General features: G+C 67.7%; 206 protein-coding genes and 1 tRNA gene. 100 read left to right on the forward strand and 107 right to left on the reverse strand.

The features are described 5' to 3' along the window. Positions 1-31 precede the first annotated feature (31 nt). Positions 32-4312, reverse strand: coding sequence for an amino acid adenylation domain-containing protein (locus MAY35_RS01020; protein WP_238418764.1), 4281 nt, complete (start codon positions 4310-4312; stop codon positions 32-34). 144 nt (positions 4313-4456) lie between these two features. Further along, positions 4457-5545 (reverse strand): alpha/beta hydrolase family protein, encoded by a 1089-nt coding sequence (locus MAY35_RS01025; protein ID WP_238418765.1) that lies wholly within the window; start codon positions 5543-5545, stop codon positions 4457-4459. Positions 5546-5706: 161 nt separating this feature from the next. Here MAY35_RS01025 and MAY35_RS01030 point away from each other — a divergent pair, with 161 nt between their 5' ends. Beyond that, positions 5707-6204, forward strand: a complete 498-nt coding sequence (locus MAY35_RS01030; RefSeq protein WP_374237904.1) for a cupin domain-containing protein — start codon at positions 5707-5709, stop codon at positions 6202-6204. A gap of 91 nt (positions 6205-6295) precedes the next feature. Here MAY35_RS01030 and MAY35_RS01035 read toward each other — a convergent pair whose 3' ends face one another. From MAY35_RS01035 to MAY35_RS01045, 3 genes are all read right to left on the reverse strand, one after another. After that, the gene (locus tag MAY35_RS01035) at positions 6296-7624 is read right to left on the reverse strand and encodes an amidohydrolase family protein (RefSeq protein WP_238418766.1); all 1329 of its coding nucleotides are present in this window, start codon (positions 7622-7624) and stop codon (positions 6296-6298) included. A 13-nt stretch (positions 7625-7637) separates the two neighbouring features. After that, complete coding sequence (locus tag MAY35_RS01040; protein ID WP_238418767.1) at positions 7638-8603, reverse strand: PDR/VanB family oxidoreductase; 966 nt, start codon at positions 8601-8603, stop codon at positions 7638-7640. Between the two features lie 89 nt (positions 8604-8692). After that, on the reverse strand, positions 8693-9292 hold the full coding sequence (locus tag MAY35_RS01045) for a helix-turn-helix domain-containing protein (protein WP_238418768.1): 600 nt from the start codon (positions 9290-9292) through the stop codon (positions 8693-8695). Positions 9293-9518: 226 nt separating this feature from the next. On the opposite strand from MAY35_RS01045, the gene MAY35_RS01050 reads away from it, so the two are divergent. The 8 genes from MAY35_RS01050 to MAY35_RS01085 all read left to right on the forward strand — a co-directional run bounded on the left by MAY35_RS01050 (position 9519) and on the right by MAY35_RS01085 (position 17952). Continuing rightward, positions 9519-10853: an amidohydrolase family protein gene (locus MAY35_RS01050; RefSeq protein ID WP_238418769.1), complete on the forward strand. Its 1335-nt coding sequence runs from the start codon at positions 9519-9521 to the stop codon at positions 10851-10853. Continuing rightward, positions 10853-11623: an ABC transporter ATP-binding protein gene (locus MAY35_RS01055; protein WP_238418770.1), complete on the forward strand. Its 771-nt coding sequence runs from the start codon at positions 10853-10855 to the stop codon at positions 11621-11623. The genes MAY35_RS01050 and MAY35_RS01055 overlap by 1 nt, the downstream gene beginning before the upstream one ends. After that, positions 11620-12528: an ABC transporter permease gene (locus tag MAY35_RS01060; protein ID WP_238418771.1), complete on the forward strand. Its 909-nt coding sequence runs from the start codon at positions 11620-11622 to the stop codon at positions 12526-12528. The genes MAY35_RS01055 and MAY35_RS01060 overlap by 4 nt, the downstream gene beginning before the upstream one ends. A 115-nt stretch (positions 12529-12643) precedes the next feature. Then, positions 12644-13822 carry an ABC transporter substrate-binding protein gene (locus tag MAY35_RS01065; protein ID WP_238418772.1) on the forward strand — a complete coding sequence of 393 codons (1179 nt, stop codon included), beginning with the start codon at positions 12644-12646 and terminating at the stop codon, positions 13820-13822. After that, positions 13819-15150, forward strand: a complete 1332-nt coding sequence (locus tag MAY35_RS01070; RefSeq protein WP_238418773.1) for an FAD-binding oxidoreductase — start codon at positions 13819-13821, stop codon at positions 15148-15150. Before MAY35_RS01065 ends, MAY35_RS01070 begins: the two co-directional genes overlap by 4 nt. Continuing rightward, positions 15147-15932 (forward strand): creatininase family protein, encoded by a 786-nt coding sequence (locus MAY35_RS01075; protein WP_238418774.1) that lies wholly within the window; start codon positions 15147-15149, stop codon positions 15930-15932. Before MAY35_RS01070 ends, MAY35_RS01075 begins: the two co-directional genes overlap by 4 nt. After that, positions 15929-16540, forward strand: coding sequence for a pyridoxamine 5'-phosphate oxidase family protein (locus tag MAY35_RS01080; protein ID WP_238418775.1), 612 nt, complete (start codon positions 15929-15931; stop codon positions 16538-16540). The genes MAY35_RS01075 and MAY35_RS01080 overlap by 4 nt, the downstream gene beginning before the upstream one ends. Next, positions 16537-17952, forward strand: a complete 1416-nt coding sequence (locus MAY35_RS01085; protein WP_238418776.1) for an amidohydrolase family protein — start codon at positions 16537-16539, stop codon at positions 17950-17952. The genes MAY35_RS01080 and MAY35_RS01085 overlap by 4 nt, the downstream gene beginning before the upstream one ends. 111 nt (positions 17953-18063) lie before the next feature. Here MAY35_RS01085 and MAY35_RS01090 read toward each other — a convergent pair whose 3' ends face one another. Then, positions 18064-18846 carry an MFS transporter gene (locus tag MAY35_RS01090; protein WP_238418777.1) on the reverse strand — a complete coding sequence of 261 codons (783 nt, stop codon included), beginning with the start codon at positions 18844-18846 and terminating at the stop codon, positions 18064-18066. A 207-nt stretch (positions 18847-19053) separates the two neighbouring features. Beyond that, positions 19054-20298 (reverse strand): HNH endonuclease signature motif containing protein, encoded by a 1245-nt coding sequence (locus MAY35_RS01095; protein WP_238418778.1) that lies wholly within the window; start codon positions 20296-20298, stop codon positions 19054-19056. A 311-nt stretch (positions 20299-20609) separates the two neighbouring features. On the opposite strand from MAY35_RS01095, the gene MAY35_RS01100 reads away from it, so the two are divergent. Together MAY35_RS01100 and MAY35_RS01105 are read left to right on the forward strand one after the other, a co-directional pair. After that, positions 20610-21605, forward strand: coding sequence for a TIGR00341 family protein (locus tag MAY35_RS01100; protein WP_238418779.1), 996 nt, complete (start codon positions 20610-20612; stop codon positions 21603-21605). Positions 21606-21697: 92 nt separating this feature from the next. After that, positions 21698-22015, forward strand: a complete 318-nt coding sequence (locus MAY35_RS01105) for a hypothetical protein (protein ID WP_101819646.1) — start codon at positions 21698-21700, stop codon at positions 22013-22015. Positions 22016-22219: 204 nt separating this feature from the next. Here the strand turns inward: MAY35_RS01105 and MAY35_RS01110 are convergent, their stop codons facing one another. Both MAY35_RS01110 and MAY35_RS01115 read right to left on the reverse strand, forming a co-directional pair. Then, a complete protein-coding gene (locus MAY35_RS01110; RefSeq protein ID WP_238418780.1) occupies positions 22220-24376 on the reverse strand; it encodes an acyl-CoA dehydrogenase in 2157 nt (718 codons plus the stop codon). Between the two features lie 112 nt (positions 24377-24488). Then, a complete protein-coding gene (locus MAY35_RS01115) occupies positions 24489-25328 on the reverse strand; it encodes a sulfurtransferase (RefSeq protein WP_238418781.1) in 840 nt (279 codons plus the stop codon). Positions 25329-25434: 106 nt separating this feature from the next. On the opposite strand from MAY35_RS01115, the gene MAY35_RS01120 reads away from it, so the two are divergent. Continuing rightward, the gene (locus tag MAY35_RS01120; RefSeq protein ID WP_238418782.1) at positions 25435-26604 is read left to right on the forward strand and encodes a metallophosphoesterase; all 1170 of its coding nucleotides are present in this window, start codon (positions 25435-25437) and stop codon (positions 26602-26604) included. A 79-nt stretch (positions 26605-26683) separates the two neighbouring features. Here the strand turns inward: MAY35_RS01120 and catC are convergent, their stop codons facing one another. The 8 genes from catC to MAY35_RS01160 form a co-directional block, all read right to left on the reverse strand. Beyond that, entirely contained in the window at positions 26684-26965 is a 282-nt protein-coding gene (gene catC, locus MAY35_RS01125) for a muconolactone Delta-isomerase (RefSeq protein WP_238418783.1), read from the reverse strand. Continuing rightward, complete coding sequence (gene catA / locus MAY35_RS01130) at positions 26965-27831, reverse strand: catechol 1,2-dioxygenase (protein ID WP_238418784.1); 867 nt, start codon at positions 27829-27831, stop codon at positions 26965-26967. Before catA ends, catC begins: the two co-directional genes overlap by 1 nt. A gap of 63 nt (positions 27832-27894) precedes the next feature. Beyond that, positions 27895-28998: a mandelate racemase/muconate lactonizing enzyme family protein gene (locus MAY35_RS01135; protein WP_238418785.1), complete on the reverse strand. Its 1104-nt coding sequence runs from the start codon at positions 28996-28998 to the stop codon at positions 27895-27897. After that, positions 28995-29951 (reverse strand): LysR family transcriptional regulator, encoded by a 957-nt coding sequence (locus tag MAY35_RS01140; RefSeq protein ID WP_238418786.1) that lies wholly within the window; start codon positions 29949-29951, stop codon positions 28995-28997. The genes MAY35_RS01135 and MAY35_RS01140 overlap by 4 nt, the downstream gene beginning before the upstream one ends. Positions 29952-30205: 254 nt before the next feature. Next, positions 30206-30868 carry a 3-oxoacid CoA-transferase subunit B gene (locus tag MAY35_RS01145; RefSeq protein WP_238418787.1) on the reverse strand — a complete coding sequence of 221 codons (663 nt, stop codon included), beginning with the start codon at positions 30866-30868 and terminating at the stop codon, positions 30206-30208. 10 nt (positions 30869-30878) lie between these two features. Next, positions 30879-31712: a CoA transferase subunit A gene (locus MAY35_RS01150; protein WP_238418788.1), complete on the reverse strand. Its 834-nt coding sequence runs from the start codon at positions 31710-31712 to the stop codon at positions 30879-30881. Beyond that, positions 31709-32476, reverse strand: a complete 768-nt coding sequence (gene pcaD, locus MAY35_RS01155) for a 3-oxoadipate enol-lactonase (protein WP_238418789.1) — start codon at positions 32474-32476, stop codon at positions 31709-31711. The genes MAY35_RS01150 and pcaD overlap by 4 nt, the downstream gene beginning before the upstream one ends. Next, on the reverse strand, positions 32473-33711 hold the full coding sequence (locus MAY35_RS01160) for an acetyl-CoA C-acetyltransferase (RefSeq protein ID WP_238418790.1): 1239 nt from the start codon (positions 33709-33711) through the stop codon (positions 32473-32475). The genes pcaD and MAY35_RS01160 overlap by 4 nt, the downstream gene beginning before the upstream one ends. Positions 33712-33797: 86 nt before the next feature. Between MAY35_RS01160 and MAY35_RS01165 the strand changes: the two genes are divergently transcribed. Next, a complete protein-coding gene (locus MAY35_RS01165; protein WP_238418791.1) occupies positions 33798-34685 on the forward strand; it encodes a LysR substrate-binding domain-containing protein in 888 nt (295 codons plus the stop codon). 88 nt (positions 34686-34773) lie between these two features. Here the strand turns inward: MAY35_RS01165 and MAY35_RS01170 are convergent, their stop codons facing one another. Then, positions 34774-35550 carry an enoyl-CoA hydratase gene (locus MAY35_RS01170; protein WP_238418792.1) on the reverse strand — a complete coding sequence of 259 codons (777 nt, stop codon included), beginning with the start codon at positions 35548-35550 and terminating at the stop codon, positions 34774-34776. Between the two features lie 112 nt (positions 35551-35662). After that, positions 35663-36775, reverse strand: coding sequence for an enoyl-CoA hydratase/isomerase family protein (locus MAY35_RS01175; protein WP_238418793.1), 1113 nt, complete (start codon positions 36773-36775; stop codon positions 35663-35665). Between the two features lie 130 nt (positions 36776-36905). Between MAY35_RS01175 and MAY35_RS01180 the strand changes: the two genes are divergently transcribed. Next, on the forward strand, positions 36906-37781 hold the full coding sequence (locus tag MAY35_RS01180; protein WP_238418794.1) for a siderophore-interacting protein: 876 nt from the start codon (positions 36906-36908) through the stop codon (positions 37779-37781). Positions 37782-37794: 13 nt separating this feature from the next. On the opposite strand, the gene MAY35_RS01185 is transcribed toward MAY35_RS01180, so the two are convergent. Further along, positions 37795-38640, reverse strand: a complete 846-nt coding sequence (locus MAY35_RS01185) for an SDR family oxidoreductase (protein WP_374237905.1) — start codon at positions 38638-38640, stop codon at positions 37795-37797. Positions 38641-38660: 20 nt separating this feature from the next. After that, positions 38661-39182, reverse strand: coding sequence for a MarR family winged helix-turn-helix transcriptional regulator (locus tag MAY35_RS01190; RefSeq protein WP_238418795.1), 522 nt, complete (start codon positions 39180-39182; stop codon positions 38661-38663). Between the two features lie 92 nt (positions 39183-39274). Between MAY35_RS01190 and MAY35_RS01195 the strand changes: the two genes are divergently transcribed. Beyond that, positions 39275-40756 carry an MFS transporter gene (locus MAY35_RS01195; protein ID WP_238418796.1) on the forward strand — a complete coding sequence of 494 codons (1482 nt, stop codon included), beginning with the start codon at positions 39275-39277 and terminating at the stop codon, positions 40754-40756. A gap of 60 nt (positions 40757-40816) precedes the next feature. Here MAY35_RS01195 and MAY35_RS01200 read toward each other — a convergent pair whose 3' ends face one another. Together MAY35_RS01200 and MAY35_RS01205 are read right to left on the reverse strand one after the other, a co-directional pair. After that, entirely contained in the window at positions 40817-41572 is a 756-nt protein-coding gene (locus tag MAY35_RS01200) for a GntR family transcriptional regulator (RefSeq protein WP_238418797.1), read from the reverse strand. Between the two features lie 55 nt (positions 41573-41627). Then, complete coding sequence (locus MAY35_RS01205) at positions 41628-42779, reverse strand: acyl-CoA dehydrogenase family protein (RefSeq protein ID WP_238418798.1); 1152 nt, start codon at positions 42777-42779, stop codon at positions 41628-41630. Positions 42780-42965: 186 nt separating this feature from the next. On the opposite strand from MAY35_RS01205, the gene MAY35_RS01210 reads away from it, so the two are divergent. The 3 genes from MAY35_RS01210 to MAY35_RS01220 are packed head-to-tail and all read left to right on the forward strand — an operon-like array spanning position 42966 to position 46000. Beyond that, the gene (locus MAY35_RS01210; protein WP_238418799.1) at positions 42966-43805 is read left to right on the forward strand and encodes a CoA ester lyase; all 840 of its coding nucleotides are present in this window, start codon (positions 42966-42968) and stop codon (positions 43803-43805) included. Further along, complete coding sequence (locus MAY35_RS01215) at positions 43798-44805, forward strand: MaoC family dehydratase (protein ID WP_238418800.1); 1008 nt, start codon at positions 43798-43800, stop codon at positions 44803-44805. The genes MAY35_RS01210 and MAY35_RS01215 overlap by 8 nt, the downstream gene beginning before the upstream one ends. A gap of 55 nt (positions 44806-44860) precedes the next feature. Further along, positions 44861-46000: a CoA transferase gene (locus tag MAY35_RS01220; RefSeq protein ID WP_238418801.1), complete on the forward strand. Its 1140-nt coding sequence runs from the start codon at positions 44861-44863 to the stop codon at positions 45998-46000. Between the two features lie 90 nt (positions 46001-46090). On the opposite strand, the gene MAY35_RS01225 is transcribed toward MAY35_RS01220, so the two are convergent. From MAY35_RS01225 to MAY35_RS01245, 5 genes are all read right to left on the reverse strand, one after another. Next, positions 46091-47008 (reverse strand): phytanoyl-CoA dioxygenase family protein, encoded by a 918-nt coding sequence (locus MAY35_RS01225; RefSeq protein ID WP_238418802.1) that lies wholly within the window; start codon positions 47006-47008, stop codon positions 46091-46093. Between the two features lie 232 nt (positions 47009-47240). After that, complete coding sequence (locus tag MAY35_RS01230) at positions 47241-48029, reverse strand: PaaI family thioesterase (RefSeq protein WP_238418803.1); 789 nt, start codon at positions 48027-48029, stop codon at positions 47241-47243. A gap of 3 nt (positions 48030-48032) precedes the next feature. Then, positions 48033-49397, reverse strand: coding sequence for a hydroxysqualene dehydroxylase HpnE (gene hpnE / locus MAY35_RS01235; RefSeq protein WP_238418804.1), 1365 nt, complete (start codon positions 49395-49397; stop codon positions 48033-48035). A gap of 40 nt (positions 49398-49437) precedes the next feature. Next, entirely contained in the window at positions 49438-50625 is a 1188-nt protein-coding gene (locus tag MAY35_RS01240) for an MFS transporter (protein ID WP_238418805.1), read from the reverse strand. After that, a complete protein-coding gene (locus tag MAY35_RS01245; protein WP_238418806.1) occupies positions 50622-51296 on the reverse strand; it encodes a FadR/GntR family transcriptional regulator in 675 nt (224 codons plus the stop codon). The genes MAY35_RS01240 and MAY35_RS01245 overlap by 4 nt, the downstream gene beginning before the upstream one ends. A 106-nt stretch (positions 51297-51402) precedes the next feature. Here MAY35_RS01245 and MAY35_RS01250 point away from each other — a divergent pair, with 106 nt between their 5' ends. After that, positions 51403-52692 (forward strand): lipase family protein, encoded by a 1290-nt coding sequence (locus tag MAY35_RS01250; RefSeq protein ID WP_238418807.1) that lies wholly within the window; start codon positions 51403-51405, stop codon positions 52690-52692. A 26-nt stretch (positions 52693-52718) separates the two neighbouring features. Here MAY35_RS01250 and MAY35_RS01255 read toward each other — a convergent pair whose 3' ends face one another. Next, the gene (locus MAY35_RS01255; RefSeq protein WP_238418808.1) at positions 52719-53579 is read right to left on the reverse strand and encodes an SDR family oxidoreductase; all 861 of its coding nucleotides are present in this window, start codon (positions 53577-53579) and stop codon (positions 52719-52721) included. A 65-nt stretch (positions 53580-53644) separates the two neighbouring features. Beyond that, complete coding sequence (locus tag MAY35_RS01260) at positions 53645-53893, reverse strand: hypothetical protein (RefSeq protein ID WP_238418809.1); 249 nt, start codon at positions 53891-53893, stop codon at positions 53645-53647. Between the two features lie 263 nt (positions 53894-54156). Between MAY35_RS01260 and MAY35_RS01265 the strand changes: the two genes are divergently transcribed. From MAY35_RS01265 to MAY35_RS01285, 5 genes are all read left to right on the forward strand, one after another. Beyond that, complete coding sequence (locus MAY35_RS01265) at positions 54157-54804, forward strand: PAS and ANTAR domain-containing protein (RefSeq protein ID WP_238418810.1); 648 nt, start codon at positions 54157-54159, stop codon at positions 54802-54804. 324 nt (positions 54805-55128) lie between these two features. Next, entirely contained in the window at positions 55129-56226 is a 1098-nt protein-coding gene (locus MAY35_RS01270) for a glycosyltransferase family 1 protein (protein ID WP_238418974.1), read from the forward strand. Then, entirely contained in the window at positions 56219-57322 is a 1104-nt protein-coding gene (locus tag MAY35_RS01275; protein ID WP_238418811.1) for a glycosyltransferase, read from the forward strand. Before MAY35_RS01270 ends, MAY35_RS01275 begins: the two co-directional genes overlap by 8 nt. After that, positions 57319-58302, forward strand: a complete 984-nt coding sequence (locus MAY35_RS01280; RefSeq protein WP_238418812.1) for a hypothetical protein — start codon at positions 57319-57321, stop codon at positions 58300-58302. The genes MAY35_RS01275 and MAY35_RS01280 overlap by 4 nt, the downstream gene beginning before the upstream one ends. Continuing rightward, a complete protein-coding gene (locus MAY35_RS01285; protein WP_238418813.1) occupies positions 58299-59177 on the forward strand; it encodes a glycosyltransferase family 2 protein in 879 nt (292 codons plus the stop codon). Before MAY35_RS01280 ends, MAY35_RS01285 begins: the two co-directional genes overlap by 4 nt. Here MAY35_RS01285 and MAY35_RS01290 read toward each other — a convergent pair. After that, the gene (locus tag MAY35_RS01290; RefSeq protein WP_238418814.1) at positions 59141-59566 is read right to left on the reverse strand and encodes an anti-sigma factor; all 426 of its coding nucleotides are present in this window, start codon (positions 59564-59566) and stop codon (positions 59141-59143) included. The genes MAY35_RS01285 and MAY35_RS01290 overlap by 37 nt on opposite strands. A 326-nt stretch (positions 59567-59892) precedes the next feature. On the opposite strand from MAY35_RS01290, the gene MAY35_RS01295 reads away from it, so the two are divergent. Both MAY35_RS01295 and MAY35_RS01300 read left to right on the forward strand, forming a co-directional pair. Further along, positions 59893-60360, forward strand: coding sequence for a hypothetical protein (locus MAY35_RS01295; protein ID WP_238418815.1), 468 nt, complete (start codon positions 59893-59895; stop codon positions 60358-60360). 3 nt (positions 60361-60363) lie between these two features. Further along, positions 60364-61542: a zinc-dependent alcohol dehydrogenase gene (locus MAY35_RS01300; protein WP_238418816.1), complete on the forward strand. Its 1179-nt coding sequence runs from the start codon at positions 60364-60366 to the stop codon at positions 61540-61542. Positions 61543-61566: 24 nt separating this feature from the next. On the opposite strand, the gene MAY35_RS01305 is transcribed toward MAY35_RS01300, so the two are convergent. After that, positions 61567-62400, reverse strand: coding sequence for a SigB/SigF/SigG family RNA polymerase sigma factor (locus MAY35_RS01305; protein ID WP_238418817.1), 834 nt, complete (start codon positions 62398-62400; stop codon positions 61567-61569). Between the two features lie 438 nt (positions 62401-62838). On the opposite strand from MAY35_RS01305, the gene MAY35_RS01310 reads away from it, so the two are divergent. Further along, positions 62839-63279, forward strand: coding sequence for an STAS domain-containing protein (locus MAY35_RS01310; protein WP_238418818.1), 441 nt, complete (start codon positions 62839-62841; stop codon positions 63277-63279). A gap of 42 nt (positions 63280-63321) precedes the next feature. On the opposite strand, the gene MAY35_RS01315 is transcribed toward MAY35_RS01310, so the two are convergent. Together MAY35_RS01315 and MAY35_RS01320 are read right to left on the reverse strand one after the other, a co-directional pair. Next, complete coding sequence (locus tag MAY35_RS01315; RefSeq protein WP_238418819.1) at positions 63322-64035, reverse strand: GAF and ANTAR domain-containing protein; 714 nt, start codon at positions 64033-64035, stop codon at positions 63322-63324. Positions 64036-64228: 193 nt separating this feature from the next. Further along, positions 64229-65416, reverse strand: coding sequence for an acyl-CoA dehydrogenase family protein (locus MAY35_RS01320; protein ID WP_238418820.1), 1188 nt, complete (start codon positions 65414-65416; stop codon positions 64229-64231). 164 nt (positions 65417-65580) lie between these two features. Between MAY35_RS01320 and MAY35_RS01325 the strand changes: the two genes are divergently transcribed. Then, complete coding sequence (locus MAY35_RS01325; RefSeq protein ID WP_238418821.1) at positions 65581-66588, forward strand: LacI family DNA-binding transcriptional regulator; 1008 nt, start codon at positions 65581-65583, stop codon at positions 66586-66588. A 66-nt stretch (positions 66589-66654) separates the two neighbouring features. On the opposite strand, the gene MAY35_RS01330 is transcribed toward MAY35_RS01325, so the two are convergent. The 3 genes from MAY35_RS01330 to MAY35_RS01340 form a co-directional block, all read right to left on the reverse strand. Then, on the reverse strand, positions 66655-67332 hold the full coding sequence (locus MAY35_RS01330) for a hypothetical protein (RefSeq protein ID WP_238418822.1): 678 nt from the start codon (positions 67330-67332) through the stop codon (positions 66655-66657). 65 nt (positions 67333-67397) lie between these two features. Further along, on the reverse strand, positions 67398-67715 hold the full coding sequence (locus MAY35_RS01335) for a DUF2470 domain-containing protein (protein WP_238418823.1): 318 nt from the start codon (positions 67713-67715) through the stop codon (positions 67398-67400). Next, on the reverse strand, positions 67708-68427 hold the full coding sequence (locus MAY35_RS01340; RefSeq protein ID WP_238418824.1) for a tyrosine-protein phosphatase: 720 nt from the start codon (positions 68425-68427) through the stop codon (positions 67708-67710). Before MAY35_RS01340 ends, MAY35_RS01335 begins: the two co-directional genes overlap by 8 nt. 138 nt (positions 68428-68565) lie before the next feature. Here MAY35_RS01340 and MAY35_RS01345 point away from each other — a divergent pair, with 138 nt between their 5' ends. Then, complete coding sequence (locus tag MAY35_RS01345; protein WP_238418825.1) at positions 68566-69198, forward strand: flavin reductase family protein; 633 nt, start codon at positions 68566-68568, stop codon at positions 69196-69198. Positions 69199-69237: 39 nt separating this feature from the next. On the opposite strand, the gene MAY35_RS01350 is transcribed toward MAY35_RS01345, so the two are convergent. From MAY35_RS01350 to MAY35_RS01365, 4 genes are all read right to left on the reverse strand, one after another. Beyond that, the gene (locus MAY35_RS01350) at positions 69238-70185 is read right to left on the reverse strand and encodes a PfkB family carbohydrate kinase (RefSeq protein WP_238418826.1); all 948 of its coding nucleotides are present in this window, start codon (positions 70183-70185) and stop codon (positions 69238-69240) included. 171 nt (positions 70186-70356) lie between these two features. Then, positions 70357-70905, reverse strand: a complete 549-nt coding sequence (msrA, locus tag MAY35_RS01355) for a peptide-methionine (S)-S-oxide reductase MsrA (RefSeq protein WP_238418827.1) — start codon at positions 70903-70905, stop codon at positions 70357-70359. Next, complete coding sequence (msrB, locus tag MAY35_RS01360; RefSeq protein WP_238418828.1) at positions 70902-71387, reverse strand: peptide-methionine (R)-S-oxide reductase MsrB; 486 nt, start codon at positions 71385-71387, stop codon at positions 70902-70904. Before msrB ends, msrA begins: the two co-directional genes overlap by 4 nt. A 201-nt stretch (positions 71388-71588) precedes the next feature. Next, complete coding sequence (locus MAY35_RS01365; RefSeq protein WP_238418829.1) at positions 71589-72677, reverse strand: VOC family protein; 1089 nt, start codon at positions 72675-72677, stop codon at positions 71589-71591. A 247-nt stretch (positions 72678-72924) separates the two neighbouring features. Here MAY35_RS01365 and MAY35_RS01370 point away from each other — a divergent pair, with 247 nt between their 5' ends. From MAY35_RS01370 to MAY35_RS01390, 5 genes are read left to right on the forward strand one after another with little or no spacing between them, the layout of a single operon-like run. Continuing rightward, entirely contained in the window at positions 72925-73818 is an 894-nt protein-coding gene (locus tag MAY35_RS01370; protein WP_238418830.1) for an acetaldehyde dehydrogenase (acetylating), read from the forward strand. Further along, entirely contained in the window at positions 73815-74870 is a 1056-nt protein-coding gene (dmpG, locus tag MAY35_RS01375) for a 4-hydroxy-2-oxovalerate aldolase (protein ID WP_238418831.1), read from the forward strand. Before MAY35_RS01370 ends, dmpG (MAY35_RS01375) begins: the two co-directional genes overlap by 4 nt. A gap of 4 nt (positions 74871-74874) precedes the next feature. Next, on the forward strand, positions 74875-76353 hold the full coding sequence (locus MAY35_RS01380; protein WP_238418832.1) for an aldehyde dehydrogenase: 1479 nt from the start codon (positions 74875-74877) through the stop codon (positions 76351-76353). 5 nt (positions 76354-76358) lie between these two features. Then, positions 76359-77111, forward strand: a complete 753-nt coding sequence (locus MAY35_RS01385; RefSeq protein WP_238418833.1) for an SDR family NAD(P)-dependent oxidoreductase — start codon at positions 76359-76361, stop codon at positions 77109-77111. 42 nt (positions 77112-77153) lie between these two features. Next, positions 77154-77579: a tautomerase family protein gene (locus MAY35_RS01390; RefSeq protein ID WP_238418834.1), complete on the forward strand. Its 426-nt coding sequence runs from the start codon at positions 77154-77156 to the stop codon at positions 77577-77579. Positions 77580-77868: 289 nt separating this feature from the next. Here MAY35_RS01390 and MAY35_RS01395 read toward each other — a convergent pair whose 3' ends face one another. The 8 genes from MAY35_RS01395 to MAY35_RS01430 form a co-directional block, all read right to left on the reverse strand. After that, positions 77869-79113 (reverse strand): HNH endonuclease signature motif containing protein, encoded by a 1245-nt coding sequence (locus MAY35_RS01395; RefSeq protein WP_238418835.1) that lies wholly within the window; start codon positions 79111-79113, stop codon positions 77869-77871. A 506-nt stretch (positions 79114-79619) separates the two neighbouring features. After that, positions 79620-79904 (reverse strand): tautomerase family protein, encoded by a 285-nt coding sequence (locus MAY35_RS01400; RefSeq protein WP_238418975.1) that lies wholly within the window; start codon positions 79902-79904, stop codon positions 79620-79622. Next, a complete protein-coding gene (locus MAY35_RS01405) occupies positions 79828-80625 on the reverse strand; it encodes a 2-keto-4-pentenoate hydratase (protein WP_238418836.1) in 798 nt (265 codons plus the stop codon). Before MAY35_RS01405 ends, MAY35_RS01400 begins: the two co-directional genes overlap by 77 nt. A 32-nt stretch (positions 80626-80657) precedes the next feature. After that, a complete protein-coding gene (locus tag MAY35_RS01410; RefSeq protein WP_373194575.1) occupies positions 80658-81458 on the reverse strand; it encodes a 2-keto-4-pentenoate hydratase in 801 nt (266 codons plus the stop codon). A 34-nt stretch (positions 81459-81492) separates the two neighbouring features. Continuing rightward, positions 81493-82314, reverse strand: a complete 822-nt coding sequence (locus MAY35_RS01415) for an IclR family transcriptional regulator (protein ID WP_238418837.1) — start codon at positions 82312-82314, stop codon at positions 81493-81495. 1 nt (position 82315) lies between these two features. Continuing rightward, the gene (locus MAY35_RS01420; protein ID WP_238418838.1) at positions 82316-82627 is read right to left on the reverse strand and encodes an EthD family reductase; all 312 of its coding nucleotides are present in this window, start codon (positions 82625-82627) and stop codon (positions 82316-82318) included. A 28-nt stretch (positions 82628-82655) separates the two neighbouring features. Next, entirely contained in the window at positions 82656-83693 is a 1038-nt protein-coding gene (locus MAY35_RS01425; RefSeq protein WP_374237906.1) for an NADH:ubiquinone reductase (Na(+)-transporting) subunit F, read from the reverse strand. A 3-nt stretch (positions 83694-83696) separates the two neighbouring features. Then, on the reverse strand, positions 83697-84932 hold the full coding sequence (locus MAY35_RS01430) for a cytochrome P450 (protein ID WP_238418839.1): 1236 nt from the start codon (positions 84930-84932) through the stop codon (positions 83697-83699). 122 nt (positions 84933-85054) lie between these two features. On the opposite strand from MAY35_RS01430, the gene MAY35_RS01435 reads away from it, so the two are divergent. Beyond that, positions 85055-86059 carry an AraC family transcriptional regulator gene (locus MAY35_RS01435; protein ID WP_238418840.1) on the forward strand — a complete coding sequence of 335 codons (1005 nt, stop codon included), beginning with the start codon at positions 85055-85057 and terminating at the stop codon, positions 86057-86059. A gap of 31 nt (positions 86060-86090) precedes the next feature. Then, the gene (locus MAY35_RS01440) at positions 86091-86594 is read left to right on the forward strand and encodes an SRPBCC family protein (protein ID WP_238418841.1); all 504 of its coding nucleotides are present in this window, start codon (positions 86091-86093) and stop codon (positions 86592-86594) included. A 17-nt stretch (positions 86595-86611) separates the two neighbouring features. Here MAY35_RS01440 and MAY35_RS01445 read toward each other — a convergent pair whose 3' ends face one another. The 7 genes from MAY35_RS01445 to MAY35_RS01475 all read right to left on the reverse strand — a co-directional run bounded on the left by MAY35_RS01445 (position 86612) and on the right by MAY35_RS01475 (position 98839). Beyond that, complete coding sequence (locus MAY35_RS01445) at positions 86612-92107, reverse strand: carboxyl transferase domain-containing protein (protein ID WP_238418842.1); 5496 nt, start codon at positions 92105-92107, stop codon at positions 86612-86614. Between the two features lie 198 nt (positions 92108-92305). Continuing rightward, on the reverse strand, positions 92306-93298 hold the full coding sequence (locus tag MAY35_RS01450) for an isopenicillin N synthase family oxygenase (RefSeq protein ID WP_238418843.1): 993 nt from the start codon (positions 93296-93298) through the stop codon (positions 92306-92308). Positions 93299-93363: 65 nt separating this feature from the next. Further along, the gene (locus tag MAY35_RS01455; RefSeq protein ID WP_238418844.1) at positions 93364-94461 is read right to left on the reverse strand and encodes an aminoglycoside phosphotransferase family protein; all 1098 of its coding nucleotides are present in this window, start codon (positions 94459-94461) and stop codon (positions 93364-93366) included. Then, a complete protein-coding gene (locus MAY35_RS01460; RefSeq protein WP_238418845.1) occupies positions 94458-94814 on the reverse strand; it encodes a hypothetical protein in 357 nt (118 codons plus the stop codon). Before MAY35_RS01460 ends, MAY35_RS01455 begins: the two co-directional genes overlap by 4 nt. A gap of 28 nt (positions 94815-94842) precedes the next feature. Further along, positions 94843-95928 (reverse strand): TIGR03857 family LLM class F420-dependent oxidoreductase, encoded by a 1086-nt coding sequence (locus tag MAY35_RS01465; protein WP_238418846.1) that lies wholly within the window; start codon positions 95926-95928, stop codon positions 94843-94845. Beyond that, positions 95921-97015: an ecdysteroid 22-kinase family protein gene (locus MAY35_RS01470; protein ID WP_238418847.1), complete on the reverse strand. Its 1095-nt coding sequence runs from the start codon at positions 97013-97015 to the stop codon at positions 95921-95923. The genes MAY35_RS01465 and MAY35_RS01470 overlap by 8 nt, the downstream gene beginning before the upstream one ends. Before the next feature lie 90 nt (positions 97016-97105). Continuing rightward, complete coding sequence (locus MAY35_RS01475; RefSeq protein WP_238418848.1) at positions 97106-98839, reverse strand: PEP-utilizing enzyme; 1734 nt, start codon at positions 98837-98839, stop codon at positions 97106-97108. 272 nt (positions 98840-99111) lie between these two features. On the opposite strand from MAY35_RS01475, the gene surE reads away from it, so the two are divergent. Next, on the forward strand, positions 99112-99915 hold the full coding sequence (gene surE / locus MAY35_RS01480) for a 5'/3'-nucleotidase SurE (RefSeq protein WP_238418849.1): 804 nt from the start codon (positions 99112-99114) through the stop codon (positions 99913-99915). A 148-nt stretch (positions 99916-100063) separates the two neighbouring features. Here surE and MAY35_RS01485 read toward each other — a convergent pair whose 3' ends face one another. After that, entirely contained in the window at positions 100064-100693 is a 630-nt protein-coding gene (locus MAY35_RS01485) for a MarR family transcriptional regulator (RefSeq protein ID WP_238418850.1), read from the reverse strand. Continuing rightward, positions 100690-102288, reverse strand: coding sequence for an AMP-binding protein (locus MAY35_RS01490; protein WP_238418851.1), 1599 nt, complete (start codon positions 102286-102288; stop codon positions 100690-100692). Before MAY35_RS01490 ends, MAY35_RS01485 begins: the two co-directional genes overlap by 4 nt. A 165-nt stretch (positions 102289-102453) precedes the next feature. Here MAY35_RS01490 and MAY35_RS01495 point away from each other — a divergent pair, with 165 nt between their 5' ends. The 6 genes from MAY35_RS01495 to MAY35_RS01520 are packed head-to-tail and all read left to right on the forward strand — an operon-like array spanning position 102454 to position 109162. Continuing rightward, a complete protein-coding gene (locus MAY35_RS01495) occupies positions 102454-103653 on the forward strand; it encodes a cytochrome P450 (protein ID WP_238418852.1) in 1200 nt (399 codons plus the stop codon). Beyond that, the gene (locus MAY35_RS01500; protein WP_238418853.1) at positions 103650-105104 is read left to right on the forward strand and encodes an aldehyde dehydrogenase family protein; all 1455 of its coding nucleotides are present in this window, start codon (positions 103650-103652) and stop codon (positions 105102-105104) included. Before MAY35_RS01495 ends, MAY35_RS01500 begins: the two co-directional genes overlap by 4 nt. Then, a complete protein-coding gene (locus MAY35_RS01505) occupies positions 105101-105928 on the forward strand; it encodes an SDR family oxidoreductase (RefSeq protein WP_238418854.1) in 828 nt (275 codons plus the stop codon). The genes MAY35_RS01500 and MAY35_RS01505 overlap by 4 nt, the downstream gene beginning before the upstream one ends. 11 nt (positions 105929-105939) lie before the next feature. Further along, on the forward strand, positions 105940-107418 hold the full coding sequence (locus tag MAY35_RS01510) for a pyruvate, phosphate dikinase (RefSeq protein WP_238418855.1): 1479 nt from the start codon (positions 105940-105942) through the stop codon (positions 107416-107418). Then, positions 107418-108131 (forward strand): TetR/AcrR family transcriptional regulator, encoded by a 714-nt coding sequence (locus MAY35_RS01515; protein WP_238418856.1) that lies wholly within the window; start codon positions 107418-107420, stop codon positions 108129-108131. The genes MAY35_RS01510 and MAY35_RS01515 overlap by 1 nt, the downstream gene beginning before the upstream one ends. Then, positions 108128-109162, forward strand: coding sequence for a ferredoxin--NADP reductase (locus MAY35_RS01520; RefSeq protein WP_238418857.1), 1035 nt, complete (start codon positions 108128-108130; stop codon positions 109160-109162). Before MAY35_RS01515 ends, MAY35_RS01520 begins: the two co-directional genes overlap by 4 nt. 164 nt (positions 109163-109326) lie before the next feature. Here MAY35_RS01520 and dmpG (MAY35_RS01525) read toward each other — a convergent pair whose 3' ends face one another. The 9 genes from dmpG (MAY35_RS01525) to MAY35_RS01560 all read right to left on the reverse strand — a co-directional run bounded on the left by dmpG (MAY35_RS01525) (position 109327) and on the right by MAY35_RS01560 (position 119133). Next, complete coding sequence (gene dmpG / locus MAY35_RS01525; RefSeq protein ID WP_238418858.1) at positions 109327-110349, reverse strand: 4-hydroxy-2-oxovalerate aldolase; 1023 nt, start codon at positions 110347-110349, stop codon at positions 109327-109329. Then, a complete protein-coding gene (locus tag MAY35_RS01530; protein WP_238418859.1) occupies positions 110346-111320 on the reverse strand; it encodes an acetaldehyde dehydrogenase (acetylating) in 975 nt (324 codons plus the stop codon). Before MAY35_RS01530 ends, dmpG (MAY35_RS01525) begins: the two co-directional genes overlap by 4 nt. Then, on the reverse strand, positions 111317-112144 hold the full coding sequence (locus MAY35_RS01535; protein WP_238418860.1) for a 2-keto-4-pentenoate hydratase: 828 nt from the start codon (positions 112142-112144) through the stop codon (positions 111317-111319). The genes MAY35_RS01530 and MAY35_RS01535 overlap by 4 nt, the downstream gene beginning before the upstream one ends. A 49-nt stretch (positions 112145-112193) precedes the next feature. Then, positions 112194-113783, reverse strand: coding sequence for an ATP-dependent acyl-CoA ligase (locus tag MAY35_RS01540; RefSeq protein ID WP_238418861.1), 1590 nt, complete (start codon positions 113781-113783; stop codon positions 112194-112196). Positions 113784-113787: 4 nt separating this feature from the next. After that, complete coding sequence (locus MAY35_RS23415) at positions 113788-114105, reverse strand: Zn-ribbon domain-containing OB-fold protein (protein ID WP_374237907.1); 318 nt, start codon at positions 114103-114105, stop codon at positions 113788-113790. Position 114106: 1 nt separating this feature from the next. Then, entirely contained in the window at positions 114107-115255 is a 1149-nt protein-coding gene (locus MAY35_RS01545) for a thiolase family protein (protein WP_238418862.1), read from the reverse strand. After that, positions 115252-116592, reverse strand: coding sequence for an MFS transporter (locus tag MAY35_RS01550; RefSeq protein WP_238418863.1), 1341 nt, complete (start codon positions 116590-116592; stop codon positions 115252-115254). Before MAY35_RS01550 ends, MAY35_RS01545 begins: the two co-directional genes overlap by 4 nt. A 94-nt stretch (positions 116593-116686) precedes the next feature. Continuing rightward, complete coding sequence (locus MAY35_RS01555) at positions 116687-118321, reverse strand: thiamine pyrophosphate-binding protein (RefSeq protein WP_238418864.1); 1635 nt, start codon at positions 118319-118321, stop codon at positions 116687-116689. A gap of 2 nt (positions 118322-118323) precedes the next feature. After that, a complete protein-coding gene (locus MAY35_RS01560; protein ID WP_238418865.1) occupies positions 118324-119133 on the reverse strand; it encodes a cyclase family protein in 810 nt (269 codons plus the stop codon). Between the two features lie 64 nt (positions 119134-119197). On the opposite strand from MAY35_RS01560, the gene MAY35_RS01565 reads away from it, so the two are divergent. The 6 genes from MAY35_RS01565 to MAY35_RS01590 all read left to right on the forward strand — a co-directional run bounded on the left by MAY35_RS01565 (position 119198) and on the right by MAY35_RS01590 (position 124554). Further along, complete coding sequence (locus MAY35_RS01565) at positions 119198-120190, forward strand: LysR family transcriptional regulator (protein WP_238418866.1); 993 nt, start codon at positions 119198-119200, stop codon at positions 120188-120190. A gap of 103 nt (positions 120191-120293) precedes the next feature. Further along, complete coding sequence (locus MAY35_RS01570; RefSeq protein WP_238418867.1) at positions 120294-121769, forward strand: 2-hydroxymuconic semialdehyde dehydrogenase; 1476 nt, start codon at positions 120294-120296, stop codon at positions 121767-121769. A gap of 20 nt (positions 121770-121789) precedes the next feature. Next, positions 121790-122569: a fumarylacetoacetate hydrolase family protein gene (locus MAY35_RS01575; protein ID WP_238418868.1), complete on the forward strand. Its 780-nt coding sequence runs from the start codon at positions 121790-121792 to the stop codon at positions 122567-122569. After that, positions 122566-123024, forward strand: coding sequence for a RidA family protein (locus tag MAY35_RS01580; RefSeq protein WP_238418869.1), 459 nt, complete (start codon positions 122566-122568; stop codon positions 123022-123024). Before MAY35_RS01575 ends, MAY35_RS01580 begins: the two co-directional genes overlap by 4 nt. Further along, positions 123021-123542 (forward strand): 3-hydroxyanthranilate 3,4-dioxygenase, encoded by a 522-nt coding sequence (locus MAY35_RS01585; RefSeq protein WP_238418870.1) that lies wholly within the window; start codon positions 123021-123023, stop codon positions 123540-123542. Before MAY35_RS01580 ends, MAY35_RS01585 begins: the two co-directional genes overlap by 4 nt. Before the next feature lies 1 nt (position 123543). Next, entirely contained in the window at positions 123544-124554 is a 1011-nt protein-coding gene (locus tag MAY35_RS01590; protein WP_238418871.1) for an amidohydrolase family protein, read from the forward strand. Positions 124555-124736: 182 nt separating this feature from the next. Here MAY35_RS01590 and MAY35_RS01595 read toward each other — a convergent pair whose 3' ends face one another. After that, positions 124737-125045, reverse strand: a complete 309-nt coding sequence (locus tag MAY35_RS01595) for a cupin domain-containing protein (RefSeq protein ID WP_238418872.1) — start codon at positions 125043-125045, stop codon at positions 124737-124739. A gap of 97 nt (positions 125046-125142) precedes the next feature. Between MAY35_RS01595 and MAY35_RS01600 the strand changes: the two genes are divergently transcribed. The 7 genes from MAY35_RS01600 to MAY35_RS01630 all read left to right on the forward strand — a co-directional run bounded on the left by MAY35_RS01600 (position 125143) and on the right by MAY35_RS01630 (position 130644). Next, positions 125143-125553, forward strand: coding sequence for a globin domain-containing protein (locus tag MAY35_RS01600; RefSeq protein WP_238418873.1), 411 nt, complete (start codon positions 125143-125145; stop codon positions 125551-125553). Between the two features lie 227 nt (positions 125554-125780). Beyond that, on the forward strand, positions 125781-126692 hold the full coding sequence (locus MAY35_RS01605; protein ID WP_238418874.1) for a hypothetical protein: 912 nt from the start codon (positions 125781-125783) through the stop codon (positions 126690-126692). 155 nt (positions 126693-126847) lie between these two features. After that, a complete protein-coding gene (locus MAY35_RS01610) occupies positions 126848-128017 on the forward strand; it encodes an LLM class flavin-dependent oxidoreductase (RefSeq protein ID WP_058249683.1) in 1170 nt (389 codons plus the stop codon). A 1-nt stretch (position 128018) separates the two neighbouring features. After that, entirely contained in the window at positions 128019-128426 is a 408-nt protein-coding gene (locus MAY35_RS01615; protein WP_101821235.1) for an SRPBCC family protein, read from the forward strand. A gap of 71 nt (positions 128427-128497) precedes the next feature. Then, positions 128498-129034 carry a flavin reductase family protein gene (locus MAY35_RS01620; protein WP_238418875.1) on the forward strand — a complete coding sequence of 179 codons (537 nt, stop codon included), beginning with the start codon at positions 128498-128500 and terminating at the stop codon, positions 129032-129034. Next, complete coding sequence (gene ribB / locus MAY35_RS01625) at positions 129031-130284, forward strand: 3,4-dihydroxy-2-butanone-4-phosphate synthase (protein WP_238418876.1); 1254 nt, start codon at positions 129031-129033, stop codon at positions 130282-130284. Before MAY35_RS01620 ends, ribB begins: the two co-directional genes overlap by 4 nt. Further along, positions 130285-130644 (forward strand): hypothetical protein, encoded by a 360-nt coding sequence (locus tag MAY35_RS01630; protein ID WP_238418877.1) that lies wholly within the window; start codon positions 130285-130287, stop codon positions 130642-130644. A 13-nt stretch (positions 130645-130657) separates the two neighbouring features. On the opposite strand, the gene MAY35_RS01635 is transcribed toward MAY35_RS01630, so the two are convergent. Next, the gene (locus MAY35_RS01635) at positions 130658-131476 is read right to left on the reverse strand and encodes a LuxR C-terminal-related transcriptional regulator (protein ID WP_238418878.1); all 819 of its coding nucleotides are present in this window, start codon (positions 131474-131476) and stop codon (positions 130658-130660) included. 77 nt (positions 131477-131553) lie between these two features. Between MAY35_RS01635 and MAY35_RS01640 the strand changes: the two genes are divergently transcribed. Further along, entirely contained in the window at positions 131554-133158 is a 1605-nt protein-coding gene (locus MAY35_RS01640) for a fatty acyl-CoA synthetase (protein WP_238418879.1), read from the forward strand. 7 nt (positions 133159-133165) lie between these two features. Here the strand turns inward: MAY35_RS01640 and MAY35_RS01645 are convergent, their stop codons facing one another. Genes MAY35_RS01645 through MAY35_RS01655 form a run of 3 tightly spaced genes read right to left on the reverse strand, consistent with a single transcriptional unit; the run spans position 133166 to position 137686 of the window. Then, positions 133166-135568, reverse strand: a complete 2403-nt coding sequence (locus tag MAY35_RS01645; RefSeq protein ID WP_238418880.1) for a PEP/pyruvate-binding domain-containing protein — start codon at positions 135566-135568, stop codon at positions 133166-133168. Beyond that, entirely contained in the window at positions 135565-136563 is a 999-nt protein-coding gene (locus tag MAY35_RS01650; RefSeq protein ID WP_238418881.1) for a TIGR03617 family F420-dependent LLM class oxidoreductase, read from the reverse strand. Before MAY35_RS01650 ends, MAY35_RS01645 begins: the two co-directional genes overlap by 4 nt. Positions 136564-136570: 7 nt before the next feature. Then, positions 136571-137686 carry a hypothetical protein gene (locus MAY35_RS01655; protein WP_374237908.1) on the reverse strand — a complete coding sequence of 372 codons (1116 nt, stop codon included), beginning with the start codon at positions 137684-137686 and terminating at the stop codon, positions 136571-136573. Between the two features lie 50 nt (positions 137687-137736). On the opposite strand from MAY35_RS01655, the gene MAY35_RS01660 reads away from it, so the two are divergent. Further along, on the forward strand, positions 137737-138336 hold the full coding sequence (locus tag MAY35_RS01660) for a TetR-like C-terminal domain-containing protein (RefSeq protein WP_238418883.1): 600 nt from the start codon (positions 137737-137739) through the stop codon (positions 138334-138336). Here the strand turns inward: MAY35_RS01660 and MAY35_RS01665 are convergent. Beyond that, positions 138311-139264: a proline dehydrogenase family protein gene (locus MAY35_RS01665; RefSeq protein ID WP_238418884.1), complete on the reverse strand. Its 954-nt coding sequence runs from the start codon at positions 139262-139264 to the stop codon at positions 138311-138313. The genes MAY35_RS01660 and MAY35_RS01665 overlap by 26 nt on opposite strands. A gap of 142 nt (positions 139265-139406) precedes the next feature. Between MAY35_RS01665 and MAY35_RS01670 the strand changes: the two genes are divergently transcribed. The 3 genes from MAY35_RS01670 (at position 139407) to MAY35_RS01680 (ending at position 142598) form a co-directional block, all read left to right on the forward strand. Beyond that, a complete protein-coding gene (locus MAY35_RS01670) occupies positions 139407-140168 on the forward strand; it encodes a glycoside hydrolase family 16 protein (protein ID WP_238418885.1) in 762 nt (253 codons plus the stop codon). Between the two features lie 106 nt (positions 140169-140274). Then, on the forward strand, positions 140275-140919 hold the full coding sequence (locus MAY35_RS01675) for a TetR/AcrR family transcriptional regulator C-terminal domain-containing protein (protein WP_238418886.1): 645 nt from the start codon (positions 140275-140277) through the stop codon (positions 140917-140919). Continuing rightward, complete coding sequence (locus tag MAY35_RS01680; RefSeq protein ID WP_238418887.1) at positions 140916-142598, forward strand: acyl-CoA dehydrogenase family protein; 1683 nt, start codon at positions 140916-140918, stop codon at positions 142596-142598. The genes MAY35_RS01675 and MAY35_RS01680 overlap by 4 nt, the downstream gene beginning before the upstream one ends. An 81-nt stretch (positions 142599-142679) precedes the next feature. Here MAY35_RS01680 and MAY35_RS01685 read toward each other — a convergent pair whose 3' ends face one another. After that, the gene (locus MAY35_RS01685; RefSeq protein ID WP_238418888.1) at positions 142680-143591 is read right to left on the reverse strand and encodes a LysR family transcriptional regulator; all 912 of its coding nucleotides are present in this window, start codon (positions 143589-143591) and stop codon (positions 142680-142682) included. A 381-nt stretch (positions 143592-143972) separates the two neighbouring features. On the opposite strand from MAY35_RS01685, the gene MAY35_RS01690 reads away from it, so the two are divergent. Beyond that, positions 143973-145235: a diguanylate cyclase gene (locus tag MAY35_RS01690; RefSeq protein ID WP_238418889.1), complete on the forward strand. Its 1263-nt coding sequence runs from the start codon at positions 143973-143975 to the stop codon at positions 145233-145235. Here the strand turns inward: MAY35_RS01690 and MAY35_RS01695 are convergent. Beyond that, positions 145183-146547, reverse strand: a complete 1365-nt coding sequence (locus MAY35_RS01695; RefSeq protein ID WP_238418890.1) for an FAD-binding oxidoreductase — start codon at positions 146545-146547, stop codon at positions 145183-145185. The genes MAY35_RS01690 and MAY35_RS01695 overlap by 53 nt on opposite strands. Before the next feature lie 85 nt (positions 146548-146632). On the opposite strand from MAY35_RS01695, the gene MAY35_RS01700 reads away from it, so the two are divergent. Beyond that, positions 146633-147058 carry a nitroreductase/quinone reductase family protein gene (locus MAY35_RS01700; protein WP_238418891.1) on the forward strand — a complete coding sequence of 142 codons (426 nt, stop codon included), beginning with the start codon at positions 146633-146635 and terminating at the stop codon, positions 147056-147058. Positions 147059-147088: 30 nt separating this feature from the next. Then, entirely contained in the window at positions 147089-148054 is a 966-nt protein-coding gene (locus MAY35_RS01705) for a serine/threonine-protein kinase (RefSeq protein ID WP_238418892.1), read from the forward strand. 4 nt (positions 148055-148058) lie between these two features. On the opposite strand, the gene MAY35_RS01710 is transcribed toward MAY35_RS01705, so the two are convergent. Then, complete coding sequence (locus MAY35_RS01710; RefSeq protein WP_238418893.1) at positions 148059-149192, reverse strand: amidohydrolase; 1134 nt, start codon at positions 149190-149192, stop codon at positions 148059-148061. 135 nt (positions 149193-149327) lie between these two features. On the opposite strand from MAY35_RS01710, the gene MAY35_RS01715 reads away from it, so the two are divergent. Further along, positions 149328-150494, forward strand: coding sequence for an FAD-binding oxidoreductase (locus MAY35_RS01715; protein ID WP_238418894.1), 1167 nt, complete (start codon positions 149328-149330; stop codon positions 150492-150494). Here MAY35_RS01715 and MAY35_RS01720 read toward each other — a convergent pair whose 3' ends face one another. The 7 genes from MAY35_RS01720 to dnaK all read right to left on the reverse strand — a co-directional run bounded on the left by MAY35_RS01720 (position 150495) and on the right by dnaK (position 157705). Next, positions 150495-151568 (reverse strand): hypothetical protein, encoded by a 1074-nt coding sequence (locus MAY35_RS01720; RefSeq protein WP_238418895.1) that lies wholly within the window; start codon positions 151566-151568, stop codon positions 150495-150497. 99 nt (positions 151569-151667) lie between these two features. After that, on the reverse strand, positions 151668-152810 hold the full coding sequence (locus MAY35_RS01725) for a hypothetical protein (protein ID WP_238418896.1): 1143 nt from the start codon (positions 152808-152810) through the stop codon (positions 151668-151670). A 13-nt stretch (positions 152811-152823) separates the two neighbouring features. Then, positions 152824-153291 carry an SRPBCC family protein gene (locus MAY35_RS01730; protein WP_238418897.1) on the reverse strand — a complete coding sequence of 156 codons (468 nt, stop codon included), beginning with the start codon at positions 153289-153291 and terminating at the stop codon, positions 152824-152826. 130 nt (positions 153292-153421) lie between these two features. After that, on the reverse strand, positions 153422-153826 hold the full coding sequence (locus MAY35_RS01735; RefSeq protein ID WP_238418898.1) for a heat shock protein transcriptional repressor HspR: 405 nt from the start codon (positions 153824-153826) through the stop codon (positions 153422-153424). Between the two features lie 3 nt (positions 153827-153829). Continuing rightward, positions 153830-155029, reverse strand: a complete 1200-nt coding sequence (gene dnaJ / locus MAY35_RS01740) for a molecular chaperone DnaJ (protein ID WP_238418899.1) — start codon at positions 155027-155029, stop codon at positions 153830-153832. 187 nt (positions 155030-155216) lie between these two features. After that, positions 155217-155864, reverse strand: a complete 648-nt coding sequence (gene grpE, locus MAY35_RS01745) for a nucleotide exchange factor GrpE (RefSeq protein WP_238418900.1) — start codon at positions 155862-155864, stop codon at positions 155217-155219. Next, positions 155861-157705: a molecular chaperone DnaK gene (dnaK, locus tag MAY35_RS01750; RefSeq protein ID WP_238418901.1), complete on the reverse strand. Its 1845-nt coding sequence runs from the start codon at positions 157703-157705 to the stop codon at positions 155861-155863. Before dnaK ends, grpE begins: the two co-directional genes overlap by 4 nt. A 917-nt stretch (positions 157706-158622) precedes the next feature. Between dnaK and MAY35_RS01755 the strand changes: the two genes are divergently transcribed. From MAY35_RS01755 to MAY35_RS01775, 5 genes are all read left to right on the forward strand, one after another. Further along, a complete protein-coding gene (locus MAY35_RS01755; RefSeq protein WP_238418902.1) occupies positions 158623-159771 on the forward strand; it encodes a hypothetical protein in 1149 nt (382 codons plus the stop codon). Next, complete coding sequence (locus MAY35_RS01760) at positions 159768-160889, forward strand: DUF1214 domain-containing protein (RefSeq protein ID WP_238418903.1); 1122 nt, start codon at positions 159768-159770, stop codon at positions 160887-160889. The genes MAY35_RS01755 and MAY35_RS01760 overlap by 4 nt, the downstream gene beginning before the upstream one ends. Continuing rightward, complete coding sequence (locus MAY35_RS01765; protein ID WP_238418904.1) at positions 160886-162130, forward strand: sulfotransferase; 1245 nt, start codon at positions 160886-160888, stop codon at positions 162128-162130. Before MAY35_RS01760 ends, MAY35_RS01765 begins: the two co-directional genes overlap by 4 nt. 132 nt (positions 162131-162262) lie before the next feature. After that, positions 162263-163081: a DUF1353 domain-containing protein gene (locus MAY35_RS01770; protein ID WP_238418905.1), complete on the forward strand. Its 819-nt coding sequence runs from the start codon at positions 162263-162265 to the stop codon at positions 163079-163081. Positions 163082-163178: 97 nt separating this feature from the next. Further along, entirely contained in the window at positions 163179-164852 is a 1674-nt protein-coding gene (locus tag MAY35_RS01775; protein WP_238418977.1) for an HNH endonuclease signature motif containing protein, read from the forward strand. Positions 164853-164923: 71 nt separating this feature from the next. Here the strand turns inward: MAY35_RS01775 and lon are convergent, their stop codons facing one another. From lon to MAY35_RS01790, 3 genes are all read right to left on the reverse strand, one after another. Further along, complete coding sequence (gene lon / locus MAY35_RS01780) at positions 164924-167266, reverse strand: endopeptidase La (RefSeq protein WP_238418906.1); 2343 nt, start codon at positions 167264-167266, stop codon at positions 164924-164926. Positions 167267-167330: 64 nt separating this feature from the next. Next, positions 167331-167972, reverse strand: a complete 642-nt coding sequence (locus MAY35_RS01785) for a glyoxalase (protein ID WP_238418907.1) — start codon at positions 167970-167972, stop codon at positions 167331-167333. A gap of 91 nt (positions 167973-168063) precedes the next feature. After that, positions 168064-168246, reverse strand: coding sequence for a hypothetical protein (locus MAY35_RS01790; RefSeq protein WP_238418908.1), 183 nt, complete (start codon positions 168244-168246; stop codon positions 168064-168066). A 195-nt stretch (positions 168247-168441) separates the two neighbouring features. Here MAY35_RS01790 and MAY35_RS01795 point away from each other — a divergent pair, with 195 nt between their 5' ends. Then, positions 168442-168885 carry a hypothetical protein gene (locus tag MAY35_RS01795; RefSeq protein ID WP_238418909.1) on the forward strand — a complete coding sequence of 148 codons (444 nt, stop codon included), beginning with the start codon at positions 168442-168444 and terminating at the stop codon, positions 168883-168885. Here the strand turns inward: MAY35_RS01795 and MAY35_RS01800 are convergent. From MAY35_RS01800 to MAY35_RS01810, 3 genes are read right to left on the reverse strand one after another with little or no spacing between them, the layout of a single operon-like run. After that, a complete protein-coding gene (locus tag MAY35_RS01800; protein WP_238418910.1) occupies positions 168858-170330 on the reverse strand; it encodes a DHA2 family efflux MFS transporter permease subunit in 1473 nt (490 codons plus the stop codon). The two genes, MAY35_RS01795 and MAY35_RS01800, sit on opposite strands and share 28 nt — an antisense overlap. A gap of 41 nt (positions 170331-170371) precedes the next feature. Beyond that, positions 170372-170965 (reverse strand): alpha/beta fold hydrolase, encoded by a 594-nt coding sequence (locus tag MAY35_RS01805; RefSeq protein WP_238418911.1) that lies wholly within the window; start codon positions 170963-170965, stop codon positions 170372-170374. A 57-nt stretch (positions 170966-171022) separates the two neighbouring features. After that, on the reverse strand, positions 171023-171616 hold the full coding sequence (locus MAY35_RS01810; protein ID WP_238418912.1) for a TetR/AcrR family transcriptional regulator: 594 nt from the start codon (positions 171614-171616) through the stop codon (positions 171023-171025). A 94-nt stretch (positions 171617-171710) separates the two neighbouring features. On the opposite strand from MAY35_RS01810, the gene MAY35_RS01815 reads away from it, so the two are divergent. Beyond that, complete coding sequence (locus tag MAY35_RS01815; protein ID WP_238418913.1) at positions 171711-172616, forward strand: chlorophyllase; 906 nt, start codon at positions 171711-171713, stop codon at positions 172614-172616. 18 nt (positions 172617-172634) lie between these two features. Here MAY35_RS01815 and MAY35_RS01820 read toward each other — a convergent pair whose 3' ends face one another. Further along, positions 172635-173036: an SRPBCC family protein gene (locus MAY35_RS01820; RefSeq protein ID WP_238418914.1), complete on the reverse strand. Its 402-nt coding sequence runs from the start codon at positions 173034-173036 to the stop codon at positions 172635-172637. A 143-nt stretch (positions 173037-173179) separates the two neighbouring features. Beyond that, positions 173180-173911 (reverse strand): GAF and ANTAR domain-containing protein, encoded by a 732-nt coding sequence (locus MAY35_RS01825; protein WP_238418915.1) that lies wholly within the window; start codon positions 173909-173911, stop codon positions 173180-173182. 170 nt (positions 173912-174081) lie between these two features. On the opposite strand from MAY35_RS01825, the gene MAY35_RS01830 reads away from it, so the two are divergent. After that, positions 174082-174801, forward strand: a complete 720-nt coding sequence (locus MAY35_RS01830) for a cutinase family protein (RefSeq protein ID WP_238418916.1) — start codon at positions 174082-174084, stop codon at positions 174799-174801. 24 nt (positions 174802-174825) lie between these two features. Here the strand turns inward: MAY35_RS01830 and MAY35_RS01835 are convergent, their stop codons facing one another. The 4 genes from MAY35_RS01835 to MAY35_RS01850 form a co-directional block, all read right to left on the reverse strand. Then, positions 174826-175107 (reverse strand): hypothetical protein, encoded by a 282-nt coding sequence (locus tag MAY35_RS01835; RefSeq protein WP_238418917.1) that lies wholly within the window; start codon positions 175105-175107, stop codon positions 174826-174828. Positions 175108-175250: 143 nt separating this feature from the next. Beyond that, entirely contained in the window at positions 175251-176282 is a 1032-nt protein-coding gene (locus MAY35_RS01840) for a cytochrome P450 (RefSeq protein ID WP_238418918.1), read from the reverse strand. Then, positions 176252-176647, reverse strand: coding sequence for a hypothetical protein (locus MAY35_RS01845; protein WP_238418919.1), 396 nt, complete (start codon positions 176645-176647; stop codon positions 176252-176254). The genes MAY35_RS01840 and MAY35_RS01845 overlap by 31 nt, the downstream gene beginning before the upstream one ends. A 143-nt stretch (positions 176648-176790) precedes the next feature. Next, a complete protein-coding gene (locus MAY35_RS01850) occupies positions 176791-177435 on the reverse strand; it encodes a TetR/AcrR family transcriptional regulator (RefSeq protein ID WP_238418920.1) in 645 nt (214 codons plus the stop codon). A 230-nt stretch (positions 177436-177665) separates the two neighbouring features. Between MAY35_RS01850 and MAY35_RS01855 the strand changes: the two genes are divergently transcribed. From MAY35_RS01855 to MAY35_RS01865, 3 genes are all read left to right on the forward strand, one after another. Continuing rightward, positions 177666-178709, forward strand: coding sequence for an alpha/beta fold hydrolase (locus MAY35_RS01855; RefSeq protein ID WP_238418921.1), 1044 nt, complete (start codon positions 177666-177668; stop codon positions 178707-178709). 65 nt (positions 178710-178774) lie between these two features. After that, entirely contained in the window at positions 178775-179893 is a 1119-nt protein-coding gene (locus MAY35_RS01860) for a Rieske 2Fe-2S domain-containing protein (protein ID WP_238418922.1), read from the forward strand. A gap of 27 nt (positions 179894-179920) precedes the next feature. Further along, a complete protein-coding gene (locus MAY35_RS01865) occupies positions 179921-181006 on the forward strand; it encodes a dihydrodipicolinate reductase (protein WP_238418923.1) in 1086 nt (361 codons plus the stop codon). A 3-nt stretch (positions 181007-181009) separates the two neighbouring features. On the opposite strand, the gene MAY35_RS01870 is transcribed toward MAY35_RS01865, so the two are convergent. From MAY35_RS01870 to MAY35_RS01880, 3 genes are all read right to left on the reverse strand, one after another. Then, the gene (locus MAY35_RS01870; protein WP_238418924.1) at positions 181010-181942 is read right to left on the reverse strand and encodes an oxidoreductase; all 933 of its coding nucleotides are present in this window, start codon (positions 181940-181942) and stop codon (positions 181010-181012) included. A gap of 155 nt (positions 181943-182097) precedes the next feature. Continuing rightward, positions 182098-183456 (reverse strand): styrene monooxygenase/indole monooxygenase family protein, encoded by a 1359-nt coding sequence (locus MAY35_RS01875; RefSeq protein WP_238418925.1) that lies wholly within the window; start codon positions 183454-183456, stop codon positions 182098-182100. Between the two features lie 111 nt (positions 183457-183567). After that, complete coding sequence (locus MAY35_RS01880; RefSeq protein ID WP_238418926.1) at positions 183568-184125, reverse strand: dihydrofolate reductase family protein; 558 nt, start codon at positions 184123-184125, stop codon at positions 183568-183570. A gap of 131 nt (positions 184126-184256) precedes the next feature. Here MAY35_RS01880 and MAY35_RS01885 point away from each other — a divergent pair, with 131 nt between their 5' ends. Then, positions 184257-186443, forward strand: coding sequence for an acyltransferase family protein (locus tag MAY35_RS01885; protein ID WP_238418927.1), 2187 nt, complete (start codon positions 184257-184259; stop codon positions 186441-186443). A gap of 117 nt (positions 186444-186560) precedes the next feature. Here MAY35_RS01885 and MAY35_RS01890 read toward each other — a convergent pair whose 3' ends face one another. Further along, positions 186561-187133, reverse strand: a complete 573-nt coding sequence (locus tag MAY35_RS01890; protein WP_238418978.1) for a vancomycin high temperature exclusion protein — start codon at positions 187131-187133, stop codon at positions 186561-186563. Positions 187134-187289: 156 nt separating this feature from the next. Here MAY35_RS01890 and MAY35_RS01895 point away from each other — a divergent pair, with 156 nt between their 5' ends. The 6 genes from MAY35_RS01895 to MAY35_RS01920 all read left to right on the forward strand — a co-directional run bounded on the left by MAY35_RS01895 (position 187290) and on the right by MAY35_RS01920 (position 197970). After that, positions 187290-188663, forward strand: a complete 1374-nt coding sequence (locus MAY35_RS01895) for a wax ester/triacylglycerol synthase family O-acyltransferase (RefSeq protein WP_238418928.1) — start codon at positions 187290-187292, stop codon at positions 188661-188663. 254 nt (positions 188664-188917) lie between these two features. Further along, positions 188918-192577, forward strand: coding sequence for a heterodisulfide reductase-related iron-sulfur binding cluster (locus MAY35_RS01900; RefSeq protein WP_238418929.1), 3660 nt, complete (start codon positions 188918-188920; stop codon positions 192575-192577). 133 nt (positions 192578-192710) lie between these two features. Beyond that, complete coding sequence (locus tag MAY35_RS01905; protein ID WP_010843717.1) at positions 192711-193964, forward strand: pyridoxal phosphate-dependent aminotransferase; 1254 nt, start codon at positions 192711-192713, stop codon at positions 193962-193964. A 142-nt stretch (positions 193965-194106) separates the two neighbouring features. Then, the gene (locus MAY35_RS01910) at positions 194107-195891 is read left to right on the forward strand and encodes an SDR family oxidoreductase (protein WP_238418930.1); all 1785 of its coding nucleotides are present in this window, start codon (positions 194107-194109) and stop codon (positions 195889-195891) included. Between the two features lie 5 nt (positions 195892-195896). Then, complete coding sequence (locus tag MAY35_RS01915; protein WP_238418931.1) at positions 195897-196817, forward strand: metal-dependent hydrolase; 921 nt, start codon at positions 195897-195899, stop codon at positions 196815-196817. A gap of 28 nt (positions 196818-196845) precedes the next feature. Then, complete coding sequence (locus MAY35_RS01920; RefSeq protein WP_238418932.1) at positions 196846-197970, forward strand: PDR/VanB family oxidoreductase; 1125 nt, start codon at positions 196846-196848, stop codon at positions 197968-197970. Here MAY35_RS01920 and MAY35_RS01925 read toward each other — a convergent pair. Beyond that, complete coding sequence (locus MAY35_RS01925; RefSeq protein WP_238418933.1) at positions 197932-199515, reverse strand: DHA2 family efflux MFS transporter permease subunit; 1584 nt, start codon at positions 199513-199515, stop codon at positions 197932-197934. The two genes, MAY35_RS01920 and MAY35_RS01925, sit on opposite strands and share 39 nt — an antisense overlap. A 134-nt stretch (positions 199516-199649) precedes the next feature. Between MAY35_RS01925 and MAY35_RS01930 the strand changes: the two genes are divergently transcribed. Beyond that, the gene (locus MAY35_RS01930; protein WP_238418934.1) at positions 199650-200240 is read left to right on the forward strand and encodes a TetR/AcrR family transcriptional regulator; all 591 of its coding nucleotides are present in this window, start codon (positions 199650-199652) and stop codon (positions 200238-200240) included. Here MAY35_RS01930 and MAY35_RS01935 read toward each other — a convergent pair whose 3' ends face one another. The 4 genes from MAY35_RS01935 to MAY35_RS01950 all read right to left on the reverse strand — a co-directional run bounded on the left by MAY35_RS01935 (position 200241) and on the right by MAY35_RS01950 (position 205341). Then, complete coding sequence (locus MAY35_RS01935; protein WP_238418935.1) at positions 200241-201572, reverse strand: hypothetical protein; 1332 nt, start codon at positions 201570-201572, stop codon at positions 200241-200243. Positions 201573-201668: 96 nt separating this feature from the next. Beyond that, positions 201669-203162: a UDP-glucose/GDP-mannose dehydrogenase family protein gene (locus MAY35_RS01940; protein ID WP_238418936.1), complete on the reverse strand. Its 1494-nt coding sequence runs from the start codon at positions 203160-203162 to the stop codon at positions 201669-201671. A gap of 88 nt (positions 203163-203250) precedes the next feature. Then, positions 203251-203820: a dCTP deaminase gene (dcd, locus tag MAY35_RS01945; protein WP_238418937.1), complete on the reverse strand. Its 570-nt coding sequence runs from the start codon at positions 203818-203820 to the stop codon at positions 203251-203253. A gap of 21 nt (positions 203821-203841) precedes the next feature. Then, complete coding sequence (locus MAY35_RS01950; RefSeq protein ID WP_238418938.1) at positions 203842-205341, reverse strand: HNH endonuclease signature motif containing protein; 1500 nt, start codon at positions 205339-205341, stop codon at positions 203842-203844. Positions 205342-205589: 248 nt separating this feature from the next. Here MAY35_RS01950 and MAY35_RS01955 point away from each other — a divergent pair. Next, a tRNA-Gly gene (locus MAY35_RS01955) sits at positions 205590-205663 on the forward strand. A 43-nt stretch (positions 205664-205706) separates the two neighbouring features. Here MAY35_RS01955 and MAY35_RS01960 read toward each other — a convergent pair. Then, positions 205707-206768: a YdcF family protein gene (locus tag MAY35_RS01960; protein WP_238418939.1), complete on the reverse strand. Its 1062-nt coding sequence runs from the start codon at positions 206766-206768 to the stop codon at positions 205707-205709. Between the two features lie 218 nt (positions 206769-206986). Between MAY35_RS01960 and MAY35_RS01965 the strand changes: the two genes are divergently transcribed. The 3 genes from MAY35_RS01965 (at position 206987) to MAY35_RS01975 (ending at position 210442) form a co-directional block, all read left to right on the forward strand. Continuing rightward, positions 206987-208087, forward strand: a complete 1101-nt coding sequence (locus MAY35_RS01965; RefSeq protein ID WP_238418940.1) for a beta-mannosidase — start codon at positions 206987-206989, stop codon at positions 208085-208087. Positions 208088-208167: 80 nt separating this feature from the next. Continuing rightward, positions 208168-209676 (forward strand): amino acid permease, encoded by a 1509-nt coding sequence (locus MAY35_RS01970; RefSeq protein WP_238418941.1) that lies wholly within the window; start codon positions 208168-208170, stop codon positions 209674-209676. Positions 209677-209782: 106 nt separating this feature from the next. Continuing rightward, entirely contained in the window at positions 209783-210442 is a 660-nt protein-coding gene (locus MAY35_RS01975) for an NADPH-dependent F420 reductase (protein ID WP_238418942.1), read from the forward strand. A 34-nt stretch (positions 210443-210476) separates the two neighbouring features. Here MAY35_RS01975 and MAY35_RS01980 read toward each other — a convergent pair whose 3' ends face one another. Beyond that, the gene (locus MAY35_RS01980) at positions 210477-211244 is read right to left on the reverse strand and encodes a LysR family transcriptional regulator substrate-binding protein (protein ID WP_245403457.1); all 768 of its coding nucleotides are present in this window, start codon (positions 211242-211244) and stop codon (positions 210477-210479) included. Positions 211245-211285: 41 nt separating this feature from the next. On the opposite strand from MAY35_RS01980, the gene MAY35_RS01985 reads away from it, so the two are divergent. After that, positions 211286-211675, forward strand: a complete 390-nt coding sequence (locus MAY35_RS01985) for a DUF5997 family protein (RefSeq protein ID WP_238418979.1) — start codon at positions 211286-211288, stop codon at positions 211673-211675. A 79-nt stretch (positions 211676-211754) separates the two neighbouring features. Here MAY35_RS01985 and MAY35_RS01990 read toward each other — a convergent pair whose 3' ends face one another. Next, positions 211755-212348: a TetR/AcrR family transcriptional regulator gene (locus tag MAY35_RS01990; protein ID WP_238418944.1), complete on the reverse strand. Its 594-nt coding sequence runs from the start codon at positions 212346-212348 to the stop codon at positions 211755-211757. An 80-nt stretch (positions 212349-212428) separates the two neighbouring features. Here MAY35_RS01990 and MAY35_RS01995 point away from each other — a divergent pair, with 80 nt between their 5' ends. From MAY35_RS01995 to MAY35_RS02045, 11 genes are all read left to right on the forward strand, one after another. Beyond that, a complete protein-coding gene (locus MAY35_RS01995; protein ID WP_238418945.1) occupies positions 212429-213592 on the forward strand; it encodes a DUF418 domain-containing protein in 1164 nt (387 codons plus the stop codon). A 91-nt stretch (positions 213593-213683) separates the two neighbouring features. Further along, entirely contained in the window at positions 213684-214172 is a 489-nt protein-coding gene (locus MAY35_RS02000) for a hypothetical protein (protein WP_238418946.1), read from the forward strand. A 178-nt stretch (positions 214173-214350) separates the two neighbouring features. Further along, positions 214351-216567, forward strand: coding sequence for an MMPL family transporter (locus MAY35_RS02005; RefSeq protein ID WP_238418947.1), 2217 nt, complete (start codon positions 214351-214353; stop codon positions 216565-216567). 37 nt (positions 216568-216604) lie between these two features. Next, positions 216605-217249, forward strand: a complete 645-nt coding sequence (locus MAY35_RS02010) for a TetR family transcriptional regulator (RefSeq protein ID WP_238418948.1) — start codon at positions 216605-216607, stop codon at positions 217247-217249. 41 nt (positions 217250-217290) lie between these two features. Beyond that, positions 217291-218052 carry an alpha/beta fold hydrolase gene (locus tag MAY35_RS02015; RefSeq protein ID WP_238418949.1) on the forward strand — a complete coding sequence of 254 codons (762 nt, stop codon included), beginning with the start codon at positions 217291-217293 and terminating at the stop codon, positions 218050-218052. 184 nt (positions 218053-218236) lie between these two features. Then, positions 218237-219400 (forward strand): phosphatase PAP2 family protein, encoded by a 1164-nt coding sequence (locus MAY35_RS02020; protein WP_238418980.1) that lies wholly within the window; start codon positions 218237-218239, stop codon positions 219398-219400. 340 nt (positions 219401-219740) lie between these two features. After that, positions 219741-221015 carry an ABC transporter substrate-binding protein gene (locus tag MAY35_RS02025; protein WP_238418950.1) on the forward strand — a complete coding sequence of 425 codons (1275 nt, stop codon included), beginning with the start codon at positions 219741-219743 and terminating at the stop codon, positions 221013-221015. Positions 221016-221138: 123 nt separating this feature from the next. After that, positions 221139-223142, forward strand: a complete 2004-nt coding sequence (locus tag MAY35_RS02030) for an ABC transporter permease (protein WP_238418951.1) — start codon at positions 221139-221141, stop codon at positions 223140-223142. Next, on the forward strand, positions 223135-224031 hold the full coding sequence (locus MAY35_RS02035) for an ABC transporter ATP-binding protein (protein ID WP_238418952.1): 897 nt from the start codon (positions 223135-223137) through the stop codon (positions 224029-224031). The genes MAY35_RS02030 and MAY35_RS02035 overlap by 8 nt, the downstream gene beginning before the upstream one ends. Next, the gene (locus MAY35_RS02040) at positions 224028-224825 is read left to right on the forward strand and encodes an ABC transporter ATP-binding protein (RefSeq protein ID WP_238418953.1); all 798 of its coding nucleotides are present in this window, start codon (positions 224028-224030) and stop codon (positions 224823-224825) included. Before MAY35_RS02035 ends, MAY35_RS02040 begins: the two co-directional genes overlap by 4 nt. Positions 224826-224885: 60 nt before the next feature. Then, complete coding sequence (locus tag MAY35_RS02045; protein ID WP_238418954.1) at positions 224886-225560, forward strand: TetR/AcrR family transcriptional regulator; 675 nt, start codon at positions 224886-224888, stop codon at positions 225558-225560. Positions 225561-225771: the final 211 nt, after the last annotated feature.

The following is a 225771-nucleotide window of genomic DNA, read 5'->3' on the forward strand; positions in this document are numbered from 1 at the left end:
CACTCTGCCCGGCCGTCGGGCACCGCGGGTCTCACACCCGGCGCACGCACGCGATCACCTCGGCAAGGACCTGCTCGACCCGCGACTCCTCCAGCGCGGAGGCCGCGCCGGTCACCAGGACCTGCAACTCCCCCTGCGCGGTCGGCGAACCCTCGACCTGCAGCATCCATCGCGTGATCGGCGGCGGGAACACGTACAGGTGACCGCCCGCGCTCGGTCGGATGATCGTCGGGGTCCAGCCCAGGAGAACCGGAACCGGGAAGAGGCGACCGTCGACGACCGGGCGTCCCAGTGCGTCCAGCACGTCTTCCATGGGCGCGTTCGCGGCGGCGATGCACCGGCGGGTCCGCGCCACCGAGTCGCGCGCATCCTCTCGGGCGTCGAGCGGCGTCATCGCAGAGATCACGAAGTCCCCCACGGTGTCGTCAGCACCCGCCGGGCGCTGGGACGCCGCGGTGGCCGCCATCATCCGGTCTTGTCCGGTCAGCCGCGCGAGCGCCTCGGACACCGATCTCCCGAATGCCTCGAACGGGGTCATGCCCTGCTCGGACGCTTCGGCATGGAACCGTGTGTAGACGTCGGCGTCGACGAGAGCCCGGCGACGAATCGCCGTGGACTGTGCGCACGAGACGGGGTCCAACCCGTCCAGCGTGAAGGCCTCCGCGGGCGGCATGCCCAGCAGTTTCTGCCACGACCTGCCGTCGACGTCATCGTCGGCGTGTTGTGCGGGCGGCGAGATGGAGTGCAGCACCGGAACATCCACTCCGCGTGCGATCAGGTCCGCCTCCCGGGCCAGTGTTCCGAGCGAGTGACCGTCGACGGCGATGTGATGGAACACCGCGACCGCGGCCACCACACCGCCGTCGGCGTCGGACAGGATGCGCACGCAGAACGGCGGAGCCACCCGGACATCGAGCGACGCCGACATGTGCTCGGCGTGTGCGCGCAGCATCTCGCGCCCCGGGTTCAGGTCTCGGTCCGACACCACCTGCACGGCAACGGAGACCGCAGCGTCGGCACCCCCGGCCAGTGCCCGCTGCACCGGCCCGCAGGGGGTGTCCGGATAGATCGATCGCAGGGCGGGGTGCCGATCCACCAACGCGCAGAGCAACTCTCGTAATTCGGTTGCGGTGGGTCGCCCGGCCTCGGGCGGGACCCATCCGACGCGGACCAACTGCCCGTGCGCGTGACCGGGCGCGCGTTCGACCGTCCGCTCCGCGGACGTGAGCGGACGGTCGTCGTCCGGTGCTGTCGGTCGCCGTACGGTGGTGCCCGGACGCACCGGCTCGACCATCCGCTCCGCCAGTGCCTCCAGGTCGGGTGCGGTGAGCACGTCATCGGGACCGATCTCGGAATGCCCTGCCGCCGTGAGCAAGCCGACGACCCGCATGACCGCCAGGGAGTCGCCGCCCTGCTCCAGGAAGCCGGCGAACAGATCCACCTCATCAGTGCCCAGCGCCTCGCCCACGACCCGCACCAGCAGGGTCTCGTGCGAGCCGACGGGTCCGCGGACCGACCGGCGACCGGGGAGCGGATGGTCCGCCAGCTTTCCGACGTCGAGCTTGCCGTTGCCGGTGCGGGGCAGCGCGTCGATGCCGACGATGAGCGCCGGGACCATGTACGACGGCAGTACTTCGGCGACCGCGCGACGCAGCCCGGGCGCGTCGACGTCCGTTCCGGTGCCCTGCGGCACGACGAATGACACCAGCGCGGTACGGCCCGACGGCAACTCACGCAGGATCGTCGCGCAACTCCGCACGCCGGTGCATCGCCCCAGCGCGGCGTCGATCTCGGCGAGTTCGATGCGCAATCCCCGCAGCGTGATCTGACCGTCGCGCCGTCCGAGCAGTCGGATCTCGCCGTCCTCGGTCCACTCGGCCAGGTCGCCGGTCCGGTACATCACCGCGTCGGCCGAGAACGTGCTCTGCACGAAGGCCTCCGCCGTGGACGCCGGGTCGTCGAGATAACCGTCGGCCAACTGCGGTCCCGCACAGTGGAGCGTGCCGAGCGCCCCGGGAGGCTGTGGCCGGCCCAAGCGATCCAGGACCGCCTCGTCGACCCCGACCATCGGCGGGCCCACGGTGATCGCCCCGCCCGGGGACAGCGGTGCGGAGATGTTGATACTGCACCGGGTCTCGGTGGGTCCGTACGCGTTTCGCAGTCGGACGCGACCCGACCAGCGGTCGACCACCCGCGGCGACGGCGGTTCGCCACCGATGATCACCTGCACCAGGTCGTCGGCGAGATCCACGGGCAGGGTGTCGAGGACCGACGGCGTGACGATGAGGTGACTGACGCGATGCCGCCGGATCAGGTGTGCGAGAGCATCACCACCGGGAGCCGACCGCGGCGCGACGACGACGGTCGCCCCACAGACGACCCCGCACAGCATCTCGACGATCCCGGTGTCGAAGGTCGGGGACGACGCGTGCAGGATGCGAGACCCGGGCGCCAGCGCGTACGTCTGTTGGATCTCCGCGATCAGGGCGGGCAGGCCGCGGTGGGGCATGACCACGCCTTTGGGGGTTCCGGTGGAGCCCGACGTGAACAGCAGGTAGGCGGCATCGTCGGGTCCGCGTTCCAGTCCCGGCCGCCGATCGGCGACCGGGGATCCGGGGTCGTCGGGCTCGGGGGCGTCGTGCTCGGGGGCGTCGTGCTCGAGGTCGAGCCACCGGATCGAGCCCGGTCGCGGGGTGCCCGGCACACACAATCCGACCTTGGCGCCGGAACGATCGAGCAGATCCCGCGTTCGCGCCTCCGGTGCAAACGGGTCGCCGACCGGAACCCATACGCCGCCCGCGCACAGCACCGACCAGAACGCGACGACGGAAGTCACCGACCGCTCGATGGACACCGCCACCCGGTCGCCCGCGCCGACTCCGGCCTCCACGAGCAACCGGGTCCCGCGATCCACCCGGCGCGCGAACTCCCGACGGGACACTGACACCTCACCGTCGATGATCGCGACGGCGTCCGGGTCCGACGACCAGTGGTCCTCGAGGTGGCTCACCGTCGGCGTGAAGGGCGGCGCCGGTGGCCCGCTCCGGCACCGGAAGCGCTCCCACTCGCCGTCGACGAACACCGAATCGTCGGGAATCCGCGGGCCGCCGTCCAGTTCGATCAGGGTGGCGGTGAGGTGCCGGTCGAAGCGCCGGGCGAGGGTGGCCAGCGCATCGGTGTCGACGACGGCGGCCGGGGCTTCCCAGGTCACCGCCCGGCGACCGTTCTGGTCGGCGGGGTGCAGGGTCACCGCGACGTCGGAGATCGGTCCGGTTCGCATGACCTCGAGTCCCCAGTGCAAGCCGTCGACAGCGGGCGGATCGAAACCCGGCAAGAGGTTGACCACCGCCCCGAAACCGTTGATCGCGTTGCGATTTCGCAGCATGTCCTCGCGAGGAAAACGCTGATGGCGCAGAGCGTCGACCAGGGCCGTCGACACCTCGGCGAGCGCCTGCCCGGCGTCGCGGTCCCCGATTCCGTCGAGGCGCAACGGCACGACGTTCGAGACCGGTTGCACCGCCCGTAGACGGGCCGCCGAGGTACGTGCCGCGACCGGAAGGCTCAGTACCACGTCCGGGGTGTCGAGGAACCGGGCGCACAGACCCGAGAACGCGGCGACGAACTCGGCCGAGGATGCGGTGCGCGGACTGGTCAGGGTTTCGGTGACGCGCGTGATCGACGACGTGAGCGGGACGGAACCGGCCAGCAGGGATGGTTCGAGGCCGTCCAGTCGTCGCGCCCAGTGTTGTTCGTCGGTCCCTCGGCGTCGCGAGTCGCGATACTTCTCCTCTTCGGCCTCGAGTTCGAGGTCGTCGGCGAGAGGCATCTCGTCGGGCCGCGCGGTACCCGCGTAGACAGCGGCGATGTGCGCCATCACCCGCAGGACGCCGGCGCCGTCGGTGAGCACGTGATGTACCCGCACGATCCACCGGTGGGAGTCAGGAGCGAGAGCGTGCAGTTCGCTGCGGAACAGCGGCAGTCCGAGGTCGGCGCCTGCGGGGTCGTCGAGGAAACGCTGCGCACGCGACTCGCTCTCGGCCGCCGGGTCGGCGCACGCGGACAGGTCCACGCATTCCACCGGGTCCAGTCCGGAGTCGGCTGGTTGCAGGGGATGAGGGTGCCCGTCGGCCGGCGAGCGATCCGGGCTCAGACGTACGTCGCACCACCCGACGTGGTCGAGCACCGCGCCGGCCGTGTGGAGCAGTCGGTCGGCGTCCAGACGGCCGCGCAGGCTCAAGCCGAATGCGACGACGTGCGACACCTCGGGGTGCAGGAGTTGTGACAGCCACAGGCCGCGGCGGGTGACGGTCATCGCCGATCACCCCCTCGACATCGTCGGGTGGAGCCGTGCCCGGAGATCACGTCCCGACCGTAGGTCCGGCGAGTTGAACGGACGCTGAAACGCGAGGTCCGGCGGGCGACGACGACCGTCGTCCGCAGTACACCTCCGGCAGCGTCACGCCCCGAGCGCGCGGGCGAACATGGGCCACGACTGATGCATCTGATCCTCCCAATAACCCCAGGAGTGGGTACCGACGGGCGGGAACCGCACGACGGCCGGAATCCGCAACGCGGCGAGGCGGTTCGCCATGGTGACGGTGCAGGATCGAGCCGCCGCTTCGGCGAAGCCGCCTGCCGTGACCTGCTCGGCGAGTTCGCCGACATTGCCCGCGATACGACGGTCGGAGAGGTTGTCATGTGCGCCCGGCAGGCCGGTGCCCGCACTGATCCAGAGCGCGGGCGTGCGCCGGGCCAGCTTGTACGCGTTGATGATCGGGTCCTTCGCCGCCCACTGTGGGTCCCCGGGAGGGCCGTACATGTTGCTCGCGTCGGCCAGTGCGGGGACGAAGACGACGTTGCGCAGGAGCAGTTGTCCGGTGGGCGACGCGGTGTCCGCGCATCCCGAGTAGGCGCCGACCGCCCGGTAGAAGCCCGGGTGGTTCTCGGCGATCCGGAGGACGGCGTTGCCCGCCATCGATATCCCGGCGATTCCGCGGGACCGTCCGGGACCGGTACGGCCACCGTGCGCGGTCTCGAAGGCCGCGGGCAGCTCTGAGGTCAGGAACGTCTCCCACCGCAGCGGACGGGGCGTCTTCACACCGAACCGGAAGTTCGCCGCCGGGTCGACGCGGCGCCAGTCGGCGTAGTAGCTCGCGGCCCCGCCGATCGGGGTCACGGTCCACACGTTCTTGTTCGCGTAGAACGCATTGGCATCGGTCGCGTGCGTCCAGTCGTCGTTGTCCTCCCCGCCGGAGGACCCACTGAGCAGGTACATCACCGGCGCGCCCTGATTGCGGTTCGCGGGCGTCTGCACCAGGGCTGGGATCTGGGTCTGCATGGATCGGGACCACACCGACACGACGAGGTTCCGTGGCGACACCCAGGTCTCCCGATACGGCGCCGCGGCGCTCGCCCTCGCGTAGCCGACACCGTCGAGGGTGTCGGCCGTCGCGCTGCCCGCGGACGGCACCGCCTCGACGGAGACACCAAGGACCGCGCACAGGACGGCAACGCCCCCGGCGACGAATCTCGACAACCGAGACATCACGGACTCCCTCGTTCGGGCCGGCCCGACGACTCCGGCTCCGCCATCGTAGGCACACCGCGAAGTACCCAGAACCGAACGGGTCAACCGTCCAGTTCTCTGCCACAGCCGAATCGGACGAATCGGTTATGTCCCGGGTCGGCCCGACGTACGGTCGGACGATGACACCCCTCCTGCGTAGGATCACCCCCTCCATGCGTACCGCGGTCGCGTCGCTTGCCGCGGCCGCCGCCCTGCTCACCCCCGTGGCGATGTCCCCGGCGACGGCCGATGCCACCCCGTCCTCCGGCATCTCAGCGGTCAGCCTGGGCAAGGCGGACATCCCGGCGGATCTGCTGCCCTTCGTGCCCGACGGCGTGCACGTAGAGGTCCGCGAGATCACCATCGCGCCCGGCGGCACGACCGGCTGGCATTATCACGACGGCCCGCTCTACGGCCTGGTCCGCCAGGGCACGCTCACCCATCCCGGCTCCGACTGCAAGCCGGTCGTCTACCGGACCGGCGACATCATCCAGGAGCCTGGCGGCAAGGTGAACACCCACGAGGGCACCAACCTCGGGACCACCCCGGTCGTCCTCGACGTCCTCTACCTGATGCCCCTCAACAAGCCGCTCTCCGAGGACGCCCCGGCGCCGCCGTGTGCGACCACCGCTCCCTGAGGTTCCGGGCGACAGCCCCCCTCGCCCCCTGAGGTGCCCCCTGAGGTGGGAGGAGCGAGAGCGACGAGCTACGAAGGGCAAGGGCGCCGCCTCAGCGACCCTCCCGCCGTTCGAGGAGACTGCTGAGTTCGGCGGCCACCGTTCGGGATTCGGCGGTGACGAGCACGCCGTCGCGAACCACCCACCGGCCGCCTACCATCACGTCGCGGGGCCGTCGGCCCGGTCCGGCCCAGAGCAGGCCGTCCACCGGGTCGGCGACCCCTGCGTCGAAGACGTCCGCACACTCCCACACGCAGAGGTCGGCGGCCGCTCCCGGCCGCAGGTGTCCCAGCTCGGGTCGACCGAGCCCGGCCGCAGACCCTCCGGTCGCCATCGCGAGACTCGTCGCGGCCGTGACCGGTTCGCCGATGAGTCCCGAGACCTGAACGGCCAGGCGCGCATCCGCGAGCAGATGCCCGGCGTCGTTGCTCCCACCGCCGCTCGTCCCCAAACCGACACACACGCCGGCCGCCGTCAGTGCGGCGACGCGGGCGACGCCCCACCCCATCGGTACATCGCATCCCGGCGCGTGGGTCGCGGTCGCCCCCGATCGGGCGAATAGGGCGATCTCGTCGTCGGTGACGTCGCAGAGGTGGGCAACGGTGACGTCCTCGCCGAGCCATCCCCACTCGTCGAGCAGGTCGAGTGGACGGCGCCCGTAGCGTTCGGCCGCGATCTCGACGTCGATCTTCTCGTTGGCCTGGGTCCGGCGACGCAGACCCAGACTGCCGGCCACCTCCGCCAGGGCGGCGAACGTCTCCGGGCCGTCCGCGTGGACACCCGACGGGCCCACCGCCAGCTGGGTCATGCCGTCGGATGTCACGCCGTTTCGCGCATCGGGCAGGTGGGTGTCGTGGATGTCCGACACCGATCGTGCGGCGGTGTCCGGATCGTCCCGGGCGGTTCCCCGCACGAACACCAGCCGCGCACCCACCCGACGCGCGGCACCGATCGTCGCACCCGCCAGCGTCACCGGGTCCTGATCTCGAGGCCACGTCAGATGGTGGTCGGCCACCGTGGTCACCCCACACAGGAGTGATTCGGCGAGCGCCACCGACGCCGCGGCCGCGGTCAGCTCGGGATCGACTCCGATCATGCTGTAACGCTGCGACATCCGAGCGAGCCAGTCCCGCATCGGAACCGACCGGGTGTCAGGCCGCGACCGGAACGCGCTCTGCAACAGATGGTGGTGCGCGTTGACGAGGCCCGGCGTGACGACACAGCCGGACACGTCGACGATCTCGGCGCCGCCCGCCGATTCGTGTCCCGAGCCACTCGGCGCCGCCACGATCGTCCCACCGTCGACGACCACCCGATCGTAGGTCACCGTCGACGCGTCACGCAGGACCGCCGCGGCGCCGGACAACACCACCGAGCTCATGATTCCGCCCCGGTCACAGCTCGAGGACCAATCGCCCACTGGTGCAGCGGGACACACAGATCATCATCGACTCGTTCTCCGCCCGTTCTTCCGGCGAGAGGATCGAGTCGCGGTGATCGACCTCCCCACTGACCACCCCGGTCTCGCAGGTTCCGCAGATCCCCTCCCGGCAGGATGCCGGTGCCACCACACCGCTCACGCCGAGTACGTCCAGAATGGTGCGATCCGGCGGAACCGTGACGGTCACCCCGGACAATGCCAGCGACAGTTCGAACTCCGTGTCATGGGCCATCTCCGTCGTTGCGGCGGTGAATCTCTCGGTGAACGCGTCGACAGCGGGCTGTGGACCGCACGCGTCCTCCACCGCGTCGAGCATCGACGGTGGCCCGCACGCGTAGACAGCGGTTCCCCTCGCGAGGCCGGACAATTCCGCTGTGAGATCCGGCCGGCCGGTACGGCTCGATTCGTAGATCGTCACGAGCCCGGGGTGCCGCCCCTCGAGCTCATCGGCGAACGCCATCTCCTCGCGCGAACGCCCGACATAGATCAGACGCCACGGCCGTCCCGCCCGATCGGCCTCTGCCGCAAGGCTGACAAGCGGAGTGATCCCGATTCCACCGGCGACGAAGACGTACGACAACGCGCGGGTCAACGCGAAGTGGTTGCGCGGCGGCCCGATCCGCACTTCCATCCCTTCGGACAGGTCGTCGTGCGTGGACCGCGACCCACCCCGGCTGTCGGTACGCCGCTCCACCGCGATCCGGTAGCGGCCGGTCTCGCCGGGCGACGGGCAGAGCGAGTACTGCCGGACGAGCCCGGTCGGGGTATGGAGGTCGATGTGCGATCCGGGGGTCCACGCAGGGAGCGGGAATTCGGCCGACGGGCCCAACACGAACTCGTCGATGTGCGCGGCGAGGTGGCGTCGCGCGACGACTCGGGCACGGATCGGATCCTGAATACTGCTCGACGACAGTGTCATCGGAGATCTCCTCGGTCAGGGGACGATCTCCGCCGGGTTCCCAGCCACAGGGACCACAGCACCTCATCCACGCGGTCGTCTCCGACTGTCTACGACGACGAGGCCTGCACGACGATCAGATGCGCCGACTCGGGACCGATCAGCCGCCAGCGGTGAGGAATGCCGCCAGCGTAGTAAAGACTGTCGCCCGTGCGCAATTCGACGAGACTGCCGTCGCCGAAGTCGACCTCGATCTCGCCGCGGACCACGTGTACCCACTCGTCCTGCTCGTGCTGGAAGTACTCCCGGTGTTCGCGTCGGTTCAGGACCTGCTCCTGCGGGAAGAACGCGGCGTCCCCGCGAACGAGCAGCCGCGCGTAGCCGGCATCGTCGCCCGCCTGCGGGAGAATCGCACCGCCACCCGCCGGGACCACGCCGACGCCTGCGGGCGCCGACGTCGGGGTGGCCGTGACCTGCACGGGATCGGCCGCCAGCATCAGACTCACCTGCGTCGTGTCCAGCGCGCGGGCGATCCGTTCCAGCGTCGTCATGCTCGGTCGCGCGTAACCCCGCTCAAGCTGGGACAGGAACGGATGCGAGATCCCCGCCTGGGCAGCCAGATTCGTGAGGGTGAGGCCGTGCTGCTTGCGGCGGCGTCGGATCTCCGCACCCAGCGACACCTGAGCGAGGTCCGGCTCGTCCAGGGCCATACCCGCCTCACCTCCTCCTCGTCGATCCCCTCAACGATCCGCGCCGATGGTTACATGCTCGCGACTCTGGTTAACGTCGCGGCAACAGCGCATTCCTATATTCGGTCTTGTTGACGTGGTCAACAAGTATCACGAAACGCTCGATCTTCGCCGACCCAGCCACGGCGGACCCGCAATCACCGCGCACCGATGCGCATCCTTCCAGTCCCGCAACGGAGTTCATGTGATGCAGCCATTGCAGACAGCCCCGGATCCGGACACCCCCGTACCGGGTGTCACCGGCTCGCTGCCCGACGGATCGGTCGTGGACATCCACGTGTCGACCGACCCGGTGGGTGTCCGGAGAGTCTCGTCGATCAGCCCGGCCGACGACCGCTCGCTCCGGCGCCCCGGCTGGCTGGACCTGCGCGGGCATGTTCTCCTTCCACCCGCGGCGGAGCCTCATGCCCACCTGGACAAGGCCCTGTCCTGGAACGAGCTGTCACCGCCCATCGGCGACCTCGCCGACGCGATCGCCACATGGCGGGCGGGTAGCGTCCGCCTCACCGCGGAGTCGTTCCGCACCCGGGCGCTACAGGCGACCTCCGCCATGCTGCGCAACGGGATCACCGCGGTCCGAACGCACGCCGACATCCTCACCCACGACGATCCCCTCCGCGCGGTGCGGACCCTCGTCGACGTCCGGGACTCGCTCCAAGGTCTGATGGACATGCAGGTCACCGTCCTGGCCAGTCCACTCACTCCGACAGACCACATCGAGGCCGCGCTCGACACCGGTGCCGACCTCCTCGGCGGCGCACCGCACATCGCCGACGACCCCCGGGCCGAGCTCACCCGCCTACTCGATCTGGCCGACGCGCGGGGACTCGGTGTCGACCTGCACGTCGACGAGTTCCTCGACGGTGACCACCTCACGATCGACGCCTTCGCCGAACGGGTCACCGACTGGCCCTCCGATCGCATCCGTACCGCCGGGCACTGCTGCCGCCTCGACACACTGCCCGGCCCTGATCTGCAACGCGTGGCGGCCGCGCTGGCGCGAGCGGGGGTCTCGGTCATCGCCCTGCCCGTCACGAACCTGTACCTGCAGGGCCGGCAGGGGCAATCCGCAGGCCGTCGCGGGATCGCCCCGATCGACGTCCTCCGCGATCACGGCGTCCGAGTCGCCGGCGGGGCCGACAACATCCGCGACCCGTTCAACCCCGTCGGTCGCGCCGACCCGCTGGAGACGGCCGCCTTGCTGGTCACCGCCGCGCATCAACAGCCCGCCACCGCCCTGTCCCTCGTCACCGACGAGGCGCGTGCTGTCCTCGGGCTGGAACCCGCCGGCCCTGTCGTCGGCGCCCGCGCCGATCTCCTCGCGGTGCGCGGGACCGACCCCGTCGACGTGATCGCCACCGCTCCGGCCGATCGGGTCGTCATCGTCAACGGCTGTCCGGTCGCTCGCACGCAGACCACCACCTGGACCGCGTTCCCCGAGATCACCCTGCCCGGAGTCACCGAGTCCGAGGCCCCCTCGCCCGCAAGCCCGTTCCCGTCCCTCGTCGGCATGGAGAGATGATGAGTTCCTCAACAGCGGCCCCCCGGCCCGCACTCGGTCACCCGCTCGTCGGCTTCGAACACGTGGATCTGACGTACCCGGACGGAACCGACGCCCTGCACGACGTCAGCCTCAGCGTCCGCGAGGGCGAATTCGTCAGCGTCGTAGGCCCTTCGGGTTGCGGCAAGTCGACCTTGCTGCGGCTGGCGTCGGGTCTGGAGACCATCACCGGCGGGTACATGCAGAGCGGGGCCGACCGCATCGGCTATGTGTTCCAGGACGCCACCCTGCTGCCGTGGCGGTCCGTCGCCGACAACGTGGCACTTCTCGGTGAACTCGACGGCACCCCGAAGTCGGAACGGCGCGAACGAGTCCGGGCCGCCCTGACGACAGTCGGCCTCGACGGATTCGAGAAACACCTGCCGCACATGCTCTCCGGTGGTATGCGCATGCGGGTGTCGCTCGCACGGTCGCTGACCCTCGACCCGGATCTGTTCCTGTTCGACGAGCCGTTCGCCGCACTCGACGAACTGACGCGCGAGCGGCTCGGCACCGATCTGACGGAGCTGTTCGCCGTCAAACGATTCGCCGGCCTGTTCATCACGCATTCGGTGGCCGAGGCCGCCTTCCTCTCCACGCGAGTCCTCGTGATGTCGGGCCGGCCCGGAACGATCGTCGACGAGATCGAGGTCCCGTTCGAGTACCCCCGCTCCCCCGATCTGCGGTTCGAGCCGGAATTCGGCGCCATCGCGGGCCGGATCTCCCGCGCACTCCGAGAGGCACATTCATGACCAGTCCGGACACCGACCCCGCCACCGGCGTCACGACCACCAGGCCCGCGCGGGCCGGTTCCGACGCGCCGGCGAACACCGGATCCACCACCGAACTGACCGTCGCCGCGCGCACCCGGCGGCGCAGGCGTTCGCGTTCCCGGGCCAGCGGAGTCGGTGGTCCCCTGGTGGTCTTGGCCCTCGTCCTCGGCCTCTGGTACCTCGTGAGCTACGCCGTCCTCGATCCCGGCCGCCGGTTCCTGATGCCCCCGCCGCACAAGGTGGTCACGGACGGACTCCTCGGCGATGCGGCACAGGACATGTGGGAGGCGCTGGGCCGGACGGCGACCGTCGCCCTGACCGGATTGGTGATCGCCGCCGTGATCGGCGTCGTGTGGGCCGTGGTCATGTCACAGTCACGGCTCATGGAGAACGCGCTGTTCCCCTATGCGGTGGTACTGCAATGCGTCCCGATCCTCGCGCTCGTCCCCCTGGTCGGCTTCTGGTTCGGATTCGGTTTCAGCGCACGCGTGTTCGTCTGCGTATTGATCTCGCTGTTCCCCATCGTCTCCAACACCCTGTTCGGCCTGCGATCGGTCGACCGTCAGATGCGCGACCTGTTCGCCCTGCACCACCCGAGCCGGTTCACCGTGCTGCGCAAACTGGAGTTCCCCGCCGCCATGCCGGCCATCTTCGCCGGTCTGCGGATCTCGGCGGGACTGTCCGTGGTCGGCGCGATCGTCGGTGACTTCTTCTTCAAACAGGGAAATCCCGGAATCGGCATCCTCATCGACAACTACCGGTCGCGTCTGCAGGCCGAGGAGTTGTTCGCCTCGATCGTGCTCGCCTCGCTCCTGGGCGTCACCGTGTTCTGGTTCTTCGGCTGGCTCGGCAACCGCGTCGTCGGCCGGTGGTATCAGCACTGAGAGTGCACGGCCGAGCTCCACACCCGCACAACCGACTTCGAAGACTCGAACTCTCATCCCATGGACGCCCGGCTCCCGGGCGCCCGCCCGAAACCACCGATACAGAAGAGGACCGATGAACACACATGTCTGGCGCCGACTGAGCAGGACCACCGGCGTCGCGGCGGTCGCCGCAGCCCTGGCCTTCACCGCTGCCTGCGGCTCCGGTGAGAGCACCGAATCGTCGGGATACTCGGGCAGCATCGGCCCGGTCGACCTGAGCGCCGCCTGCCCGGAGAAGGTCGTCATCCAGACCGACTGGAACCCTGAGGCCGAGCACGGGCACCTGTACCAGTTGCTCGGTCCCGACCCGGCCATCAGCGCGGGCGGCAAACGCGTCGTCGGCCCGCTGTTCGACCGCGGCTCGTACACGGGCGTCGACGTCGAGATCCGCGCGGGCGGCCCGGCGATCGGCTTCCAGTCCGTGACCTCCCAGATGTACTCGGATCCGGACATCCTGCTCGGCTACGTCGACACCGATCAGGCGATCCAGAACTCCGAATCCAACCCGACCACCGGCGTGATGGCCCCCCTGGACATCAGCCCGCAGATGATCATGTGGGACCCCGCGACGTATCCGCAGGCCCAGGGCATCGCGGATCTGAAGCCGGTGAACGCCCGCGTCCTGTACTTCGAGGGATCGACGTACATGGACTACCTCACCGGCGCGGGCATCCTGGCACCGGGCCAGGTCGACGGCAGCTACGACGGCACACCGGCCAACTTCGTCACCGACGGCGGCAAGACCGCCCAGCAGGGTTATGCCAGTTCTGAACCCCAGCTGTATAAGGAGGAGGTCGAGGGCTGGAAGAAGCCGGTGAAGTACCAGCTCGTGCACGACGTCGGATTCCCGACATACAAGTCCGCGATGTCGGTGCGATCGGCCGACCTGGAGAAGAACTCGGCGTGCCTCGAGCAACTAGTACCGGTCCTGCAACGCGCCGCCGTCGACTACATGGCCTCACCCGAGACCGCGGACAAGGTCATCCTCGATGCCGTCGAGCAGTACGACACCGGGTGGGTCTACTCCCAGCGCAATGCCGACTACGCACGGCAGACGATGGCCGACCTGAAGCTGGTGGGCAACGGCCCCAACGCGACCATCGGCGATTTCGACACCGAGCGGGTCGCAAGGGTTCTCGAGGTGACCGGCCCGATCTTCACCGAACAGGGAACTCCCGCGGCCGCCGGCCTCACCCCCGACGCCATCGCGACCAACCGTTTCATCGACACCTCGGTGGGCCTGCCGTCATGACCGCCCCGGTTGTCGCGGTCGCCACCGACGAGGGCCGGCCGGACTTCGGTCCCGACGACGTCGATGCTCTCGCCGACGATCTGCTCGCGATCCTCGGGCCCCGCGGCGTCACCTCGCTGCCGCGGGCCCTGGATCGGGCCGCACGCGACGGCTCCGGAATGAGCCCGATCCTGTCCGCGCAGGACCTCGGCACCCCCGATCTGGTGTGTTATCCCCGTACGGCCGACGTCGTGCCGGACATCGTGCGAGCCGCGGTCGCCCGCGGCGTACCGATCACCACCAGGGGCAAGGGCACCGGGAACTACGGACAGGTGATACCGCGCTTCGGCGGGCTCGTGCTCGACATGACCTCGCTGACCGAGATCCAGAGTGTCACCGAACGTTCCGTGACCGCACAGGCCGGCGCACGCATGATCAATCTGGAACAGGCCGCCTGGGGCCGGGACAGTCAACTGTGGATGTACCCGTCCACGGTGCAGTCCACCCTCGGCGGGTTCCTGGGCGGCGGGTCGGCCGGTACCGGCACGATCGTGCACGGCCGCAACCACCAGGGGTTCGTCGACGCGCTCGACGTGGTGTACGCGACGCAGGACGCCGAGATCGTCCATCTCGACGGCGACGACGCCCAGCCGTTCGTCCACACCTACGGTGTCGCCGGCATCATCGTGAGCGCGTCGGTCCGCGTCGAACCGCTGCAGCAATGGCGCTGTGTCTATGCGAGTTTCGGCTCTCAGCGGGAGGCGTTCGACGCCGCGTTCGACCTCGCGGCGATCGAACCGAAGCCTCGATTGCTGTCTGCGGACGGGGCGGTCGTCACCGCCGCGCTGCCCGACGACCCGGCGCTGGTCCGCGGTCGGGCGAGTGTGCGGGGCATCGTCGACGCGCGTGCGCTCGACGAGGCGACGGACCTTCTGGTCGCGTCCGGCGGGCGCATCGAGGCCGTCCGCGAGGGCATCGCCGAGACGGTGAAACTGTCGACCCTCTCCTACAACCATCCGACGTGGTGGTTGCAGAAAGCCCAGCCCGGCAGATGGTTTCACATGGAGGTCCGCGGTGATGCGCTCGTCCACCGGCTCGAGGAGGTGGAGCAGGTGTACGAAGGAGGGATGCTCCACCTCGAGGTCGGCCACCAGATGATGTTCGGGATGCTCAACGGGATCTATCGCAACCCCGCGCAGGTGATCGACGGCGTCGCCGCACTCGAGGAACTCGGCGTGGGGGTGCACTCGCCGCACCAGTGGTACGTCGATCTCGACGCCGACCGGGTGCACGCGCTGGCGCAGCGAACCGATCCCCGGGGACTGCTCAATCCGGGCCGGTGGATGTGACCGCGCCCGAGCGCCAGGTGAATCGCCGCTACGCCGAGCTCACCACCGCGCAGATCGACACCGCGCTCTCGCGTGACTCGATCCTCGTCCTGCCCACGGGCGCGATCGAGCCACACGGACCGCACCTGCCCCTGGCCACCGACCTCATCGTCGCCGAAGCGGTGGCGGCCGCCGTCGTGGAGCGCGGAGCGGCTGCCGGACAGGATGTCTGGCTGTTGCCGTCGCTGGGGTACACCAAGTCCGACGAACACGCCCGACTACCGGGCACGGTGTGGTTGCGTGCCTCGACCCTGTTCGAGACCATCGTCGACATCGGTGCCTCCCTCGCACAGACACCCGCTCGACGGTTGCTGTTCGTCAACGCGCACGGCGGCAACTCGGCCCTCATCGAGGTCGCCGCCCGAGAGTTGCGGCGCCGCTTCGACCTGCAGACGTTCTTCTCCTCCGGACCGGCACACCCCGGCCCCACCGAGCGGGGCCTCGGCATCCACGCGGGCTGGGCCGAGACGTCGATGATGTTGCATCTGCGGCCGGACCTCGTCCACATGGATCAGGCGGTGGCGGCGGTGGCCGACGGGGTCGCCGACGCCTCCCTCGTCGGATTCGCGGGGCCGGTTCGGTTCGGTTGGCTGTCCACCGATTTCGCCGAGTCGGGGGTCATCGGCGATCCCACCGGTGCCGACGCCGACATCGGGGCCGGCCTCTTCGACGAGCGAGTCGACGCGCTGGTGGCCGCGCTTCCGGAGATCGCCGTCTTCGATCCCGGACGGGTCCGCCGGTGATCACCAGCGGCACCCGCTTCGGATCCGATTGCGACACCGACGATCAGCTGAGCATCGACCCCATGACGCTGCTGCGCAGGTGGCTGCCCGGCCCCGACGACCCGCCACCGCTGATGGCGCTGGCCACCTGCGGGCGTGACGGTTACCCACGGGTGCGGCACGTCCTCCTCAGCGAAGCCGACGACACCGCGGTCTACTTCCACACCGACACCCGGTCGTCGAAGGTCGCCGAACTGGCGGACCGTCCCCGCGCGTCGATTGCCATCGCGTGGCCCGAAGTCGGACGTCAGCTCGTCGCCCACGGTGACGTTCACCGTGCGCCCGATGATGCTCTCCGGCAGACGTATTCTCGACGCAGCCGCTACCTGCAGCTGCTCGCCTGGCTGAACGACGAGCAACTCGTCGGGCTGTCGGCCGGCGAGCGGCGACGACGCTGGGCGCGATTCGACGAGACCCACCCACACCTGGACGCGCCGGCCACATGGACCGGATTCGGGATCGCGTTGCGGGAGCTGACCTTCTGGCGCGGGGACCCCGACGGCCCGTCGCAGCGGGTTCGGTTCGTGCGCACGGCAGACGACTGGAAATCGGAGGTACTACCCGGATGAGCGGGACCTATCACAACGCACTCATCCTGCCGGTGGCCGGTGAGACTCCCTGGTTCTGGGGGTGGTTGACGGTCGACGACGACGGCCGGATCTCCGGCATGGGCGAGGGCACGCCGCCTGTCGACGCTCCGCAACCGCGCCACGACCTCGACGGCTGTTTTCTCGCACCGGGTTTCGTGTCCGCGCACAGTCACATCTACACCGGCGGGATGCGGGGCGTCGCAGCGAGCAGCCCGCTCTACGAGTGGGTGACCCTCAACAGCACGATGCTGCTCGGCGCCGAGGCCGAGGACCTGTACTGGATGACGCTGGCCGGCGGGCTCGATCACCTGTCGTCGGGTATCACGTCGGTGTACAACTTCACCCAGTCGCGGGTGATCGCCCTCTTCGACTACGAGGAGTCGGTCCTCAAGGCCGCCCGTGTCCACCCCGCGGAGTTCGTCAACGCGCAGGTCGACGGACTGGCCGCGGCGGGCATCCGTTTCGTCACCAGTGTGCGGCTCGACGACGAGCAGCTCGGCGAGGACGCCGCCTTCGCCGGGTTCGACGCCGTGATGGCCCACCTCGACACCGTCGATCCTGCTTTCGATCTCGGCGGTTCGGTCTACGGCGCGGTGCAGTGGTCGTCGACCCCGGCGACCGCCGAGCGCGAACGCGCCCTGATGGACCGGTACGGCATCACCAATCAGGCGCACTTCGTCGAGACCGCCGAGCAGATCGAGATACAGCAGTCGAAGTTCGACTGGTATGACGCCGCGGGTGTCCTGGGACCCGGCTTCGCATTCGGTCACTTCGTCCACCCGACCGACGAGATGGTCACGAGGGTGCGCGACACCGGGTCCGCCGTGGTCTGGCAGCCGATGTCGAACGGGCGGCTCGGTTCCGGAATCGCCGACGTGCCGCGCCTGCTACGGGATTCGGTCACCGTGGGGATGGGCGTCGACGATCAGTCGTGCACCGATGTGTCCGACCCCTTCGAGAACATGCGCACGGGACTGTTCCTGCAGCGTGGCAGACACAGCGATGCGGCCCTGCTGACACCCGCCGATGTGCTCGCGTTGCACACGCTGGGGTCGGCGTCGGCCATCGGAGTCGCCGACCGGGTGGGCTCCCTCGAAGTCGGCAAATTCGCGGACCTGCTCATCGTCGATCCTCGCTCGCCCCACCTCGGCCCCGTCTGGGACCCGATCGCGACGTACGTCCTGGGGTGCGGACTGCGGAACCTCCGCGAGGTCGTCGTGGGCGGACGGACGGCGTGGCATCGCGATGTCGCCGATCCCCGGCGCGCGCAGGCCGATTCCGAACTCACCGAACGGATGATCGCCTCGGCGGCGCAGTCCGGGATTCATCCGGTCGTCCCGACGCATCGCGGTCAGGACCGCAGGAGGGTCGACGACCAGCAGTCGGTGTAGTCGGGCGGTCGGTGTGGTCCGCGGCCGGCGGGTCGGCGTGGTCCGCGGTCGGCGGGTCGGTGCGGTCGGTGCGGTCGGTGATGGTCCACCACTCGCGGTATCGGTTCCGTCCTATCGTGCCGCGGCAGGAGTCGGCGCACTCGCCCGTCGCCGCAGTACCGTCACTGCCGTCGTGGTGACGACCAGCGCCACGATGGTCCCGACCGCGACCCCCACGACGGCCGTCGTCACGCCCTGAGCGGTCGCGATGATCCCGACGAACGCCCAGATCAGCGTGAGCGGGTAGGCGACGAGCACCGACCCGACAGCTGCGGTGACCGCGAGCCCGACCACGGCACACGTGACCAGGACAGCGAGCTGCCATCCCAGGGACCGCGGGTCCGCGAGGTCGGCGCCGATCGCCGCGGCCCAATTCTGGAACACCGCGGCGGTCGCCCATGCCGCGTAGACACCGACGAGGACCCGGGTCAGGACCCTCAGCCATCGCGACACCGAGGCGTCGGCCGGGCCGGCGGCGATCCGGGCAGCGTCGAGCAGAGCGACCGTCATGACCGTCAGCACGATCGGTGTCGCCCACGTCCACTCCGCGGCCGACATCAGAATCCACACCGCCGCACCGGCGAACGCGACTTCGAGGTCGATGAGCAATCGTCGCGGACTGCCGGTCCCGGTGGCCCCCTTCCACGCCACGGCGACGGCGAACACGATCGACAGCAGGTAGATGAGGCTCCAGATCGAGAACGTCCAGCCCGCCGGGGTGATGAGCAGATCGGTCGTCGATTCGTTCGGCGATGCACCGAGGCCGGAGAACGGGACTATGGGTGCGAGCACCTGCGCCACGGCGAGGAACACGGCGAGCCAGGTGATCGGACCGGAGATACGCGTGGGTGTCATGTGTCCCAACGTAGGCGCTGTTGCCCGGTTCCGGCGGACACCCTCGTCCGAGGTGCCGGACCCCGCCGGGATTTCGTAGCGAAAACAGGTGCTATACACCATCTTTCGCTACGAAACCCGGGTGGGCGGGCTCTGGTACACACTGTGGAGTTGTCAAAGGTCGTAGGGCGCCGGTGTCGACGCCGGAGGATCTGTGGGCGGGAGCGGTTACACCAGGGCGTCGTCGAGTCGCATGGTGCGCCGGTTGTAGGCCGGCCGGGGTACACGCCGGGGGTCGATGTCGGCCGGTGGGATCAGCCACGGATGCCGGTCGGGACCCATCACCACCTCCCAGCCGTGGTGATGCACCTGGGTATGACACCGCTGACACAACAGACATCCGTTGTCCAGATCGGTCGGCCCACCATCAACCCAGTGCACGATGTGGTGCACCTGGGTATGCGCCGCGGGGGCACCACATTTCACACAACACACATCCCGCACGATGATCGCTTGCCGCAGATGATGGGGGAACAGTCGTTTCGTGGTGCCCATCCGTAGCGGCACCCCTTCGGCGTCGAGGACGATCTCAGCCACCCCGCCGTCACACGACAAGCGTCGTGCCGTCGACGCCGACACCGCCCCCAGCCACGGCAACCGCGCCGGATCGACACCATCAGCGGCAACCGTGACCAACACCTGAGTGCGCGGCGCTCCCGCGGTGGTCATCGCCGCACCGAGCGCCGCCTGATCCAACAACACCTCCAACCCGTCCGCCCGGCGTTGCCCGACACTGCGGCGGTCCTCGGCACCATCGGGTTCCGGGCGCGGACCGGACCGTTCGTCGATCATCGACATAAACTTCTCCCCGATCACCGCCGTCACCTCCGCGCTGATCGCCACCCGCCCCTCTTCGGTCACCCGCAGGTGCAGGGTGTTCAACGACGCATCGTCAGCCGCCGCGACCGCGTGCGGGTCGGCGTCGGCCACACCGACCGCAATCGAGCGGGCATGGGCGTCGATCTCGGCCGGGGTGGCACCGGAGAACGCCTGCGTCAACAACTCGGTCTCGAACACACTCCGTTCGTCGTCGGAAAGCGGTGCTGCAGTGCGTTTGTCGATCAGTCCGACCCCGCGTACCACCGCATCCACACACTCCGCGGCCAGATAGCCTTCCGCCGCACAGTCGGCGAGCTTCGGTAACGACACCACCCCACCGGCGATCCGCATGTAGCGGTGCGCGGCCGCCGGGGCAAACCCCATCTCGATCAACGCGTTCCGCGTCGTCGAACCCGCACGTGCCGGCGCGCCCGACTCGTCCAAACGAGCTGCGTGTACCGCGATCTGGGAATCGAGAACGTTGCGCAGTACGCGTAATTCGTCGAGACGGTCGAACACCAGGCGACCAGTCCGATCGTCGGGCGGCGGCTGCAGAGAAATGAGGGTGTCACGCAGTTCGGTGAGCGAGGGCATGACACCAAGGTACTCGCAAATATGTTCGACGACGAGGTTTCTCCACAACCAAATCCGCCCCGAATACCGTTGCCCATCAACGTAAATCACTCACACATCAGCAGTGAACCTCAGTGAACCGCGGTGAACAGAAACCCCACCCGCAACATGGCCTAGGCGTAGGTGTAACACCGCGATGCCGCCGGGCCCGGACCCGGTCCCCGATTCTTTTCGATCCAGCTGCCCGACCGGCCCACATGCCCGGCCCAAACCCGCCGGACAGCGGACCGCGCCGGGGTATTTTCGGAGAACCTCGAGACGAAGGGGCCCCGATGACGCTCTCCCTCATCCCCGATTCACAGCGTCGCACTCTAAATGAGATCGACGAACGTCTCGACTTCTCCATCGGCGACCGCAACGCCAAACGCAGCGCCTTCTGGCTGATGCTCACCCTGTCCGGGATCATCGCGGTGTCGGGCGTCGTCGCCGACAGCACGGCGACGGTCATCGGCGCGATGATCGTCGCACCGTTGTCGACCCCGATCCTCGGCATCGGACTCGGAATCGTCACCGGCCGTGGACGACTCGTGCTTGCAAGCCTCGGTTACGTGCTCGCCGGGGTGGTCCTGGTGACGATCCTCGGCGTCGTGTTCGCGCAGCTGCTCCCCAACCCGACCAACGTGCTCGCCAATTCGCAGGTCCTGGGCCGGACATCGCCGACGCTCGTCGACCTTCTTGCCGCCCTGGCCACCGGCATGGCCGGCGCGGTCGCCATCACACGTCGCGACGTCGGTGACGTGTTGCCCGGTGTGGCCATCGCCATCTCCCTGGTGCCGCCGCTCGGGGTCGTCGGGGTCTGCCTCGGATCGGGCGCGCCGTCGCTCGCCTTGGGCGCCTTCGTACTGTTCGCGTCGAACGTGGTCGCGATGATCATCACCAGCCTGGTCGTGCTGACGATCGCGGGCTACGGCCGGGAGGCCGCCGAACTCGTCGGCGCGGACCATCCGAGGACCCCGCGGCGCCGGGCGTACGCCGTACTGGCCGTCGCCCTCGTCGTCGTCACCGTCCCGATGGTCGCGAACTCGCTCTCGTCACTGTGGTCCCGGCAGATCGCGACGGCGGCGGAGTCCTGGCTGGAATCCACCGGGAACGACACGTCCGAGGTCACCGGGGTGTCGTGGACCGGCAGCACGGTGACCGTCAGCGTGCTCGCTCCGCAAGACCTACCGCCGGTCGGCGAGCTCCAGACGACGGTCGACGAGTTGGTCCCCTGGGACCCCGAGGTCGTCGTCGTTCATACCGTCGGCGAACGGTCGGGCGCCGGCTGACCGACGGCCGGGCCCACTCGCGCGAGCCCCCGTCGACTCGCCGACCGAAGGTGACATCGCTCGAACACACGTGCGAAACTGTCCGGGTGGGCATGAAGTGGATTGGCGGGGACAACGGCCAACCACACCGGCCGGCGTTCGTTCGCGTCGGCCACAAGGCCGTGCTCATCGACCTCGGCGCGCTCTACCCCAACGCACCCCACTTCACCGGCGAATATCATCCCGACGGCCTGCAGATCAGGTCGGTTCACCTGGGCGTACTGACCGAATGGGGGCGCGACGAATGGGGCGCCTGGTACGGCAAGGTCACCTACACGATCACCTCCAAGGACCGGCAGGAGAAGGTCACGCACTGGGTTCCCTCGTGGGCATTACGCCCGGCAGGCGATCCCCCACCCGGACGGCGGTGAATGCCCTTCGAGGCTCGCTTCGCTCGCACCTCAGGGGTCGACACAAGCCCGTTGGCTCGCACCTCAGGGGTCGACACAGGCCCGTTGGCTCGCACCTCAGGGGTCGCACAGGCCCGTTGGCTCGCACCTCAGGGGTCGCACAGGCCCGTTGGCTCGCACCTCAGGTACCCACAGCAGAGCGGCACCTCAGGGACAGACCAGCCGTCAGCGGTTGAGCGGGTCGCGGGGCAGTCCGAGTATGCGTTCGGCTATCTGGTTGCGGGTGATCTCCGATGTGCCGCCCGCGATCGACATCCCGCGCGCACCGAGCACCAGGAGTCCGGCCAGCTTGCCGGGGCCGGACGTAAAGGCGATCGCGGGCCCCAGTAGCTCGGCGGTGAGGTGAGCGCGATCGCTGAGATGTTCCGCCAGAAGCAGTTTCGTGACGTTGCCCTCGGGGCCGGGTGCGGCTCCCACGACCGACCTGGCCGCGCGCCGGAGGTTCAGCAGCCGTAGGGCGTCCTCGACCGCCAGGAACTCGCCCACCTTGGCCGAGATCCCTTCGACCCGGTGGCCGTTCCGCTCGGTGAGCGCGACCATCTGCGCCACCGCCCCCTCGCTGCCCGGGGTTCCGCCGCCGATGCTGACGCGCTCGTTGCCAAGGGTCGCGCGCGCGACGGTCCAGCCGTCGTTGGGGGTGCCGACGACATCGGCATCCGGCACGAAGACATCGGTGAAGAACACCTCGTTGAATTCCGAGCCACCGGTGATCTGACGCAGCGGACGCACCTGCACACCCGGTGCCGACATGTCGAGGATCACGGCGGTGATGCCCTTGTGCTTGGGCGCCTCGGGGTCGGTGCGCACCGTCGCCAGCCCTCGCTTGCACAGGTGTGCGCCGCTGGTCCACACCTTCTGCCCGTTGATCATCCACCCGCCGTCGACACGCACAGCGCGGGTCTTGACCGCGGCCGCGTCGGAGCCTGCGCCGGGCTCGGAGAACAACTGGCACCACACCTCGTCGCCGAGCAGTGCCGCACGTACGAACCGGTCGATCTGATCCTGCGTCCCGTGCTGGATGAGCGTGAGGATGACCCACCCGGTGATGCTGTAGTCGGGCCGTTTCACACCGGCCGCGGCCATCTCCTCCTCGATGACGAGCTGTTCCACCGAATCGGCCGCACGACCCCAGGGGGTCGGCCAGTGGGGCATCACGTACCCGGTCTCGATCAGCTTCTCTCGTTGCGCGCCGGGATCGTCGGCGGCTGCGATCTCGGCGATGTCGGCACGCACCCTGGTCCGGAGTTCTTCGGCCTCGGGCGGTAGATCGAGGCTGTTGGCACGGACGATCCCGGCCGCCGAACGCTCGAACACGTCTCGCGCGGGCTGCTGTCCACCGAAGAACGCCTGCAGGACGGTGGCGCGACGCAGGTGCAGGTGCGCGTCGTGCTCCCAGGTGAACCCGATTCCGCCGTGCACCTGGATGTTCAGCTCGGCATTGGTGACGTAGGCCGGAAGTGCCAGTGCCGCAGCCGAAGCCGCAACAAGCTCGAAGGCATCGGACCCTTCGTCCGCGGCCCGGGCCGCGTCCCAGACCACCGCGGTCGCGGCTTCGGCGCCGACGAGCATGTTGGCGCAGTGATGCTTGACGGCCTGGAATGAGCCGATGGTCCGGCCGAACTGCTCGCGCACCTTCGCGTACTCCACGGCCGCGTCGAGCGCGTCGCCGGCCCCGCCGACCGCTTCGGCCGCCACGAGGGTGCGGGTGAGTGCCAGCGCGATGCGACCGAGGCCGGGCACCCGGACGACACCGGCGCCCGACAGCGACACCCCGGCCGACCGACGCGTCGGATCGAGGTCGCCGCGCAGTTCGAGGCTCACCCCGGCCGCCGACGACTCGACCAGGAGCACGTCGTCGTCGGCGATCAGGACCAGCAGATCCGCCAGCGGAGCACTCAGGACCGCCTCGACCTCGCCGGTGACGGTGTCGCCGTCGGCCGCGACTCCCGGTGCGAGACCGACACCGGCGGTGGTGGTCCCGTCGACGAGCCGCGGTAGCCACCGGGTCTTCACGTCGTCGGCTGCATGGTCGAGGATCGCCGAGGCGATCACGGTCGGAAGGAAGGGGCCCGGTGCCACCGCACGGCCGAGTTCCTCGGCGGCGACGACGAGTTCGGCGATGCCGTAGCCCGAACCGCCGAAGTCCTCGCCGATGTGCAGGCCGAGCCATCCGAGGTCGGCGATCTCCTGCCAGAAGGTCGGCCGGCGCTCCTCGGGTGCGTCGAGGAGGCCACGGGCCTCTGCCCGAACCTTGCGTTCGACGGCGAGATCCCGTACCACCGAACCGAGTTCGACGTGGTCTTCGGTCAGGGCGATACTCATGGCGACTCCAGGTGTGGTGTGTCGGTCATCCCGATCTCACCATTTCTCCTGGTTCCCACGGGCCCGCTTGGCACGATTGGTCGACAACGTGTCTATGGGCCCGGGCGATCCCTCACGGTTGAGGGCCCTCGACGACCGGTCGAGCCGGGTCCGACGACCACTGGGAGAACGAGCCCGGGAACAGGGTCGCCTCGACACCGGCGATCGCGAGCGCGGCGATCTGATGGGCCGCATTGATCCCGGACCCGCAATAGACCACCACGTCGCCGGCGCCGGGGACGAGACCCAGATCGTCGAAGCGCCGCCGTAGATCGTCGGCCGGATGGAAACGGCCGGAGGCGTCTACGTTGTCCGCCGTCGGGACGCTGACAGCACCGGGGATGTGACCCGCACGCGGGTCGACCGGTTCGACGTCGCCGCGGTAGCGTTCGGCGGCACGGGCGTCGAGCAGGTGTTCCGGCTCGGCCGCGACGTCGTCGATCGTCGCGACCGGCAGGTGTCCGGCGGTGAGGCTCACGCTGCCGGTCCGCGGCCGACCGCCGTCCCCCGTCGTCGTCCGCAGACCTTCGGCACGCCACGCCGCGAGACCGCCGTCGAGGAGCCGCACATCGGCGACACCGGCCCAGCGCAGCAGCCACCAGGCGCGCGCGGCCGCGAGATTGCCGGAGTCGTCGTAGACCACCACCGGGACGCCGTCGTCGATCCCCCACCGCCGGGCCGCGCCCTGGAGATCGGCGATGGCAGGCAGCGGGTGCCGGCCGCCGACCGGTCCCGAAGGCGGAGCCGCCAGCTCGGAGTCGAGGTCGACGTAGACCGCGCCGGGGATGTGACCGTCGCGGTAGGCACCCCGGCCGTCGAAGTCGCCCAACTGCCAACGCACGTCCAACAGGACCGGTGGAGTGGACAGCAGCATCTCAGCGAGCTCGAGCGGGGTGATGAGGACCTCGGCCATGGCGGCGAGGGTACCAACGCCCACCGGTGGCAGAATTGGGGCAATCCGCCCGTAACGGGGCCACGGCCATCCGCCGCCCTGTCGTCAACACCCCAGGAGTCCATCCGTGGCGTTGTTTCCTGCCGTCGTCTTCGGACTCATCACCTTCTGGTTGCACCGTCGCATCGTGCGCGCGACCGCGATGCCACGCCCCTGGTCGATCATCGCCGACGTCGCACTGGTCATCCTGTGGGCGCTCGCCCTCATCGGCTTCGCCACCGGGCGTGTGCTCGATCCGTCGTGGGCGCGACCGATCGGCACCTTCGGGCTGATCTGGCTCGCCGCCGTCTTCTACCTGTTCCTGGGCCTCGCGGTGGTCGGCCTCGTCTCGTTTGCCGCACACATCGTCCGGTCGATCCGACGACGCCGGTCGGGTGTGCAGGACACCCCGGCGTTCGCGGCCCGTCGACTCGGCAAGCTCCGGGTCGCGACCGCAGCGGTCGTGGTCGTCGCGCTCGGCGTCACCGGTTATGGCGTGTACGAAGCGTCTCGCCCCCAGGTCGTCGACGTCGACGCCACCTTCGCGAATCTGCCGCAGCAGTTCGACGGGACGCGCATCGCGGTGATCTCCGACCTCCACGTCGGTCCGGCCCGCGACGCGTCGTTCACCCAGCGCGTCGTCGACGACGTCAACGAGCAGAAGCCCGATCTCGTCGTCCTCGTCGGCGACCTGACCGATGGCACGATCCCGAACGTCCGCGACACGCTGGAACCCCTTGCGGACCTGCAGGCACCGCTAGGTGTGTTCGGCGTCAGCGGAAACCACGAGTACTACGCCGACGACGGCGGCCGGTGGCTCGACGTCTGGGAGGAACTCGGCGTGCGCACGCTGCGTAACTCGCGGGTCCCCATCGAGGTCGACGGCGCAACCATCACACTCGCCGGCATCTACGACGCCACCGCCCCGGAACCGTACGAGCCGGACCTGCCGGCGGCCCTGGCCGGATCGTCCTCGGAGGACTTCACCCTGCTGCTCGCCCATCAGCCCAAGCAGGCGGTGGAGGCCTCCGATCTCGGCGTCGACCTGCAGCTGTCGGGGCACACGCACGGTGGCCAGCTCTGGCCCATCCGCTACCTGGTGCGGGCCCAGCAGCCGACGATCACCGGGCTCGACCAGATCGGCGACACCGTTGTGTACACCACCCGTGGCGCCGGCGCGTGGGGCCCGCCGGTCCGCGTTCTCACGCCGCCCGAGATCACGATCCTCACGCTGCGATCGGCGCCCGCTGCCCCCTGATGTTTCGCGCACAAAATCCGTTCCCGATCACCTTTTTTCGGTGAGCGGGAACGGATTTGGTGAGCGGGCAGACGGACCGTCAGCCGTTGACGTCCGACGGATGGGTCGCCAGCGGGGTGACCTTGATCTGCATGTACGGAAACAGCGGCAGACCGGACAGCAGGGTGTGCAGTTCGTCGTTCGACTCGACGTCGAAGATCGAGTAGTTGGAATACTCGCCGACGATCCGCCAGATGTGCGGCCACTTGCCTGCGCGCTGTAGATCCTGGGAGTACGCCTTCTCCCGCGCGACGGTGTCGGCCCGCACGTCGGGGTCGAGGTCGTCGGGAATGGCGACGTCCATTCGCACGTGGAACAGCATCACTTCTCCGGGTCGAGCACGAAGTCGTAGGAGACCGTGTATCCACCCTTGCCGTCGGACTGCGGGTCGAGCACGAGTTCGGGCTTGACCGCGCTGGCGACGTCGTCGTCGTTGTGCGGGTCGCCCGGGAAGTACAGCTGCGCGGTGAGCTGCTCGTGGCCGGGCGCCGTCACCTTGAGGTGCAGGTGCGCGGGACGCCACGGATGCCAGCCGGCAGCCGAGATCATCTTTCCGCACGAGCCGTCGGTCGGGATCATGTACGGCGCGGGTCGGATGGTGGTGATCTCGAACCGGCCGTCGTCGTCGACGGTGAAGGTGCCGCGCAGGTTCCACTCCGGGATGCCCGGCGCGAACTGTGAGTAGAAGCCGTCGTCGTCGGCGTGCCACAGCTCGACGGTGGCGCCGGCGAGGGCGGAGCCGTCACAGGACCGGACCTGACCGGTCCACACCAGCGGATCTCCGGGCTCGTCGTCGCGCATCGGGACTGTGCCCTTGGCGCCCAGTTCCGGAGCGTTCGGCACGTAGTACGGACCTTCGATGCTGCCCTTGTTGCCCTGGCGGTGTTCGGTCGCAACGTCTTCGACGACGTGCTCGACCCACACGTCGAGGAACAGCGGCCACTCGCCGTCCTCGCCGACGTTGATGAGCCACGCCTTGAGCGCGTTGTACTCGTCGTAGGTGACCTTGTGCTTGCGAATGGTCTCGTGCACGCCCGCGAGGACATCGTTGATCAACAACGACACACGCTCGGGCGGGGTGTCCTTGACGGCCTCGAACGGAGACTTGTCCGCATGGAAGCGCTCGGTCGCGGAGGCGCCGGACGCGGCGGCGGTGGCGACTTCCTGGGGATGCTCGGTGGTGGTCATGTGCTTCTCCTTGCTACTTCGAGTTCGTGGGGCTGCCACGAGACGTGTTGTGGGGTCGTGCTTTCAGTTGTCGGTGCGATACTTCTCGAGCTTCTCCGGGTCGACCTCGAAGCCGATGCCCGGCGCGGTCGACCGGTGCAGGTGGCCGTCGCGGATCTGCAGCGGCTCGGTCAGCAGGTCGTCGCTCATGTCGAGGAAGTTCGACAGTTCGCCCGCGTAGCGCGAGGTCAGCTCGAAGGCGCTGCCGAAGGCGAGAGTGCAGGCGGTCCCGATCTGGCCGTCGATCTGGTTGCCCATGACGACCGGGACGCCGAGACCCTCCGCGAGGTGGTGCGTCCGACGCGAGGTGGTGAAACCCGAACGCGCCGTCTTGATGCTGATGGCGGTCGCCGAGCGACCGAGGATCTCTCGGGTGACGTCGGCCGGTGTGGGCACCGACTCGTCGGCGATGAACGGTACGTCGAGATGTTCGACGAGCCAGCGTCGTCCGAGTACATCGGCTGCGTCGCAGAGCTCTTCGGCGAACAGCAGATCGAGGTCGGCCATGTCTTTCATGGCGCGCGCCGACTCGGCTGCCGTCCAGCCGCGATTGCCGTCGACATACAGCTCGACCTCGTCGGCGAAACGCTCGCGCAGTGCGCGGACGACCGCGGTGTCGAGGGTGAACGGATGGCGACCGACTTTCACCTTGAACGTGCGGATCCCGTAGGTGTCCACCATCTTCTCGGCCTCGGCGACCATCACGGCCGGTTCGGCGAAACCGAGCATGTGGCTGACCCGCATCCGATCGGTGAAACCGCCTAGCAGGTCGCCGACCGGCAGTCCCAGCACCTTGCCCAACGCGTCCCAGATCGCCATGTCCACAGCTGATTTCGCGGCCGGGTTGCCGACCGTCCGGGCCATCCGGGCGGCGACCACCTCGCGTTCCAGCAGGGTGAGGCCGACGACCGCGGGCGCGAAGATGCCCTCGATCACGGCGATGATGCCGTCCTGGGTCTCTCCGTAGGTGAAGGGACGTGGTGGCGCCTCGGCGACGCCGACCACACCCGCATCGGTGTGCACCCGCACCAGCACGTGGTCGGCGGCATACACCTCGCCCGACGCGAACTTCAGCGGCTTGGCGTAAGGGATCGAGAACGGAATCGCTTCCACCCGAGTGATCTTCATAGGTCTTCTCCGGATCGAGCACCCGACGGGGCGCTGAAGGAACGGGCACCGGCGGGGCCGGCGTGTCCGAGGTCGGCGGCGAACGCGGCGGCGATGACATCGGCGACGGCGGCGACGACGGGGTCGGTGGTGTCTGACTTCCAGGCGAGTGCCAGCTCGACGGTGTCGGCGTCGGCGAGGTCGCGCACCACCAGCCCGTCGAGCGGGAGCGAACGTACCGAGGCCGGGAGGAGAGAGACACCGAGTCCGGCGGCGACAAGCGCCAGCAGAACCGCCGTGCCGGGCGCCTGGTGTGCGCGGTGCGGCACGAATCCCGCTGTGCGACACGCTCGCATCGCGGCGTCGTTCACGGCGGAGTCCTGGCTGTCGTACATCACGAACGGTTCGTTGCGGAGGTCGGCGACGGCGACGACCGGTTCGACGGCGAGCCGGTGATCGACGGAGACCGCCAGTACGAGGGGTTCGACGTCGATCACCTTCGTCTCGATGTCCTCGCCGATCGCCGGCGGACGCAGCACTCCGAGATCGAGGGCCCCGGCACGCAGGGCATCGCTCTGTCCGGGGGTGAGCATGTCGGACTGGATGCGGAGATCCACGTCGGGCAGTTCCCGTTTGACGACCCGTGCGATGCGCGGGAGATGAGAGAAGGCCGCGATACCGGTGAGGCCGAGGCGGACGACGCCGCTGCGGCCGGCGGCGATCCGACGCACACCGTCGGTCGCTTCGTCGACCCCGGCGAGGATTCGTTCGGCCTGGACCCTGAGGTACTGCCCTGCCGGGGTGAGCGACACCTGCCGGGTGGTGCGCGTGAACAGCGTGACGTCGAGTTCGGCTTCGAGCTGGCGGATGGCGTACGACAGCGCGGGCTGCGCCACGTGCAACGACTCGGCCGCCTGCCCGAAGTGGCAGGTATCGGCCACGGCGGTGAAGTACCGCAAGTGCCGTAGCTCCATGACCTGCCTCGTCTCGTACCGATCGACACCGCGGCTGTGACCGCGGACACGTCTCACGGTAGAGCGTCGATCCATACATCACAAAGACTCAATTTGTGCCGATTGATCGATGGCGTCGATCAATCGGCGGGCACGTATCCGGCGGTGTTGGCTGACGAGCAGGACGGCGGCACCGCTCACCGAATCCGTTACCGCTCACCGAAATCGTGTGCGCGTGAACGGAAATGGTGATCGATTGCCGAAGCTGAGATGGTCTACACGCCTGCCGGGGCCGCCTGTGTCAGTGTCCGGTCGACCACGGGCGCTCCGGTCTTCTCCTCGACGAGCCTCAGGTCGATACCCGGCGCGAACTCGACGACGTCGAAACCTGTTCCGGCGATGTCGAACACACCGAGGTCGGTGATCACGCGACTCACCACACCGCGGCCGGTCAGCGGCAGCGCGCAACCCTCGAGCAGCTTGGGCTCGCCCTTCTTGGTGACGTGGTCCATCAGCACGATGACCCGGCCTGCGCCGTTGACCAGGTCCATGGCGCCACCGATGCCCTTCACGAGGGCCCCCGGCACCATCCAGTTGGCCAGGTCGCCGTTCATCGCGACCTGCATGCCACCGAGGACCGCGACGTCGACGTGGCCGCCGCGGATCATCGCGAAGCTCGTCGCCGAATCGAAGTACGACGCCCCGGGTAGCACCGACACGGTCTGCTTGCCCGCGTTGATGAGGTCGGGGTCGACCTCGTCGTCGTAGGGAAACGGTCCGACGCCGAGGATGCCGTTCTCGGCGTGCAGGTGGACACCGGAGTTGTCGGGCATGAGGTCGGGAATCATGGTGGGCAGCCCGATTCCCAGGTTGACGTAGTCGCCGGGGGTGAGTTCACGGGCGGCGCGGGCGGCCATCTCGGTACGGGTCCAGGTCATGTCGACTCTCCTAGGCTGACGGCGACGCGGTGGGACGTTCACGGACGGTGCGCTTCTCGATTCCCTTGCGCGCGACCTGCTCCGGGGCGAGTGCGACGATCCGCTGCACGAAGATGCCGGGCAGATGGATCTCGTCGGGTCCGAGCTCGCCGACCTCGACCACCTTCTCTGCCTCGACGATCGTGATGCGCCCGGCCATCGCCGCCGGCGGGTTGAAATTGCGTGCCGCAGCATGGAATCGACAATTGCCGTCGGTATCGACGACCGCGGCCCGGATGAGTGCGTAGTCGGTGACGATCGACTCCTCGAGAACCATCTCCCGACCGTGGAAGGTCCGCACCTCCTTGGGCGGCGACGCCTCCGCGATGGTGCCGTCGGAGTGGTAGCGCCAGGGAAGTCCGCCCTCGGCGACGAGCGTGCCGACGCCGGTGGGGGTGAAGAACGCGCCGATCCCACTTCCGCCGGCCCGCATGCGTTCGGCCAACGTGCCCTGCGGGGTGAGTTCGACGGTGACCTCGCCGGACAGGAACTGGCGCCCGAACTCCTTGTTCTCCCCGATGTAGGACGCGACGACCCGGTCGATGCGACGGCCCTCCAGCAGCAGTCCGAGGCCCGCGCCGTCGGCTCCGCAGTTGTTGGAGACGATGGTCAGATTCGCCGCACCCTGCTCGAGGAGCGCGTCGATCAGGAAGCCGGGGATCCCGGCCAGCCCGAAGCCGCCGACCGCGATGCTCGCGCCGTCGGGGATGTCGGCGACCGCCTCGGTCGCCGACGCCGCGAGTTTGATCGGGCCGCCGGGACGGTCGACGACCGTCGTCGTGGCGGCACTGTCACGAGTGCTCATTGCTGCTCCAGGTGTTCGAGAAGTGCGGGTGTGATGGTGTCGGCTTGCTCGGCGTTGGCGAGGTGCGCGGAGTCCGGGACCACCAGCAGGCGCCCATGAGGCACGGCATCGACGATGTCGCGCAACAGATCCGGCGGGGTTGCCGGGTCGTCGGCGCCGGCGATCGCCAGGGTCGACGCGGTGATCGACGACAGCTCGGCCCGCTGATCCATCGCGGCGATCGCCTCGCAGCATGCCGCGTATCCCTCGGCGGGAGTGGCGGCGACCATGGCCTCGTACCCCTGTCGCGCTTCGGTGTTCGCGGCGAGGTATCCGGGCGTGAACCACCGCTGGACCACGGCCGCGGCGACCGCCGAGGTGCCGTCGGCGCGCACCAGCGCGGCACGGTCGATCCAGCCCTGTGCCGGCGGCAGGTACGCGGCGGTGCACAGCAGGGCCAACCGGTTCACACGTTCGGGATTCCGTGCGGCGACGCGCATCATGGTCATCCCGCCGAGCGAGAGCCCGACGAGGTGTGCGCGTTCGATGTCGAGGCGGTCCAGCAGCGCGATGACGTCGTCGGCCAGCTCGTCGATCGCGTACGGCCCTGGTGGCACAGGCGAATCCCCGTGCCCTCGGGTGTCGTAGCGCACGACGCGGAATCGCTCGTCGAGCGCGGCGATCTGGGCGTCCCACATCCGATGCGTCGACCCCAGCGAGTTGGACAATACGACGGCCGGCCCGTCAGGACGCCCCGTGACGACGGCGTGGACCTGCGCGCTCATCGCGTCGCCTCGAAGATCGCGGCGAGGCCTTGTCCGCCACCGATACACATCGTCTCCAGGACGTACCGGGCGTCGCGTCGGCGCGCTTCGTACGCCGCGGTGGCGAGGATGCGGGCACCCGTCGCACCGATGGGATGACCCAGCGAGATGCCGGACCCGTTGGGGTTGAGCCGTTCGTCGGTCGGGTCGACCTTCCACTCCGCGAGGCAGGCGAGCACCTGGGCGGCGAAGGCTTCGTTGAGTTCGATGAGGTCGATCTCATCCAGCGTCAAGCCGGCGCGGTCGAGGGCAGCGGCGGTGGCACCGACCGGGCCGATGCCCATGACCTCGGGCTCGCACCCGGTGACCGCCCAGGAACGCAGCGCGAGCTGAGGTTCGAGCCCGCGGCGCTCGGCCTCGGCGCGCGTGGTGACCACGGCCATGGCCGCGCCGTCGTTCTGGCCTGACGCGTTTCCGGCCGTGACCGTCGACTCGGCGTCGGTCTTGAGTCGGATGGGACGAAGTGCGCCAAGGGATTCGACGGACGCATCGGATCGCGGATGCTCGTCGCGGTCGACGACGGTGTCGGGGCGGCCGCGTCGGCCCGGGATGGTGACGGGCACCAGTTCGTCGGAGAACCGGCCCTCCTCCTGGGCGGCGATGGCGCGGCGATGCGAGCGAGCCGCCAACTCGTCCTGTTCATCCCGAGTGATCCGATAGGTCGCGCGCAGATTCTCGGCGGTCTCGATCATCCCGCCGGGGACGGGGTGCGTCTCACCGCCGGCCGTCAGACGACCGCGATCCAGACGATCCATCAACTCGACACCACCCTGCTTGATGCCCGACCGCAAGCCGAGGGCGTAATGCTCGACGTTCGACATCGACTCGGCGCCACCGGCGACGACGAGACGCGCACCTCCCGTCGCGACGGCGGAGGCACCGGTCAGGATCGCCTGCAGGCCCGAACCACAGCGGCGGTCGATCTGCATACCGGGGACCCCGACACCCAGGCCGGCGTCGAGGGCGGCGATCCGACCGAGCGCCGGCGACTCGCCGCCGGCGTACCCCTGGCCGAGGATGACGTCGTCGATGTCTCCTTCTCCGAGACCGGTGCGCTCGGTCAGCGTCCGCAACAGGTCGGTCGCCAGCCGGGTCACGGGCACCGTCGAGAGAACTCCACCCATACGACCCACGGGCGTACGCACTGGAGAACAGATGACGATGTCGGTCGACGCATCGCTACCGGAAGAAGCCATGGACCCAGGGTAGGAACCCTGGTCCATATTGAGAAGTATCCATAAGTCGACGTTTGATATCCCATGCATATCAGTAGACTCACGCCATGGAGTTGCGTCACCTGCGGTACTTCCGCGCCGTGGCCGAGGAACTGCACTTCGGACGCGCCGCGCGGCGGCTGCACATGGCGCAACCGCCGCTGTCCCAGCAGATCCGCCAACTCGAGGACGAGCTCGGCGTCGGTCTGCTGGTCCGATCCACGCGACGCGTCGAGCTCACGCCCGCAGGCGAGGACTATCTGCGCCGGGCGGTTGCGATCCTGGACTCGGTCGACGCCGCGGGTCGGCAGGCACAGCGGATCGCCGACGGACGCTCGGGCACCCTTGCGATCGGGTGCGTCGGCTCGGCCACCTACTCGCTGCTACCCGCGCTGGTGCGCGCGTTGAGCGACGAGCTACCGGATGTGGACGTCAACGTTCGTGGCGAGATGCTGGCACCCGCCCAGATCGCCGCGCTCGGGGCCGGCGACATCGACCTCGCCCTGCTGCGCATGCCGATCGACACCACCGGACTGCATGTCGAGGCGATCCGCAGCGACCGCCTCATCGTGGCGCTGCCCCACGACCATCCGCTCGCCCACGGCGCACCGGCCGCGACCGTGGACCTCGCACTGCTGGCCGGCGACGACTTCATCGTGCACGCGGGCGGCGGGAAGTCGATCATGCACGGGGTTCTGTCGGCCGCCGCCGGACGCGCGGGATTCGTCCCCCGCATCCGGCACGAGGTCGAGGAGACGTCGACGCTCGTGACACTCGTCGCCGCCGGGGTGGGGGTCGCGCTGGTCCCCGAACCCACCTCGGCGCTCGGGGTGCCGGGCGTCGTCTACCGGCCGCTCGAGATCGACGAGGAGGTCGAACTGGCCGTCGCTTTCCCCGACGGGCGCCGGACCCCGCTCGTCGACCGGGCCCTGGCGGTGTTGCGCACCCTGTCGTGAACGCCGCACACCCACCCGTTTTCGGCAGATCCACCCACCGGAGGGGGGTGAAAATACCGAAAAAGGGTGGGTGTGGAGATGTTTCGGATCAGCGGTGGGTGAAGTTCGGGTCGCGCTTCTCGACGAAAGCGGCCATGCCCTCGGTCTGGTCGTCGGTGGCGAAGGTCGAGTAGAACAGGGCACGTTCGGCGCGCACGCCCTCGACGAGGCTCGACTCGAACGCACGGTTCACCGCGTCCTTGGCCAGCGCGGAGGCGATCAGCGACTTCGACGCGATGAGCTCGGCGACCTCGAGGGCGGTGGCGCGGCAGTCTTCCTTCGGGACGACGCGGGAGACCAGACCCATGCGCTCGGCCTCGTCGACCTTCATCTGGCGGCCGGTGAGGACCATGTCCATCGCCTTGGCCTTGCCGACGGCGCGGGTGAGCCGCTGAGAGCCGCCGATACCGGGGATGACGCCGAGGTTGATCTCGGGCTGACCGAAGACGGCGTTGTCGCCGGCGATGATGGTGTCGCACAGCATCGCGAGCTCACATCCGCCGCCGAGCGCGTACCCGGTGACGGCGGCGATGATCGGCGTGCGCGCGCGAGAGAGCTCGTCCCAGGCACCGAAGAACTGCTCGTTCACGACGTCGGCGTAGGTCTTCGACGACATCTCCTTGATGTCGGCACCCGCGGCGAACGCCTTCTCCGACCCGGTGATCACGATCGCTCCGATCCCGGCGTCGACGTCGAAGTCCTTGACGGCGCCGACGACCTCGTTCATGAGCTCGGAGTTCAGGGCGTTGAGGGCCTTGGGTCGGTTCAGCGTGATGATGCCGACGCGGCCGCTGGTCTCGACGAGGATGGTCTGGTACTCGGTCACGTGCTACCTCTTTCGGTTTCGGTGATGCGGGTCTGGGATGACCGACGAACTCGATGGTGCTCGACAGACATGGTCACACCGCGGGGTGCCTGCCGACCACCCTGCCCCGGGATCAGCCTGCCGCGGGGGCGTTCGCGAAGGTCAGATCGTGCGGGAGCGGGGCGAAGAACGCGTCGACGGCGTCCTCGGAGAAGTCCGCCCACTTCGGGTTGCGGTCCTTGTCGATGACCTGGGCGCGGATGCCCTCGGCCATGTCGGGGTGAAGCAGGCAGCGCAGCGAGACCCGGTACTCGCGGACCAGGGTGTCGGCCAGACTCGCGTCGTCGGCGGCTTCCCGCAAGGAGCGCAGGGTGACCGCGAGGGCGGTCGGGCTCTTGGCGGCGATGGTGTCGGCGGTCTTGACCGCCTCGGGCGACCCGACTGCCCGGCAACGGTCGACGATCTCGGCGACGGTCGGGGCGGCGAAGGCGCCGGCGATCCACTCGCGCTGATCCGAGAGCTCCGAAGGCGGCGCGTCGACGGCGTACCGGTCGACCGCCGCATCGACTCCCGCTTCGCCGATCGCCGCGATGAAGGCGGGCAGCGACTCGGCGGGCACGAAGTGGTCTGCGAGGCCCATCGCGATGGCGTCGGCGCCGCGCAGGTGACCCGCGGTCAGACCCGCATAGGTTCCGAGCCCGTCCGGCACGCGCGAGAGCAGATGCGTCCCACCGACATCCGGCACGAAGCCGATGCCGACCTCGGGCATGGCGAGCTTGGTGCGGTCGGTGACGATGCGAACGTTGCCGTGGGCCGAGATCCCCACCCCGCCGCCCATCACGATGCCGTCCATGATCGCGACGTACGGCTTGGGGTAGGTCGAGATCGACTCGTTGAGGCGGTACTCGTCGAACCAGAATTTCGCCGACGGGGACTGCTCGGCGTCGACGTCGGTGGACTCCGGGTTCCCGCTGAGCGCAGCCGCGTCGCGGTGGATCGCGACGATGTCGCCGCCCGCACACAGTCCGCGTTCACCGGCGCCGGCCACGACGACCGCCTTCACGGTCTCGTCGACACCCCACGTGTCGAGTCGTCGCGCCATCTCCAGGACCATCTCGTGATCGATCGCGTTGATGGACTTCGGCCGGTTCAGGATCAGCGACCGCGCGGAACCGTTCTCCTCCGCCAACACCGACGAGGCCGAAGCCCCGGGAGCTCCTGCTGGGGAGACAGATGACTGCGACACGCCGAACCCTCTTTCCACCGACCGGGCACCGGTGCAGTGGCACCGGCACGTTTCCTTCGATGGTTGCATATCCTAGTAACGACGGTCCACCCTGTGGCCGCCTCCACCACAGTGAGGTTAGGGTTACCTCATGGGCTATTCCAGAGCACGCGTACAGCACGTCGCCGACCTGACGCCCAACCTGCGTCGCGTCGCCTTCGAAGTCGCCGACCTCCCGGGCCTCGGCCTCCCGGGGGCGCCCGACGAGGCGGTCGGGATCTACTTCCCGCTGCCGGGTCAGCGGAGCGCGCCGGACATGGAGTGCCGCGACGGCACGTGGGCGTACTACGACGCCGACCCCCTTCCCGACGGTCGTAACTACTCGATCCGCGCCGTCGACCACGCCGGGGGCACGATGCTCGTCGACTTCGTCATCCACGCAGCCGGCCCGGCGACGCTGTGGGCGCAGGGCGCACAACCCGGCGACGAGGTGGTCATGACCCATGCGCGTAGCTGGTACGCCCCGCCCGCGGACACCGAGCGGCTCATCCTCGCCGCCGACCTCGCCGGCCTCCCCGCGTTGGCCCGCATCCTCGACGAGTTGCCGTCGACCGACGGCGTGACCGCGATCGTCGAGGTCCCGGCCCCGACCGAACTGTCCTACCTGCCCGACCGCGGCGTCGAACTCATTCCCGTCATCGGCGGCAACGCGCGCACCCCCAGCCGACTGGCCGAGACCGTTCGCGAACTGTCCATCCCCACCGCGGGCGGCTACTGCTGGTTCGCCGGTGAGGCCGCCGAATCGCGCGCCGTGCGCAAACATCTCCGCGGGGCCGACCTGCGCTGGGACCGCCGGTGCTACGACGTCATCGGCTACTGGCGGGTCGACAGCGAACGCTGGACGCGCAAGTACTCCGAACACGGCGCCGAACTCTTCGCCGTCTACCGGCAGGCCCTCGCCGACGGCAAGAGCGAGAAGCAGGCCTCGGAGGAATTCGACGAGGCACTCGAGCGGGCGGGTTTGTAGACCACCCTCCGGGCTAGTACTCGGCCACCTGGCCGTTCTTCGGGGCGCGATACATCATCCACAGCAATCTGGGCATGCCGCGCAACGGAAGCGGCGCAGGCCAGTCCCGGGGGCGCATCAGGGCATCGGTCCCGCCGTCGACGGTGACCACCGTGCCCGACATGAAGTCGGCTGCCGGCGACAGCATCAGCAGAACCCACGATGCCAGTTGTTCCGGAGTTCCGAACTCGCGCACGGGAACCGGGAACGACTCGACGCGCCCGGCCTGCGGACCATCGAGCTGCGATCGCAACAACGGCGTCATGACGGGGCCCGGCGCGATCACGTTGACCCGGACGCCTACACCTGCCCACTCGGGCGTCGTGCCGTGCAGCCGACACCAGTGGGTGACCGCGATCTTCGACGCCGCGTAGGCGACCGGGCCGGTGACTCCGCGGCGTCTGCGGATCACCCGGGTCGCACCCTCGGCATCTCCGTCGAGCAGGCGCCGGATCGCGGACTTCGGAACCAGCGGCGTGACCGTCGTCGAATTGGAGCCGAAAACAACGACTTTCGCCTCTTCCGCGGCGGCGAGCGCAGGACGCCAGGCGGTCAGGAGGTCGGTGACCCCGAAGACGTTGACCTCGAGGATCTTTCGTTCGAGTCCCGCAGCGGGTCCCATCCCCGCGGCGAGCACCGCACCGTCGAGGGCACCCGACGCCATCTCGAGCACCTCCGCCGCGGCTGCCCGACGCCCCTGCGGCGTCGAGAGATCCGCGACCACCTCGGCGTCCCGCTGGTCGATGCCGATGACCCGGTGGCCCTCGGCCCGCAGCGATTCCGCCACCGCCGCACCCATGCCCGATGCGGATCCGGTCACCGCGAACGTCCCGGGCGCGTTCACCCCAGACCGTGCTTCCGGTCCGCCGGCTCCTCGGCGGTCCCATGGCGGTGCTGGGTCCGTTCATAGGCATCGTTGAACGCCCGGAGTTCGTGTAGCAGTGCCTGCGGGGTACCGGGATCGAGGTCGGCGAAGACCTGCTCGAGTCGTTCGGCGCGAAGAAGACCGTCCCGGCGGAACGCCTCGCTGCCCGCCTCGGTGGGACGGATCATCTTCGACAGCGAATCCTCCACCTCGAACCGCTCCACGTAACCGTGCTTGATCGCCGCATTGACCTGGCGGTTGACGGTGGATTGCTCGAGACCCAGTTCGACGGTCAGCTCTCGCAGGGTGCGCGGCCTGCCGTCGGACAGCACCCACAGGATGGCGAACGCCGACCGTTCCAGGCCGACACCGGGATGGACGAGGCTGCGGCGCCGCGACATCCGCAGCAGTTCCTGCGCCAGGTCACGGTGCACCGGCGACTGCCACGGGGCGTGATCCCCCGAGGCGCGGTTCCCCGGAGCGGGATCCTCCGACATCACTCCTCCATCCGTCGACGTGGACAATCTACTGTCCGATTTGCATGTGTACGTTACATATGTATGCTGCATACCTCGAAGGAGGTCTCTCCATGAGCCCAATACGCGGTACCGCATCCGAGCTGAACGGCGAAGCGGCCGACGCCGTCGACAAGGCGCCCGCCGGCGCCGTCGGCAGTGTGGTTGTGCTCTGCTTCGGCGGACTCGTCGCATCGTTGATGCAGACGTTGATCATCCCGATCCAGCCCGACCTGCCACGACTGCTGGACACGTCCATCGGCAACGCGTCATGGATCATCACCGCGACCCTGCTCGCCGCAGCCGTCGCCATGCCGATCGCCGGCCGGCTCGGCGACATGTTCGGCAAACAGCGCGTCCTGTTCGTCAGCGCGGCGCTGCTGACGCTCGGCTCGCTGATCTGCGCGCTGGGCGATACGCTCGTCCCGCTCATCATCGGCCGCGGTGTGCAGGGGCTGGCGATGGGCTTCATCCCGGTCGGCATGAGCCTGATCCGCGAGATCACCCCGCCCCGCATCACGTCGATGGCCGTGGCCGCCATGAGCGCGACGCTCGGCGTCGGCGGTGCGATCGGCCTGCCCCTGGCGGCATGGATCGTGCAGACCTGGGACTGGCACGCCCTGTTCTACGTCGCGACCGGTCTGGGCGTCCTCGTGAGCATCGCGGTCCTGGTGTTGGTGCCCCGCGTGAACGACGCCGCGGGTGGCCGTATCGACATCCCCGGTGCCATCGGACTGGCCGCGGGACTCTCCGCCTTTCTGATCGCGGTGTCCAAGGCCAACGACTGGGGATGGACGTCGGGTCGCACCCTCGGTCTCGGACTGGGCGGGATCGCCGTGCTTCTCGTCTGGGGCATCTTCGAACTCCGTCAACGGGAACCGCTGGTCGATCTGCGCACCACCGCACGCCCCGCGGTCCTGCTGACGAACATCGCCGCCGCGGCCATCGGCTTCGGCATGATGGCGCAGTCGATCGTCCTGCCCATGCTCCTCCGTCTACCCGAGGCCACCGGTTACGGCCTGGGGCAGTCCCTGCTGGCCGCCGGCCTGTGGATGGCACCCGGCGGCCTGATGATGATGATCTTCGCGCCCGTCTCGGGCATCCTGATCAACCGCATCGGAGCCAAGATCACTCTCGCCATCGGTGCGGCGATCCTCGGATGCGGCTACCTCCTGGCGTTCTTCCTCATGGACGCGGCATGGAAGCTCATGCTGGCGTCGATCGTCTGCGCCATCGGCGTGGGCGTCGGCTACGCGGCGATGCCGACACTCATCATGGGGTCCGTTCCGGCGACCGAAGCCGGTGCGGCAGTGGGGCTCAACGGCCTGATGCGATCACTGGGCACCACCATCGCGTCTGCCGTCATGGCCCTGATCCTGGCGAGTGCCACCATCTCACTCGGCGGCACCGAGGTGCCCGACGAGTCGACGTTCACCTGGTGCTTCCTGGTCGCCGCGGCCGCCGCGTTCGTCGGCATGGCCATCACCCTCACCATCCCCACCCGACGCGCCGCGTCGAATGTTCCCGAGGAGCAACCGCTTCCGGCCCGGAGCTGATCGATCGTCTCCTGCCCTCTGAGGTGCGAGCAAAGCACCTCAGGGGCAGGCGACGGCCTTTCATCCCGAACGCGCATCCCCGGTGCGGCGCAGGGTGACCCGATAGGTGTAGTGCTCGGGTAGGAAGTAGCTGATCGCGAGTTCGACGGCACGGCCCCGGGAGTCGGTGTACAACCGGTCGACCCGCAACACCGTGTGCCCCACCTGGCAGCCGAGGCGTGCCGCGGTCTCCGCGTCGGCGGTCGTGGCGGTGATCGATTGGGCGCATTCCTCGATGGGATGGACCAGGTGGGGTTCGAGGAGCCCGATCATCGTGTGGTCGCTCACCGCGCCCGCCTCGACCTCGGGGGCGTCGATCACCAAGCGTGCCACCGATTCCGGCCACGACACCGTCGTGACGACGAACGGCACACCGTCGTGGAATCGTTGGAAGACGATCCGCCACACGACGTCGGTGTCGAGGCGCAACCGCCCGGCCGCGTCGAGATCGACTCGGCGGGCGGGTGATTCCAGAACCTGCATCGCGGTGTCGGTGGACAGGTTCATGAGGTCCTCGATCGAACCCAGCTGACGCAGATACTGTCCCGCATTGTCCGTCGCGAACGTCCCTCGCCCGGGTACGCGATACACCGACCCCTCGGTCACGAGTTCCAGGAACGCGCGGCGAACCGTCTGGCGGCTGAGGCCGTATTCCTGGGACAGTTCGGATTCGGTGGGCAGCCGGACGCCGCCGGCGTATCGGCCCGCCGCGATGTGGGAGCGCAGTTCGGCGGCCAGCGTCTTGTACGCCGGCTCGGACTGCCCCGCCTCACTCATCGATCCACCCTTTCATTCGTGCCGCGAGTACCCTTGGGGCACAAATCGCTCCGGCTCAGATACCACCGCGGGAGACGAGCTGCGCCGCGATGACGTTGCGCTGGATCTCGTTGGTGCCCTCCCCGACGATCATCAGCGGCGCGTCCCGGAAGTACCGCTCGACGTCGAACTCGGTGGAGTACCCGTACCCGCCGTGGATGCGCACGGCATTCAAGGCGATCTCCATGGCGACCTCGGAGGCATAGAGCTTCGCCATACCCGCCTCCATGTCGCACCGCTCACCCTTGTCGTACTGTTCGGCCGCATGCCAGGTCAGCTGGCGGGCCGCGGTCAGTTTGGTGGCCATGTCGGCGAGGTAGTTGCCGATCGACTGGTGCTTCCAGATCGGCTGGCCGAAGGACTCCCGCTGCTGCGCGTAGGCCAGCGAGTCCTCGAGCGCGGCCGTCGCGACACCGAGAGCACGGCAGGCGACCTGGATGCGCCCCGTCTCCAGCCCCTTCATCATCTGCCCGAATCCCTTGCCGGGCTGGGCCCCCAGGATCGATGACGCCGGTGTGCGGTAACCGTCGAAGGACAGCTCGCAGCTCTCGACTCCCTTGTAACCCAGTTTCGGTAGGTCGCGCGACACCGTCAGCCCGGGTCCGTGTTCGACGAGGACGATCGAGATCCCGCGGTGGCGCGGAGTGGCGGCCGGGTCGGTTTTGCAGAGCAGCGCGATCAGTCCCGAGCGTCGGGCGTTGCTGATCCACGTTTTCGACCCACTGATGACCAGATCGTCTCCGTCGACTTTCGCGACCGTCGCCATCGCCTGCAGATCCGATCCCCCGCCCGGCTCGGTCAGCGCCATCGTCGCCCGCATCTCACCCGTCGCCATCCTCGGCAGGTACTGCTGCTTCTGCGCCTCGGTGCCGAACAGCGTGAGGAGTTTCGCGACGACGGTGTGCCCGCCCATCGCCCCGGCCAGACTCATCCAGCCGCGCGCCAACTCCTGGGTGACGTGCGCATAACAGGGCATCGAGACCGGCGAGCCGCCGAACTCCTCGGGCACGGCCAGACCGTAGATCCCGATCTGCTTCATCTGCTCGATCCACTTCTCCGGGTAGGAGTTGGCGTGCTCCACCTCCTGCACGGAGGGCTTGACCTCCCGGTCGACGAACGACCGAACGGTCTCGACCAGGAACGATTCTTCGGCGGTGAGCGTGCTCATGTACGGATACACCTACGATCTGCGGAACGGTTCGGCTGATTTGTACGGCCATTTTGTGAGGCGCGCGTCAGCCTTGTCAACACTTCCCTTACGACGCGGACGTCTGCTACAACCGAGGAGCGCCACATTTGGCCGCACATTTCGACAACACACACGAATGTGACACCACCGACGCTGGGAGCGACTGTGCAGAGAAGACGGGGCGTCCTGGTCGCGCCCGCCTCCGACGACCGCAAGGCACGCAAGGCGCTGGGTTCGATCGCCGACGAGGTCGTGCTGGACCTCGAGGACGCGGTGACCCCGGCGAACAAGGACTCGGCCCGTGCGGCCGCGGCCGATCTGGTCGCCGAGTTCGGCGCCGACCGTGCGATCTCGTTGCGTATCAACGCCATCGACACCGAGTGGGCGGCCGCGGACCTCGCCGCATGCGCTCAGATGCAGCATCTGAGCACCGTCGTCGTACCCAAGGCCGATTCGCCCGCCGACCTCGAGGCCGCCGATCGTCGGTTGGGCGGTTCTCCGGTTCGCCTGCAGGCGTTGTTGGAAACCCCGCGCGGCATCCGCGACGCCGGCACGATCTGCGCGGCCACCGACCGCCTCGACGCCGTGTTGATCGGATACGCCGACCTCGCCGCCTCCCTGGGCCGGTCCGCCGGCCTACCCATGCAGACCTGGCACGTCGTACAGGATTCGGTGCTCCTCGCCGCCCGCGCCGCCGGCGTCGACGTCATCGACGGCCCACACCTGACCATCGCCGACGACGACGCATTCCGCGACGCCAAGCGTTGGGTACGCGATCTCGGATTCGACGGCACCTGGGTCATCCACCCGGCTCAGTTGGCAACTGCCATCGAGATCTTCACCCCGGACGACGCCGCCGTCGACGACGCACGGCGGGTACTCGCTGCGCTCGAGAACGCCGCCGCCGCGGGCGCCGGTGCGGCCGAACTCGACGGCCGCATGCTCGACGAGGCCCTGGCCGTCTCCGCGCGTCGCATCCTGGCCAAGAGCGGCGCCGATGACTGACCCGATCGCGGTGGGCGGACCCCACTTCGACGAACTCGCCCACGGCCAGGTCTTCGACGACGCACCGTCGGTCACGCTGACCTCGGGCCTGGCCGCCGCACATCAATCGATCCTGGGCGACCGTCTGCGCCTGTCCCTCGATGCGCACCTATGCCAGCGGGTCACGGGCGCAGACACTCTCGCCCACCCGGGCCTCGTCACCGATGTGGCGATCGGGCAGTCGACGTTGGCCACCCATCATGTGAAGGCGAACCTCTTCTACCGAGGGCTGCGGTTCCTGCGTCATCCGCGGATCGGCGACACGCTCTCCACGGTGACCGAGGTCGTGGGACTTCGCGAGAACACACCCAAGCCCGGCCGTGCGCCGACCGGACTCGCCGCGCTGCACATGCTCACCACCGATCAACGCGGCGAGACCGTGCTCGACTTCCACCGCTGCGCGATGCTGCCGCTGTCGGCCACCGCCGCTCCGGACCGGACGGTGCACACCGATGACCTCAGTGCCATCGGCCCGGGCGTCGACCCTCACCCCGCGACACCGGACTGGGATCTCGACACCTACCGATCTTCGGTTCGCGGGCAACATTTTTCACCGCATCTCGCCGGACGTGTCTTCCGGTCCAGCGCCGATGTGGTCTCGAGCGCGCCCGAGCTCGCACGCCTGTCGCTGAACATCGCCGCCACCCACCACGACGAGCGAGTGGCCGGCAGATCCGCGGGCGGCCGCCTGGTCTACGGCGGCCACACGATCGGACTCGCACTCTCGCAGGCGAACCGGGCGTTGCCGAACATCGTGACCGTGTTGTCGTGGGAGTCCTGCGATCACACCGGGCCCGTCCGTGAAGGCGACACCCTGAGTTCGCTCATCCACGTGGAAGAAGCCACCCCTCTGCCCGGTGGCGGCGGCATCCTGCAGCTGCGATCGACTGTCGTCGCGCACGAGACGGACGGTCGCGACCGCGACGTCCTCGACTGGCGCTATCACGTCCTGATGGCGTGACTCACCCCGCAATCCCTGTATCCCTATCTGTTCCGGACCGAGGAGCCATCGGCAGATGAGTACCAACCCCCGCCCCCTCGATGGATTGCGCGTCGTGGAGGTGTCCAGCTTCGTCGCATCGCCGCTGTGCGGTCTGACTCTCGCGCAGCTCGGCGCCGAGGTCATCCGCGTCGACCCGCTGGGTGGTGCGGCCGACATCAACCGGTGGCCGGTCACCGACGACGGCAACTCGATCTACTGGACGGGCCTCAACCGCGGCAAGAAGTCGGTGACCGTCGACTTCCGTGACCCGGCCGGACAGAAGGTGGTCCAGGATCTGGTCACCGACAGCGGACCCGGTGGCGGCATCCTCGTCACCAACGCCGCCGGTCGAGCGTGGATGAGTCACGAGATCCTGTCCGGCAAGCGATCCGACGTGATCACCCTCGAGCTCCTCGGCCGGACCGACGGGACACCCGGCGTCGACTACACCGTGAACGCCGCCCTCGGATTCCCGTCGATCACCGGCCCCACCGACTACGCCGGCGTGGTCAACCACGCCCTGCCTGCCTGGGATGTCGCGTGCGGACTCTATGCGGCACTGGCCATCACGGCCGCGGTACGACGCCGCGATCTGACGGGTGCGGGCGCGCAGATCACGCTACCGCTCGAGGACACCGCACTGGCCATCGCCGGAACACTCGGCTACCTCACCGAACCCCAGCTGGGCGTGGGGTCCCGGCCCGCGACGGGCAACGATGTCTACGGCACGTACGGAACGGATTTCGTCGCCGCCGACGGTGGGCGCTTCATGCTGGTGGCGCTGACCCCGCGCCACTTCCGCGACCTGGTGTCGATGACCGGCACCGGGGACGCCATCGCCGCCGTCGAACAGGCGCTGGGTGCCGACTTCACCCGCGAAGACGACCGCTACACCCATCGCGGGGTGCTGACACCGCTGTTCGCGGCGTGGTTCGCCCGTCACACCAGCGCCGAGGTCGAGGCGGCGCTGGACCAGGCCTCGGTCCTGTCCGAGCGCTACCGAACCTTCGGCGGGGTCGTCGAATCCGGTGTGCTCGAACGCAATCCTCTGTTCACCGAACTGGAGCAGCCCGGAATCGGCACCTATCTCGCCGCCGGGCTCCCCGCCATCTTCGACGGCGAGCACTACTTCGCCGGGCCGGCTCCCGAGTTGGGGTCCTCGGACGGCTTCTGAGCCCGGGCCGACCCTTCGTGGCTCGCTGCGCTCGCACCTCAGGGAGCGGGAACAAGGTGGCTCGCTGCGCTCGCACCTCAGGGAGCGGTATCACCTGTGCGCCAGGTGGTCCGGCCGCGGGGACGTTCCGCCGAAGGGTTCGCGCAGGGCGTTGGACGCTGCGTTGAACACGACGAACAGATTGCTGCGTGGGTATGGCGTGATGTTGCCGGCGGAAGCGTGCAGACAGTTCGAGTCGAAGTAGAGCGCAGAACCTGCCGGCCCGGTGATCGTGTCGATACCGAGTTCGTCGGCGAGGACCGCCACGTCCTCCTCCTCGGGGGTGCCGAACGGCGGACGGTATGAGGTCAGCGATTCGTGATGGTAGCCGTCGGGCGTCGAACCCACGCAGCTCACGAAGCGCCGGTGCGAGCCGGGGATGATCATCAACGGGCCGTTGGTCGAGAAGTTGGGCGTGAGCGCCAGGGACACACTCAGAGCGCGCGGGGCCGGCATCCCGTCTTCGGCGTGCCAGGTCTCGAAGTCGGAGTGCCAGTAGAACGGCCCGCCCGCGAAACCGGGTTTCAGGTTGATGCGGCTCTGATGGATGGTCACGTCGTCGTCGAGGATCTGGCGAGCGACGCCTGCGATCGACTCGCGCGAACAGATCTCGGCGATGACCTCACTGAGCTGATGTACCGCGAACAGCGATCGTACGTCCCCGCTGGACTTTTCACGGATGACCCGCTCGTCGTCGCCGAGTCTCTCGGTGATCGATGCAACCTCACGCAGACATGCGTCGATGTCGGCAGCCGCGAGAACGTTTCGCTCCGTGTGGTATCCACGGTCAGCGTAGCTGCGCAGTTCCGGCGACGACAGCGGACCGGGGTTGTCCATGCTCCCCCACACCGTGTTGTGCGGGCGCGGCTCGATCTGACTGCGTTCCGCGAGGCGGGTGCGGTAGACGTCGACACTCGTGTTCGCGAGGTGTCCGGCCTCTGGAGTTCGCGTTGCTGTGTGAGTTGCCACGATCTCGATGATCCTTTCCCTCATCCGGCAGGCCGCTCACGGAGCAGTCGTTGCCCCGGCGACAGGCAAGGTGATTGTGTTGTGCGCGAACGTCACACGCGCGACCGTTCGCGATGGGACGGCGTCCGCGGTCGGCGCGGCGTCTGCGCATCCGCCGGACGTCCGTATGTGTGCAGCCTGCCAGGGGTGAATGGTCTCCCGCAACCATGCAGGTATGCCGGTTGCCGAGGGGTCAGATGTGCTGCAGCACAACCGTGGCGATCGCTGCGGGCTTGCCACCCTGGTTGGCGGCCACCACGCGTACGACCGACAGCGAGCGGCCACGGTGGGTGACCTCGGTGGCGAACGTCGCGGTCTGCGCGGCGTCGCACGGGCGGACGTAGGTGATGTCGACACTCGTCGTCCGCAGGTCCCCGTCGGCGCCGACACCCGACGCGGCCGCGAGTTCGGCGGCGCAGATCAGGATTCCGCCGTGCACGCTGCCCATCCCGTTGGCGGACAACAGCGTCGGACTCATGGTGAGCACACCCGGGGCGGTCTCGACCAGCCCGAGCTGATCCCGGACGGGCCCGTCCGGGACGTCGAGGATTCGCGGCGACGCGTGCGGTCCCGGGGTCCGTGGTGCGTCGATCAGATGCGAACGCTGGATGACGGTGGCGATCGTCCGTCCCGTCGCATCGGCGACTGCTCCCCTGGTCATCGCGCCGCGATCATCGCGCCCGACGAGCTCACCCGTGACATGCAGCGACGATCCGTCGAGAGGTGGGTCTGCGAGAAAGTCCATCCGGATGCCCAGCGACACCGGCCAACGACCCGGTGGGCTGCCCGCGGCGACCAGGTAACCGGTGACGTCGTCGCACGCGACGGCCAGCGCCCCTCGGCTCACCCCCGCCGCGGGATCGGCGAGCCAGGGGCCTGCTTCCGTGCGCGCCTCTCCACGGTCGGCGGAGACGGAGACCGCACCGATCCGCAGCATCACTTCGGGTCCGCCGACGTGGAAGGCGGAAGCAGATGTCGTCATGACCTACAGCGTGCCCTGCGCGCGATGGCCGGCGAACTCCAGCACCACCTCGACCGCGCGCGCCGCGCTCTGACACGCGCCCTCCATCGTGGTGGTCCAGTCGGTCCGGGTCCAGTCCCCGGCCAGTGCGAGACCGTCCACCGCGGTGCGCTGTTGCGGGCGGAGCCCGGCCGTTCCGGGCCGTTGCGCGAAGGTCGATTTCGGCATCCGCACCACGTGGCTGTGAACGACCTCCGCCTCGGCGGCCTCCGGATAGTACTTGCGCAGCATGCCCATCTGGATGTCGGTGATCTCGGCATTCGTCTTGCCGATGAGGTCGTAGGACGCCGAGACCGTCGTCGAATAGAAGTGGTTGTCGCGCGGTTCGCGTCCGTGCATGCGCTGCCGGTCCCAGACCTGCTCGAGCACTCCCTCGCCACCATGGAGGATCTCGCCCCAGTCCTCCATGCCGATGGAGCGGTCGAGGTAGAGGTTCACACTGACGATGGGGACCGGGGTCAGGTTCTCGACGGCCCGGTAGATCGCCTCGTGTCCGGGGACCTGATCGAGCAGACCCTTCACACTCCACACCGGAACTGCGCAGATCACCGCGTCGGCCGCGATCTTCTCGCCGTCGGCAAGGGTCACGCCCGCGACCTTCCCGCCGTCGACGTCGATCGAGGACACCACCGCGCGGTGCCGGACCTCCACACCCGCGTCCGCGAAACGCTTCTCGGCGCCGTCGATGAACAGCGTGTCGAGGTCGACGGTGGGGTATCCGATCGAGATCGGGGTCCTCGTCTCGCGTGCCCGGCGCGCTCCGGTGACGAGCAGGTCGGCCGGCACCTTGGCCGAGGAGATGTCGGGCTTGTCGCCGGTGAGTCCGATGACGATGCCGTCCCACAGCGCATCCCGCGCGGACTGTGGCAGGCCGATCCGCCGGAACCATTCGTCGGCGGTGATGTCGTCGAGCCATTCCGGCTGGCGAAATGCCTGGCGTATCAACCTGACCTGCGCGCGGGCGGTACGCAGCCGGTCCAGACCGGTGACGCCGGGGAGATCACCGAGGGCGGCACGCAGGCCGGTGATGCCACCGAACGCCGACCTGCGCGTCGCGCCACCGGGCATCCGCATCGTCATGTGGCCGGGAAAGGCCACGTGGTCGCGGGTGCCGACACTCTCGAGGTAGCGCATGAGGTGCTCGTAACCGCTGGCGAACACGTGCTGACCGTTGTCGGGCACGTCGTCGACGGCGGGCAGCGGCATCGAGATGGTCCGACCACCCAGCGAGCCCCGCCGTTCGAGCAGAGTGACGCGCTGCCCTGCTTCCGAAAGCCATACCGCCGACGCCAGACCGGCGAGTCCCCCACCCACGACCACGCAATGCATGCGCCACACGATAGCGGTCAGCGCTGACCGGTGTCGGGGTTCAGCCCGTCATCTTGACGTCTCGACCGGCGCCCAGAACCGACAGCGCCTGCGGGATCAGCACGAGGCCGAGCACCGCCATGGCGATGGTCCACGAGCCGGTCACGTCGTGGATGCCGCCGATCAGGATCGGACCGACCGCCGCGGCCAGGTAACCGACCGACTGCGCCATCCCCGACACCTGCCCCGTCTGCTTCGCCCCGGAACTGCGCAACACCATGAAGAGCAGGGCCAGGCTGATCGACGCACCCGGGCCCACCATCACGCAGGCTGCCCAGAAGCCCGGCCACACATCGGTGGCGAGCAGGCCGACGAAACCGGCGGCACACACGGCGAGGACCACCAGGGTGACTGCCCGCTGATCAGCGAAGCGACCCGCCACGATCGGGGCGACCAGCGACATGATCAGGGCGACGACCTGCGCGGACGCGAGCACCGCCCCCGCACGGACGGGCGTCATCCCGCCGTCGACAAGGTACTGCGGCAACCACGCCACGACGGTGTAGAAGATCAGCGACTGGGTGCCCATGAAGACCGTGATCGCCCAGGCGATCGGGTTCTTCAGCAGCGACGACGTGGGCGCGGTCGACGTCACCCGGTGCACCGACGCGAGCTGCGGAACCCAGACGACCATGGCGACCACTGCGAGCAGAGCCCACGATGCGAGCGCGAGACGCCAGTTGCCGCCCAGCGCATTGCTGATCGGCACACTCACCCCGGAGGCCACCGCGGCACCGGCCGACAGCGTCATCGAGTACAGGCCCGTCATCAGCCCCGACCGATGCGCGAAGTCCCGCTTGATCAGGGCGGGCAGGACGACATTGCACGTACCGATGGCCGCGCCGATCACCGCGGATCCGACGAACAGCGCCACGGGGGCGGGTACCAGCCGCACGACGATTCCGGCGACCAGGACGATCATCGCGCCGAAGATGACCCGTTCGATGCCGAACCGGTTGGCCAGGCGGGGTGCGACGACCGCCGAGATCCCGAAGAAGAGCACCGGCAAAGCGGTCAACAGCCCCGCCACCGCGCTGCTGAAACCTTCGTCGGCCGAGATCGTGCCGATCAACGGTCCGACCGCGACCACCGCCGGGCGTAGGTTCGCGGCCACCAGCATGATGCCGGCCGCGGTGACGATCACGCCGAAGGCAGTGCGCTCGTTCGCCGGCCGCACACGCACCGTCATCCCGGCACCTCGGTGAAATCGACGTAGGCGTACACGGCTGCGCGCGCCGCACCGGCGTCGCCGCGTTCGATCGCGTCGACGACGTCGCGATGCCCACGCGGGTGGGTCTGCTCGGCCAGCGGACGTCGCAGCACCGACGGGTGGGTTCGGGCGATGACCTCCGCGATCCCGTCGTACATCTCGAGGAGCAGCGCGTTGTGCGACGCGACGACGATTTCGGCATGAAAGGCGATGTCTGCCTTGGAGTATCGATCCAGGTCGCCGTCCGCCAGAGCACGCTCGGAGCGTGACAGCAGCGTGCGCAGGCGCTCCACATCGCCTTCGTCGGCGCGACCCGCCGCACCGGCCGCGGCCTCGCTCTCCAACGCCCGACGTACCTCGAGGAGGTCACGCACCTCCGACGGGGCGGAGGTGCGTGCGATGGCTCCGGCGAGCGGGCTCCGACCACGGACATAGGTCCCGTCGCCGCGACGCGGCTCCAACATGCCGGCGTGCTCCAGCGCCCGGGCGGCCTCGCGGATGGTGTTCCGCCCCACCCCGAACTGCGCAACCAGCTCGGGTTCGGGGGGAATCCGCTCGCCGAGCGGCCAGGTGCCGTCGGCGATCAGCTCCTGCATCCGCTGCACGACGAGCTCGCTGGTCCGACGCGGTGGGGTGATCTGTCCGGCCATGCCAAACAACCTAACATCCCATGTTTCGGCGCCCACTCCTGCGGGCTTGCCCACTTCACCGGTGGGGAAGCTGCCCGCACCAGCACGATCGATGTTTAGATGAGCCATGTCGTTCGGGGTGCGTACAAGTAGCTTCAGCGTGTTGGGGGTCATCGGACTGGCTGTGAGCCTGGTCCTGGGATCGGTTGTCGGAGCATCGGGAGCTCATGCGGCGCCCGGCCCCGGTTCCCCGTTGCCGTCGGCCGACCCGTTCTACAGCTACGACGGTTCACTCGATGGCGTCGCGCCGGGCACGGTGCTCCGCAGCAGGCCGATGGTGTTCCGCACCCCGACCCTGAACACGCCCATCACCGGGTCTCAGGTGCTCTACCGGACCACCGATCAGTTCGGGAAGGGCGTGGTGACCGTCGCCACCGTCCTGCGTCCGCTGACCCCCGGCCCCACACGCCTGGTCTCGTACCACATGGCCTACGACGCGCTCGGTTCGCAATGCGACCCCTCCTACACCCTCAGCGGTGGCTACACCAACGGCACCGCCACCGCAGAGCAGGGCGTCATCGCGGGCTACCTCGCCGCGGGGTACACCGTCGTCGTCCCCGACTACGAGGGCGAGAAGTTGCAGTGGACCATCGGCCGCCAGTCGGGCTATGCGGCTCTCGACGGAGTCCGTGCCGCGCAGGGCTTTCTGCGTCTGCCCCGTTCGACGCCGGTCGGGCTCGTCGGCTACTCCGGCGGCTCGATCCCCACCCAGTTCGGCGCCGAGGTCGCACCGAGGTACGCACCCGAGCTCAACATCGTGGGTGCGGCGGCCGGCGGACTCCCCGTCGACCTGGCCCACAACCTCCCGTACATCAACGGCAGTGCGAAGTGGGCCGGCGTGATCCCGGCGCTGGTGGTCGCCTACCAGCGCACCTACCGGCTCGACACCTCGAAATTCCTCTCCGCCCGCGGGCGCCAGGTCGCCCAGGCGGTCAGTGACGAGTGCATCTCCGAGTTCGCGTCGAAGTACGCGGGACTCACCAGCGCGGACATGGTCAAGCCCCCGTACACCGGGTTGCTCGACGTGCCGCAGGTGGTGCGCGCAATCAACGACAACATCATGGGCCGATCAGGCACCCCGAAGACCAAGATGCTCCTCGCGGTCGGTCACTACAACGCGATCGGTGACACCCTGATGATCACCGGGGACGTCATCGGACTCGCGAACCAGTACTGCTCGCGCGGCGTCGACATCACCTACCGGCAGCTGAACGGACTGACGCACCAGGAAGCGTTCCTGCCGTTCGAGCCGCTCGCCCTCCAGTACCTGACGGAACGCTTCGCCGGTGCTCCCACACAGAGCAATTGCGGATCGCTGCCGCGCGGGAACAGCCTGGCGCCGCTGCCCGTCCCCTGAGCCGAGACCGATCGGACGCGCTCGGCTCAGCCGGGTAGCGTCTCACCGCCGATCGGCGCCAGAACTTCGCCGGTGTAGTACGACGACAGTTGCTCGGCCGCGAAGAACACGTACGACGGTGCGATCTCGTCGGGCTGCGCCGCGCGGCCCATCGGCGCCTGCGCACCGAAGTCCTTGACCGCCTCGGCAGGCATCGTGGCAGGGATCAGGGGTGTCCAGACCGGCCCGGGCGCAACACAGTTGACGCGGATCTTGCGCTCCATGAGTGCCTGCGCCAGCGAGTAGGTGAGGGCGAGCACCGCGCCCTTGGTCGCCGAGTAGTCGATGAGGCTGTCGTTGCCCCGGAGCCCGTTGATCGACGACGTGTTGATGATCGCCCCGCCGCCGGTGAGGTGCGGGACGGCGGCCCGGCTGGTGTGGAAGAAGCTGTCGATGTTGACGTCGAAGGTGCGGCGCCACTGCTCGGGCGTCAGCTCCAGGAAGTCGTCGACGGGATTCTGGTACGCGACGTTGTTCACCAGGATGTTCAGGGCGCCGAGCTCGTCGACGGTCCGCTTGACGATGTCGGTGCAGTGCGCCGGATCGGCGAGGTCGCCGCGGTAGGGACGCGCCTGGCGTCCCTCCGCCTCGATGAGTTCGACGGTGTGGCGGGCGTCGTTGTCCTCCTCGAGGTACGCGATCGCGACGTCGGCGCCCTCTTTTGCGAAGGCGACCGCCACCGCGCGGCCGATCCCGGAGTCGCCTCCGGTGATGAGCGCGGTCTTCCCGGTCAACAGTTCACGGCCGCGGTAGTCGCGCATCTCGTCACGGGGACGATCGGGCATGTCCTCGGTCTCACCCGGGTAAGGAATGGTCTTCGGCTCGTGCACGGAGTTGTCATCACTCATGGCCGCCGAGTGCCCGCGCCGGTGCGCCCGGAAACATCCGGACGCACCGTCGCGCTGGTCGCCGCTCAGGGATGCTCGTCGGGCACTTCCTGATCGAGCTTCTCATCGAGCGTCTCGCCTTCGCGCTGTTCGCGGGCAGTGGTCCCCGTCCGATCACTGGCCGACCAGTCCTCGGGCGGGTCCATACCCTCCTCCAGGGGGTCCTTGCCGAGGCGATCCTCGTCGAGGTCCTCGAAGCCCGCCGTCACTGTCAGGTCGGGATTGATCCCCTCGGTCGCCGCTGCCGCGTCGCCGCCCGCATCGTGTGTGCTCATGTGTGCCTCCTGTGTCGTGTCGGGGCCGGTTCCCGGTCTCGTGGCACCGGTCACGTCGTACGTCACCCATCGGTTGCCGGACGCGCCGAGCACTGCCGGACCCCGGGCCGCTTACCCGTCGGATTCGCAGCCGAAACGACGGCCGCGAAGGGTACGACAGCCCCGTGACCGGGCCGATTCCCACACCGACTGCGTGCCAGGTAAACTCATTTTTCGCCCGAGACCGCTGGCATCCTGTTGAGTTTGTGGTTTGAGGGGTGAGGGTGACAGACGCCAACGATCACACCGCCGGCGAGTCGCGCATCAATCATGTCGGCAGTTTTCGTTTCCTTTTCGACACCGAAGAGTGGGAGTGGTCAGACGAGGTGGCCGAGATGCACGGCTACCGGCCCGGTGAGGTCACGCCGACCACCGAGTTGATCGCCGGGCACAAGCATCCCGACGACCGCCAGTCCTTCGAGCAACTGCTCTCGACCATGCTCAGCAGGCGTATCCCGTTCTCGAGCCGCCATCGCATCATCGACACTGCAGGCGAGATCCGTCACGTCGCCGTCGTCTCCCAGCAGCTCCTCGACGAGTCGGGCGAGGTGATCGGCGCGGAGGGCTTCTACCTCGACCTGACCGCGATCGAGGAGAAGGCGGTGAAGGACCGCGTCGACGAGCACGTCGCGCGTTTCCGGGAACACCAGGGCGTGATCGAGCAGGCCAAGGGAATGATCTCGATGGCCTACGGCGTGAGCGCCGATCGCGCTTTCGAGGTGATGCGGTGGCGCTCACAGACCGCGAACGTGAAGGTCAACGAGCTCGCCCGCAGCATCGTCACCGGGGTGCACAAGCACGTGATGCTCCCGGATCCGGTGCGCCAGTCGTTCGACCACCTGCTCCTCAACGCGCACCAGAACGACAACTGAACGTTCTTCACCCTTCCGTCGGGCTGGTTTTGCCGACTCCCCGCCGGGGTATTCACATCCGAGTGACCGCGTCGTAAATCGGCGGTCGCCCGCGGCCATCTGGCCGCGATCGCGCAGCCCAGGTTGAGTACCCAGCCGTGCAGGGCCTCGGAGTGAATGGATGGAAGAGTGAGCGGACGGGATTTCGGGCAGCCCAGCGGTGCGGCCACCCTCGAGCCGATGGCGTCGTCGGCGACCCTGCCCAGTACGACGTCGGCAGACCTGCCCGGTACGACGTCGGTGTTGACGTCGGGCTTCGGCGCGCTGAAACCCGCCCGTGGGAGCATGTCGGCGGAGCCCGCTCGGATCAGGGTCGCCTCGGTACCGCGGTCCCACGTGTACATCCAGCACCTGTCTCCCCTGAACAGTTCGGTCAGCACCCTCGACTCCGGCCCGGTCTCGGTGGTCCGCCTACCCGACCCGGTTCCGGCCGACGGCACCACGGTGCCCGGCCGGTGGTGGCCGCCGGCGATGCTCGACCCGGCATGGATCGCCGACCACCACAACGAGTTCGATGTCTTCCACATCCACTTCGGCTTCGACGCGCTCGATCCGGCCCAGATGGCCGCAGTGGTGGACGAACTCGACCGGCACCACAAGCCGCTCGTCTACACGCTGCACGACCTGCGCAATCCGCATCATCCGGACCCGGGCAGCCACGACGAGGTACTCGACATCCTGGTGCCCGCGGCCGATGAGGTGATCACCCTGACCCCCGGTGCGGCGCAGCAGATCTCAGCGCGCTGGCACCGCGAGGCGACGGTGCTGCCCCACCCCCACGTCGTACCCCCGGCCAGGTTCGCGCCGCGCGAGCCGCAGTCCGATGAGTTCGTCGTCGGCGTCCACGCGAAGAGCCTGCGCGCCAACACGGACCCGCTCCCGGTCATCATGACCCTGCTCGAGGCAGCGGCCGACTATCCGGACATGACCATCCAGATCAACCTCCACGACGAGGTGTTCGTCCCCGGTAACCATTGGTACAACCCCGACTTCGGCACCACGGCCCTGGCGTTGTCCCGCCACCCCTATGCCCGCGTTCTGGTGCACGACTACTACTCCGACGATCAGTTGTGGGACTACCTGAGCGGGCTGTCGGTGTCGGTGCTCCCCTACCGCTTCGGCACTCACTCGGGTTGGCTCGAGGCCTGTCACGACCTGGGCACCACGGTCATCGCGCCGAGCTGCGGTTTCTACGCCGAGCAGCAGGACTGTTTCACCTATGACTTCGGCGAGGACCGGTTCGACGCTGACTCGTTGAAGCAGGCACTGGCACAGGCGTATTCGGCGCGCCCGGCGGCGGCTACGTGGCCCGACCGACGCGAGCAACGGATTTTCTTGGCCGAACAGCACGCGGCTCTCTACTCCCGAGCCCTGAATGCGTGACACGCTGAGGATCGCCATCGTCGCGTCGAGCCGTCACCCGATCGCGCAGCCGTTCGCCGGTGGGCTCGAAGCCCACGTGTGGCATCTCACGCGCGCGCTGACGCTCGCCGGTCACGAGATCACCCTGTTCGCCGGGGCGGGCAGCGACCTGCCGGTCGACTCGGATCGATTGCGCGGGGAGATGTTCGAGCCGTCGGCGGCGGCACAGTCCGACGTGTCGATGCCGTCGCTCGAGGTGATGCACGATCACCACGCCTACCTGTCCCTGATGTTGTCGTTCACCCGCAATCCCGGCGACTTCGACGTCATCCACAACCACAGCCTGCACTACCTCCCGGTGGCGATGGGCCCGGCGGTGGAGACCCCGATGGTGACCACGCTGCACACGCCACCCACGCCGTGGCTGGAGTCGGCACTGACGCTCGCGCCGGCCACGCGATGCGTCGCGGTCAGTCAGCACACCGCGCGTTCGTGGTCGCACGTGCTGGGCGAGGTCCCGGTCGTGCACAACGGCGTCCAGCTCGAACGGTGGCCCGTCGGGCCGGGCGGGGACGACCTGGTGTGGTTCGGCCGCTTCGTCGCCGAGAAGGGCGCCCATCTCGCGATCGAGGCGGCCCGTCGCGCCGGGCGACGTCTCCGGCTGGCCGGCCCGATCAGCGACGCGGACTACTTCGAGCAGCAGATCGCGCCGTTCCTCGGCGAGATGGTTCGGTACGAGGGTCACCTGCATCAGCACGACCTCGCCAGGCTCGTCGGCTCGTGCGGTGTCACCCTGGTCACCCCCGTGTGGGACGAACCGTACGGACTCGTGGTCGCCGAATCGCTGGCGTGCGGAACGCCGGTGGCCTCGTTCGCGCGCGGTGGCATCCCGGAGATCGTCGGCGACGACGCCGGCGTGCTGGTTCCCCCGGGAGACGTCGACGCGCTCGCCGAAGCCGCCGAGCTCGCGTTCACACTCGACCGCTCGCTGGCGCGCCGTCGAGCCGAGGGACATTGCTCGGACACCGCGATGATCGACCGGTACACCCACATCTACGCCGACCTCGTCGCCGACCGGTTCCCCTGGGGAGCGCGCGGCCAGGGGGTCCCGGCGTGATCGGATACTACGTCCACCACCAGGGCCGCGGACACTGCTCGCGCGCCACCGCGATCGCCGCGCACATCGACACCGACGTGGTCGCACTGACCAGCGCACAGCTGTCGGATCCGGCGTTCGCGGAGGTCGTCGAACTCGACCGTGACGACGCCGATCCGAACCCCCGCGACGTCGACGCCGCCGGACTCCTGCACTGGGCGCCACGGCATGACGCCGGACTCCGCACCCGGATGGCGCAACTGGCGCACTTCGTCGCCGAGCGTCGTCCGGCCGCCGTCGTCGTCGACGTCTCGGTGGAGGTCACCCTGTTCCTGCGGTTGCTGGGCGTACCGGTCATCGTGATGGCGATGCCCGGGGTACGCGACGACCTGCCGCACCAGCTCGCCTACCGGGCCGCGGACGCGATCATCGCGCCCTGGCCGGCCGAGCTCTACCGGCCCGGCTGGCTCACCGAGCATCTCTCGAAAACCGTGTTCACCGGCGGCATCTCGCGGTTCGACGGCCGACCCGCCGTCTCGCATCAGACGTTCGCCGCCGACGTCCTCGTGCTCACCGGCGCCGGGGGCGGGGACGCGGGCGGAACGCATCCCGCAGCCAGGCTGGCCGACGACCTGCCCGATCTCGACGTCGTGGCCCTCGGCCCGGCTTTCGGGACCTGGGTCGACGATCCGTGGCCGTTCCTGTGCAGCGCCGGCGTCACCGTCATCGGCGCCGGCCAGGGCAGTGTCGCCGATGCCGCCGCCGCAGGTCGGCCGGTGGTCGTGCTCCCCGAGGACCGCCCGTTCGCCGAACAGCGCACCACTGCCGACACCCTCTCCCGGTCCGAGTTGGCCACGGTCACCGCATCGTGGCCCGACACCGACACGTGGCGGTCGATCGTGGACTCGGCCCCCGCCTCGACGCCCGACTGGTCTCGATGGCGGACCGCGGGCGCGGCCGAGCGGGCCGCCCGCGCGATCGAGTCGGTGGCGCACCGATGACCACCGGGTCCGAGCGGGTCGCGGTGATCACGATCGCATCCGGACGCCACCGCCATCTGCGCCGACAACTCGAGGCGTTCGCACACTCCACCGTCCGGCCCGATGTGCACATCGTCGTGGCCATGGATGATCCCGATGTCGCCGCGGTCGCGGCGGACCACCCGGTGCGGGTGCTCCCCTTCAGCGGCGATTCTCCCGGGGTCCTGCAACTCGCCGAGGCCCGCAATGCGGGGGCTGCCGCCGCCGTCGAGGCCGGGGCGTCGATGCTCGTCTTCCTCGACGTCGACTGCATACCAGGACCGACCCTGCTGGAACGATATATCCGGTCGGCGGTGGCCACCGAAGACCTACGCCTGCTCTACTGCGGGCCGGTCACCTATCTACCCCGGGATCAGTTGGTCTTCGATTCGCGGGAGCTGCACCGGTTCGTCGACCCCCATCCGGCTCGGCCCGCACCCGGTCAGGGTCAGACGCAGCTCTCGTCGGAGATGATGCTGTTCTGGTCGCTGTCCTTCGCGATCACCACCACGGACTGGGCGTCGCTCGGCGGATTCCACACCGGCTACCGCGGATATGGCGGGGAGGACACCGACTTCGCGATGTCCGCGCAGCACAACGGCTTTCGTATCGCTTGGGTGGGTGGAGCGCACGCATTCCATCAACATCACCCGGTGTCCAACCCTCCGGTCGAGCATCTCGACGACATCCTCGCCAATGCCCGGGTGTTCCACCGGCGCTGGGGTGTCTGGCCGATGGAGGGGTGGCTAGCCGCCTTCGCGGAGCGTGGCCTGGCCGTGTACGACGCCGCCACCGACGAGTGGCGCCGCACCGGCGGGGGTCAGCGTCGGAACTTCGAGAACCGGATCGCGACCTGACGCGTACCGGTACCCGGTCGCGGTTCGTCGTAGGTGATCGTGTGGGTGTCGGTGACGGTCTGCACGATTCGCCATCCAAAGGTCGATTCGTTGATCGACACGCCCTGGACCAGTTCTCCCCGGACTTCGCCGAGGACCCCGTTGGCGGACACGTGCAGAGTGATCTCGATGCAGGAGCCGTCCGCGGCGGCGGAGATGATCTGCGAACAGACCTCGTCGAGTGCCACCTTGGCGTCGATCACATCGTCGAGCGCCCAGTCGTCGATGTACAGAGCGGTCTCGACGAGCGCGCGAACCAGTGCCAGACGGTCGGTCTCCGCAGGCACCCGCAGAACCGTGGGGGTGCCACCTTCGGTCGAGAGCTGGGAAACGGCGTCGGAGTCGGTCATCAAATGAGTCTTCTTCATCCGTTGATTGGTGTGAATGTTCACCGGTCTGGTCATGAGTGCCCCGCGCTGCCGTCGTCCAAACGCGGCCTCCGAATGTGCGCCGCCCTGATCGTGCCCCCGATACACGTGCCGCAACGTTAGCAGAGCGCAGACCTGCTGATCTCGGGCGTGAGATGCACATCTCGTTACGTCCCATTTTCGTCGCTCGTCCGAGGGAGACGACGTTTGACCCCCGGCCTGTCGCGGTAAACCCCCGACACATCGACGGGCGCACCCGCATGGCGTGCTCCCTCACAACGAGTAACAGACAGGACAGGGAGTACCCCATGCCAGATCTGACACCCGAACGTGAAGTCGCCTCGCGGGAGGCGATCGCCCGACGACCCGCACGAAAGTCCCGCGGCTTGAAAGCCGTCGGCCTCCTGGGGTTCGTCTGCCTCGGACTCATGCTCATCCTGGCCGGCCTCGCCATCGCCGCAGGCGCAGGCGACCGCGACGCGACCGTCTGGCTCGCCATCGGCGCGGTCCTCGCGGGTGCAGCCGCCATCGGCCTGCTGATCGGCAGCCGAGTTCTGTTGCGGCGGCGGGCCGCTCGCGACGGGGACCGAGCCCACCAGGACCCGATCCAGCCCGAGACCACCGCTGAGGAGGCCGAACGCTACGAGGAACGTTTCCACGACTTCCCCGTCAACCACACCGGCAAGCACGAGCGAGCCCGGAACGAGCGCAAGGAAGATCTGCGCGACGACAGCCACCCAACCGGCACCCACTCCACCGACGAGAAGAAGGCCTGAGACATGCGCGCAGTGACCTGGCAGGGCAAACGCCACGTATCCGTCGACACCGTGCCCGACCCCAAGATCATCGAGCCCACCGATGCGATCATCAAGGTGACCTCGACCAACATCTGCGGGTCGGATCTGCACCTCTATGAGGTCCTCGGCCCGTTCATGCAGGCCGGAGACATCCTCGGCCACGAACCGATGGGCATCGTCGAAGAGGTCGGCAAGGAGGCCGGCGACCTGCGGGTGGGTGACCGGGTGGTCATCCCCTTCCAGATCTCCTGCGGCTCATGCCTTTTCTGTCATGAAGGCCTGATGACCCAGTGCGAGACCACCCGGGTCACCGAGCAGGGCACCGGCGCCGCTCTCTTCGGATATTCGCAGCTCTACGGTTCTGTACCAGGTGGCCAGGCAGAGTATCTCCGCGTGCCGCAAGCACAGTTCACCCACATCAAAGTTCCTCTGGGGAACCCTGATTCGCGCTACGTCTATCTCTCGGATGTCCTGCCCACGGCATGGCAGGCGGTCGCCTACGCCGAGATCCCGCGCGGCGGGACCGTCACCGTGCTCGGACTCGGCCCCATCGGCGACATGGCCGCGCGCATCGCAGCTCACCAGGGCGCCCGCGTGATCGGCGTCGACCGGGTACCGGAACGGCTCGCGCGCGCCGAGGCCCGCGGTATCGAGACGGTGAACTTCGACGAGGTCGACGACGTGGGCGACGCCATCCGCGACCTCACCGGCGGTCTGGGCACCGACTCGGTCATCGACGCCGTGGGGATGGAGGCGCACGGTTCACCCATCAACAAGGCGATGCAGACGATCGTCGGCTTCCTGCCCGACGCCATCGCACGCAAGGCGATGTCCGAGGCGGGCACGGACCGACTCGGGGCCCTCTACTCCGCGATCGACATCGTCAAGCGCGGCGGCACCATCTCGTTGTCCGGCGTGTACGGCGGCGCGGCCGATCCGATGCCCATGCTCACCATGTTCGACAAGCAGATTCGCCTCCACATGGGACAGGCGAACGTGAAGCGGTGGGTCGACGACATCATGCCGTTGCTCACCGACGACGACCCGCTGGGCGTCGACACCTTCGCGACACACGAGCTGCCCCTCGACGAGGCACCCGAGGCCTATGACAAGTTCCAGCGCAAGGCCGACGGCACCGTCAAGGTCATCCTCAAGCCCTGACGGGGTGTCGAACCTCCATGATCCTCAAGCCCGGAAGCCGGGACCGATGTCGATGTGGTCGGTTGACTCATCGTCATCGGTTTCCTCCACCACGACCTCGGCCCGCAGGGTCTCGAGGATCCGGGTGAGGAGTCGCGAGACATGCATCTGCGAGATACCGACCTGCTTGGCGATCTCGCTCTGTGACATCGAGCGGAAGAAGCGCAGGGTGAGAATCGTTCGCTCGCGTTCGGTGAGACGTTCCAGCGCGGGTTGGAGCGTGACGAATTCCTCGACCATGTCGAGGCGTTCGTCCTCGTCGCCGAGAGTGTCGGCCAGAGTCCAGCCGTCGGTCGACGAGCCGGCTTCGGCGTCGATCGAACTCGCCGTGTACGCCGACCTGGCGACCATCCCTTCGATGACCTCCGATACCGGGAGTCCGAGGTGCTGGGCGATCTCGCTCGGACGCGGCGACCGGCCGAGGGACTGCAGCAGCTCCTCACTGGCCTTCGCGATGTTCAGCGAGGCCTCCTGCGCCCGTCGCGGCACGCGGATGGACCACGTGCTGTCACGGAAGTACCGCTTCACCTCACCCATGACGGTGGGTACCGCGAAGGCGAGGAAGTTGTTCCCGCGCTCGACGTCGAATCGGTCGACCGCGTGCATCAGCCCGATGCGCGCCACCTGGCGCAGGTCGTCGATGGGTTCCCCGCGTTCGGAGAACCGGCGTGCGACGTGGTCGGCGAGCGGTAGGCACCGGGCGATGACCTTGTCGCGCAACTGCGCGCGCCGGGCCTCGTCGGATTCTCCGTGCATGGCTCGCAGCGCAGGGAGCACGTCGCTGTAATCGTCGTGCTCGCCACGGTCACCCGAAGCCATTCTCACCACCAGACACAGAAGATCGCTCAGAACGATGCGCAGACACCGATGCCGCATCCAGACGTGGGACATGCGCAACGGATTCGACGCATATCTGACACAAGCCAACCATGGTCACCGCAGAACGTCCACCCACCGCACGTCGGCCCACATCAGGGCCCAGATCACGGCCGGGTAACACTCTAGAGTCGTTTGTCACGAGATACCCCCGGCCTTGTTTGGCCGCCAACCGGCCCGTAGGGTGAGATGTGCGGTTCAGGTAGAAGCTGCGTTCGAAGCTTTGAGGCGTCCAGGGCCCCTCTGCTTACGCCACATCACGGTCCAATACACCAGGAGATCGTGAACTTGGGGATACACGAGGCGGATTCGCCCGGTATCTGGCTCTCGATCGACGTGATCGACCAGCTGACCAACGCACTCCACTGAAACGAGAACATCATGGGTCTCACTTCTTCGACCTCATTTCGCTCCGCATTCGAACCGACCGCCGAAGCCACACCGGAAGCACGTCCGCGCCTCGTCTCCCCGAATTCCTACTGCGTACAGGGGTTCTCGGGAAGCGTCGACCGTGACTCGGCCGCCGACTTCGTCGCCGCGCTCGATCGCGTGCTCCGCGGGCCGGTCGACGGCATCGTCTTGGATTTCTCCGGACTGAACTTCTTCGGCACCGTCGGCCTGGTGCTCCTGCGCTCCTTCGTCGACGACGCCGGCAAGCAGGGAATCCCGGTCGTGCTGGTCGGCGGCCGCAGCGTCACCCGGCCGCTCGAGATCTGCGGGATGGCGCCCTACGTACGGGTTTTCGACGTCATCGAGGACGCCGGTCGGGCCCTCACCCAGGGCGACACCGGGCCCAGCACAATGGAGTTCACCATCGCCTGACAGGCCGGGTGTCACGCCCTCCCGAGTATCGCGCCCGCGAGGTCACCGTTTCGAGGTGATCTGGCGGGCGATCTCGACGAGCTTCGTGTTCGAGTCCTGCGACAACCGCTTCATCAGGTCGAACGCCCCGACGGCGTCGATCGCGAAACGCTCCATGAGCATGCCCTTGGCCTGCCCGATGATGTCGCGGTTCGCCAGCGCACTGTGAAACTGCTTGTCCTTCTGGACCGAGTTCCAGGCGAGGGCAGCGTGGGTGGCGAACACCACCCCCACCTCCTCGGCGTGGACATCGAACGTATTCGGCTCGTCCGCGAAGAGATTCAGCGCACCGATCGTCGTCGAATCGGCGAACAGCTGGAACGACAGGACCGATCGGATCGGGGTCTCCGCCAGGGCCCGGACACGATATTCCGGCCACCTCTGTTCCTTCTCGAGGTCGTCGACGCGCACGATGCGATCCGTGAGAGCGGCTGAGATACAGGGCCCTTCGCGCAATTCACTCTGAATCCGGTCGTGCAGGTCGGCGTATTCGTGTGTCGAGCCGAAGGATTCGATGGTGCGCCGATCCCTGGCCACCGTGAGTCCCGCGTACTGCACGCCCGGGATGTCCGCGAGGGCTCCCTCGACGACCGCCTTCGCCACCTGTTCGTCATCGACGTCATTGCGCAGTTCCCGTGCGAGTTCGGCGATGCGCAGGTGAACGTCGCGTTGGGCAACATCACGCGGGTGGACATTGCCCTCGGCCGCGTTGTCCATGTCGAACTCCTTCCGGCGCCCGAGCTCCATCGGAGCAAGCCGGACATGGCGTCTGCCGACTTCTTCGGCACGAACCCTCAACGTAGACCACTCACCGCCGCACTGTGGGAGTCCGAGACGGTGCGGCGCATCTACGTCGCGAAAACCTGCATGCCGGTTCTCACATGTGGTGCGATGCCCGTCCCGACCGGCGTCACCGGAAGGCTGCCGACCCCGTGAGCGCGCGTCCGATGGTGAGCTGATGCACCTCGGAGGTGCCCTCGTAGGTGAGGACCGATTCGAGGTTGTTGGCGTGCCGGATCACCGGATACTCGAGCGTGATGCCGTTGGCGCCCAGGATGGTTCGACATTCCCGAGCGATCTTGATCGCTTCGCGGGTGCTGTTGAGCTTGCCCGTGCTGACCTGCTCCGGCGTGATCTCACCCCGGTCCTTCAGGCGGCCGAGATGGTAGGCCAGCAAGTGGCCCTTCCCGACCTCCAGCGCCATGTCGGCGATCTTGGTCTGGGTGATCTGGTACCCCGCGAGTGGCTTGTCGAAGACCTCGCGGGTCTGGGCATAGGCGATGGCGGTCTCGAGACAGTCGCGCGCAGCGCCGATGGCACCGAAGATGATGCCGAAGCGGGCTTCCCCGAGCGCGGTCAGCGGCCCGCGCAGACCTTCGGCCTTCGGGAGCATCGCCGACGCGGGCAGCCGCACATCGTCGAACACCAACTCGGAGGTCACCGAGGCGCGCAGCGACATCTTCTTGTGGATCTCGGGCGCGGAGAAGCCTGGAGTGTCCGTGGGCACCACGAACCCGCGGATTCCGGACGGGCTGTCGGCGAGGTCGGTCTGCGCCCACACGACGGCGACATCGGCGACCGACCCGTTGGTGATCCACATCTTGGAGCCGTTGAGGACCCAGTCATCGCCGTCGCGCTTGGCTTGGGTGCGCATGCCGGACGGGTTGGACCCGAAGTCCGGCTCGGTCAGGCCGAAACACCCGATCGCCTCGCCCGCGGCCATCCGCGGCAGCCATTCGTTCTTCTGCTCCTCCGAACCCCAGTGGTGGATCGAGAACATCGCGAGGGAGCCCTGCACCGACACCAGGCTCCGGATTCCGGAGTCGACGGCCTCGAGTTCGAGGCAGGCCAGGCCATACGCCGTCGCACTCGTGCCGGGGCACCCATAACCCTCGAGGTGCATTCCCAGCGCGCCCAATCCCCCGAGCTCCGCGGCGATCTCGCGGACCGGCAGTTTCGCGTCCTCGAACCAGTCACCGATGTGTGGACGCAGGCGTGAGTCGGCGAAGCTGCGCACGGTGTCACGGATCGCGATCTCATCGGCGTCGAGCAGCGAGTCCAGGGCGAAGAGCTGGGGCAACGTGCTGGTGCGGGACATCGGGACCTCCGGGTAAGCCGTGATGCAGGCTGTCGCGACGAGATGTCGAGAACGTTTGCAAGAACGATTGCATGCACTAACGTAGGTGCTCATTCGCCGAGCGTCAACGCCCGGCCTGCACGCCGACTCCGGTCGGCTCACCACGGGACGCGGGAGGAACAACGGTGGTCGATGGCCGGCGCGCGCCGACGCTCAAGGAGATCGCGCAGCGCGCGGGCGTCCACGTGTCGACCGCGTCGCGCGTTCTGCGGCAGACCGAGCCCGCCGACGGTTGGTCCGCATCGGCGCTGCGGGTCCGCGAGGTCGCCGACGAACTGGGCTATCAGCGCAACCTCTGGGCGGCCAGTCTGCGCACGCGACGGACCACCACGATCGGCGTCGTCATGACCCGTCTGACCGACGGTGTCGTCGCGACGACCTATCGGGGCATCGAGCAGGCGGCGAGCCGAGCCGGGTACTCCGTGCTGCTGTCGAGCCCGCCCGACGAACCCGAGGCCCAGCGTCGGGCCATCGAACTGCTCGTCGGCAGACAGGTCGACGGCTTGCTCCTGAGCGGTCTGCACCGGCCCGGCCGGGAGTTCATAGAATCCCTGCGTGTCGGCAACCTGCCATTGCTGGCGCTCACCAGGCACGCGGAGGCGGGACTGCCCTTCGTCGGCGGTGACGACCTCCGGGGCGGAACGCTCGCCGCCGGCCACCTCCTCGATCGCGGGTACACCGATCTCGCCGTCATCGCCGGCCCCGATCATGCGACGACGGCCACCGACCGGCTCGCCGGTTTCCGCGCCGAGACCACCCGAGCCGGAGTCCCGCTGCCGGACAACCGGGTGGTCACCTCGACCTTCGAGGTCGACGGCGGTACCGCCGCCGGTCGTGTCCTGCTCGACTCGCCCGACCGGCCGCGCGCGATCTTCGCGGTGTCGGACACGATCGCCGTCGGCGTCCTCGGTGTCGCCCGCGACCTCGGACTCCGGGTTCCCGAGGACCTCGCACTCATCGGCTACAACGACATCCCGATCGCCGCCCAGTTGCCCGTCCCGTTGTCGACGGTCCGCTCCCCCGCCCGCGAGATCGGCGAGGTCGCCGTCCGCGGCCTGCTCGACCTCACCGCCGGTCGCGAGGTCGACTCGCACCGGTTACCGGTGGAACTCGTGGTTCGCGGAAGCACGTAGAACGCAGAGTGCGGGCTGAGTGCCGCTTTCCGCACTCACCCCGCACTCTGGACACCGGACGAGTCGTCAGAGAGCCACGGGTTCGGCCCGTCGTCGCATCGCCCACGCGCGGGCGAACCCGAACGTCGCACCGAGGATCATCACGACGAGGAGGATCGTCGCGACCCAGGCCGGCACGGTGTTCGTGTGATCGAACCAGGCGCCCACACCCAGACCTGTGACGGTGGCGAGGACGGCTCCCACAGGCAGGGCGACAGCCGTCGCGACCACGGTCGCCCTGGTGTGGGGGTCCCCGGTGATCCGCAGTATCCCGGAGATCCCGGCGAGCACCAGCAAGTACCCGAACACACCGCTGACGGCGTAGACCACCAGCACGGGGTAGCCATCGCCGGAGTCACCGGCGAACGCGTCGGCCAGCAGGATCGCCGCGGGTGCCACGCCCACCACGACGCCGATCAGCCCCGCCGCGACGACCCGGCCGAGGTGGATTCCGTCTCGTTCCTGCAGTCGAACACCCACAGCCCAGAGCACGCCGGCCACCAGCACGCCGACGACGGCGCCGCCCACCGCTGCGGTGATGATCAGGTCGTCCGGCTCGGGTGGCATCCGCTCAGCGGATCCGGGCCCCCAGGCCATCCAGATGTCGGGTCCGCCGGACGAATCCTGACCGCCCAGGGACAGGGCCGCACCCAGCGCGGCGACCACCGCACCGAACGCGGCGAACCCGGCGAGTTGCTTCCACATACGGTCACTATGGCCGTTCGTGGCGCCGACGTCTCCTCGGACACGCTGAGTCGCGCGTCCTCGGGTCAGGAAGTGCCCTGGCCCGAACGCTCCTGCGCCGCACGGAACATCGCGACCACCGCCACGCGGACGTCGGCGCGATCGCGGACCGGCCGATCCCAGGTCAGTCGCACACCGACGACCCCCTCGGGGACGGTGACGTCGAAAGTCGCTGCGGTGTGGTCGAATCCGGTCATGGTTGCCGCGGTCGCATCCGGGCGCCCACCCAGCACGCGGCAGATCAGCAGCGAATCATCGGCGTGGTCGTCGTTCATGTGCGCGAGTACCGCCGCCACGACCTCGGGCTCGAACCCGGCCACTTCTACGGCACTGCCGTCAGACATGGGCCGACCCGGGCGCGAAACGTCCGACCCACCGCTGGAAGTGGGCGACGTCGCCGCCGTTGGCCTCGAACCAACCCCAGGCCCCGCCGGGCGCACCCGTGACATCGTCGATGACGAGTTCGATCGCCTCGCGCGGCGTCCGCAGGATCGGCGCGTCCATGGTGGTGCCCACCGGAATCCGCTTGCGATGGCGCAGCCGGGCGAAGACACCCGCGATCCCGTCTTCGGTTCGATGATAGTCGTCGATGACGGATTGCTCGTCGACGCCGGCGAGGAGCAGGGCGATGGCCACGATGACGCCCGTCCGGTCCTTGCCCGCCGCGCAGTGCACCAGAGTCGCGCCGGTGGCATCGAACTCGTCGAGGGCGGCGGTCAACCGGTGGCCGCCCGTCCGCATCATCGCCGTGTAGATGTCGACGAGAGCCGTGTCGGCGAGCCGGTCCACGCGGGCACCGGAGGACACCTGCCGATGGACGACCCGGACGTCCGGTGGCCAGGTGACGGCCATGCTGCCGAGCTCGGTGGGGTCGCGGAGGTCGACGACGGTCGCCGGCGGCCAGGGCAGTCCGGCCGGGTCCTCGTCGTCGGGATAGGGTGCGTCACTACGAATCAGCACGTTGTGCGCGGTGACGCCGCCACCGGCGACCGGCAGACCGCCGAGATCCCGGATGTTGGCGAAAGTCCGCAGGTCAGCGTCGGATGAGAGCGTCACATCGTCCCCGATCGTCGGTGTACGCAGAGGTCGGTCGCATCTCACCCTACGCAGGCTCCGGTCCGGACGGGCGCCCACGTACGGTGGCGATCGACCCGAGCGACCGCCGCTGGAGGACCCTGTGCACTGGAGGACACCGTGACGACCTACCACTCGTATGAACCCCTGCAGGGACACCGGCTGGCGCACGACCCGGTGAACGCGATCGTCGCGCCGCGACCCATCGGCTGGATCTCCACGGTGTCCGCCGACGGGGTTCGCAACCTGGCGCCCTACAGCTTCTTCAACCTGTTCAACTACACGCCGCCGATCGTCGGGTTCGCGAGCGTCGGTTACAAGGACACCGTCGCCAACTCCACGTCGTCGGGCGAATTCGTGTGGAACCTCGCCACCGACGATCTCGGCGAGGAGATGAACGCCACGTCGGCGGCGGTGCCGGCCGGTGAGGACGAGTTCGAGGTCGCGGGGCTCACCCCGTTGGCCTCCGATCTCGTGACGGCGCCCCGCGTCGCCGAGAGCCCGGTGAGCTTCGAGTGCCGGGTGAGCGAGTCGTTCCGTCTGCGCACGGCCGCCGGGGAGCCGGTCGACACGTGGATGGTCCTGGGCGAGGTGGTCAAGATCCACATCTCGACCGACCTCCTGGGTGAGGACCAGACGTTCGACACCGCGGGCGCGCGTCCGCTGTTGCGCGCCGGTGGGCAGGGCGACTACTTCGTCCCCAGCGCCGACCACAGCCGCTTCATGAAGCGGCCGAAACCCGCGACCCGCTGACCACCACTGCTCGGAGGCGGGCCGATGCTGTCGGCCGTGTCACAGCGCGCGACGGATCTCCTCGTCGCGCGGCATCCCGGTCCGGGCACCGATCGCCGCGACGGACAGCGACGCCGCCACCACACCCCGGCTCGCGGCGTCGACGACCGTCGAACCCCCGGCGAGCGCGGCGGCGAACACACCGTTGAAGGTGTCGCCCGCACCGGTTGTGTCGACCACCTGATCGACCCGCCCGGCGGGCAGGGTGACCAGGTCGGATGGGGTGACCGGGTCGGACCGGGGATCGGCGATCAGAACGCCGTCGGCACCCAGGGTCACGATCACCGGCGCCCCGGTGCGGGCGGCCACCTCGATCACCTGTGTTTCCGCCGACGACTCCGCGCCGTCCGGACCGTCGGCCAGCATCCCGTGCAGGATTCGGAGTTCCGACGAGTTGGGCGTGAGAATCGGCGCGGACGACACGAGTCCGGTCATCGACGACAACACCGGGGCAGGATTGACGACGCACCGGATGCCATGTGCGACCGCGGTTTCCACAGCCGCGGCGACGGCGTCGGCCGGGATCTCAGTGCTGACGAGCACGCAGCCCGCCCAGCCTGCCGCGCGGCGAACCGCCGTGCGTACGACGTCCGCGTCCAGTACGCCGTTCGCACCGGCACCCACCGCGATCTGGTTCTCTCCGCGGGGGTCGACGACGATCAGCGCCATCCCGGTGGACACCTCGTCGAGCACGGCCACGTCGGTGACATCGACGCCCTCGTCCCGGAGCTCCGTCAGCGCGCTCTTGCCCATGTCGTCGGAACCCACTGCGCCGCAATACCGTACGTGGGCGCCCGAACGCGCTGCGGCGACCGCGGCGTTCGCACCCTTGCCGCCACCGTGGCGTGTCACGGTCGGGCCGACGACCGTCTCACCGGGACCCGGTAGGCGGTCGGTCTCGACGACGAGATCGACGTTGACGGCGCCGACGACGAGAAGTTTCGACATGATCCGGACCGATCCCTTCGGAGGCGCTGACAACTCCCGGGCGCACGGTCGCCCCACGCCCGAGATGTCGTCAACGTACCGCCGATGGGCACCCGGCCTGCAGCCGCCACACGACGACCGGCCCCGGCTGGGGAACCGCCGGGGCCGGAAACCGTCATCGAGCCGAAGTCCTCAGCTCGCGGACGCCGCATCCCGCTTCGGCAACACCCAACCCGATCGCGGGAAGTGGCAGGTGTAACCGTTCGGGAAGTTGAGCAGGTAGTCCTGATGCTCCGGCTCGGCCTGCCAGAACGGGCCCAACTCCTCGATCGTCGTGACCGCCCTGCCCGGCCACAGACCCGAGGCGTCGACGTCGGCGATGGTGTTCCGGGCTACCTGCTCCTGCTCCGGTGTCACCGGGAAGATCGCCGAGCGATAGCTCGTGCCGACGTCGTTGCCCTGCCGGTCACGCGTCGTCGGATCGTGGATCTGGAAGAAGAACGCCAGGATGTCGCGGTACGTCGTCTGCGTGGGGTCGAAGACGATCTCCACCGCCTCCGCATGACCGGGGTGGTTGCGGTAGGTGGCGTGGTCGTTCTGTCCGCCGGTGTAGCCGACCCGGGTGTCGAGGACGCCGGGCTGCTTGCGGATCAGGTCTTCCATGCCCCAGAAGCACCCGCCCGCAAGGACGGCGGTCTCGGTGCCGGGACGGACGGTGATCTGGCCGGTGTCGGTCGTCATGCGTTCTCCTCCTGGATGTCGGTGGTGGTGGCGTGGTTGTCGGTGAACAGGTCGGCGTACTCGCCATATCCCTCGGCCTCGAGCTCGCCGGCCGGGATGAACCGCAGCGATGCCGAGTTCATGCAGTAGCGCTGACCACCGGCGGCGCGGGGCCCGTCGTCGAAGAGGTGTCCGAGGTGGCTGTCTGCCCCGGCGGACCGCACCTCGATCCGCCGCATGAACAGGCTCCGATCGACCTTCGTCGCCACGGCGTCGGGATCGATGGGCCGGGTGAAGCTCGGCCACCCGGTTCCGCTGTCGAACTTGTCGGTCGACGAGAACAGGGGCTGCCCCGACACGACGTCAACGTAGATGCCGGGCTCGTGGTTGTCCCAGTACTCGTTGTCGAAGGCGCGCTCCGTGCCGTCACGCTGGGTGACGCGGTACTGGACGTCGGTGAGGCGGTCCAACGCCTCGGGGGTCTTGCGGTAGGTGTTGCTCACGTTCTCCTCCTGCCGACGCCCCCGGCATCCGTCGATCGACGGCGCCTCGGAGGGCGTCACCGTGCACAACGCCACGAGGCCCGGATTTGGTCCCGCCCTCGCAGACTGTGTTCGGATACGCAACCGGGCCGTCGCCCACCAGGTGGACGACGGCCCTGTTCAGTGCGATTTTTGCAGTTCGAAGTGGAATGGCGGAGCGGGTCAGACCGGTGCGTCGGCCACCGCGCGGGAGCGCTCGATCTCGTCAGGGAGGATGTCGGCGGCCGCCTCGACCTCTGGCGCGGGTGCACCCGGCCCGAAGTCGGCGAAGGCCGTGATGTGCTCCTCGAGCGGCAGCGGGCTGGGCGTGCCGTAGGTGAAGTAGGTCTCCCACGGCAGCTTCGCGCCGCCGATGGCAAGGCCGGTGTCGATGTCGGACATCTGCCAGGTCTTCGTCTCGGCCGACGGATCGAGATGCAGGTACCCGGACTCGCCGAACAACTCGATGCGGTTGCCACCCGGTTCGAACACGTAGAGGAACTGTCCCTGGGTGATCCCGTGCCGGTCCGGTCCGGCTTCGATGCGTATGTCGTACTCGCGGAACATCTCCACGGCGTCGATGTTGTGCTGGCCCGTGCCGTAGTAGAAGGCGACGTGATGGAGCTTGCCGCGTCCGCCGGTCATGTCACGCATGCACGCGACCTCGTGTCCGAGGATGTTCGAGCTCATCCAGGCGCCGATCTCGACATCACCGTCGACGACGCGCTCGGTGGTTCGGAACCCGAGGTGGCGTTCGAACTCGGTCTTGACGGCGGTGACGTCCGAGGCCATCAGGTTGAGGTGGTCGATGCGCTTGACCGGGATCCCCTGCAACGGTTTCTTCGACGGCCGGGTGAGGATCTTGCTCTGCAGTTCCGGTGGCGCGACGTACTTTTCGGCCTCCCAGACCAGTGCGAAGTCATGACCGTCTGCGGTCTTGTACGCCAAGGTCTTTCCGTAACCGAATTCGTCCTCGTGCCAGGAGGTCTCGATGTTCGCACCCTGCAGCGAGGCGGCGCGACGTTCGAGCGCCTCCGGGGAGCTGGTCCGCAGACCGGCATGACCCATGCCCGGTTCGCGAGACTCGGTGATCTTCAGACTCCAGGGATAGGGGTCCTCGTACGCCCGCAGGTAGACGGACTGGCCTTCGCTCCGGGTCACGTACATGCCCAGGAATCGGGTGAAGAAGTCGAGGGTTTCCTGCGGCTTGGGGCTCAACAGTTCAGCTCGCGCCAGGTGCGCGACATCGAAGCGTGCGGCGTTCTCGGTCATCGGTTCTCCTGTGGATCGTGCGACACCGGATCTCGGTGGCTACTGGCTGATGGGCCTCAGCATGGCGACGAGATGTGACTGCCGTCACCGACGTTCGGGATATCCGAACAACGGCACTGCCGATTGACTCCGCATTCGGACTGCCCGGTCCCGGCCCCGCAGACCGCCCCTGCTCCATAGCGTTCGGAGTCGAGCACGCCGCCGGCATCGGAGACCGAGCGTGCGCGACGAGCTAAGGAGACATGCGATGAGCCGGTTGACCGCCGCCATTGTGGGATCGGGCAACATCGGGACGGACCTGATGTACAAACTGCTGCGGTCCGAGTACGTCGAACCGGTCCACATGGTCGGGATCGACTTCGCCAGTGAGGGTTTGAGCCGGGCGCGCGAGGAAGGACTCGAGGCGTCGGCCGAGGGCGTGGACCGGTTGCTGCAGCAGTCGTCGCCTCCCGATCTCGTCTTCGAGGCCACGTCGGCCAAGGTGCACGCCGCGGTCGCTCCGCGCTACGCCGACGCGGGGATCACCGCGATCGATCTGACGCCCGCATCGGTCGGCCCTTACGTCGTCCCGGCGGTCAACCTCCGCGAACACGTGAACGCGCCCAACGTGAACATGGTGAGCTGCGCCGGGCAGGCCACGATCCCGATCCTCTATGCGATCAACCAGGCCGCCGACGCCACCTACGGTGAGATCGTCGCGGCCATCGCGTCGGCGAGCGCGGGCCCGGGCACCCGGCAGAATCTCAGTGAATTCAGCGAGAAGACGGGGCGCGCACTGGCACAGGTCGCGGGAGCGGACCGTGCCAAGGCGATCTCGGTGATCAACCCGGCCGAACCGCCGATGAACATGCGCGACACGGTATATGCGAAAGTGCGCAACCCGGATCCCGCGGCCATCGAACGCGCCGTGGTCGACATCGTCACCGAGGTCCAGCGCTACGTCCCCGGTTACACCCTCAAACTCGTCGACGTCGACGGTGATCTCGTGACCGTGATGCTCGAGGTCGTCGGAGCGGGCGACTTCTTGCCCACCTACGCAGGCAATCTCGACATCATCACCGCCGCCGCCGTCCAGGTCGCCGAGGTGATGGCGCAGGAGAAGGCCGTGACAACGACACTCCAGACAGGAGCACTGCGATGACCAGTCAGTCCCCGGCCCACGGGCCCCGTTCGGTCACCCTCGTCGACACGACGCTGCGTGACGGCATGTCGAGCGTCTCGCACCGGTTCACCACGCGCGACGTCGCCGACATCGCTTCCGGCCTCGACCGGGCAGGCGTCCCGACGATCGAGGTGGCACATGGCATCGGCCTCGGCGCGTCGTCGGTCCAGTACGGCTTCGCCGCGGCCACCGACCCCGAATACGTGCGCGCCGCCGTCGACGCGGTGGACAACGCCGACATCGCGGTCCTCTACGTGCCGGGTATCGCGACCCTGAACGAGCTGCAGGCGGCGGTGGACGCCGGCATCTCGACGGTCCGCGTCGCCGTCCACTGCACCGAGGCAGACTGCGGCCAGCAACCCGTCGAGTGGGCCAAGGAGAACGGGCTTGAGGTCATGACATTCCTCATGATGAGCCACAAACTCGAACCCGACGCACTCGCCGAGCAGGCAGCGAAGCTCGACTCCTACGGCGCCGACGTCGTGTACGTCGTCGACTCCGCAGGTGCGCTCGTCCCGCAGCAGGCCGGCGAGCGGGTCGCGGCACTGCGCGAGGCGATCTCCGCGGACATCGGCTTCCACGCACACAACAACCTCGGTGTCGGGATCGCCAACGCGCTCACCGCGGCGGAGAACGGCGCCACCTACATCGACGGCTCGCTGCGTGGACTGGGCGCGAGTGCAGGCAACGCCCAGACCGAGGTCCTCGCCGCAGCATTCGAACGCGCGGGATGGGACACCGGCGTCGAGCTGTACCCGCTGATCGACACCGCCGAGAACGTCGTGGCCCCGCTGATGACCGAGCCGCAGATCGTCGACGAGACCGCGCTCCTGCTCGGTTACGCGGGTGTGTATTCCACGTTCTTCCACCCCACCAAGCGCGCCGCGAAGAAGTTCGGCGTCCCCGCCCGGGACATCCTGCTCGAACTCGGCCGGCGCGGCGTGATCGGCGGCCAGGAAGACATGATCATCGATGTGGCCTCCGAACTGGCGGGCCGCACCTACGAGACGCCGGTCGCGGCGGAGGTGTGACGCAATGACCCTTTCCGGTACCGATCAGAACACCGCCGAGATTCGACACCTCATCGGGGACGAGTGGCGCACGGCCTCGGACGGCGCGACGTTCGAGTCACGCGACCCGCACGACGGCGCGTTGCTCGCCCGGGTGGCGCGCGGTACCGCCGACGACGGCGTCGCGGCGATCGATTCTGCCCGCGCCGCTTTCGACGACGGGCCGTGGCCGCAGATGTCGCCCAAGGAACGCGCGGCGATCCTGCATGCGGTCGCCGACGCCGTCGACGAGCACCGGGAGGAGCTGGCACAGCTCGAAACACGTGACGGCGGCAAGACGATCACTCAGTCGTTGCACGCCGAGATCCCGCGGGTGGCCCACAATCTGCGCTTCTTCGCCGACTACGTCTCGATGGCCGCGAACGAGGCCTACCCGGACGGCGACCTGCTGTCCTACGTCCTCTATCCGCCCGCCGGGGTCGTGTCGGCGATCAGTCCGTGGAACGCGCCGCTGATGCTGGCGACATGGAAGATCGCGCCTGCTCTGGCCTTCGGCAACACCGTGGTCCTCAAACCGGCACCACAGACACCGTTGACCGCCAACCGCTTCGCGCAGATCGCACTCGAGGCGGGCCTGCCGCCCGGTGTGCTCAACGTCGTGCACGGTTTCGGGGGTGAGGCCGTCGCCGGACCGCTGACCTCCGATCCACGCGTCGACCGCATCACCTTCACCGGATCGAGCGCCACCGGTGTGAAGATCTTGCAGGCGGCCGCGGCGAACCACACGCCGGTCTCGGCCGAGATGGGTGGCAAATCAGCCAACATCGTGTTCGCCGACGCCGATCTCGACGTCGCCGTACCCATGTCGCTCCGGGCCATCTTCGGCGGCAACGGACAGGTCTGCCTGTCGGGTTCGCGTCTGCTGGTGCAGAACTCGATCCGGGAGGAGTTCGTGGATCGCTTCGCCGAGGAAGCTCGGAAACTCGTGGTCGGAGATCCCAAGGACTCCGCGACGTTCATGGGCCCGCTCATCGAGCAGCGACACCTCGACAAGGTGCACAGCTACGTCGAACTCGCGCAGGACGAAGGCGGCAAGATCATCACCGGTGGTGAGCGTCTCACGGATCCGGACCGGGCAGGCGGCTTCTACTATCCGCCGACCGTCATCACTGGTCTGACCAACGACTCCCGCACGGCACGAGAGGAGATCTTCGGTCCGATCGAGACGGTTCTGGGTTTCGACACCGAGGAGGAAGCCCTGCGCATCACCAACGATTCCCCTTACGGCTTGGCGGGCATCCTGTTCACGCAGAATCTCGACCGGGCGCATCGGATGGCCGCACGCTGGAAGGCCGGCACGGTCTGGATCAACACGTTCTTCGAGCGCGATCTCCGGCTGCCCTTCGGCGGTGAGGGCATCAGCGGCCTGGGCCGCGAGGGTGGCCAGTACTCCCGCGAGTTCTTCACCGAACCCCGCGCGGTGACCCTGCGCATCCGGAAGTAGGGCCCGTGTCCACAGCCGAGACATGCGTGGTCGTCGGCGCGACCGGCGCGATGGGAACCGTGTTCACGCGACGCCTGGTGGCGCGCGGGATGAGGGTTCTCGCGGTGGGGCGCCGTGCCGAGGAACTCGAACAGCTGGCGGCGACAGACGAACTGATCGTCCCGTGCGCCGCCGACATCGCCGAGGACTGGTCCGTGGACGCGATCCGCGCCTGCCTCGACGGGCCCGTACGACTCGCGGTGTTCGCGGCCGGTCTCCCGGTCCGCGGCTCCGCCGACGCGATCGAACCGTCGCTGCTGGCCACCGCCGCCAACATCAAGGTGGCCGGAACCGTCCGGCTGCTGCGAGCGGTCCGCGACCACCTCGCCGACGGTTCGCGGTTCGTCGCGATCGCGGGTTCACTCGGACTCGAGCCGGGCCCCCTCGACGCGGGCCCGGGTACGGCCAACGCCGCACTGTTCAATCTGATGCGACAGATCGGTGCGTTGTACGGACCCCGAGGAGTCACCGTGCACACCATTGCGCCCGGGCCGATCGACACCCCTCGGCTCCGCGCCTTCGTCGACACCGAATCGCGCGAGACCGGTGCTGCGGCGCAGGAGATCTGGGACAGGTACACGGCCAAGACCTCGCTGGGCCGCCTGCCGACGCTGGACGAGATCGCCTGGCTCGTCGAGATATTGCTCGAGCCCCAGGCCGCCGTGCTGCACGGCAGCGTCCTCAACGCCGACGGCGGAACCCGCCACGGTATCCAATAGCCGGGTCCGGAACGGACGCGGGCACTTTCGAACGGAGCCGACGTGCCGGTTGCACACTTCCACATCCCCATCGGCAGCGCGTCCACCGAGCAGCGCGCCGCGCTGTTGACCGCCGCGAGTGCGGCCTACTCCCGCATTCTCGACTCACCGACCGAGCGGGTACGCACCTTCGTCGTGCAGTACGACCCGACCGACCTCGCCGTCGGCGGGCAGCTCGTCGCCGACGGCGGCGCGATCGCACCGTACTTCACCGCGATCGTGCTCGCCGGCCGGCCTGCCCGCCAGCGTTCGGAGCTGCTCGCGGCCTTCACCGACCTGCTCGTCGAGCACCTCGGGGTCGACCGGTCCGCAGTCCGTGGCCGAATCGTGGAGGTGTCGCCGGAGAACTGGGGCATCGGTGGCGTACCCGCGAGTGACGTTCGGACAAGCGAGATCTCGTTGCGCGCTGCCCACCCTACTGCTCCCTGAACCGACAGAGCCGCGAAACTGCTGGTCCTCGAGGTGCACGTGGCGAGCCCCTGCTCCCCAGTCCGAAAAAACCACACACCCACTGGACCCTGAGGTGCGAGGAGCGCAAGCGACGATCCTCGAAGGACCGTCAACCGCGCCTGCCGAGATCTGGAGCGAATCTTCGTGCTATCTACCGTCTTTCGCCACATGATCTCGGTGGTCATGGCGCGTGTCACACTGTGGAGTTGTCAAAGGTCGAGTGGCGTCGGGTCGGCGCCGGAGGGTCTGGGGTTTGTCTTGGGGGCGACTAAACGAGGGCGTCGTCAAGTCGCATGGTGCGCCGGTTGTAGGCCGGTCGGGGTAGGCGACGGGGGTCGATGTCGACCGGCGGGGTCAACCACGGGTGCCGGTCGGGACCCATCACCACTTGCCACCCGTGGTGATGCACCTGGGTATGACAGCGCTGGCACAGCAGGCACCCGTTGTCCAGATCGGTCGGCCCGCCATCGGCCCAGTGCACGAGGTGGTGGACTTGGGTATGCGCCGCGGGGGCACCACATTTCACACAGCACTGGTCGCGAACGATGATGGCTTGCCGCAGATGATGTGGGAACAATCGTTTCGTGGTGCCCATCTGCAACGGCACCCCTTCGGCGTCGAGGACGATCTCAGCGACCCCGCCGTCACACGACAGTCGCCGGGCTGTCGACTCCGTCACCGCCCCCACCCACGGCAACCGCGCCGGATCAGCGCCATCAGCGGGGATCGTCACCAACACCTGGGTGCGGGGTGCGCCGGCGGCGGTCATCGCCGCACCGATCGCCGCTTGATCGAGCAGTAGCTCCAGCCCTTCGGCGCGACGCTCCCCGACACTGCGCCGATCCTCGGCCCCGTCGGGTTCGGGACGCGGGCACGAGCGTTCGTCGATCATCGACAAGAATTTCTCGCCGATCACCGCGGTCACATCTGCGGTGATCGCGACCCTGCCTTCCTCGGTCACCCGGGCGTGCACAGAGTTCAACGACGCGTCATCACCCGCCGCGACCGCGTCCGGGTCAGTGGCTGCGACCCGGACTGCCATACTCCGGGCGTGGTCGTTGATCTCAGCGGGTGTGGCGCCGGAGAACACCTGGGTGAGCAGTTTGGTCTCGAACACCTGGCGGTCGTCGTCGGAAAGCCCAGCGGGTGAACGTTTGTCGATGGAGGCGATACCGCGGACCACCGCATCCACGCACTCGGCAGACAGATACCCGTCAGCGGCACAATCAGCGAGTTTCGGCAACGACGCCAGCCCGCCGGCGATCCGCACACCACGGCAGGCGACCGCCGGGGGCATTCCCATCTCGATCAGCCACGACCGGGTGGTCGACCCTGCGCGCGCAGCCGCACCGTAGGCGTCGAGAAGCGCTATGTGGACGGCGATCTGATGGTCGAGCACGTTGCGCACGACCCGCAGTTCGTCGAGACGCTCGAACACGGCGCGACCGCTCCCGTCGTCGGGTGGTGATGGCAGGGAGACGAGGGTGTCGCGTAGTTCGGTGATTGAAGCCATGACACCAAGGTACTCGCAATTACGTTCGACGACGACCTTTCTCCACAGCCGACCATCATCGAAAAACACTGCCTTACAATATATGTCACCCACGCCCCAGCGGTGAACCGTGGTGGACTGTGGTGGACAGAAACCCCACCAGTCACACGGGAGCATCGGCCTGCTTGGAGACGGGTCACTACCGGAGGTAGGAGGCACTTCGTCCGCCAGTCCAGAGAGTCACTACAACGCATCCGGCTCCGACCGATGAACTCGAACTCGACCGATGAACTTCGATCGAAGTCCATCGGTCCAGGTGAGGTTCATCAGTCGGTGGAGGGGTTCGGCAGACCCTTCGAGGCTCGTCGGTTGCGCTCCCCGCACCCTCAGGGAGCGGGAGACACCCGTCGCTTGCGCTCCTCGCACCTCAGGAAGCACTTCAGGTCGCTTCTTCCAGATCCAGGAGCAGAGAGAATCGCTTCTCTCGGGGCAGGCGGCGGAGAGAGCGCGAGAAGACCTCCCGCACCTCACGATTCCGAGATCGTCGCCTGACGCTCGGCGACGGTGACGTCGCCCGCCGACCAGTGGGTGGGCGGGACCTCGCGGACACAGACGCGGATGTTCGCGACCGGGGCGCCGATCGCACGATGGGCGGCCGCCGTCAGCTCGCGCATGAGTGCGCGCACCTCGTCGGGCGAACGCCCCTGGGCGATGGTCACGTCGATGAACGGCATCTCACCCTCCCGCGACCGTGATCGAACCGAGCGTGGTGAAGTGAGCCGCGACCCGGCTACCCGGCTCCACCGGCACAGCGTCCGTCATACCCCCGGTGAGGACGACCCACCCCGCCTCCAGGGTGATGCCCCGCGCACCGAAGGTGTTGGCCGCGAATGCCAATGCCTCCGCGGGATGTCCGAGCACTGCTGATCCCGTCGCGGTGGCGACGATGTCACCGTCGACCTCGAGCAGGCACGCCTCGAGTCCGAAGTCCACGTCCGCGACATCGCGGATGACCGGACCGGTCACGTAGACGCCGGAGGAGTTGTTGTCGGCCACCGCATCCGCGAGGGTGAACTTGAATCCCGAGTAGCGACTGTCGATGATCTCGATCGCGGCCATCGCATGATCGACCGCGGCGAGTGCCATGGCCGCGGTGACACCGGGACCGGCCAGGGAACGCCCGAGCACGAAGGCGATCTCCGGTTCGGCGCGCGGATGGATCAGGCGCTCACGTGGGACCGGCAAGCCGGCGGGCAGCACCATGGCATCGGTCAGCCACGCGACCGAGGGCTCGTCGACGCCCATCTGCTTCTGCTTGGCCCGCGAGGTCAGGCCCAGCTTGATCCCGGTCACGGTCTCCCCGCGCGAGCGGCGGTCGGCGAGCGCGATGTCCTGGGCGGCGTAGGCGACGTCGAGGCTCAGCCCCGGCCACTCGTGCTGGATGGAGGTTCGCGCCGTCCGCGAGCGCTCCGCGGCGAGCAACGAGCCGGCCACCCGAACCGCACTCCAGTCGTCGATTCCGTTGTCTGTCACTTCTTCTCCTGATGATTCGAGAACACGAGCACTCACGCGCCCAGCACCGCGGTGACGCTGCCGACGCCGGCGATGGTGGCGACCACGGTGTCCCCCGGCCCGACCGGCACCGCCGCGGTCATCGAGCCGGGCAGCACCACATGGCCGGGTTCGAGGGTGACGCCGAGGGGCCCGACCGTGTTGGCCAGCCAGACCAGGGCGTTGATCGGCGATCCGAGCACCGCGCCACCGGCGCCGGTGTGGACGAGTTCGCCGTTCACGTGCAGGTTGCAGCCGGCCATCCGCAGGTCGACGTCGACGAGCGGCACCGGCCGCCCGCCCAGGATGACCCCGCCCGATGACGCGTTGTCGGCGATGGTGTCGAAGATGCCGATCTTCCAGTCGCGGATGCGGGAGTCCACGATCTCCAGTGCGGGGAGCACGAAGTCGACGGCCGCGGCCGCCTCGGCGACCGTGACCCCCGGTCCGCGTAGTGGCCTCGCGAGGACGAAGGCGACCTCCGGCTCGATGCGCGGTTGGATGAACGTGCCCGCCGGGATCGGGGCGTGCTCGAGGTGGAACATGCTCGCCGTGAGGTGCCCGAAGTCCGGCTGGTCGACACCCATCTGCCGTTGGATGGCACGGGAGGCCAGCCCCACCTTGTGCCCTTTCACCACGTCACCCTGCTTCTCCCAGTCCTGAACCTGGGCGAGGGCGATCTCATAGGCGGTCGACAGCGGGTGGTCCGCGAACCGCCCGGCCAGGGGTTCGATCGGGGCGTGGTCTCGATAGGCGTCGAGCAACGCATCGGCGGCGTCGCGCACGAGGTCGGCATGGTCGGTCATGGAAGGCATGATCTTTCTGGGCTGAGGAACGGTGACCGCGGGGTCATCCCGCGACCGCGTGCAGGACGGAGACCTCGCGCTCGGGCAGACGGATGGGCGTGGACACGTCGCCGGACGAGGAGTTCAGCGCGCGGGACGCGTCGGCGGCGGCCGCGATCACCGCACGCCGGAATTCGTGTTGTGCCGGGATGAATCTCGTCGCGGGCGCGGTGATCGACATCGCCGCCACGACGACCCCCATCTCGTCGCGGATCGGCGCCGCGACGCAATGCACGTCGGGAACCGCTTCGGCCAGGTCGAAGGCGCAGCCCCGGCGCAGCACACCCTTCAGTTCCGCGGCCAGTTCGTCCGGGTCGGTCAGGGTCGAGGACGTGTACCGCCGGAGCTGCTTGTCGGTCAGGTTGCGAGCCAGCTGAGCCGGATCGCAGTGCGCGAGGAGCACTTTGCCGACCGCGCTGCAATGCGCATCGAGCTGGGCGCCGATCCGGGCGCCGGACACGTTGATGACGTGGTTTCCCAAAACCTTGTCGACGTAGATCACCCGATAGCGTTCCATGACGGCGAGATGGGTTGTCTCGCCGAACTTCTCCGAGAGCGCCTGCAGGATCGGGGCAGCACAGGACTTGACGTCGACCGTGCCCTGCAGCGCCTGGTTCAGTTCGACGACGCGCCAGCCGATACGGTAGCGGCCGCGGGCGCGACACTGCAGCAGGCCGATGTCGACCAGCGAGGCCAGCAGCGCGTGCGCGCTCGACCGGGGGACGCCCAGTTCGCCGGCGACCTCCGACACACCCCACTCGGGACGTTCGACGGTGAACAGATCCAGGACCGGGCCGATTTTCTGGACGGTCTGCAGCGCGGCCACGTCAGGGCCCCACCGTCGACTCGTCGCTGAACAGCAGGGTCGCCCCACCGGTGGCGAAGTTGGCGACATCGCCGGCCGCGGCCTGCCCCTCAGGCGATCCGAGGGCCTGGGCAAGTGCGTCTTTCGAGTCGAAGTACAGCTCGGCCACCGAGTACGAGGCGGGCTCGGTGCCGTCGAGGGAGTCGCACTTGCCCGCGGCGAACCGGCGCAGTCCGGGTATACGGCGGACCAGTTCGGCATGCTCGTTCTCGTAGTGCCGGTCGAAGGCCTCCGGGTCGAGCGGATGTCCGTAGATCACGGTGAGTCGGTACATGACTTGCCTTTCGGATTCGATCGAGATGTCACGATGCCGCGGTGGTCGCCACGGGGGCCGCCACGGTGAATTCCTCACGGAAGATGAGACGGGGCGCCATCCGGCGACGTTTCAGCGCCCGGACGCCGGCCTCGATCATGGCCGGCGGGCCACAGAGATAGGCGCTCAGCCCTTTACAGCTGCGGAAGTCCTCGACGACGACGTCGGTGACCATCCCGGTGGCGCCGTCCCACTGCTCCTCGCTGAGGGCCGGCCGGTAGTGGAAGTTGTCGTACCCGGCCTCGAGTTCGCGGAAGAACTCGACGTCGTAGAGGTCGTCCCGTCGTCGGCCACCGTGGTACAGGTACAGCTCGGGTACCAGGCCGTGGTCCAGCACGTGGCGGGTGATGGACTTCAGGGGGGCGAGTCCGGTACCGCCGCCGATGAGGATCGCCGGCTCGGCCTGCTCGCGGACGAGGTGGAACTGGCCGAGCGGTCCGCGGAGTTCTACCCGCTCCCCCACCGTCAGCGAACCAAAGATCCAACCCTCCGTTGCTCTTCCACCGACGGTGCGCTTGACGTGGAACTCCAGGAGCTTCGACTCCGACGGCGGGTTGGCCATCGAGTACTGACGCCCCACACCGGTACCGGGGATCACCAGCTCCGCATACTGGCCCGCGTTGAACGTCATCGGCTCGTCCAGTTCGACGACGAGCCGGCGCGTGTCGGTGGCGATGTCGTCCAGGACGACGACGGTGCCGTCGTGGTCGCGCAGCGGATGTCGGGGCCCTCCGTCGTCGACTGCGGCGCCCAGCGGTTCGACGACCAGGTCCGAGCACGGCGTGGCCATGCAACCCAGCGCCAACCCGGCACACCGTTCGGCCGGCGTCAGCGTGTAGTCGGGTGAGTCATTGTGCGCCACTTCGCCGTCGAGCACTCGGAGCTTGCAGGTACCGCAGGTCCCCTGGGTGCAGGAGTGCGGCAGCCACTCCCCGGCGCGCAGCACCGCATCGAGGACCGACTGATCGGCGGCCACGTCGAGCGGCGTGTCCGAGCCCTGGATACGAACCCGATGTGTGGTGTTCACGCCTCAGACCTCCCACTTGACATGGAGTTCCTTGGGGCCACGGAAACCCCAGCCCCAGAAGTCGACCTCGTGGTCGGTGTCGCGCTCGATGTTGGGGATCGTCTCCAAAAGCTCCTCGAGCGCGATACGGACCACGTTGTTCGCGAAATAGGTTCCGGCGCAGGCGTGGACACCACCGCCGAAGGTCATGTTCGGGATCACCGCGCGGTCGAGGTCGTACGCGGTCGGGGCGTCGTAGGCATTCTCATCCTGATTCGCCGAACCGTAGGACAGCATCACCACGGAGTTCTGCGGGATCGTCACTCCACCGACCACGACCTCGTCGGTGGCGATCTTCGCGGCCGCCGACCAGATCGGGGCGACCCACCGCATGCCCTCACCGACCGCCCGCGGGATGAGGCCCGGGTCGTCGACGACCCGCTCCAGCTGATCCGGCCGGCTGAACAGGCCGGCCAGTGTGGTGGCCATCGCATGACCCGGCTCCTGCATCGCGCCGAGCAGGAACACGTAGAGGTTGGGGTAGATGACGTCGCGGCTGCGCGTCTGCCCCTCGGGCATCCCATCGTGCAGCCAATGCGAGATCGCGCTGTGGTCGGGGTTGACGATCCACTCGTCGATCTTGGGGTCGACGTGCGCGATGATCTCGGCCTTTGCCTCGTCGCCGGGGACGAAGCCGTCGGGGTTGGCGAACTCGCCGTCGGGCGTCATCGCGGAATTCGTGAACGAGACGCTGAGCTTGTGGAACCACTCCCGCAGCTTGTCGGTGCTCACGTCGCTCAGGCCGAGCAGATCGCCGAGGGCCCGGACACTGACCGGTTCGCAGTACTCGGCGACGATGTCGGCCGAGCCGTTGTCCTCGATCCGCTCGAGCAGTTCGCGGGCGTACGGCCGGACCAGGTCGTCGATGTAGTTGTCGACGGCCGACGGCTGCAGATGCGGCTCGACCATGTCGCGCAGATCGCGATGCTCGGGACCGTTCGTGTTGAGCAGCGCCCCGTGACCGAACGTGCGGCCGCCCGCCGGGGAGATCACCGCAGGCCAGTTGTCCGAATCCTTCGCGATCTGCATGCACAGCTCGCGGGTCGAGACGATGTACATCCCGAGGGAGGGCACGAACGCCACCGGCGCCTCCTTCCGCAGCCGCTCGTAGAACGGGTACGGATCGGCCTCGAGTTCGGCCATCGTGATCTCTTCGACGAACTTCGGGGTGACCTCGTGCGAGGGCTGGACTGCGGTCATGGTGACTCTCCGTTGTCGTTCCGGATATCGGTTGTCGGGAGCCGGTTCGTTCGGTCATGCCGCCGGCCACCGTGGCAATGTCTTGTGATCTGGAACACTATGGGTGGAGGTGAGGGGAGAGAATGACTGCGAATGCACCGATGGATGACTCCGCGTGCACAGCGGGATCCGTGGAACTCAGCACCCGCGAACTCGCGAGCGCCGAGGGTCGAGTCCGGTGGGCGGAGGCGCTCGACGCCACCTTCTGCGAGATGGACATCGACTGGCCCCAGGACCGTCGCCCGTTCACCGCTCAGATCGTCGCGCGCCCCGTCGGAAGCCTCTCGGTGAGCGTGGTCCGCGCCGATCCGCACACCGTCGTCCGCACGCCTGCGATGATCGAATCCGATCCGGCCGACGACTATCTGCTGTGCCTCATCACCCAGGGCGCCGCCACGATCTCGCAGGGCGAACACACCGGACTGTTGCAACACGGCGCCTTCGGGATCATCGACGCCACAGCACCTTTCGTCGTCAGCGGCGCCACCGAGTTCGAGCAGATCGTTGTGCGTGCGCCTCGTGGACAACTGGCCGCGCGGGCGACGTACGACGTCATCGACGACGCGACGGGCCGGGCCATCGCGGTCGATTCCGGTATCGGACGACTCGTGTCGAGCTTCCTCGTCGACGTCGCGGCCCAGGTCCAAGGAATCTCCGTGTCGTCGTCCGGCACGGTGGCGAGCGCGGTGTTGGACATGGTCGCCGGCGCGGTGACCGAGCAGATCTCACACCGCACCGCGACCGACCGGATACATGCCGCCGACCTCCGCGCGGTCCAGAACGCGATGGCCGATCACCTGCACGATCCCGACCACACCATCGCGCTGGTGGCCGCCGAGGTCGGGATGTCGATGCGATACGTCCACAAGCTGTTCAGCACCACCGGCACGACGCCTCGGGCCTGGCTGTACGCCCGACGGCTCGACCGGGCCCGCGCGCTTCTCGCGCAGACCGATCTCTGTGTCGCCGACATCTGCGCGCAGGTCGGGTTCCGCGATGCGTCGCACTTCAGCCGCGCGTTCAGCCGCACGTTCGGAGTCAGCCCATCCCGCTATCGGGCCAACGCTGCCGAGCGTCATCGTCCCTAGGATGGTGGTACGCGACCGCAGGAAGGGACCCATGACGATCAGTGACACCGACCGTGATGCTCGATTCACCCACTCCGAGTCCATCCACATCGACGTCACACCCCAGCAGGTGTGGGACCTTGTGACCGACATCGGTCGCACCGGTGAGTGGAGTCTGATCTGCAAGGCGTGCTGGTGGGCGGAACCGGCGACCGGCCCCGAGGTCGGCGCCTACTTCCACGGCCGCAACGAGACCCCCGAGCGAGTGTGGGAAACCCGTTCCCGGGTCGTCGCCGCCGACGAGCCCCGCGAGTTCTCGTGGATGGTCAACGAGAACGCGGTGCGGTGGTCGTACACGATCGCACCCGACGGCGACGGGACGACGCTGACCGAGTCGTGGGCCGTGCAGCCCGCGGGGTTCGACCTGTTCGCCGAACGCTTCGGCGACGACGCATCGCGGCAACTCGAACAGCGCCGCGAGGCCGCGCTTTCCGGTATCCCGGCCACCCTGGCCGCCATCAAGGAGATCGCCGAGCGCGGCCCCTCCGCCCCCTGAGGTGCGAGGAGCGCAAGCTACGAGCTGACCACCTCGGAATCCTGCCTGCCCCACGCCGGCGACTTCTCGATCGCGCCGATGATCTGGGGCCGCAGCTCGTCGGCCTGGATGACCGCATCGACGGAACCGACCTCGACGGCGCGGCGGATGCTGTGCACGGCGTCGAACTCCGCGGCGATCTCGCTGATCTTCTCCGCGCGCACCGACTGGCGTAGGTCGGCCAGTTCGGCGTTGAGCCGTGAACGGTCCGGGCCGGTGGCCTGGGCGGTCTCCGCTTCCAGTTCACGCACGCGGGCGTCGGCGCCGACTCGCTTGGCGACGTCACCGGCGAACACCACCGCGGCCGCGGGCGCACCACCCAGGACGGAGGCGAACGAACCGTCGATCGCGAGCACGGTCATGTTGGGGTTCAAGGCCTTCGAGAAGACCACGAACGCGCCGCCGTGGTAGCGCGAGATCACGCAGAACACGATGGGGCCCTCGAAATTGACGATCGCACGACCAATCTCCGCGCCGTACTCCAGCTGGAGTTTGCGCAGCGACTCCGGCGACCCGTCGAACCCGGACAGGTTCGCGAGCACCACCAGCGGCCGGTTGCCGCTGGCCACGTTGATCGCGCGGGCCGCCTTCTTCGACGACTGCGGGAACAGGGTTCCGGCGGTGTAGGTGTCGGGGCCGTCGGTGGGTGTGTACCCCCGTCGCGGCACCTCGCGCGACTCGATACCCAACAGGCACACCGGGATTCCGCCCATGTGCAGGTCGCACACCACCGCGGTCTCCGCGTCGGCCATTCCCGCCCAACGCTCGAGCACCGGGTGGTCCTGGTCGGCGACGGCGCGGATCACCGTGCGGATGTCGAACGGCTTCTTGCGATCCGGGTTGGAGGCCGCCGAGAAGATCTGACCGACGGTGGTGAAATCGCTGCCCGCGAGGACGTGCGGGTAGTCGGAGATGTCGCGGTCCACGGGGTCGCTGGTGATCGCGCGGCGCGGTGTCTGCTCACCCGGCAACACATAGGTGTGCTCGTAGTGGGCCATCAGGAGATCCCGTGCCGCACCGAGATTCGGCGCCCAGTACTGCGCCTGGCCGTTGGGGCCCATGACGCGGTCGTAACCGCCGATACCGAAGTTGTCCTCGGCCGACACACCGCCGGAGAAGTCCAGCGACTGCTTGCCGGTGAGCACCATCGCCGACTCCGGCGTCATCACCAGGATGCCCTTGGTGTGCATCAGCATCGTCGCCTCGGCGTTCCAGTACGGCTGCCCGCCGACGTTGATACCGGCCACGACGATGTTGATCTCACCGCCGGCCTGCGTGAACTCGACGATTCGCTTCAGCGCCAGGGCGATCCAGTCCATATTCTCCGTACCGGAGTCCATGGAGATCCGTGCACCCGAGGACAGTGCGTACCACTCGAGTGGGACCTGCATCTGCTCGGCGAGGTCGAGTGCGGCGACCAGCCGGCTGCACTCCGGCTCCGCAAGTGCGCCCAGCGATTTGGTCGGGTCGCCGAGTAGGACCACGCGGGTCACGCCCCGCGGGTACTTCTCGGTGGGCGTGGTGACCACACCGGCGACGATCGCGGCCGAGTTGCGCCCCTTGGGACGGTCGACCTGCACCAGACGCTGTTCGGCGTCGAGGTCGTACTCGGTGAACTCGCCCAGGATCGCGGCGAGCTCGTAGGGGTAGACCGTGTTGCGCTTGGCCGCCCGCAGCACCTTCTGGCGGTACTCGTCGACCGGCTCGATCGGCTCGTCGGACGGCTCGGTGACGCGGACGTCGAAACCGCCGGTCGCGTTGACCGAGAAGTGGACCGAGACCTTGCTCAGCTCACCGGTGTCGCGGTCCCGGCGACGCGCGATGAGCTGGACCTCTTCGAGCGCGACACCCTGGGTGGTACCGCGGATGTGGTCGGCGATGAGATCGAGGACCCCGGCGTCGACATCGATCGGCGGCCACACGTACATGACGATCCGGTTGGCGCCCGACAGCGTCCGGAGTCCGCGCTGCGCACGACGGATCGAGTCGACGCACGACGCGAGGGCGGCCTCCGCGGTCGGCAGCGTCAGCAACCTGCCGTCCTGTTCGCGAAGCGCCGTCAGATCGCGCACCTGGGCGAAGGCGACGAGGCGTTCGTCCGACGAGTTCTCCCGCGCCACACAGCGGAACAGGTACACCTCTTCGTCGTCCGACGAAGGGAGCCGGGTGAGGTCGAACTTGCGCAGGCGCTCCATCTGCATGCGCTGCGCGATGTAGGGGTGCAGCCCACGAATCAGACGCTCCTCGGCCATACCGGTCGCCGACGGACGGAACGTGACGTGGTGATGCATCCGCGCGTCGGCGCTGCCCGCGACGGTGAGGGTGATGCGGTGCACCTGGGGCGGCAGCGAACTCGTCGCGACGATGTCGTGCAGGGTGCCGGCGAGGACGTCGAAGTCGTCGGGCTGCTGCTCCCACGCCAGGTAGATGTCGGCGTCGATCGCCGCAGTGTCGCGGGCGAGTTCGGCCAGACCGCCGATGGCAGCGGGCAGTGCGTCGAATCCGACTGCGGCAGAGGCGATGTTGCCGGCGTCGCGCTCGGCGACCACGAAGGTCGCACCGCCGGCCTCACGAATCCGGATGTCGGAGAGACCACGGTTGCCGTAGTAGCGCCGGGTCAACACCTCGAGCATGACCGTGTTGTCGGCGTGCCGCTCGATGCGCTGGCCGAGCAGCCGGACGAGCGGCTCGGTGCTGCGCACCATGTCGTCGATGCGGCTCGTACGGTCGGCGGCGTCGGGATTCTCGTCGAGATACTTCAGCTGCTTGCGCACGTTGCTGTACACGCGTGCGCGGTCGCGCAGCAGCAGCGGCTGTCCGTACCAGGCGTAGATGACGCCGCGCGCGAGGTCGGAGACGGCCGGGAAGCGGACCTGGGTCGCGGCGACGAGGCGGTCGAGGGCGGTGCCCACCGCCTCGCGCAGTTCGTCTCGCGGGGTCGGCTCGTCGAGCCATTCGAGCAGCAACGCGCTGATCACCGAGGCGGAGTCGTTCGGGTTCTGCAGCGCGAGGAAGATCCGGAAGACGGCGGCTTCGAGCTCGGGGGTGCGCTCGAGTTCGGTGACGCCGTAGTGGCCGAGTGCGCGACCCAGCTGATCGTGGAACGCCGCGGGCAGTCCGTCGCGTTCGACGTCGAGACTCTGCAGGTAGGTGTGGAAGTTCTCCCGTGCGCTGTGCACGTGCTCGACGCCGACCTCGTGGCTCGACGGCCGGTTCTGGCTCAACTCGGCGAGGTCGGCGAACACCGTCACGAGTTCGAGTTCGTCGGCCAGCGGTCGACGTCCGCTGTCGATGGCGGCACGGCGGACGGACAGGTATTCGTCGAGCAGTCGTGTCCGGTGGTTCGGGTCCACGTCGTAGCCGAGCAGCTGGCTGCGGAGATCCTCCTGGCTACGGGTGGTCCGCTCGGTCGGGTCGACCTGCGGCTCCTCCGGCAGTTCGAGGTCGACGGTCGCACCGACTTCCTCTTCGACCTCGTCTCCCTCATCGGCCAGCGGCTCCAGCCGCATCAGGGTCGCGCCGGTCTCGACCTGCGTGCCGACCGACACGGCGCACTCCTTGACGCGCGAGCGCACCGGGGCACGCAGCACGGTCTCCATCTTCATGCTCTCGAGCACCAGGATGGGAGCGCCGGCCTCGACCTCGTCGCCGGCCTGGATGGGTGTGGCGACGACGAGCGCGGGTGCGGGCGAGCGCACCACACCGCCCTCGTCGCGACTGACGCGGTGGGTGACCCCGTCGACGTCGACGAGGTGGATCGGTCCATGGGTGTCGGTGAGCAGGCGGTAGCGGACCCGGTTCACCACGAGCTGCGCGGCGTGGTCGTCGAAACGCTCCAGGTCGACGTCGGCGGTGCGGGTCTCCCCCGGCGCCTCGATGACGACCCGGAAGCGATGAGCACCGATGGCGGCGACACGCACGCGGTAGGCGACGCCGCGCAGCTTGAGGTCGAGCGGGCGCCCGCTCTCGTGCTGCACCTGCGGGCGACCACCGGAGGCCGTCGACATCAGGCGCTGCCGTTCGACGAGTTCCTCTTCCTCGTAGGCGTCGATCGCGGCGGCGATGAGAGCGATCGCCGAGTGCCGGTTGGCGACGAGGCCGCCCTCGGCGCGCACGCGGTCGATCCAGCCGGTGTCCGCGCTGCCGTCGATGACCTGGGGCTGGTCGAGCAGTTCGAGCACGAAGCTCTTGTTGGTCGCGCCGCCGGCGATGATGACGCGGGTCTCGCGGATGGCCCGGCGCAGACGGCCGAGCGCCTCGTCGCGATCGCGGCCGTAGGCGATGATCTTGGCGATCATCGAGTCGAAGTCGGCGGGGATGGTGTCGCCCTCGCTCACACCGGTGTCGACGCGGATACCCGGTCCCGCGGGCAGCTCGAGCAGGTCGATGCGACCGGGTGCGGGCGCGAAGTCGCGGTCGGGATCCTCGGCGTTGAGGCGGGCTTCGATGGCGTGTCCGCGCTCGCTCGGTGCCGCACCCTCGAGCCGTCCGCCGGAGGCGACGTGCAGCTGCGCGCGCACCAGGTCGAAGCCGGTGGTCGCCTCGGTGATCGGGTGCTCCACCTGCAAACGGGTGTTGACCTCGAGAAACGCGAGGAGATTCTCGCCCGGGTGGTAGAGGAACTCGACGGTGGCCGCGCCCCGGTAACCCACGGCGACGGCGAGCCGCTCCGCCGAGGCCTTGAGCTCGGCGACCCGGTCCGCGGGGAGGACCGGCGACGCCGATTCCTCGATGATCTTCTGGTTGCGGCGTTGGACCGAGCAGTCACGCACGCCCAGCGCCCAGGCCGTGCCCTGACCGTCGGCGATGACCTGGACCTCGACGTGACGCGCGCCGGTCACGAGACGTTCCAGGAACACCACGCCGCTGCCGAAGGCGCGCTCGGCCTCCTCGCGGGTGCGGGTGTAGGCGTCGCGGAGATCGGCGTCGCTGGTGACCTTCCGGATGCCGCGGCCGCCACCGCCCGCGGTCGCCTTCAGCATCAACGGGTAGCCGATCTCGGCTGCCGCGGCCACCGCCTCGTCGAGGGTGTCCACACCGCCGCGGCTCCACGCCGCCACGGGGACGCCCACCTCTTCGGCGATCAGCTTGGCGCCGATCTTGTCGCCGAGCTTGCGCATCGCCTCGGCCGACGGCCCGACGAAGGTGACGCCGATCCGGTCGCACAGTTCGGCGAACAGCGGGTCCTCGGCCACGAAGCCCCAGCCGACCCACGCCGCGTCGGCACCGGTCTCGAGCAGAGCGTGCTCGAGCACCTTCATGTTCAGGTAGGGACGCGATGCCGCGGGCCCGAGGTCGTAGGCGACGTCCGCCTCGCGCACGAACGTGGCGTTTCGATCCACGTCGGTGTGCAGTGCGATGACCTCGATGGGTTGCCGGGTCTCCTCCGACAGGCCCCGAACGGCGTGGATGAGCCGCATCGCGGCTTCACCTCGGTTCACGATGGCGATACGAGAAAACAACACCGACTCCATTCACGTCGTCGTCGTGCGGCTGAAGGTCCGCAGGTACGGTACAGCGCGGCGACCCAGCTCAGTGGCGATCCGGGACGCGCGGGGTGGTTCGACGGTGTGATTCTTACGAGTCAAATCGCTACGCGCGAGTACGGCGCGTCGGAAGGTGGCCGGAAGCACCTGTTCCGGACGCCGGGAGAGCGGGTTTTCGCATGCTCCCTACGAGGAGCCCCGCTGGGGAGCCGGGATGCCGTGATGCAGTTCCGCGACATCGGGATGAGCACGCGTACGCGACTTCCAGGCGTTCTCGCCGTAGGTGGCGAAGATGGGGTTGTCGGGATCGGTCTCGACGCCGCGCGACCGGCGCGCGAGGTCGGGCGGCAGGTCGATGATCGGAACCACCGCGTCCAGGGCCGGATTGAGAAAGAACGGGATGGACACGCGATCGGTGCCGGGCGCGGGGGCCTGGACCCGATGCCGGGTGGCCCGCAGGTAACCGCCGGTGGCGACCTCCAGCAGCTCCCCGATGTTGACGATGAACGCGCCATCCATCGGCGGCACGTCCACCCACTGTCCAGGCGTCAGCTCCACCTGGAGGCCCGCCGAGTCGGGCTCGACCAGCAGGAGAGTCAACACGCCCGAATCCTTGTGTGCGCCGACCCCCTGGCTTCTGTTCGCGGTGCCGGGATACCGCACCACCTTCATCAAGGTCGCGGGCCGATGCGCGAAGGCATCGTCGAACACCGTCGGTTCGGCTCCCAGCGACGACGCCCAGTGACGCAGCAGCCGAAGACCCACAGCCGACAGCGCGGCACTCCAGTCGTCGAAGATTTCCCGGAATCCCGGGATCGACGTGGGCCACAGATTGGGGCCCTGCAGATGCCAATACCCCTGCGCTCCATCGATGACGGCGCGCTCCGGGCCGATATCGATCTGCTCACGCCAGTCGACCTGCCCGTTCGTCAGCTCGCCACCGAGCCGTGAATAGCCGCGAAACTGCGCGCTCTGCAATTGACTGATCTCGTTCTTGTCGGCGTCGGGCAGAGCGAAGAACTCACGCGCCGTCGACAGAACCTCCGCCTGACGGTCGACGCCGACGCCATGCCCGACCAGATAGAAGAAGCCCGAGGTGTGCCCAGCCTCGCGCAGTGCCACCGCGAATTCCTCCGGCGCGTCGTCGGCCGTGGACAGATCAACCACCGGCACAGTCATGACGCCATCCTCACTCCTGTCGGCGGCCGAGGCCAACACCGAAGCCGCAGGGGCGCGGCGTGCGCCTACGCCGACCCCGCCGCCAGGGCACGCACCTGTGCCACCGAGTCCCAATCGACCACAGCGGCGCAGTTCCGCCGCAGCAACGCGAGGATGAGGGTGTTGACCGTCTCGTTGTCGGGGAGCACGTCGATCGCGGCCAGGGTGATGAACAGGCCGCTGAGCAGCTGCACGCGGTAGTCCCTCAGCGCTGTCGTCTCGTCGTAGCCGGTCGACTTCTGCGCGAAGGTCTCCGCGTAGTGGGTGATCAGCCGGCGCTCGTGCGCTCGACGATCCTCGACGTCGACACTGCCCGACATGAAGTACCCGACGTCGTACATGGGATTGCGGAGGCCGGTGACCTGCCAGTCGATCAAGACCGCGCGTCGGACGTCTCCGACCGAGTCGAACAACACGTTGTCCACGCGGGGATCACCATGGGTGAAGGTGAGGTGCTCCTGCGGGACCAGGTGCCACACCCGGACGAGCTCGATCGCCTGACGGATCGCCTCGAGATGGTTGTCGGGAAGGTCATCGGCGAACCGGGTGAGTGCCTGCCCCGCCCCGCGTTCGGCCGCGTCGGACCAGTAGTCGCAGACATCGCTCAGCCGGATCATCCATGCCGGCGCGGTGGCGGTGTCCATCGGATGGAACTCCGAGTGCACATTCGCGAGTTCGGTCAGCACCGCTGTCGCGTCCTCGACGGTCGCGCCCTGAACCTGGTTTCCCGCAACGGCACTCGTACTCAGGTCCTCCATCACCAGATTGATCGTGGTCTCGTCTCCGGCCACCCAGTACTTCAGTGGGATCCGGCAGGCGTTCCGCGCGGAGATGTCGACATACGCGCCGATCTCGCGATGGTATGCACCACTGCGCAATCCGTGCGCGTGTACATCAGGGTCACGGGGTTTCAGCTTGACCACGACCGCATCGGGCGCTCCGGGAGACGTCCTGGCATAGGCGACACTCACCCGTACGGTGTCGCTGACATTGCCCGCGCCGATCGGCTCGATCGTGATCGCCGCGATCGACGTGTCGTGGCCGGCGTGGCAGAGGACTTCCTCCATCCAGGCTGCGGTGATGTCGTCGGTGGTGTCGATGAGCTTCGGCGTTGTCAGCGTCATGACCAGGATCCTTCGAGGTAGTCGGGATTCCACACATCGGTGATGACACCGTCGTGGACTTTGAAGATCTCGATGCCGCAGAGACGCTCGCCCGTCGTGAGACGTTCGGCGTTCCAGGTGAGGGACGCGAACATCTCGTCGCCGACGAGTGTGACCACGGTGAACTTCGGCTGATGCGCGGCGAGGTCGGCGACGATGCGCTCTCGTTGCTCGCGTCGGCTGAGTGACCGGATACTGCCCGCCCCGTGGCGTGTCATCGGGTCGCCGCAGATCTCGTCGACCAGGTCGATCTGCTCGTCGTTGTACAGTTCGTAGACGTAGCGTTCGACGAGTCGTACTGCGCCAGTGCTCATGTGATGACTTTCTGATGGATTCTGTCGGTCAACTGCCGAGAGCGACGAATTCGGAGACCGTGCTGTCGAGCTCGGTGGGTGTCGCGCCGTGCATGATCACGCCGTCGACCCCCAGGTCGAACTGCGCCCGCACTCTCTCTGCGCAATGCCGTGGCGTCCCCATGGCCGCGCAGTCGAGCCACTCGGCGGGGATCACGTCGCGGAGACGTTCGAACGTGGCGGTGTCCCCGACGGCATCGGCCCATCCCGGTAGCTCGCGCACCACCTCGGACTCCCGGAACCTGTTCAGCGCGGCTCTATCCCACCGGTTGGTCGACACCAGAAGATCCCCGTAGACCTGGAGGTAGGTGGCGATCCGGCCGACCGTCTTCTTCAGGATGACCTGTTCGTCGAGCTCGTCGGTGACGGTGGCATAGCACGACCACACCTCGACCGAGTCGGGGTCGCGTCCGGCCGCGGCCGCGGCGTCCTTGACGGTGCGTACGACCCTGGCCGTGGTCTCGTCGGAGAAGAACGTATGCAGCACGACGAGGTCGTAGGCGCGACCGGCCATGGCGAGGGTCTCGGGCCCGAAGGCCGTGGTGGCCAGCTTGATGTCCTCGTCGAAACCGGGGTCGAGTTTGATCGCCGGGAACCTGCCGAGCGCCCCGTCGTAATCGGTCACGGTCTCACCACGCCACAGTCTGCGCATCAGATGAGCGAACTCTTCGAGTTGTGCGGTGGTCGTGTGCGCGAGTCCGAGCCCAGCGATCTGGGGACGCAGACCGCGGCCGACGCCGAGGGTGAAGCGACCACGGGTGAGGCGATGCATGGTGGTCGCGAAGGCCGCGGCGATCGCCGGGTGGCGGGTGTTGATGTTGGTTGCCGCGGTGGTGATCCCGATGCGATCGGTGACGGCTCCGGCCGCCCCGGACAGGGCACACGCCTCCTTGACGTTGAGCCGTTCGGAGATGAATGCCTGCCCGAGGCCGAGACGCTCAGCGTGCGCGAGCTCGCCCAACATCTCTCGGGGGTCGTCGACGTGCCCGCCGAGCGTGTAGAAGCCCAGTCGGTCGGTTCCGATCGCAGGAGCGCCGGTCCGCGGTCGATGCTCGCGGATGACCGTGTCAGACATGAACCGCCCCTTGCCCGCTCAGCGCGGCGATCCGCGCGAGCGCATTGTGGTCGCGGGCGTGCGCCAGCGAGTTGGTCACCATGGCCGTGAACAGGTCGTCACCCCGATCGGATCGCGCGACGAGCATCGCGGCGGCGACGCCGATCACCAGGTTCTGGAAGGTGCCGACCGGATAGTCCTGCACCAGCTCGGCCAGTGAGTAATCCGTGACGCCGTGCTCGACGAGGCATCGGTGGTAGTGCTCTAGCAACTCGCCTTCGGATGCCCGGCGGGTCGCCGGATCCAACGCGCCGCCGATGAAATAGGCGACATCGACGACCCCGGGCGCGAAGATGACCGTCTGCCAGTCGAGAACGGCGAGGGGCACGTCACCGCCGGCCGCGTCGAACAGGACGTTGTCCGGCCGGTAGTCGCCGTGCTGGATGGTGAACGGCATCGTACGCAGTGCGGTGTAGTAGTCGGCGATGCGCTCGGTGAACGCCGTTCCGAGTTCGATGTCGGCCGCGGACAACCGGGTTCGGTACCGGTCCACGAAACCGGCCCACCATTCGGGCATCATCTCGGTGAAGCGTGCCCAGTAGGTGTCGGAGATGTCGAGCCACGACGTACCGGCGAGTTGCGCCGATGCCCAGTAGGGTCCGTGGATTCCGGCCGCCTGCTCGACCGCGAGCCGCACCTCGCCGACAGTGCACCCGGCCAGCTGGTTACCCGGCCGGGCCGGGGTCAGATCCTCCAGGACAAGTGCGAATTCAGTGTTGTTGGAGTCGATCTCAGCGTGATGGCAACGCGGGACGCGCACCTGCAGGTTGGGTGCGATGTCTTGATAGAACCGCACCTCGCGCAGGTAGTTCAGCTCACTGCGACCGGCCGCGCGGCTCTGTTCCTTGTCGGAGGTGACCTTGATGACGAACGACGACGGGGCTGACGTGGGTGCGGAGTAGCTCACGGTCGTCCGGATGCTGTCCGCGACCTGTCCGGTTCCGATGGGGCTGGTGGCGAACTCGGTGATCGCCACCGTGCCGTCCTTCGTCCCGGTGGTGGTGAGCACGGTGTCGAGCCAGGTGGGACAGATATCAGAGGCGTGCATCGCTCTCCTCGGTTGCGCACGGGTGGAGCGGCCGGCCCCGAGGGGATTGGCTCTCTCGGGGCCGGCCGAGTCGGATGGCGAGATGGGACTTCAGATGAGGGTGACGGTGCCTGCGGTCCCGTCGACTTCGACGGTCGCGCCGTCGGTGATGCGTCGAGTCGCCTCGGTGGCCGACACCACGCACGGGATGCCGAGTTCGCGGCTCACGATCGCGGCGTGCGAGAAGGGTGCGCCCACGTCCACGACGACCGCGGCTGCGGTGACGAACAGCGGCGTCCACGACGGGTCGGTGATCGGCGCGATGAGAATGTCACCCGGTTCCAGTGCCGACGGGTCCGAGGCCTCGGTCAGCACCCGCGCCCGGCCGCGTGCGACACCGCCGCATGCGGGAACTCCGGTGATGGTGTCACCGGCGGATGCGGCGGCGACGGTCGACTCCGAGCGCAGCGGCCACTCGGAGATCGGCGCAGGGGTGCCGTCGACGACGAACGGCGGCGTGCGGTCGAACAGGTCCAGGTACCCCTTCTCGCGTTCGACGAGAGTGTCGCGGTACGACGCCGGATCGTCGAGGAACCCCGCCAGCTCGTCGGCGAAGAGCATGAAGATCTGACGCGGCGAGTCGATCGCACCCCGGTCCGCGAATCGACGGCCGAGTTCGAGTGCGGGCAAGCGCAATTCGTGGATCAGCATCGCGGCCGTGGTGCGGCCGCGTTCCCGGCCGCGCATCCACAGAGCCGACGCATTGAGCACCGCCTCGAATTGACCTGCGGTCTCGGCGTCGCCGGCGAGCATCTCACGGATCGCCGCCGCGGCGGCGTCGCGCTGGGCGGCTCGCTGCGCCGACTTGGCCTCCGGCGCTTCCCCATCCGGAACGTCGCGCATCGTCTCGATGGTCGCCAGGGCGAGGTCGGGGTCGACACCCCATGTGATCGCGCGGATCTCCCACTCGGCAGGTCCACGGAAGTCCCAGTCGGCGAGGAACGCATCCAACTGCGCGGCGAACGCGCCGACCGCCTGCGACTCCGAGGCCTTGAGCTTGGCGTAGAGCCCCTTGGTGCCGGCATCGAACAGCGCTGAGACATCGGGATGCTGCGCCTGACGGCTCAATTCCCACATCCGCAGCGAGGGGCCTGCGGAGTCGACGTTGCCCAGCCCGGCCACCAGGGTGAGTGCCTGCTCCGGTTTGCCGACCGCCTCGGCGAGCTGCGCGATGGCACCGAGTCCGACGCCGCACTTCAGGCTGGCCTCGATGTGATGTTTGAAGAGCCGGCGGAGCAGGGTCTCGAACGAGTTCATCCGCTCGACGAGCTCACTGTCGGACAACTGGGTCAGATCAGGCCGACTGCGACGGATCTCGTCGACCTCGACGCGATCGGTGTCGTAGGCGGCGAGGTCGGTGGCGCCGAGCACCTGCTCATTGAGCCAGGCACCGGCTTTCGCCTCGTACTCGGCGTTTTCGTCGAAGTCGCGTTTCTCGCTCTCGTAACTCGGGATGCCGGGCATGTCCCCGAAGTACTGCAGGTCGACGGCCTCGGCACTCATGCCGGGCACCCGCACGCCGAACAGCCGCATCAACGACATGTTGATGTAGAGGTAGCTGCCGAACGCCGGGAGGATGTTGAACGCCACCGCGTCGTCGTACAGGTCGTCGTCCCATACGCCGCATGCCACGAACGCGTCGCGCCATCCGGGTTCCAGCGTGTGCTGGAACCCGAGGGAGGCGTTCAACGGGGTGATCGGGTCCGGGAAGATCTCGCCGACGTTGGCGCGAGAGTACAGCGGGAACAGTTTCGAGGTCTCGTTCGAGATCGGCCAGGCGGTCATGTCCGGGCGTCCTTCCAGTTGGTCATGAGCGAGCGGCCGAGTCCCTCGGCCCGCTTCTGCATCTCGCAACCACACATCGGTGGTTAGCGAACGCTGAGTCACATTATTCTGTGATCCCACTCACGTTGTCAACCACTCGAGTCGCAGACTCACGGTTCTGTCCACGCTCTTTATCTCCGCCACGCGGGTGCGGCTGGACAGATATGTGATGAGTGAGTCACTATTCATCCAGGCTGCGCGGTACTGGACGGGCTGCCGGGAGGAGAGTTCGGATGCGTGTGCTGGTCACCAACGACGACGGTTACGACGCCGATGGGTTGATCGCGGTGGCCACCGCGCTGATCTCCGCCGACCACGACGTGGTCGTCGGCGCGCCGAGCTCCGAGCGGAGCGGGAGCGGGAGTTCTCTCGGCACGATCGAGGACGGTGCGCTGATCACCACGACCGAGCACCGCATCCCCGAGCTCGGCGACACCCCGGTCTTCGCTCTCGACTGTCCGCCGGCGCTGACCGTGGTGGCGTTCTGCGCCGGAGCCTTCGGGCCGCCGCCCGAACTCGTCGTCAGCGGGATCAACGAGGGCCACAACACCGGGCGGTCGATCCTGTTCTCGAGCACCGTGGGCGCAGTGCTGGCCGCGCGCGTGGCCGGAGTCAGCGGTATCGCGGTCAGCTGCGGGTTCGCCCCAGACCACCGCTACGACACCGCGGCAGCGGTGGCCGAGCGCGTCGTCGGATGGATGTCCGACTTCCCCACCACCCCGATGACATTGAACGTCAACGTCCCCGACGTCGACTTCCCCGATCTGCGCGGTATCCGGGTGACACCTCTGGCGAACCGGAGCATGTTCACCTTGCGGTTGTCCCGTACCGAGGGCGGCCTGCTGATCAATCGCGACGAGCGGCGCGGCGGCCGGTTCCGCGAGGGAACCGACAGTGCGGCGGTCGCGGACGGGTACGTCTCGGTGTCCGGGTTGAGCGGAGTCGACGCGGACAACGACTCCCTGGCGGACGCCGATACCGCACTGCGACAGGCGATGTCACGGGACGACGTGTTCGGGCTGGCGCAACTGCGCTGACTCCGATGGTGGCCTCGACGGGCGCGGCGGCCTCGCTGCGCTCGGTCGACGCTGCTCGACCAGCGGGGGTGCGACCATTCCCGCTGGTTGAGCCGGTGACGAGCGAAGCGAGGAGCCGTGTCGAAGCCACCTGGTGACCCGTCAGTCCCTACTCGTCACCCGCGCCACGCTGGTGACCCGAGGTCAGCAGCAGATCCTGGTGGAGTTCCATCCAGATGTCGTGGTAGCTGTCGTACATCGGGCGCGCGAATGCGGCGGTGTCACCGCCGTGCACCTTCTCCAGGGCCGCCGAGAGCCGACTCCGGTAGCGACCGAGTCGCGGGAGCTCGGCGCCGACCTCGTCGAGCGCCTGCGCGATCCGGTGGTGGATTCGGTCGAGTTCGGCGACGACGGATGCGTCGTAGTCGGCATCCGCGTGATCGTTGGGGGTCTCGTCCGGGCGAATCTGCCACGACGCGCACACCTTCTTGAAGTCCCCGTTGATCGAGCCGAAGCCCTCGTGGAACGTGTCCACCGCGGCACGTTCTGACTCACTCAGCGTGAGTTCCGAGGACAGTCGCTCGTACTCGGCTTTCCCGGCCGGGGTGATCATCGTGCCCGAGATCCGGCCGCCCTCGCGACGCATCACGAACCCGGCGTCCGCCAGCTGTTCGATGGTCACGGCCAGGGCGTCCGCGTCGTGGCCCGTCAGCGCGGTCAGGGTGTCGTCTGTTGCGAGCCCCTTCACCTTGAGGGCATGCAGCACGTCGAAGTGTGCGGTGGAGGTCTCGGTCGTCATACTCGTTCTCCTTGCTGGGATGGATCTGTGGGCATCGTCGGATCTCCCTGTGTCGCGGACGATCCGCTCGACCGACCGGCATCGGCCCCGGGTGTGGCGAACCGGTCGACCAGCCGCCGTTTGTCGAGTTTGCCGGTGGGCAGGCGCGGTAGGTCGGTGGTGAACTCGACCGACCGGGGCGCCTTGAAGTGCGCCAGGTGTTCGCGCGCATGGGCGATCAGGTCGTCTTCGCTCACCGACGCGCCGGGGCGCACCTCGACGACCGCCTTGACCGACTCGCCGAACTCGGCGTCCGGCACGCCGACCACCGCCACGTCGGAGACCGCCGGGTGAGCCAGCAAAGCCGATTCGATCTCCTCGGGATAGATGTTGACCCCGCCGGAGATGATCATGAAACCTCGACGGCCGACGAGGTAGAGGAATCCGTCGTCGTCGAGATATCCGATGTCGCCCATCTGCTTCAACACCGGCCGTGCGGCGTCGGCCGGCCGGTCGGGTCCGCCGGCCGCCTCGAAACAGACCGTGCCCTCGACGCCGGGATCGACGTCCGCGCCCGCGGAGTCGGTGATGTGCACCCGTGCGGTACCCAGCGGTCGACCCACCGACCCCGGATGCGACCGCGCGTCCGTCGGCGAGATGTAGGTGTGCCCGTACCCCTCGGATGCTCCGTAGTACTCGTGCAGGACCGGGCCCCACCATTCGAAGATCGCTTCTTTGACATGCGGCGGACACGGGGCGCCCGAGGTGAACGCCACCCGATGCCGCGGGGAGAGCGCGATCGTCTCCCGGTCGGGCAGGTTCAACAGGCGGATCAGCATGGTCGGCACCCACTGCGAGTGCGTCACACCGTATTCGGTGATCGCTCGCATCGCCCCCGCGGCGTCGAACTTCTCCATGCACACGACGGTGCCGCCGGCCGCCAGCGTGATCAGCTGGAAGGTGAACGGCGCCGCGTGATAGTTCGGGGCGGGTGACAGCAGGACCGAGTCGGCTCCGACGCCGAGTTCGTCGACGAGGCCCGAGTGCCGGCGCGGTGCGTCCGCGGGATGCACGCCGAGCAGCGGTTGAGCGAACCGCTTCGGCCGTCCGGTCGTCCCGCCGCTGTAGAGCACTCGAGCACCGAGCAACTCACGCTCAAGGGGCTCGGACAACTGGCCGGCGAGCGCGTCGGCCAGGGCGACACACCCGTCCGCCGGGCCGTCGGCGCACACGATCACGGTCTGGTCCCGTCCCGAGCCGTCGACCGAGTCGTCGACCGCGGCGACGACCCGGTCGGCGAGCGCCGTACTGGTGACTATCGCGGCCGGGCGGTCCTCTTGGATGAGTGCGGCGAGCTCGGTCGGCTTGAGATGCCAGTTCACCGGTGTCACGTACAGACCGCTGCGCATCCCGGCGGCCACCGCCACCGGCCAGGCCAGGCTGTTCTCCATGACCAGCACCACCGAGTCGCCCGGGCCGACGCCACGGGACTGCCAGAATCGGGCCAGCCGATTCGATCGACGATCGAGCTCGGCGTAAGTGATGCGCTCCCCCGACCCCGCCATCACATAGGCGATGGCGTCGGGGCGGGTGCGCGCAGTGGACGGTGGGTACACATCACTCCTGTTTGCGAATCATGAGTCGCATTGCCGGGTCGACCCTCAGCGGCCGGTCGTTGCAGGTAGGCAATCTCGGACTTTTGTACCGTTGTGGTTCACAACACACCATAGACTATGGTTTAGTGAAAGTGCAGTCACAAACGAGAGTCCATTGGAGAAGACATGACCATCGCTGACGACATCGATCTGATGGATCTCCGCCCGTTCGCGGCCGGTGTCGATCATGACGTGTTCGCGCGGTTGCGCACCGAGGACCCGTTGCACTGGAACACCGAACCCGACGGGCCGGGTTTCTGGTCGGTGACCCGCTACGAGGACGTCAAGGCCGTGGCCTCCAACGCCGACGACTTCACCGTCACGCAGGGCACGCAGATCGCCAGCCGACGCGCGGAGGGCGAGGGCGCTCGCAGCATCCACCACGTCGATCCGCCCGAGCACGGCAGACTGCGCGGAATCGTCACCCCGCATGTGCGGCCGGTGAAGCTCAAGTCGCTCGAAGGCGACATCGCCGCGGTCATCGACGAGCTGCTCGACACCCACGCCGGCGCCGGCGACATCGACTTCGTCGCCTCCATCGCCGCGCAGCTCCCGCTGGTCATGATCGGGCGGTTGCTCGGTGCGCCGCTCGAGGACTGCCCGAACCTGTTGCGGTGGACCAACCAGATGGCCAGCGAGGACCCCGACTACTCCGAGGGTCCGGAAACCGCGGTGCGAGCGCGCGACGAGGTCTTCGACTACTTCCGCGGACTGGAGAAGCTACGCCGCGAATGCCCCGCCGACGATCTGATCAGCGTCCTGACCGCGGCCGAGCTCGACGGCGTACCCCTGTCACGTGGGTACCTCGACGCCTACTACCTGATCCTGATGGTCGCCGGTAACGAGACGACCCGCAATCTGCTGTCCGGCGGCGTCAACGCCCTGGCCGAGAATCCGCAGTGGTGGGACTTCATGCGAGCGAACCCCGCCAAGATCCGGGTGGTGGTCGAAGAGATGGTCCGCTGGGTCTCGCCTGTCCTGTCCATGCGCCGCACCGCCACCCGCGACATCGAGATGCACGGCAAGACGATCCGCGAGGGCGACAAGGTCGTGATGTGGTTCTGCTCGGCCAACCGCGACGAACGCGCCTTCGACGACCCGGAGACGTTCATCGGCAACCGGTTCCCCAACGAACATGTCGGCTTCGGATGGGGCGCGCATGCCTGCCTCGGCTCGAACCTCGCCCGTCTCGAAGCACGGTTGTTCTTCACCCGCATCATCGAGCGGGGACTGGGCATCACCGTCCTGGACACGCCGAACCGATTGCAGAGCAACTTCTTCCGCGGTATCAAGACCTTGCCGGTCCGGATCGAGGCCGCTCGATGAGCGCGGTCGGCGAACTGACCGAGACCACCGGTCTCGGGACCGGCCCGGCCGCCCTGATCGGAGACCGGGAACTCGTTGACGGCGCTCCGATCCCGGTGATCAACCCCTTCACCGATCGGGAGATCGGTGCGACCCGCGAAGCCGGGAAAGACGTCGTCGACGAAGCGGTCGCCGCCGCGGCGAACGCGCTGCCCGCATGGGCACAGACGCCGCCGGCCCAGCGAGCCGCCGTCCTGCGGGCGACCGCCGATCTCATCGATCGACGCGGCGACCGGATCGCGGCGCTGGTGACCGCCGAAATGGGTATGCCCACCACACTGGCCACCGCGACACAGCAGGCGCTGCCGGCGACCGTGCTGCGCGCGACTGCGGACGCGACCGAGAGCTTCCCGTGGGAGCAGGTCGCCGACGGGGCGATCGTGCGCCGCGTGGCGGGCGGTGTCGTGGCGGCGATCACCCCGTGGAACATGCCGGTGCATCAGATCATCGCGAAGGTCGCGGCCGCACTCGCCGCGGGTTGCACCGTCGTGCTCAAACCCGCCGAGGCAACCCCGTTCGACGCCGCCCTCGTCCGCGGGTGCTTCATCGACGCGGGCCTCCCCGCGGGTGCCTTCGCCATCGTCAACGGCACCGGACCGATCACCGGCCAGGCTCTCGCCGCGCACCCGGACATCGCCCACGTGTCGTTCACCGGCAGTGTCCACGGGGGAAAGGCTGTCGCGGCGGCGGCCGCGGAGTCGCTGGCACGCACCACCCTCGAACTCGGCGGCAAATCGCCCGCCGTCGTCCTACCCGACGCCGACCTCGACGCCGTGGTGCCGCGAATCCTGGCATCCGGGTTGGTCAATTCCGGCCAGGCGTGCAACGCCACCACGAGGCTCGTGGTGCCCGCCGCCTCCGCCGACCGCATCGAGGCCCTGATCGACGCCGCACTCGGACGGTTCGTGTTCGGTGACCCGACCGCGCCGGACACCACTCACGGTCCGCTCGCCTCCGCGGCGCACGCGCAACGAGTGCTCGATCGCATCGATGAGACACGCCAGGTCGGCGCCCGGGTGATCGCCGGCGCCGGAGAGCGTCTCGACATCGGCGACTCCCGTTCCTTCGTCTCCCCGATCGTCTTCGGCGATCTCGACCCCACCGCCGCGGCGGTCCGCGAGGAGATCTTCGGCCCGGTCCTGGTGGCGCAGTACTACCGCGACGTCGCCGAGGCGATCACGCTGGCCAATGACAGCCAGTACGGTCTGTCGGCCGAGGTGTGGTCCGCCGACCGGGACCATGCACTCCAGGTCGCGGCCCGGCTCGACGTCGGTCAGGTCAAGGTCAACGGCGTACGAACCCGCGAACGGCCGGCCGTACCCTTCGGCGGGCTCAAGAACTCCGGTTACGGGCGTGAGCTGGGCGCTGCGGGCATCGCCGAGTTCACCGAGATCCAGGCGGTGATGGCATGACCCGTTCGACAACCGCCGCGCGCACCATGGTCGTCACCGGCGCCGCCTCGGGCATCGGACTCGCCCTGGTGCAGCGGCTCCTCGACCGTGAACCCGGCACGCGGGTCATCGCCGTCGACATCGTCCCCTGCCCGGATGACCGTGCCCACTCGATTCTCACCGACCTCTCCGATCTGGAAGCGGTTGCAGCAGTGGATCTCCCCGAGCACCTCGACGCCCTGGCCAACGTCGCCGGGGTCCCGGGCACCGCTCCGGCGGAGACGGTCCTGGCGGTCAACACCCTGGGTCTGCGCGCACTGACGTTTCGGGCACTCGAGCGGATGTCCGCGGGCGGCGCCGTCGTGAACGTCGCCTCGATCGCGGCGCACCGGAACACACTGGCACACGACGACATCGCCGGCCTGCTCGCCGTACGAGATCGAGAAGAGCTACGCGCCTGGCTGTCCCGAGTGCAGATCGACGGGCCCGCGGCGTACGACACCTCCAAGCGTGCGGTCGTCGACTGGACCGTCGCGCTCTCGGCGTCGCTGCAGCCCCGGGGAATTCGAGCCCTGTCGGTCAGCCCGGGCCCCACCGAGACCCCGATCCTGTCCGACTTCGAACAGTCGATGGGCGCCGAGGCCATCGCACGATCGGCGTCGATGGTCGGCCGCCACGGCACGGCGACCGAGTCGGCGTCGGTGATCGACTTCCTGCTCGGCCCGGACGCCGCCTGGGTCAACGGCATCGACGTACCCGTCGAGGGCGGACTCACCGCACTGCGCGCCACAGCCATCCCCCTTCCCCTGTCCCGACCCCGTAGCCGGGTCGACATCGCCGAGTGAAAGGACCACTCATGACCACACCTGCTGTCCTCGCCCTGGACGGAACCGCGCCGGCCGATCGGGAACTGCTCGGCGGCAAGGCCTACAGCGTCAACCGCATGCGGTCGCTGGGGTTGCCGGTCCCGCCCGCCTTCGCCCTCACCACACCCGTCTGCGCCCAGTTCGCCGAAGCCGGCGGTCAGCTCCCCGCACACGTCTGGGACGGCGTCCTCACCCAGCTGCGCGTCCTGGAGCAACAGACCGGGAAAGCCTTCGGTGCCGGACCGTTCCCGCTACTCGTCTCGGTGCGTTCGGGAGCTGCCCAGAGCATGCCCGGAATGATGGACACCGTGCTCAACCTCGGTCTCACCCGCGAGCTGGTCACCCAGCTCGGCGAGGCCACGGGCGACCCCGACTGGGCGCGCGACACCTGGGAGCGGTTCTGCGCCGGCTACGGCGAGATCGTGCTCGGCGACGCCGCGGCCACACCGCCCGCCGATCCGTACGACCAACTGCGCGATGCCATCGGTGCGGTGTTCCATTCGTGGAGCAACGAACGCGTCGCCGCCTATCGGCGTCACCACGGTCTGGGCGAGGGCGGCGGCACCGCGGTGACCGTGCAGGCCATGGTGTTCGGCAACCGCGACGATCAGTCCGGGACCGGTGTGGTGTTTAGCCGCGACCCGGCCACCGGCGCCCCCGAGCTGTTCGGCGAATGGCTCGCCCGGGCACAGGGCGAAGACGTCGTCTCCGGAGAGCGCAACCCCGAGACCATCGACTCGTTCCGGGCCCACGCGCCCCACCTGCACGCCGAACTCGCCACCATCGCGAAGACCCTCGAGAACGAACACCGCGATCTCGTGGACATCGAGTTCACGGTCGAGAGCGGCGAGTTGTACATGCTGCAGTGCCGCTCGGGGAAGCGCTCCGCGCGAGCTGCGGTCCGCATCGCCGTCGACCTCGTCCGCGAGGGACTCATCAGCCGGGACGACGCCGTCGCGCGAATCAGCGCCGAGCAGGCGAAGTCGTTGTCGCAGAACAACTCGGCCGATGTGGCCGCCGACGTGCTCGCCTCCGGCACGGGCGCCGGCCCCGGGGCCGCGGTCGGCGTCGTCTACACCGACACCGACGAGGCCTGTGCTGCTGCGGCCCGCGGCGAGCACGTCGTCCTCGTCCGTCCCTCGACGTCGCCGGCCGACGTACCCGCGATGTTCGACTCCGTGGCGGTCGTCACCGAGGTCGGTGGCACGACGTCCCACGCCGCCCTGGTCTGCCGTGAGATCGGGGTGCCCTGCGTGGTCGGCTGCGGCACGGGACTGACCGGCACCCTCGCCGGGCAGACGGTCACCGTCGACGGGTCGACCGGAAAGGTCTACGCCGGTGACGCTCTCAGTGCCGAGGAGTCCGTCGACGACCACCTCGAGGAGTTGCTGTCGTATCTGCCCGACGCACTGTCACCCGAACACCCACTGGCCGAGCTGATCGCCGGACGAACTCTGCAGGGGGCCTGATGAGCACCGACACCGGACCGGACGCACGTGCGCACGACGGGATCGACGCGGCCTACTCCGCGGCCGGTCTGCTCGACCACACCGCGGCTCCGGCCAAACGCGCGAACAAACGCGGCGAGCAGACGCGCGACAAACTGGTCAAGGCCGCCACGGAGTGCTTCACCGAGTACGGGTACACCCGGACCCGGATCTCCGACATCACGCACCGGGCCGAGATCTCCCAGGGCAACTTCTATCGCCACTTCGTCAGCCTCGACGACATCTTCCTCGCCGCGCTCCGACCGTCTCTGCTCGAACTGGCGAACGCACGACTGCGTCCCGATCGCGCCCAGGGCGAGTTGCAGTCGCTGATCGAGGTCAACACCACGTATCTGCAGGCCTATGCCCGCAGCCGCCATATGCTGCGGCTGCTCCGTGAGGCGGCGGCGGCCAGCGAGAACCGGGGATTCCAGCAGCTCTGGCTCAATCTGCGCGGCGACTTCGTGCGGCGCACCGAACGCTGGCTCGATCGTCTCGTCGCCAACGGCACCATCGAGGCCTGCGACACCGAGCTGCTCGCCGAGACCCTGGGTTGCGCCACCGAACAGATGGCCTACATCCACGTCGGCCTGCCGGCCAGCACACCGCGGCGCGAGCGCCTCGAGGCACTCGGGACCGCGCTCGGCGAACTCTGGTACCGGGTTCTCCCGCTCACCTCCAGGACCACGGCATGACCCGCTCCGCCGCCTCGACCGTCGAGCGCACCCTCGGGGTGGACGTCACCGTCACCGCGGTCCGCGACGAGACGTCCGAGGCACGCACGATCGTGTTGGATTTCCCCGCGGAGACCGACTATCGGCCCGGGCAATTCATCACCGTGCGCATCCCGAGCGATCGGACCGGCTCCGTCGCGCGCAGCTATTCGCTGTCGACCGCTCCCGGGGTCGACGCCGCCCCGGCGATCACCGTCAAGCGAACCCGAGACGGCTACGGATCGAACTGGTTGTGCGACAACGCCGAACCAGGCCTGACCCTGCACGTCATCCCACCGTCGGGGGTCTTCACGCCGCACTCCTGGGCGCACCCGCTGTACCTGTTCGCGGCCGGCAGCGGTGTGACGCCGGTGATGTCGATCCTGCGTTCGGCCCTCGAATCCCACGACACGACGGTGACCCTGTTCTACGCCAACCGCGACCGCGAGTCGACGATCTTCGCCGACGCGATCGACGAGCTGGCCGAGCGTCATCCCGGACGGTTGGTGGTGCATCACTGGCTGGAGGCCGACCGGGGTCTACCCACCGCGGCCGCGATCGGCGACGTGGTTGCCGCCACCGAGGACTGCGAAGCCTTCATCTGCGGCCCCGCACCCTTCATGGACCTCGTCGAGCACACCCTCCGCGGGCGCGGCCTGCACCACGAGGCGGTCCACGTGGAGAGATACCTGTCGCTGACCGGCGACCCGTTCACCCTCGCGACGCACGACGACGAGGGTGGCGCCCACGAGCTCACCGTGCACATCGACGGCGACGTGCACACGGTCCGCTGCGGCACGGACACCGTGCTGCTCGACGCACTGCTCGCCGCCGACGTCGACGCACCGTATTCCTGCCGGGAAGGCGACTGCGGGTCGTGTGTGGCCCGACTGACCGCCGGCGACGTCGACCACGGCAACGGCATCGCGCTGGAACCCGAAGACATCGACGACGGATACATGCTGACCTGCCAGGCGACTCCGAAGGGCCCGGTCACGATCGAGTTCGACTGAAGCCACACCCCGGATACATCGCATCGGCCCCGAGCGCTACACCGCGCCGATGATCTATTCCACTGCCAGATAAGCCTGCACCGTATTCCCGGCGACCCGATCTAGCGAGACCCGTCGGCCTTCGAGCGATTCTGTGGGAGACAGTGGCGCCACAGGGCGGGGTGTCAGTTGCCGACGGCAACGCGGTTCTGCAGGTCGAGTGCGATGTCGACGATGAGGTCTTCTTGACCACCGACCAGTCCTCGTCGTCCCACTTCGAGCAGGATGGTGCGCACGTCGATGCCGTAACGCTCCGAGGCGGTTTCGGCGTGGCGCAGGAACGAGGAGTAGACCCCGGCGTAACCCAGGGTGAGGGTTTCGCGGTCGACTCGTACTGGACGGTCCTGCAGTGGGCGCACGATGTCATCTGCGGCGTCTTGTAGGGCGAACAGGTTGGTGTTGTGTTTCCAGTCGTGCAGGTCGGCGACGGCGATGAACGGTTCGATGGGGCAGTTACCTGCGCCGGCTCCGTGTCCGGCCAACGATGCATCGACCCGGGTTGCCCCGGCTTCGACAGCGATCACCGAATTGGCCACCGACAGCGAGAGATTCTCGTGCGCGTGGATTCCGATCTCAGTGGCTGGGTCGAGAGTCTCGCGGTAGGCGCGGACACGCTCGCGGGTACCGTCCATGGTCAGCTTGCCCCCGGAGTCGGTGACGTAAACACAGTGTGCTCCATAGCTTTCCATCAGTTTGGCCTGGCGCGCGAGTTCTCCGGGGTCGGTCATGTGGCTCATCATCAGGAAGCCGGAGACGTCCATGCCGAGTTCGCGGGCGGTGGAGATGTGCTGGGCGGAGACATCGGCCTCGGTGCAGTGGGTCGCGACCCGTACTGACCGGACGCCTAGGGAGTATGCCTGGCGGAGTTCGTCAATTGTGCCGATGCCCGGGAGTAGAAGCGTCGTCAGACGAGCATGGGTGAGGTTGTCGGCGGCGGCCTCGAGCCACTCCCAGTCGGTGTTGCTTCCCGGGCCGTAGTTGAGGCTGCCGCCGGCCAGTCCGTCGCCATGGGCGACTTCAATGCCGTCGACCCCGGCGGCATCGAGTGCGGCGACGATGATGCCGACGTTCTCCGGTGTGATCCGGTGCCGCAGTGCATGCATGCCGTCACGGAGCGTCACGTCCTGAATGAACAGTTGTGTGGTCATCGCAGAGTTCCCTTGGCTTCGGTCATCGCCAGGTCAACCGCGATGGTTTCGGCGAATTGCACCGCCGCAGAGGTCATGATGTCGAGATTGCCTGCATAAGCAGGTAGGTAGTGTGCGGCTCCCTCGACTTCGAGGAACACGCTGACCTGGTGCGTAGGCCGCGGCGCATCGGCAGGCAGCAGAGTGTGGACGGGCTGGTCGGCCGGGATCTCGGTGATCTGCACGTCCTGCTTGAGCCGGTACCCCGGCACGTAGACAGCCACCTTGTCGACCATCGCGTGCACCGACTCGATCACTGCCCGCTCGTGGTCGGGGCCCGAGAGTTCTGCGAGACAAAACACGGTGTCTCGCATGATCAACGGTGGATCAGCGGGATTCAGGACGATGATTGCCTTGCCGCGCCGGGCCCCTCCGACCGATTCGATTGCGCTCGACGTGGTTTCGGTGAACTCGTCGATGTTCGCGCGGGTGCCCGGCCCAGCTGACTTGGAGGCGATCGACGCGACGATTTCGGCGTAGGACACCGGGGCAATCGCGGACACAGCGGCGACGATCGGGATCGTCGCTTGGCCGCCGCATGTCACCATGTTCACGTTGTCGGACTGCCGGTGTTGGTCGAGGTTGACCGCCGGAACGACGAACGGACCGATCGCAGCGGGCGTCAGATCGATCAGCCGCTTGCCGAAGGGAGCGAGCAACTCGGCGTTGAGCCGGTGGGCTCCGGCGGACGTCGCATCGAAGACGATGTCGACGTCGGAGAAGTTCGGCAGATCGATGAGTCCGCGCACTCCTCCGGACGTCGTCGGCACCCCGAGACGCTGTGCGCGAGCGAGTCCGTCGGATGCAGGATCGATACCGACCATCGCTCCCATCTGCAGATTCTCCGAAAGCCTGATGACTTTGATCATGAGGTCGGTACCGATGTTGCCCGAGCCGATGACAGCGACGGTCGCATCTTTCGTGGTGCTCATCTCACCAGCTCCTTCACGAATGTGGTTGATACCGAGCCGAGACCACTGATGTCGGCGCGAACATGGCAGGGCCCGGCGACCGGCACCATCGGTCCCAGCGCACCGGAGAGCACGACTTGACCGGCCTGCAGCGGTTGGCCGAAGTCTCGAGCGGTGACTGCGAGCCAACGCAGAGCGTTGAGAGGATCCCCGAGACAGTCGGCACCCGTGCCCGTCGAGACGACATCGCCGTCGACCGACATCGTCATATTCACTGACTGCGGCTCGAACTCGCCGAGTGTGCGTCGTTCGTCGCCCAACACGAACAGACCGCTCGATGCGTTGTCAGCAACCGTGTCGGCGAACGTGATGTCCCACCCGGCGATTCGGCTGTCCACGATCTCCAGAGCTGCCACGGCATATGCCACCGCGCCGTGTACCTGTTCATAGGACAAGTCGCCCTCCGCGAGATCCTCGGCAAGAACGAATCCGATCTCGGCCTCTACCTTCGGTTGCAGGAGACAGTCGAGCGCCACGACGGCACCCGCCGCACAACTCATGTCGTCGAGGAGAATTCCGAAGTCCGGCTGGTCCACGCCGAGTTGTTTCTGGACCACCGGCGCGGTGAGGCCGATCTTGCGTCCGACAATGCGCGCACCTGCGTCCACACGAGCAGCGACGACCCGCTGCTGAACCGCATATGCAACGTCGGGATCGTCGACACCGATCAGGGCACGAACAGGCAGGCACGGCGACCGGCGCGCGGCCGCAGACTGTAGTGCTTCCGCAGCCCTTCTCACAGAAGGGTCAGAGGTTCTCAGAATTTTACTCACGTCGTCTTCCATGTCATCGGGTGCTCAACGGCTCGAGGGTTGAATCGGCAGCCGGTTCTTATCAACTTTCCGCGTCGCGATCCCACGTCGTCGCCGTCTTTCCGCGTTCTCGGAGGAGAACTTTGCGGATCTTCCCGTTCTCGGTGGTCGGCAGCGTCTCGACGATGTCGACAAAACGGGGAACGGCGAACTTCGCCAGACGGCCATGGCAGTGGTCGACGATCTCGCGAGGGGTGAGGATTGCGCCGGCCTTGGGAACAACCGACACCATGACCTCGTCCTCGGCCATCTCAGATGGCACCGGATACGCTGCCACCGATTCGACGGCAGGGTGTAGTCCGATTGCCTGCTCGACTTCGAAGGACGAGATGTTCTCCCCCCGCCGACGGATCACGTCCTTCATGCGGTCGACGAACCGGAACCAGCCGTCCGGCTCCCGGACGACGCGATCACCGGTGTGGAACCACAGGTTCCGCCATGTTTCCGTTGTCTTGTCGGACATGCCGTGGTAGCCGGTGGCAAACGCATATGGGACGCGTGGGCGGAGCAGAAGCTCCCCTGGTGTGCCGTCCGGTACTGGAGAGTCGTGCTCATCCACCACGACCGCTTCGAAGTCGGGCTGGACCTGGCCGATGTAGCCGGGTCGAGGCATGTCCGGCGCGGAGGTCAGGACCGAGTTGGTCTCTGTCGAACCGAAGCCGTCGACGAGTCGGATGCCGAACCGATCGAAGAACGGGTCGGCCAGACCCGCCGGAGTTGCCGGTGACAGCGCGCGGTTCACGTTGTGCTCCCGATCCCTCGACTGAGGCTCGCGGGACCAGAGAATGTTGATCATCGCCCCAAGCAGATAAGTGACCGTGGCGTCCGAGTCGGACAGCTCCGACCAGAACCGCCGCGCGGAGAATCGACGTCCTACGACGATCGTTGCCCCGGCGACGAGAGTTTGGAAGAAGGCGTTGAGGGCATTGGTGTGGAACAGCGGCAAAACCGTGAACAACGTGTCCTCATCGGAGATGCAGAGCTGCTCGGAGACGGTGATCCCCCACCAATAGAACTGGGCGTGGGGGCAGCACACACCTTTTGACACGCCCGTGGTTCCAGAGGTGTAGAGCAGCGCCGCCGTATCACCCGGCGACACCGAGCAGGGCGGGACGGTCCCGGAGAGCTCTGGGAAGGTGCGCACGTCGTAACCCGCCACAGCTGTGGCGGCTGAATCCAGCAACCAGACCTGCTCGAGATCGGGCGGGACCGGAACCGACTCCAGGCGGTTGAGGAGTTCTGGCTCGATGACCAGAATCCGGGAGTTCGAGTTCTCCAGCGCATGGTGTAGCTGGGTTCCCTGCAACGCGGCGTTCAGTGGCACGGCGACTGCACCGATCCAGGCGCACCCGAGGATGGTCTGAAGCAATTCGAGCCGATTCTGCGACAGTGTCGCGACCTTGTCCCCGCGACTTATCCCGTTCGCTTGCAACATCGCTGCAGTCGCGGCGGCCAGGTCGCGAACCTCGGCGTAGGTAAGTGCGGATTCCCCCATCTTCAACAGTGTCTTGTCGCTGTACAGCTCTGCCTGACGTGTCAGCAGGGCTGGAATGGTGCAATCCTTCAAGGGAAGACCGCGAAGCGGTGCGATGCGGTCAACGGTGCTCTGCATTTGTTCATTGCTCCTTGGCGGAGGGCTGCGGTATCACCGCGACCGGCCCGCCGGTTGTCTGCGTTTCTGGTGATGCCAAGTCGATTTCGGACCCGGGGACCCCGCCCTCGCCGACGACTTTCGCAACAACTGTCGGACCCAGGTCGGTACGTATCGACGCGAAGGTGACTGCGGGTGTGCCGCGCTGAACAGAGATTTCTTCGATGACACCTCGGTAGGCAGTCAGGGGTTCGAAATCGCCACTGCGGCAATGAGGGCAGAGGCTACGTGGAGGGAAGGACGCTCTTCCGCACCTCGTGCAGCTCTGCATCGTGATGCCCATGTCAAACCCTTTCGAGAATCGCAAGGTTCGCGCAGGATCCGTAGCGATAGGTGACCATGCCGTAACCGCTGACGGCGGCGGTGCGTGCGCCGGGAACCTGGCGCTCGCCGGCTTCGCCACGCAACTGGATGACGGCTTCGACGAGCCCATGCATTCCCGCCGCTGACCCCGCCTGCCCCGCGGACAGTTGACCGCCCGAGGTGTTGACCGGCCATCGATCGTGGAGGAGGCGATCGGTGATGTCGAACAAACTCCCGGTGGGGACGAAACCCATGTCCTCCAACTGGATCAACACCATGACCGGATAGTCGTCGTAGACGCTGATCACATCGATATCGGCAGGACGCAGACCTGCGCGGTTCCACAGTTCTGGGGCGACTCGGCACAGGCCGGTACGAAGTCCATCGCCTTCATGTCCGTCCCAGTTCACAGAACCGCCGATGGCACTGACGCGAACCGCCGGACTTCCGTCCTGCATGTGGTCCTGTCTCGTGATCACGATGGCGTCTGCACCCGTGACCGGCGGAACGCAGTCGAACCGACGCAGGGGCGACGCGATGACGGGCGAGGTGAGATAGTCGTCCATACTCATCGGCGTCCGGTAGACGGCACCTGGATTCATTGTCGCCCAATGTCTCTGGGCAACAGCCACCGCTCCGTACGCCTTATCGTCGAGGCCATGTCGACGCATGTGGCGTTGCGTGAGCATCGCGAACATGGCGTTCGGTCCGCCCATTCCCAACGGAGTGACATAGTCCCGGGTGATGGCGTTGTATTCGTCGACTACTGACTTGAAGTCCGACGCGGTCATGCGATCGCCGGCAACCAGGACAATGGTTTCCGCGTCTCCGGCCTCGATTGCACGCACGGCATGCTGAAGCATGTTCACGCCGCTGGCTCCGCCGTTGGTGTCCTCCATGATCCAGCGGAGAGCCAGGCCGCTGCGAAGGGCCAGGTCGACAGCGTGGTCGGGTTTGAGCGTGAAGCTCGATACCCCGAGCCCATCAACGTCTTCGAGAGCAAGGCCGGCCTTCTCGACCGCCTGCCGAACAGCACTGGTCAGCAGACGCTCTGTGGTCTCGACTCCCTCTGGGTGTCGGGTATACGGCACCTCGACTGCGCTGGCGATGACTGCGCTGTGCCCGGTCATACCGGCTCGCCGATCTCGTCCAGCGAACGGGAATCCGGAGCAGCAGGCGGCATCCCCGAAAGCGAGTCGATGCCCTTGGTTTCGGGAGCCTTGAGCACGGCGACGGTGCTGAGGACGCCGAAGAGGGCCAGGTACACCGCGATGGGCCAGTACGTCCCGGACCAGGCAAGCAGGCCTGTGGCGATCAGCGGCGCGACACCGCCGGCAAAGATCGCGGCGACTTCATGACCTATCGACAATCCGCTGTAGCGGACCTTTCCGGTGAACAGTTCGCTGAAGAAGCTCGGCTGAGTACCGATCATCGCACTGTGGCAGATGCTGATGGCGATGATGATCGCGAGCCAGATGAGCGCCGTGTTCTGTGTGTTGATCAGAAGGAAAAACGGTGCGGCCCAGATGATCACCCCGACGGCGCCGATGAGATAAACCGGGCGTCGACCTATCCGATCAGACAGTGCCGCGAACCCGACCATGGTGAATGTCTCCAGGATGTTGGCGACGATGATCGCGGTCAGAATCACCCCGCTACCCACACCGATGTGGACTCCGTAGGCGAGGGAGAACACCGCGAAGATGTACGAACCGCCGTTCTCGGCCATGCGCGCGCCTACGGTGACCAGGATTGATCGCCGCTGCGTCTTGATCGCTTCGAGTGCGGGGAAGCGAACCCGGTTGTCCTCCGCCTGGAGCTCCTCGAAAACCGGGGTTTCCTGGACCTTCATGCGGATCACCAGGCCGGCGATCATGAGAACCAGTCCCAGAAGGAACGGTATTCGCCAACCCCAGGAGAGAAACTCGTCTTCGGGGAGCAGGTTGACCAGGGCAAACACTGACGACGACAGGATGAAGCCCAACGTGACGCCCACCTGGCTGAAGGCGGAAAAGAATCCGCGCCGGCTCGGTGGAGCATTCTCGCTGATCAAGAGTACTGCGCCACCCCATTCCCCGCCCACCGCGATTCCCTGAATCACACGCAGAATCACGAGGAGAATCGGCGCCCAGACGCCGATCTGGGCATGTGTGGGGAGTAGACCGATGAGCGCAGTACAGACGCCCATCATCATGAGTGTGATGACGAGCATTGACTTTCGTCCGACGCGGTCACCGAAGTGCCCGAAGATGACTCCACCGAAGGGCCGTGCGACGAAGCCTATGGCGAACGTTCCGAATGCGGCGAGTGTTCCAACGAGGGAATCGTCTCCGGTGAAGAAGAGTGGCCCGAAGACGAGGGCTGCGGCGGTTCCGTACAGAAAGAAGTCGTACCACTCGAGGGCGCTGCCGATCAGGCTCGCGGTGGCCGCCTTACGCGTTCGGCTTTCTACAGATTGATTGGACATGGCAGGAATCCGTTTCCTATATTGCGAGAATCATGATTGAGGGCGTATCAGCGGGCCAGTGATACCGGCGTCGGGATCTCGTTGGGACTGTGAGTCAGTGACCGAATGCTTCGACAAGCCACCATGCCCCTTCGTCCGAGACGATCTTGGCGTCCAGGACCATCGGACGATTGGGTTGGTCGAGCCAGGACTTGATCGGGAGTAGATCGTCGAGGCACCTGACGGTGACGGTCTCACAGCCGAAGCCACGAGCGAGGGCAGCGATGTCCGTCTCTGGGAAGGTCACCGCGTCGAGGTCTACGTGTGCTCCGAAGTGGTGGGCTTCCGCCCCGTACTGCGCGTCGTTGTAGACGATGACGAGCATGGGGAGGTTCAGTCGGGCTGCCGTCTCGAGTTCGCTGATACCCATCAAGAAGCCACCGTCGCCGCAGGCTGCGATCGGAACACGGTCGGGTTGAGCGATCGCGGCGCCGATCGCGGTGGCGAGGCCGAGGCCAACGGATTGAAATGCCTGGGTGAAGCAGAATCCGTACTCGTCGGGTACGTCGAGAAACATGCTCGGGTAGCCGAGGAAGTTCCCGGAATCCACCGACAGGACCCGCGAGCGCGGCAGCATTCGATTCAGCTGTGCACTCATCAGCCGGGGATCGATACGCTCGTCTGTGCTCTCGTCTTCGAACGGGACCTGGTGCCATCGACCTTCGGTCTGAATTCGTCGCAGAGTCCCGCTGGTCCGGTAGCCGGTCCTCTCGACCCGCGCCTCGGCAAGCAGAGCCGAGACGTCGGCGGCGGTTTCCGCCACGCCGGCCCACACACCGAGATCGACCGGGCGATGCCGCCCGAGGGCGCTCTGGTCGATGTCGACCTGGACAACCTTCGCGCTGTCGCCGATCAAGCGGCCGTGCCGCATGGTCCACATGTTCAGTGTGCATCCCCAGCCGACGATGAGGTCGGCGTTTGTGATGAGCTCAGCGGCAAGTGGCGTCGAGAACCCTCCGGCCACGTCGATACTCCACGGCTCCCCTTCGAACATCCCTCGGGCGACGGCAGATGTCGCCAGCAGGGCTCCGCATCGTTCTGCGAGTTCGATGAGGGTGCGTTTCGCAGGACCCCCACGGGCACCACGTCCAACGACGAACACAGGCCTCTGTGCCTGCTTGAGCAGTGCCGCGAGTTCTTCCACATCGGTTCGCTGAGGCCGGGGAGCCATCCTGGTGATCGGGTGCGGAACCGAGACGGACCCGGTCAGTACACAGTCCTGGACATCGATGGGGATGTTGAGCACCACCGTGCGCTTCTGCATCGCGCAGATGTTGTACGCGTGAGTCAGATCGGAAACAGCTGTCTCCGCAGATCGGATTCGGAGCGCCACTGCTCCGCAGCCGCGGGCGATCGATTCCTGGTCGATGTAGAAGTTCGACTTCGGATCGGTGGCTTCGGCGGTCAGGACGAGCAGCGGGCTCTGGCTCTTCGCGGCCTCGACTATGCCGGTCAACGCGTTGGTGTAGCCGCACCCTTGATGCAGCGAGAGCACGGTCACCTGCTCGCTCATCCGGGCGTGGGCGTCTGCCATGACCGCTGCGCCGCCCTCATGACGTGCCGCGACGAAGCGGGCGCCGGCTCCAACGAGTGCGTTCGTATAGTGGAAGTTGCCGCTACCGACGACACCGAACGCCACCCGGACACCGAGCTCGTACAACGCTCGACCGATAGCTTCGCGAACGTACATGATCAATCTCCCTTTTCGAGCTCGGTGGGTGTTTTCACGAGCGCCAGCACTCGGGCGGGGCTACCTGACCCGCCGACGATCTTCAGCGGCGCGACGACCAGCACTCCACCGGCGGCGGGGAGTGAATCGAGATTTCGTAGCTGCGTGACGCCGTACTTGCCGGCGCCGAGCAGGTGGTGGTGACACGGGAAGGGTGGGTCGAAGGCGTATGCTTGGCCGGCGTCGATACCGACGGTTTCCACTCCGATGCCCCTGATTGGGCTCTGTGTCGCCAACCATTCGGCGCACTCCACCGAGATGCCGGGCGTGTGAGGACCATCGCCGTCAGCGTTGATGAATTGCACTTCGTCAGCGGCTCGGCGGTCCCAGCCTGTTCGGTAGAGCAGCCAACCACCTTCGGGCAAGGGGCCGTAGCTCCGTTCCCAATCCAGTACGTCATCGACACCGAGCAGGAAGTCAGGGTCGTCGACAACCTCCTTCGACTTGTCGATGACGACGAAAGGACCGATCAGGTGAGAAGCCGGAACACGCGAGACATCGGCGAGATCACGGCCGGTGACCCAGTGACACGGAGCGTCGAAGTGAGTCCCCACGTGTTCGCCGGTGTGGATGGCGTTCTGGTAGGACGTCTCACCCCTCTCGTCATAGCGTGCAAGCTCCTCGAGAGAGAATCGCGGAATCGGCTCCATGCCATCGGGAAGTGGCAGAACCGGAGTCCGGTCCGACAGGGGGGCGGTGAGGTCCACGACGCTGATCGTGTTGTCTCTCAACCCCTCTGACAGACCGAGGGCGGACGGGAGTAGTTCGGGCATGCCCTAGATACTTCAGTTTGTGGGCTGATCCACATAATGCCCTTCTTGCACGCACTATGCCCATATGGCTATCACGCCAGGCTCTGGCTATGCTCTCGCCATGGAACGTCGGCTGAAACACCTCCTCGACGGCGGCTTCAAACTCCGTCATCTACAACTGATCACGGCAATCGCGAACAATGGAACAATCGTCGGCGCTGCTGCGGATCTGTATGTGACCCAGCCTGTGGTGACCCGGGGTTTACGTGAGGCAGAAGAGATTCTGGGAGTGCGGCTGTTCGACCGCAGCACGCGCGGGGTCACCCCGACGCCCTATGGCACCTTGCTGCTTGAACACGCCGAGATGATCCTGACCAGCATGGAACGTCTGGCCGAGAACATCGATCACCTCCAACAGAGCGGAACGCGACCGATCCGGGTGGGCACGAACATGACCGGGTCGTATGTTCTCCTCCCACGCACCCTGGTGTCGCTGAAGGCCGCGCACCCTGGTCTCAAGGTGTCGGTGGTCGAGGGCACCGACGAGACCTTGCTCGAGTTGCTGGCGCACCACAAGCTCGACGTCCTGATCGGGCGGATGACTGACGGGAACCCCCACCACATCACCCAGCGGCATCTGTACGACGAGCCCATCCGCATCATGGCAAGGGTTGGACATCCCGCCTTCACGGGCGACGGCCTCGAGCCCGAGTCTCTGGCGTCATTCCCCTGGGTGCTGCCGCCTCCGACCGCGGTGGCAAGCCGATTCGGTGGGTCATTCGGTGAGACCGGATCTTGGGTCCCCACGAATGTCATCGAGTGCACGTCAATCCTCACGATCCGGGCGATTCTGCACGCCACCGATTCACTGGCCCCCCTGCCGGTGCTGGTCGGAACGAACGATCCCGAGCTGCGCATGCTCCCCGTGGAGCTCGATACCCTCCCCCGCGCAATCGCTCTCATTCACTCGGCAGAGTCAGCCCTGAGCGAGAGCGCCGACTTGTTCGTGTCGCACCTCCTCGACGAGGTCGAGGCGATCGAATCCGAGCTATCGGGATTGCACCTCGACCTCAAGTAGCGCACGAGATCGGATCGAGCCGACGAACCTTATGTCCGTATGGACATGGCTGGCTCCGATATAGGCATTTGTTTGGTATAGCCGGGGGCCCGACCATTGATCCATGACTTCAACCCCCGACGGCTGGATCCGCAACTTCGTCGACGGAGCCTTCGTCGATCCCGATCCGCGGCGTGGATTCGATCAGGTCGACCCTGCGACCGGACGGACGCTCGGCCAGGTCCACGAGGCCGACCAGGCGCTGGTCGATCGCGCCGTGAACGCCGCCCGTCGGGCCCTTGACAACGGCTGGGCCGACACGCCGGTGCGCGAACGCTCCGCGCTGTTGCGCCGCGCCGCGGATCGCATCGAGCAGCGCTTCGAGGAGTTCGTCGCCGCCGAGATGGCCGACACCGGTAAGCCGATCACCCAGGCACGAGAACTCGACGTGGCTCGAGCGCTGACCAACTTCAGGACGTTCGCCGATGTCGCAGCCGCCGCCGGCCAGGAGTCGTTCATGACCGACCTTGCCGGCGGTCGGCAGGCGCTCAACTATGCGGTCCGCAAACCGCTCGGCGCGGTCGCGGTGATCGTGCCGTGGAACCTGCCACTGCTCCTGCTGACCTGGAAGGTGGCGCCCGCACTCGCGTGCGGTAATGCCGTGGTGGTCAAGCCAAGCGAGGAGACGCCCGCGACTGCCACTCTGCTCGCGGAGGTCCTCGCCGAGGTGGGACTGCCCGCCGGCGTGTACAACGTGGTGCACGGCTTCGGTGGCAACTCCGCCGGCGAGTACCTCACGACACATCCGGGAATCGACGGTGTCACCTTCACCGGTTCGTCCGCGACCGGCTCTCATGTGATGAAAACCGTTGCGCCCCGTGTACGTCCGGTGTCGTTCGAGCTCGGGGGGAAGAATGCCGCGATCGTGTTCGATGACGTCGACCTCGACGAAGCACTCACCGGACTCACCAGGTCCGTCTTCGCCAACACGGGCCAGGTGTGTCTGTGTACCGAAAGGGTGTACGTCCACCGTTCCATCTTCGACGACGTCGCTGTCGGGCTCGTCGAGCGTGCCGAGCGACTGCGTCTGGGCAACCCCGCCGATCCCGACGTCACCACCGGACCACTGATCTCGCAGGGGCACCGCGACAAGGTAATGCGCTATTTCGAGCTCGCCGAGCAGTCGGGCGCCAAAGTCTTGACCGGGGGCGGAATTCCGGACCTGGGTCAGGATTTCGAGTCCGGCTCGTGGGTGGAGCCGACGCTGTGGACGGGACTGACCAACGAGGACCCGGTTCTGCGTGAAGAGATCTTCGGGCCGGTCGCCGCATTGGTGCCGTTCGACACGGAAGCGGAGGCGATCGCGCTCGCCAACGACACCCAGTACGGGCTGGCCGCGTCGGTGTGGACCAACGACCTGCGACGCGGACACCGCGTCGCACAGAAGATGAACGTCGGAATCTCCTGGGTCAACACTTGGTTCACGCGCGAACTGCGATCTCCATTCGGTGGCGTCGGGTTGTCCGGAATCGGCAGGGAGGGCGGCGAGTCGTCGTTGCACTTCTATACCGAGCCCACCAACGTGTGCGTGGCCCTATAACTCCCGGGAAAAGAGGAACAATGGAAGCGAAGTCACTGACCCGCAAGGAGATAGACACCCTTGCCGCGCGATTGGACGAGGCACAGCTGCAGGTACTCGACACTCCGAGTCTCGCAGACGATGTCGAGGTCCACATCGACGACGCGTACCGCGTCCAGGAAGCGCTGGTCGGCCGGCAACTCGACCGTGGGCAGACGCTCGTGGGCGTCAAGCTCGGGTTCACCAGCAAGGCCAAGATGGCTCAGATGGGTGTTTCCGACGTGATCGTCGGCCGGCTCACCGACGCTATGCGCGTCGACAACGGCGGTCGATTCGATCTGAGCCGGTTCATTCACCCCAAGATCGAACCCGAGGTCGCGTACCGCCTGATGCAGGACATCGATCTCGACGACCCAGGTGTCGACGTCGAAACCTGCGTCGACGCCGTCGCTCCGGCGATGGAGATCATCGACTCCCGCTACCGTGACTTCCGGTTCACCTACACCGACGTGGTCGCCGACAACACGTCCGCAGCCGCTTTCGTGATCGGCCCGTGGCAGTCGATGCGTTCCGTCGGCGATCTCTCGGTGCGACTCGAGGCGGGCGGGCAGTCCGTTGACGGTTCCACCGCCGCGATTCTCGACGATCCGGTCAACGCTCTCCACGCACTTCTCGACGTGTGTCGCCGTCGCCGAATTCCGTTGCGCGCGGGCGATGTGGTGCTCGCCGGCGCCGCCACCGCGGCAATCCCGTTGGCGGCGGGCGCCGCACGATGCGACATCGACGGCCTCGGCAGCGTCACCGCCGAAGTCAGCTCATGAGCCACGACGCCGCCGCCCGGGTCCTCGAGCAACTCGCGATCCCACGCGGACGATTCCCACATCTGAAGGTCGCGGGCGACTTCGTCTATGTCTCCGGAACGAGCTCCCGTCGACCGGACAATACGTTCGACGGTGTCGAGGTCGACGAGATGGGAACGACGAATCTCGACATCCGAGCACAGACGCGAGCGGTCATCGACAACATCCGATCGATCCTCGTCGAGGTCGGTGCGGATCTGAGCGATCTCGTGCAGGTCACCTCCTATCTCGTGTCGATGAACGACTTCGGCGGCTACAACGAGGTGTACGCCGAGGTGTTCGACGAAACCGGTCCGACCCGGACCACCGTTGCGGTACACCAACTTCCGCATCCGCATCTACTGATCGAGATCCAGGGTGTCGCCTACCTGCCCCCTCATCGCCGTACCGCCCTCAACCTGAAGGATCACTCATGAACGCCATCCCGCCCGTCATCGACTTCCAGAAGTGGATCGCCGAGAACAAACACCTGCTCGCACCGCCGGTGAACAACCAGACGATGGCCTTGGGCGACGACTTCGTCGTCCAGGTGGTCGGCGGTCCAAATCAGCGCACCGACTATCATCTCGACCCGTACGAGGAGTGGTTCTACCAGCTCGAGGGCAGTATCTACGTGGACGTCATGACCGCGGACGGACCGGAGCGCGTGCATATCCGCGAAGGCGAGACCTGGCTGCTGCCCGGCAACATTCCGCATTCACCGCAACGCCCGACCGCCGACTCGATCGGCCTTGTCATCGAACGCGTGCGTCGTGAGGGCACCCTGGAGAAGTTCCAGTGGTACTGCCTCGACTGCAATCACTTGATCCACGAGATCGAGCTGCAGGTGCGCAATATCGTCGCCGACCTGCCACCGGTCTTCGTTCAGTTCTACGAGGACGAACAGGCTCGCACCTGTGACAACTGCGGGGCCCTGCATCCCGGGAAGGGCTGACGTGAGCGGCACCATCGACGTCCACACCCACTATGTTCCCAAGGGCTGGCCGGACCTGACCGCCGATGCGGGGCGCGATGCGCCGTGGCTGCGGATCGAGACCGAGGCTGAAGCCGTGATAATGATGGGTTCGAACGAGTTCCGACGCATTCAGTCCGACGCCTGGGATGCAGGCATCCGACTGCGGGACATGGATTCCGACGGCGTCCGGACCCAGGTTGTCTCACCCACACCGGCATTCTTCAATTACGGTCGCGCCGGCGCGCAGGCCGAACGGATCGCACGTGTCTTCAACGATCTCGCGCTCGACATCGTGGCCCCCGCCCCGGAGCGGCTGATTCCGTTCTGCCAAGTGCCATTACAAGACCCTGACGCTGCTTGCCGTGAAGTCGAGCGTTGCATCGCCAATGGGCACCGTGGAGTCGAGATTGGCAACCACGTCGGCGATCGAGACCTCGACAGCGAAGGGGTGGTGACGTTCTTGCAACACTGCGCGTCGATGGACGTTCCGGTATTCGTCCATCCTTGGGACATGGACTCGTCGCCCCGACTCAATCGCTGGATGGCGCAGTGGCTGACCGCCATGCCCGCAGAGACGCACCTGTCGATCCTGGCGTTGATCCTGGGTGGCGTCTTCGACCGTATTGACGATCGGCTGAAGATCGCCTTCGCCCACGGCGGGGGATCGTTCGCGTTCTGGCTCGGCCGAATGGAGAATGCCTGGCACCGCCGCAACGACCTCATCGGCACCTCCGCGATGCCGCCGTCGCACTACCTCGGCCGCTTCTACGTGGACTCCGTTGTGTTCGACGACCGCGCGCTGCGCCTGCTCGTCGACACGGTCGGATCGGACCGGGTGATGGTGGGTAGCGACTACCCCTACCCGCTCGGGGAGCGGCCGGTGGGAGAGGTCGTCCGCACGAGCGACTTCCTGGACGAGGCCTCGCGGGAACTCATTAAGCGCGGCAACGCCGAGCGATTCCTTGGACTCACCGATACGCCTGCGAGATAGCCGATCGAGCCTCGATCCGAGGCGTCGATCGAGACTGCGATTTCCGATGTGGTCGCCTGCTCGGGCCGGAGTGGCGCGGTCACGACGAGGCGAGCAACCGCCAGCACCGACCCGGTACGGGGATTGCCCCGGACGGCCCGGGCGGAGTCAGATCTAGAGTGCCTGGCCATACTGCTCGTCGGTCACCGGTTGCAGCCACTCGACCGCGTCGTCTGGTCGTCGGCCTCGTTTATGGCAAAGTGGACCATCAGGGGCGCCGGGGCGGCGCCGTGCCAGTGTTCCTCGCCTGCTCCGAAGAGCACGCGCTCACCGGGTCGGATAACCTCGACAGGCCCACCGCGGCGCTGCCACAGCCCGATCCCCTCGGTGACGAAGACCGTCTGGCTCAGCGGATGCCGGTGCCAGTGCGTCCGCGCACCCGGCATGAAGTGGACGAGGTTCGCCGATACGTGCGACGGCGAAGTGAGAGCTTCAGATCTGAGTCCGGTCATTCTGCTTCCGGCAGCTCCCACGTGGTGTAGATGTTACAACGATACACAAACTGTTTCATTGCCACATCGTACGACCTCGACGAGGTGCAGCCCCACCATGTTGAACCCAGAAGTGTTGCAAGACAGCCTGTCCCTGGTCATCGACGACGAGCAGAAGTTGATGCTCGACTTCTACGACCGACTGTTCGATGAACATCCGGAGGTCCGGCCGATGTTCGGCGCCGACCTACGACCGCAGGCCACGATGCTGCAACAGGCCATCGCCGCCGTCCTCGACCATCTCGACGACGCCGACTGGCTGGGACGCACACTCGGCGCACTGGGACGCCGGCACAATGATCTCGGGGTGACGCCCGAGATGTACGGCTGGGTCGCCGGTGCGCTCATCGCGACGATGGCCGAGCACGGCGGCGCGGAGTGGATCGACGAGATGACCTCAGCCTGGACCGAAGCCCTCGGCGCGGTCGCCGGTCTCATGCTCGACGCCTACCCGACCGCCGCCGACTGAGCCGCCCGGCTCTCGTACTCACGCAGTCGGGCCCGGCGGCCCACCCACGTGCCATTGAGACGATTATCACGAATCGTTTCTCGACCTGGGGTACCTGCCGGTCAAGGGGCGATCGCCCGGTTCCACTCGTCCGCTTTGGGCGTTTTGGCGCTCGGCCGGAACGGGCCCGTTTCTGACTACATGTGGTATCAGATATCTGTTTCAGTCCGCGTTACGAGGAGGAACAGATGACCCGAGGCAGAGCGCTCGCCGCCGCCGCGCTGGCCGCAGTGCTGACATGGACAGGCGTGGGCACCGCGGTGGCCGACCCGAACATCCAGCTTCCCGGCCGCGACGACGGCACGTCGAATTGCGCCGTGCTGAACGGCCGGGCGTTCGCCGGCTACATCGGCACGGGAGACCCACAGCCGACCCGGCCGATCGACGAGAAGTTCGCCACCGCGCCCACCGACTGGTGCAACACGAACGTCGGGTACAGCAAGACCTCCTACGGACCGAACGGAGTCACCTTCAAGGTGCCGCCGACCGTCGAGGGCTTGTTCCCGTACAACAACGCGGAGATCCTCGCGAAGCCGGTGTTCGAGCCGGGTCAGACGATGACGATGCGCGTGGGCGGCACCGAGCAGATCAAATCCTGGAACGGAACCACCGGGTGGGGCGTCTCCAACCGGTCGATCGATCCCCTGGGCCTCGAGATCGCCTGGTTCATGTACAACGGGTCCGCCGGGCTGGTCGGTCAGGCGAGCACGCTCACCGCGCCGATCGCCCATGCGCTCGGACAGGACTTTCCCAAGGGTTTCTTCATGATGGTCAAGAAATCGGGAACCCTTGTCCCTCAGGCTCGTTTGCTGCCCATGAACATTCTCGACAAGCAGCACGACTATGCGGTGAAGCTCGGCGGCAAGCAGGTCGAGTTCTACGTCGACGGCAAGCAGGTCGGCACCTTCGACAACGCGCCGACCGGTAAGTGGACCGATATCTCCCGCCAACCGGTTCCGCTCCTCGGACAGATGTGGCTCGACTCGAGTTACTGGTTCCCGCTTCCGATCCCCGAGTTCAACGGACGCTGGCAGACCGCGACGATGAGCCACTATCGTCAGGGCCCCTCCGCCACCACCCCGTTGACGTTCGAGAACTGAGCCTCAGCGGAACCGGTCGCTCAGCGACCCATGTCAGAACAGTTCCCCTGCCGACCTCACGTCGGCAGGGGGATTGTCTACTTTCGCGGACTTATCTCGCTGTGTTGTGAGTCATAGCTTCTGAGGTGTACCTCTCACGTCACACAGGAGTTCCGATGACCAGACTGAAGTTCGGCACGTTCCTCGCCCCGATCCACGAGCCGGGACAGAACCCGACGCTGCTGCTGCAGCGCGATCTCGAATTCGTCCAGTACCTCGAGCAATTGGGATACGACGAGGCCTGGTTCGGCGAGCATCACTCCGCGGGTGCCGAGATCTACGCATCGCCGGAGATCATGATCGCCGCCGCGGGCGAACGCACCAGCCGCATCAAACTCGGCACGGGCGTCACCTCGGTCTCGTACCACAACCCGCTGTGGGCGGCCGAGCGCATGATCATGCTCGACCACCTGACCCGGGGCCGCGCCCTGTTCGGCCTCGGCCCGGGATCGCTCCCCACCGACGCCGCGATGCTCGGCCTCTCCCAGATCGACACCCGGGAACTGCTCGCGGAGAACACCGACATCATCATGCGTCTGCTCCGCGGCGAGACGGTGACGGCCAAGACCCGCACCCACGAACTGTTCGACGCGAAGATCCAGATGGCCCCCTACTCGGATCCGCTGTTCGACGTCGTGGTCGCCGCGATCGCGTCGCCCACCGGCGCGCGCCTCGCCGGCAAGTACGGCATCGGCCTGCTGTCGATCGCCGCTACGTTGACGGCGGACGGTTTCAGTGCACTGCAACATCATTGGGGCCTGCTCGAAGAGTTCGCCGCGCAGGCCGGACGCAGCGACGAGGTGGACCGCTCGACCTGGCGACTCGTCGGCCCCTTCCACATCGCCGAGACCAAGGAGCAGGCCTACAAGGATGTCGAGCACGGCATCGAGTACTGGTTCAACTACCTGCAGCACGTGGCGGCCTTCCCACAGATGGACGTCCGCGGGACCAACAAGCACGAGATGATCGACTTCATCAACACCTCCGGCATCGGTGTCATCGGCACCGCCGACGAAGCGCGTGCGCAGGTGCAGCGTCTGATCGACCAGTCCGGCGGTTTCGGCACCCTGCTGATCCAGGGCCACGACTGGGCGAACCCGCAGGCCACCCGTCGTTCCTACGAACTGTTCGCGCAGGACGTCATGCCGTATTTCCAGGGCCAGGCGCAACCGATGATCGACGCCGCAGCCCGGGCCCAAGCTGTCCGCGAAGGTCAGGCAGCCGAACACGTGAAGGCCGTCGAGCACATGACCAAGAAGTACGAAGCCGAGCTGGGACGGGTGTGACATGGCGAGCATCGAGGTGACCAAGGACTTCCCGTTGTCCGCGACGGACGTGTGGTCGTGGATCGGTGACACCGGCGGTGTCTCGGCCTGGATTCCGGCCATCGGCGAATCCCGGATGGACGGCGATGTCCGCCACGTGGTCTTCACCGACGGAGCACCGGCGCGCGAACGCATCGTCGCCTTCGACGAAGAGGCACGCACCTACTCCTACGAGTACATCGACGGTCCGCTACCGCTCGAGCACTACCGCTCGACCGTCTCGGTGACCGCAGCCGGCGACGACGCCTGCTCGGTCCGCTGGTCCGCGCAGTTCGGCGCCGAATCCGCCGAGGTGGAAGCCGAACTCGCCACGGCCATCGAGGGCATCTATGCGGCCGCCCTCGACGAGTTGGCCACCAAGGCCGTCTGAGTCTGATCCTCCAGGTCTCGGCGGGTGCGCGGCAGGACGCACCCGCCGGGGCCGCATCGGAAGGAAATCCATTGAACCCCAGTCATACCGCCGACGCCGGGGCGTCCGTGTACGCCGCCGACGCGGACTCGGTCCGCGATCGATACCGGGAGGTGCTCGCGCACTTCGGTTCCGGCGTCGTGGTCATCACCTCGGCCAGGCCGGACGGCTCACCCGTCGGGATGACCGTCGGCTCCTTCACGTCCATCTCGATGGAGCCACCGCTCGTCGGCTTCTTCGCGGGCAACACCTCGACGACGCTGCCCTCGGTCGTGTCGAACGGCGCCTTCTGCGCGAACGTCCTCGCCGAGGACCAACACCTCCTGGCCCGTACATTTGCGCGCAGCGGTGCGGACAAGTTCGCCGGCGTGGACTGGACCCGATCCGCCAACGGCTCGCCCCGACTGGCCGGTGCGCACGCGTGGATCGAGTGCACCATCGACGACCACCGGCCCATCGGTGATCACGATCTCGTCGTCGGACGGGTCGACGCACTGGGAGTGCCGACCACCAACGACCCGTTGATCTTTCATCGATCGGTCTTCCACGGATTGCGAGCTCACCGATGAGCCCCGACGACCAGCGGCGTACGGCCCGTTCCGCGGTCGAGAGGTGCGTCGATCAGCTCCGCCTCGGCCGTCCGGTCATCGTCGTCGACGACGCCGACCGTGAGAACGAAGCCGACCTCGTGATGCCCGCTCAGTTCGCCGACGTCGACGACATCGCCTTCTTTCTCGAACACGCCTCCGGCTTCCTCTGCGTGGCGATGACCGCGGACCGTCTGGCCGAGCTCGAACTGCCTCCGATGGTGGACGATCCGACCGACCCCCTCGGCACGGCTTTCACCGTGAGTGTCGACGCGGCCGTCGGTGTCACGACCGGCATCAGCGCGGCCGATCGGGCACGGACGATCCGCACCCTCGCCGATCCGGACGTCGGCCCGACAGACCTCACGCGCCCGGGGCACGTGATGCCGTTGCGCGCCAGGGCAGGTGGGGTACTCGAACGTCGCGGGCACACCGAGGCCGCGGTCGACCTGTGCACCGAAGCCGGCCTCGAACCCGCCGGCCTGATCTGTGAACTCGTCAGCCCGGACCGGCGCGCCATGCTCGGGCGGGCAGACGTCCGCGACTTCGCCGCGCATCACGGACTCGAGGTCATCTCCATCGCCGACCTCGTGGCCCATCGCCGGGCGGGCTCGTCGGTGGAACGGGGCGCGACCTGCGCCCTGCCGACCGATCACGGCGTCTTCGAGGCCACCGTCTACCGATCATCCAATGGCGCCGAACATCTCGCCCTCGTGTACGGCAACCCAGCACAGGGCGAACCACTCGTTCGCATCCACAGCGAATGCCTCACCGGCGACACGCTCGGGTCGCGGCGCTGCGACTGCGGCGCCCAGCTGCGAGCCGCACTCCAGCACGTCGCGGACGCCGGCTCCGGGGTCGTGGTGTACGTCGGCGGCCACGAGGGTCGCGGCATCGGTCTCGCGGCCAAGATCGCCGCCTACCGACTCCAGGACCTCGACGGCGTCGACACCGTCGATGCGAACCTGCGCCTCGGCCAGCCCATCGACAAACGCGACTATCGGGACGCCGCGGCGGTGCTGACAGACCTCGGAATCCGACGCGTCCGGTTGCTGACCAACAACCCGGCCAAGGTCGACGGGTTGGCCTCCGAGGGTGTCGAGGTCGTCGAGACAGTCGGACTCGAGATCGAGGCCACCGCGGACAACGCCGGATACCTCGCCACCAAGCGCGATCGGCTCGGTCACCGGCTGGCGCAGTCGGTGTCGACGACGACAACGGCGGTGGTCTGAATGTCTGACGAGAAGACCACGGAGACCATCGGATTCGGCTCGCTGTTCGAGCGGGTGACGGTGATGCACGCGACCGACCGGTGGGCCGGTGTCGCCGGTGACGTCCAAGCGGTCCTGGGATCACCGAAGTTCTCCGACGGTTCCGCCTGGGCGGCCTGGGATGCGTTGAGCGTCTCCGACGAGACGGACGGGCCGGCGTGGTCACTCCTCGCGCGGACCCCCGACCTGGCGGCGACGATCGAGGTCGCTCGCTCGCTGGGGTGGCATGTCGGTGAGAGGTCGGTGGGAGGTCATGAGACCCGGGTCCCCCTCCGCTCGCCGAACGGTCTGACCGTGATCGCGTACACCCCGACGTCGTGACTGGAAGACCCGCTCAGCGCGCCTGTCGCCGAGAACGCAGCACGGTGGTCGCGAGTTCGGCCCGGTTGCGCAGTCCGGCGGCCTCGAAGATGCGGCTCATGTACTTCTTCACCGACAGCTCCGACAGCGACAGTCGCTGGGCGATCTCGGCGTTGCTCAGCCCGTCGCTGACGAGTTCGGCAACCTCCAGCTGTCGCGGCGTGAGTGCCGCCAATGGATCGACGGGCTCGTGCGCCGCGGACACCGTCGCGGTCCGCGCGCGCAGCTGCCGCGCGAGAATGCGCATCGCGAGCATGTCCGACTCGTCCCACTCGCGGACGCGGTCGAACATCCCGATGAGAGCCTCGCCGTCGGAGAGTGGCAGGTGAAGGGCCGAGGCGGTGTCCATGTCGTTGGGGTGCAGATAGTCCACGACGTACGAGCGCTGCGGAACCGGCAGGCGGGACAGCTCCTCGAGAGTGGCGAAGCCCTCCGCGGTGAGAACCCGCCGGGCCCGCGGCAGCGCGAAGATGTCCTTGTCGCGCCAGCGTTCACGGTAGTCCCGCAGCAGCGGGGCCGCGGCGCCGGTCAGCAGCGGTGCCGGATCGTCGAAGATCTCGCTGTAGGTCCGGCCGTGGAAAAACGTCACGTCACGAACCCCGAAGTACGTGGAAATGGCCTCGACCAGGCCTTCTTTGAACTGCTGGCCGCCGGCCGTGTGCTCGCACTGCTCGAGCACGGCCAGGACCCCGAGCATCTGTCGACGCGACAACAGGTCCTGCCATCCCCCGCGAGGCGCCACCGACTCGGCGCCAGGACTTCGTCGGGCGCCCGGCTGAGAACTACCGCGCATAGCTACGAACAGTACCCATCGGCCCACTGCCACCGGCTCGGGTCGCACGATTTCACCGGATCGAGAGATACCTGACCATGACGACTTCTCCCCTCCCGACCGACCTCATGGCCGGCCTCATGACCGTGGCCCGGTCCCACTCGCTCGGTGACATCCCACGTCGGTCGGCGGCCCGAACGCCTGACAAGCCGGCCGTCATCCACCGCGACACCCGGCTGACCTTTCGCGAGTTCGACGAGGCCGTCGACCGGGTCGCCGGCGCGTTGCATGCCGCCGGCCTGCGACAGGGACAGACCCTCGGCATCCTGTCGCACAACTGCTGGCAGTTCCCCGTGGTCGTCTTCGCCGCTGCCCGGATCGGGGTGGTGTCGGTTCCGATCAACTTCATGCTGACCGCGCCGGAGATCGCGTACATCCTCGACGACTGCGAGGCCGCCGGCCTGATCGTCGAGGACTCGCTCGTGCCCACCGCCGACGCCGCGATCGCCGCATCGGCGGCACCGGTGACCGTGCGCCGGTCGATCCCACTCGGCCCCGACGGTTCCGTCACCCGCTGGCCGTCCATCGACGACTGGCTGAGCGAGCCAGCCGGCGCATTACCCGACGTCCGCATCGCCGACGACGATGTCATCCGCATCATGTACACCTCCGGTACCGAGTCCCGGCCCAAAGGCGCGATGCACACGAGCCGAACGCTGATGTGGCAGTACATGAGTTGTGTGGTGTCGGGCGGCATGAGCGACGATGACATCGAGGTGCACTCGCTCCCGCTCTACCACTGCGCCCAGCTGGACAACTTCCTCATCACCGACATCATGCTCGGCGCCACGAGCATCATCCTCGACCGTCCGGAGGCCACGACGCTGTTGCGGACGGTCGCGCGGGAACGAGCGACCAAACTCTTCTGTCCACCCACCGTGTGGATCTCGTTGCTGCGCTCCCCCGACTTCGACCCGGTGGCGCTGTCGTCGCTGCGGAAGGGTTACTACGGGGCGTCGGCGCTTCCCGTCGAGGTGCTGCGCGAGCTGAGCGCCAGCCTGCCCGACCTCCGGCTGCGAAACTTCTACGGCCAGACCGAGATGGGGTCCCTCGCCACGGTCCTGGCGCCCGACGACCAGGCCACGCGCGGGGGTTCCGCCGGCCGTCCCGCGCTGAACGTCGAGACGCGGATCGTCGATTCCGACGGTGCTGTTGTGCCGACCGGCAGTGTCGGGGAGATCGTGCATCGCAGTCCGCAGGTCACCGTCGGGTACCTCAACCTGCCCGAGAAGACCGCCGAGTCGTTCCGCGGAGGATGGTTCCACAGCGGCGATCTCGGCTACTTCGACGACGACGGCTACCTGTGGGTGGTCGATCGGCAGAAGGACATGATCAAGACCGGCGGCGAGAACGTGTCGAGCCGCGAGGTCGAGGAGGTGCTGTTCTCCCACCCCGCCGTGCACGAGGCGGCTGTCATCGGAGTCCCGCACCCGCATTGGGTCGAAGCGGTTGCCGCAGTCGTCATCCCCGCTGCCGGGCGAACCGTCGAATCGTCAGAGATCATCCAGTACTGCCGGGATCGACTCGCTCCGTACAAGATCCCGAAGTTCGTGATCGCCGCCGAGTCACTGCCCAAGAACCCCAGCGGCAAGATCCTCAAACGCGACCTTCGCGACCTCTACGCCGACGTCGTCGACGGTTGAGCCGGCCTCAGCCCGGTCCGATCCGCTCGACGATCCCGTGATCACCGTCGACCCGCACCCAGTCGCCGGTCCGCAGCACGCGGGTGCCCACCAGGGTGTTCACGACGCACGGCAGGCCGTACTCGCGGGCGACGACCGCGCCGTGGGACACCGAACTGCCGATGTCGGTGACCAGCGCACCGATGACGGTGAAGTACGGGGTCCAGCCGACATCGGTGACGGGCGCGACCAGGATCTCGCCACGCTGGACGTCGCGCGCCTCGACGATCGACTTCGCCACTCGCACCACACCTTCGACGGTGCCGCGGCTCGCGGGACGCCCGACGATCCGACCGTCGGTGGCACCGCGTCGCGGGGCGGCGACGAGCGGGAACGGTCGTCCCACCGACACATCCTCGAACTCGAGAGAGTCCTGGAACGACAAGGCTTCTCGACGCTGCCGCGCGCTCTGCACCAGGCCGGTTGCTTCGGTGGAGGCGGCGTCGACGAGACGCTGCAGCTCGGCGCGGTCGAAGAAGAAGACGAGGTCGGCGTCCGGCAGTCGTCCGGTCTCGGCCAACACCTCACCGAGATGCCGGTAACCGCGCTTGAGCGCATGAGCCATCAGCGCCATTCGGGACTTCGTCTCCTCGCGACCGCGTGCGCCGCCCTGCGTCAGGCGGGCGAGAAGCCGGATCGCGGCCGGCGGCGTCTCGTCGACGGCGGCCGGGGCCGGAATCCTAGCGACGGGGTCGAGCGCCGACCGCACCATCACCTGCATCATCGCGCCCAGGCCGCCGGGGTCGTCGGCCCAGGACGGGTCGCGCATGCACAGTTCGCGGTACCCGCGGTGACCGTGCCGTTCGAGGAAATGCCGCAACGCGCGACCGGCGTCGCCGGAGGCCGACCGCAGGTCGATGACCGCGTCATCCGGTGCTGCAGCGAGGAATTCCCGGGCAACCGCGGGGTCGGCCGCGATGGTGTGGACGACCGCGTCGAGTTCCGCGAGCATCATGGCGCTCTCGACTTCCGACGCACCGGCCATGAGCCGCGCGGCCTGCGCCTTGCCGTCCTCCTCGGTGCGTCCGTCTTTCACCGCCTGGCGCACCAGGACACTCTCCAGGACGTTGGCCGCCACCGCGGCGCGCGACGACGAGCGCACATGGGTCAACGTCACATCGCAGTACTGCTCGACACCGGTCTCCAACTGCTGCAGCACAACCCGCGGATCGCGGCTCGTCGGCACCGGGAAGGCCTCGATCTCGGCGGGCAGTCGCCGGATGGCCGGGCCCACCGACAGGGCATGTGACGTGAGCCGGATCGTGTTGCCGAGCTTACGTCGGAAGGGCTGTGCCGGCTTCGGTGTCAGCTCGTCGATCACCCGGCCGCAGATCGACATGGAGAACTGTTCGAGCGAGTTGCCGATGATGCCCGAGCTCAGCGCCGTGCCCTCGGTGAGATTCAGGAACATGTGCCCGTAGAAGTAACCGACCTGGAGCCAGGGCTTCTCGTACCTCTCCTGCGCCCTCGCGACCACCTGCACCATCTGCATCGCATAGTCGATCGCGAAGCCGGAGACCGACGCGGTCAGGGGACAGAAGGCGCCGGGCATCATCTCGCCGATGTTGCATCGGGTGTACACGTGGTCGACACCGGCCGGCGGCGAGTCCATCTCGTTGAGATCGCCCGGCAGCGTGGTGATCGGCCGTGCCTGCAACCACCACAGTTCGCCGGCCTCGTCGATGGCCCACTCGAGGTCCATCGGTCGACCCCAGTGCTGCGCGGTGCGCTGGGCCCCCGCGCGGACCTGTGCGATCTCATCCGGCGACAACACCGGCGCGGCAACAGATTCGTGCACCAAGGCCGTGCCGTCGGCGTCGAGGACAATGTGGTCGGGGGCGGCGGACCCGTCGACGAGTGCCTCCCCCAGTCCCGCGACGGCGTCGATGACCATCAGATCGCGGCGCCCCGACGTCGGATCCGCGGTGAACACCACGCCTGCGGCGCGTGCGTCGACCATCCGCTGGACGACCACGTGCATGGTCGGCGCTGCGTCTCCGCTGTAGGCCGAGGCACGACGGGAATGCACCGAGGCCGCGCACCGACGGACAGCATCGGTGAAGGCGTCGACGGAATCGACGCCCAGCACCGTGTCGTATTGACCGGCGAAGGACTGGTCGTCCCCGTCCTCCCCCACGGCCGAGGACCGGACGGCGACCGGAGTCGTACCCGCGGCCATCATGTGGCCGAACCGGGCCGTCACGTCGTCGAGAGCCCCGTCTACAGACGCATCGGCGATGACGAACCCCGTCGGGACCGGTAGTCCAAGACAACGCAACTCGGCCAGCCCGGCCGCCTTGCCCCCGTAGCGGTCGTCGGTGATGTCGTCGAACTCGACGACGCTCGGCGTCACGTCGATCTCCTGCGTCATCTGGAGCCGCCGAGCGCGTCGACGATCTCGGCGAGCGCATCCACGGCGATGGGACCCGGCTGATAGAGGCAGATCCGTTCCGACACACCGTCGACCCGGTCGCGGATGTGCGCAGCGACCTCCTTGGGTGTTCCACACGCCGCGATCGTGTGCAGCATCTCGTCGTCGATGAGGCCGGCCATCTCCTGCCACCGACCCTGCTTGGACATCGTGTTGAGCTCCGGTTGCAGATCCCCCCAGCCGTGCGCTTCCAGCACCGGCCGGTACGCCGGAGTGGAGCCGTAGAACGCCAACAACATCCGCGTCGAGGCGTGGTCATCGTCGAGATCCGAGCCGACTGAGACGATGATCTCGGGCACCACCTCGAAATCGTCCTCGGACCGGCCGGCCGCCGCGAGACCGTCGCGTACGGCGGGCAGCGTCGTCTCGTGCAGGAACCGCTTGGTCCCGAACGGCATCACCAGCAGGCCGTCGGCGACCTCGGCGGTGGCCCGGGTGAGCCGAGGCCCCAACGCGCCCAGATAGATCGGCGGCGGACCGTACGGGTTCGGCCCCGGGACGAAGGTCGGCGTCATGAGCGTGTGCCGGTAGTACTCGCCACGAAAGTCCAAGCGCTCGCCGGAGTTCCACGTCGCAAAGATCGCGCGCAGTGCGCCGACCATCTCCTTCATCCGCTCGACCGGACGGTCGAACTCGGCGCCGTAGCGCTTCTCGATCTGAGCGCGGACCTGAGTGCCCAGACCCAGGATGAATCGTCCCTCGCTGAGCAGTTGCAGGTCGTTGGCCTGGTGCGCGAGCTGGATCGGGTTGCGCGGGAACGCGATCGCGACGTTGGACATGATGTCCAGGCCCGTGACCGACGATGCGAGCACGAGCGGGGAGAACACGTCGTGCGGCCCCTCGAAGGTGAACACCCCCGATGCGCCCGCCTCCTGCAGGAGCTGTGCGCGTTCCACCGCATCGGTCGGGTTGAACAACGCCGTCATGATCTTCATCGCGCGCCTACTTCGCCACGTCGGTCCAGTCGGAGAAGCCCGACGGATGGTGCGGGCCGATCACACCGTGCTCGAACAGGCCGGCGCCTCGTCGGACGGTGCCGTCGGGCTCGGTGCACACGGCCGACCCGACATGGTCGATGAGACTGAACGGGGCACGGGCCATGACCTCGTCGTCGGTCAGGTCGAAGGTGACGCGTTCGGCGAACGCGCCCTCCTTCCAGGTGCCGTGCGCCCACGAGGTGTCGCCACCGTAACCGGATCCGAAGGCGATGGGGGCGAACAACTTCGACTCGACGTCGAGCTCGATCCGATCACCGGCGCGATTCAGGAACTCGACGTGTGCGCCGTGGGGAATCCTGGTGCCGGACGTGTAGTGGATGGTGACCCGCACACCGTCGAGCTGCTCCACACGGCCGTCCCGCCAGCGACGCGTGCAGTCGTACAGGCTGCGATGGCCGTCCGGATCCTCTTGCAGGATCAGGAACAACTGGAAGTCCTCGAAGGCCAGGGGGAGGTAGAGCCACCACATCCCGCGGAAGGAGGTGTCGGGCCGTCCCGCGGGTTCGGCCTCGCCCACCGGCCTGATGCCCCAGGACCGATCCCGACTCGCCACACTGCTGTCGTGATCGACGGTCAAGCGCTCGCCGTCGATGTCGATCCACCCCTCCCATGACCCGACCTGGGCAAACCGACACGCCTCCAATGTGACCCGACGTTCGGTCAGCATGTCGTGGGGCTTCTCCAGTGCCGCCGGGAACAGCCCCCGCCACGTGAGATCGGCGGCGACACCCTCGGTTTCCGCGAGGGTCAGGTGCATCTCCTGCAGTGGTTCGACGACGTCGAGACGGTACCCGTTGACGTTCTGGTGGAGCCGGTCGTCGTCGATGGCGTCGCTCAAGTGCACCGCGGTCTGTGTGTCCCCCCGACGCACCACGAAGTAGGCGTCCTTCACCCCGAGCCGGGGGTAGTAGCCGATGCCGGTCAGTGCCATGAACCGGCCCTCGCGGTCGAGCACGTTGAAATACGAGCGGTCGTAGAAGTTCCGGTCCGACGTCGCGGGCCAGGTGACCGGGGCCGACGTCTGATGGATCGGGTACTCGTCGAGTGGACTCAGTTCCACGGACACTCCTCTAATACGATGCACACTGTATTGGAACTACGATGGAACTCATGACAGCAGATGGCCAGAGGGAAAACAAGAGGTCGACGTCGTCGGCGCCCGGGCGGCCACGCGACGGACGGATCGACGCCGCGATCATCGCGGCCACCCGCGAACTGATTCTCGAGACCGGTTACCCCGCCCTGTCCCTGTCGGCGATCGCCGCCCGTGCCGGCACGACGACGGCCGCCATCTACCGGCGGTGGTCGGGCAAGGCCGAACTCGTGCACGAGGCTGTGCTGTCCGCCGAGACCCTCGCCCCGCCAACCGGTTCCGGGGACGTGCAGCAGGATATCCGCGCCCTCGTCGAGATCGTCCGGGCGATGTTCAACCGACCCGAGGTGCGGGTGGCCCTCCCCGGCCTGATCGCCGACACCGTCGCATCACCCGACGTGCACAGTCAGATGATCGCCCGGTTGGCCGGCGACCTCACCGCCTTCGAGTCCCGCTTCGGCCAGGAACGCCGCGACGACGACCGGTTGCCCATGCTGGCGGAGGTCGTCGCGGGCACCGCGATCTTCCGCATCCTCATCCGCAGCGACGCCGCGCTCGACGACGCATGGGTCGATCAGATGGTCGAGCTCATCACGGAACGCTGGCCGGCGGGCTGATCGGCCCACGCCCCAGATCGACGAGCGCCTGGAACACCCGGGTCGGGTCCTCGGCGATGCGGTTGAGCACGTACAACCACCATTCCGAGCCGAAGATGCAGTATTCGCGGGTGGCGAGCCCGTCTGTCGCCAACCGGTCGAGCAGGTCGGTACCCAGACCCATCAGCATCTCGACCTCGACGGACTCGGCGGCGCCGACCGACCCGAGGACGTGCGACACCAGCGCCTCGTCGTGCGTCGCGAGAGTGAGCGAGCCGCCGGCCTCGACGATGCGGCGCGCCAGTCGTTCGAAGCGCTTCGGCAGCTCGGGGTCCTCCCGTGCCAGCGCGTCCGACTCGGCCTCCAGGAACGCACCTTTGACGAGCCTGATGCGGCCACCGGCGGCGAGCAGTCGGTCCATGTCCTGCTCCGAGCGATGGAGCCTGGCCTGCAGGGTGATTCCCACGTTGCCGAAGCGATGCGCCAGCCAGTCGTAGACCTCGAGAACCTGATCGGTCCGATCGGATCCCTCGGCGGAGATCATGAACACGGAGTCGACCGCGGCGCACGCCTCTGCCAGTCGGGAACCGTTGTCCCGCACCAGGTCCCCGGACACGAGAAGTCCGATGTGCGACAGGTCTCCGGACACCGTCGACGGCAACCCGGTCCGACCGATGTGTTCGGCGACCGAGACGAAGACATCGGTGGCCGCGGTCGCCTCGGCGGCGTCGCGGACGCTCTCGCCTGTGTACTCGATGCTCACCCTGTGCCCGCGCTCCACCGCGCGCCTTCCGGCGCGGATCGCGGATTCGACATCTTCTCCCGCCGTATACCGATCGGCGACTCGCCGCGCGCACTCGGCGAGCTCGGCGTCGGCCATGACCCGGGACTTCAGCTCTTCGTCGAGTGCCCACCGACGGAGTGTGTCTGCCGCACTTGTTGTTTCCATGTCATCTCGCCTTTGCTCATGCGCCTGCCGACCAGCACACACTACGCGGAACACGCCGAAAGTCGATGTACTGTACCGCCATGGAACGACACGCCTCGTACGCGACCGAGTGCACGAACGGTCCCGCGCGAGGAGGAGTTCGATGATCAGCCTGCGCGACGACTTCACCGGCGAGGGTTTCGACAGCCGGACGTGGATCGCCGACTATCTCCCGCATTGGACGAGACCGGCGAACTCCGCGGCTCGGTGGACCGCGGCCGGAGGCCGGTCCCGGCTGTGCATCGACGAGGACCAGCCCGCCTGGCGGCCGTCGGAATCGGGAATGCGCGTCTCGAGCCTGCAGACCGGACACCACGCCGGTGAGGTCGGCAGCGCGGTCGGTCAGCATGCCCACCGGGACGGGCTCACCGTCGTCACCCACCGCCCGTCGGAGACCCTCTTCGCGCAGCGGCACGGTCGCTTCGAGGTGGACATGAGAGCGATTCGCGACCCGGCGTCGATGGTGGCGTTCTGGCTCCTCGGAACGGAGACACGACGGGAGGAGGCCGGCGAGATCTGTGTCGCCGAGATCTTCGGTCCACGGCCTGGCGAGCCGTGGACGCTCGGGGTCGGCGTACATCCGCACCGCGATCCGCGCATCGTCGACGACTTCTCGGTCGTCGACATGGGCGATGACGACCTCGCGGAGCTCCATCGGTACGCCGTCGACTGGGAACCGGACCACCTGGTGTTCACGATGGACGGTCGGGTCATCAAAGAAGTTCGGCAAACCATCGACTACCCGATGCAGCTGATGCTGAGCATCTTCGACTTCCCCGATCGTGCAATCTCCGAGTCGCCAGTCGGCTACCCCCGGATCTTCGAGGTCGCATCGGTTCAGGTCAGCACACTCGCCGACGACTGAGTCCGCGACCAGGCCGTCGAACTCTTGTCCACGCGTACTCGACACTTTATTGTTTGTCATACAAACACAAACACAAACACAAACACTGACAACGACGAGGACACCCATGCCGACGACAGGACGCGCCACCCGCGAGGCCGGGAAGGCCACGCGCAGGTCCCTGCTCCGGGCGGCCGCCGAGGTGTTCGCCGAGAACGGTGAGTCAGCGTCCGTGGCGCAGATCTGCAGCCGCGCCGACGCCTACCCGAATCAGGTGACGTACTACTTCGGCTCCAAAGAGCAACTGTTCGTCGAGGTGGCGAGTGCCGGCGTGCTACGTGCCGGCCGGCGCGCCGAGGAGGCGGCGGCCGACGCCGAGACCGTCCGCGACTACACCAACACCCTGGTCGGGACACTGCTCGGTCCCTGCGCGCGGGACGTCGAATTGTTCACCACCGCACTGCTTCTCGTGTCACGACGTACCGACCTGCGCCCCCTCATCACCGATACCCTCACCGTCCTCCACGAGCGCGGTGAGCAGGCGCTGCTGTCCACCCTCGTCCGCACGGGATGGCAGCTCCGCGCCGGAATCGATGTCGAGGCGCGGGCGTTCTGGTCGGCAATCTTCGGACTTGCGGTCCAGAAGGCCGCCACCGGAGCCGATTTCGGCTATCGACTCGAAGACGCGGTCGCCGTCGTCTTCACCAATCTCCAGATTCCCGACGAGGTCCTGGACAGTCCGTTGCAGGGCAAGCCACAGGAGGCACGATGACCCGGTCCGCGAATTCCGTCCGGCCGCAACCACATCTCACCCACGAGGTGGTCAACCAGGCGGCGCCACGCGTCGAGGTGAACGAGTACGAACTCGACACCGTCCTGCAAGAGGCCGTCGCCCGCCACGACGCAGGCTGGGGCGATGCCGAACTCCGCGACATCGGCACTCTCGTCGGCAGCGAATCCTTCAAGCACGACGCATATCTGGCGAACGCCATCACCCCGACCCTGCGCACTTTCGACCGATGGGGCAACCGTATCGACGAGGTGGAGTACCACCCGTCGTACCACCGCATCATCTCCGCGTCGATCGCCCACGGGTCCCACACCCGGTGCTGGGCGGATCCACGGCCGGGTTCTCATGTGGTGCGGGCCGCGGCGTTCATGCTCTTCGGCCAGATCGAACCGGGTCACGCGTGCCCGGTGTCCATGACGCACGCAGTCATCCCGTCCCTCGAACTCCAACCCGACGTCGCGGCCCAGTGGGTGCCGAAGGCGTTGTCGCGCAGCTACTCCCCCGACCTGTCCGCAGGCAAGGAGTCGGCCATCTTCGGCATGTCGATGACCGAGAAGCAGGGCGGTTCCGACGTCCGCGCCAACACGACCGTCGCGGTGCCCGCCGGCGCCGGCGGCCCGGGCGCGGAATACCTGTTGACCGGCCACAAGTGGTTCTGCTCGGCCCCGATGTCGGATGCCTTCCTCGTTCTCGCACAGGCACAGGGCCCCGCGGGCGAGGGACTCTCGTGCTTCCTGCTCCCACGCATCCTGCCCGACGGAACCCGCAACGTCTTCCGCATCCAGCGCTTGAAGGACAAGCTGGGCAACAAGTCCAATGCGTCGAGTGAGATCGAGCTGGACGGCACGGTGGCGATCATGGTGGGCGAACCCGGCCGCGGCGTCCGCACCATCATCGAGATGGTCGCGCAGACCCGACTCGACTGCGTCCTCGGCTCGACGGCGGGCATGCGCCAGGCCGTGGCCGAGGCGGTCTGGCATGCGCGACACCGCAGCGCATTCGGCGCGACATTGGCCGATCAACCCGCGATGACCGCCGTCCTGGCCGACCTCGCACTGGAGTCCGAAGCCGCGACCACCACCGCCATCCGCCTGGCGCGCGCCCACGACGAGGACGCCGACCCCCAGGAGCGGGCCTTCCGCCGGCTGGCGACCGCGGTGGCGAAATACTGGATCTGCAAACGCGGGCCCCATCACGCCTACGAGGCTCTGGAGTGCTTGGGCGGCAACGGGTACACCGAGGACTTCCCGCTCGCGATGCGCTACCGCGAGCAACCGGTGATGGCGGTGTGGGAGGGCTCGGGCAACGTCATCGCGCTCGACGTCCTGCGGGCGATGACCCGCGAACCCGAGTCGATCGCGGCCTTCGACGCCGAGCTCGCCCTGGCGCGCGGGGCGAACCGAACCCTGGACACCCACCTCGACCGGTTGCGCGACCAGCTCGGCGAGCTCTCTCGCCTCGCGCCCGCCGACGCCCAGCGCCGGGCGCGGTCCACCGTCGAGGCCATGGCCCTCGCACTCCAGGCGTCACTGCTGGTGCGCCACAGCCCGCCCGCCGTTGTCGACGCCTTCGTCGCCGCCCGCCTCGGTCCCGATCGCAGCCTCGAGTACGGCGCTCTCCCCACCGGCGCCGACCTCGCCGCCATCCTCGATCGGCACTGAGACGAAACGAGCAAGCAGCCGAACCGACCCTGCGGTGTCCGGGGCGATGGCGACACGACTCGTAGGGCCGGCGCTGTACGGTCAGAGCGAGTTCTCGGCCGCCGCGAGGATCTGACGTCGCAGCGTCGACGAGGTGTTCGGCAACCACATCGCGCGAACCGGCGCGAAGGGCGGGTCGTTGAATTCGACGATCCGGATTCGGTTGACGTAGATCCAACCGGGTTCGTTGGTCACGAACGCGCACGCCTTGGGGTGGGCGATCACCGCGGTGTGCGGCGGGGTTCCCAGCAGGGTCGACAGGATGATCCGCGGCTCGAAGCCCGCGCGCCGACACATGCCGACGAGCATGTCGGTGTACTCGTACTCGTGCTCCGGGCCCCACACCACGATGTCGTAGTCGGCCAGGTCCGCCATGTCGACCCGGTCGTGCTCGGCGAGCGGATGATCAGCCCGGACCGCGAGACGCAGCTCGTGCTGTGTGGCGATGGTCGTCGCCATGTCCGGCGGCGCGGCCACTCCTCGACCGAGGGCCATGTCGATCGCCCCTGACAGCAGTTCGTCGCGGATGAGCTCGGCGAAGACGGGGCGGACCGTGATCGGCACCGTCGAGTCGGCCAGCACCACCGGCTCGATGATCCGGAACACCTCCGAGGGCGCGAGGTCGGGCGCATGTCCGATGACGAACGGGGCCGGTGCGCCGGCATCGACCCTTCTGACCTGCGTGGCGAGTTGCTCACCACCGGCCAGCAACGGCACGGCGCCGCGGTAGAGCGCCTCCCCGGCCGGGGTCGGCGTGAGACTTCGGCGAGAACGGGAGAACAGTTCGACGCCGAGGTGACGTTCCAGTTCACGAATGGCCGACGAAAGCGCTTGTTGGCTGATGAACAGGTCATCCGCGGCGACACGCAGGCTCGGTGCCTCCATCACCACCACGAACATTCGGAGTCGTCGAAGGTCGATATCTCGTAGTCCAGGGTCCCCAGGACCGTTCATCAACCATCTCCTGTCAGTTATCCAGATTGATGTGATTGTAGGTTGACCATCGAGCTAATATGCTGGTTTTTGCGAGGCCGCGTCACCAAATGCCAAATCGCATTCGGACTGCCTGCTGAGGTCCCCCCGCGGAGGGGACGGGAGGACCTCAGCAGGAGCCGACCGATCAGACATTTGGCACGACCGTCTCAATGCGAAACTCGACGGCGATTCTGCCGATTCTTACACCTTTTCCACTGACGGGTCATCCTGTGGATATCGGTATGAAACGATCGTTAATCGTCCTCTAGACTCCGTTATGCCTGTATTGCCGTTCTGACGGTCCGGTTCTCACCGACTGTGGTCACGGCGTGACACGGGCAAGAAGAGGATGTAGCGATCGTGAACCCAGACAGCGACGACGCGCGACGAACCGCTCGTTTCCGGGCACTTCGCCACGCCCCTGCGTCGTCGGAGATCACCGCACATCGTCACTTGTACGACGACGCCGATCATGTGCTCAACCAGGTGCGGATGCGTGAACGGCACGTCCGCTACACCATCGTCGTCCTCGTCGTCATCTGCGGGATGCTCGGTGCGATCGCGCTCTTCACGCCGAGCGGCACCCAGGGCTCGATGCCACGTTCGATCGCCCTCGGAATCGCCGTCGCCACCACCGTTCCCATGGCTTTCGCAGTGAGCCGGGTTCACCTGGGAGTGATCTGGTGGACCAAGCAGTCCTCCATCAAGGGATTCAACACCGCGTTCGTCGTCTACGCCGACACCGTCCTGACCGTCGCCGTCATCGCCATCACCGACGTGATCCTGGCGCAGTTCCTCGCAACCATTTTCGCCGTTGTCGGCTCGTACGTGGCGCATTTCGTCCAAAGCCAGGTCGCCTACGCGCACATGATCTACTCGAGCATTGTGGTCTGCGTCCTCGGCGGCGTCGCCTGGGCGGAGGGCGGACCCTTTCCGAACGTTCTCTTTGCCACTCTGGCCCTGCTGGTGGTGACCAACGGCACCACCACACTGCACCGCAGTTACACCTCGGATTTCCAGCGATCGCTGAAACACCAACTCATCATGGCCAATACGGACTCCCTCACGGGTCTACTCAATCGACGCGGTTTCATCTACGCCACGACCACGATGGTCCGACGCAACCCGACCCCCCGTTTCGCCCTCATCGCGGCGGATGTCGACCGGTTCAAGAACATCAACGACGAGCACGGCCACGCGGTCGGCGACACCGTGCTCCAGCGGGTAGCGGAGATCCTGCAGTCGGCGGTGGACGACGATGCCATCGTCGGGCGCCTCGGGGGCGACGAGTTCGCCATCGCGGTCCGCCACGACGAGACCGGCGTGCGCGCACTGGCCGAACGCATCCGGGCACAACCCATCGAGGCCGACGGCCGGCCCATCGCGACCATCAGCCTCGGCATCGCCGTCGGCACGTCGCCCGGCGGCAGCCTGTCCGAGGCCGACGCGACCGCACTCATCCAGCGCGAGTTCGCGGTCGCGGACACCGCCCTGTTCGACGCCAAGGCCGCGGGCCGCGGCACCTACGTAATCGCCGGGCCCGAGGGTTCGGCGGGTCCCCGGACAGGGCCTACAGGAGCACGCCCGGGTTCAGCAGACCGTCCGGGTCGAGAGCCTTCTTGATGAGCGCGGTCAGTTCCATGACGTCCGGCCCCACCTGATCGGGCAACCAGCCCTTCTTGAGGCGACCCACGCCGTGCTCGCCGGTGATCGTGCCGCCCAGCTCGATCGCCAGATCCATGATCTGACCGAACGCCACCTGCGCACGCGCGGACTCGTCGGCGTCGGCCGGATCGAAGACGATGAGCGGGTGCGTGTTGCCGTCGCCGGCATGCGCGATCACCGAGATCATCACCTGGTTGTCCGCGGCGATCTTCGCGACGCCGTCGATCAGGTCCGGCAGCGAGGGCAGGGGCACCCCGACGTCTTCGAGCAGCAACGACCCCAGTTTCTCCACGGCCGGGATCGCCGCGCGTCGTGCGGCGGTGAACGCCTCACCCTCGACGGGATCCTCGGTGGCGAAGACCTCCCCGGCGCCGTTGTCCTCGAACGCCTGCCGGATGAACTCCACCTCGGCCGCGCCGGCAGCTCCCGGGATGTCGGACTGGGCGACGAGCAGCGCACCGGCTTCCCGGTCGAGACCCATGCGCATCAGGTCCTCGACGGCGTTGATGGCCACCGAGTCCATGAACTCGAGCATCGCCGGTCGGATCTCGGCGGTCACCGCGAGGACGGCCTCACTGGCTTCGTGCACCGATGCGAACACCCCGACGACGGTGCTCGCCGGACCCTGCGGGGGCAGCAGCCGCAGCGTGACCTCGGTGATGATGCCGAGCAGGCCCTCGCTGCCGACGAAGAGTTTCGTCAACGGCAGCCCGGCCGAGTCCTTCAGTTGCTTGCCGCCGACGCGTACCGCGCGACCGTCGGCCAGCACCACCTCCAGACCCAGCACATAATCGGTGGTCACCCCGTACTTGACGCAGCACAGTCCGCCCGCGTTGGTCGCGACATTGCCTCCGATCGAGCAGATCTCGAACGAGGAGGGGTCGGGCGGATACCAGAGACCGTGAGCCGCGGCGGCAGCCTTGACCTCGGAATTGAACAGCCCCGGTTGGACCACCGCGGTCCGTGTCGCCGAGTCGACCGCGATGTCGCGCATCTTCTCGGTGGAGAGCATGATCGCGCCGTCGACCGCCGTCGAACCGCCGGAGAGGCTCGTGCCCGCTCCGCGGGTGATGATCGGTATCCCGTTGGCCGCGCACCATCGAACAGTGCTCTGCACCTCGCCCGTCGTCGTCGGACGGACGAGAGCGAGGGGGGTGCCGGCCGATGGATCGGCTGCCCTGTCCTGGCGGTAACCCGCGAGGATGTCGGGGTCGGTGACCACCATGCCGTCGGGTAGAGAAGCGGCGAGCGAACGCGTGTCGGCACTCATCTGTTCAGAGTATTCGCCGGGCCCGTGACCGGGGTTTCACTTTGACACATGGCCTGTGCGGCCCGCTGCCGCAACAATGGACGCCGTGAACGATTTCAACGCGACGGTCATCAACGAGTTCCGCTCCAACGGCGGTCATGTGGACACCGCCGGTTTCGGCAAGAACCTGGTCCTCCTGCACACCGTGGGCGCCAAGTCGGGAGAACCGCGGATCAGTCCGCTGTTCGCGCTGCCCGACGACGGCAGCTGGCTCGTCATCGGTTCCTATGCCGGCTCACCGAAGGCGCCGGCCTGGGTACACAACCTGCGGGCCCACCCCGAGTCGGTCGCGGTCGAGGCGCCCGCCGAGAACGGTGTGGCACGTCACGACACGCAGGTGTCGGAGATCGACGGGGACCATTGGGAGGCTTCGTGGCAGAAGTTCATCGATGCCTCCGAGCAGTTCCTCAAGTACACCGAGACCGCCGAGGGACGCCGGTTCCCCATCTTCCGGTTGACGCCGACGTCCTGAACGAGGCCGCGCCACCTCTACGCTGACACCATGTTCGAGGTTGGCGAAGGCGTGGCCGGCTTCACCATCGACGAGTTCCTCGGTGGCGGGGCGAGCGCGGACGTGTTCCGGGCCCATCGCACCGGCGGCCCCGACGCCCCCGTCGATCCTGGTACTCACGGACCGTGCGGCGAGCCGGTTGCGCTGAAGGTGCTCCACCCCAACGCGTCCGACCACGCACGGGTCCGGGAGCGCTTCGAGCGCGAGTTCGATATCGCGTCGGTCCTCGACCACCCGCACATCGTCCGCATGCTTTCCCACGGCGAGATACCGGTACCGCGGCACTCCCGCGGTCCCCGGCATCTGCCGTCGATGTACCTGACCATGCAGTACGTCGCGGGCCCGGCCGCCACCGCCCTCATCCCCGGCGACGGCGACGAACCCGACATCGAGACCATCCTGCGGGTCGCCGCGCAGATCGCCGACGCCCTCGACTTCGCGCACGGCCAGGAGATCCTGCACCGCGACGTCAAGCCGGCGAACATCTTGTTGTCGGACACGCCGGGCGGAGCGCGGGTGGACGGTTACCTCACCGACTTCGGCATCGCCCAATTCCTGGACGACACAAGGCCGCTGGCCCGCAACGGCCGGGTGCAGGGCTCCATCGGATACGCCTCCCCCGAATTGCTCCAGGCGCACAAGCTCTCTCCGGCAACGGATTTCTACGCCTTCGCCTGCACCCTCGTCGAACTCCTCACCGGCGCACCGCCCTACCCCCGCACCACCGCGTTCGCGATCACCCAGGCGCACATCAACGACGACCCGCCGCGCCTGACCCGGCGTCGACCATGGTTGCCGTCGGCGGTGAACTCGATCTTCGCCAAGGCGCTGGCCAAAGCACCCGAGGATCGCTACCCGTCCTGCACGGCACTCGTCCACATCCTCGCCCGGCTCATGCGGGACGTACCCGTCCCCGAACCGGCACGATCGTCGCCGTGGTGGAAACGGTCGCGGTGACCGGTCAGACCTCTGCCCCGTCGATCGAGTAGATCCGGGTCGCGGTGTCGCGGAATATGTTCCGCAGCGCGTCCGAACCCCACTGGGAGGCACAGTCGACGAGCGCACCGACGAGTACGTCGATCGCCGCGTTGGGCCGGTCGATCGGATAGTTCGATCCGAACATGATGCGATCGGAGCCGAAATGCGTGACGACGTGCTCGACGAAGGGGCCGATCATCTCTGCCAGCGTCGCCTGCCCGCCGATGTTGCCCCAGCGTTCGTGGCCGTAACCGAGGATCGGCATCGCGAGCCCCGACAGCTTGACCACCACATTGCGATGAGTCGCCAGCGTCGTCATGCGTTCACGCCACAATCGCCAGATGTCCGCACGCGCCGCTGCGGTCGCCCCGGTTCGCAATCCGACCGGCCCGAACACGCCTGCCGGGATACCGAAGTGGTCGAGAACGATCGTCGTGGTCGGGTACTCGCGCGCCAGGAGGATGACGTCGTAGAGCTGGTGCGAGTACACCGACGCCTCGAAGACGAGGTCGCGGCTCGCCAGTTCGGCGAAGCCCTCGAGGAAGGCCGTCGACGACAACAGGTTGTCGGTGTCCCCGCCGTCGCGCACCCGCGGATCGGGATGCCGGGAGGCGACGATCCGGATCCCGCGGAACCGCGAGGACGCGCCGAACTGCTCGTCGAGCATGGTCGCGAAATCACGTGTCCGCGGATCCCCGTGGGCGATGACCGCACCCAGCCGAGGAGTCCCGGCCCGACCGAACGGCAGGCTCTCCAGGTAGCGGGTCTCCTCGACCGCAGTGCTGTCGACGGGCGGCTCGGCATCGTCGGTGACGGCCTTGCGCCAGTGGGACTCCACGTGCACGACGGTGTCGATCGGAGCCCCGGCCACTGTCGGGACGAGTGCCGCATCGGTCGCGTACTGCCGCGGCTCGTAGGGCCGGGCGACCGTGCGCGGCGTCAGCACGTACTCCCGGTCCGCGCGGGAGACGATCAGTGGGAACACACGGTCGCCCAAAGTGGGGACGAATCCGTACAGCCGCGACGCGCGAGTGGCCGCCCACGGGGTTCGACGCGGGTTCCAGTGCTGCACATGCGCATCAACGATGCCCGTGAGGACACCATCGAGGGACGTCATCCCCGTACCTTGCCACACCGGATCAGTGTCCGACATCCGATGCCGGATCCTGAATCCGGCCGCCCCGAAGGGTTAGTGTGGGTCTCTTGAACCGGGCGGGGGACCGGGCGTCGACGGAGGTGAACTTTTCTCACGATGGCGACTCACTCACGCCATGCACTGCATCAGCTGCGAACGGCGGTGAACCGGCACCCCGACCGATTCGTCACCGATGTCTACACCCGGATGTTCGCGATCGATCCCGATCTGCGTGATCTGTTCGGGGTGTCGATGGCCGCTCAGCGAGTCGCGTTCCATCGGGTGATCGATCACGTCCTCGAAGCCATCCCGGCCGAGTCCGGTCACGCCGAACTCGTGGAGTTCCTCGCGCAACTCGGCCGCGATCATCGCAAGTTCGGGGTCGAGCCCGAGCACTATCACGTCATGTACGCCGCGCTGATGGGTGAGTTCGCCGCCCTCATGGAGGGCTACTGGGACGCCGAGACCGAACAGACCATCTCGCAGGCGATGATGCTGGTGACCGGGGTGATGCGGGGTGCCGCCGAGAGCGCCACCCATCCCGCACGCTGGACGGCCGAGGTCGTCGAGAAGTACCGCATCACCCGGGATCTCGCGGTCGTGCGTCTGCTCGCCCACGCGCCACTGACCTTCAACGCGGGCCAGTACCTCGAGGTCCACATCCCCCAGTGGCCCAAGCAGTGGCGCAACCTCTCCCCCGCCATCCCGCCCAATCCGGCGGGTGAACTCGAGTTCCATGTACGGGCAGTGCCTCGCGGGACGGTGAGCACGGCCATCGTCGGCGAGACCCGCGTGGGTGACGTGTGGACCCTCGCCCAGGGTCACGGCACGCTGCACATCGACCAGAACAGGCCCGACCAGGGCACCAAGGTGTTGATGATCGCGGGCGGGACCGGCCTCGCACCACTGCGCGCCCTGCTGATCGAGATGTCGAAACGCGCCGACTCGCCCGAGACACACATCTTCTACGGCATGCGATATCCCGGGGAGCTCTACGACCTCACGGTGCTGCGCCGGATCGCGTCGACCAATCCGTGGTTGCGGGTGACCGCGGTGACGCAGGAGGAGAACGATCCCTGGTGGATCACCGCCGTCGCGACACCGGCAGAACTCGGCGTCGACCACCAGATCGGCACACTCGCCGACGTGGTCACGCGCAGCGGCCAGTGGGACGACCATCAGGTGCTGATCGCCGGGTCACCGCAGATGATCGAGGCGACGCGACGTTCGCTCATCATCGCGGGGGTGCGGGCCAGCCGTATCCAGCACGACCCGGTCTTCTGATCAGGGCACCTCGAGACTCGGCTGGCCACCCGTCAGCGTGCTGGTGACCGTCTCGGTCTCGGTCACGGTGAGCGTCTCGGGCGCCGACTCGGTCACCGTCGTGGTCCGGGTGACGGGACGAGGGGTACTCGTGACGGTCGTCGTCCGGACATCGGTGCTGGTCTCGGTCTCGGTCACCGTGGCCTGCTCGGTCTGGGTCACCGCAGCCGGCGTCTCGGTGATCGTGATGGGAGCGGGTTCGGCCGAGGTGGCCTCGGCGGTCAGGATGAGTGTCATCCCGATCGCCGCGAGGAAGACCGCCGCGCCGATCGCCGCACCCACGAACCACCAGCGCCGGCCGGTCGTCGTCCGCGCCGGAGCGGCCGGTGCTGCGAGTGCCACGACGGCGGCGTCGGCCGCACCGAGCGCCGAGGCCAGGGACGGATTGTCGGCGACGGTCACGGGACGCTGCGCCGCGTACTCGAAAGCAGGCGCGATGCCGGGCAGCTGCGCACCCGGTCCGACGACGATCACCGAGGTGATGTCGCGACCCCGGGGCAGGGTGGTGACGGCGGCTGCCAGACGGGTCGCGCCCTCGGGGTCGGTGACCGGCGAGACCTGCCCGGGCGCGAAGTCGGCGGTGCCCAGGACGGCGCCCGACGCGGTGTCGATGGTCGCCAGCGTGGTACCCGTCGCCGGCGCGGCGTCCCGGTCGAGGTCGACGACGGCGACGACGCCACCCCGCGTCGAATGTGTGCAGGCGATCTCGGCCAGCGCCGAGGCGTAACCGGTGACGAGGACCTTGTCGAACCAGGACGCCCCCGTTCCGGCGGCGAACGCGTGGGCGAGGTGCTTGCGGACGTCCTCACGGGATGCGGAGATGCCGATCCGGTCGACTTCCACCGGGACCGACTCGACGAGTTCGATGATCGCGGCCTCTGCGCCGGCGGCCGACGGATCGGGCAGGTCGACGAGATTGCTGGCCAGCACATGACCGTCGGCGTCGCGGACCACCGAGCTGATCTGGTCGTCGACTACGGATATACCGAGGACCACGAAACCCGGCATCGCACCGTTCCCGGGTACCTCGGACATGGTCAACCTCCCCGTCGCCGAGCTGCTTCGGCGTTCTGACCCGCTAGCCTAGCTGCCGGTTTGCGGGCCGGGGCACTCGGATCGGCTGAGCGCGCCCGCTCAGATCGGGTCGGCCGGATGCTGCGTGTAGGCCGCGTCGCGAACCGACTCGTCGGTCTCGAGACCGGCGCCCAGCGCTCCGCCCACCGTCGCGAGCGAACACGTCAGCCAGGCGACCTCGAGGTAGTCGGTGAAACCGGCAGGGTGTCCGAGAGTCTCGCTGAACACCTGCGGGACCACCAGGCAGAGGGCGCCCAGCGCGGCCAGGACGAAGAGCGCCGCGTAGAAGGCCGCGACGCCGAGGACCACGGTGATCACCGTGGTGATGTTGAACAGTGCCACCTGTTCTCTGGTCTGCCGCGAACCGCCCCGCTCCCACAGGTTGGCACCGATGATCAGGGTCGCGGTGATGGCGATGATCGAACCCAGGGCCACGCCGGTGAGCCGGATGCCGCCGAAAGTGTCCGCGAGCAGCCAGATGTCGGCGGTCACGAGTGCGAAGACGCCGGCGGCTATCGCGCCGGTGAGTGCGCGCGTGAGGCCCAGGGCGAGCCGCCAGGGACGGTTGGCGCGGACCATGCCGGTGAGGAGGCGGAGATTGCCCGTGAGTACTCGCGCGGTGAATGCGGTGCCGTCGTCGTCGACGTCGGTACCGAGCTGACGCACCCGATGCCGCAGCGCGGACCGTGACGGAGACTTCTGGTGCTCGCGCAGGTCATCGGCGTCGGCCCCGAGCAGCTGCCCGACGAGTCCGGTGATGATCCCGCGTGTCCGTTGCCGGACTCCGGTGGCCCCGAGTGCGGGTACCGAGAGGACCGCGACGCCGTGCACCGCGTTGGCGTGCGCCACGACGGGACGTCGACCGACGTGCAACGGGAGGTCGGTCATGCAGACGACGAGGTCCCACTCGTGATCGAGCATGAGATCCCGAGTGGCATCGACGATCTCGGCGTCACCGGCCGGGGGTTGCACCACCGCGGCCTCGACGAGTTCGACTTGCCATCGAGCTCCGGGGAACGTCGTCTGGACGTGATCGGCAAGGTTCGCCTCGACGAGTTTGCGGGCGAGTCCGATGGCCTGTCCGGGCGCGGCGACGACGCCGAGGACCACGACGGGATCGGAGGGATCGCCGGGGTGTCCGGGGTCTGCGGGATCGCCGGGATCGGCGGGCACGGGAGACGGATTGTCTGCGGCGGAGTCCATCGGGCGGACGCGCTCAGGCGAAACGGGCCGCGAGCGCGCGGAGAGTTCCCTCGATCCCCTTGCCGTTCTTCTTGTCGTACCCGATGAGTTCGATGACCTTCGGGACGCGCAGGGTCGAGTAGTCGAAGGTCTCGGTGACCGCGGTGGTGGTCGGTGAGATGGCCTCGAGGTCCCAGCGCCAGCGATGGCCGAACGGATGCTGCCATTCGACGACGCGGTCGGTCTCGACGTCGGTGGCCGTCGAGGTGATCTTGTAGGGCACCCCGTACTGCTTCATCCCGACGCTGAACCGCGCGCCGCGGGTCAAAGTCTCGGGCCCCTCCACCGGGGTGTCGCGCACCGTGCCCGAACCGTCGAGCTCGGGATGGCGGTGCGGATCGGCGACGAGTGCGAAGACCTCGCCGGCCGGGGCGTTGACGACGACCCGCCGGGAGACCTTGTGCGGACCGGAGTCGACGGTGGTGACGGGTTCGGAGGCCATGGGGTCAACGTTACGCACGTCCGCGGGCTCGCGTCACAACTGCACCAGACAACCCCAGCACCGGACACCACTGCACCGGACACCACGACGCCGGGCCCGATCATGTGTCGGGCCCGGCGAGGTCGGGTGCTCAGTCGGCAGAGCGCTTGCGGCGCGGCTGCCACACGACGAGCGCGTTGGTGCGCGGCACCGGGACGAGCTCGCCGCCCCGGCGGGCCCGGGCCGCCTGTGTCTGGACCTCGTCGGTCAGTTCGCGGACGCGATGCTGCAGCGCCTCGACCTGGTTGCTGAGATCGATGATGCGTTTGATGCCGGCGAGGTTGACGCCCTCCTCCTGCGAGAGACGCTGGATCTCACGCAGGAGTTCGACGTCGCGGGACGAGTAGCGGCGTCCGCCTCCGCTCGTCCGCTGGGGGGTGACCAGACCGAGTCGGTCATAGGTCCGCAGGGTCTGGGCGTGCATGCCGGCGAGCTCGGCGGCCACCGAGATCATGAATGTCGCGCTGTCGGCGTCGAAGTTCTGCTGGCCGGCCATGACTCATCTACCCCAGTTCGCTCTCGGGTCGAAACCGCTGGCGCGCTCGGCCTGGTCGTAGGCGCGCATGGCCTCGACCGCGGCGTCGTCGAGCTTGTCGGGCACCGCGACCTTGACGGTGACGAGCAAGTCGCCCGCACCCCCGGATCGCTTCGGGACGCCACGGCCGCGCACGCGCAGGGTCCGTCCGTCGGTGGTGTTCGCCGGGATCTTGACCCCGACCGAACCCTCGAGCGTCGGGACCGAGACCGTCGCCCCGAGAACGAGTTCGGAGATCCGCACCGGCAACTGGACACGCAGGTCGTTGCCGCTGCGGGTGAACTGCTTGGAGGGCGTGACATGGACGACGACGTAGAGGTCACCCGAGGGCGCACCGCGTCGACCGGCCTCACCCTGTCCGGCGAGTCGGATGCGTTGTCCGTCTTCGACTCCGGCCGGGATGCGGACGTTGATGGTGCGGGCGCGGACCTTCACGCCGCTGCCGTCGCAGTCGGTGCAGGGGTCGTCGATGCGTGAGCCGGTGCCCTGGCAGTCCTGGCACGGCTCGCTGAATCCGAAGGCCCCCTGGTTGCGGCTGACGAAGCCGGAACCGTTGCAGTTGGCGCAGACCCGAGGACTGGTGCCCGGCTTGGCGCCGGAACCGTGACAGGTCGTGCAGGGCGACGGGCTGGTCACCCGCAGCGGAACCGTGGTCCCGAGCGCCGCGTCCTTGAAGGACAGGGTCGTCTCGGTCTCGAGGTCCTTGCCGCGGCGAGGACGACTCGCCGTCGAGGTGCGCTGTGTTCCGCCACCGCGGTTGAAGAGTCCGTCGAAGATGTCGCCGAATCCGCCGCCACCGCCGCTCGTCTGCGCCCCGCCGAACAGGTCGCCGAGGTCGAAGTCGTTGCCGCCGGTCGTGTAGGTCGTGCCACCGCCGGGGAATCCGCCCGGAAAGCCGTTGCCGCCGCCGCGGAATCGTCCGCCGGCGAACATGGCTCGCGTCTCGTCGTATTCTTTGCGCTTCTCGGGATCGCCGAGCACGCTGTGGGCTTCGGACACCCGCTTGAAGCGTTCTTCGGCCGCGGCGTCACCCGGGTTGGCGTCCGGGTGCAGCTCGCGAGCGAGCTTGCGATAGGCCTTCTTGATCTCTTCAGCCGAAGCGTCAGAAGCAACGCCCAGGTCCTTGTAGAAGTCGTGTTCTAACCACTCACGTTGTGGTGCCACCAGACGTCACCTCCTTTGAGTTCTGTTGTCTGGATGAAAGTTCGTGTTGTGCGTTCGTAGGGCTCACACCCGCCCCCTGAGGTGCGAGCGGAGCGAGCCACGAAGGGCACGGTCGCCCGCCCCTTCGTGGCTCGTCGCTCACGCTCCTCGCACCTCAGGGATCGGTGGTCGGTCTGCGACGGTCGCTCTATTGTGCACCGGTCGGGTCGGCGGCGGGGTCGGGATCGGTGACCGTCACCATGGCGGTGCGGATCACCTTCTCGCCCAGTCGATACCCGCATCGGTACACCGATCCGATGACCGGACGCTCACCGGTTCCGTCATGCTGCACGGCTTCGTGGAGTTCGGGATCGAACTCGTCGCCGGCCGCGCCGAAGGCGATGAGCCCCTCGGCCGCCAGCACGCCGGTCAGCTTGTCGGCGACCGCGCGCAGCGGTCCGCTCTCGAGATCGCCGTGCTCGCGGGCACGGTCGAGGTCGTCGATGATCGGGAGCAGCTTGTCGATCAGGATCTGCTTGCCGTAGGCGACAGATCCCTGCTTCTCCTCGGCGGCCCGCCGCCGGAAGTTGGCGAACTGCGCGCGTTCTCGCTGCAGGTCGGCGGTCAGTTCGGCGACGCGGGCATCAGGTTCGTCGGCTGCGCCGCCCGCCTGCTGTCCATCCGCCTGCTGTCCATCCACCTGTGACTCGTCGGCGATCGGGTCGGCGTCTGCCGGGCCGGGGCCGGCGGCCGGCTCGTCGCGCACCTCACCGGTTTCCGGATCGATGCGACGACGGTCGGTCACCGTCACCGGCTCTTCGCCGGACCCATTCGCCGAATGGGATCCTGCGGTCACTTGTTCTCCTTCGAGTCGGTCTCGTCGACGACCTCGGCGTCGACGACATCGGGATCGCTGTCGGCGCCGGTTGCCTCACCGTCGGGGGTTTCCGCGGCGGCGTTGGCGTAGATCGCCTGGCCGAGGGCCTGGGACTCCTCCGACAGCTTCTCGATCGCGGACTTGATGGCGGCGGAGTCGTTGCCCTTCAGCGCTTCCTGCGCTCCGGCAACAGCTGCCTCGACCTTGTCCTTGAGCTCCGCGGGGACCTTGTCCTCGTTCTCCTTGAGGAACTTCTCGGTCTGGTGGACGAGCGATTCCGCCTGGTTGCGGGTCTCGGCCTCCTCGCGGCGCTTGCGGTCCTCGTCGGCGTGGGCCTCGGCGTCCTTGATCATGCGGTCGATCTCGTCCTTGCTCAGGCCGGAACCGTCCTGGATGCGGATCGAGTTCTCCTTGCCGGTGCCCTTGTCCTTCGCGGTGACGTGCACGATGCCGTTGGCGTCGATGTCGAAGGTCACCTCGATCTGCGGGACTCCCTGCGGCGCAGGGGCGATGCCACCGAGCTCGAAGCTGCCGAGCAGCTTGTTGTGCGACGCGATCTCGCGCTCACCCTGATAGACCTGGATCTGCACCGACGGCTGGTTGTCCTCGGCCGTGGTGTAGGTCTCCGACCGCTTGGTCGGGATTGTGGTGTTGCGCTCGATCAGCTTGTGCATCACGCCGCCCTTGGTCTCGATACCGAGCGACAGCGGGGTCACGTCGAGGAGCAGCACGTCCTTGACCTCACCGCGGAGCACACCGGCCTGCAGTGCGGCGCCGACGGCGACGACCTCGTCCGGGTTGACGCCCTTGTTGGGCTCGCGGCCACCGGTCAGTTCCTTGACCAGGTCGGTGACGGCCGGCATACGGGTCGAACCACCGACGAGCACGACGTGGTCGATGTCGCCGACGGAGATGCCCGCATCCTTGATGACGGCCTGGAACGGTGCGCGGGTGCGCTCCAGCAGATCAGAGGTGATCTTCTGGAACTCGCTGCGCGAGAGCTGCTCGTCGAGGAACAGCGGGTTCTTGTCGGCGTCGACGGTGATGTAGGGCAGGTTGATCGAGGTGCTCTGCGAGCTCGAGAGTTCGATCTTCGCCTTCTCGGCGGCCTCACGGAGACGCTGCAGAGCCATCTTGTCCTTGGTCAGGTCGATGCCGTTCTGGCTCTTGAACTTCTCCACGAGCCAGTCGACGACACGCTGATCCCAGTCGTCACCACCGAGGTGGTTGTCACCGGAGGTCGCGCGGACCTCCACGACGCCGTCGCCGATCTCCAGCAGCGAGACGTCGAAGGTACCGCCACCGAGGTCGAAGACCAGGATGGTCTGTTCCTTCTCGCCCTTGTCCAGTCCGTAGGCCAGAGCGGCCGCAGTGGGCTCGTTGACGATGCGGAGCACGTTGAGGCCGGCGATCTGACCGGCTTCCTTGGTGGCCTGACGCTGCGAGTCGTTGAAGTACGCGGGGACCGTGATGACGGCGTCGGTGACGTCCTCACCCAGGTACGACTCGGCGTCGCGCTTCAGCTTCATGAGCGTGCGCGCGCTGATCTCCTGCGGGGTGTACTTCTTGTCGTCGATCTCGACGGTCCAGTCGCCTTCGCCCATGTGGCGCTTGACGGAGCGGATGGTGCGGTCGACGTTGGTGACCGCCTGGTTCTTTGCGGGCTGACCGACCAGCACCTCGCCGTTACGCGCGAACGCGACCACGGACGGCGTGGTCCGGGCGCCCTCGGCGTTGGCGATGACAGCGGCTTCGCCGCCTTCGAGCACCGCCACCACCGAGTTGGTGGTGCCGAGGTCGATTCCAACAGCACGAGACATGTTTGGCTTCCTCCTAGTTTGTGGGTGTGCACCCGAGTTCTGGTTCCCGCGGCTCGACCGGAACGACCGGACCGGGGTTGATGTCCGAAGCCTGCGGGACCGGACTTCAGTGCGTCCGACTCATGTCCTACTGAAAAAGCGGGTCCGAGTCAAACCGACTTGAGTCCTCGTCACTCAGGTTTCTCGAAGTGTGTAACGGGGGGCGTCCGGGGATTGTTCCCGGATCATCGAAAAAAGTTGAGCACACCTCGCTCAGGGGTCGCGGTAGGCGGGAGGTCGGAGTTGCCGGGCCACAGAGTGCCCGTCGCGACGTGCACCCTGCTCACGGAGCGGGCGGATTCGCTCTGATTCGAGTTTGGAATCCCCAGACGCCTGCGGCATCGCCACCGCCCGATCCCGCCCCTCCGACCACGGCCCCTCCGACCACCACCCCGACGAACCGAGCACCAGCGCCAGAACCTCCAGCAGTAGCTCCAGCACCAGACACCGAAAGTTGCGTCGAGGGGACGACCCGCTACAGCGAAAACAGCGGAATTACCTACACCTGCAGGAACGGAACTTGGCACGAGGGCCCCTACAACTAGCCCCACGAGGCCAGGCCGCCCCCACCACCGCGACCGAGGTCTGAACCCGACTGAGTCTTCAACCAGCGATCGATAGTCGTCGCCGAATCCCCCGGTTTCGCACTCGAGGGCTGGCAAGTGCACCGCCGACCCGCCCTCCGCCGGACATGCGCGACGACGCGTATGACTTTGTGCTCGGATTCCGGACCCGACGTCATACGGATCATCCGATGGCTGCAGAGCGACCCCCGAGGCTTGACACCCCACGCCGGGCACGGCAGATTTCAACAGGAACCACGCGATTCCACTTAGGGCGGCCGTTCCACGGCACCCCTCCAGACCCGAGGACGGCCGATGACGCCACGCCCGCCGCTTCCCGACGCCGCCGGGCCGGAACGCCCACTTCGGATCGCCGTGTGGGGCCCCGGTGAGGTCGGCGGCGCCGTGATCCGCGCCGCGGTCGCCGATCCCGCCTTCGAGGTGGTGGGTGCGCTCGTCCGCAACCCGAAGAAGGACGGCCGCGACATCGGCGAACTGGTGCGCACCGACCCCATCGGGGTTCCGGCCACCACCGATCGCGACGCGATCAAGGCACTCGACGTCGACTGTGTCGTGGTCACCCCCGCGCCGGCCGCTGTGTTGAAGGGCCTCGACGACGACGTCGTCGACCTGCTCGCATCGGGCAAGAACGTCGTCGCAACCGCGGCCTATCACAACGTGTCGATGCCGAACTGGATGAGCCAGTTCCGCAAGTCGCCGCAGCAGCTGCTCGAAGCGTGCCGGGCGGGCGGTGCGACGCTGCACGGCACCGGCGTCCATCCCACCTTCATCGTCGAACGGCTGGCGATGACGATGGCCAAGGCGATGTCATCGGTCAGTCACGTCCGGTCGGTCGAAGCCGTCGACTTCACCAGCGCGGGGTCGATGTGGGGCGGTCTGGGAGCACTGGGCTTCGGCGCCGACCTCGATTCCCTGAGCCCGGATTCGCCGATCGCCCGCGGAGGTGACCTCTACTACGGCGACCTCACCGGCAATGTCGCCCACGCGCTCTACGGTTCGGACAGCTCCGAGGTCCGCGTCGAGACGTCGTTGCGTGGTCTTCCCGCCGCCGCGGACTCCCAGGTCGGCAAGACCTCGATCAAGAAGGGAACCGCGGCTGCCCTGCACCTGACCCACCGTGGATATCTCGGCGATCACCACTTCTTCACCAACGAGGAATGCTGGTACCTCGCCGCCGCGGACGTCGTCTACCGCGGCGACGACCTCCCTTTCGGCGGGTTCACCAGTCCGATCGCCTACACGCTCGTCGTGAGCGGCGAGCCGGCCGAGATCCGCACCCAGATGGAGTTCGGTGTCGGTGCGGGCCACACGAATCCGATCACCACGGCATCCGTGCGAGCGGTGCTCGACTCGATCCCCGCGGTCGTGGCCGCCGAGCCGGGAGTGCTCATCGACGACATCGGCCCGCACTACAAGCACGACGACCGGATCCGGCTCTCATGAGCGACCCCTCGCGACCCGAGGTCGAGGCGTGGAACCGTCTCGTCGATGCGCTCCGGGCCGCTGGCGACAAGCTCGCCTCGGACACGGCCGGCCTCAGCCCGCTCGAACAGGCCGATGGTTATCGCGCCCTCATCCGCGGATTGTCGAATCAGTTGTCCCGCTTCGACGTCGACCGGGAGCGTCCCGAATTGGTGTCGTTCAACGGCTGGCGCCACAAGTTCTTGATGGACAACCCGGATTTCCGCTACTGGGTCGCCGATGTGCGAAGCGATCGGTCGTACCGAATACGCGGAAATCGCGGCGACGCCGTGTACGTCTCGATCACCGCCTATCGACGCACCGGTGGTACCGGTTCAGGCGGCATCAGTTCGGAGTCGACCGCCCGGATCGACAGCGACACCATCAGCTTCGACGACGACGGTTCGTTCGAGATCGTCGTCGGCAATGACGCCGGGATCGACAGCGGCGCAGACCATCTCGACCTGCCCGATAAGTCCTCGGTGATCTGGGTCCGCTTCTTCCACGACGACGTCTCCCGCGGCGAGGCGGGACGATGCGCCATCGAACCGCTCGCCGAACCACCGACACCGCCTCCGCTCGACCCGGCGAAGTTCTGTTCCCAGCTGGGCACGCTCGGCACCATGACGTCGATGTTGCCGACGATCTTCGAGGTGTCCACCAAGGACGACCACGAACCGCCGAACACGATGCGGCACTGGTCCGAGATGTCGGGCGGCGCGGTGTTCACCGAACCGAGCATCCACTACGTGCGCGGCGGCTGGCAGCTCGAACCCGGGCAGGCGCTGGTGATCGAGGGGGACGTGGTCGACTGCCGATACTGGAACATCCTTGCCTACAGCCGGTTCCTGAACTCACTCGACTTCCGGTACCGGCCCGTCTCCTACACCGGCGGCACGGCAACCGTCATCGACGGTCGATACCGTTTCGTTGTTGCCGCCCAGAATCCGACCACCCAGAATCCGGGTTCCGCGGACTGGATCGACACCGAAGGCAGAGAATTCGGCATCGTCGTGATGCGATTTCTGCAACCCGTCGACACCCCCGCACTCCCCTCAACCCGGGTCGCCGGGCTCGACGAATTGCGAGATGACCGATGACACAGTGGGTACCGCCGGAACGGACCGAGACCGCGCAGAGGATCTACGCGGCAGCCGAGGCCGACCGCGCGGCCGATCCCGACCGGTACCGACTCGGGGTCGACACGGCAGATCGACTCATCGAGCGCGCCATCGGCGAGCACGGCGTCGACGGACTGGGCGACCCCGCCGAGTGGCGGCCGGGCCTGGAGCGATATCTGGAGTCGGCCGAAGCCGACGGTCGGCTGAACGCGGTGGGGATTCGCCACGCCCAGGACGCGGCTGTCGGAAGGCTGCGCGCGCGAGCGATCTTCGACAAGACGCTGCGCGCCGATCCCGCAGTGGCACAACGGTCCCTCGCACCACCGATTGTGATCATCGGTGGATGGCGCACCGGGACGACGTTCCTCTTCCGGCTCCTCGCCCACGATCCCCGCCTGCGGGCACCGCGACCGCTGGAACTGTATGCACCGTGGCGGGCGGCACGTATGACACCGACCGAGCGTGAGCAGTTCGTCGAAGAGCAAGCGAAGCAACCCAATCCGCTCCACCTGCTCAATCCGTCCATGGCGGCCGTCCACGACTCCGGTCCGCTGCTCCCCGAGGAATGCGTCCTCGGCATGGGGACGGCCATGCGCAACTGGGGATTCGGCTCGACGATGCGCCTCGACTCCTACGCGCAGTGGCTGGCCACCCAGGACTTCGCCGACGAGTACACGGCCCACCGGCACATGTTGCAGATCCTCGACGACGACTCCGACCGACGCTGGCTGCTCAAAGCCCCCGCGCACACCCCAGAGCTCGCCCACCTCGCCACGACCTACCTCGGTGTCTGCATCGTGCATCTACACCGCGACATCGTGGAGACCGTGGCATCGGGAGCCAGCCTGTTCGCGACGTATCGGTCGACCTACAGCGACGAGGTCGACGGACCCGATGTCGGCCGGTTCCAGATCGAGCAGTCGGAGTTGTGGTTTCGGAGGGCGCTGGAGTTCCGGTCGTCGGTTGTGGCAGCGACGGCGACCATCGTCGACATCGAGTACACCGACCTGGTGGCGCGCCCGGAACAGACCGTCGAGCGGGTCTATGCCGCCGCGGGAATCGACCCGCCCGATGTGGCCGGGATGCTTGCCGAGCACAACGCACAGCAACCGCACAACGGCCACGGGAAGCACCGCTACACCCCCGAGGAATTCGGCATCTACCCGCATGCGCTGCGGGAACGGATGGCGTTCTACACCGATGCCGTGACCGGCGGCTGACACACCACCGCTGGTTGATCAGGCGACGAGCCGGCCCTAAGCCACCTCGGAGGACGTCCCATTCCTCGTTCGGCCGTCCCGACGACTGTATCGGGGCTACCGTCGATGCATCCCTTCGACGCGGAGGTGGTGATGAACGGAATCACGCCGAGCGATTCGCGATGGGTGCCCTGGCTGGTGGCTCCCGCGTCGGGCTTCGTCGTCGACGACCCGAGCGGACGCGGTGAGGTGGAGATCGCGCAGGTCGATGAACGACAGTTCGTCGTGCGCAACGCGTTCCGGTTCTCACACCCCGCCATCGAGGAGTACCTCGTCGAGCAGCTGGTCGATCGGGGCACGACGAAGGCCGAGGCGCTCAGGGCGGTCGACACCGCCCGCACGTTCCTTCCCCGCGAGGACAACCCGACCGACCTCGCCTCGATCCCCCGGTTTCTGCGTTGGTTCGAGAACCCTTACGGCCTGCATTCCCTGGCGGCCCTGATTCACGACGAACTCATCACCGGCACCGCCAATTCCGGTGCGCTCGGGAGTGACACCCTGTCCGACCGGTTCTTCCGCGAGATGATGCGGGCGTCCGGGGTTCCGTGGCTCAAGCGGTGGATCATGTGGTCGGCGGTGGCACTCCGCACGCGGTGGGTCGCCGGCGGAGCGCGCCGCCTCAGTGTCGTCGTGTGGTTGCTGCTGAGCGTCGTCGGGATCGGCGCGGCGGTCGGTTCGAGCGGGGCGCTGCTGTTCGGTTGGCCGTGGCCTGTGTCGTCGCCGTCGGTCTCGCTCGTCCTCGCTCTGTTGATGATCTTCGTCGCCGCACCGCTCTGGGGACGGCAGTGGGCGGCGAGTCTCGTTGCGGCCGTCGCCGCCCTGTGGATTCTCCCCGCGGCGATCGTGGCGTACTGCGCCTATGCGCTGTATCTGTTGTCGGAGAGGGCCGCCCGTACCGTCGGGCTCACGTAGCGGATCGACCGAGCATTCTTGTCGGTGGTCGGGTCTACCTTGGAAGTATCAGTTGGACCGGTCGATTCGATCGGGTTGCAACGTCGTGGGGGTCACTGTGGGGGCATGGACCGATCTGCCGGGCGAGTTCCTCGCCGGGGTCGATGCTGCCCGCCCGGCCGATGCCGATACCGCCGCCCACATGCAACGCCTGGGATCGATCCGTGCCGGGGAGTCGTATCTGGCGTGGTGCCGCTATCAGACGATCCTGGTGCTGTGCGACCGGTTGTTGAAGCCGGTTGGCAACAGCTACATCTCTGATGGTTTCGGTGACATGGTCGCCCGGGTGTCGCGGGAGGCAGGGATCAGCCGCTACCGCGCCGGGGTGCTGGTCGACGAGGCGTTGTGTCTTCGGGACCGGTTGCCGCGGGTGTTGGAGACGTTGCGCGACGGCATCATCGGGCCGCACCAGATCCGAGAGATCATCGGCCGCACCCATCTGGTGGCCGATGACCACGTCCTCGACCCCGCCGACCCCGACAGTCGTCGGATCATCGAGGTCCTCGACGCATCCATCGCCGACCTGCTGCGTAACCGGGCAGGGTCGTGGTCGACTGCTGGTGTGCGCGACATGATCGACCGTCTGGTCTTCGGCCACGACGCCGACGCGGTCCGCGAACGGCGCCGCGAGGCGCTGGACAACCGTGGCGTGTGGACCGAGAACCACGGCGACGGGACCGGTGAGATCACCGCGGTCATGGCCGCCGAGAACATCCGCGCGTCCCAGGCGTCGGTGCGCGCGCTGGCCGCGTCGGTGTGTGAGCGGGATGGCCGCAACCGCAGCCAACGCAACTCCGATGCCATGTACGCGTTGCTCACCCGAACGGCGTTCACGTGCGCGTGCGGTCAGGCCGACTGCACCGCAACACCTCCTGACCCGGCCGCCGGTACCACGACCGGTACCGAGATCGTGATCCATGTCGTGACCGACGCCGCCACCCTGGCCGGCGGGTCCGGGCCCGGCTGGGTTGACGGCCACGGAGTGATCTGCGATGAGCATGTGCGCGATCTCGCCGAGCGGCCTGACGCGACGATCAGGCCGATCACCCCGGTGCGTACACCACCCACCCGCGTCGCCGCCGATGGTGAGAGCGCGTGGACAGCGAATGCCGCCGCACCACGGCAGGATGTCGAGAGTGTGATCGTGTTCCCGGGCGCATTGCCCGGTGACCCGTACCGGCCGACCAGTGCGTGTGCCGAGTTCGTGCGGGTACGGGATGGGTATTGCACGGAACCCGGTTGCACGCGTTCGGCATTCACCGCCGACGTCGACCACGTCGCCGAGTACGATCACGCCCGGCCGACCCGCGGCGGTGCGACCTCGAGTGAGAATCTTAACGCCAAATGCCGTGCCGGTCATCTGCACAAGACGCACGGTGACTGGACCGACGTACAGTACCGCGACGACGAGGGCCGTCTGGTCACCGAATATGTGACGCCGGAAGGGTTTGTCATTCCCGGCGAGGCCGAAACCCTCGAGGACCTCTTCCCGAACCTGCGTCGTATCCGGTTCGAGCAGGCCGCGAAAGCACCACCGACACCGCGCATCATCGTGCCCGACCACCACGGCCGACCACCACGCACGATCACCGAACGAACCGCCGCGAAACACGCGAAGCGGCGAGAAGAACGCGCCCGCAACAAGACACAGCGCGACAAGAATCGACGGGCCCGGACCGAAGCAGCCCACCATCAGCTGCCAACAGGAGACGACGACCCGCCACCGTTCTGACAAACGACAACACCCCGGCGAAACGTGGTGGTCCACGCACCCGCCGGGGTGTTGACTGACACCGCCTGCCGTCAGGCCGCGCTGACCTGCTCGCCGACGGCCGGCTCCAGCGCCTGCGCAACGATCTCGGAGACATCCGTCATCGGCCGCACGTCGAGGGCGTCGAGCACCTCGGCCGGCACATCGTCGAGGTCGGGCTCGTTGCGCTGCGGGATGAAGATGGTCTTCAGCCCGTTGCGTTGCGCGGCAAGCAGTTTCTGCTTGACCCCACCGATCGGTAGGACACGCCCGTTGAGCGTGACCTCGCCCGTCATCCCGACATCGCTGCGCACCTGACGTCCCGTCGCCATCGACACCAGCGCGGTGACCATGGTGACGCCGGCGCTCGGCCCGTCCTTCGGCACGGCTCCGGCCGGAACGTGCACGTGGATGGTCTTGTCGAGCGCCTTCGGGTCGACGCCGAGTTGCTCGGCGTGCGCCCGCACGTACGACAGTGCGATCTGCGCCGACTCCTTCATCACGTCGCCGAGCTGACCGGTCAGCTTGAGACCGGGCTCCCCCTCGGTGGCGTTGACCTCGATGAACAGGACGTCGCCGCCCATACCCGTGACCGCGAGACCTGTTGCGACGCCGGGGACGGCGGTCCGTTCCTCGGACTCCGGGGTGAACCGGGGCCGGCCGAGGTAGTCGCGAAGATCGGACTCGTCGATCGTGACCGGACCGCTCTTCTTGTCCCCGTCTCCCGATTCGACCGCGAGGTTGGTCGCCGCCTTGCGGAGCGCCTTGGCCAGCAGCCGTTCGAACTGTCGCACACCGGGCTCGCGGGTGTAGTTGGCCGCGATCTCGCGTAGTGCCGCATCGGTGACGGTCACCTCGTCGGGGGTCAGCGCCGCGCGCTCGGCCTGCCGAGGCAGCAGGTAGTCGCGGGCGATGGCGACCTTGTCGTCCTCGGTATACCCGTCGAGGGTGACGAGTTCCATACGGTCGAGCAGGGCCGACGGGATGTTCTCGATGACGTTGGCGGTCGCGAGGAACAGCACGTCGGACAGGTCGAGGTCGAGATCGAGGTAGTGATCGCGGAAGGTGTGGTTCTGCGCGGGGTCGAGGACCTCGAGCAGCGCCGCGGCCGGGTCGCCCCGGTAGTCCGAGCCCACCTTGTCGATCTCGTCCAGCAGCACAACGGGGTTCATCGATCCCGCTTCGCCGATGGCCCGCACGATCCGGCCGGGCAGCGCGCCGACGTAGGTTCGACGGTGACCGCGGATCTCCGACTCGTCGCGCACACCACCCAGGGCGACGCGCACGAACTTGCGGCCCAGCGCCCGGGCGACGCTCTCACCGAGCGACGTCTTGCCGACGCCGGGAGGGCCGGCGAGCACCATGACGGCACCCGACCCGCGTCCGCCCACGACCTGCAGGCCTCGTTCGGCGCGGCGGGCACGCACCGCCAGGTACTCGACGATGCGGTCCTTCACGTCGTCGAGTCCGTGATGGTCGGCGTCGAGGATCTCGCGCGCGCCCTTCACGTCCGTCGAGTCCTCGGTGCGTGTGTTCCACGGCAGGTCGAGGACGGTGTCGAGCCAGGTGCGGATCCATCCGGTCTCCGGCGACTGGTCGCTGGCGCGTTCGAGCTTGCCCACCTCGCGGAGCGCGGCTTCGCGCACCTTCTCCGGCAGGTCGGCCTCTTCGACGCGGCCGCGGTAGTCGTCGGCGCCCTCGGGCTCGTCCTCGCCGAGTTCCTTGCGGATGGCGGCGAGTTGCTGGCGCAGCAGGAATTCCTTCTGCTGCTTGTCCATCCCGGCACGGACGTCCTCGGCGATCTTCTCGGTCACCTCGGACTCGGCGAGGTGGTCACCGGTCCATTCGATGAGCAGGCGCAACCGCGCCGCGGTCACCGGCGTCTCGAGCAACTCGCGCTTCTGCTCGTCGGTCAGCCATGACGCGTAGCCCGAGGTGTCGGCCAGGTCCGACGGGTCGCTCATCTTGTTGACGGCGTCGATGAGCTGCCAGGCCTCGCGGCGCTGCAGCATGGCCAGTACGAGCTTCTTGTACTCGGCCGCGAGTTCGCGGTCCTCGTCGGTGATGTCCGCGGACTCGGCCTCGGTCACCTCGACCCAGAGCGCCGCTCCGTGACCAGGTGTCCCGGTGCCGATCTGCGCACGCTGCTCACCCTTGACGACGGCGGCGAGGCCCCCGCCCGGGATGCGCCCGACCTGCACGATCGACGCGATGACGCCGTAGGTGGGATACCGGTCGTCCAGGCGCGGGGCGACCAGCAGTCTTCCGGACTCGCTCGCCCGGGCGGCGTCGACCGTGGCCTGCGCTGCATCGTCGAGCGGGATGGGCACGACCATGCCGGGCAGCACGACGACGTCGGGAACGAAGAGAACCGGCAGTGAATATGTCTGTGACATGAAACCTCCAGAGTTAAGTCTGATCGACTCAACCCAGGTGGCAGGAATCTTGTTCCCGAGTGATTTATGCCAGGAGCGAACGGGTCGCAGCGGCCCACTCGAACCCATCCGGATCGGTCAGCTCCCCGGCGTCGCCGCCGATCACCAGCCGATGGGAACCCGAACCGTCCGGCCGGACGCCCGCGTCCTTGGCCGCGGCCTTCCGCCCGTAGAGCGCCAGCTTGATCGAGTCGGCGTTGACTGCATTCAGCTCACTCTCGAACTCGACGTACTTCCGGCCGAAGCTCTTGGCCACGGTGAGTCCGCGGCTCACGTAGAACTCTTTGGTCACCGCGACGTCGTCGACCCCGAGCAGCAGGACCAGATCGTCGACCTTGCGCTCAGGCGCGCCGCTCGGCTTCTTCGATGAACTGGCGACCTTCCAGATCGTGCCGTCGGGCGCCTGAACCACACCGCCGTACCCCCAGAAAGACTTCTTGGCGGGTTTGAGCACAGTGGCGCCGGCCTGAATCGCCGGTTGCAGGAAGGAGTCGGCGACCGTCGGGTCGGCGACCACCAGAGAGATCACGAAACCGCGGAAGCCCGACGTCGGCGAGTGTCCGGCGCGGAAGCGCAACCGGTCGCCGAGTCCGAAAGCATTGTCGTAGAACGCCTGTGCCGTCGCGATGTCGGAAACTTCGAGTGTGAGTGCGTTGATGTTCGTCATGCTTCGACGCTAGGACGCCGACCCGCCCCGACGCTTCTCTATTCCTGACCGGTCGCTCCGACGGTGTGCGCGGCCCCCGGGCGCGCCAATCTCAGGTCAGGTCGACCGCGGCGCGGGTGGCAACGACGACGATCTGCGCGACGACCAGGACCGCGACGGCGACGAAGAACGCCGCCGTGGTGACCACGACGCCGGCCGCACCTCGGAGCGCGTGTGACACCGACTGCAGCCACGAGGCGGAGAAGTGGTGAGACGGTGCGGTGTCGAGTGTCATGGCGGTCCCCTGCGTACTGAAGAGCTACCCCGGCCGAGTGGCCGCAGTCACAACACTCAATCACAAGTAAGTACTTCTGTGCCAGAAAACGAGCCGCACCGATCTTCGCGCAGCAGTTCGCGCCTCTCGGCAATCGGGAATGACGGCCGCAACGAAAGGCGTTACAGCGCACAACTGTCTACCGAGGAGCCCTGCATGTCGATCCTGACCCCCACGACCACTCGTCAGCCGCTGGGCCGGGCCATCGCCCGCATCGCGCTCGGCGCCATCCTGGCGATCGCCGGTGTGGGTCATCTGACCGCGCAGCGTGAGGAGTTCCAGGCGCAGGTCCCCGACTGGGTGCCGTTCAGCAAGGACTTCGTGGTGCTGGCCTCGGGCGGCCTCGAGATCGCCTTGGGCGCAGCCCTGATCGCGCTGCCGCGCCACCGCAAGGTGGTGTCGTGGATCGTCGCGGCGTTCTTCGTCGCCATCTTCCCCGGCAACATCAACCAGTACGTGGAGCACATCGACGCCTTCGGGCTCGACACCGACCAGAAACGGCTGACGCGACTGTTCTTCCAGCCGCTCCTCGTGATCTGGGCCATCGCAGCCGGCACCGGCGAACGCCGCGATCAACCTGTCCGGGTCGCCGCGTCCTGACACGCGGCGTCCACGCCCGCCCGCACCTGCGGCGCCACGTCGGTACTCGACCGGATGGTGCACGCCGCCACCAGTCCGCCGACCGCACAGCATGCGGCGCACAGGTACATCGCGGTCTGGAATCCGTTCCCCAGCGGGTCGCCGGGTCCGGCGTCGATCCCGGCCACTGCCGGAAGCACCGCCACCGCGAGCAGGCCGGCCAGCCGCGCGACCGCGTTGTTGACGCCCGACGCGGTACCGGCGAGCTCGTCGTCGACCGCGGCCAACGCTGCCGCCGTCAACGGCGCGACGGTGACGGTCATGCCGAGACCGAACAGCAGCACCCCGGGCAGCACCGCGTCGATGTATCCCGCCCCGGGTTCGACACGCGACATCAGCGCGAACCCTCCCGCCGCGATGAGCGGACCGACGGTCATCGGCAGCCGCGGGCCCGTCCGCTGAGCCAGCCTTCCCACCAGCGGCGATCCGAACAACATGATGAACGTGCTCGGGAACATCGCCGCGCCCGCCTCGAACGCCGAATAGCCGAGGCTCTGCTGCAGTTGCAGGGCGAGCAGGAACAGCGCACCGCCGAGCGCCGAGTAGACGAGCAGCGTCGTGAGGTTGGCGCCGGTGAACTGCGACGATCTGAACAGCCGGAGCGGCAGCAGCGGCGAGCGCACTCTCGACTCGAGGACGATGAAACCGGCCAGCGATGCGACCCCGGCCAGCCCGGCGATCACGGGCACCAGCGTCCAACCGCTCGACGGCCCCTCGATCAACGCGTAGATCACACCCGCGAGTCCAACGGTCATCGCCACCGCGCCCGCGACATCGAGCGAGCCGTCCGCCGGCGCACCCCGCGAGTCGGGAACGTGACGCAGCGCGATCCACAACGCGCCCAGCGCCAGCGGCACACTCAGCAGAAATGTCCAGCGCCACGACGCGGCGTCGACGAGCCACCCGCCGATGAACGGCCCGAGAGCGGTGGTCGCGCCGGACATCCCGGCCCACAGTCCGACGGCAGCACCTCGATCGGAGGGCCGGATCTCGGCGTTGATCAGTGCGAGGCTTCCCGGCACCACGGCCGCAGCCGCGACGCCCTGGACGATCCGGGCGATCACCAGGAGTTCGACGGTCGGCGCGAGTCCGCACGCGACCGTCGCCACCGCGAACACGGCCAGACCACCGACGAAGACCAGGCGGCGGCCGTAGCGGTCACCGGCCACCCCGCCCAGCAGCAACAACGCGCTCAGCGTCAACAGGTACCCGTCGAGGACCCACTGCTGGCCGCGCAGGCCGGTGTCGAGGTCACGCGCGATCGCCGGCAGCGCGACGTTCACGACGGTGCCGTCGATGAACGCCACACCCGAACCGAGGACCGCGGCCACGATCAGCCATCGGCCCGCCGGTGACGCGGCCGGCACCCCGCGGGACTCGGTGTCGGCCGAGCTGGGGTCGGTCATCGGTTCTCGTCCATCTGGGCCCTCCGCCTCGGGTCATGTTCCTACCCAGGGTCGGGGCCACCCCGCTCGCGCGCAACCACATCGGTGACACGAATGTCGGCGGCGACGACCTCGGCGAGCCCGTCGAACTGGTGACCGCCCACCGGGTGACGATGCACCGTCGCCGACGGCAGGAGCGCCGTGTTGAGATCCAGGTGTTCGACGGGCACCACGTCGTCGTCGACGCAGTGGTGAAGGGAGAGCCCTCCGCGGCTCGTGGCTTTCGCTCCTCGCACCTCAGCGGCCGGGCTCTGGCGCGAACCGGCGAACACGTACTGCGGAACATCCCAGCCGTCGGGACCCCAGTTCGGCATCGCGAGCAGGACAGCAGATCTCGGCCTCGAAGCCGCGGCTTCGGCGAGGACGTGCACCAGCACCGTCGCCCCGAACGAATGCGCGACGACGAAGTCGTCGGCGCCCAGCCCGGCGAGGTGCTCTCGGATCGGCCGCGCCCACGCCTCGATCGACATGTCGTCGTCGGAGAACTGCGGCATGTCCAGCCTCGCGCCGAGTGCGGCGGACAATGCCTCGGCGAGCGGGCCGTCGTCGACGTAACCGCCCGCGCCGTGGACGAAGAACAGGCGGCGCATCGTCATGGGGTCTCCTCGAAGTCGCGTTCCGTCATCAAGGCTGACTTCGACGCGGGCCCGTTCTCATCGCCGGGCGTTCTCGAGTTCTGCCGACGATGCACCGGAACCGATCAACAACAGACCGACCATCGCCCTGGCATCGGCGTCGGTGTATCCGGGGCCGACGATGCACAGATTGCCGATCGCACGCAGGAAGGTCAGCGCGGTGATGTCCTCGCTGACCTCCCCAGTGGCCTGGGCCGGCTCGAGCAGCGAGGCGAACGCGGGCACGAGGGTGTCGAAGATGAGCGCGTGGAGGTCCGCCAGGCTCGGATCGTCGGAGCTGAGCGCATCACTCAGTCCGTGTTTGGTCACGAGGAAGTCGGTGAAGGCCGACGTCCACCGGCACAGCGCGGCGCGCGGTGAGATCTGCTCGGCCAGGAGCGTTTTCGCCAGGGTCGCACACTCGTCGACCTGGTGTCGGTACACCGCGGTGACCAGTTCCGCTCGGGTCGGGAAGTGCCGGTACACAGTTCCGACTCCGACGCCCGCGCGCGTGGCGATGTCGCGCACCGGGGCCTGCACACCCACGTCGACGAAGGCCGCGGCCGCCGCCTCGAGAAGTGCCGTGCGACTTCGCTCGGCCTGTACCTGACGTGCGGTTTTTCCGTCGGACACCGTCCACCCCTTGCTCGCGGAACATTGTTCCGCTAGTTTGGCGGAACATCGTTCCGCCAACGATACCTCGTACCGACCCTCTCGAAGGAACTCCATGCCCACGGAATCACTCGCCCGTCAGATCGTCGCCGTCAAGCCCATTCCCGTCCCCACCCCGCACCGGCCGTTCCCGCTGGCGGTGAAGGTCACCGCCCCGGTCACCGGCGAGCACCTCCCGGTCATCGTGTTCTCCCACGGAAACGCGTGGTCGATGGACGGATACGAGCCGCTCGTCGATCGTTGGGCTGCATCGGGCTTCGTCGTCGTCCAACCGACGCACCCGGATTCCCGACGCCACGGAATCGGGTTGGACGACCCCCGGTTCGCGTCGATCTGGCGCACGCGGGTGCAGGACGCGCACGCGGTGATCGACCATCTCGACGAGATCCTGATCGGCGCAGGTGGGGACATCCGCTCCCGCGTCGAGATCGATCTACTTGGCGCGGTGGGCCACTCGTGGGGAGGTCAGACCGTCGGCGCACTCCTCGGCGCTCGTGTGGTGGGGCCCGACGGCGTCGTCGGCGAGGACCTCGCACACCCCGCCGTCCGAGCGGGCGCTCTGCTCGCGACGGCGGGGACCGGTGACAGCCTGAGCGAATTTGCGCAACAACACCTACCGTTCATGCGTCCCGATTTCTCGACCATGAGGACCCCGGTCCTTGTCATCGCCGGCGGCAAAGACGATTCGGCCCTGTCGACACGTGGGCCCGAGTGGCTGACCGATGCCTTTCACCTGGGCCCGGGCGCGACGGACCTGATGTGGATTCCGGACGGGGAGCACACCCTCGGCGGCATCGCAGGCGAGGCGGTGAAGGAGACCACAGATGAGGACCCGGCCAGGGTCGCCCTGGTGGCCGACGCCGTCGCCGCGTATCTGCTCGACGCACTCGGCGTCAGCCCGGTCGAGTGGGAAGCGCTGCGGGGAGCGCAGTCTCCGGACTTCACCCTGCAGCGAAAGTGACGCGGCCCCGCGAGGGCCCTACACCGAACCGTCTGCCTCCAGCAGAGACTTGAGTTGCGCGAGATCCTTCTCCACCATCTGGGTGTCGCGGTCGAACTCGTCGTCGGACATGGCCAGTTGCCGGACGGTGAAGATCACCTCCGCGCCTTCGGGATGTGCGAGCACCCGGAGCGGGTTGAGCACGGTGTCGCCGGTGGGGAGCACGACCTCGTGGTCGACGACGCCCAGTGTGTTCCGCGGGACGAACCGGACGGTGACGGTGCCCATGGGGGACTCCACGAGCAATTCGTCACCCCGGCGCGTCACCTCCGACTTCGCCAGTCCCGCGGCCCAGCGGGGGAGGTTGTCGGGGTCGGCCACGAAGTCGTAGACGTCCCCGGGTTCGGCGTTGATGACCACACTGATGTGACGACTTCGCATGTGCCCAACCTAGTGGCGGCCGGGTGCTGTCCCGCGCACAGTCGGCGAAAAGAGACGCACAGTCGACGAGAACAGACGCACGGTCGACGGAAAGAGACGCACGGTCGACGGAAAGAGACGCACGGTCGACGGGGAGCGTCGCGTCAGGGCGACGACCCGTTCGCCGCCTCGACCGGCTCGGCCAGTTCCTTCTCCACGAGCTGTTCGGCGACCTTGGCCAGCGGAGTGTTCGTGTCCTGGGACAACCGCTTGAGGAGCGCGAAAGCCTGTACCGCGTCGATGCGGAAGCGGTACATGATCATGCCCTTGGCCTGACCGATGATGTCCCGGCTCGCCAAGGCGCTCCGGAAGTGTTGCTGCTGCCGAGCCGAACGCAGGGCCAGCGCCGCGTGGGTCGCGAACAGCAGACCGATCTCCTGCGACTCCTCGTCGAATGCGTCGGTGTGGTCGGCGAAGACGTTGAGGGCACCCATCGTCCCCTGGTCGGTGAACAGCTTGAACGACAGGCTCGCCCGCACCGGCGACTCGTCGATGACGCGCGAGGAGAACCGCGGGAATCGCGGGTCGGACCGGATGTCGTTCATCAGCACGATGTGGTGGTCCCAGGCCGCCTGCAGGCACGGTCCCTCGCCCGTCTCCTTCTGGATCTGGTCCACCTCGTTCATCACCGGGCTGGTGGGCGCGAGGGTGTCGAAGTGTTTCTTCTGGTCGACCAGGAGGACGCCCGCATGCTGCGCGCCGGGAACGTACTCGACCGCTCCGGCCGTGATGGACGAGAGGACCTCGCCGGTGGAGTCATCGGTGGTCTCGGGAACGGCGTGCATCTGCCGTACCAGTTCCGCGATCTTGAAATGAACGTCTGCGTCCACCGGCATTCAACCTTTACTTCGATGCCGCCGGTTCAGCCCGGCGAGTCACGTGATCGTACAGAAACTTGCGCTTGCTCATCGGGGTCCTTCGTTGGAGACGGGCTCCCGGATGGCCCTGGACTCGCTCGATCTTTGTGATGATGAACTTCTTACGCTTGTCAGATGTGATCTCTACCATGGGCCGAGTGATCAAACGGTTGAGCGTCTCCGTCCTCTGTCTGGTGTCTGCGATCACGGGGGCGGTCGTCACCGGGACTCCCGCGGCGCAGGCTGCACCCTGCTCCGATGTCGAGGTGGTGTTCGCCCGCGGCACCGTGGAGGCAGCACCTCCGATGGGCCTGACCGGGCTCTCCTTCGTCGAGGCCGTCCGCTCGCAGCTCCCCGGCAAGTCCGTGGCGTCGTATGCGGTGCCCTACCCGGCCAGCGACCAGTTCAACAACCGGATGAAGTTCGCGCGAACCGTCGCCGACGGTGTCCGCGCGACGCAGAACCGCGTCAAGTACCTGGCCAAGAACTGCCCGGGAACCAAGGTCGTCCTCGGCGGCTACTCCCAGGGCGCCGTCGTGGCGGGTTACGCCGTGCACGCCGGACTCGATCTCCCGGCGCGCTACGCCGCGTACGACCGGTTCGTTCCCCCGCCTCTCCCGGCGGATCTCGCACGCAACGTGTCGGCGATCGTGCTCTACGGCGCACCGTCGGACCGCTTCATCGACGACATCGGCGCGCCCCCGATCAAGGTGGCGGCACCGTACCGGAGCAGGACCATCCGCTACTGCATCGCGGGTGACACCATCTGCGACGGTGCACCGGTCGGCGGCCCCAACGCCCTGCACGTGCTGTATTCGGTCAACGGCATGACACTCGAAGGCGCGCGGTACGCCGCGCAGCGGGTCTAGTACCCGTCGATTAGACGATCCGGATCAGAAGTCCGGTGCGGGCACTACCTTCGCGAAGGTGCACGCGCCGGACTTCTCCGCTTCGTAGACCAGTGCGAGTTCGGCGTGCTCGAAGCTGCGGAACCACTCGTCCCAGCTGATGTGTTCGAGGTCGACGTGACCGTTGCGCTGGGCGAAATCGATCCGCAGCATCCCCGATCGACCAACGCTGGGGATGTCGCGCACACGTGCCGGAACACCGTCGTGCGAGGTCACCCACTCGCGGATCTCGTCGTGATCACGTGTCGTCCTGCAACGAGACCTCATCGGTCGTCTCCCTTCGCGCCATAAACACAGCTCACCGCCGAGCACCAGGGTCCGCGACCGCGCCGATCCACTTCTCGGACCTGACGCGACGGGTGTCGAACCGTGCTCAGCGGTTCGGTGTTCTTACCCAGCAGCCGCTCGCGTCAATCCTCGTTGTGCGGGGTCAGGCCGACCCGAAGGTCGAAATGGTCGAGCGCGTGCGGCATGTCGAGGCTGCCGCGACGCACTCGCGGTGACAGCACGTTGTCGTCGAGGTCGAACGACCGGCAGACCGCGGCCAGCACTGCCGTACCGAACATCAGCACCAGGTTTCGTCCCGGACATTCACCAGGGCCGTCGCTGAACGGGACGACGCCCGCGAGGTCACGGGCTCGTCCGTCTGTCCAGACGTCGGGTGTGAACCGCTGGGCGAAGTCCATCGCGTCGTCGTCGCGTTGGAAGAACTCGCCGATCACCACCGTCGTGGCGCCGGCGGGCACGACGCCACCCGTCCACCGGACATCGCGCGTCGCCTCCCGGAGGATGGCGAGCGTCGTCGGCCACAGCCGCAGCGACTCGAGCATCGTCGCGCGCAGGGTCGGCAGCGCACGCACCTCGGTGATGGTCGCGGCCGCGACCTCCGCCCGCGCCCTTGCCGCCGAGTCGGGATGAGCTGCCAGTAGCGCCAGTGCCCGGTGGATCGCGACCGCCACGGCGTCGAAGGCGAACAGCCAGTGCGGGATCTGCCCGATCGGATCGAGGGAGCCCGGCTTGTCGATCGCATCTCGCACCACCGCGGCCAGCGAGTCCCGGGGTGCCGTCGTCGACAGATGGTCCAGCCGACGACGGAAGTTGTCGTAGGTCGCGGATCGGCGCGGGAAGGCGTATGCCCAGTTCGCGTCGCGGCGCAGCACCGTCAGCACGTCGGTCAGCTCTTCGTCGTCTCTGGCCGGGTCGCCGAACACGAAGCGACGCACCATGCGCCAATGGGCGACCGCATAGGTGTCCCAGGACAGGCCGTCGGCGGCACCGTTCGCGAGGAGTTCGGCCACCTCGGACTCGATGATGTCCGCGCACCGCTGATGCAGCGAGTGCACGTCCTGCGTCGATTCCAGCGCCAGCTCGTTCAGTTCACGGCGCGCGGTGCGGTGCCGATCGTCGGAGATCAGCACCCCGGTCGGCTGGAACCGTGACAACGCGGCGACCTTCTCCTTCGACGCCGGCGTGAACGGGTCGGGTCCGGCGTGCCCATCAGGGTTGCGGTCACCGCAGGCGGGCGCAGCGCCACGATCATCGGGCGCGGAAAGGTCAGCCGTACGGCGTCGGCGTCGTATGTCGTCCGCAGGTCGTTCAGGATCCGGGCCGCTCGACCGTGGGTGTCGAGCCGCCCGCCGAGGCGGACCGTCGACTTCCGGCGCGCCACAACACCTTCGGCGACCACCGGGGCGAGCACCCCGCCGAGGATGCGGGCCGTGTCGCGGACGCCGGCCCGTGCGAGCGACGGGGGCGGGGACTGGGTGTCGTTCTGCTCGTGCATGGGTTCTCGCAGCTTTCGTGCCATCGCCGACAACATTCCTCTCCGGGGCTTCACGCCATGCGCGCAGGGCGTCGACCGCCACCGGTCTACCCGGGCCCCTGACCGGCCAAACCGGGGGGGGTTTCGTCGGCCGGACCCGAGGGCGAGGACGACCCGGACGAGACCGGTTAGCCGGCGAGAAGCGCGACGATCGCGCGGGCGAGGCCGCGCCGCGCCAGTTGCTGATCCTGGAAACTGCCGAGTTGCTTCTCGGACACGAGACCACGCATCGCACCGGGCAGGAACGCGGCGACCTCGCGAACGCGCTCGGGATCGACGTCGAGGTCGGCGAAGGCGCGCTGACACGAGTCGATCCACGACGGCCCCCATGACGCGAACTCGTCCGCCGTCTTCGGGAAGAGGCGTCGGAGTTCGTCGGGGTCGCGAGGTAGAGCTGCCCGTAACGTCTCGATCGCCCGCGACTCCGGTGAGGTGAGCCCCTCGTACATGAGGTCGACGATGGCCTCCACCCGCTGACCTAGAGGCGCGTCGGGTTTCACGCTCACCGGGAGGTCCCCGCGATGTTCGGCTGTGCGGTGCAGCACCGCAGCCCACAGACCGTCGATGTCGTCGAACTGGTACTTGATCGCCCCCCAGGTGGCGCCGATGTCCTTGGCGATCCGATTGCCCGAGACCGACGCCGGGTCGCCGGAGGCGAGCGACACGAGTGCTGCGTCGAGCATCGCGTCACGCGTGGCCTGACCACGACGATTCGCGCGGCGGCCTCCTGCCGCCGCTCCGTCATCGGCGGCGCGCCGGTCTGCGGGAGGCATGATCGCCGATGGTAGTCAAGGTGATCGCTGTTGCGCTGACCGGCGAGAGGTTTTGGCCCGGCGTCCCTCGGTTATGCACCCGATCACATGGTGACCACCGCAGACGGGGCGACGCGGCAAACCGACATATGTCGCAAATCGTGACCCCTAAGACGTGGAACAAACGTTGACTGTTTGTATCATTGAGCTTCTGCTGTGACTGGTGTCACGGACGGATCGAGGGAGACGACATGACCGGACCCGGTGGCATCGGCGCTGCTCGACAGGCACTTTCCGGTTTGCGGCCGGCCGAGGCGCGTCGGCGTCTCCGACGCCGCGAGTACGTCGACTCGCTGTTCAACTCGCCCGATCCCGACCGCGTCTCCTGGGCGGTCACCGACGACGGCGCCCGCTTGCGGGTGCACCACCATGGCCCTGCCGGGGCTCCCGTTCTGGTCCTCGTGCACGGCTGGTCCTGTTGCATCGAGTACTGGAATCCGCAGATCAACGCGCTTGCCGACCGCTATCACGTGATCGCCTACGACCAGCGCGGACACGGGGACAGCACCTGGGGCAGACGTAAGTTCGACACTGACGTGCTCGCCGACGACCTGTACGCGGTCGTGTCGCAGACCATGCCGGCCACCGGCAAAGCCGTGTTCGTCGGTCACAGCATGGGCGGCATCACCCTGCAGGCATGGGCCCATCGGCACCGCACCCAGGCCGAGGCACGGGCGGCGGCCATGGTTCTCGCCAACACCACGTGGGGCGGGATCGCCACCGAGAGCCGGGTGCTGCCATTGCTCAACGGGCCGATCAAGGCCCCGCTCTGGCTCGTCCAGATGGCTTTGTCGCTCCCCGTCCCCTTCCCGGGAGATCGCTTCACGCGGAGCATCATCCGGCATCGCATCCTCAACGGCCGTTCGGCGACCATCGACCACGCCGCGTTCCTCCTCGCCATGACGCGGTCATGCACGCCGTCGTCACGCGCGAAGGCCGCGGTCGCCCTCGTCCAGTTGGCCTTGGGGCCGGTCGGCGCCGAGGCGATCTCCGTCCCCACCACGGTGATCGGTGGTCGCCACGATCTCCTGCTGCCTCACGCGATGACGCAACGGATTGCACACTCGCTGTCGGTGCGGGGCCACCTCGACAGCCTCGTCGTGCTGGACACCGGGCACGCGTCGAACATCGAGGCTGTCGAGGACTTCAACGCGGAGATCCATCGGGTCATGCAGACGGCGTCCGTCGAACCCGACTCCGCCGTCGTGCCCGAACTGGCTGAAACGGCGAGCTGACCAGCACCTTCTACTTTTCACAGAACCCTCTTGCATTCCTGACCTGAGGGGCCTACCGTTGCGGCATGGCGAGAACGCCGCTGTCGATGACCCCCACCGGGTGGTTCCAGGTCGCATGGTGCTCGGAGATCCCGGTCGGTGTGGTGCACACCATGAAGTACTTCGGTCGGGAGATGGTGGCGTGGCGGTCCCGGTCCGGGCATCTGTCCGTCTTCGACGCCTACTGCGAACATCTGGGTGCGCACCTCGGCCATGGCGGACACGTCGAGGGCGAGAACCTGGTGTGCCCCTTCCACGGTTGGGAGTGGAATCGGGAGGGCCGCAACGTGTGCATCCCCTACGAGAAGCACCCCAACAAAGGCCGTCGGATTCGGAGCTATCCGGTCGTCGAACGCAATGAAGCGGTGTGGATCTGGCACGACGTGGACGGTCGGCCGCCCCACTTCGACGTCCCGGACATCTTCGCCGACTTCGACGACGAGCGAACCGCTGCCGACTATTACCCACCGGTGCCCGCCGCCACCCTGTTCCGCCCCGGACTCGAGATCCATCCGCAGTACATCATGGAGAACGGCGTCGACTTCGCCCACTTCATCTTCGTGCACAAGACGCCGTTCATGCCGGAATTCACCCGTCACGATTTCGGGGGCCCGGTTTCGCACGTCGACTTCACGATCGCCTTCGACGAGGGCGCGACACTCGAGAGTGCCACCAGCGGAGTCGAATCCATCAATGCCGGGCTCGGTTGCTCGGTGACCAAGAGCTGGGGCATGGTCGACAACCGCACGATGCCCGCGGTCACGCCGGTCGACGAACACACCTCCGACGTCCGGTTCACCGTGTGGATCGGCCGCAAACCCGGCGAGGAGAGCGGCGCCATCACCCGCTACGGCACGACGATGGCCGACCTCGTGATCGAGCAGTTCGCGGCCGACATCGACATCTGGGCGCACCAGCGCTACAGCGACCCACCAGCACTGTCCCGCAGAGAATTCGAGGGTTTCACCGCGCTGCGCAAGTGGGCTCGCCAGTTCTACCCCGACGGCGGCCCGGCCGAATCGGATCCGACCCGCCCCGAGACCGGTGCGGTGGATCCCTCGTCGCGCGACGGGGCCGGAGACGAGTACGTCCGCGTCCGCCGCTCCGAGCTCGACGCGCTGCGCGCCGCCGCCGCTCGACCCTGACATCACCACCCTCCGAAAGGATCTCGCATGACCACCACCGACCGGATCCGCGTCTTCCAGGTCGCCACGGGCAATCTGGGTACCGAGATGATCGGCCGTATCCGGTCCCACCCCGACCTCGAACTCGTCGGCCTGCACTGCTACACGGCCGACAAGATCGGCCGCGACGCCGGTGAGATCGTCGGTCTCGACCCGATCGGGGTGACCGCCACCGGCACGGTCGACGAGATCATCGCCGCGCGTCCGGACGTGGTGACGTTCCACGGCGTGTTCCCCGACGAGGACCTCTACGTCGCGGTTCTCGAGGCCGGCATCAACGTCGTGACCACCGCCGACTGGATCACCGGCTTCCACCGCGACACCAACCACCCCCATCCGTCGGGACGAAAGGTCAGCGACATCATCGCGGCGGCGTGCGCGAAGGGCGACGCCACCTTCTACGGCACCGGCATGAATCCCGGTCTCGCGCAGATCCTGGGGATCGTGCACACCGCCGACGTCGCCGACATCGAGAACGTCACCGTCACCGAGTCGGTCGACGTCTCCTGCCACCACTCCGTCGACACGTGGAAGGCAGTCGGATACGGCCTGCCCGTGGATGATCCGAGCATCCCGGATTCGCTGTACAAGTACACGGCGGTCTTCGCGGATTCGGTGTACCTGATGGCCGACGCCTTCGATCTCGAACTCGACGAGGTGGCGTTCTCCTACGAGCTCGGCGCATGCACCAAGGACGTCGACCTCGGGTGGTACCAATTGCCCGAGGGTTCACTCGGCGGCAGCTACATCAAGTACCAGGGCATGGTCGACGGCGTCGCCCGCGTCGAATCCCACCTCGAGTGGCAGATGACGCCGCACACCGATCCGTCGTGGAACATCCAGGCCTGCTACATCACCCAGGTCACCGGCGACCCGAACATCTACTCCAAGCACATGATCTTCCCGCGCAGGGGTTTCGACCTCTCCAAGCCGGAGAACTTCGCGTCCATCGGGATGACCGTCACCGGCCTGCCTGCCCTCAACTCGATCCGATCCGTCGTCGCGGCGGCACCGGGCATAGTGACGAGTGCGGACCTACCGTTGCGGTCGTTCGCGGGGCGGTTCGCGATCTGACGGTCACCCGAGGTCGATGCCGACGCCGGTCAACTCGGCCCCGATGTCCCACAGGCGTGCGGCGACGTCGGCGTCCTTGGCCTTCGCCGACGGTTCGACCAACACCGGGGGGCCTGCGAGCCCGAAACCGCCGACGGGACCGTAATATTCACCGCCCTGGGCCTTGGGATCGGTGGCTGCGCGCAGCACGGACAGCGCGCCGTCGGGCGGGTCCATGATGAACCGGTCGGTGAGCCACCGCAGCGACGACGCGTGGTACGCCCACTGGAGGAACCTGCTCTGCTCGCGCATCACCCCGGTCCGCGTCCCACCGGGGTGCGCGGCGAGCGAGATCGCGGACACGCCGGCCCTTCTCATCCGACGGTCGAGTTCGAGCGCGAACAGCATCTGGGCGAGCTTCGCCCGCGAGTAGGCGGCCGCGCTGCTGAACGTCCGATCCATCGCGATGTCGGAGAAGTCGATGTTGCCTGCCCGGTGGGCGTGGCTGCCGACGGTGACGACCCGCGCGGCGTCGGCCGCGAGGAGGTGGTCCATCAGCAGTCCGGTCAGCGCGTAGTGACCGAGATAGTTTGTGCCGAAATCCATCTCGAAGCCATCGGGTGTGAGTTCACGACGCGCACGCATGACCCCGGCGTTGTTCACCAGCAGGTCGATACTCGCATGTCGGCGCCGGATCTCCGCGGCAGCCGCTCGGACTGATTCCAGGCTCGCCAGGTCGAGGTCGACGATCTCCACCTCGGCACCCGGGACCTCGGCGACGATGTCGTCACGGGCCTCCGCGGAGGTCTCGGGGTTGCGGCATGCGAGGACGACACACGCTCCGAGCGTCGCCATCCCCAGCGCGATCTCGCGGCCGATTCCCGAATTCGCGCCCGTCACCACCGCAACCCGACCGGTCTGCGGCGGCGCGTCGGCCAACGTCCATCCCGACTTCACTTGAGCCCCCTCCGACGCCGACTCGAACGACGCTGTTGTTCGTATCACATCGGGGGTGGCACCTCTGTGTGGGGTGTCACATGAGGCGGCACCCCGTCGCCTCACCGAGGGGGCGCGGGGTGCCGCTCGTCGTCAGTCGATCGTCGGTCGGATCGTCAGGCGCTCACGGTCTCCGGGGTGGCGGCGCTGAACCGTCCGGCCGGCGCGAAGCGGGCGAGGACCCGATCGTGCGGTTCACCGGCCACCGCAGAGATGAAGCCCTCGACATCCTCACGGGTCCGCAGACCGAGCAACGGATTCGGCTCGGAGAGCAGTCCGAACAATGCCGAGGCGATGGGGGGACTGACGGCGGCCGCCGGAAACGACAACTCCAGGTGCGTGGCGTAATCGGGGTCCCCGAGGTAGAGGCGGGTGACCTCGACCGCGGCTCGTCCGCGCCGCTCCCAGTGCTTCTCGAACTCCGCGGACAGCCACTCGGCGGTGAACTCGCCGTCGTGGTCCCGCGCGGCCTTCACGAGTTCGGCGACCTGGATGAGCGTGCCCTGCGCACCCTGGCCCGCAACGGGATCGACGGCGATCGCCGTATCACCTATGGCCGCGACGGGATGACCGCCGGCCGTCGTCGCCACGGCTCGCCGCACGGTCGGGGTGACCGCACCCTTGAGCCACGAGACCGGATCGGATTCGATGACCTGCAGACGATCGATGACGGGTGCGTCCTCGGGGAAGAACTCGGCGAAGATCGCGGAGATCGTCTGCCGCGCCGACGCGGCGTCGTGGACGTCATCGATGCGGGCCGCCCATGCTCCGTCCGGCTTGGCGAAGACGATGAACGACCACGTCGGCCCTGCATCCTTGTGCAGGAACGGCCCGACGAAGATCTCACCGTTCTCGGCGTCGAGGTTGAACAACGAGTGCCCACCGCCGGCGCTGCTGCGGTAGGCGAACGAGTCGGGGCCGTGGTCCACGCCGGTCAACGTCACCTGCAGCAGCCGGCGCTGCGGCTCCCGGTAGTGGGTGCGTGACTCGTCGACCGGGAACAGCGCCGAGAGCCCGCCCTTGCCGGTCGCGACGAGGGTGAGGTCGGCGTCGGCGGCGATCGAATCGAGCCGGTCGGTGTCGACCCCGCCGACCTCGAACCGACCCCCGCGGTCCAGGAACCGTCCCAGCCGATCGTCGGCCTTCAGACGCAGGTCAACAGCCTGGGCCACATAGCCGTAGTCGGGGTTGAACTCGAGGACCCGGGCACGCTCGTCACCGCTGCCGGAGTACAGGCGCGCACTGATACCTGTCGTGTTGCCGACCTCGTAGAGATCTTCGATGATCTCCGCGTCCCATTCGCGGGACTTGCCGAACAAGACGCCGACGCCGGTGGGCGGCACCTCGTCGCGCAGCGATTCCCGATCGCGGTCGCTGTGGAGCGTGACGTCGAAACCGGCGTCGAGAAAGCCGAGAGCCGCGCTGGTCCCGGCCAGCCCGGCCCCGATGATCGCGACCGATCGTCGTGCTGTCATGTGGAAACTCCCCTGAAGTCGGCGTGAATTGGCTGATCGACAGGGTGCCGGGGGGATCGATGCGGCTGAAGGTTTAGACGCACCGAGAACGAATGGGGAGTGTCTCGCCGGCTACGCCTGGTCGTGCGCCCGGCGGTACCGCTCGTAGAGCACCTGACCGAACGTGCGCGTCTCGGCGAGTTCGAGGGAGATCGATCGGGTCACCGGCGGGAAGAACGGCTTACCGCCGCCGACGACGATCGGGTAGCGAAAGATGCGGAACTCGTCGACGACACCGGATTCGATGGCCTGCCCGGCCAGGTCCGCACCGCCGATCTCGACATCGGAGTCCGTCGAGTCCATGGTCGCGGCGAGTTCCTCGGCCAGCGGGCGCTGCGCCAGCCGGGCATTGCCCTCGACCGATGTCAGGGTCCGGCTGAACACGACCTTGGGCAGTGCCGACCAGATGTCGGCGAAGGCCGCGTCGGCCTCGTCCTCGCGCATGCGTGGGTCGGTCTCCCACACCAGCATCGTCTCGTACAGTCGTCGACCGCACACAAAGGCGCCGAGGTCGGCCACCCGCTCGGTGTGGAAAGCGAACAGCCCGTCGTCGGGGACGGTCCAGGTGAAGTCGCCGTCGCGGTCGGCGATGAAGCCGTCGACCGATACACCCATCGACAAGAGCAGCATGCGTCGGATCGTACGACGTGGGCCGTGCGCTGACGAGGCGTTCGCGCCTTCCTACGAGTCTGCTGTGAGGTGCGCCGACACCCCACTCGTGCCAGCCAACACTCAGGTGCGGGCAAGTACCATCGCCCTCTGTGCGTACGCCCCTGACCGATGCGACACCCGTCGCAACACCCAACGAGGACGCCGCGACCGGCAACACGTCCGGTTACCGGCTCGACCTAGACGGTCTCCGAGGTGTCGCGATCGCACTGGTCGCGGTGTTCCACGTCTGGTTCGGTCGCGTGTCCGGCGGCGTCGACGTCTTCCTGACGTTGTCGGGGTACTTCTTCGTCGCGTCGTTGCTCAAGCACGTCCTCGCCACGCAGCCTGCGACGTCCAGCTGGCGAGCGGCGATCAACCCGTGGCCGCGGTTCTGGCGGCTCGTGCGGCGACTCCTGCCCGCGCTGCTGCTGGTGCTGGCGGCCACCGCCGCCCTGATCGCACTGATCATGCCGACGACGCGGTGGGGGCCGCTCGGAGCCGAGTTGCAGGCGAGCGCCCTGTACTACCAGAACTGGCACCTGGCGTTCGAGTCGCAGGACTACGCGGCCGCCGATTCCGCCAACAGCCCGATGCAGCACCTGTGGTCGATGTCGATGCAGGGGCAGTTCTTCGTCCTCACACTGCTGTGCGCGCTCGCTCTGGGCGGCCTGCTGCGAGCGCTCGGACGACGCTTCGCCTACTTCGCCGACCCCAAGGTGGTGCGCGGCGTCGTCGGCGCCTCGCTGGCCGTCGTCGCACTCGGGTCGTTCGCGTGGGCCAACCACCGCCACGGGATCAACCAGCCCTTCACCTACTACGACACCGTCGCCCGACTGTGGGAGCCGCTCGTCGGCGGCCTCCTCGCCGTGTGGATGCCGCGGATCCCGCTGGCCCGGTGGATGCGCGACGTGCTGGGCATCGTGGCCCTCGGGTTGATCGTCACCTGCGGGTGGTGGATCGCGGGCGTCCAGGAGTATCCGGCGGCGTGGGCTCTCGTCCCGGTCGGTGCGACGCTCGTGCTGATCTGGGTCGGCTCGTCGCAGACGGCACCTGCCGATCAGGCGCCCGGTCAGGCGTCGATCCGGTCGGGTGTCAGCCGCGGCCTCGCCCACCCGCGTCTGGTGTGGCTCGGTTCGATCGCCTACGCGCTGTACCTGTGGCACTGGCCGCTGCTCATCTTCTACCTGGCATGGCGCTATCAGGACGACGTCTCGTGGCTCGAGGGCACCGCCATCCTGGCCGTGTCGGTGCTGCTCGCCTGGCTGACGACCCGATTCGTCGAAGCTCCGTTGCGATCCGGTTCGCCGAAGCGGGCGCCGACGGGCTCCGGCCGGTCGGCCCTGCCGGACACACGCGGGTACCGCCGCGCGCTGCTCGCCGTCCTGCTGGTCATCAGCGTCGCCGCCGGCGCGGCCGCCGTCACCTGGCAGCGTGACGCCGCCAACGCCACCCTCGACACCGAGCACCTCGACCCGCGCCTGTATCCGGGAGCACGAGCTTTCCTCGACGGAGCGCCCGTACCCAAGGTCGTCGCCGAGCCCAGCCCCGACGTCGTCGACATGGACTGGCCCATCACGTCCTACGACTCGATCATCAGCGGCTGGAAGGACCCGTCCATCAAGGTCGGGTACTACGGAGATGTCAATGCCCCCCGCACCATCGCCCTGGTCGGCGGATCGCATGCCGAGCAGTGGATCACCGCGCTCAACGACATCGGCAAACGCCACCACTTCCGCGTCACCACCTATCTCAAGGTGGGATGCGCGCTCACCACCGAACACGTCTTCACGTGGTTCGGTCAGAAGTACTACCAGTGCAACGACTGGTCTCGGCGAGTGATGGAACGCCTCGCCGTCGACAAGCCCGACGTGGTGTTCACCAACAGCACGCGCCCTGTCGAGTCGGGCGACGGTGACTACGTCCCCAAGGACTACGAGGAGATCTTCGCCCAGTTCCGCGACCGCGGCCAGCGCGTCGTCGCAGTCCGCGACAACCCCTGGGCGACAGGCCAGCTCAAGCCGCCGGAGTGTCTGGCCAGCGGGCGCAAGCCCTCGGTGTGCGGAGTCCCCCGCGATCAGGCGATGGCGCCGACCGATCCCGCGGCGAAGCTCACCGGGGAATTCCCCAACATGTCCTTCCTCGACTACACCGACGCCATGTGCGACGACGAGTACTGCCCGGCGGTCGTCGGGAACATCCTCGTGTGGCACGACTTCCACCACCTGTCGGCCACGTTCGTCCGCAGCCTCATCCCCGCCGTCGAGGCCGACCTCCAGCGGTCGCTGCGCTGGTGGTGAGCAGGGCCCTTCGAGGCTCGCTCCGCTCGCACCTCAGGGAACGGGGCAGGATCGCTGCGCTGGTGGTGATCTCCGGTCCCTGAGGTGCGAGGAGCGCAAGCGACGAGCCACGAAGGGTCAACCGACCGCGGTCAACAACGCGCGGGGGCCGGCGAACACCGTCTCCCGCACATGGTTTCGAGCGAGAGTCCATGCAGGACAATCACATCGGGCCGCGACACCACGGGCGTCGACACCCTGGTCCCGGCACAGTGCGATCGCCCGACGCAGGTGGAAGCCCTGGGTCACGACGACCACCTCGCGCGCACCGAACACCCGCCGGGCCCGCCGACAACTCGACGCGGTGTCGAGGCCGGACGGGTCGTCGACGATCGACGCCGAAGCCACCCCGTGCGCCTCGAGATACCGGCGCATCACCGCAGGCTCGTTCCCGGCCTCCTCGGAGCCGTTGCCGGAGTTGATGATCCGCGCCACCTGACCGGTTCGGTACAACTCGAGAGCGGTGTCGAGCCGCCCCCGCACATAGTCGCCGGGGGTGCCGTCGTCGTAGACCAGGGAGCCCAGCACGAGAAGAGTCGGCCGCGACGGCAAGGTGTCGGCGTCGTCGATCCTGCCCGCCGACGTGACGTACATCCACGTCGCGGCCACGGTGATCCAGAGCTCGACGAGCACGATCACCGCAGCCACCACGAGACGAGCCCCTGACCTCACGCCTCCAACCTAGATCCGACGGTCGGCGAACATGACCATTCCACCCCGGACGCGGCGGCCACCCCGTGATACTTGGGAGACTCGGTCGCGTTCAGCCTGTGCGCACCAATCCGCGGTGTGAAAGTGATGGTGCGAATGCCGTATATGCCGGTCACCTCGTCGATGTTCTTGCTGGCCGAGACCCGGGAGCAGCCCATGCACGTGGGCGGCCTCCAGTTGTTCGTGCCGCGGGCGGGTCAGTCGTCGAGTGAGCTCGCCGAGGAGATCATCGAGGCGTTCTGCGGCTGCACCGAGGTGCACCCCCTCTTCCGCAAGCGTCCGGCATCCCCGGTCACCCTGTTGGGCAACGTGGCCTGGTCTTTCGACGACGACATCGACTTCGACTACCACGTGCGCCGCACCGTCCTTCCCCGCCCGGGCCGTGTCCGCGAACTGCTGCGCTACGTCTCCCTCAACCACGGGTCGCTGATGGATCGGTTCCGCCCGATGTGGGAGGTGCACGTCATCGAGGGCCTCGAAGACGACCGGGTGGCGCTGTACACCAAGATCCACCACTCGCTGGTCGACGGCGTCTCGGCGCTGCGCCTCCTGCAGCGCACGCTGTCCGAGGACCCCGACGACCGCTCGGGCACCGCGCCCTGGGATCCGGCGCTCGCCCGGCCTCGTCGCCCCCAACCCGCACCGAGCCTGCGCAGCCGGGTGTCGGGTCTGGCGAATGTGGCGGGCCAGGTCGCGGGTCTCGGACCCGCCGCGGCGAAGGTGGCGGTCGCCGGTCTGCGGGATCCCGACTTCGTCGCACCGCTGGGACGTGCGCCGCGGACCATCCTCGACGTCGCCATCGGCAGCGCCCGTCGCTTCGCGTCGCAGAGGTGGGAACTCGACCGGCTCCGGGCCGTGGCCGACGCCCGCGGGATCACCCTCAACGACGTCGTCGTCGCGATGTGTTCGGGGGCCCTGCGCGCGTACCTCATCGACCAGGACGCGCTGCCCGACGCACCGCTCATCGCCGCACTGCCGGTGTCGCTGCACACCGACGGGGACGACGACGGCAACTCGGTGACGGCGATCCTGGTGAGCCTCGCGACCGACGAACCCGACGCCGAGCGGCGCCTCGACAAACTCGTCGACTCGGCCCGGCACAGCAAGTCGGTGGTGCGGGGCCTCCGGCCGTTGCAGGCCCTCGCACTGGGCGCCGCCAACTTCGCGCCGCTCGCGTTCGCCGCCGTGCCCGGCTTCGTCCAATACGTGCCGCCGCAGTTCAACATCATCATCAGCAACGTCCCCGGGCCGTCGAAACACCTGTACTGGAACGGCGCCCGCCTCGACGGCCTCTACCCGGTGTCGATCCCGACCGAGGGGCTCGCCCTCAACATCACCGTGACCAGCACCGCCGAGCACATCAACTTCGGGTTGATCGGCGCTCGTGCCCAGCTCCCGAGCCTGCAACGCCTCCTCACGCACCTCGACACGGCCCTGGAGGAACTCGAGAAGGTCGCGCGGACGCGATAGAACCCGCCAGCGCGCGTGCCCGATCGTGGCGTCGCCCACCCTGACTCGACAGTAAGTTACTGGTGAGTATCATCAGTGATGATGTAGACCTGCAGTGATTAGGCCGGCCTTGGCAGTAGTGATTAGGCCAGCCTTGGCAGCGCGCCGGTGGCGCAACGAATTACGGTTACCTGTAGTACACCGCCCCGTGGTACCCAGCCTCGCGTTCCGCGACCCGGCGGCGGACGACCTAGACGAAAGGCCGGTACGCGCCCGTGACTACCACGACGATTGCCATCGGCACGACAGCCGCGGTGATCAGCTTGCTCTGCTGGTACCTGTTCCTCGGTGGCGTGGTGCGGATCTACCGCACCATCAAGCTCGGGCACAAGGTCGACAGCTCCCGCTTCTGGCCCATCCTGCCGCGCATGATGACGATGCTGAAGGAGTTCATCGTCCACACCCGGATGGTGAAGTTCCGCACCGTCGGCTGGGCACACTGGCTGGTGATGATCGGCTTCCTCGGCGGCGCGCTGCTGTGGTTCGAGGCCTACGGCCAGTCGATCAACCCCGAGTTCCACTGGCCCGTCTTCGGTGACACCTTCGCGTGGCACCTCTGGGACGAACTCCTGGGCATCGGCACCGTGGTCGGCATCATCGTTCTGATCGTCATCCGCCAGCTGAACCACCCGCGCGTCCCGGAACGACTGTCCCGCTTCGGCGGTTCGCGCTTCGCGCCGGCCTACTTCGTCGAGGCCGTGGTGTTGCTCGAGGGCCTGGGCATGATCCTGGTGAAGGCCTCGAAGATCGCGACCTACCACCACTCCAACGCCTACTCCGACTTCTTCACCATGCAGGTCGCCAAGCTCCTGCCGGCGTCGCCGACCCTGGTGTCGATCTTCGCGGTCATCAAGCTGATGAGCGGCATGGTGTGGCTGGCGATGGTCGGCATGAACATCAGCTGGGGCGTTGCGTGGCACCGCTTCTCGGCCTTCTTCAACATCTACTTCAAGCGCGAGCAGGACGGCGGCGTCGCCCTCGGTGCCGCGAAGCCGATGATGAGCCAGGGCAAGGTCCTCGACATGGAGACCGCCGATCCCGACGTCGACGCGTTCGGCGCAGGCAAGATCGAGGACTTCTCGTGGAAGGGCTGGCTGGACTTCACCACCTGTACCGAGTGTGGTCGCTGCCAGTCGCAGTGTCCCGCATGGAACACCGGTAAGCCGCTGAGCCCCAAGCTGCTCATCATGTCGCTGCGCGACCACGGCAACGCCAAGGCCCCCTACCTGCTGGCCGGTGGCCGCAAGGACATGGGCGGCGACGAGGTCGGCCTGGTCGACGCCGACGGCAACGTCCTCGAGGACAAGCTCAACGCGATCCCCGAGGCGGCACGCGCCGAGGCGGCCCGCAAGCTGGTCGGCGAGTCGAAGGGCGACCTCGGCGGCGGACTGGGTGTCGAGTCGGTGGACGGCGAGTTCGACCCCGAGGCACTCGGTGCGGTCATCGACACCGAGACCCTGTGGAGCTGCACCACCTGTGGTGCGTGCGTCGAGCAGTGCCCGGTCGACATCGAACACGTCGACCACATCCTCGACATGCGCCGCTACCAGGTCCTGATCGAGTCGGACTTCCCGACCGAGCTGGCCGGCATGTTCAAGAACCTCGAGAACAAGGGCAACCCGTGGGGCCAGAACGCCTCCGCGCGCACCGCCTGGATCGACGAGATGGACATCGAGATCCCGGTCTTCGGCAAGGACGTCGAGTCGTTCGAGGGCTTCGAGTACCTGTTCTGGGTCGGCTGTGCCGGCGCCTACGAAGACCGCGCGAAGAAGACCACCAAGGCCGTCGCCGAGCTCCTCGACATGGCCGCGGTGAACTTCATGGTCCTCGGCGAGGGCGAGACCTGTACCGGTGACTCCGCACGACGCGCCGGCAACGAGTTCCTCTTCCAGATGCTCGCGCAGCAGAACATCGAGATGCTCGGCGAGGTCTTCGCGACCGCACCTGAGCAGCGCAAGAAGGTCGTCGTCACCTGTGCGCACTGCTTCAACGCACTGGGCAACGAGTACCCGCAGCTCGGGGCGAAGTACGAGGTCGTCCACCACACGCAGCTGCTCAACCGGCTCGTGCGCGAGAAGCGCCTGGTCCCGGTCGCCCCGCTCGGCGAGGGTGTCACCTACCACGACCCGTGCTACCTGGGCCGCCACAACAAGGTCTACGACGCACCGCGTGAACTCATGGGTGCCGCCGGTTCGACGCTCACCGAGATGCCGCGTCACGGCGAACGGTCCATGTGCTGTGGTGCCGGTGGCGCGCGCATGTGGATGGAAGAGCAGATCGGCAAGCGGATCAACATCGACCGTGTCGACGAGGCGCTGAACACTCTCGGCGACACGACCGGGGATCAGGTCAAGAAGGTCGCGACCGGCTGCCCGTTCTGCCGCGTGATGCTCACCGACGGTGTCACGGCTCGGACCAGCGGCACCGAGTCCGAGGGCAAGGTCGAGGTCGTCGACGTCGCGCAGCTGCTGCTCGAGTCGGTCAAGCGCGACCGGACCGAGGTCAAGCTCGGCGGCCGATTCCTCGGGCCGCGCCCGACCGTTGCGGAACCGGAGCCCGAACCCGAGCCCGAGAAGGTCCCCGCAGCGGCGACCGCCTCTGCGTCGGCGACAACCGAGGCAGCTCCGAAGCCGAAGGTCGGCCTGGGCATGAAGGGCGGCAAGAAGCCCGGCGCGACGGCCAAGACCGCAGCACCGGAGGCACCGGCCGAGCAGGCGCCGGCCGAGAAGAAGCCGGCCTCGAAGGGCTTCGGTATGAAGGGCGGCAAGAAGCCCGGCGCCGCGGCATCATCTGCCGCTCCCGCAACGGACTCCGCGCCCGCGGAGGCCCCTGCCGAGGCACCCGCCGAGAAGAAGCCCGCCGCCAAGGGCTTCGGCATGAAGGGCGGCGCCAAGCGTCCCGGTGCGGCAGGCAAGCCAGCCGGAGGAACCGCTGAACCGGTTCCCGCCGAGACCGAGTCGTCCGAAGCGGTCAAGGAGGAGGTCGCCGAGGCCGCCACCGAGACAGCCGAGAAGAAGCCCGCGTCGAAGGGCTTCGGCATGGGCAAGGCCAAGCGGCCGGGTCAGAAGACCACCAACGCCGCCGCGCCCGACGCCGGAGTGACCGCCCCCGCCGAGAACAAGCTCGACGAGAGCGAATCGGCACCGGACGCCGCCCCGACCGTGGACACCGAATCGGCGACTGCCGAGACTGTGACCACGGAGACGACGACAACCGAGACGACGACCGCTCCCGCAACGGAAGAAAAGCCGGGCAAGGCCAAGGGCTTCGGGATGTCCGCGGGCAAGAAGCGTCCGGGCGGGATCGGCAAGGCAGCGGCCAAGCCGGCCGCCGCCGCCGCACCGACTCAGCCCGCACCCGAGGCAGACGCCGCGGAGCCGGAGCCTGAGGCCGCAGAGACTGAGGCCGCCGAGACTGAGGCCCCGGCAGCAGCCGAGGCCCCGTCATCGGAGGCCCCGTCATCGGAGCCGTCGTCGTCGCCGAGCGACGGTGGTTCGGCCGCGGTGTTGACCGAGGAGAAGCCGGCCAAGGCCAAGGGCTTCGGGATGTCCGCGGGCAAGAAGCGGCCCGGCGGCGCGGGCAAGGCGGCCCCGGCTGCCGCGACGCCGGCAGCGGTCGAGGCCAAGGCCGAGCCCGAGTCGGCTTCCGAGGTGGCACCGGCGGAGGACACGCAGGTCGAGGAAGCCCCGGAGTCGGCAGAAGCCGACACCGAGGCCTCCGACGCCGGAGAAGGCGAGACCGAGACCGCAGCCGAGACCGCTCCGGAGCCGTCGAGCAACGGGACCGGAGAGGCGCGGACCATCGCCGAGGCCGGCGCGTCGAAGGCCAAGGGCTTCGGCATCGCGGCCGGCAAGAAGCGACCCGGCCACAAATAGCACCCGCAGTACCTACAGATGTCGCATTTCGTGTCGGCCACCGACACGAAATGCGACATCTGTCGTTTGAGGGTCCCGCCCTCGCTCGGACACTGGCAGAAACGCATTTGCCCCCGGCTGCGACAATGTACCCGTGAGTAGGCCCCATGTTTCGCACCTGAACCAGAACCTCAAGCCGCTCGAGCAATCGCTCAAGCTGCAGAACGTGTGCTACGAGATCCGTGGTCCCGTACACGCGCATGCGCAGCGGCTCGAGGCGGAGGGGCATCGAATCCTCAAGCTGAACATCGGCAACCCCGCCCTGTTCGGTTTCGAAGCCCCCGACGTGATCATGCGCGACATGATCCACGCCCTCCCCTATGCGCAGGGCTACTCCGAGTCGGCCGGCGTGCTCTCCGCGCGTCGGGCGGTGGTGACCCGCTACGAACTGATCCCCGACTTCCCGTACTTCGACGTCGACGACGTCATCCTGGGCAACGGGGTGTCCGAGCTCATCACCATGACGATGCAGGCCCTCCTCAACGACGGCGACGAGGTGCTGATCCCCGCACCCGACTACCCGCTCTGGACCGCGATGACCTCGCTGTCGGGCGGTCAGCCCGTGCACTACCGCTGCGACGAGGAGAACGGGTGGAACCCCGACGTCGCCGACATCGCCGCGAAGATCACCGATCGCACCAAGGCGATCGTCATCATCAACCCGAACAACCCGACCGGCGCGGTCTACTCCCGCGAGGTCCTCGAGCAGCTCGTCGAGCTCGCCCGTCAGCATTCGCTGCTGATCCTCGCCGACGAGATCTACGACAAGATCATCTACGACGACGCCGAGCACGTGAACGTGGCCTCGTTGGCGCCGGACCTGTTGTGTCTCACCTTCAACGGGCTGTCGAAGGCCTACCGGGTCTGCGGGTACCGTGCCGGCTGGGTGGTCATGACCGGACCCAAGGACCACGCCCGCGGCTTCATCGAGGGCATGGGCATCCTGGCCTCGACGCGCCTGTGCGCCAATGTGCCGGGCCAGCACGCGATCCAGGTGGCGCTCGGCGGTTACCAGTCCATCGAGGCCCTCGTCTCCCCCGGCGGCCGGTTGTACGAGCAACGGAACGTGACGTGGGAGAAGCTGAACGAGATCCCCGGCGTCAGCTGTGTGAAACCCAAGGGCGCGTTGTACGCCTTCCCCCGCCTCGACCCCGAGGTCTACGAGATCCACAACGACGAATTGTTCGTCCAAGACCTGCTGCTGCAGGAGAAGATCCTCGTCGTGCAGGGCACCGGCTTCAACCTCGACGACCACAACCACTTCCGGATCGTCACGCTGCCATGGTCGCGAGATCTGACCGAGGCCGTGGAGCGGATCGGCAACTTCCTGTCGTCGTACCGTCAGTGAGCTGACGCCGTCTCACCCAAAACCCCTGATGAGGGCCCGGTCGATCGACCGGGCCCTCGTTCTTTTCCAGGGGTCTGGACATTTATGTAACCGTTGGTAACGTGTACCTCCATCAGGTGCGGCACTCACGACGAGGTGACAGATGTCCGAACAGGCAGTCCGCCGGCGACCCGACTGGCGCCCGGGGACCGTGACCAACAACGGGATCCGACTGGCGACCTATGAGCTGGGCGATCCGATGAACCCCACCGTGGTGCTCGTGCACGGCTGGCCCGACACCCACCACCTGTGGACGCACATCGCTCCCCGGTTGGCCGAGAAGTACCACGTCGTCGCCTACGACTGTCGGGGGTTCGGCGACAGTGACCGACCCCGCAAGGTCGCCGCGTACCGGCTCGACGAACTCGCCGACGACCTGTACGCCGTGGCCGAGGCGGTGAGTCCGGACGACGCCGTACACGTGGTCGCGCACGACTGGGGCTCGGTGCAGACCTGGGAGGCCGTCAGCCGGCCACGTGCCCAGGCCCGGATCGCATCGTTCGTCTCGGTGTCCGGACCCAATCTCGATCACCTCGGCCAGTTCGTCCGCGACCAGTTCGCGAACCCGACCCCTCGCCACCTCCGAAATGTGCTCGCGCAGACGATGTCGTCGGCGTACACCGGCCTCTTCCAGCTCCCGGTGCTGCCCGACCTCCTGCTGCGCGGGATGGGGAATCCGACGGTGTGGAAGCAGTTCCTGCGCACCGTCGAGGGCACTCCCCCGGAGAACGTCGACGTCGCCGGGTCCCTGCGGCGGGACATGATCACCGGCCTCGCCCTCTACCGCGCGAACATCCGATCCAAGCTGATGCGGCCGAACCCGCGGATCACCACCGTGCCGGTCCTGCAGGTCGTGAACGAACGCGACATCGCGCTGCGGCCCGCGATCTACGACAACACACCGACCTACGCGGCCAAGCTGTGGCGCCGGGACACACCCACCGGCCACTGGTTGCCGTACACCCACCCGGAGTACCTCACCGACCTGGTTCTCGATTTCCTTGCCCTGCAGACCAACAGCGGTGAGCCGGCGCCCACGATCGAGCGGTCGCGCCTGTTCACCGAACCGCGTCCGCTCGCAGGCAAACTCGTGGTGATCACCGGCGCCGGCAGCGGAATCGGGCGGGAGACGGCACTCGCACTGGCCGAGCGCGGGTGCGAACTGGTCCTGGCCGATCTCGATCTCGAATCCGCCGACGAGACCGCCCGGTCCTGCAAGGCGGCCGGTTCCTCCGCGCATGCCTACCTGCTCGACGTCTCCGACACCCCCGGTTTCGCTGCGTTCGCAGCCCGCGTCCGGGATACCCACGGCGTACCCGACATCGTGATCAACAACGCCGGGATCGGTTTGGCCGGTGGCGTGCTCGCCGCCTCGGACGAGCAGGTCGACCGCCTGCTCGACGTCAACCTGCGCGGCGTGGTCACCGGTAGCCGAGAATTCGGCAGGCAGATGGTCGACCGCGGCGTCGGTGGACACATCGTCAACGTCGCCTCGGCCGCGGCATTCACGCCCTCACGCAGCCTGGGCCTGTACGCCGCATCGAAGGCGGGCGTCCTCCTGTTCTCCGAGTCCCTCCGCGCCGAACTGGCCGAACATCGCATCGGGGTCAGCGCGATCTGTCCCGGACTCGTCGACACCAACATCGTGTCGTCGACCCCCATCGCCGGCCTCGACGCGGACACCGAACGGGCACAACGGGACCGGCTCGATCGGTTCTATCAGCGACGCGGGTTCACGCCCGACCGGGTGGCCCGTGACATCGTCTCCGCAATCGAGCGCAACAAGGCGGTGGTCCCGGTGACGGTGGAAGCCAAGGTGGGATACCGCATCTACCGGTTCGCGCCGTGGCTGTCACGGATCGGCGCACGTCAGAATGTCACGGGGTGAAGGGCATGACCGGATCCGGGACACACGATCACATCACCGACCGGACCGCCGTGTCCGACCCCGCCGACCCCGGCCCCGTCGAACTGCACGCACGCAATGTGAGCTTCGACTGGGATGACGTTCCGCTGCACTGGATTCCCGGCCACCCCGTGGCGTCGAACTTCATCAGCGTGCTGAATCTCCTGCTCCCCGAGGGTGAGCGGTGGTTCGTGCAGACCTACAACGAGGCGTTGCCACTGGTCGCCGACGACGAACTCGCCGCCCGCATGCGGGGATTCATCGGGCAGGAGGCCATGCACGCCGAGGCCCACGACCACGTGCTGTGGGAGTTCCTCGATCACCACGGCATCGACCCACGGCCCTACCAACTGCAGATGGAGTGGATCTTCCGCAAAGTGCTCGGCCCCCTGGACGGTGGAACCGAGGAGGCCCGGCACAAGCATCTCGTCGAACGCCTCTGGCTCATCGCGGCCCTCGAGCACTACACCGCGATCCTGGGCGACTTCGCGCTGAACAACACCTGGACCCGGCTCGGCGCCCATCCCACCATGGCCGACCTGTTCATGTGGCACGGCGCCGAGGAGGTCGAACATCGAGCGGTGGCCCACGACGTCGCGGCGTACTTCGGTGACGGATACCTCCGGCGGGGCCGTGCGATGTTCGCGGTACTGCCCATCCTGCTGTTCCTGATCCAGCGGGGCTACCGGTTCATCATGAGTCAGGACGAGTCGTTGTCCTACAACTACTTCCAGAAGACCTGGCACTACCACCGGGGCGTGCGGGCAGGCGTGTTGCCGAAGATGCGGACGATCATCTTCTCGACCTTCAGCTACTTCCGTCCCGGCTTCCGGCCGGAGGACATCGGGAGCACGGCACAAGCGGTCGCCTATCTCGCGAGTTCGCCGGCCGCCCGCAACGCGGCGTGAAGCTCTCGACCGGTGAAGAGGTGACGACATGAACCAACGAGCACACCCGCATTCGACGACCCTGACGGCGCCCCCGCCCCATCTGCACGGCCGGTGGCGTCACGACCCGGTGATCACCCTGGGCACGATGGTGTTCCGGGCCTGGTGGCCGGTCTGGCGCCCGTTGTCGCCGCTGCACCCCGGTCCGGCCAATGACGGGGTCACCCGGGTGCGGATCGTCGACCGCGAGGTCGTCGCACGGGACGAGAACGTCATCGCCCTCACCCTCGAGGCGGCCGCGGGCGGTGCCCTGCCCGAGTGGCGTGCCGGCGCACACGTTGACCTCCTGTTGCCGTCGGGCCGGATGCGCGAGTACTCCTTGTGTGGCGATGCCGCCGACCGGAAGCGCTATCGGATCGCCGTCCGGCGCATCCCCGACGGTGGCGGCGGATCGGTCGAGGTCCACGATGCCCTGTCGGTGGGCGATATTCTCCCGATCAAGGGGCCGCGCAATGCCTTTCCGCTCGCCATCCCCGGCCACGGGTCACCGGCACGCCGGCTACGATTCGTCGCCGCCGGGATCGGGATCACCCCGATCCTGCCGATGCTGGCGGCCGCCGAGCGGTTCGGCCTGGACTGGTCGATGATCTACACGGGCCGCAGCACCGACTCGATCCCGTTCCTCGACGAGGTGGCCCGCTTCGGCGACCGCATCACCATCCGTACCGACGACGTGCACGGACTGCCGACCATGGCCGAACTGGTCGGCCCCGTCGACGATCCGGCCGACCTGGCCGTGTACTCGTGCGGGCCGGTTCCGATGCTGGAAGGACTCCGCAGACACCTCGCCCACCGCCCGGACATCGAACTTCACTACGAGCGGTTCAGCCCGCCGCCGGTCGAGAACGGGACCGCGTTCACGGTCACGCTCGCGTCGACGGGACAGGAGATCCCGGTGGCGGCGGACGAGTCCGCCCTCGCCGCGATCCGACGCGCACTCCCCTCGGTCCCCTACTCGTGTCGTCAGGGGTTCTGCGGCACGTGCAAGGTCAGGACGCTGTCGGGCGACGTCGATCACCGCGACAACATCCTGACCGAGCCCGAACGCGAGGCCGGGACCATGCTCACCTGCGTCTCACGGAGTGCCGGCGGGGACCTCGTCCTCGATCTCTGAGGTCTGCACGCCTCCAGCAGGGGCTGAATCCACCTCAGACGCCTTACCGCGCAACAGGAACGCGGCTGCAACACCGGCGGCGGCAGTGATCGCCACGGCCGCCCAGACCGCGTCGTGCAGTCCGTTCATGAACACCTCCTGCACCGCGGTGCGTACCGCGTCACCGATGGCGCCCGGCAACTGCTTCGCCACCTCGCCGCCGGCCATGACGGATTGCTTCGCAGCGTCGACCGCCTCGGTCGGTAACCCGCTGCCCGACAACCGATCGCCGATGCCCGCGACGTAGGTCGACGTGAGGATGGACCCCAGGACCGCGACCCCGAGCGTCCCGCCCATTTCGCGGGTCGTGTCGTTGACAGCGCTGCCCGCACCGGCCTGCTCGGGACGCAGCGCGTCCATGATCAGTTGGGTGCAGGGCCCGGAGATGAACGCCAACCCGGCCGCCATCAGCGCCATCGACCAGACGATGAGTTCCCAGTAACCCGAAGCGCGCGAGGAGATCTCGACGAGTGCGAATCCTCCGGACATGAGGAACGCGCCGGCCACGGCGACGACGCGCGGTCCGAAGCGGTGCGACAGGGCCATGGCGACCGGCGACAGCGCGGCCATCACCAGCGCGAACGGGAGCGTGCGCACCCCCGCCGCGAGCGGACCGTAACCCTTCACCGCCTGGAAGAACTGGGTGATCAGGAAGATGAAGCCGAAGAGGGCGAAGAAGGCGACGCTGATCATCCCCGCCGCGGTGGCGAAGCGGCGGTTGGCGAACAGCCGCACATCGAGGATGGGGTGCGGCCGACGCAATTGCGTGACCACGAACGCCGTCAGGACAACAAGCGCCGCAACGATTCCGACGACCGTACGCGCTTGCCCCCAGCCGACATGCGGCGCCTCGATGACGCTGTAGGTGAGCAACCCGAGACCGGCAACGGACAAGAACACGCCCGGCACGTCGAAGCGCGGCACCGACACCGGCCGCGTGTCCGGGACGACCGCAACGATCAGCGTCACTGCCAGCACGCCGAACGGGACGTTCACCCAGAACACCGATGTCCAGGAGAAGTGTTCGAGCAGCCAACCGCCGAGCACCGGGCCGATGGCCACTGCCACGCCGGACACGGCCGCCCAGATCCCGACCGCCGTCGCCCGTTCCCTGGCGTCGACGAAGATCGTGGTGATGATCGCGAGCGTCGCCGGGAAGACCAGTGCCGCAAACGCTCCCAAGCCGGCGCGACCCGCGATGAGCTGGCCGATGCTCTGCGACGACGCCGCCAGCACCGATACCAGCATGAAACCGACGATGCCGGTGAGGAGCATGCGGCGATGCCCGAAGCGGTCGCCGAGATAGCCGCCGGTCAACAGCAGGCCGGCGAAGACGAGGGTGAAGGCGTCGACGATCCATTGCAGACCCGACATTCCGGCGTCGAGGTCACGAGCGAGGGTCGGGAGCGCCACGTTGACGATCGTGTTGTCGATCATGACCATCAACTCGGCAAAACAGAGGGCGCCGAGCGCCCACCACCGAGTGCGTGTGCTGAGGGAGTTCATGACGGTGTCCTTGTCGCGTGAAGGGTGTCTCGTCGGGTGAGGTACGGCGCCAGTTGATGACGTCTAGAACATCGTTCCACTGTTGTAGAACAGTGTTCTACCCAAGAAGAACACTGTTCCAGTAGGTTGTCAACATGTCCCCAGCGAAGCAGCGCACCCGCACCTCCGCCGCCGACATCCGTTCGGCCCTGCTCTCCGCGGGACGCGCGATCCTGGAGCGTGACGGCGAGAGCGGTCTGACGGTGCGAGCGGTCGCTGCCGAGGCGAAGGTCGCACCGATGGGCGTCTACAACCACTTCGACGGCCGGGACGGGCTGCTCGACGCCCTGGTCACCGACGGTTTTGCCGAGTTCGGGCGGGCCGTGGCAGCCGTCGATGACGACCCCGTCACCCGCTTGCGCAGTTCGGGCCGTGCCTACCGCGCGTTCGCCATGTCCAACCCGGTGATCTATCGGCTGATGTTCTCCGCGCAGTGCGTCCCGGACTCCGAGGTCGCCTCGCACGCGTTCATGGTGCTCGTCGACGTCATCCGGTACGGCCAGGTCGCCGGGGTCATCATGTCGGGCGACCCCGCCGATCTGGCGATGCAGGCGTGGTCGGCCGTACACGGTGCCGTCAGTCTCGAACTTGCGCGCACACATCCGCCCGACATCGACGCATCGTCGAGCTACGAGAAGGTCCTGGACTTCGTCGCGCGCGGACTCGCCCCGCAGCCGAGGGACTGACTACGGCAGGACGATCGGCGGCAGACCGGGAATCGGGTTGGGGATGGTGATGCCACCGCGCGGCGGACGCGGTGCCCGCGGCCGAGGCCGAGGTGCCGGTTCCTCCTCCTCCGTCGTCGTCTCCGGCGGTGGGGGCGGCGTGTACCTGCGCGCGGGTTGTCGCGCTTCCGCGAGGATGGCCGGGTCGGCGTATTCGATGCTGGGCGGCGTGGCGGTGGTCTTCGCCGGCGGGGCGGACACGGTGGCGGGATCGTTGTCGTAGGCGACGGCGAGCGCAGCCGCGACCCCGACGACGGACACCGCACACACCAACGCCACGGCGGCCAGTACCCGCGTGCTCGCGCGTCGAGCGCTCCGGCGCGGCACAGGGTTGGCAGCCGGAGACTCCGGCGCATCGATCACTTCCGAAGTCCACTGTGGGACATATCCGTTCATGACAACGGGATCGGACCGGCGCTCGACTTCGGGACTGTGCTCGACGAGGGGCTTGTGTTCGACGCGGGGCTTGTGTTCGACGAGGGGCTTGTGTTCGACGAGGGGATGAGACGGGGCACCGCCGTCGAAAGCGGGTGTCGGGTGGGTCGGCTCGCCCGCGAACCGCGGTTCGGGAGGGGCTGCGCCCAGCGAGCGGCGCGGGTCGGGAGACGGGGTCGTTGCGGCGGACGGCGTCGGTGGAGCCGGCGGGATCGGCGCCGCGGGAGCAACGGTTGCTGCCGGGGGCAGCGAGTCGTCGACGAGCTCCTCGATGTCGATGACGGGGACGGGGACCGCACGCGCGATGGCATCTCGGAGACCGGGCCATGCGCCGACGCGGCCGGATATCACCACCGCGGGGGCGCCCACGCCGTCCACCGCCGCACGGGCCAGGTCCTCGGCGCGGGCGGTGAGGGGCTCACCGGCCTCGGCCACGTCTCGTCGGGCCATCCGGAACAACCGGATGTGGTCGCGGCCCATCAGAAAGGTGCCGTCGGAGTCCCGCAGCCGGTCGCGCCCCCGGTTCACCAGATCGAGGACCTCGTCGTGCCACGCCGATGACGTCGGTGGTGCGACACGACCCACCCGCACAAGATGATCGGCGATGGCTCGGTCGAGCGCGGCGAGCGTGAGCGCGGAGTCCGTGTAGGGGTCGGTGACGATCCCGTGCGCGGGGTCGAAACGGCCGACGGACACTCCGGCATCAGGGTCGAGGTCGAGCAGCACCAACTCGGAGTCGGCCGGGATTCCGCGGTCGCGCAGGGTGGTCCTTACGGTGTCGACGACGGCAGCGTCGACCCTCACCTCTGCATTCGTCGAGGTCGGTCCCACAGCCGAATCGGCCACCGTGTCGGTCATCTGATTGGTTTCCTGCACCTCGCGTGCACCTCGCCCCATGCCCCCGCCGGCGAGAAAGTGCGCTCTGAACAGTCGCGAAACTCAACCTAGCACGGCTCAGCGGCCCGCCGCCCGCGCTTCGACTCCGTTCACCTGCCCGGACGGAACCTGCTCGCGTGCAACCTGGCCTGCCGGGAGCTGCTGCGGCGACACCTGGGTGGGTGACGCCTGTTTTGCTGCGGGGGCTGCTGACCGCCGGGTCGGGACGGGACCCCCGAGTGCGCGGTACACCCAGCCGGCGTCGCGCCACATCTGCGGGTCGAGGCAGCGTCGGCCGTCGACGATGTTCTTGGCGCGCACGATCCCGTCGAGCTCGTCGGGGGTCATGTGCACGAACTCGGCCCATTCGGTCGCGATGAGCACGACGTCGGCGCGGTCGCACGCCTCGCGGGCGGTGGCCGCGTAGTTGAGGCTCGGCTGGACGCGCCGGGAGTTGTCCATCGCCTTGGGGTCGAAGACGGTGACCGAGGCCCCTTCCAGGGCCAGTCGGCTCGCGACGGTGAGCGCGGGCGAGTCCCGGACGTCGTCGCTCTCGGGTTTGAACGCGGCGCCCAGCACGGCGATGTTGCGGCCGAGGACCTCGCCGCCCAGCGCCTCGTAGACCAGTTCGACGGCAGCGCCCCGGCGTCGCATGTTGATCGCATCGACTTCGCGGAGGAACCCGACGGCGCGCGGTGCACCCATGTCGTCGGCGCGGGCGGTGAGGGCGCGGATGTCCTTGGGCAGGCATCCCCCGCCGAAACCGAGCCCGGCGTTGAGGAATCGGCGGCCGATACGCGGGTCGTATCCGATGGCGTCGGCCAGGGTGTTGATGTCGGCGCCGGCGATCTCGGCGAGCTCACTGATCGCGTTGATGAAGGAGATCTTGGTGGCGAGGAACGCGTTTGCCGAGACCTTGACGAGTTCCGCGGTTGCCCAGTCTGTTTCGATGAGTGGCACGCCGGTCTCGAGGATCTCGCGGTAGATCTCCCGGATCACCTCGCTCGCCGACGACGTGGCCTCGGGATCATGGTCGGGGTCGTCGAGCGACCCGGTGCCCAGCACCAGACGGTCCGGTTCGAGGGTGTCCTCGACGGCGAACCCTTCGCGGAGGAACTCGGGGCTCCACGACAGCTCGACCTCGGCGCCGGACTGGGTCATGACCGAGATTCGTTGGGACAGTTCGGCACACGTGCCGACCGGGACGGTGGACTTGCCGATGATCAGATGCTTGCCGCGCAGTGTCGGGACGAGTGAGTCGACGGCGGCGTACACATGGGACAGGTCGGCACGATGGCCCCGCGGCTCCTGCGGGGTGCCGACGCCGAGGAAGTGGACCGAGGCGTGGTCGGCGGCGGCGAGCGGGTCGGTGGTGAAGCGGAGCCGGCCGGCGTCGATGTTGCGGCGGAGGATGTCGGCGAGCCCGGGTTCGAAGAACGGGACCTCGCCCGCCTGGAGCCGTTCGATCTTTTGCGCGTCGACGTCGATGCCGACGACATCGTGTCCGAGCTCGGCCATGCAGGCCGCATGAGTGGCACCGAGGTAGCCGCATCCGATCACCGTGAGCTTCATGAAGGCAACGGTTACCCACGGGGTGCGGCCGGTAACCATCTCCGCCGTGGCGTGTGGTGATCGTCTGGGTGAACTTCCGGCGGCGGGGTCAGTCCTTCTGGAAGTTCAGGTATGCCTTCGACGGCGTCGGGCCGCGTTGGCCCTGGTACTTCGAGCCCACCGACGCACTCCCGTACGGCTCCTCGGCCGGACTGCTGAGTCGGATGAGGCAGAGTTGTCCGATCTTCATCCCCGGCCAGAGCGTGATCGGCAGGTTCGCCACGTTGGACAGCTCGAGGGTGATGTGGCCGGAGAAGCCGGGGTCGATGAAACCCGCCGTCGAATGGGTGAGGAGGCCGAGGCGACCGAGCGACGACTTGCCCTCGAGCCGGCCGGCGAGGTCGTCGGGCAGCGAGCACACCTCGAGGGTGGAGCCCAGCACGAACTCCCCCGGGTGCAGCACGAAGGGCTCACCGTCGGCCGGTTCGACCAGGGAGGTGAGTTCGTCTTGCCGCTGCGCGGGGTCGATGTGGGTGTACCGGGTGTTGTTGAAGACCCGGAACAGGCCGTCGAGCCGGACGTCGACACTGGAGGGCTGGACGAGGGCGGGATCGAACGGATCGATGGCGAGGCGCCCGTCAGCGATCTCGGCACGGATGTCGCGGTCGGAGAGCAGCACGGTGTCGAGGTTATCGAATGGTCAGGGCGGGTCTGCGGCCGTGTCTGTCGGGGTCGGCGCAGGACGACTGCCGGACGCGGCGGTTCTGCGCCGTCGGACGTCGATGCGCATCCGATCGAGAACCTCGTCGGTGCGGTGTGCGTGATTGACCCGAGGGGTCGACGAGGGGTGCGAGCGGGGCGGGTGCCAGACCGCCCGGCCGGCATCGAAGCCCTCGGCGGCGATCGTCGTCGTCCATTGTTCGACGCCGCGGCCCACCGCGCGGTTGTGCGGTCCGCAGGCGGTCGCGAGGTTGTCAAGGTCGGTGGGACCGAGGTCGGCCACCCATTCGGCGACATGATGGATCTCGCAGTCGAACGATGCCCGCGTGCATCCGGGATGGGTGCATCCGCCGTCGCGCGCAACGGCGGCGAATCGTTGTGCGCGGGAGGCGAATCGTCTGGCCCTACCGAGGTGGAGGACCTCGCTGGTGTGATCGCGGAACACCGCGAGGTGGTGCTGCGCCTCGGCGGCCAGATCGACGGCGTCCTCGATGGGGAGCAGCGTCCCGGTTGCGGTGCGTGCGGGGTCGCCCGCCGCCTCGCGCAGCGCCGACTCGGTGATCGTCACGATGAGGTGGGGCGGCAGGCCGTGGTGTGAGCCGCCGAGTTCGCCGCGATCCAGCGTGAGTCGCAGGAGTGCGCTGAACGCGTCATGGTTGCGCTTTTCAGTCGAGCGGTTGTCGCGTTCGGCCGCTGCCGCCAGCGCGTCGGGGTCGGCGTCGGACGGGTCTCCGGTGGGTGAGCTGGGATCGTCGGGGTTGTTCATGCCGGGTGCGGCCCATACGGCGAGCACGACGTCGAGCATGGCGCGTGTGGTGGGGTCGAGGGTGGCGGTCAGCCTCGACATGAGTTGCGCGTCTTGTGGCCCGAGCTTCAGCCCGCGGTTGCGGGCACGGTCTTGATCGTCGGTGATCGTTCCGTCGGGATCGAGATGGGCCAGGATGCGGGCCCCGAGGTTGCGCAGGGACGCCGGGTCGTAGTCGCGCGCGTAGTGGGCAAGAGTCGCCTCGGCGGCTTCCTTCTCGGCCTCGTCGACGGACGCCGGGATCTTGCGCATCACGTCGACGATGACGTCGACGTTGCGGACCGAGATACCGCCGTCCGCAACGCCTTTGGCGGTCTCGACGTAGGTGGGCTCGAGAATCTGTCCCTGCATGTCGGGGAACTCGCCGATCGCCCACACGCGGTTGAGGAGTCGGGTCGCCTCGCCGCGCCGGTTGAGCACACTGCTGATGAAGTGGGAGACCGTTTGGCACCCCATCTTGCGGTATGCCGCACGCTCGTCGATGTCGACGATGTGCCCGGCGAACAGCGAGAGCATGCGCCGTTCGGCCCGCTCGTGCTCAATCGCGACCTGCAGCAGTTCTGTCTCGGCGCAGTCCGTGGACGACGTCTCGGCGATCTCGTCCAGCAGCGCATGCAGGCGCTCATACTGGGTGAGCAAGAGTGGTTGTGGTGCAGATGGCTCGACGAAAGCCATGATTTTTCCCCCGTCATCATGGCTGATCGAAACTGTGTTCGAGTGTAGCTTCGTTCTCTTGCGCGCGCAACCCCCGGTCGCGAATCATCGCGCGCCGCAATCGAACTCCGCGGTTGCCGCCCTCGCGACAGGGCGCAGGTGTCGCACTTCGTGTCGCCAGCCGACACGATCTGCGACATCTACATACACCGACAACCACGTCTCGGGGAGGTTTGCTAGGCTGTCGTTCGCGAGTCCAGCACTCGCACGCCGATGTAGTTCAATGGCAGAACATCAGCTTCCCAAGCTGAATACGCGGGTTCGATTCCCGTCATCGGCTCCACCATCACCGCGGTCGGCGAGGCTCTCCCCGATCCAACGATCGACTAGCCGAATAGAGCCACAGCGGTGCCGGAGATCAACGGCACGCTGAGCAGGACCAAGACGACTGCGTTGATCCAGCGGTGGTCACGCAGAACCGCTAAGAACTCACGGACCTGGGCGTTGGGGACGAAGTAGCGCGCGGTGTGGGCGCCGGTCGAGAATCCGTCGATCCCAGCAGACCGCATGAGCATCGCTCCGCGGAAGGCGTGATAGCCGCTCGTCACCACCGCGACCTGTTCGGTCACCCCACGCTCGGCGAGCACACGCCCCGAGTACCTCAGGTTCTCCGCGGTGTCGGTGGACCGGTCCTCGAGTGCAACGGCATCACGATCGACACCCTTCGAGACGAGGTACTCGGCCATCGCCGCGGCCTCGGACAGCCGCTCGTCGTCACCTCTGCCTCCGGAGCAGATGATGAGCGGGTCCCGGCCGGAAGCCCGGGTCCGATCATAGATCTCGCGACCGCGGTCGAGTCGTGACGCCAACAATGGACCGACGCGCGACCCGTCGAGCAGACCAGCACCCAGGACGATGATCGCGCCGACCTTCGCCCGTCGCGCCCGCCACCTGCTCCACCGGCCGTACAGCCACGACCAGAGGAGCAGCGAGGCGAATACGAAGCCCAGGTAGCCGGCCGGAATCCCCACCGCCAGGAGGAAGTTGAGCAGATCATTGCTCGTCGACACGTCGAACCATCCGACGACGATCCCGAGCAGGACAGCGAGCGCATAACCGGACAGGAGTGCACCCAGGAGCGTCGACAGGAGGTTCGCGGGGCGGCGCCCCTCTCGGCGCAGGAGCGTGACGCCGTTGGCGATCAATGACAACCCGAGAACGAGGATGGCAAGCAGCGCAACGAGTCCGAGGGCCAGAATGACCACCGCCACTGCGATGACGGAGCCGTCGTCGTCGACGCCCACTTCCGTGGTCGCGATCACCAGGGCGAGCATCAGGCCCGACAAGCCTGCGGTCAGCAGGATGCCGGGGCTGAGACGACGTGGGTCCTGCCATGCGAGCACCGCGCTCGCGATGAGCAGCGCTGCAGCAACTGTCAGTACGCCCATCACGAGCTCGATGGTGTCACACGCACTGGGCAGGTCGGGACATGAGGAACGGGCCCGGTCGTTCTACTCGACATCGGCGCCCACGACACGTTTCTCTCTGATCATTCTCGGACGCGATCCACAACCGAGCGGCCGCGTGCAATCATCAGACGACCGGGCCGGCGCCACGAGTCGGTCCCCGTCATCCCAGGACATCCCCGTCATCCGAGGACACCCACATGCATCTGCCCGCGGTGAGAATTCCGATTCTGGTGCTGAGCATCGGCCTGCTCCTGAGCTGGCTGATGCCTCCGCCGGCACAGGCAGCGTCCAACCGGGTGGATGCCACGCCGACTGGGCTGACCCTCGATGGACGCCAGTGGTGGCCATCGGGGTTCGACGCGTACCAGCTCGCCACCGACTGGTCGGTGAACGCCGGGTGCGGGGCGATGGTGGATCTGGACGACTACTTCGCTGCCCTACCCCCGCATTCGCTCACCCGCTTCAATCTGTTCGCTCGACTGGCGGTGAACAAGTACACGCAGCAACTGGATTTCAGACCGATGGACGCCGTCTTCGACGCCGCGGAGCGGCACGGTCAGATGGTCCTGCCGGTCCTGGCCGCGGCCGACGGCGCCTGCGAGAGTGAAGTTTTCAAGGAACGCGACTGGTACCGATCGGGCTGGCGAACGGCCGCCGGAGCGGGCGGACTCACGTTCGAGGAATGGGTGCGGACGGCAGTGGGACGCTGGAAGGCCAGCCCCGCACTGGCGGGATGGGAATTGGTGGGTGAACCCGAGCCGTCCGTCTGTGGCGATCAGACGTGTTCCTGGCAGCAGCGGTCGTGCCCGGTCGACGCCGCGCGCGTACTGCGGTCGTTCTTCGGCAGTGCAGGTGCCTTGGTCACCCGACTGCGCGGCGGGGCGGTGATCTGGTCCGGCTTCACCGGCGGTGGCCAGTGCGGCACCGCCGGGCCCGACTACCAGTACGTCGCTCGCTCCCCGTATGTGGATGTGCTGGACTATCACGACTACGGTGCGGATGGTGTCGCGCTCCCCGGGGATCAATGGAACGGACTGGCCGAACGTCTACGACAGGCGCGCGCAGTCGGAAAACCGCTCGCGGTGAACGAGATCGGCCAGTTGGCCGGCTCATGCGGTTCGATCACCGGGCGCGTCGACGACTTCCGGACCAAGGTCGCCGGTCAGCGGGCGGCCGGTACGGCAACCGCACTGTTCTGGGCCTTCGTCCCGGACCCGCGGCCCAGCCTGTGCACCTACGACATCGGTCCCGACGACCCCGTGCACGACCTGGTCACCGAACTGACCACCCTCGACTGAGGTTCAGCGCCCAGATCACAACACCCAGACCACAGTGCAAACGCCCGGCCGAGAGGCCGCCCGGCCGTTAGACTCTGCCGATGTCCAGTCCTCTGGGGATCACCCCCGACGAGTCTCTGCGCAAGGGACTTCAGAGTCGTCACATCAGCATGCTGGCGCTCGGCGGTGCCATCGGCACAGGCTTGTTCGTCGCCTCGGGCGCCACCATCTCCGACGCGGGTCCGGGTGGAGCCATCCTGGCGTATCTGCTGATGGGCTGCATGGTCTTCTTCCTCATGCAGAGCCTCGGCGAGATGTCGGCCCACATCCCGTGCAGCAACCCGTTCGAGGAGTACGGCAAACGCTTCGTGAGCAAGTCCTTCGGTTTCGCAGCGGGGTGGAACTACTGGCTCAACTGGTCGGTCACCCTGGCCGCCGAGTTGGTGGCCGCCGGGTTGATCATGAGGTACTGGGCTCCCGACGTGCCGTCGTGGATCTGGTCGGTCGTGTTCCTGGCGGGTCTGCTGGCCTTGAACCTGTTCGCGGTCAAGGCGTTCGGCGAGGCCGAGTTCTGGTTCGCGGCGATCAAGGTCATCGCGGTGGTCGTCTTTCTCATCGTCGGCGTGCTGCTGATTCTCGGTGTCGTCGGCGACGGCCCGTCGCCGGGGTTCAGCAACTGGACGATCGACGACGCTCCGTTCGTGGACTTCCCGCTCGGAATGCTGTCGGTCTTTCTCATCGCCGGTTTCGCCTTCCAGGGCACCGAGATGATCGCGGTCGCCGCAGGCGAGGCAGTCGAACCGAAGACGGCCATTCCGCGCGCCGTGCGCACCGTCTTCGTGCGCATCCTGCTGTTCTACATCGGCACCCTGACCGTCATCGCATTCCTGATCCCGTACACCAACCCCAATCTGCTGAATGCGTCCGAGGAGAACATCGCGATCGCCCCGTTCACCCTCGTGTTCTCCGACGCGGGGATCGCGGTGGCGGCATCGATCATGAACGCCGTGATCCTGATAGCGATCCTGTCGGCGGGCAACGCAAGCCTGTTCGCGGCAACCCGCGCGTTGTACGGCCTGTCGGTCCAGGGCAACGCGCCACGTGTGTTCACCTGGGTCACGCGATCAGGGGTGCCGCTCCTCGCCGTGGCCGCGACGACGGCCATCGGTGCCCTCTGCTTCCTGGCGAGTCGGGTGGGTGACGGTCGCGCCTACGTCTGGCTCGTCACCGCCTCATCGGTGGCCGGGTTCATCACATGGATGGGTATCGCCTGGGCTCACTATCGGTTCCGTCGGGCGTGGCAGGCGCAGGGTCTGGACCTCGGCATACTCCCCTACAAGGCCTGGCTCTATCCGGCCGGCCCGATCATCGCGCTGCTCATGTGCGTTGCGGTCATCGCCGGGCAGAATCTCCCGGCGATCCGCGACGGCTCCGCTGGAAATCTCGAACTGTGGCTCACCGCCTATGGCGCTCTGTTCGTGTTCCTCGCTCTGTGGTGGGGCCACAAGCTGATCACGCGCAGCCCGACCGTGAACCTACTCGACGCCGATCTGTCACCCACGTCGGCCGCGTCGGCGCACCGCGACCCGGATCCGGACCTCGTCGGCTGAGGCGTCACCGAGGCGCTCGTCACGCACCAGCCCGCCCGGGAATGCCCCAGCACCTCCCCTCGTTGCCCGAGAGGTCCAAGACTTCGTCAGACATAGAGGTGCAGTAGTGAAGATCGGGATCATCGGTGCTGGATTCATCGGCGGGACGCTCACGCGTCGACTCACCGCCCTGGGACATGAGGTGCGCGTTGCCAATTCGCGCGACCCCGAGACGCTTGCCGAGCTGGCTGCCGAGACCGGCGCCACGGCGGTGTGGGCAGCCGACGCCGCGGAGGACGCCGACCTCGTGATCGTCAGCATTCCGCAGAAGAACACGCCCGACCTGGCCCCGGGCATCCTCGACGCCCGCAAGCCGGGCGCCCCGGTCATCGAGACCAACAACTATTACCCCCAGCAGCGGGACGGCAAGATCGAGGCGATCGAGAGCGGCACACCCGAGAGCGTCTGGGTCTCCGACCTGCTCGGCGTACCGGTCTACAAGGTGTTCAACGGCATCTACTGGAAGCACCTGCTGAACAAGGGCGTCCCGGCCGGCACCGACGGCCGGATCGCGCTCCCGATCGCCGGCGACGACGCCGACGGCAAGAAGATCGTGTCCGCTCTCGTCGACGAACTCGGCTTCGATCCGGTCGACGCGGGCCCGCTCGCCGAGTCGTGGCGCCAGCAGCCGGGAACCCCGGTGTACGGCAAGGACTTCGGGGTCGACGACACGATCAAGGCACTCGCCGAGGCGACGCCGGAACGCACCGCGGAGTGGAGCGCCTGAACCGCCTCCCACAGCGCACCACGAGCGCGCCGGGTCACCGCCGTTTCGGACGGCCGGTGGTCCGGCGCGAGCTCTTGCCCGGGATCTTCCCGGCGGCCTCACGGGCCGCCCGCTTCGCGGCGGCCTTCTCCTTCGCCGAGCGCTTGGGCGCCGGGTCGGCCCGACCCCGCGACGAGGTCGCCTTGCGTCCGCGCACGATGCCGATGAACTCGTCCGCGAGTTCCGTTGTCGGAGATGGCCACAGGAGGCCCACCGTGCTCGTCGGCGCGTCGGTGACCGGGCGGTAGACGAGGTCCTTGCGGTGGTGGAGCCGCGCCAACGACTGCGGCACCAGCAGCAGACCCGTTCCCGCGGCGACGAGTTCGATTGCGTCGCCGGTGGTCTCGGGGCGGTGGTCGACGGCGGCGCCGGGACGCCCGGTCACCGCCAGCGGCTCGTCGGACGGCCACAGGAACTGCTCGTCGACGAGGTCCGCCATCGTCAGTTCGTCACCCGCGGTCAGGACGTGATCTCTGGGGACCACGACGACGGTCGTCTCGTCGTAGAGGTCGATCGTGTGCACCGCACCGGCATCACCGTGGTTCAGCGCGTCGGGCAGGCGGGTGATGGCCATCTCGATCCGACCTCCGCCGACCGCATCGGCACATGCCGCCACATCGAGCGCGACGAGGTCCAGGCGCACACCGGGTTGCCGCTCGGCCCAGATGCGCACCCACTTGCTCGGCGTCACCCCGGGGACGTAACCGAGCCGGAAGGCCTGGGCATCGTCGATGGTGGTCGCGCCGGGTGTGGTCACGACCAAAGGCTACCGCCCGATATCCTTGGCAAATGAGCTCGCAGTCGATGAAGCCGGCCACCGCCGCCAAGAAGCTGGACGTGTACCTCCCGGCCACACCTGCCGAGTTCCGGGACGGCCCCATCACCCGGTCTGAGCTCGCCGCCCTGCAGGCCGATCCACCCGAATGGCTCCGCACACTGCGGGCCGACGGACCGCACCCGAAGAACCTGGTGGCCGCGAGACTCGGCATCTCCAATTCGGGCCTCGTCCGCGGCGGCATCACCGAGGCTCTGACAACCGCGCAGATCGACGAACTGCTGGCCGAGATGCCCGACTGGCTGGCCGCCGAACGCGCCACCCAGATCGAGGTCCGTCGAGAAGAGCGCCGCGTCAAATCCCTGCACGCGGACAAGCTCCGCGACCGCGAGGCGGCCGCCGCCGAGCCCGAAGCCTGACCGACACTTCGCAACAGCCGGGCGACGAACACCTGGCCAGAGGTTTCGCTGCAAGCCAACCCATACGGTCTGCATGTCATCAGGGCTCGGCCCGCAACCCCGCCAGATGGTCCCGGAGTACGCGTTGAGCCCGTGCCGGCGACTCGGTGTCGGCGATGAGCAAATGCATCGCCAGACCGTCGACGAGGGCGTGCAGCGCGATCGCGTCGGCGTCGAGGTCTCGACCTGCTCCGAGGAATACGTGCTCGTCGAGGACGGTCAGCACCGTCACGCACAGTGAGCGCAGTCCTTCGTGTGCCTCGCGGGCGGCTGCGGCCAGGCCGGGGTGCGCCACCGACTCGGTCACCATCGCGAGATTGACGTGCATCTCCACGCGCCGGTCGTCGTCGAGCGGTAGGACCTCCGACAACGCGGCCTCGGCCCAGCGCAGTGGGCTGCGGATCCGGTCGTGGCGTCGTAGTCGAACGGCGACGCGCTCGTAGATCAGCCGCATCGAGAACTCGAGCAACTCTTCCTTGTCTGCGAACACATGCCGGAGCGAACCCACCGAGATCCCCGCCTCGGCCGCGACCTCGCGGACCGACACCCCGGAAGCCCCTTCGCGCAACACGATCCGCCACAGGGCCTCGGCTATCTCGGCGCGCCGCTCGTCCCTGTCGATCAACTTGGGCATTGACCCATGGTAGTACACCCGTGCTACGTTGACTCCCGTTTTGGTAGCACGAATGTGTCAGCAAAGAACGGAGGTCTCCGATGGCGACCCGACATGTGGCGCTCGACGTCCTACGCGGAATCGCGATCCTGGGAACCCTCGCGACCAACATCTGGATCTTCACCAACCCGGAGGGGCTGGTGGGCTACATCCAGGGCACGAATCACGCCACCGGCTCCTGGGCGATGGTCGAGGACATCCTGCAGCAGCTCGCGCAGGGCAAGTTCTTGGGGCTGCTCACGATCATGTTCGGGATCGGCCTGGCCATCCAGCTACGGTCGGCCACCCGCCGGGGCCGCCCCTGGCCCGGTCGGTACTACTGGCGCGCCGCCCTGCTGTTCGTCGACGGCACGATCAACTACTTCCTCTTCACCGAGTTCGACGTCCTGATGGGTTACGCGGTCACCGGACTCATCGTGGCGTACCTGCTGACGATGCGTCTCCGCCGTCAGTACATCGCCATCGTCGTCGCCATCGTCACGCACGTGGCGCTGCTGGGCCTGATCACGTGGGCTCTTCTCGCCGCCCCTGTCTCCTCCGCCCCCGGAGCCGGGCTCTCACCCAATCCCTACGCGGACGGCAGCTTCGTCGATCTGATCGCGTTCCGCGCCGAGAACCTGTTGGCGTTCCGCGCCGAGGTCATCGTCATCCTGCCCATGTCGATCGCCCTGTTCCTCGTGGGCGCCGCGCTGCTGCGCTCCGGCGTCCTCGAACCGCGCGGCGCCCGACTCCGGCGACGCCTCATGGTCGCCGGGCTGGGGGTCGCCCTTCCCCTCGACCTCGTGGTCGGGCTCGGCGGCGGGGACGCCGGACTCGTCGTGGGGCGATACGGGCTGGCTCCGGTCGTCGCCCTGGGCCTGCTCGCCTGGGTTGCCGACCATTACGCCGACGGCCGCACTGCCGGCCGGTGCGGCCGGATACTCGCCCCGGTAGGGCGAATGGCGTTGTCGTGCTACGTGTTCCAGAACGCGCTCGCGGGCGCTATCTGTTATGGATGGGGTGCCGGCCTCGCACAGCGGCTCGACGGCACGACGCTCGTCCCGGTGACGGTGGGGCTCTACCTCTCCATCGCCATCGTGCTCGTCATCGTCTCGCACGCCTGGCTCCGCCGATTCGACCGCGGCCCTCTCGAGTGGCTGTGGCATCGCAGCTACGACCTCATCGCGGCGAGAACCGAGCAGCAGACCGCGACGACGCGCGCGTAGCGGCAGGCCGAATGCGGCCAGGCGACCGTGCGGTTAGCAGACTTCCGGATGGGGTACCCGGCACCACCATCGTCCGACCGAGGAGTGCGCCGTGGACACCGCCATCTGGATCATCATCGCCGTCATCGCCGTCATCGCCGTCCTCGCCCTGGTGCTGCTGTTGCTGCGGCAACGCAAGGCGCGACGACGCGTTCAGGCCGAGCAGATACGCCAGAACGCATCCCAACAGGTGTCGACGGTCCGGCACCGTGAGGCCGTCGCCGAGGAGGCCGACGCGCGGGCACGCCAGGCGAAAGCGGAGGCCGACGCCAAGGCCGCCGAGGCCAAGCGACTCCAGGAACAGGCCCGTCACCACCAGGGGCACGCCGCCGAGTCGCGGCACGAGGTGGAGAGCGAGTTCGCCCGGGCGGACAAACTCGATCCCGACGTTCGCCGCACCGGTGACGGACACGAAGGGCACGACCCTGCCGGGCAGGGCAGGCACGAGGACCAGCAGCAGCCGGGAGTCGGCGGCCACCGACCGGACCCGCGCTCCCATGTCGACCCCCGACGCGATCAGACCCCGCCGAACGCCCGCTGACTCTCACCGGAGACCGGCCAGGGGAGACGTGAGTCATAGCTGATCGAGGTAGTGAGCGAGAACCCTTTCAAAACTGGCACTGAGTACCGAGTGTTAGTGGGTACCATTTTGAACGTCACCGTTGCCCTCGGCTCCGAGGTCGACTCCTGCGCTCGAAGTACCGGAAGGGTTCCACCCCATGGCGTCATATCTGTTCAAGCTCGGAAGGTTCTCCTTCCGGCACAAATGGGCGGTGATCGCGGTCTGGCTGGTCGCGCTCATCGCGGTGGCCGGCCTGGTCGGCACACTCCAGCCGAAGTTCGCCAAGGACTTCAGCCTGCCGGGAACCGATTCGGGGATCGCCACCGAACAGGTCCAGGAGTACTTCCCGCAGGTCATGGCGCAGCAGGAGCGGGCGTCGACCAGCATCCTCGTGGCCGCTGACGACGGGTTGCAGAACCATGTCGCCCAGATCGACAAACTCGCCGAGGACCTGCGCACCCTTCCCGACGTGATCGATCCGCAGACCGTGGTGAACCCGTTGGTCGTCGCGGCGGCGCAACCGGCCTTGGCGCCGTCGGTCGTCGGTGACAACGGGCGGGTCGGACTCATCCAGGTCCGCCAGAACATCGAGATGCTCGACCTGACCGTCGAGAACCGGGATGAACTGGTCAAGATCCTCGACGAGAACCGAGGCAACGGTCTCCAGGTCGAGGCCACCGGTTCACTGATGCAGGTGATGGAACCCGGGGGCGCGGCCGAACTGATCGGTTTCGCCGTCGCTTTCGTGGTGATGATCGTCGCCTTCGGCGCCCTGATCGCCGCCTTCATCCCGCTGGTCACCGCGATCGTCGGAGTGGCGATCACGATAATGCTGCTCAACCTGTCGGCCGAAGTGCTCTCCATCAACGAGTCGGCGACGGCCATCGTCACGATGCTGGGTATCGCGGTGTCGATCGACTACGCGTTGTTCATCGTGTCCCGCTACCGAGCAGAGCTCAGGCGGGGAGGCGCGCCGGCGGACGCGGCCGGACGGGCGGTCGGCACAGCGGGATCCGCGGTGGTGTTCGCGGGGCTCACCGTCATCATCGCGGTCGTCGCGCTGGTCGTCATCGGCATCCCGATCATCACGCAGATGGGTGCCGGCGCCGGTGTCGCGGTGCTGATCGCCGTCCTCGCCGCCCTCACCCTGATCCCCGCGATCCTGGGCGCCTTCGGCCGTTTCGCGTTCGTGCCCCGAATCCCCTGGATCAAGCATGCCGAGGAATCCGAATCCGGCGACACACTGGGCATCCGGGTCGGCCGCACGGTGGTCAAGTGGCCGATCCCGTTCATCGTCCTCGGACTGCTCGCGCTGACCGGCGCGGCCATCCCGGCGACCAAGATGGAACTGGGCCTGTCGATGACCAGCGAAGCCGAGGCGCCCGCCCAGGCACTGCTCAATCGTGGATTCGGCGAGGGCATCAACGGCCCGCTGCTCGTCGTCGTGCACGACGAGGACAACCCGATCAAGACCGTTGCCGACGAAACCGTCAGGCACATCGCAGGTCTCGGCGACGTCGCCAATCCGGCAGCTCTGAACTGGACCGGCAACGACGGGGGTCAGAACGGCAACACCGCGTTGATCATCGTGACCCCGGAGAGCTCACCGTCGTCGGCGGCCACGCACGAATTGATGGAGAAGATCCGGGCATTCGCCCCGGCGGCCTCCGAACGTGGTGCCGAACTGCATGTCGGCGGCCAGACCGCCATCATGTCGGACCTGTCGCAGAAGCTCGACGACGCGCTGATCCCCTATCTGATCGTCGTTGTCGGACTTGCCTTCCTGATCATGATCGGGGTCTTCCGGTCGCTCTGGGTGCCGCTCGTCGGCACAGTCGGGTTCATCTTCTCGGTCCTGGCGACATTCGGTATCACCGTCGCGATCTTCCAGGAGGGCTGGCTCGGCCTCATCACCAACACCCAACCGATCATCTCCTTCTTGCCGATCTTCTTGATCGGCGTGGTGTTCGGCCTGGCGATGGACTATCAGGTGTTCCTCGTGACCCGAATGCGTGAGGAGTACATCCACGGGATGTCGGCCAAGGAGGCGATCGTCGCGGGTTACCGGCACGGTGCCCGAGTGGTGACGTCCGCGGCGATCATCATGATCAGCGTCTTCGCCGCGTTCATGCTCTCTCCGGAGACGACGGCGAAGATGATGGGCTTCGCGCTCGCGGCGGCGGTCTTCTTCGACGCCTTCGTGATCCGCATGCTGGTGGTGCCCGCGGTCATCGCGCTTCTCGGCGACCGCGCGTGGGGCCTGCCGCGCTGGCTCGACCGTTTCGTCATCAACTTCGACATCGAGGGCGAAGCCGTCCGTCACCGGGGGCTCGAGGACCCCGAGGGGACCAGGGAGCCGGTACCGGCGAGTTGACCAGTTCGACAAGGTATTTCATGACAGATGAGGACACATGGGCGACCGCCTGACGGCGAGCGCCCCCACCGACGCCCCGGGACACAACCCGGGGCGTCGGATGGGCCTGCGCGAGCAGAACAAACTGCGCACCCGCAATGCGATCCGGCAGGCCGCCATCACCCTGATCGCCGAACAGGGTTATTCCGGTACCACCGTCGAGCAGATCGCCGAGGCCGCCGGGGTCTCGCACACCACGTTCTTCCGCTACTTCCCGTCCAAAGAGCAGGTGGTCATCGGCGACGAACACCTGCGCGTCGAGGCACAGAACATCGTCGAGTCGATGCCGCCCGGGCTCAGCCACTTCGACCTCATCCGACAGCTGATGACCGAACTGCACCGGCTCACGGTCGACGACCCGTGGGTGGGTAATCCGTTGCGCATGCAACTCATCCGCACCGAACCGCTGCTGCAGAAGACATTCCAGGTCGAATCCGAACGCATCATCTCCGACATGACCCAGTTGATCGCCGACTACCTGGGCATCCCACCCGACGACTTCCGATTGAAGGTCTTCCTCGACGCCGTGGCCGGGGTGACCTTCCACCTCGCGACCGAACTCGACGACACTCTCGACATGCCGCAATTGGAGACCACCCTGCGGGCCATCGATCTGCTGGAGCAGGGCCTGCCACTGCGGTGAGGCGGCGGGCGGTCACGTGCGCACGGCCCTACCCTGGTGGCGTGACATCTCCCCTGCGCGAGTACACGACCATCAGTCATCCCGAGCCCGATACCCGTGTGTGGCACGAGGTTCACGGAGAAGGACAGCCGGTCGTGTTGCTGCACGGCGCCTTCTCCGGAGCGTCGTCGTGGGGAGGGCAGGTGCCGGCTCTCGTCGAGGCGGGGCGGCGAGTGTTCTGTCCGGAGCGTCACGGCCACGGCCACAGCCCCGACGTGACCGAGGAATTCCACTACGCGGACATGGCCGAGGAGACGATCGCCTATCTCGACGAGGTGGTCGGTGGTCCCGCGGACATCGTCGGGTGGAGTGACGGCGCCGTGGTCGGGGTGCTGGTCGCGCTGCGGCGTCCCGATCTGATCCGCCGTCTGGTGCTCATCGGTCAGTACTTCAACAGTTCGGGGCGCGCCGTCGGCGGAATGCTCGACGCCCTCGGCACCGACGAGGAGATGAAAGCGTTCTTCGCGGCCGAGTATGCGACCGAATCCCCGGACGGCCCAGACCATTTCCAGGTCATCTTCGACAAGACGATGGCCATGATCGACTCGGAGCCGGAGATCGATCTCGGCGACCTCTCGGCGGTCACCGCGCCGACCCTGGTCATGCAGGGCGACCGCGACGAGGTGACCCTCGAGCACAGCCTGGGCGTCGTCGCAGCCATCGACGGTGCCCGGCTGTGCGTCATCCCCGGATCGCACCTGATCCCGATCGAGGCGCCGACGGCGGTGAACGCGGTGATCGCACAGTTCTTGACGGAGGACTGACCCGGAGGCGAGCTGCGGGCCGCGGGCGCTGCTGTCTGCGCGCCGGCTCCACCGCAGGTTCGGCGCGGCGAGCCTCTACGATCGTGGGGTGATCTCGGACAGCGCCGCCCAGACCCCGACGACACCGTCGCCCGCGACACCTCGTAGGCCCCGGACCCCACTCCGCTCACGCCTGATCACGTCGATCATCGGGGTGACCGCCGCTGTCGCGGCCACCGCCGCGCTCGTGGCGCCCGCCGATGCCGCCCCGGCGCGGCCGAACCCGACACCCTTCCCCGTCACCGACATCGCGCGGCTCTATGCGTCTGACGTCTCGTCCTATCCGGGTGGGGTGTACCTCGAGCCCATCGACTCCTTCGACGCGCTGCGCCGCGATCACCCGGAGGTCATGGCTCGCAATCTCGAGACGGCGGTCGCCGTCAACCAGTCCGCCGCCGACGATCCCGCGCTGCAGCGTCGCGCACTCGCCGACGCGCACGACGACCCGCTGTGGACGATGTCCGACGCCTTCGGCGCCCGCCTGGGCCGCCACTTCCGCGACGCGCTCGCGGCCGGGCGACTACCCAAGACCACGGCATTGTTCAGCGACTACCTGGCACGTGCGGGTGGTGTCGCGAACGCGACCTTCGTCGAGAAGTACGCCTTCGGCTACGAGCGGCCCTTCATCGTCGCACCCGAACGCATCCGCAAGTACATGCGCGCCGGAGCCAGCGAATACGACGCCCTCGGCAGCAACCCGTCGTTCCCCTCCGGGCACACCAGTCTGTTCTTCTGGCGCGGGGCCCTTCTCGCGTCGATGCTCCCCGAATTCGGGCCGCAGTTGCTCACGCGGGCGTCCGAGGGCGGTTATCACCGCATCGTGCTCGGCGTGCACTACCCGCTCGACGTGATCGGCGGGGCGATGGTGGGCCAGGCCGCGGCCGCCGACCGCTGGAACGACCCTCAGTTCCGTCGACTGCTCACCGCCGCGTCGACCGAGATCCGCAAGGAACTCGAATGGCGCTGCGGCGCAACCCTGTCGACGTGTGTCGCGCGTGACACCCCGTACCTGACCGACGCCGACGCACAGGCCGTCTACGCCGAGCGCCTCACCTACGGTTTCGGGCGGGTCGCGTCACCGACCCATCCGATGGTCGTGCCGGAACAGGCGGTCGGACTCCTCGCCGGCGCCTTCCCGAACCTGACCGACGGTCAACGACGACAGGTGCTCGCCCAGACCGCGCTCCCGGCCGGTCACCCGCTGGACGACCAGCGGGCCGGTCGCGCCTCCTGGCAGCGCCTCGACCTGGTGCGTGCTTACACCGCCGACGTGACCGTCGACGCGAAGGGTCGAGTGACCGTTCGCTGACCCCCGGCGGCAGACCCGCCACACTGAATCGTTTGTCCCACTGCCCGTTGCGAACTCATCGCGACGGGCAGTTCCGGCACCATCTGATCCAGAGTGTGTCCAGTTTGCGCGAACAGCTTGACACCGAAGTAAGGATGTGGCTACGTTTCGAGTGGCCCACATCACATCCGACGTGGACTCACCGCCGTGACCTGCGCGGACGGTGCCGGAATCGCGGACCCAGATACAGCGCTGGGTCGATGAACTCATTCCTTCTAAGCCCCGCCGGGGCGATGTCGCCATGCCCCTTCGCGGGGCGGTTTCGTCGTGCCCGGAGATCATCGGGAAAGGCAGTCGAAACATGCGTTGGTCGAATTCACGCAAGAGCGCCGGACGGTTGGCGGCGGTCGCCGTGGCCGCGGCGTGCATCTTCTCGGTCGTGTCGTGTAGCAGCGACGACGGCGGGTCGTCCGGCGGCTCGGCCGCCGACTCCAGCGGCACCAAGGCGTCGGGCGAGGCGATCAAGATCGGGTTGTTCAACCCCACCAAGGGGCCCGCCACCCAAGGCGGCGTGACCACCGGCAAGGACGCCGCCCTGGACTACATCAACAACCAGATCGGCGGCATCGGCGGACGCCCCGTCGAGGTCGTCGACTGCGGCATCGACCAGACCGCACCGGAATCGACGGTGTCGTGCGCGAACCAGTTCGTCGAGGCCGGCGTGGTCGCCGCCATCGACGGATACAACGCCGAATCCGCCTCCGCCGTGCCGATTCTCACCTCGGCCGGCATCCCGCTGGTCGGTCAGATCCCGTTCAACACCTCGACCGGCGCCTCGGCCGAGAACCGCGTGTACTTCGGACCGCCGCCCGCCGCGTTCCTCGTCGGCTTCATGCAGCAGCTCAAGGCGTCGAACAAGAACTCCCTGACTCTCGCGAATGCCGATCTGCCGCAGGCACATCAGGTCTTCGACGGGCTGATGAAGCCGCTCGGCGCGCAGCTCGGCATCGACGTCAAGTCGGTCTACTACCCGCCGACCGGCCCCAACTTCACCTCGCTGGCCACCACACTGGCCGAGGGCAACCCCGCCGCGGCCGGTCTGATGACCTCCCAGAACGACAACGTGTGCACCAAGCTCGCCCAGTCGCTGCGATCGGTGAACTACAAGGGCACCATGTTCATGGCGGCCTGCACCGACTTCATCGACACACTGGGGGCGCAAGCGGTTGGCGCACAGACGTACTCACCGATCTGGCAGCCGCCGGCCAAGGACTCGGCACCGGAGCCGGCCAAGGCCAACCTCGACATCGCCCAGAAGTTCATCGACGGACAGGGCGGGACCGGCGGGTTCTACGCGTACGGCACCTTCGCGACCCTCACGGACTTCGCGATCACGCTCAACAACGCCAAGGTTACCGACTACACCGGACCCAATGTGCTCGGTGCGCTGAAGGCCGTCACGGACTACCAGTCCTTCCTCGGCCCGAAGCTCAACTGCGGTAAGCCGACCACGCCGAACTGCACCACCGAGATGCTGCTGTTCGACGTCGTCGCCGAGAAGAAGACCGAACCCGCCACCGGCGGATTCATCACCCCGCTCCCGGCTGCGCTGCAGCGCATCCCGGGCGCCTACTGACGGTCGCGATGTGGCGGGGTGGACACCCACCCCGCCACACCCGTCCCCGCATACCGACTCCGAACCCGTCCGCACCCCTCACGCGCGTGAGATCCGTACGCGCCGAACGAATGAGTACGCCACATGGGCCAGTTCCTCCAGTTCGTCTTCCTCGGACTATCCGCCGGTGCCATCTACTCGGTGCTCGCGTCGTCCCTCGTGGGCATCTATGCCGCCACCGGCATCATCAACTTCGCGCAGGGCGCCATCGGCCTGTACTCGGTCTACCTCGTCGCGGCATTGCGCACCGACGGCAGTCTCGTCCTGCCGATCGGCACACTCAGCCTCGGCAGCGAGAGCAATCCCGCGTCGATGGAACTCGCGGTGGTACTCGGCGTTCTCAGCGCGGTCGTGTGGGCACTGTTGGCCCACGTCCTGATCTTCCGGCCGCTACGGTCGGCCCCGGTGCTCGCGCAGGTGGTCGCCTCGGTGGGCCTGATGCTGTTCATCCAGGCCCTCGTGCACCTGCGCTTCGAGACCGAGAACCTCTTCGCCGAGCCGATCCTGCCGGAGACCACCGTCGACATCGCCGGTGCGGTCGTCAACGTCTCGGACCTGATCCTCGCCGGCGTCGCCATCGTCATCTCGCTGATCCTGTGGGCCTACTTCCGACTGACCACCCTGGGCGTCGCCACCCGCGCAGGCTCCGAAGACGAGCTGGCCGCCCGACTCTCCGGATACTCCCCCGACCGTCTCGCGGGAATCGTGTGGGCCCTGACCGGCGCGGCGACCGGGCTCATCGCAGTACTCGCGTCGTACACCATCGGACTCACCGAGACCAGCTACACCTTCTTCGTCATCCCCGCCCTGGCGGTCGCACTCGTCGGCCGGCTCACGTCGTTCGGCATCGCCTGCGCCGCAGGGCTTGTGCTCGGCGCCTTCCAGTCGGTGATCACCTGGCTCACCACCAAGGACTGGTGGCCCGAATGGGCACAGGCCGGGCTCGGCGATGCCGTCCCGTTCATCATCGTCGTCATCGCCCTGTTCTTGCTCGGCGGTCGGATCCCCTCTCGCGGTTCGCTCGGCGAAGTTCGGATGCCCGCGGTCCGGATCCCGCGCATCCGGGTGATCCCGACGGTCGTCTGTATCGCCGTGGTCGTCGCGGCCATCCTGCTCACGTCGGGCAGCTGGCGATTCGGCGTCGTCACCTCGGTGATCCTCACTCTCATCGCGCTGTCACTGGTCCTGCTCACCGGCTATCTCGGCCAGATCTCGTTGGCCAGCATGGCCTTTGCCGGTGCGGCCGGCTTCGCACTGTCGAAACTGACGACCAGCTGGAACGTGCCGTTCCCGTTCAGCATGATCTTCGCGGCCCTCATCGCGACCGGCCTCGGAGTACTGGTGGGCGTACCCGCGCTCCGCATCCGCGGCGCCCAGCTCGCCGTCGTGACATTGGCTGCCGCACTGGCCATCCAGAGCTTCGTCTTCAACAACCCCGCCATCACCTCCTTCGAGGGCAACCTCATCGCGGACCCGACGATCTTCGGCCTCGACCTCGGGGTGCGCGACGGCACCAACCTGGTCACCATCCGGTTCTCACTGATGGTCTTGATCGTCGTCGCGATCGCGACCCTCGTGGTGTTGCGCTTCATGGGCGGCTCCACCGGGCGCGCCTTCCTGGCCGTGCGATCCAACGAACGCGCGGCGTCGTCGGTCGGGATCAACGTGGCGGCAACCAAATTGCTCGGTTTCGCGCTCTCGGCGTTCCTGGCCGGTATCGGCGGTTGCCTCATCGGCTACAGCCGGGGTCAGCTGTCGGCCGGCTCGTTCACCGTGATGATCGGCCTCACGCTGCTCGCGATGACCTACGTCGGCGGCATCACGTCGTTCGCCGGCGCGGTACTCGCCGGCATCATCGGACCGCTGGGCGTCGGCTACGTGTTCCTCAACCAAACCCTCAATCTCGGTGAGTACTACGAGCTCTTCGCGGCCGGCAGCCTGCTGTTGATGGCAGTGCTGAACCCGGTCGGCGTCGCGGGTGCGATGTCCGAGCTCGGCGAGCGCATACGCTCCCACCGCCGCACACCGACTTCACATCCGCAAGCGCCGGGTGCGGCGCAGAGCGCACAGGCAGGTGCACATGTCTGAGACGACACTGGAGCCGCAGACGGCTCCCCCGACGCTGCTGGAAACAGGCGGATTGTCGGTCCGATACGGCGGCGTCAGCGCCAACTCCGACGTCGACATCACCGTCGGGGCCGGGGAGATCGTCGGACTGATCGGACCCAACGGGGCGGGCAAGACCACGTTCGTCGACGCCGTCACCGGCTTCACCAAGTCCACCGGGCGGGTGTCGCTGCACGGGGAGAGCCTGGAAAAGGCGAGCCCGCATCGTCGCCGACGCGCGGGCATGGCCCGCACATGGCAGGCGGGCGAGCTGTTCACCGACCTCACCGTCGCCCAGAATCTCGCGGTCGCCGTCCAACCGGTGGGCCTGAGGGCCATGCTGTCCGACGTGCTCAACGGCTCCCGACCACCCGCCGACGTCATCTCCCACGCACTCGACCTCGTCGGGCTGGCCGACGCCGCCGACCAACTGCCCGGGGAACTCACGCTCGGACAACAGAAGTTGGTGGGCGTCGCACGGGCCCTCGTGGGTGGGACGCGTCTCGTCCTGCTCGACGAGCCGGCCGCCGGACTCGACACCCACGAGAGCCGGGACTTCGGCGCGGAATTGCGCCGGATCGCCGCGACCGGCATCGGCATCCTGCTGATCGACCACGACATGTCGCTCGTCCTCGACGTGTGCGATCGGTTGTACGTGCTCGACTTCGGTCGGGTCATCGCCAGTGGGTCACCGGCGGCCATCCAAGACGATCCCGCCGTGATCTCGGCCTACCTCGGCAGCCCCGAGGTCGACCCGGACGCCGTCGTCGATGCGGCCGGCCCTCCCGCCGCTCCGCCCCAACCCGGTCTCGACACCGAACGACCGTCAGACAACGGCCACACCGGGCCGGCCTCGAAGGAGACGAGATGAACGCGCACGCCGAACCGTCATCCGCAGCAGACGGATCGCGGCCGACGACCCCAGACCCGACAACACCGGACCCGACGAACCCGGCGCTGTCGATCGACGACATCACCGTCGGCTACGGCGGCGTGCCCGCCGTCCGCGGCCTCAGTGCGTCGGTCCGGGCCGGTGAGATTTTGGCGCTGCTCGGGCCGAACGGTGCCGGCAAGACGACCACTCTGCTCGCGGCGATCGGCGCGCTCGGCCTCATGTCGGGAACGGTGTCCGCCCTGGGCGACCCCATCGACCGCCGTATCGAACGCAATGCCCGGCGCGGCGTCACCCTGGTCCCCGACACGCGTGGCGTGTTCCACCGACTGTCGGTGTCGGACAACCTGCGCCTCGCCAAACGACGCAACGGAACCGACCTCGACACCGTCTACCAGTACTTCCCGAAGCTGAAGACGATGCGTGGCCGGCGATGCGGCAACCTGTCGGGCGGCGAACAGCAGATGCTGGCCCTGGCCAAGGCACTGCTGGCGAGCCCCAAGGTGTTGCTCATCGACGAGTTGAGCCTGGGTCTGTCGCCGGTCGCGGTCCAGGACCTGCTGCCCCGACTGCGTTCCATCGCCGACGAACATCAGATGGCGGTCGTCCTCGTCGAACAGCACATCGATCTCGCGCTGGGGATCGCCGACTCGGCGATCGTGCTGCACCACGGCCGCGTCGCGCTGTCCGCGCCGGCGCGCGAGCTGCGGAACCACCGGGACAAGGTGGAGGCCGCCTACTTCGGCCGGACCGTCGAGGATCTCGCCTCGTAACCCGCCGGCGGGCAGCAGGCGCACCGCACGGATCGACGACGAGACGGAACCGAGAACGACGTGGCCACCGCGGACAACGACCCCGGACGGGATGACGGACACACCGGTCGACCGGCGCGCAGCACCCGCAATCGGCCCACCGACGACGAACTGCTCGACGCGGCATGCGCGGTCATCGCCGAGGTCGGGGCCGAACGCACCACGATGACCGCCATCGCCGAACGCGGCGGCACCACACGGGTGACCCTGTACGCGCACTTCGGTTCTCGTGACGAGCTGGTCGACCGCGTGATGGTCCGCGAACTCGACACCTTCACCTCGTTCATGTTCGAGGTGTACGACGCCAGCGAGGACATGCCCTACGGTGCCCGCGCGCGGTACTCGGTGCAGTGCCTGTTCGACTACGCCCGACGACACCCGGCCGGACTGCGCGTCCTCATCGGCCACCGCGAGGGCGGCGGCGACCGCAAGCTCTACGCCGCCCTCGAACCCCGCATCGCGGCCCGCCTACGCGACAACTACGCCGAACGCGGCGCGCACATCGCCGCCAGCGCGAACACCCTCGCCTCACTGCTGCTGGGGATGAGCCTCGACGTCGCACACCGGGCCCTGGTCGTCGACGGCGCGGGGGTCGACGAGGCCTGCGACCTCGCGATCACCGCCACCCTCGCCGTACTCCGCGACGTCCGACCCGAACAGCTCGAAGCACTCGACGCGTCGCTCGAGAAGCGCTGAGCGAAGGGCTGGAACTCGGCCTCCGGGGGCCGCCTCCGTCGGTCACGCCCCCGTCTTGGACGACCGCCTCCAAGACCTGGCAAGCCGACCTCAAGTTTCCACCAAGAGCCGCGCGACATCCTCGATTCGACAACAGATCGCGATCGAGCCGCCCGGCCCGGGCACTCGCCGACCCTCACGATTGGAACCCCACGATGTCGCGCCCCTCCCC

This window comes from Gordonia sp. 'Campus' (genome assembly GCF_022206305.1).
Taxonomy (GTDB): domain Bacteria; phylum Actinomycetota; class Actinomycetes; order Mycobacteriales; family Mycobacteriaceae; genus Gordonia.

What these genes read in the sequence shown, in the direction of transcription:
- MAY35_RS01585 (WP_238418870.1), top strand. Translation starts at nt 123,021, where the DNA reads ATGAACGCCATCCCGCCCGTCATCGACTTCCAGAAGTGGATCGCCGAG.
- MAY35_RS01070 (WP_238418773.1), top strand. Translation starts at nt 13,819, where the DNA reads ATGACCGCCCCGGTTGTCGCGGTCGCCACCGACGAGGGCCGGCCGGAC.
- MAY35_RS01715 (WP_238418894.1), top strand. Translation starts at nt 149,328, where the DNA reads ATGGCGACTCACTCACGCCATGCACTGCATCAGCTGCGAACGGCGGTG.
- MAY35_RS01605 (WP_238418874.1), top strand. Translation starts at nt 125,781, where the DNA reads ATGACCCGAGGCAGAGCGCTCGCCGCCGCCGCGCTGGCCGCAGTGCTG.
- MAY35_RS01195 (WP_238418796.1), top strand. Translation starts at nt 39,275, where the DNA reads ATGAGCCCAATACGCGGTACCGCATCCGAGCTGAACGGCGAAGCGGCC.
- MAY35_RS01455 (WP_238418844.1), bottom strand. Translation starts at nt 94,461, where the DNA reads ATGACGCTGACAACGCCGAAGCTCATCGACACCACCGACGACATCACC.
- MAY35_RS01915 (WP_238418931.1), top strand. Translation starts at nt 195,897, where the DNA reads ATGACCGGATCCGGGACACACGATCACATCACCGACCGGACCGCCGTG.
- MAY35_RS01450 (WP_238418843.1), bottom strand. Translation starts at nt 93,298, where the DNA reads ATGACTGTGCCGGTGGTTGATCTGTCCACGGCCGACGACGCGCCGGAG.
- MAY35_RS02005 (WP_238418947.1), top strand. Translation starts at nt 214,351, where the DNA reads ATGGCGTCATATCTGTTCAAGCTCGGAAGGTTCTCCTTCCGGCACAAA.
- MAY35_RS02040 (WP_238418953.1), top strand. Translation starts at nt 224,028, where the DNA reads ATGAACGCGCACGCCGAACCGTCATCCGCAGCAGACGGATCGCGGCCG.
- MAY35_RS01445 (WP_238418842.1), bottom strand. Translation starts at nt 92,107, where the DNA reads ATGGAGTCGGTGTTGTTTTCTCGTATCGCCATCGTGAACCGAGGTGAA.
- MAY35_RS01095 (WP_238418778.1), bottom strand. Translation starts at nt 20,298, where the DNA reads ATGCCCTCGCTCACCGAACTGCGTGACACCCTCATTTCTCTGCAGCCG.
- MAY35_RS01110 (WP_238418780.1), bottom strand. Translation starts at nt 24,376, where the DNA reads ATGAGTATCGCCCTGACCGAAGACCACGTCGAACTCGGTTCGGTGGTA.
- MAY35_RS01965 (WP_238418940.1), top strand. Translation starts at nt 206,987, where the DNA reads ATGCATCTGCCCGCGGTGAGAATTCCGATTCTGGTGCTGAGCATCGGC.
- MAY35_RS01790 (WP_238418908.1), bottom strand. Translation starts at nt 168,246, where the DNA reads ATGACACTCGACACCGCACCGTCTCACCACTTCTCCGCCTCGTGGCTG.
- MAY35_RS01640 (WP_238418879.1), top strand. Translation starts at nt 131,554, where the DNA reads ATGACGACTTCTCCCCTCCCGACCGACCTCATGGCCGGCCTCATGACC.
- MAY35_RS01135 (WP_238418785.1), bottom strand. Translation starts at nt 28,998, where the DNA reads ATGAAGATCACTCGGGTGGAAGCGATTCCGTTCTCGATCCCTTACGCC.
- MAY35_RS01055 (WP_238418770.1), top strand. Translation starts at nt 10,853, where the DNA reads ATGAGTTCCTCAACAGCGGCCCCCCGGCCCGCACTCGGTCACCCGCTC.
- MAY35_RS01520 (WP_238418857.1), top strand. Translation starts at nt 108,128, where the DNA reads ATGACCCGCTCCGCCGCCTCGACCGTCGAGCGCACCCTCGGGGTGGAC.
- MAY35_RS01805 (WP_238418911.1), bottom strand. Translation starts at nt 170,965, where the DNA reads ATGACGATGCGCCGCCTGTTCTTCGTCCACGGCGCGGGCGGTTACGTC.
- MAY35_RS01200 (WP_238418797.1), bottom strand. Translation starts at nt 41,572, where the DNA reads ATGAGTGAGGCGGGGCAGTCCGAGCCGGCGTACAAGACGCTGGCCGCC.
- MAY35_RS01705 (WP_238418892.1), top strand. Translation starts at nt 147,089, where the DNA reads ATGTTCGAGGTTGGCGAAGGCGTGGCCGGCTTCACCATCGACGAGTTC.
- MAY35_RS01540 (WP_238418861.1), bottom strand. Translation starts at nt 113,783, where the DNA reads ATGCAGAGCACCGTTGACCGCATCGCACCGCTTCGCGGTCTTCCCTTG.
- MAY35_RS01145 (WP_238418787.1), bottom strand. Translation starts at nt 30,868, where the DNA reads ATGACCTGGACCCGTACCGAGATGGCCGCCCGCGCCGCCCGTGAACTC.
- MAY35_RS01630 (WP_238418877.1), top strand. Translation starts at nt 130,285, where the DNA reads ATGTCTGACGAGAAGACCACGGAGACCATCGGATTCGGCTCGCTGTTC.
- MAY35_RS01795 (WP_238418909.1), top strand. Translation starts at nt 168,442, where the DNA reads ATGTCGATCCTGACCCCCACGACCACTCGTCAGCCGCTGGGCCGGGCC.
- MAY35_RS01650 (WP_238418881.1), bottom strand. Translation starts at nt 136,563, where the DNA reads ATGAAGATCATGACGGCGTTGTTCAACCCGACCGATGCGGTGGAACGC.
- MAY35_RS01530 (WP_238418859.1), bottom strand. Translation starts at nt 111,320, where the DNA reads ATGAGCACCACGAAAGATGCGACCGTCGCTGTCATCGGCTCGGGCAAC.
- MAY35_RS01505 (WP_238418854.1), top strand. Translation starts at nt 105,101, where the DNA reads ATGACCCGTTCGACAACCGCCGCGCGCACCATGGTCGTCACCGGCGCC.
- MAY35_RS01845 (WP_238418919.1), bottom strand. Translation starts at nt 176,647, where the DNA reads ATGGCACGAAAGCTGCGAGAACCCATGCACGAGCAGAACGACACCCAG.
- MAY35_RS01495 (WP_238418852.1), top strand. Translation starts at nt 102,454, where the DNA reads ATGACCATCGCTGACGACATCGATCTGATGGATCTCCGCCCGTTCGCG.
- MAY35_RS01500 (WP_238418853.1), top strand. Translation starts at nt 103,650, where the DNA reads ATGAGCGCGGTCGGCGAACTGACCGAGACCACCGGTCTCGGGACCGGC.
- MAY35_RS01720 (WP_238418895.1), bottom strand. Translation starts at nt 151,568, where the DNA reads ATGTCCGAGGTACCCGGGAACGGTGCGATGCCGGGTTTCGTGGTCCTC.
- MAY35_RS01635 (WP_238418878.1), bottom strand. Translation starts at nt 131,476, where the DNA reads ATGCGCGGTAGTTCTCAGCCGGGCGCCCGACGAAGTCCTGGCGCCGAG.
- MAY35_RS01565 (WP_238418866.1), top strand. Translation starts at nt 119,198, where the DNA reads ATGGCTATCACGCCAGGCTCTGGCTATGCTCTCGCCATGGAACGTCGG.
- MAY35_RS01970 (WP_238418941.1), top strand. Translation starts at nt 208,168, where the DNA reads ATGTCCAGTCCTCTGGGGATCACCCCCGACGAGTCTCTGCGCAAGGGA.
- MAY35_RS01875 (WP_238418925.1), bottom strand. Translation starts at nt 183,456, where the DNA reads ATGACAGCACGACGATCGGTCGCGATCATCGGGGCCGGGCTGGCCGGG.
- MAY35_RS01190 (WP_238418795.1), bottom strand. Translation starts at nt 39,182, where the DNA reads ATGTCGGAGGATCCCGCTCCGGGGAACCGCGCCTCGGGGGATCACGCC.
- MAY35_RS01920 (WP_238418932.1), top strand. Translation starts at nt 196,846, where the DNA reads ATGAACCAACGAGCACACCCGCATTCGACGACCCTGACGGCGCCCCCG.
- MAY35_RS01825 (WP_238418915.1), bottom strand. Translation starts at nt 173,911, where the DNA reads ATGCCGGTGGACGCAGACGTTCATTTCAAGATCGCGGAACTGGTACGG.
- MAY35_RS01140 (WP_238418786.1), bottom strand. Translation starts at nt 29,951, where the DNA reads ATGGAGCTACGGCACTTGCGGTACTTCACCGCCGTGGCCGATACCTGC.
- MAY35_RS01045 (WP_238418768.1), bottom strand. Translation starts at nt 9,292, where the DNA reads ATGGCCCTGGACGAGCCGGACCTCGCTCAGGTGTCGCTGGGTGCGGAG.
- MAY35_RS01880 (WP_238418926.1), bottom strand. Translation starts at nt 184,125, where the DNA reads ATGCTGCTCTTGTCGATGGGTGTATCGGTCGACGGCTTCATCGCCGAC.
- MAY35_RS01545 (WP_238418862.1), bottom strand. Translation starts at nt 115,255, where the DNA reads ATGACCGGGCACAGCGCAGTCATCGCCAGCGCAGTCGAGGTGCCGTAT.
- MAY35_RS01510 (WP_238418855.1), top strand. Translation starts at nt 105,940, where the DNA reads ATGACCACACCTGCTGTCCTCGCCCTGGACGGAACCGCGCCGGCCGAT.
- MAY35_RS01220 (WP_238418801.1), top strand. Translation starts at nt 44,861, where the DNA reads ATGAGTACCAACCCCCGCCCCCTCGATGGATTGCGCGTCGTGGAGGTG.
- MAY35_RS01255 (WP_238418808.1), bottom strand. Translation starts at nt 53,579, where the DNA reads ATGAGTGATGACAACTCCGTGCACGAGCCGAAGACCATTCCTTACCCG.
- MAY35_RS01035 (WP_238418766.1), bottom strand. Translation starts at nt 7,624, where the DNA reads ATGAGCTCGGTGGTGTTGTCCGGCGCCGCGGCGGTCCTGCGTGACGCG.
- MAY35_RS01930 (WP_238418934.1), top strand. Translation starts at nt 199,650, where the DNA reads ATGTCCCCAGCGAAGCAGCGCACCCGCACCTCCGCCGCCGACATCCGT.
- MAY35_RS01785 (WP_238418907.1), bottom strand. Translation starts at nt 167,972, where the DNA reads ATGACGAACATCAACGCACTCACACTCGAAGTTTCCGACATCGCGACG.
- MAY35_RS01275 (WP_238418811.1), top strand. Translation starts at nt 56,219, where the DNA reads ATGCGTGACACGCTGAGGATCGCCATCGTCGCGTCGAGCCGTCACCCG.
- catC (WP_238418783.1), bottom strand. Translation starts at nt 26,965, where the DNA reads ATGCTGTTCCACGTGCGAATGGACGTCGCCATTCCCGACGACCTCGAC.
- pcaD (WP_238418789.1), bottom strand. Translation starts at nt 32,476, where the DNA reads ATGAGCGCGCAGGTCCACGCCGTCGTCACGGGGCGTCCTGACGGGCCG.
- MAY35_RS01765 (WP_238418904.1), top strand. Translation starts at nt 160,886, where the DNA reads ATGACACAGTGGGTACCGCCGGAACGGACCGAGACCGCGCAGAGGATC.
- MAY35_RS01695 (WP_238418890.1), bottom strand. Translation starts at nt 146,547, where the DNA reads ATGAGTGCCGACACGCGTTCGCTCGCCGCTTCTCTACCCGACGGCATG.
- MAY35_RS01305 (WP_238418817.1), bottom strand. Translation starts at nt 62,400, where the DNA reads ATGGCTTCGGGTGACCGTGGCGAGCACGACGATTACAGCGACGTGCTC.
- MAY35_RS01065 (WP_238418772.1), top strand. Translation starts at nt 12,644, where the DNA reads ATGAACACACATGTCTGGCGCCGACTGAGCAGGACCACCGGCGTCGCG.
- MAY35_RS01205 (WP_238418798.1), bottom strand. Translation starts at nt 42,779, where the DNA reads ATGAGCACGCTCACCGCCGAAGAATCGTTCCTGGTCGAGACCGTTCGG.
- MAY35_RS01115 (WP_238418781.1), bottom strand. Translation starts at nt 25,328, where the DNA reads ATGGCCGAGGTCCTCATCACCCCGCTCGAGCTCGCTGAGATGCTGCTG.
- surE (WP_238418849.1), top strand. Translation starts at nt 99,112, where the DNA reads ATGCGTGTGCTGGTCACCAACGACGACGGTTACGACGCCGATGGGTTG.
- dmpG (WP_238418858.1), bottom strand. Translation starts at nt 110,349, where the DNA reads ATGACCACACAACTGTTCATTCAGGACGTGACGCTCCGTGACGGCATG.
- MAY35_RS01660 (WP_238418883.1), top strand. Translation starts at nt 137,737, where the DNA reads ATGACAGCAGATGGCCAGAGGGAAAACAAGAGGTCGACGTCGTCGGCG.
- MAY35_RS01865 (WP_238418923.1), top strand. Translation starts at nt 179,921, where the DNA reads ATGACCACCACCGACCGGATCCGCGTCTTCCAGGTCGCCACGGGCAAT.
- MAY35_RS01560 (WP_238418865.1), bottom strand. Translation starts at nt 119,133, where the DNA reads ATGCCCGAACTACTCCCGTCCGCCCTCGGTCTGTCAGAGGGGTTGAGA.
- MAY35_RS01580 (WP_238418869.1), top strand. Translation starts at nt 122,566, where the DNA reads ATGAGCCACGACGCCGCCGCCCGGGTCCTCGAGCAACTCGCGATCCCA.
- MAY35_RS01680 (WP_238418887.1), top strand. Translation starts at nt 140,916, where the DNA reads ATGACCCGGTCCGCGAATTCCGTCCGGCCGCAACCACATCTCACCCAC.
- MAY35_RS23415 (WP_374237907.1), bottom strand. Translation starts at nt 114,105, where the DNA reads ATGGGCATCACGATGCAGAGCTGCACGAGGTGCGGAAGAGCGTCCTTC.
- MAY35_RS01860 (WP_238418922.1), top strand. Translation starts at nt 178,775, where the DNA reads ATGGCGAGAACGCCGCTGTCGATGACCCCCACCGGGTGGTTCCAGGTC.
- MAY35_RS01245 (WP_238418806.1), bottom strand. Translation starts at nt 51,296, where the DNA reads ATGGCCGGACAGATCACCCCACCGCGTCGGACCAGCGAGCTCGTCGTG.
- MAY35_RS01100 (WP_238418779.1), top strand. Translation starts at nt 20,610, where the DNA reads ATGACGCTCTCCCTCATCCCCGATTCACAGCGTCGCACTCTAAATGAG.
- MAY35_RS01315 (WP_238418819.1), bottom strand. Translation starts at nt 64,035, where the DNA reads ATGGACAACGCGGCCGAGGGCAATGTCCACCCGCGTGATGTTGCCCAA.
- dnaK (WP_238418901.1), bottom strand. Translation starts at nt 157,705, where the DNA reads ATGTCTCGTGCTGTTGGAATCGACCTCGGCACCACCAACTCGGTGGTG.
- MAY35_RS01770 (WP_238418905.1), top strand. Translation starts at nt 162,263, where the DNA reads ATGAACGGAATCACGCCGAGCGATTCGCGATGGGTGCCCTGGCTGGTG.
- MAY35_RS01940 (WP_238418936.1), bottom strand. Translation starts at nt 203,162, where the DNA reads ATGAAGCTCACGGTGATCGGATGCGGCTACCTCGGTGCCACTCATGCG.
- catA (WP_238418784.1), bottom strand. Translation starts at nt 27,831, where the DNA reads ATGACCACCACCGAGCATCCCCAGGAAGTCGCCACCGCCGCCGCGTCC.
- MAY35_RS01150 (WP_238418788.1), bottom strand. Translation starts at nt 31,712, where the DNA reads ATGAGCACTCGTGACAGTGCCGCCACGACGACGGTCGTCGACCGTCCC.
- MAY35_RS01250 (WP_238418807.1), top strand. Translation starts at nt 51,403, where the DNA reads ATGTCGTTCGGGGTGCGTACAAGTAGCTTCAGCGTGTTGGGGGTCATC.
- ribB (WP_238418876.1), top strand. Translation starts at nt 129,031, where the DNA reads ATGAGCCCCGACGACCAGCGGCGTACGGCCCGTTCCGCGGTCGAGAGG.
- MAY35_RS01460 (WP_238418845.1), bottom strand. Translation starts at nt 94,814, where the DNA reads ATGAGCACTGGCGCAGTACGACTCGTCGAACGCTACGTCTACGAACTG.
- MAY35_RS01820 (WP_238418914.1), bottom strand. Translation starts at nt 173,036, where the DNA reads ATGCGAAGTCGTCACATCAGTGTGGTCATCAACGCCGAACCCGGGGAC.
- MAY35_RS02010 (WP_238418948.1), top strand. Translation starts at nt 216,605, where the DNA reads ATGGGCGACCGCCTGACGGCGAGCGCCCCCACCGACGCCCCGGGACAC.
- MAY35_RS01475 (WP_238418848.1), bottom strand. Translation starts at nt 98,839, where the DNA reads ATGACCGCCTGGCCGATCTCGAACGAGACCTCGAAACTGTTCCCGCTG.
- MAY35_RS01760 (WP_238418903.1), top strand. Translation starts at nt 159,768, where the DNA reads ATGAGCGACCCCTCGCGACCCGAGGTCGAGGCGTGGAACCGTCTCGTC.
- MAY35_RS01060 (WP_238418771.1), top strand. Translation starts at nt 11,620, where the DNA reads ATGACCAGTCCGGACACCGACCCCGCCACCGGCGTCACGACCACCAGG.
- MAY35_RS01855 (WP_238418921.1), top strand. Translation starts at nt 177,666, where the DNA reads ATGACCGGACCCGGTGGCATCGGCGCTGCTCGACAGGCACTTTCCGGT.
- MAY35_RS01925 (WP_238418933.1), bottom strand. Translation starts at nt 199,515, where the DNA reads ATGAACTCCCTCAGCACACGCACTCGGTGGTGGGCGCTCGGCGCCCTC.
- MAY35_RS01300 (WP_238418816.1), top strand. Translation starts at nt 60,364, where the DNA reads ATGCGCGCAGTGACCTGGCAGGGCAAACGCCACGTATCCGTCGACACC.
- MAY35_RS01995 (WP_238418945.1), top strand. Translation starts at nt 212,429, where the DNA reads ATGGCGACCCGACATGTGGCGCTCGACGTCCTACGCGGAATCGCGATC.
- MAY35_RS01160 (WP_238418790.1), bottom strand. Translation starts at nt 33,711, where the DNA reads ATGGCTTCTTCCGGTAGCGATGCGTCGACCGACATCGTCATCTGTTCT.
- MAY35_RS01575 (WP_238418868.1), top strand. Translation starts at nt 121,790, where the DNA reads ATGGAAGCGAAGTCACTGACCCGCAAGGAGATAGACACCCTTGCCGCG.
- MAY35_RS01310 (WP_238418818.1), top strand. Translation starts at nt 62,839, where the DNA reads ATGGGTCTCACTTCTTCGACCTCATTTCGCTCCGCATTCGAACCGACC.
- MAY35_RS01410 (WP_373194575.1), bottom strand. Translation starts at nt 81,458, where the DNA reads ATGCCTTCCATGACCGACCATGCCGACCTCGTGCGCGACGCCGCCGAT.
- MAY35_RS01040 (WP_238418767.1), bottom strand. Translation starts at nt 8,603, where the DNA reads ATGACACTGTCGTCGAGCAGTATTCAGGATCCGATCCGTGCCCGAGTC.
- MAY35_RS01645 (WP_238418880.1), bottom strand. Translation starts at nt 135,568, where the DNA reads ATGACGCAGGAGATCGACGTGACGCCGAGCGTCGTCGAGTTCGACGAC.
- MAY35_RS01050 (WP_238418769.1), top strand. Translation starts at nt 9,519, where the DNA reads ATGCAGCCATTGCAGACAGCCCCGGATCCGGACACCCCCGTACCGGGT.
- MAY35_RS01320 (WP_238418820.1), bottom strand. Translation starts at nt 65,416, where the DNA reads ATGTCCCGCACCAGCACGTTGCCCCAGCTCTTCGCCCTGGACTCGCTG.
- MAY35_RS01165 (WP_238418791.1), top strand. Translation starts at nt 33,798, where the DNA reads ATGGAGTTGCGTCACCTGCGGTACTTCCGCGCCGTGGCCGAGGAACTG.
- MAY35_RS01570 (WP_238418867.1), top strand. Translation starts at nt 120,294, where the DNA reads ATGACTTCAACCCCCGACGGCTGGATCCGCAACTTCGTCGACGGAGCC.
- MAY35_RS01395 (WP_238418835.1), bottom strand. Translation starts at nt 79,113, where the DNA reads ATGGCTTCAATCACCGAACTACGCGACACCCTCGTCTCCCTGCCATCA.
- MAY35_RS01725 (WP_238418896.1), bottom strand. Translation starts at nt 152,810, where the DNA reads ATGGACTCCGCCGCAGACAATCCGTCTCCCGTGCCCGCCGATCCCGGC.
- MAY35_RS01420 (WP_238418838.1), bottom strand. Translation starts at nt 82,627, where the DNA reads ATGTACCGACTCACCGTGATCTACGGACATCCGCTCGACCCGGAGGCC.
- MAY35_RS01465 (WP_238418846.1), bottom strand. Translation starts at nt 95,928, where the DNA reads ATGTCTGACACGGTCATCCGCGAGCATCGACCGCGGACCGGCGCTCCT.
- MAY35_RS01990 (WP_238418944.1), bottom strand. Translation starts at nt 212,348, where the DNA reads ATGCCCAAGTTGATCGACAGGGACGAGCGGCGCGCCGAGATAGCCGAG.
- MAY35_RS01835 (WP_238418917.1), bottom strand. Translation starts at nt 175,107, where the DNA reads ATGAGGTCTCGTTGCAGGACGACACGTGATCACGACGAGATCCGCGAG.
- MAY35_RS01330 (WP_238418822.1), bottom strand. Translation starts at nt 67,332, where the DNA reads ATGTGGAAGCAACTCGCCGGGTTCGCCGCGTTCGGTGCGGTGGTCGCC.
- MAY35_RS01430 (WP_238418839.1), bottom strand. Translation starts at nt 84,932, where the DNA reads ATGACCGCAGTCCAGCCCTCGCACGAGGTCACCCCGAAGTTCGTCGAA.
- MAY35_RS01985 (WP_238418979.1), top strand. Translation starts at nt 211,286, where the DNA reads ATGAAGCCGGCCACCGCCGCCAAGAAGCTGGACGTGTACCTCCCGGCC.
- MAY35_RS02030 (WP_238418951.1), top strand. Translation starts at nt 221,139, where the DNA reads ATGGGCCAGTTCCTCCAGTTCGTCTTCCTCGGACTATCCGCCGGTGCC.
- MAY35_RS01485 (WP_238418850.1), bottom strand. Translation starts at nt 100,693, where the DNA reads ATGACGACCGAGACCTCCACCGCACACTTCGACGTGCTGCATGCCCTC.
- dmpG (WP_238418831.1), top strand. Translation starts at nt 73,815, where the DNA reads ATGACCAGTCAGTCCCCGGCCCACGGGCCCCGTTCGGTCACCCTCGTC.
- MAY35_RS01215 (WP_238418800.1), top strand. Translation starts at nt 43,798, where the DNA reads ATGACTGACCCGATCGCGGTGGGCGGACCCCACTTCGACGAACTCGCC.
- MAY35_RS01085 (WP_238418776.1), top strand. Translation starts at nt 16,537, where the DNA reads ATGAGCGGGACCTATCACAACGCACTCATCCTGCCGGTGGCCGGTGAG.
- MAY35_RS01910 (WP_238418930.1), top strand. Translation starts at nt 194,107, where the DNA reads ATGTCCGAACAGGCAGTCCGCCGGCGACCCGACTGGCGCCCGGGGACC.
- MAY35_RS01515 (WP_238418856.1), top strand. Translation starts at nt 107,418, where the DNA reads ATGAGCACCGACACCGGACCGGACGCACGTGCGCACGACGGGATCGAC.
- MAY35_RS01240 (WP_238418805.1), bottom strand. Translation starts at nt 50,625, where the DNA reads ATGACGGTGCGTGTGCGGCCGGCGAACGAGCGCACTGCCTTCGGCGTG.
- MAY35_RS01260 (WP_238418809.1), bottom strand. Translation starts at nt 53,893, where the DNA reads ATGAGCACACACGATGCGGGCGGCGACGCGGCAGCGGCGACCGAGGGG.
- MAY35_RS01665 (WP_238418884.1), bottom strand. Translation starts at nt 139,264, where the DNA reads ATGGAAACAACAAGTGCGGCAGACACACTCCGTCGGTGGGCACTCGAC.
- MAY35_RS01815 (WP_238418913.1), top strand. Translation starts at nt 171,711, where the DNA reads ATGCCCACGGAATCACTCGCCCGTCAGATCGTCGCCGTCAAGCCCATT.
- MAY35_RS01610 (WP_058249683.1), top strand. Translation starts at nt 126,848, where the DNA reads ATGACCAGACTGAAGTTCGGCACGTTCCTCGCCCCGATCCACGAGCCG.
- MAY35_RS01025 (WP_238418765.1), bottom strand. Translation starts at nt 5,545, where the DNA reads ATGTCTCGGTTGTCGAGATTCGTCGCCGGGGGCGTTGCCGTCCTGTGC.
- MAY35_RS01230 (WP_238418803.1), bottom strand. Translation starts at nt 48,029, where the DNA reads ATGACGACATCTGCTTCCGCCTTCCACGTCGGCGGACCCGAAGTGATG.
- MAY35_RS01960 (WP_238418939.1), bottom strand. Translation starts at nt 206,768, where the DNA reads ATGGGCGTACTGACAGTTGCTGCAGCGCTGCTCATCGCGAGCGCGGTG.
- MAY35_RS01030 (WP_374237904.1), top strand. Translation starts at nt 5,707, where the DNA reads ATGACACCCCTCCTGCGTAGGATCACCCCCTCCATGCGTACCGCGGTC.
- MAY35_RS02035 (WP_238418952.1), top strand. Translation starts at nt 223,135, where the DNA reads ATGTCTGAGACGACACTGGAGCCGCAGACGGCTCCCCCGACGCTGCTG.
- MAY35_RS01535 (WP_238418860.1), bottom strand. Translation starts at nt 112,144, where the DNA reads ATGGAAGACGACGTGAGTAAAATTCTGAGAACCTCTGACCCTTCTGTG.
- MAY35_RS01830 (WP_238418916.1), top strand. Translation starts at nt 174,082, where the DNA reads ATGGGCCGAGTGATCAAACGGTTGAGCGTCTCCGTCCTCTGTCTGGTG.
- MAY35_RS01670 (WP_238418885.1), top strand. Translation starts at nt 139,407, where the DNA reads ATGATCAGCCTGCGCGACGACTTCACCGGCGAGGGTTTCGACAGCCGG.
- MAY35_RS01380 (WP_238418832.1), top strand. Translation starts at nt 74,875, where the DNA reads ATGACCCTTTCCGGTACCGATCAGAACACCGCCGAGATTCGACACCTC.
- MAY35_RS01350 (WP_238418826.1), bottom strand. Translation starts at nt 70,185, where the DNA reads ATGTCGAAACTTCTCGTCGTCGGCGCCGTCAACGTCGATCTCGTCGTC.
- MAY35_RS01270 (WP_238418974.1), top strand. Translation starts at nt 55,129, where the DNA reads ATGTCGGCGGAGCCCGCTCGGATCAGGGTCGCCTCGGTACCGCGGTCC.
- MAY35_RS01685 (WP_238418888.1), bottom strand. Translation starts at nt 143,591, where the DNA reads ATGAACGGTCCTGGGGACCCTGGACTACGAGATATCGACCTTCGACGA.
- MAY35_RS01850 (WP_238418920.1), bottom strand. Translation starts at nt 177,435, where the DNA reads ATGCCTCCCGCAGACCGGCGCGCCGCCGATGACGGAGCGGCGGCAGGA.
- MAY35_RS01290 (WP_238418814.1), bottom strand. Translation starts at nt 59,566, where the DNA reads ATGACCGACTCCGACGCCGTTTCCCAGCTCTCGACCGAAGGTGGCACC.
- MAY35_RS01295 (WP_238418815.1), top strand. Translation starts at nt 59,893, where the DNA reads ATGCCAGATCTGACACCCGAACGTGAAGTCGCCTCGCGGGAGGCGATC.
- MAY35_RS01600 (WP_238418873.1), top strand. Translation starts at nt 125,143, where the DNA reads ATGTTGAACCCAGAAGTGTTGCAAGACAGCCTGTCCCTGGTCATCGAC.
- lon (WP_238418906.1), bottom strand. Translation starts at nt 167,266, where the DNA reads ATGTCACAGACATATTCACTGCCGGTTCTCTTCGTTCCCGACGTCGTC.
- MAY35_RS01285 (WP_238418813.1), top strand. Translation starts at nt 58,299, where the DNA reads ATGACCACCGGGTCCGAGCGGGTCGCGGTGATCACGATCGCATCCGGA.
- MAY35_RS01935 (WP_238418935.1), bottom strand. Translation starts at nt 201,572, where the DNA reads ATGACCGACACGGTGGCCGATTCGGCTGTGGGACCGACCTCGACGAAT.
- MAY35_RS01180 (WP_238418794.1), top strand. Translation starts at nt 36,906, where the DNA reads ATGGGCTATTCCAGAGCACGCGTACAGCACGTCGCCGACCTGACGCCC.
- MAY35_RS01755 (WP_238418902.1), top strand. Translation starts at nt 158,623, where the DNA reads ATGACGCCACGCCCGCCGCTTCCCGACGCCGCCGGGCCGGAACGCCCA.
- MAY35_RS01550 (WP_238418863.1), bottom strand. Translation starts at nt 116,592, where the DNA reads ATGTCCAATCAATCTGTAGAAAGCCGAACGCGTAAGGCGGCCACCGCG.
- MAY35_RS01440 (WP_238418841.1), top strand. Translation starts at nt 86,091, where the DNA reads ATGACGATCAGTGACACCGACCGTGATGCTCGATTCACCCACTCCGAG.
- MAY35_RS01335 (WP_238418823.1), bottom strand. Translation starts at nt 67,715, where the DNA reads ATGTCTGACGGCAGTGCCGTAGAAGTGGCCGGGTTCGAGCCCGAGGTC.
- MAY35_RS01020 (WP_238418764.1), bottom strand. Translation starts at nt 4,312, where the DNA reads ATGACCGTCACCCGCCGCGGCCTGTGGCTGTCACAACTCCTGCACCCC.
- MAY35_RS01365 (WP_238418829.1), bottom strand. Translation starts at nt 72,677, where the DNA reads ATGACCGAGAACGCCGCACGCTTCGATGTCGCGCACCTGGCGCGAGCT.
- MAY35_RS01730 (WP_238418897.1), bottom strand. Translation starts at nt 153,291, where the DNA reads ATGGCCTCCGAACCCGTCACCACCGTCGACTCCGGTCCGCACAAGGTC.
- MAY35_RS01435 (WP_238418840.1), top strand. Translation starts at nt 85,055, where the DNA reads ATGACTGCGAATGCACCGATGGATGACTCCGCGTGCACAGCGGGATCC.
- msrA (WP_238418827.1), bottom strand. Translation starts at nt 70,905, where the DNA reads ATGACGACCGACACCGGCCAGATCACCGTCCGTCCCGGCACCGAGACC.
- MAY35_RS01470 (WP_238418847.1), bottom strand. Translation starts at nt 97,015, where the DNA reads ATGCACGCCTCTGATATCTGTCCCACCTGGCTCGACACCGTGCTCACC.
- MAY35_RS01370 (WP_238418830.1), top strand. Translation starts at nt 72,925, where the DNA reads ATGAGCCGGTTGACCGCCGCCATTGTGGGATCGGGCAACATCGGGACG.
- MAY35_RS01675 (WP_238418886.1), top strand. Translation starts at nt 140,275, where the DNA reads ATGCCGACGACAGGACGCGCCACCCGCGAGGCCGGGAAGGCCACGCGC.
- MAY35_RS01105 (WP_101819646.1), top strand. Translation starts at nt 21,698, where the DNA reads ATGAAGTGGATTGGCGGGGACAACGGCCAACCACACCGGCCGGCGTTC.
- MAY35_RS01595 (WP_238418872.1), bottom strand. Translation starts at nt 125,045, where the DNA reads ATGACCGGACTCAGATCTGAAGCTCTCACTTCGCCGTCGCACGTATCG.
- MAY35_RS01710 (WP_238418893.1), bottom strand. Translation starts at nt 149,192, where the DNA reads ATGACGTCCCTCGATGGTGTCCTCACGGGCATCGTTGATGCGCATGTG.
- MAY35_RS01895 (WP_238418928.1), top strand. Translation starts at nt 187,290, where the DNA reads ATGCCGTATATGCCGGTCACCTCGTCGATGTTCTTGCTGGCCGAGACC.
- hpnE (WP_238418804.1), bottom strand. Translation starts at nt 49,397, where the DNA reads ATGCATTGCGTGGTCGTGGGTGGGGGACTCGCCGGTCTGGCGTCGGCG.
- MAY35_RS01950 (WP_238418938.1), bottom strand. Translation starts at nt 205,341, where the DNA reads ATGGCTTTCGTCGAGCCATCTGCACCACAACCACTCTTGCTCACCCAG.
- MAY35_RS01735 (WP_238418898.1), bottom strand. Translation starts at nt 153,826, where the DNA reads ATGGCCGGCCAGCAGAACTTCGACGCCGACAGCGCGACATTCATGATC.
- MAY35_RS01555 (WP_238418864.1), bottom strand. Translation starts at nt 118,321, where the DNA reads ATGTACGTTCGCGAAGCTATCGGTCGAGCGTTGTACGAGCTCGGTGTC.
- MAY35_RS02025 (WP_238418950.1), top strand. Translation starts at nt 219,741, where the DNA reads ATGCGTTGGTCGAATTCACGCAAGAGCGCCGGACGGTTGGCGGCGGTC.
- MAY35_RS01800 (WP_238418910.1), bottom strand. Translation starts at nt 170,330, where the DNA reads ATGACCGACCCCAGCTCGGCCGACACCGAGTCCCGCGGGGTGCCGGCC.
- MAY35_RS01615 (WP_101821235.1), top strand. Translation starts at nt 128,019, where the DNA reads ATGGCGAGCATCGAGGTGACCAAGGACTTCCCGTTGTCCGCGACGGAC.
- MAY35_RS01090 (WP_238418777.1), bottom strand. Translation starts at nt 18,846, where the DNA reads ATGACACCCACGCGTATCTCCGGTCCGATCACCTGGCTCGCCGTGTTC.